Raw genomic sequence first — 230,686 nt, 5'->3', positions numbered from 1 at the left:
GAGTGCAGCAGATCGAACAGCGAACCGTTCTTCAGGAACTTGCTGGAGAAGGTGGCGAATGGCCCGAACAGCAGTACGCGCTTGCCGTCCAGCATGCGGGTATCCAGGTGCGGCACGGACATCGGCGGCGAACCTACGCTGGCCAGGCCATACACTTTGGCCAGGTGCTGGTTGGCGATCGCCGGGTTGGTGGTGACCAGGAACTGGCCGCCGACCGGGAAGCCGCCATAGCCGTCGGCTTCAGGGATGCCGGATTTCTGCAGCAGGGTCAGGGAGGCGCCGCCTGCGCCGATGAACACGAACTTGGCGTTAACGGTGGTTTCTTTACCGTCGCGGTTCAGATCGGCAACGGTCACGCTCCAGGTCTGATCGGCGTTGCGCTTGATGTCGCGCACTTCGTGGCTCAGGTTCAGCTTGAACTTGTCGCTGGTGCTCAGCGCGTCAACCAGCTGATGGGTGATCACGCCGAAGTTGACGTCGGTACCCAGCGGCATGCGGGTCGCGGCGATTTTCTGCGCCGGATCGCGGCCGTTCATCACCAGCGGCGCCCACTGTTTGATTTGCGCAGGATCTTCGGAGTATTCCATGCCGCGGAACAGGGTGCTGTGCTGCAGCGCCGCGTAGCGTTTACGCAGGAAGTTGACGTTGTCGTCACCCCACACGAAGCTCATGTGCGGCACGCTGTTAATGAAGGATTTCGGATCTTTCAGGACATTGTTTTTCACCTGATAAGACCAGAACTGGCGAGAGATTTCGAAAGACTCGTTGACCTTCACCGCCTTGCTGATGTCGATGGTGCCATCGGCTTTTTCCGGCGTGTAGTTCATTTCGCTGAAGGCGGAGTGGCCGGTGCCGGCGTTGTTCCAGCCGTTGGAGCTCTCTTCCGCCACGCCGTTCATGCGCTCGTACATGTCGATGGTCCAGGTCGGCTCCAGCTCATGCAGATAGGTGCCCAAGGTGGCGCTCATGATGCCGCCGCCGATCAACACCACGTCGACGGTTTTATTCTTCTCTTCAGCCGCTGCCTGCTGCGTAACGCTAAACAGGCTGAGACTGAAAATCAGGACGAGTAATTTTCTCATTGAATTAAATCTCTTGTGTGTAAATTCTACTCATTGCAGGTGAAAGAATTTAGCGGGAGTTACCCTGGAAAATAGTGAAGCCGACCGCCCGGCGTGAGCCGATAGGCAGCGATAATGCCTTTTTGTTAATAGGGTTTTTAACGAAAAGTGAACTATTGCAGGCCGTCCGGATGCAAATTGATCGGTTCACGTTACTGGCGGGGTATTATTGTTTGCGAGAATGTTAAAAACTACTTTTGTAACTAAAAAAAATGAATATAAGCAAAAATAGGCCGGTTGTTGTCGCAGGAATAAACAGAGAGGGGAGTAAGGCCATATAACCGCGTTATTTTCAGGGGTTAATTGTCGCGTAATTAAACGTTATTTCGTTATCACACAATAATTGCGGTTAAATTGCAAATACGCATCGGTAACCAATAATAAACGGCCGCCGTTGCGGGCGGCCAGGATTCACAAGGCGGTTACTTGATGCCCATCGCATCGCGCATGGTGAAGAACAGATCGGTCTGATCGGTCAACCCCACCACGTTGGCGGCGTGCGGGCCGTAGGCCGCGACGCGCAGCTGGGTGCCGGTGTGCCCCTGCGATTCCTCTTCCGAGTTGCCGTAGCTGAGGGTCATCGGCGCGCCGTCTTTGGTGGTCAGTGTCTGGGTCAGGCCCGGCGCTTTGGCGTCGGCGGCGACGATCTGGCTGGAGTGCGCGTGGTCGGCGGTGACGATCACCAGCGTGTTGCCGTCGGCGCGGGCGAAGGCCAGCGCTTTTTGCACCGCCTCGTCCAGATCGACGGTCTCACCAATCTGCCCGCACGGGTTGGCGGCGTGATCCTGCTTATCGATCGACGCGCCCTCTACCTGCAGGAAAAAGCCGTTCGGGTTGTCTTTCAGCAGCGCGATCGCTTTTTCGGTCATCGCCGCCAGCGTTGGCGTGGCCGCGGTGCGCGCCGGGTTGTTTTCGCAAGTTACCGCCGGCTTGTCGAGGTTGCCGTGATAGCTGGCTTTCGGCCCCAGCCAGCGCACCGGCATGTTGCCGTCGGCGAACAGGCCCAGCAGCGGTTTTTGCTGATTGGCCAGGGTAACGGCCTGCAGTTCATCCGCGTTGCTCACCCACTGATAACCTTGCGCCGCCGCTTGATCTTTCAGCGATTTTCCTTGCCATTCGCCGCTTTTCGCCAGTTGGTTGAAGGATTTCGCGCCGCCGCCCAGCGTGACGTCGGCACGGGTTTTCAGCAACTGCTCGGTGATGGAACCGCGGCCGCCGTTTTCCAGCGCGTTAGCGGCGCATTTCTCGCTGGTTTCCTCCGGGCCGTAGCATTTGCGCGAGGTAACGTGCGACACCAGCGCCGCCGGCGTGGCGTCCTGCAGTTCGGCGGTGGAGACGTTGCCGGTGGCCTTGCCGGCCGCCTTGGCGATCTCCAGCAGCGTCGGCTGGTCTTTGCCGTTCACGTCCACGCCGAGCGCGCCGTTATAGGTTTTCACCCCGGTGGCCCAGGCGGTGGCGGAAGCGGCGGAGTCGGTCACGTAATCCGGTTTGTGGGTTTTCTTGTCCAGCGAGTAGTGGGTGTATTGCCCGGTCAGCGGCAGGGCGTCGATGCCCTTGAAGTAACCGCCTGCGCCCTCGGCATAGTTACGCGCGGCGGTGATCTCGGAATCCCCCATGCCGTCGCCAATCAGCAGGATCACGTTTTTCACCGTTTTGTCCGACAGCGACGCCTTCAGCGCGGCGGTCTGATCGCCGGCCAGACGACGGGCGCCGCCCGGTTCGGTGAGGGTGCCGCGCGCGGCGCGTTCGGTCAGGCCATCGGCATTGGCCGAGGTTTCCGCCGCGATGGCGGAGGAACAGAGCAGGGCGGACAGCACGGCGCCGGCGATCAGGGATACAGCAGGTTGCATGGGGCAAGCTCCTTGTCGTAATACAACAATGTAAATAACATCAAATTGTTACGTAAGGAGAGTAGAGCAGAGGGATGACAATTTTATGACAGCGGAATGCGGGACGGCCCGGCGGCCATCCCGTTTGACGATCAGGCCGCGCGCGCCGGTATAGTGAGCCCACGCTGCACCGCCGGCCGCGCCAGACCGCGCTCCAGCCACTGCGCGACGCGGGGGAAACTGTCGAACTCTACCAGTTCGCGCGCCTCATAGAAGCCGATCAGGTTGCGCACCCAGCCCAGCAGCGAGATATCGGCGATGGTGTAGTCCGCGCCCATGATCCAGTCGCGGCCTTCCAGGCGCGTTTCCAGCACGCCGAGCAAGCGTTTCGATTCGTTTTTGTAGCGCTCCAGCGGCCGCTTATCTTCATACTCGCGCCCGGCGAATTTGTGGAAGAAACCGAGCTGGCCGAACATCGGGCCGACGGCGGCCATCTGGAAGAACACCCACTGAATGGTTTCGTAACGCTGCGCCGGATCCTGCGGCAGGAAACGGCCGCTCTTTTCCGCCAGGTAGAGCAGAATGGCGCCGGATTCGAACAGCGGCAGCGGCCGGCCGCCGGGGCCGTCGGGATCGATGATCGCCGGGATCTTGCCGTTCGGGTTCAGCGCCAGGAATTCCGGCGTCCAGGTTTCGTTGTTGCCGATGTCGATCAGGTGCGCCTCATAGGGCAGGCCGATCTCTTCCAGCATGATGGACACTTTGACGCCGTTCGGCGTCGGCAGGGAATAGAGCTGCAGCCTTTCAGGATGCTGAGCCGGCCAGCGTTTGACGATCGGGAATTGGGTTGAATCGAGCATGGAAACTCCTCGGGTTGGCGGGGTGGCCTAAGCGTACCCCTTGAGTATTGCAGTAAAACTACCCCGCCGCCGGGTTACACCGTGAGTTCAAAATGTGCTGCCAGCGCTTTTTTACCGGCAGGGGTCAGCTGCAACTCGCGGCTGTCGAGCCGACGGACGATCCAGCCGCGGTGGATAAAGGCGGCCAACAGCGCGGCGCCCAGCGCGCCGCCGAGGTGAGAGCGGCGTTCGCTCCAGTCCAGGCAGCCGCAGGCGAAGCGGCGGCGGGTGGGGGCGGGGGAGCAATCGACGCCCAGCCGCGCCAGCGCGGCCTGACCGGCGTCGCTTAACCGGTAGTCTTCCTCACCGCTCAGCCAGTTCAGCGCATGCAGCCGATCGTGCAGTTTCACCGCCACCTCGCCCGCCATATGGTCGTAGCAGGTGCGGGCATATTGCAGCGTGGTGGGCGTGCTGCTTTTCACCGACGTGCGCGGCACGCCCGCCAGCGCCATCAGGCCTTCCAGCGCTTCGGCCACCGGCTGACCGGCCAGCCGAAAATAGCGGTAGCGCCCCTGTTTGACGCAGGCGATCAGCCGCTGCTCCAGCAGTTTCGCCAGATGTGAGCTGGCGGTGGACGGGGCAACCTCGACCGCCGTGCTGAGCTCGGTGGCGGTGTAGGCGCGCCCATCCATCAACAGGCACAGCATGCGCGCCCGGGTGCGGTCGGCGATGGCGGCGCTCAGCGCCGCCAAACGATCTTCTAGGTCGATGTTATGCATACTTCGAGGTTAGACGAAGTATGACTGCGCGTCCATTGTTAACCTGTGGCTGTCGCATTCTGGTGCTGTGCGTCTGTGTTCGCTGGATATTGATGAGCGGGCGTTGGAATCGGTGCGGTGGCGCCATTCCTACAATGCGCGCGTACCTGAGTTTTACCGTTGAGAGGAGACGATAATGATCGCCGTGATTTTTGAACTGCAGGCCGCCGACGGGCAGCGCGATACCTATCTGGCGTTGGCGGCGGAGCTGAAGCCGCTGCTGGCGCAGATCGACGGATTCATCTCCATCGAGCGCTTTCAAAGCCTGGCCGATCCTGCGCGCCTGCTGTCGCTCTCCTTCTGGCGCGACGAGGCGGCGGTGCAGCAGTGGCGCAATCTCGAGCAGCACCGGGCGGCGCAGGCGCGCGGCCGTGGCGAGGTGCTGGCGCAGTATCGGCTGCGGGTGGCGGAGGTGGTGCGGGACTACGGGTTGGAGAGACGCGAACAGGCGCCGCAAGATAGCCGTTGTTATCACCGCACCTGAAGAAAGCCCGCCGGCGGCGGGCTTTCGTCCGTTATTTCGCTTCGCTGCCCACCTTCATTGCCCCGGCGTAGCTGGCGCCCATCCCCCAGGCGGCGCCGTGGTCGCGGGCGATCTGCAATACGCCTCCCGCCGTGGCTTTGCGGCTCCAGTCCTGCTGCCATTCCAGCATCAACGCCACCCAGTTGATGGGCGTGGCGCCCGCCTGTACCAAACGCTGCATGGCGTTGTTTTGGCTGTCTGGCGTAATGTCGCCGGTGACGTCCGACAGGATATAAACCTCATAACCCTCGCCCAGGGCGGACAGCGCCGGCAGCATCACGCAGCTGGCGGTCCACAGCCCGCCGATGATGATTTTCTTGCGGCCGGATTGTTTGATCAGATCCACCACGCGCCGGTCCTGCCAGACGTTGATGGCGGTGCGATCGTACACCTGCAGGTCCGGGCGTGCCTGCGTCACCGGCTGGAATACCGGCCCGGCGAAGCTTTTGGCGTTGGCCGAGGCCAGAATGGTCGGCACGTTGAACACCTTGGCGGCCTTGGCGATGCCGGTGGCGTTGTTGACCAGGTTGGTTTGATCGATAGAGGAAATGGTCATGCCGAACATGTCCTGCAGATCGACCAACAGCAACAGGCTGTTCTCGGCGGTCAGCGGCTGCACATAACCCGCCTGGCGGCTGTCGGCGGCGGGGGATTGCGCCAGCGCGGCGACGGGGGCGGCGGCGGCGCTCAGGCCGAGCATCAGGGCGAACAGGGTCTTTTTCATTATTAACTCCATGATTATCAGTAGATTAAATTCACCTCTCACTCAGGGAGGCGGTTGAATAAAGTCTACTGAGGTTGTTGAAGTTAATAATCTGTGTTTTATTGAATTTATAATTAACCATCAGGACATAATATGGACGTGCTACTGACGATGCGCGCCTTTCGTCGCGTGGTTGAGCGCAACAGTTTTTATAAGGCGGCGGAGGATCTGGCGATCACGCCGGCGGCGTTGAGCAAGCAGATTAAGCAGTTGGAAAACCGGTTGGGGACGCTGTTGCTGGTGCGCACTACCCGTAGCATGAGCCTGACCGAAGCCGGGCAGCTCTATTACCAGGAAGCCTGTCGGTTGCTCGGCGAGTTCGACGCGCTGGAGCAGACGGTTGCCGCCAGCGCGCAGCAGGTCTCCGGCACGCTGCGGGTCAATGCGCCGCTTTCGTTCGGCCTGACGGTGTTGTCGCCACTGCTGCCGCCGTTTATGCAACGTTACCCGCAGCTGCAGGTGGAGCTGACGTTGGACGACAGGGTATTGGACGTGGTGGCGGCCGGTTTCGATATTTCCTTGCGCATTCGCCGACGGCTGCCGGATTCTTCCCTCAGCGCCCGGGCGCTGGGTGAAGTGCACCAGCGAATTTGCGCCGCGCCCGGCTATTTGGCGCAGCACGGCGTGCCGCAAACGCCGAATGAATTGCAGCGACACAGCTGTCTGGCCTATTCCCTGGCGGAAAGGCCGGGGCAGTGGCAGTTCACCGCCGGCGAGGAGAGCCTGAGCGTGACGTTCACTCCCCGGTTGATCGCCAACAACAGCCTGATGCTGCGGGATATGCTGGTGGCGGGACTGGGCATCGGTTCGCTCCCGTCGTTCGTGGCGGATCCCGAAATCGCCGCCGGCAGGCTGGTGCGGCTGTTCCCTGAACAGATTGCCGACGTGCATCAGGTTTTCGCGGTTTACCCGACGCGCCGGCATGTGCAGCAGAAAGTGAGTTTATTCACCGAATTTGTGCGAGAACAGGGATTGATGACGGCGAATTGACAACGGCGCACGATTGTCATATTCATTAGCTATGAAAAAATCCTACCGCCCATTCGCGCAAATTATTATCACCCTTCTCCAAAGGGTGGGATAGCGCGTGTGTCGCCAATAAAAACCCGCCGGCAGGCGGGTTTTTTATCCCCTTCCGGCAACGACCGGAGAGCGTCATGAAAACCTACCCTGCAGTTTTACACCTGATGTGCGGCAAGGCCGGCGCAGGCAAATCGACGCTGGCGCAGCGTTTGGCGCAGCAACCGCAAACGCTGTTGCTGGTCGAAGATGCGTGGCTGGCGACGCTGTATGAACAGGAGATGACCAGCCTGCAAGACTATGCGCGCTGTTCCGACCGGTTGCGGCGGGCGCTGGGCGGGCACCTCGTTCAGCTGCTGCGCGGCGGCTGGTCCGTGGCGCTCGATTTCCCGATGAATACGCCGGACAGGCGGCGCTGGGCCAAAGCGTTGGCGGAGGAGGCCGGCGTTGCGCACTGTCTGCATTTTCTCGACGCCAGCCATGCGCAGTGCCTGAGCCGGATAACGCTGAGAAACGCGCGCGGCGAGCACCCGTTTACACTGAGCGAAGCGGAGTTTGAGCGCCTGGCACAGTACTTTGTTCCCCCGGCGGAAGAGGAAGGAATGACAGTCTTGCGTTATGGCGAACAGGACTGAAAACCGGCGCCATGACGGCGCCGGCAATAGGGTTAGGCTTCGGCGTTAAACGCGTTGTGGAAGGCGACTTCCGCACACGGCAGCTCGCCCTGGAAGGCGATGGCGCAGAAGTAGATTAGAAAGGCTTGGTCGGCAGGTATTTGCCGTCCAGGGTGATCACCGCGCGTTCGCCGCCTTCCGGATCGGCGACCTTCTTGATATCCAGCTTGAAGTTGATGGCGCTGATGATGCCGTCGCCGAACTGCTCGTGCACCAGCGCTTTCAGCGTGGAGCCGTAAACCTGCAGCATTTCATAGAAGCGATAAATGGTCGGATCGGTCGGCACGCCGCCGGGAATGCTGCCGCGTAGCGGGATGGTTTGCAGCAGCTGTACCGCCTCTTCGTCCAGCCCGAGCTTGGCCGCCACGGTGCGTGCCGCTTGTTCCGGCAGCGCATGCTGCCCCAGCAGCGCGGCGGTGACGAACGCCAGGCTGAGTCCGGTGCCCTCCGCCAGCGCGTCGAAAGTCAGGTTATGGCGGATCTTGGCGGCCATGATGATGTCGGTGAGCGCTGCGCGCGGGGCGGCGTTGTGCAGAGAGTGTGTCATGTTAGCTCCTTTTGTTGGCTTAAAAACGGGCGATCGCCGGAGTGGCGGTCACCTCGGGATGGGTGGCGAGCGGCACGAAGCGGCGGGTTTCGCCGTCCAGCGCGTCGATAGCGCCGCTGGCGATGTCATAGACCCAACCGTGCAGCGTCAGGCGTCCCTGATCCAGCGCCAGGGCGACGGAAGGGTGCGTTTTGATGTTGTTGAGCTGGGCGATGACGTTTTCGCGCACCATCGATGCGACCCGCGCCTCTTTGGAAGCGTGCGGATAAGCCTGATTGACCGCCTTCGCGGAATCGGCGTAACGCAGCCAGCCGGCGACCGTGGGCAGGTGATCCAGACACTGGCAGGTGGCGATGGCGGTCATTGCGCCGCAGTCGGAATGGCCGCAGATCACGATATCTTCCACGCCCAGCGCGGCGACGGCGTACTCGACCGAGGCGGTAACCCCGCCGGGTTCGGGGCCGAAAGAAGGCACGATGTTGCCGGCATTGCGGATCACGAACAGATCGCCCGGCTCGCGCTGGGTGACCAGCTCCGGCACCAGGCGGCTGTCGGAACATGAGATAAACAGGGTGCGCGGGTTTTGGCGGGTCGCCAACTGCTGAAACAGCGCCGTGCGTTCAACAAAGGCTTCGCGCTGGAACTTCAGGAAGCCTTCAATCACCTCTTTCATCCGTTTCTCCATTGGGTGTCGTTATGCGATGGCGGCATGATGAACGCTTCTGGCTATAGGGTCTAAGACCCATTTATAATGCCAGCTATAGGTTTTACTAATAGCTGGGGCGTTATGCTGCTGCGACACATCCGTTATTTTCTGGCCGTTGCCGAACAGGGCAACTTCACCCGCGCCGCCGAAGCGCTGCACGTGTCGCAACCGACGCTGTCGCAACAGATCAAGCAGCTGGAAGACACATTGGGAGCGCCGCTGTTCGATCGCAGCGGCAGAGCCGTGCGCCTGACCGACGCCGGTGAGGCGTGGATGCGCTATGCGCGCTTGGCGCTGCAGGATCTGGATGCCGGCGCGCGGGCGATCCATGACGTGGCGACGCTGGCGCGCGGCCATTTGCGGCTGGCGATGACCCCCACGTTCACCGCCTATCTGGTGGGGCCGGCGGTCGATGCCTTCTACCGCCGCTATCCGGGGATTACGCTGAGCATTGAAGAGATGGCGCAAGAGCGAATGGAGGCGCTGCTGGCGCAGGATAGGCTGGATCTGGGCATTGCCTTCGAGATGGCGCAGTCGGCGGAGGTGGAAGCGGCGCCGTTGTTCAATGAGTCGCTGGAGCTGATGGTCGGCACCGATCATCCCTTGGCATCTCATCGCCGGCCGCTGACGCTGGCGGAGTGGCAACATCTGCCGCTGGCCTTGCTGAGCGGCGACTTTGCCACGCGTCAGTTTATCGATCGCTACTGCACGCAGCTGGGTTTCCGGCCGCAGGTGGCGGTGGAGGCCAATGCGCTAGGCGCCATCGTCGAGATCGTGCGGCGCGGGCAGCTCGCCACGCTGCTGCCGGCCGCCATTGCGCGCGAGAACCGGCAGTTGAAAAAAGTGGCTTTGGCCAACGCCATGCCGGTGCGGCAGGCGGTATGGCTGCAGCGCAAAGGCGCTTACCGCAGCGCCGCCGCGCAGGCGTTTATTGCCCTCTTGCAGGAACAGGGCATTACGCCGGCGCCGGGCAGCCGATAGCCGCACGGCTCGGCAGCAGGCGCTATTCTTTATGACGCTCCCGGAACAGCAGAGTGGCGATCAGGCTGACGGTCAACATGCCGGTGACGTACCACGCCGGCGCCATCGGATTGCCGCTGACGTCCAGCAGCCAGGTGACGACCAACTGCGCCGATCCGCCGAACAGCGTCACGCCAAAGGCGTAGATCATCGAGGTGCCGGTGGCGCGCACGTGGCGCGGCAGCGCCGAGACGATCAGCATAGTGCTGGCCAGCATGTTGATGCCCAGCGCGCCGATCAGCAGGATGCGGAAAACGATCGCCAGCCACAGGGTTTGCGTGGCGCTGAGGAACCAGAAGGTCGGGTAAATCAGGATCAGTGCTGCAAAGATTGAGAACAGCAGCGGCCTTTTGTAGTTCTGCACCCGATCGACGTAACGGCCTGCGCAATAGACGGCGATGATCTGTACCACAGAGGCAATACAGCTGAACAGGTAGGCGGTCGGGCCGGCGATGTGATAGGTCTGCATCATGTAGGTCGGCATATACAGCAGCACCACGTAGACCATCACGGTGCCGGACATGATGATCAATACGCCCAGCAACAGATCTTTGGCATGATTGCTCACCAGATCCCATACCGGATTCAGCGGCGGCCGCGCGTGAGCCGGCGCCTCTCCACTGTAGGTCTCTTCCAGATGTTTGCGAATATAGATGCCGACGGGAATGATCAACAAACCGATGATGAACGGCACGCGCCAGCCCCAGGCATACAGTGCCTGCTCCGGCAGAAAATAGGTGAGCGCCAGGCCTAAAGAGGCGCCAAGCAGGGCGCTGATGCCCTGGCTTATCGCCTGCCAGCTGACGAAGAAGCCGCGTTGGTTGGCCCCTGCCGACTCCAGCAGCAGCGTGGTGGCCGAGCCCACTTCACCGCCGGCGGCAAACCCCTGAATCAGGCGGCCAACCACGATCAGCACCGGCGCCAGAACGCCGATTTGCGCATGGGTGGGCGCGAAGGCGATCAGCGCGGTGCCGACGCCCATCAGCACGATGGTCATCAGCATGGCGGCCTTGCGGCCGACCCGATCGGCATAGGCACCCAGCACCATGCTGCCCAGCGGGCGCATGATAAAGCCGACGCCGAACACCGCCACCGACATCAACAAGGAGCCGTAGGCGCTGTCGCTGGGAAAATAGAGTTTGCCGATAATGGCGGCAAAGAAGCTGTAGACGGTGAAGTCGAAAATCTCCAGGCCGTTGCCCAGGCTGGCGCCGACAATGACTTTGTAATTTACCGCGCCCTTCTGCGCCGTTTGGCTTTTGGGCAATGCGTTTTCAGCAGTGTTCATCGTTGTCTCTCGCGATAGGTGGACGGTGTGTTGTTATTATTTTCTGGCCGGGGTGGCGTTATCCGGGGCGGCGATAACCGAGCCCCGAAACGCCAACAAAACGGCAACGTCACGTTTACATATACTTGTATGTACAATCATATGCAATATGAGAGTAGTTAGCGGGATAACGGTGGTTTGATTTTCACATCTTTCTGTATTTAATTGTTTTTATTTGATTTTTTCTTCAGCTGGAACGAATGTGCCATGTCGATTTAGTGAGCTGTAACGCATTAATCCTCTAAAAAACCTTGGTAATTAAGAAGGCGGTCACAAAATGTCGCGTATAGCAGAATGTGTGGCGATAGTCGGAAAAAACTAGAATTAAATAGAGACGTGTTGGCTGTATTAATGATTTTCATAAGGTGAACAGATACGATTTATTCGTGCCTGGGGCGGTTCTGGGGAGAATAAATGTCATTTTTAAGTTTAATTAATATATTTGGCGAATTGGTTTCAAATATTGTACGGCTTGCTGCGTGAAATCTCGCCGTGAATTTTATCGGTGTTATTCAACCCAACTATGACTCATTCGTCGTCACCGCTCAAAATGTCACCAAAACTTCCCGCGATCTCTTAACCCCGTTGTGGCATAATGCGCGCCAAATCACATTCCCTATGTATAAAGAGCGAGCGCTGTGTTAAGCACCAACAACATCACCATGCAGTTCGGCAGCAAGCCGTTGTTTGAAAACATCTCTGTTAAATTCGGCGGCGGCAACCGTTATGGCCTGATCGGCGCCAACGGCTGCGGCAAGTCCACCTTTATGAAAATCCTCGGCGGCGATTTGGCGCCGACCGGCGGCAACGTGTTCCTCGATCCGAACGAGCGCCTGGGTAAACTGCGTCAGGATCAGTTCGCCTTCGAACAGTACAGCGTGCTGGACACCGTGATCATGGGCCACACCGAGCTGTGGGCGGTGAAGGAAGAGCGCGACCGCATCTACGCCATGGCGGAGATGAGCGAAGAAGACGGCTATAAAGTGGCCGATCTGGAAGTCGCCTACGGCGAGATGGACGGTTACACCGCCGAAGCGCGCGCCGGCGAACTGCTGCTTGGCGTCGGCATTCCGGTGGAACAGCACTATGGCCCGATGAGCGAAATCGCGCCGGGCTGGAAGCTGCGCGTGTTGCTGGCGCAGGCGCTGTTCTCCGATCCGGAAATCCTGCTGCTCGACGAACCGACCAACAACCTGGACATCGATACCATTCGCTGGCTGGAGCAGGTGCTGAACGAACGCAACAGCACCATGATCATCATCTCGCACGACCGTCACTTCCTGAACATGGTCTGCACCCACATGGCGGATCTGGATTACGGCGAACTGCGCGTTTATCCGGGCAACTACGACGAATACATGACCGCCGCCACCCAGGCGCGTGAACGTCTGCTGGCCGACAACGCCAAGAAGAAGGCGCAGATCAACGAGCTGCAATCGTTCGTCAGCCGTTTCAGCGCCAACGCCTCCAAATCCAAGCAGGCCACCTCGCGTGCCCGCCAGATCGACAAGATCCAGCTGGAAGAAGTGAAGGCCTCCAGCCGCCAGAACCCGTTCATCCGTTTCGATCAGGACAAGAAGCTGTTCCGTAACGCGCTGGAAGTGGAAGCGCTCACCAAGGGCTTCGACAACGGCCCGCTGTTCAGCAAGCTGAACCTGATGGTGGAAGTGGGTGAGAAGGTTGCGGTGCTGGGCGCCAACGGCATCGGTAAAACCACCCTGTTGAAAACGCTGGTGGGCGACGCGCAGCCGGACACCGGCACCGTGAAGTGGTCGGAAAACGCCCGTATCGGTTACTACGCGCAGGATCACGAATACGAGTTCGACGATACCCTGACCGTGTTCGACTGGATGAGCCAGTGGAAGCAGGAAAAAGACGACGAGCAGGCGGTGCGCAGCGTGCTGGGCCGTTTACTGTTCAGCCAGGACGACATCAAGAAGAAAGTGAAGGTGCTGTCCGGCGGTGAGAAGGGCCGCATGTTGTTCGGCAAGCTGATGATGCAGCGCCCGAATATTCTGGTGATGGACGAACCGACCAACCACCTGGATATGGAATCCATTGAATCGCTGAACATGGCGCTGGAGATGTACGAAGGCACGCTGATCTTCGTCTCCCACGACCGTGAGTTCGTCAGCTCGCTGGCGACGCGCATTCTGGAAATCACTCCGAACAAGGTGATCGACTTTACCGGCAACTACGAAGACTATCTGCGCAGCCAGGGCATCGTCTAACCCTCGCGGCAACGCATCAGGGCGGGAATTATCCCGCCCTTTTTTATTCGTCATTCCCCGCCGCACACCTCGCAGTGCGGATCCTTCGGCAGTTTCATCTCGCGGAACTGCATGCTCATCGCATCGAACATCAACAGCTTGCCGCGCAGCGGCTGACCATAGTCGGCCAGCAGCTTGATGGCCTCCATCGCCTGCAGGGTGCCGATAGTGCCGACCAGCGGCGCCATCACGCCCGCTTCGACGCAGGTGAGGGCGCTGTCGCCGAACAGCCGGCTCAGGCAGCGGTAGCAGGGCTCGCCCGGCTGATAGGTGAACACGCTGAGCTGGCCTTCCATGCGGATCGCCGCGCCGGAAACCAGCGGCCTCTGCTGCGCGTGGCACAGGCGGTTCAGGGCATCGCGCGCCGCCACGTTGTCGGTGCAGTCCAGCACCAGATCGCAGGCGGCGATCTCTGCCGCGACCGCGTCATCTTCCAAACGGCAGTCGATCGCGTCGATGCGGATATGCGGGTTGATGGCGTTCAGTTCCCGCTTGGCGGAAGCGACCTTGCTCTGGCCGATGCGATCGTCGCGGTGCAGGATCTGGCGCTGCAGGTTGGAGAGCGAGACGGTGTCGAAATCCACCAGCACCAGATGGCCGACGCCGGCCGCTGCCAGATATGGCGCGGCGGCGCAGCCCAGCCCGCCCAGCCCGGCGATCAGCACGCGGGCTGCCTTCAGCTTCTCCTGGCCGTCGAAGTCAAAGCCGCGCAGCACGATCTGGCGGTTGTAGCGCAGCGCTTCGGCGTCGGTCAATTCCGGCAGCATGCTCAGCTCCTCAGCAGGGCGTTGAACGGCTCGATCTCCACCGTTTCGCCTACCGCCACCGAACCGCGTTCGCGCTCCAGCACGATGAAGCAGTTGCCCTGGCTGTAAGAGCTGAAGACGTGCGAGCCCTGGTGGCCGGTGGTGCTGACCTCCAGTTCGCCCGCGGCGTTGCTGCTGAACACGCCGCGCTGGAAATCGAGGCGGCCCGGCGATTTCTTCAACGGGGTCAGCGCCCGTGCGCGCAGGCGCGGCGGCAGGCGCCAGTCGCTGTGGCCGGCCAGCTTCGCCAGCAGCGGTTGCACCAGTTGGTAGAAGGTCAGGGCGGCGGAAACCGGGTTGCCCGGCAGGCCGCAGAACCAGGCGTGGCCCAGTTTGCCGAAGGCGAAGGGTTTGCCGGGTTTGATCGCCAGCTTCCAGAAGCTGACCTGGCCCAGTTCGTCGAGCATTTGTTTGGTGTAGTCGGCCTCGCCGACCGAAACGCCGCCGCTGCTGATGACCACGTCGGCCTGGCTGTCTGCCCGTTCGAAAGCGGCGCGCAGCGCATCGCGATCGTCGCGGATAATGCCGAGATCGAGCACCTCGCAGCCCAGCTGTTCCAGCATCAGGCGCACCGCGAAGCGGTTGGTGTCGTAGATTTGGCCCGCCTGCAGCGGCTGGCCGACCGGCTGCAGTTCGTCGCCGGTGGAGAACACCGCCACCTTCAGCTTACGCATCACCTGCACCTCGGCGACGCCAAGCGAAGCCAGCAGCGGCAGCTGCGCGGCGCCCAGCTTCACGCCGGCCGGCAACACGCTCGCGCCGCGGCGAATGTCTTCACCCGCCAGACGGATATTCTGGCCGGCTTCAACCGGCGCGGAAAAACGCACGCCCTGGTCGCTCACCTCGGCCTGCTCCTGCATCACTACCGCGTCCGCCCCGGCCGGGATCGGCGCGCCGGTCATGATGCGCACGCAGCTGTTGGTCGGCCATTGGCCGTCGAACGGCGCACCGGCGAAGGCCTTACCGGCGACCGGCAGCGGCGCATTGGCCGCCAGATCGGCGAGGCGCAGCGCATAGCCGTCCATCGCCGAGTTGGCGAACGGCGGCACGTCGAGCGGCGAGACCACCGGCGCGGCGGTGATGCGGCCGGCGGCGGCGGTCAGGGCGACGGATTCGGTCTGCTGCAGTGGGGCGATCTGCCCGAGCATTTTTTCCAGCGCTTGCTCCAGGGAAATGAGATCGGAAGTATGGCAATGATCCATAAAGGGAACTCCGTAATCAGGGGGGCGCTAAAATAGCGACAAAGTGCGGGTATTATGGCAGAGAACGCCGGGGGGGAGAACGGGTTATGCCCGCCATCTTTCGCACTGCGGTGCTGGGGCGATCGGGTATAAACTGCGTAAAACAGAGGAGAATCATGATGCATAAACAGGTTATCGACTTCTGGTTCGACGAGATCGAACCGATCATGTGGTTCAAAAAGGACGACGATTTCGATCGTCTGCTGCACAGTCGTTTCGGCGAAATCTGGCGCGCGGCGGCGGCGGGGGAATTGGCGCACTGGCGCGACACCATCGAGGGGCGCCTGGCGGAGGTGATCGTGCTCGATCAGTTCAGCCGCAACCTGTTCCGCGGCACGCCGCAGTCGTTCGCCTGCGACGGCATGGCGCTGATCCTGGCGCAGGAGGCGATCCGCAGCGGCGAGTGCGAACGGCTGAGCCGCGAGCAGCGCGGTTTCCTTTATCTGCCGTTCATGCATTCGGAATCGCCGCTGATCCACCAGCAGGCGCTGGTGCTGTACACCGAGCTCAATAACGGCGACCAGCTGGAGTTCGAGCTTCGGCACAAGGCGATCATCGATCGTTTCGGCCGCTACCCGCATCGCAATGCGATATTGGGGCGCACCAGCACGCCGGAAGAAGAGGCTTTTTTACAGCAGCCCGGATCGGGTTTTTAATCTCGGATCATCTGCGCCCGGCCGGGGAAAAAACAGCAGGCCGGGCGCCGCAATAAGCGTTATTCAGCGCGAACGTTTATTTCCTTACGCCATGCCGCTATTTCCGCACGCGGAATTACCAATAATCTCGGCCGTACGATCGGCGGTTTACGGCTTTTTATAACCTGCTGTTTTTATTCCAATAAGCTATTTCAAGGTGCGAAACGGTCTAAGCGGACTACGCTAAAAGCGGGACGTGGACGTTATGCTGTACTTCCACTGTAGGACTAAATAGAGTCGAAAAAGACTGAATAATAATGATACCGCGCTCAGCTTATTCGCTGCGCAACGGCGGGATTAACACAGGGTGTCAGGCAAATGAGCAAACCAGTGATTGCCATTCATGGCGGCGCGGGCGCAATTACCCGGGCGGCGCTGAGTGCGGAAAAAGAACGGCAGTATATCCAGGCGCTGTCCGAGATCGTGACCGCCGGGCAGGCGATACTGGCGCAGGGCGGCAGCGCGCTGGACGCGGTGACCGAAGCGGTGCGGCTGCTCGAAGAGTGCCCGCTGTTCAACGCCGGCAAAGGCTCGGTGTTTACCCATCAGGGCACTCACGAACTGGACGCCTGCGTGATGGACGGCCGCACCTGCGATGCCGGCGCCGTCGCCGGCGTCAGCCGCATCCGCAACCCGGTGCTGGCGGCGCGCGCGGTGCTGGAAAACAGCGAACACGTGCTGTTTGCCGCCGAAGGCGCCGAGAAGTTTGCCGCCGCCCACGGCCTGGAAATGGTTACCCCTGACTTCTTCTTTACCCAAGAACGTTTCGATCAGCTGCACCGCGCCCAGGCGGAGCAGGGCCGGGTATTGCTCGATCACGACGGCGCGGCGCAGGCCGGCGATCCGCTCGATCCCGATCGCAAATTCGGCACCGTCGGCGCGGTGGCGCTGGATGCGCTGGGCAACCTCGCCGCCGCCACTTCGACCGGCGGCATGACCAACAAGCAGGCCGGGCGGGTAGGCGACACGCCGATTATCGGCGCCGGCTGCTATGCCAACAATGCCACCGTGGCGGTTTCCAGCACCGGCACCGGCGAAATCTTCATGCGCGGCGTGGCGGCCTATGACGTCTCCGCCCTGATCGAATACGGCGATCTGAGCCTGCAGGCGGCCAGCGATCGGGTGGTGATGGAGAAGCTGCCGGCCCTCGGTGGCAGCGGCGGCATGATCGCCGTCGATCGCCACGGCAATATCGCGCTGCCGTTCAACTGCGAGGGGATGTATCGCGGTTTTGGCTATGTCGGCGATGCGCCGTCCGTCGGGATTTACCGCTAAGCGTTCACCGGGAGGGTGCATGACCGACGTTTTACTTCGACCCGCCGCCAGCGGCGGGCCGTCATTGCCGCCGCAGCGGGTGCTGACGGTGCGCGATCTGAGCATCAGCTTTCCTCAACCGGACGGCGCCGTAGAAGCGGTGCGCAACCTGTCGTTCGATCTCGATCGCGGCGAGACGCTGGCGATCGTCGGTGAGTCCGGCTCCGGCAAATCGGTCACTTCGCTGGGGCTAATGCGGTTGGTGGAGCAGGGCGGCGGGCGCATCGTCAGCGGCGCCATGACGCTGCGCCGGCGCGACGGCACGCTGCTCGATCTGGCGCAGGCCTCGCAGAGCACGCTGCGCACGGTGCGCGGCGCCGACATGGCGATGATCTTCCAGGAGCCGATGACTTCGCTCAACCCGGTATTTCCGGTCGGCGAGCAGATCGCCGAATCGCTGCGCCTGCATCAGGGCATGGATCACCGCAGCGCGCGCCAGGAGGCGCTGCGCATGCTCGATCTGGTACGCATTCCGGAGGCCAAAGAGGTGCTGGGGCGTTACCCGCACCAGCTTTCCGGCGGCATGCGCCAGCGGGTGATGATCGCCATGGCGCTCTCCTGCAAGCCGGCGCTGCTGATCGCCGATGAACCCACCACCGCCCTCGACGTCACCATTCAGGCGCAGATCCTGCAGCTGATCCGCGTGCTGCAACGGGAGATGCAGATGGGGGTGATCTTCATCACTCATGACATGGGCGTGGTGGCGGAGATAGCCGACCGGGTGCTGGTGATGCGCCGCGGCGAGCAGGTGGAACAGAATCGGGTGCGCGAGCTGTTTGCCGCGCCGCAGCAGGCCTATACCCGGGCGCTGTTGGCGGCGGTGCCGAAGCTGGGGGCGATGGCCGATCGGCCGCTGCCGGCGAAGTTTCCGTTGCCGGGCGGCGAGGGGGATACGGCGCCGCAGGATACCGTGCCGACAGACGCCGCGCCTATCCTGCAGGTGGAGCATCTGGTCACGCGTTTTGATCTGCGCGGCGGGTTGTTCAATCGGGTCACTCGCCGGGTGCACGCGGTGGAAAACGTCAGTTTCGATCTTTACCCCGGCGAGACGCTGGGGCTGGTGGGCGAGTCCGGCTGCGGCAAGTCCACCACCGGGCGCTCTTTGCTGAAGCTGGTGGACAGCCAGAGCGGCACCATCACCTTCGCCGGGCGGCGGATAGATCAGTTGAAGGGGCCGGCCCTGCAGCACCTGCGGCGCGATATTCAGTTCATCTTTCAGGATCCATACGCTTCGCTTGATCCGCGTCTGACGGTCGGTTTTTCCATCATGGAGCCGCTGCTGGTGCACAATGTGATGCGCGGCCGCGAGGCGGAGCAACGGGTGGCCTGGCTGCTGGAACGCGTCGGCCTGCTGCCGGAGCATGCGCGCCGCTACCCGCACGAATTTTCCGGCGGCCAGCGCCAGCGCATCTGCATCGCGCGCGCGCTGGCGCTGAACCCGAAAGTGGTGATCGCCGACGAGGCGGTGTCGGCGCTGGACGTGTCGATTCAGGCGCAGATCGTCAATCTGCTGCTCGACCTGCAGCGCGAGTTCGGCATCGCTTTTCTGTTCATTTCACACGACATAGCGGTGGTGGAGCGCATCAGCCACCGGGTGGCGGTGATGTACCTCGGGCAGATCGTCGAGATCGGCCCACGGCAGGCGGTGTTCGACAACCCGCAGCACCCCTACACCCGCAAGCTGATGGCGGCGGTGCCGGTGGCCGATCCCGCCCACGCCCACAAACGGCAGCCGCTGCCGGCCGATGAGATCCCCAGCCCGGTGCGCGCGCTGGGCGATGAACCCGTTACCGCACCGCTGGTGCAGGTTGGCACCGGGCACTTTGTCGCCCGCCACCCGATCGCCGGTGCTTTTTAAAGACCTCAGGAGAGACAAGCGACATGAAGCACACATTCAAACGCAATGCGCTGTTGGCCGCCGTACTGCTGGCGGCGGGAACCGGCCCGGTCTGGGCGGCGAAGGACGCGGTGATCGCCGTGGCCTCCAACTTCACCACCCTCGATCCTTACGACGCCAACGATACGCTGTCGCAGGCGGTGGCCAAGTCTTTCTATCAGGGGCTGTTCGGCTTCGACAAGGACATGAAGCTGGTGAACGTGCTGGCGGACAGCTATGAGGTCAGCAAAGACGGCCTGACCTACACCGTCAAACTGCGCCAGGGGATTAAATTCCACGACGGTACCGCGTTCAACGCCGAGGCGGTGAAGGTAAACCTCGATCGCGCCAGCAACCCGGACAGCCACCTCAAGCGCTACAACCTGTTCAAGATGATCGACAAAACCGAAGCGGTGGACGCCAATACGGTGAAGATCGTGCTGAAAGCGCCGTTCTCGGCGTTCGTCAACAACCTGGCGCACCCGGCGGCGGCGATCATCTCGCCGGCGGCGCTGAAGCAATACGGCAAGGAGATCGGTTTCCACCCGGTCGGCACCGGGCCGTATCAATTCGTCACCTGGAACCAGACCGATTTCGTCAAGGTGAAGAAGTTCGACGGCTACTGGCAGACGGGGCTGCCGAAGCTCGACAGCATCACCTGGCGCCCGGTGGTGGATAACAACACCCGCGCGGCGATGCTGCAAACCGGCGAGGCGACCTTCGCCTTCCCGATCCCTTACGAGCAGGCCAAGGTGCTGGAAGGCAACGCCAAGCTGGACGTGGTGGCCGCGCCGTCGATCCTGCAGCGTTACATCAGCATGAACGTCACTCAGAAGCCGTTCGACAACCCGAAGGTGCGCCAGGCGCTGAACTATGCCATCAACAAGGACGCGCTGATCAAAGTGGCGTTCGCCGGGTACGCGGTGCCGGCGGAAGGGCCGGTGCCGCCGGCCATTGACTTCGCTGCCCGCTATAAGCCGTGGCCGTACGATCCGGCCAAGGCGCGCGAGCTGCTGAAAGAGGCCGGCTACCCGAACGGCTTCACCACCACGCTGTGGTCTTCCCACAACCACAGCACCGCGCAGAAGGTGCTGCAGTTCACCCAGCAGCAGCTGGCGCAGGTGGGGGTGAAAGTGACGGTGACGGCGATGGATGCCGGGCAGCGTGCGGCGCAGGTGGAGAGCGTCGGGGTGAAGGACACCGGCGTGCGTCTGTTCTACACCGGCTGGTCGGCCTCGACCGGGGAAGCGGACTGGGCGCTGTCGCCGCTGTTCTCCACCCAGGCGGCGCCGCCGAAGCAGTTCAACACCGCGTTCTACAGCAACCCGCAGGTGGACAAGGATCTGACCGACGCGCTGGCGACCACCGATCGCGCCGAGAAGCAGAAACTGTATCAGGACGCGCAGGATCGCATCTGGGCCGATGCGCCCTGGATCTTCCTGGCGACCGAACGTCTGTTGTCGGCCAACAGCAAACAGCTGAGCGGTTTCTACGTGATGCCGGATACCTCGTTCAACTTTGATAACGCCGATCTGAAATAAGGCGCCCATCCCCGCCTGCGGCCAAGCGGCGGCGGGCGGGGGAAGGAATGAGATGCTCAATTATTTTCTGAAACGACTGCTGGGCCTGATCCCGACGCTGCTGATCGTGGCGGTGCTGGTGTTCCTGTTCGTCCACCTGCTGCCGGGCGATCCGGCGCGGCTGGCGGCGGGGCCGGAGGCCGACGAGGCGGTGGTGCAGCTGGTGCGCAAGGATTTGGGGCTGGATCAGCCGTTGCCGCAGCAGTTCGCACACTTCTTCGTCAACGCGCTGCGGGGCGACTTCGGCATCTCGATGGTGTCCAAGCGCCCGGTGAGCGAAGAGATCGCCTCGCGCTTTATGCCGACCTTTTGGCTGACCGTCACCAGCATGCTGTGGGCGGTGGCGTTCGGCCTGGCGATCGGCGTGGTGTCGGCGGTGTGGCGCAACCGCTGGCCGGATCGCCTCGGCATGACGCTGGCGGTGTCGGGGATCTCGTTCCCGGCCTTTGCGCTCGGTATGCTGCTGATGCAGGTGTTCTCGGTCGAACTGGGGTGGCTGCCGACGGTGGGCGCCGACAGCTGGCGACACTACATTCTGCCTTCGATCACCCTGGGGGCGGCGGTGGCAGCGGTGATGGCGCGTTTCACCCGCGCTTCGTTCGTCGAGGTGCTGCAGGAAGACTACATGCGCACCGCGCGCGCCAAGGGCGTGCGGGAAAGCGTGGTGGTGATGAAACACGGCCTGCGCAACGCGATGATCCCGGTGGTGACCATGATGGGGCTGCAGTTCGGCTTCCTGCTCGGCGGTTCGATCGTGGTGGAGAAGGTGTTCAACTGGCCGGGGTTGGGGCGGTTGCTGGTGGACTCGGTGGAGATGCGCGATTACCCGGTGATCCAGGCCGAGGTGCTTCTGTTCTCGCTGGAATTCATCCTGATCAACCTGCTGGTGGATATGCTGTACGCGGCGATCAACCCGGCGATTCGTTATCAATGAGGACGCGGCATGATTAAGCATTGGCGGCGCAACGCCGCACTGAAGGCGATGCCGCTTATCGATCCCAATGCGGTACGCACGCCGTGGAGCGAGTTTTGGCGGCGTTTTCGCCGCCAGCGGGCGGCGCTGGTCGCCGGTCTGTTGGTGCTGCTGCTGATTGCGGCGGCGCTGCTGGCGCCTTATCTGGCACCGTTCGATGCGGAAAACTATTTCGATTACGATCGGCTGAACGAGGGGCCTTCGCTGATGCACTGGCTGGGCGTGGATTCTCTCGGGCGCGATATCTTCAGCCGCATCCTGATGGGCACGCGCATTTCGCTGGCGGCCGGGGTGTTCTCGGTGCTGGCGGGCGGGGCGATCGGCACCCTGCTGGGGCTGCTGGCCGGCTACTATGAGGGCTGGTGGGATCGCCTCACCATGCGCGTCTGCGATGTGCTGTTCGCGTTTCCCGGTATTCTGCTGGCGATCGGCGTGGTGGCGATCATGGGCAGCGGCATGGCCAACGTGATCGTCGCGGTGGCGATCTTCAGCATTCCGGCCTTCGCCCGCCTGGTGCGCGGCAATACGCTGGTGCTGAAGCACCTGACCTATATCGAATCGGCGCGCAGCATCGGCGCCTCGGACTGGACCATCATCCTGCGGCACATTCTGCCGGGCACCCTGTCTTCGATTGTGGTCTATTTCACCCTGCGCATCGGCACCTCGATCATCACCGCCGCCAGCCTGTCGTTTCTGGGCCTGGGTGCCCAGCCGCCGACGCCGGAGTGGGGGGCGATGCTCAACGAAGCGCGCGCCGATATGGTGATCGCGCCGCACGTGGCGATCTTCCCCAGTCTGGCGATATTCATTACCGTGCTGGCGTTCAACCTGTTGGGCGACGGACTGCGCGACGCGCTCGATCCTAAGCTGAAGGGATGATGCTTTAACGTATGGCGCATATTTGAACGGGCTCAAATGACGTCTCAATGCTACTATCGTTCAATAAACCGTGTTGTTTGCACGAAAATGAGTGAGAGAGGTGCCGATGCCAGTAAAACAACGAACGACGCAAAGTGTGACCATGACGGTGGAACGCAGTTTGTTGAGCCGTGCGCGTGAGGCGGGGATTAATCTCAGCGCGACGCTAACTGCTGCTTTAGATGCTGAGTTACGTCAGCATGAGAGGATAAAATGGCAGGAAGAAAACCGAGAGGCGCTTGAAGCGCTTAACCGATTTAATGATGAGCATGGTTGCTTTAGCGACGAATACAGGACGTTTTAGCGATGCAATTTACGGTGTATGCGAATAGGGGGAACAGCGCGGTTTATCCCCTGCTGCTTGATGTGACGAGCGATATCATTGGGCAATTAAATCGTCGAGTTGTGATCCCTTTGTTGCCCGTTGAAAAATACCCTGGGAGTACGCGACCGGAACGCTTGATCCCGTTGATCAGATTGATTGATGACAACGAGTACGCCGTGATGACATATGAAATGGCCAGCATCCCGGTTCGGGCTTTGGGGGCCGAGTTTTGTGATGTTTCCCAGTATCGGACCAGGATAAAAGCCGCCATCGACTTTCTTCTTGACGGTATTTGAAGAAATCCGGGCGCTTTAATAACCGCCCGGATTTTTTTATCAGCGGAACAGGTGCTCGGCGTGGAAGCGCAGGTGATCTTCCACGAAGGTGGCGATGGTGAAGTAGCTGTGATCGTACCCCGGCTGAATGCGCAGCGTCAGCGGCCAGTCGCGCTGGCGCGCCAGCTCCGCCAACCGCGCCGGCTGCAGCTGGTCGGCCAGGAACTGGTCGTCGTCGCCCTGGTCGATAAGGACCGGCATTTTTTCCGCGCCGCTGGCCAGCAGATGGCAGCTGTCGTACTGCAGCCACTGGCTTTCGTCGCTGCCCAGATAGGCGGTGAACGCCTTGCGGCCCCACGGCACCTGGCACGGGTTAACGATCGGCGCGAACGCCGATACCGAGCGGAAGCGCTGCGGATTGCGAAACGCCATCATCAGCGCGCCGTGGCCGCCCATCGAGTGGCCGAAGATCGACTGACGACCGCTGACGCTGAAGTGCTGTTCGATCAGCGCCGGCAGTTCGGCGCTGATGTAGTCGTACATGCGGAAGTGGCGATCCCACGGCGCCTGGGTGGCGTTCAGGTAGAACCCGGCGCCCTGGCCCAGATCGTAGCCTTCGTCGTTCGGCACTTCGTCGCCACGCGGGCTGGTGTCCGGCATCACCAGCACCAGGCCCAGCTCGGCGGCGATGCGCTGCGCGCCGGCTTTCAACGTGAAGTTCTCGTCGTTGCAGGTCAGCCCCGACAGCCAGTACAGCACCGGCGGCGGGTTGTCATCGCGCGGCGGCGGCAGGTAGATGCTGAATGTCATGTTGCAATTCAGGCTCTGCGCCGCGTGGCGATAGCGCTGCTGCCAGCCGCCGAACATGCGGTGCTCTTCGAGAAGTTCCAATGACAACGTCATCTCTGCCTCCTGGCTTATTGGTCGAAGTGGATGACGGAACGGATCGATTTGCCTTCGTGCATCAAATCGAACGCTTCGTTGATCTGCTCCAGCCCCATGGTATGGGTGATAAAGTCGTTCAGCGCGAATTCACCGTCCAGATAGCGTTCGACGATGCCCGGCAGCTGCGAACGGCCCTTGACGCCGCCGAACGCCGAACCGCGCCAGACGCGACCGGTGACCAGTTGGAACGGACGGGTCGAGATCTCTTCGCCCGCGCCCGCGACGCCGATGATCACCGATTCACCCCAGCCCTTGTGGCAGCACTCCAGCGCGGAACGCATCACGTTGACGTTGCCGATGCACTCGAAGGAGAAATCGACGCCGCCGTCGGTCAGCTCGACGATCACGTCCTGAATCGGCTTGTCATAGTCTTTCGGGTTGATCAGATCGGTAGCGCCCAGCTTGCGTGCCAGATCGAACTTGCTGGTGTTGATGTCGATGCCGATGATGCGGCCCGCGCCGGCCATCTGCGCGCCGATGATCGCCGACAGGCCGATGCCGCCCAGGCCGAAGATTGCCACGGTGTCGCCCGGCTGCACTTTAGCGGTGTTCATCACCGCGCCCATGCCGGTGGTCACGCCGCAGCCCAGCAGGCACACTTCTTCCAGCGGCGCTTCCTTGTTGATTTTCGCCAGTGAGATTTCCGGCACCACGGTGTACTCGGAGAAGGTGGAGGTGCCCATGTAGTGGAAGATCGGCTTGCCATCCTTGAAGAAGCGGGTGGTGCCGTCCGGCATCAGCCCTTTGCCCTGGGTGGAGCGGATCGCCTGGCACAGGTTGGTCTTGCCGGATTTACAGAATTTGCACTCGCCGCACTCCGGGGTGTAGAGCGGGATCACGTGATCGCCGACCGCCACGCTGGTGACGCCTTCACCGACCGCTTCCACCACGCCGCCGCCCTCGTGGCCGAGGATCGCCGGGAACACGCCTTCCGGATCTTTGCCGGACAGGGTGTAGGCGTCAGTGTGACAAACGCCGGTGGCGACGATCCGCACCAGCACTTCGCCTTTTTGCGGTGGCATCAGCTCGACTTCTTCGATCTTCAGCGGCTGGTTCGGGCCCCAGGCAACGGCGGCGCGGGTTTTGATCATCTCCATCATAGTCTCCTCAGTGGTTTTCTTTTTAAATCAGGCGATATCGACAACGTCTGATAAATCGTTGGGGGTGCTTTCATCAACAGCGGCGGTTTCCGTCTGTTCAATAATCAACTCTTTCAGCGCGCGCACGTTCGGCCCGAACGCGTCGCGGCGCCACAGCAGCCAGGTGGCGGTGTCGGCCACGTCCGGCGGCAGGGGGTGAACCCGCACCCGCTCATGGCCCGGCAGCAGGCTCAGCACCGAATGCGGGATCATCGCCAGCCCGGCGCCGCTGGCGACGCAGGCCAGCATGGCGTGATAGGACTGGATCTCCATAATTTGCCCCGGCCGCGCGCCTTCGCGCTTGAACCAGGCCTCCAGCCGCAGGCGGTAGGAGCAGCTGGCGCGAAAGGCGAACAGCGTTTCGCCGTTGGCGTCTTTGGCGCTGTGGATCGGCGCGTGATCGAGACAGGAGATCACCACCATATGTTCAGGATAGGCGATACAGCCGTTCAACTCGTCATAAGGCACCGGACCGTCGACCAGGGCGGCCGCCAGCGTGCCGGCGCGCACCCGATCGGCGATTTCGCCGGAGGTGCCGGTGGTCAGCGACAGCGAAACCTGCGAGAAGCGCTGGTGGTAAGCCGCCAGCAGCGAGGGCAGGCGGGTAGCGGCGGTGCTCTCCATCGAGCCGAGGGCGAAGTTGCCTGCCGGTTCGCCGGCGTGGGTGATGCTCATCGCCTCGTCGCTCAGCGCCAGGATGCGGTTGGCGTAGCACAGAAAGTTATGGCCCATCGGCGACAGGCGCAGGCGCTGTTTTTCGCGGATAAACAGATCGGCGCCCAGCTCCTGCTCGAGCTGTCGCAGTCGGGTGGTCAGATTCGACGGCACGCGGTGCAGCTGCTCGGCGGCGCGGGCGACCGAGCCGGTTTCCGCCACGCAGCAGAACATGCGAAGCTGGGTCAGATCCATAATATTCTCGTTTCGTGATGAACTTGATTAGTATTATTCAGTTTTTGTGAGTTTAATACTGCGGCATGATACTGGCAACTTTCTTTTAACCTTTTGGATGCCGATATGGCTTTACGTATTGCCTTGAGCGGTTTTGCCGCGCTGATCGTCGCGATGGGCATTGGCCGCTTCGCTTTCACCCCCCAGGTGCCGCTGATGATCGCGGAACATCAGTTCACCCTGACCGGTGCCGGGCTGGTGGCGGCGATCAACTATTTGGGCTATCTGTGCGGCGCCTACGACGCGATGCGCGCCACGCGCCACGTCGAGCGGCGCCTGTGGCTTGGCGTGTGGGGCGCGGTGGCGCTGACGCTGCTGTCGGCGCTGGCGCAGGATGAATGGACGCACGGCGCGCTGCGCTTCGTCATCGGCTGGGCCAGCGGCTGGGCGATGGTGCTGGTGGCGGCCTGGACCAATGAGCGGTTGGCGCACTACGGCCGGCCGGCGCTGAGCGCGGCGGTGTTCGCCGGGCCGGGCGCCGGTATCTTCCTCAGCGGCATGCTGGCGGTGGGCATCAACACGCTGGGGCTGACGGCGGCGCAGGCCTGGCTGGTGTATGGCGTGCCGGCGCTGGCGTTGGTGGGGGCGATTAGCGCCTTTCTGCCGCGCAGCGGCGAGCTGCATCGCCCGGACGTGGCCCCGGAACCGCTACTGCTGACGCCGGCGCTCAAACGCCTGGTGTGGAGCTACAGCCTGGCCGGGTTCGGCTACATCCTGCCGGCGACGTTCTTGTCGCAGATGGCGGCGGCGCGTTTTCCCGGCAGCCTGTTCGCGCAGTTCGTCTGGCCGGTGTTCGGCGGCGCGGCGGTGCTGGGGATCGTTATCGGCATTTTGACCCGCCATCGGCTCACTACCCAGACCCGGTTGGCGATCACGCTGTGGATACAGGCGCTGGGCGTGCTGAGCGCCGAAGTGGTGCCGGGCGTGGCCGGCCTGGCGTTGGGGGCGTTGCTGACCGGCGGCGGCTTCCTCTGCGTGGTGCAGCTCGCCCTTCAGCACGGCCGTGAACTGGCGCCGCGCCATGCGCGCTACATGGCCGGGTTGCTGACCACCGGTTATGCGATCGGCCAACTGGTCGGGCCGATGCTGTCGGCGCTGTCGACCGCCTTGACCCATCGACTGGAGCCGGCGCTGTACGTAGCGGTGGCGGCGCTGTTGGTGGCCGGTGCGCTGGTGGTGAATACCCCGGCGCGGCGGTTGGCGCAAAAAACGGCGATGCGGTGATTGAAATCCATACAAAAAGCGTGGAATCCCGCAGCCGGCCTGATTGTGCTAAATGCGAATATTTCACCTGCGGATGAAGCACAATCACTGGATAATCGCCGCGCTCTCATCTACAGTGGGGGCAAAATCTTGACCGGGTTCACGTTATCCACCACGAAAACTCTGCCGTCACGAGAGCAAGCAATTCGCCGGCCGCACGCCCTACCAGGCCGCCGGCGGGTTCCGTCCGCAGGAGAACAAATACATGACATCATTAAGTAAAGAAGCCGCGCTGGTGCATGCGGCGCTGGAAGAGCGTGGTCTGGAAACGCCGCTGCGCGGGGAAGTGCTGGATCGCGAAACGCGCAAGCGCCGCATCAAAGAGCACATGACCGAAATCATGCAGCTGCTGAACCTCGATCTGTCCGATGACAGCCTGGCGGAGACGCCACATCGCATCGCCAAAATGTATGTCGACGAGATCTTCTCCGGGCTGGACTACGCCAACTTCCCGAAAATCACCGTTATCGAGAACAAGATGAAGGTGGATGAGATGGTGACGGTGCGCGATATCACGCTGACCAGCACCTGCGAACACCACTTCGTGACCATCGACGGCAAGGCCACCGTGGCCTATATCCCGAAAGACTCGGTGATCGGCCTGTCGAAGATCAACCGCATCGTGCAGTTCTTCTCCCAGCGTCCGCAGGTGCAAGAGCGCCTGACCCAGCAGATCCTGGTGGCGTTGCAGACCCTGCTCGGCACCAATAACGTGGCGGTATCGATCGATGCGGTCCATTATTGTGTCAAGGCGCGCGGCATCCGCGACGCGACCAGCGCCACCACCACCACTTCGTTGGGGGGGCTGTTCAAGTCCAGCCAGAATACCCGCCAGGAGTTCCTGCGCGCGGTGCGTCATCACCAGGGGTGATGGCGTTGCGGGGCGACCCGCACGACGACAACAGGCGCCTGCGGGCGCCTTTTTCATGAGCGGAAGACAGCGATAAAAAATGAACAGTCATCCTCTGCCGCGCATCGCCACGCTGGACTGCGTGCGCGGCATCGCCATCCTCGGCATTTTATTGCTGAACATCAGCGCCTTCGGCTTGCCGAAGGCCGCCTACCTCAACCCGGCCTATTTGGGCATGCCGTCATCGCGCGACGCCTGGACCTGGGCGCTGCTCGATCTGTTCGCCCAGGCCAAGTTCCTGGCGATGTTCGCGCTGCTGTTCGGCGCCGGGCTGCAAATGCTGCTGCGGCGCGGCAAAAGCTGGATCCGCGCGCGGCTGTCGTGGCTGCTGCTGTTCGGCCTTGCGCACGCCATCTTCCTGTGGGACGGCGACATTCTGCTGGCCTACGGGCTGATCGGCCTGGTGTGCTGGCGCATGATCCGCGAAGCCAAAGAAACCTTCCAGCTGCTGAAAACCGGCGTGGTGCTGTATTTGATCGGCGTGGCGGTGCTGCTTTTGCTCGGCTTCGTCTCGCACGGTGAGCCGGGCAGCTTCTGGCAGCCGGGCGCGGCGGAGCTGCAGTACGAGAAGTTCTGGAAGCTGCAGGGCGGTTTCGAAGCCTGGCGCAGCCGCGCCGATCTGCTCTCGTCCAGCCTGCTGGCCATCGGCGCGCAGTATGGCTGGGAGCTGGCGGGGCTGATGCTGTTCGGCGCCGGACTGATGCGCAGCGGCTGGCTGCGCGGCAGTTATTCCTCCGGTTATTATTTGCGGCAGGCGGCGTGGCTGCTGCCGCTTTCGGTGCTGATCCAGCTGCCGGCGGTGGCGCTGCAATGGCAGGTGCATTGGGACTATCGCTGGAGCGGTTTCCTGCTGCAGGTGCCGCGCGAGCTGGGCGCCCCGCTGCAGGCGATGGGCTATCTGGCGCTGTGTTACGGTTTCTGGCCCGCGTTGTCGCGCATGCGCATCGCCCACTGGCTGACCCTGGTGGGGCGCATGGCGTTGAGCAACTACCTGCTGCAAACGCTGATCTGCACCACGCTGTTTTATCGCTTTGGCCTCTATGAGCAGTTCGACCGGCTGCAGCTGTTGGCGTTCGTGCCGCTGGTCTGGCTGGCCAACCTGGCGTTTTCCGCACTGTGGCTGCGTTACTTCGAACAGGGGCCGATGGAGTGGCTGTGGCGCAGGCTGACGCAGCTGGCCGCCGGCGAAGCGGAACCCAAAACGCTGAAGTGAGCGCCCGCCGGCAGGTTAAAAAAATGTATGTAAACGTTTTCTTTCCTGTGACGTAATTCACGCAGAGCAGCGGGCCAATCGGGGTAGGATAGCGCCACCGGCCACTACCCCGATTTCAGGATCCCGCATGCCTCCAGTTCATCCGATCACCATCCGCGACGTGGCGAAACGCGCCGGGGTCTCCGTGGCGACCGTCTCCCGCGTGCTGAATCACAGCGCGCTGACCAGCAAGGAGACGCGCGAGCAGGTGCTGCAGGCGGTGGCGGAGCTGGGCTATCGCCCCAACGCCAACGCGCAGGCGCTGGCGACCCAAAGCAGCGATACCCTGGGCGTGGTGGTGATGGACGTCTCCGATCCGTTCTTCGGCGCGCTGGTGAAAGCGGTAGACACGGTGGCGCAGAAACACCACAAATACTTGCTGATCGGCAACAGCTATCATCAGGCGGACAAAGAGCGCCACGCGATCGAAGTGCTGATTCGCCAGCGCTGTAACGCCCTGATTGTTCACGCCAAAGCCCTGAGCGATGCCGAACTGATCGGTTTTCTGGAGCAGGTGCCGGGCATGGTGCTGATCAACCGGATTATCCCCGGCTATGAGCCGCGCTGCGTCGGGCTGGATAACGTCTGCGGCGCGGAAATGGCGATGCGTCTTTTGCTGTCGCAGGGCCATCGGCGCATCGGCTATCTGGGCTCCAATCACCCGATCGAAGACGGGCCGCTGCGCCAGCAGGGCTATGCGCAGGCGATGGCCGCCGCCGGGCTGGCCACGCCCGACAACTGGCGCGCCTACGGTTCGCCGGATCTGCAGGGCGGCGAGGCGGCGATGGTGGAGCTGCTGGGGCGCAACTTACAGCTGAGCGCGGTGTTCGCCTACAATGACGCCATGGCCGCCGGCGCCATGGCGGTGCTGAAAGAAAACGGTATCACGGTGCCGCAGCATTTCTCGCTGATCGGCTTCGACGACATCCCCATCGCGCGTTACACCAGCCCCAAGCTTACCACGGTGCGCTACCCGATCGTCTCGATGGCCACGCTGGCCACCGAGCTGGCGTTGCAGGGCGCGGCAGGCCTGACGGAGCCGCAGGCCGCTCATCTGTTCATGCCGACGCTGGTGCGGCGCCATTCTGTCGCCCCCTGGCAAAGTGAGGCGACGGTCACTCTCTGACGATTTAATCTTGTGTAACCGTTTTCAATCTGTGAGAAAATTCACAGAATATTAACATCACGCCGTCTATGCTCTAGGCGTTTTCCGGCGCAAAGGCCCTTGCCGCTGCAACCTTTATCTCGCGCTGACACAGCATTTCTCGGAAATAACAAAATCCACGGACGGCAGGTGTTGAGTGGAAATCGCCTGGCCTGGGGTGTGCGCACTGCCGGTGACCATTGGCTCAAAGACGAGTAATACCCTACACAGAACCGGAGACTGACAATGAATAAGAAGGTTTTCACCCTGGCCGCCATGGCCGCAGCCATGATGTTTGGCGCCGCAGCCCATGCTGACACCCGTATTGGCGTCACGATTTACAAGTACGACGACAACTTCATGTCGGTGGTGCGCAAGGCGATCGAGAAGGACGCCAAGGCTTCACCGGACGTCACCCTGCTGATGAATGACTCGCAGAACGACCAGTCCAAGCAGAACGATCAGATCGACGTGCTGCTGGCCAAGGGCGTGAAAGCGCTGGCGATCAACCTGGTCGACCCGGCCGCGGCGCCGGTGGTTATCGATAAGGCGCGCGCAAACGATATCCCGGTGGTGTTCTACAACAAAGAGCCTTCCCGCAAGGCGTTGGACAGCTATGAGAAGGCATATTACGTCGGCACCGACTCCAAAGAATCCGGCGTGATCCAGGGCGAGCTGATTGCCAAACACTGGCAAGCCAACCCGGCCTGGGATCTGAACAAAGACGGCCAGATCCAGTTCGTGCTGCTGAAAGGCGAGCCGGGCCACCCGGATGCCGAAGCGCGCACCACCTACGTGGTGAAAACGCTGAACGAGAAAGGCATCAAGACCCAGCAGCTACAGATGGATACCGCGATGTGGGATACCGCGCAGGCGAAAGACAAGATGGACGCCTGGCTCTCCGGCCCGAACGCCAACAAGATTGAAGTGGTGATCGCCAACAACGACGCCATGGCGATGGGCGCGGTGGAGGCGCTGAAGGCGCATAACAAGACCACTATCCCGGTGTTTGGCGTCGATGCGTTGCCTGAGGCGCTGGCGCTGGTGAAATCCGGCGCGATGGCGGGCACGGTGCTGAACGACGCCGACAACCAGGCGAAAGCCACCTTCGAGCTGGCGAAGAACCTGGCGGCGGGCAAACCGGCCACCGAAGGCACCCAATATAAAATCGAAAATAAAGTCGTGCGTATTCCTTACGTCGGCGTAGATAAAGACAACCTGTCTCAGTTTGTTAAATAAGAATTGAGATCCCGCTAAGACCCCGCCTGCGGCGCCAACACCAGGAATACCGCCGGCGGGGATGTTTACGACTGCAAGACAGTTAAGCCAGGTGTATTTATGGCCGATAGCTCACGCGAATTTTTGCTGGAAATGACGGATATCTGTAAGTCATTTCCCGGCGTCAAAGCCTTGGACAATGTCAATTTACGCGTCCGCCCGCACTCGATTCACGCCCTGATGGGGGAGAACGGCGCGGGTAAATCGACGTTGCTGAAATGCCTGTTCGGCATTTACAAAAAAGACAGCGGCAGCATTGTGTTTCAGGGCCGGGAGATCGATTTCAAGAGTTCGAAAGAAGCGCTGGAGCACGGCGTTTCCATGGTGCACCAGGAGCTGAACCTGGTGCTGCAGCGCACCGTGATGGACAACATGTGGCTGGGGCGCTACCCGACCAAAGGCCTGTTCGTCGATCAGGAAAAAATGCTCAAAGACACCCAGGCGATCTTCGACGAGCTGGATATCGACATCAACCCGCGCGAAAAGGTGGGCAACCTGTCGGTGTCGCAGATGCAGATGATCGAGATCGCCAAGGCGTTTTCCTACGACGCCAAAATCGTCATCATGGATGAGCCGACCTCCTCGCTGACGGAGAAAGAGGTCAATCACCTGTTCACCATTATCCGCAAGCTGAAAGAGCGCGGCTGCGGCATCGTTTATATCTCGCACAAGATGGAAGAGATCTTCCAGCTGTGCGACGAGATAACGGTGCTGCGCGACGGGCAATGGATCGCCACCCAACCGCTGGAAGGGCTGGATATGGATAAGATCATCGCCATGATGGTCGGCCGCTCGCTCAGCCAGCGCTTCCCCGACAGGCAGAACACGCCGGGTGAGGTGATCCTCGAGGTGAAAAACCTGACGTCGCTGCGCCAGCCCTCGATCCGTGATGTGTCCTTCGATCTGCACCAAGGCGAGATCCTCGGCATCGCCGGGCTGGTGGGCGCCAAGCGCACCGATATCGTCGAGACGCTGTTCGGCATTCGCGAAAAGGTGGCGGGCACCATCAAGCTGCACGGCAAAGCGATCGATAACCACAGCGCCAACGAAGCGATCAACCACGGTTTTGCGCTGGTGACCGAAGAGCGCCGATCCACCGGGATTTACGCTTACCTCGACGTGGGCTTCAACTCGCTGATCTCCAATATCCGCAATTATAAAAACAAGCTCGGCCTGCTGGATAACGCGCGGATGAAGAGCGACACCCAGTGGGTGATCGACGCCATGCGGGTGAAAACGCCGGGGCATCACACCCATATCGGCTCGCTGTCCGGCGGCAATCAGCAGAAGGTGATCATCGGCCGCTGGCTGCTGACGCAGCCGGAGATCCTGATGCTGGATGAACCGACGCGCGGCATCGACGTGGGCGCCAAGTTCGAGATTTATCAGCTGATGACCGAACTGGCGAAGAAGGGCAAGGGGATCATTATCGTCTCGTCCGAAATGCCGGAGCTTTTGGGGATCACCGACCGTATTTTGGTGATGAGCAATGGTCAGGTTGCGGGCATCGTTAACACCAAACAGACCTCGCAAAATGAAATCTTACGTCTCGCCTCCCTGCACCTTTAAGGATCGGAATTATGAACGCGCTAAATAAAAAAACCTTATTTACCTATTTCAAGGAAGGCGGCATTTACGTGGTGTTGCTGGTGCTGTTGGCCATCATCATCATTCAGGATCCTACCTTCCTCAGCCTGATGAACCTGAGCAACATCCTGACGCAGTCTTCGGTGCGCATCATCATCGCGCTGGGCGTGGCGGGGCTGATCGTGACCCAGGGCACCGACCTGTCCGCCGGGCGGCAGGTGGGGCTGGCGGCGGTGGTGGCGGCCACGCTGCTGCAGTCGATGGATAACGTCAACAAGGTGTTCCCGCACATGGAAACCTGGTCGATTCCCCTGGTTATCCTGCTGGTGTGTGCGGTCGGCGCGGTGATCGGCCTGGTTAACGGCCTGATTATCGCCTATCTCAACGTGACGCCGTTCATCACCACCCTGGGCACCATGATCATCGTCTACGGCATCAACTCGCTGTATTACGACTCGGTCGGCGCTTCGCCGGTGGCGGGCTTCGATCCGAAGTTCTCCACCTTTGCCCAGGGCTTCTTGCGCTTCGGCGACTTTAAGCTGTCGTACATTACCTTCTATGCGCTGATCGCCATCATATTCGTCTGGATCCTGTGGACCAAGACCCGCTTCGGCAAGAACATCTTCGCCATCGGCGGCAACCCGGAAGCGGCCAAGGTGTCCGGGGTCAACGTGCCGTTGAACCTGATCATGATCTATGCGCTGTCCGGCGTGTTCTACGCCTTCGGCGGCCTGCTGGAAGCGGGGCGCATCGGCAGCGCCACCAATAACCTCGGCTTTATGTACGAGCTGGACGCCATCGCCGCCTGCGTGGTGGGGGGCGTCTCCTTCGCCGGCGGGGTGGGTACGGTGTGGGGCGTGGTGACCGGGGTGATCATCTTCACCGTCATCAACTACGGCCTGACCTATATCGGCATCAACCCGTACTGGCAGTACATCATCAAGGGCAGCATCATCATCTTCGCCGTGGCGCTGGACTCGTTGAAATACGCCAAGAAGAAGTAGATTTACCGCAGTACAGACGACAAGGCCGGCAAAATATGCCGGCCTTTATTTTGGGCATTGCACGTCAGGGCTGTTTGGCTTTCTGCTTCTCTTCTTTCAGCTTGTGCTCCAGCTCGACCAGCTGTTCCGGCGAAACGGCGGGATAGCCCTGGGCGTCTTCCGGTACGGTGTGCATGGCGGAAATCGGGATCAGCGGGCCGAGGAAGCGCGGTTCGCGCTTGAGGATATAGAGATCGGTCAGTGCGCCCAGGCGGGCGAAGATCTCGCGGGCGCGCACCGTCATCATGTCTTTCGGCGACGGCACCGCGTAGCACTGCGCCTGAATGCCCATGTGCAGGGCGATGAACAGCGCGCGCTCGCAGTGGAAGCGCTGGGTGATGATGATGAAATCGTTGGTGTCGAACACCTTGCGGGTGCGCACGATGGAGTCCAGGGTGCGGAAGCCGGCGTAGTCCAGCACGATATCGCTCGGCGCCACGCCGGCGGCGATCAGATCGCGGCGCATGGTCATCGGCTCATTATAGCTTTGCTGGGCGTTGTCGCCGCTCAGCAGCAGGTATTTCACCTTGCCGCTGTTATAGGCGTTGATCGCTCCCTGAATGCGGTAACGGTAGTACTGGTTGATCACCCCGGTGCGGTAATACTTGGCGGTGCCGAGCACCACGCCGACCTGGCGGTGCGGCAATGCCTGCAGTTCGTCGTAGACGTAAGGCGCGGTTTTCCAGCTGATCCAGCGATCGAGCGCAATAGCCGAACCCATCAACACCGCAATGAAGATGAACAGGCTGATGATCAGGCGTTTCCACATGTTGTTGCCTTACGCGCGCCGGGCTGAAAAAGATGGATCAAGGCTACTTTACCTGACCGACCTACGCAAGACGCGAACCGCCTGAAGCACGCGCGCCGCCGCATTTTTCGGCGTTTTTGTCGCACAAAAAAGCCCGGCGGAGCCGGGCTGGGTCATTTCAGCGCGCCATTCAGAACGAGGTGCGCTTGTAGCTGCGGTATTGCGGCCGCCAGAAGTTGTGTTCGATGGCTTTCGACAGCGCGTCTTCGGAGGTGACGATCGCCACGCCCTGCAGCTGCGCGGCTTTACCCACTTCCATGGCGATGCACTTCGACACGCCCTGAATATCGTCGATATTCGGCAGCAGCGCGCCGTGGCCGTCGGTGGCCAGCGGCGAGCAGTCCGCCAGCGCGCGGCTGGCGGCCATCAGCATGGCGTCGGTGACGCGGGTGGCGCCGGAGGCCAGCACGCCGAGGCCGATCCCGGGGAAGATATAGGAGTTGTTGCACTGGGCGATCGGGTACAGCTGATCTTTATAGCTCACCGGCGCGAACGGGCTGCCGGTCGCCACCAGGGCGGCGCCGTCGGTCCAGTTGATGATGTCTTCCGGACGGGCTTCCACGCGCGAGGTCGGGTTGGACAGCGGCATCACGATAGGGCGTTCACAGTGTTTGTGCATCTCGCGGATCAGCTCTTCGGTAAACAGCCCCGGCTGGCCGGACACGCCGATCAGAATGGTCGGCTTGGCGTTGCGCACCACGTCCAGCAGCGAGATGGCGTCGCTGGCGGTTTCCCAGCCGGCCAGGTTGTCGCTCTTCTGCACCAGCTTGCTCTGGAAGTCGAGCAGGTTCGGCAGTTTGTCGGTCAGCAGGCCGAAGCGGTCGACCATGAACACGCGGGCGCGCGCTTCGTCTTCGCTCAACCCTTCGGACTTCATCTGCGCGATGATCTGCTCGGCGATGCCGCAGCCGGCGGAACCGGCGCCGAGGAAGGTGACGGTCTGATCGCGCAGCTGGCTGCCGGCGGCGCGGCTGGCGGCGATCAGGCTGCCGAGGGTGACCGCGGCGGTGCCCTGGATGTCATCGTTGAAACAGCAGATCTCATCGCGGTAGCGATTCAACAGCGGGGTGGCGTTGTTCTGCGCGAAGTCTTCGAACTGCAGCAGCACGTTCGGCCAGCGGCGTTTGACCGCCTGAATAAACTCTTCGACGAAGGCGTGGTACTCCTCGCCGGAGATGCGCGGATGGCGCCAGCCCATGTACAGCGGATCGTTGAGGCGCTGTGGGTTGTTGGTGCCGACGTCCAACACTACCGGCAGGGTGTAGGCCGGGCTGATGCCGCCGCAGGCGGTGTACAGCGACAGTTTGCCGATCGGAATGCCCATGCCGCCGATGCCCTGGTCGCCCAGGCCGAGAATGCGCTCGCCGTCGGTGACCACGATCACCTTGACGTTCTGCTTGGTGGCGTTTTGCAGCATGTCATCGATGCGATCGCGGTTCGGGTAGGAGATGAACAGCCCGCGCGCGCGGCGATAGATATCGGAGAAGTGCTCGCAGGCCTCGCCGACGGTCGGGGTGTAGATGATCGGCATCATCTCGCTCAGGTGCGAGTCCAGCAGGCGGTAGAACAGGGTTTCGTTGGTGTCCTGGATGTTGCGCAGGTAGATGTGCTTGTCGTTATCGTTCTTGAAATCCTGATACTGACGGTAGGCGCGTTCCACCTGTTCTTCGATGGTTTCCACCGCTTCCGGCAGCAGGCCGTGCAGGTTGAAGTGGCTACGTTCTTCCTCGGTGAAAGCGCTGCCTTTGTTCAGCAGCGGAAATTCCAGCAGAATCGGGCCGGCGTAAGGGATGTAGAGCGGGCGTTTGCTTTCGTATTCTAGTTCCATCAGTTTTACTCTTCACGTATCAGATAACTTTATTGCCGACGATCCTAAGAGATAAAGAGCAGATGTACAGCATTTGTTGCCAGATGATGAACCAGGTTGGCGTAATTATCGACAATCAAATGATTTTTTAACTAAAGAAAGTGTCTCCGGCGGCGTCGGGGCATTGTATTTGGCGGGCGGGGCTGTTAGCGGCGGAACCGGATGGCTCCGCCGTTGAGCGCTTAGAACGCGGCGCGGCTGACGTTTTGGCAGCCCAGCGCCGCCAGGGTGACGCGGGTGGCGTCCCATTGGCTGATGATCGCCTCCTGCGGTTCGGCCAGCACGGCGCGGCGGATGTTCAGGCAGTCACCGCCGGAGAGGTTCAGCAGGATCAGCGCGGCCTGCAGCGGCGGCAGGCTCGGGTTGAAGGCGGCGTTTTCCGCATAGCGGCCGGCGTAGATGGTGCCGTCCGCCGTTTCCAGCGCCACGCCGCTGTGGGCGTTGCTGTACGGCGCGTGGCTTCGGTTGGCCGCCGCCAGCGCCGCTTGTGCCAGCGCATCGTTCAGCGCCAGCTGATGGCCATGATCGACCTCGTCCATCAGCAGCGAGGCGACATCCAGATCTTTCGGGCCGAAGGCGTCCGGCAGATAGTCCGCCAGCGTGGCCGGCGCGCGGCCCGGCAGACGGATCTGCAGCTCGCCGCCGCTGTTCAGTTCATTCATAAACTGGCGGCAATGGCCGCACGGCGTGTAGTTGACGGTGACCGAGGCCAGCGCTTTTTCGCCGCGCAGCCAGGCGTGCGTTACCGCACTCTGTTCCGCATGCACGGATTGCTGCAGCGGCGCGCCGCTGAATTCCATATTGGCGCCGAAATAGAGGTTGCCGCTTTGCCCGCGCGCGATGGCGCCGACGTGGAAGTGCGATATCGGGGTTAACGAGCAGGCCGCCGCCAGCGGCAGCAGCGCGAATGCCAGCGCATCATCGTCCAGCCCGCAGCCTGTGCGGATCGCCTCCGCTTGCTCGGCCGTGAACATCGCCGGAAAGTCAGGCGCGTCCAGATAGGGCTGCAGGGCGGATTGCAGTGTCGCGGGCAGTGCGCTGAACGCGGTGTGAAAACGCGGATGCATAGAAAGTCTCTCTACAGGTTAACGGGATAACATTCTAGGCAGGCCAGAGACATTAAAGTGTGATTAATGTCTCTTAATTGATGAAATTAGTGCAATGAGATACATAAATGCGAGATGTATCGCAAGTTTCACCCTGTTCAACTGAACAGGTGCAGCAGCACCGGGAACAGGAACGGTGCCAGCAGCGAGGTGATGATGCCGCAGATCACCAGCGCCAGCGAGCCGAAAGCGCCTTCCTGGTAGTCCATCTCCGCGCAGCGTGCGGTGCCCAGCGCGTGGGACGCGGTGCCCATCGCCAGGCCGCGCGCCGAGTGGGTGGTGATTTTCAACAGGTTGAACAGCGTATGGCCGAACACGGCGCCGAGGATACCGACGAAAATGACGCAGACCGCGCTGATCGCCGGAATGCCGCCGAGCGAGTCCGCGACGGCCATGGCGATCGGCGTAGTGACCGATTTCGGCAGGATAGAGGCGGCGATTTCCGGCGTGGCACCCAGCCACAGGGCGAAGGCGCCGCCGCTGATCATGGCGGTCAGGCTGCCTATGAAGCACACCGCGATAATCGATTTCCAGCGCGCGCGGATCTGGTGCAACTGCTCATACAGCGGGAAGGCCAGCGCGACGACCGCCGGCTGCAGCAGATCGTTGAGGATTTTGCTGCCCAGGAAGTAACGCTCATAGGGGATGCCGGTGAGCAGCAGCAGCGGGATGATCACCGCCATGGAAACCAGCAGCGGGTTGAGCAGCGGCATATTCAGCTTGCGCGCCAGCCAGCGCGCGGCGAAATAGACCGCCAGCGTCAGCGGCAGCGACCACCAGATTTCATGGATCATGAGTTACCCTCCGTGTCGTCGGGTTTGCCGGCGATGCGGCGCTCGCGATGAAAATAATGTGAGGTATAGCCGACCACCACCAGCACCATCAGCGTACTGATCAGGCAAGAGATAACCAGCGGGCCCAGATGCGCGACGATCTGGTCGTAGTATTTCATCACCCCGACGCCGATCGGCACGAACAGCAGCACCATGTAGCGGATCAGCAGATGGCAGCCGGGTTTAACCCATTTGGCCGGCATAATCTGGGTAGAGAGCAGGGCGAACAGCAGCAGCATGCCGAGAATGCTGCCGGGAATGGCGAACGGCAGCAGCGCCGCCAGCGCGTTGCCGACGAACAGACAAAGGTAGATGAGGAGCAGAGCCCTCAGGTATTTCCAGCATAGTGTGAGCACGTTGGCCATTGTCTTTTCCCGTTTAACCGATGCATTCATCATACAATTAAACTGTGAGCCATGCCACAGATCGCGCCATGAATTCTCGCTATGGGCGCCATGCCCGATCGGCGGGTTGACAGCCCGGAATGGCCGCTACACGCGGATTCAGCGCGCGTCTTCGGCGGTTGCCGCAGCCTGTTCTGCCAGTCGATGGCCAAGGAAGAAAAACAGCAGGCTAAGCAGCGCGCAAACGATCAACATCACGAACATCAACGGCGGCGCGGCATAGCTGAGCAGCATACCGCTCAGAACCGGGTTGATGGCGCCGCCTAGCGCGCTGAGGTTCTGTACCCCATAGTAGCTGCCTTTCAGATGCGGCGGCGCGATAAAGTCGATGAACATGTATTCCACCGGAATGACGATGATTTCGCCGAGGGTAAACACCGCCATCGCCACCATCCACAGCCAGACCGCCTGGCCGGCCATCATGAAACCGAGCAGCCCGACGATGAAAAACAGCGTGCCCAGCACCAGCCAGCGCAGCATGTTTTCCTGGCGCATGCCGCGACTGAGCAAGTATTGCAGGGCGATAACGATGCCGGCGTTGACGATCATCACCAGCCCGATAATTTTGTAGGCGAACTCGGCGCTGGAGACGGTGATCAGGTACTGCGACAGATAGCCGGTGAACTGACCGAACACCACGGCGCCCAGGGTACTGCCGAGAGTGAAGTAGATAAGCCGCCGATCGCTGCGCAGGATAGTCACCGTCTGGCGGAAGTTGGGGAGCGCCGCCGGTGCGGCGGCGGTTGGCGCCGGGCGCTGTTCCCGGCCGCGCAAGCGCAGGCTCAGCGCCGCCACCGTCGCCAGCGCCAACCCGCCCGACAGATAAAACGGCAGCAGCGGGCTAAGCCCGGCTACCAGCACGCCGAGCGCAGAGCCGATCGCCCAGCCGACGTTGACCAACGTATAGTTGATAGAGAAAGCCTTGATGCGCTGCTCGACCGGCAGCCAGTCGGCGAAGCAGGCCTTGATGGTGATACTCAACACCGAATAGCAGGTATGCAGGATCGCCAGCACCACGATGACGCCGCCGGGGCGCGGGATCCAGGGAATGGCGAAGAAGCTCAGCGCAAACAAGACAATCGACAGCAGGATCAGGCGGTTTTTGCTGAATTTGTCCACCAGATAGCCGCCGTACAGGCTGGCAAGGATGCCGAGGGTCAGGCTGACGCCCAGGATCACGCCCACGCTCTTCGGCAGCAGATGGAAATGCTCGGTGAGGTAGATGGTGATGAACGGCAGCGTCACGCCGCGGCCGATGGTCAACACCAGCGAACTGGCCAGCAGTATGTTGATCAGCGAGGGGAATCCCTTCATTCGAAGCCTGTTTATGCATACAGTTATGGGCGATGCAGATAACATAGCGTATTTTGGCGAGGACGGAAGGGGAAAGCCGATAATTAGGTTAAAAACAGAGGCTGCGTCGCCAGCCTCGTCAAAAACAGCACTATTTACCGTGTTCGGCCTGCAGCGTGGCGAACCACGGCTGGACGAAATCGCTGCTGCTGCCCCAGCCGGGGATGATCTTCGCCAGCCCGGCGACGTTGACCGGCCCCGGCTGCGCCAGCAGCAGCGCTTGCGGAATGACCGTCGCTTTGAACTGATAGCTGTCCGGCGTGCTTTCCCCGGCGATCTTGTTGGCCACCAGGCGCAGGTTGACTGCGCCGATAAGCTTCGGATCCACCGCCACGCTGACCTGCCACGGGCTGCCGGCTTCGCGCATCAGCTGCAAGTCCTGGTTGGAGATATCGATGCTGTACAGCTTGATTTCGGTGCGGCCGTTCTCTTTCAGCGCCTTGTAAGCGCCTTGGGTAAAGGCATCCCAGGTGCCCCAGATGGCGTCAATCTTGCCTTTCGGGTATTTCGCCAGCACCGCGCCCACCTTGTTGGCGGTATCGCCCTGCACGTCGGAGGAGACCGCGCCGATCGATTCCAGCTCGTGAATGCCCGGATGCTGTTTCAGCAGCTGCTGATAGGCGGCCTGGCGGCGTTCCATCGGCGGGAAGCCGGCCACCCAGAGTTTGATGATGTTGGCCTGGCCGTTGAAATCCTTCACCAGCTGGCCGAAGGAGGCGTTGGCCAGCGAAGCGTCGTCCTGCTGCGAGACGGTGACGCCGGGAACGCTGCCGCTGACGTCGGTATCGAAAGCCGCGACGGCGATGCCGGCCGCCGCGATGCGTTTGACCAGCTCGGTGGAATAGGGGGCTCGCCCCTGCGAGAGAATGATGCCGTCATATTTCTGGCTGATAGCCTGGTTGACGAAGTCCTGGAAGCGCGCGTCGTCGCCGTTGCTGAGGAAAGTGTCTACCTTGAAGCCCAGCTTGCGCCCTTCCTGAATGGCGCCCGCCAAGAATTGCGTGGTGTTGTCGTCGGAGCCGAGATTGCGGATCACCGCGATGCGCACCGGCCCCTGATGCTGAGCGATGGCGGCCGGCACGGCGGCGGTTTCCGCCGCCTGCAGCGGCAGGGCGGCCAGCAGGCTGAGGGCGAGCAGTGAAGTCTTGAGGTTTTTCATTATTATAGGCTCCAAAAAAGCGGGTAAAGGGTCCCGGTGAAGGTCTGTTATAGCAGTCTTTCTGTCTGGACGTCTATTTGTTGTTGCTGAGCATCATAGCGGGATACGGCGGGCGAGGGAATCAGAGCGGTTATGACGTTTTCTTACTGTTTATAACCTTGGGTTTGAGGCATTAAAAAGGGCCGAGCAAGCTCGACCCTTGATGTAACGCGCCGGCGCGGTTACTTGACCTGCATGCCTGGCTGCGCGCCGCTGTCCGGGCTCAGCAGGAAGATCTCTTTCCCGCCGGGGCCCGCCGCCATCACCATGCCTTCCGAAACGCCGAAGCGCATTTTGCGCGGCGCCAGGTTGGCGACCATGATGGTCAGGCGGCCTTCCAGCGCTTTCGGATCCGGGTACGCGGAGCGAATGCCGGAGAAGATCTGGCGCGATTCGCCACCCAGATCCAACTGCAGCTTCAGCAGTTTGTCGGAGCCTTCGACAAAGTCGGCGCTCTTGATCAGGGCGATGCGCATGTCCACCTTGGCGAAGTCGTCAAAGGTGATGGTTTCCTGAATAGGATCATCGGCCAATGGACCGGTCACCGGCTTGGCGGCGGCCATGTCTTCCTTCGAGGCGTTGACCATCTCGCTGACCTTGTCCAGATCGATGCGGTTGAACAGCGCTTTGAAGGCGTTCACCTGATGGCCCAGCAGCGGTTGCGGGATTGCGTCCCAGCTCAGCTCGGCGTTGAGGAACGCTTCGGCGCGCTCGGTCAGCGAAGGCAGCACCGGCTTCAGGTAAGTCATCAGCACGCGGAACAGGTTGATGCCCATCGAGCAGATGGCCTGCAGATCGGCGTCGCGGCCTTCTTCCTTCGCCACCACCCAAGGTGCCTGCTCATCCACGTAGCGGTTGGCCAGATCGGCCAGCGCCATGATTTCGCGGATCGCGCGGCTGAACTCGCGGCCGGCGTAAGCTTCGGCAATGCTCTGCGCCGCGTCGACGAAGGTCTGGTACAGCGCCGGATCGGCCAGGCTGTCGGCCAGCTTGCCGCCGAAGCGCTTGTTGATAAAGCCGGCGTTGCGCGACGCCAGGTTCACCACCTTGTTGACGATATCGGCGTTTACGCGCTGCACGAAGTCTTCCAGATTGAGATCGATGTCATCAATGCGCGAAGAGAGCTTGGCGGCGTAGTAATAGCGCAGGCAGTCGGCGTCCAGATGCTGCAGGTAGGTGCCGGCCTTGATGAAGGTGCCGCGCGATTTGGACATTTTGGCGCCGTTCACCGTCACGTAGCCGTGCACGAACAGGTTGGTCGGTTTGCGGAAGTTGCTGCCTTCCAGCATCGCCGGCCAGAACAGGCTGTGGAAGTAGACGATGTCCTTGCCGATAAAGTGATACAGCTCGGTGGTGGAGTCTTTGCGCCAGAACTCGTCGAAGTCCAGATCGCCGCGCTTGTCGCACAGGTTCTTGAAGGAGCCCATGTAGCCGATCGGCGCGTCCAGCCAGACGTAGAAGTATTTGCCCGGCGCATCCGGGATCTCGAAGCCGAAGTAAGGCGCATCGCGGGAGATGTCCCACTGCTGCAGGCCGGATTCGAACCACTCCTGCATTTTGTTCGCCACCTGCTCTTGCAGCGCGCCGGAGCGCGTCCACGCCTGCAGCATTTCGCTGAAGGCCGGCAGGTCGAAGAAGAAGTGCTCGGAGTCGCGCATCACCGGCGTCGCGCCGGAAACCACGGACTTCGGATCGATCAGCTCCGTCGGGCTGTAGGTGGCGCCGCACACTTCACAGTTGTCGCCGTACTGATCCGGCGATTTGCATTTCGGGCAGGTGCCTTTCACGAAACGGTCCGGCAGGAACATGCCTTTCTCCGGATCGTACAGCTGAGAAATGGTGCGGTTCTTGATAAAACCGTTTTCTTTCAGGCGGCTGTAAATCAGGGTGGACAGCTCGCGGTTTTCATCGCTATGGGTCGAATGGTAGTTGTCATAGCTGATACCAAAGCCGGCGAAATCCTGTTGGTGCTCCTGGCTCATCTCCGCGATCATTTCTTCCGGTTTCACGCCCAGCTGCTGCGCTTTCAGCATGATCGGCGTGCCGTGCGCGTCGTCCGCGCAGATGAAATGCACTTCGTGGCCGCGCATTCGTTGGTAACGCACCCAGATATCCGCCTGGATGTGCTCGAGCATGTGGCCGAGATGGATGGAACCATTTGCGTACGGTAGCGCGCACGTCACCAATAATTTTTTCGCGACTTGAGCCATAGTGAGAACTTGCTTTCTGTAATGAATAAAAGGGCCTTCGATGTTAACCGATCGCGCCCTTCGCTGCTAGGGCGGTTTCTTGCAGGTTATATGCGTCAGCGGCAGCGCAGTTCTGATATGCTTAGCCGGAAGCTACCCATTCAAAATCAAGGAGCCGGGATGAACGCAAAATCCCCTGAGCAGACCAACCCCGAAGTTCTGCGCGCCCTGGTGACCGGTGTACTGGCCGCCTTTGAACACCCGACGTTGAAAAACAACCTGACCGCATTGAAGGCCATTCATCACTGCGCGTTGCTGGACGATGTGCTGCATATCGAACTGACGATGCCGTTTGCCTGGCAGAGCGGTTTTGAGGCGCTGCAGGCGAGCGTCGGCCCCGAATTGCTGCGCGTGACCGGCGCTTCCGCCATCGACTGGAAGCTGAAACACGACATCACGACGCTGAAACGCGCCAACGGCCAGGCCGGCATCAAAGGCGTGCGCAACATCGTCGCCGTCAGCTCCGGCAAAGGTGGGGTGGGCAAATCCAGCACCGCCGTCAACCTGGCGCTGGCGCTGGCCGCCGAGGGTGCCAAGGTCGGCATTCTGGACGCCGACATTTACGGCCCGTCGATCCCCAACATGCTGGGCACCGAACATGAGCGGCCGACTTCGCCGGACGGTCAGCACATGGCGCCAATCATGGCGCACGGCCTGGCGACCAACTCCATCGGCTATCTGGTGACCGACGACAACGCCATGGTGTGGCGCGGCCCGATGGCCAGCAAGGCGCTGATGCAGCTGCTGCAGGATACGCTGTGGCCGGATCTGGATTATCTGGTGCTGGATATGCCGCCGGGCACCGGCGACATCCAGCTGACGCTGTCGCAGAATATTCCGGTAACCGGCGCGCTGGTGGTCACCACGCCGCAGGATATCGCCTTGCTGGATGCCGCCAAGGGCATCGTGATGTTCGAGAAAGTGCATGTGCCGGTGCTGGGCATCGTGGAAAACATGAGCGTGCATATCTGCAGCAACTGCGGCCACCATGAGCCGATCTTCGGCACCGGCGGCGCCGAGAAGCTGGTGCAGAAATACCACAGCCGCCTGCTGGGGCAGATGCCGCTCCATATCTCGCTGCGCGAAGACCTGGATCGCGGTACGCCGACGGTGATCAGCCGCCCGGACAGCGAATTCGCCGAGAGGTATCGTCAACTGGCCGGCCGCGTGGCCGCGCAGATGTATTGGCAGGGCGAGGCGATCCCGACGGAGATCGCGTTCCGCGCGCTGTAATCTGCCTATCGCACTGCAAGAACCCGGCTTAAACGCCGGGTTTTTTATGGGATGCGGGTGGGGTTGTGCAAATCTGCCCGGGTATAAGGGCGTTCGATCTGCGCCAGCGTTTTGGCGATATGCTCCAGCAATCCCTGGGTGGGGGCCGGCTGCCGCTGCCCCATCAGCGCCAAGGGCAAGGCCAGCGCGATGGCGAAGTGCGGCCAGGAGAGATGCGGGCGCGCTTTGTTCCGCTGCAACCGCAGGAACAGTGCGCTGGCCAGGTAGCCTAAAATCAGCCCGCTGATCACCTCTGATACCGAATGCACGCGAATTTCCAGCCGCGACACGCCGATGGTAAAAGGCAATATCCATCCGGTCAGCAAAGCGATGCTGCGTATCGGGTGGGAAAATCGGCCGGTCAACGTCCAGAGCAGTGGCGGCCAGATGCTGGCCGCGAGAGCTGAATGGCCGCTGAATCCGGTGAAATCATAACGCTCGCTGCCGATGCCCCAGCCCATAAAGGCCAGTTTGGACAGGCAGACCACCCCGCCGGTGAATCCGAAGATCAGCGCCCACTGCCAACCCGCCGCGCGGGTGGCGGGAGATATGAGCAGCAATAAAAACAGAATCAGCGCGCAAGGCAGCAACAACATGCTGTCGCCGAAAAAAGTCAGAAAATACCAATCCAGCACATCAATCTCCGATGAAAGGGGGCGGGGAGCAAAAGTCAGCGCCGGGGAGTGTAACCCGTTACGGCGCGTTGCCCTAGCCGCGAGATTCTTAAAATGCCGCGTGCCCGTGGCGTGGCAGCCCGAATTCGCCCGCCGCCGCGCAATATACAGTGGCGCAATCCCCGGCGACTCCCTATAATTGTCGCGTTTTAGTTCCCCCCCCTTCACAACACGAAATCAGGTCTTTAATTTTATGACTGACAATCCGCATCAGTGCGTCATTATTGGTATAGCTGGCGCATCTGCCTCCGGAAAAAGCCTTATTGCCAGCACGTTGTACCGCGAACTCCGCGAGCAGGTCGGCGATGAGCACATCGGCGTTATTCCAGAAGACAGTTACTATAAAGACCAGACTCACCTGACCATGGAAGAACGGGTCAAAACCAACTATGACCACCCGAGCGCCATGGATCACAACCTGCTGTTCCAGCATCTGCAGATGCTGAAGGCCGGCAAGGCGATTGAACTGCCGCTGTACAGCTACACCGAACACACGCGCAAGAAAGAAACCGTCCATCTCGAACCTAAAAAAGTGATCATTCTGGAAGGCATCTTGCTGCTGACGGATATCCGCCTGCGCCAGGAGATGAACTTCTCGATCTTTGTCGACACGCCGCTCGATATCTGCCTGATGCGCCGCATGAAGCGCGACGTCAATGAGCGCGGCCGCTCGATGGATTCGGTGATGGCGCAATACCAGAAAACCGTGCGCCCGATGTTCCTGCAGTTTATCGAACCTTCCAAACAATACGCCGATATCATCGTCCCGCGCGGCGGCAAAAACCGCATCGCGATCGATATTCTGAAAGCCAAAATCAGCCAATTCTTTGAATAATGCCGCTTACATGGCCGGAAATGCGCATTTCCGGCCGGCGGCCAACTATTTGCACCCCGGCGTAGACCTTTCGCCCGTTGTGTGGCAATTTTTGTTTAGTTACGCGTTTTGATGGAGAAGAAAGACATGAGACTGTGCGACCGCGATATAGAAGCCTGGCTGGATAGCGAGAAACTGGTGATTTCCCCGCGCCCGCCGCTCGAACGCATCAACGGGGCCACAGTAGATGTCCGTTTGGGCAATCAGTTCCGCGTGTTCCGCGGTCATACCGCGCCTTTTATCGATCTTAGCGGGCCGAAAGATGAAGTCAGCGCTGCGCTGGATCGCGTGATGAGCGACGAGATTGTCCTGCCGGAAGGCGAGGCGTTCTTCCTTCATCCCGGCGAACTGGCCCTGGCGGTGACGTTCGAATCCGTGACGCTGCCGAACGATCTCGTGGGCTGGCTCGACGGCCGTTCTTCTCTGGCGCGTCTGGGGCTGATGGTGCACGTGACCGCGCACCGTATCGATCCGGGCTGGCACGGGCGCATCGTGCTGGAGTTTTACAACTCCGGCAAGCTGCCGCTGGCGCTGCGGCCGGGGATGCCGATTGGTGCCTTGAGCTTTGAGCCGTTGTCCGGCCCGGCGGCCCGGCCATACAACAGCCGGCAGGACGCAAAATATCGCGATCAGCAGGGCGCAGTAGCCAGTCGAATCGACAAGGACTAACGGCGCGGGATGCACCGTCGGTGTGGCGCTGACAAGAGGGTGGCATGAGAAGATTACTGACGACATTGGCGATTTTACTGGTGGTCGTGGTAGCGGGGATGTCCGCGCTGGTACTGCTGGTCAATCCGAATGATTTTCGCGGTTACATGGTCAAAAAGGTCGAGCAGAAGAGCGGCTACCAGCTGACGCTCGAAGGCGACCTGCGTTGGCATATCTGGCCGCAGCTCAGCATTTTGGCCGGGCGCATGACGCTGACCGCGCCGGGCGCCAAGGCGCCGGTGGTGAGCGCGGAAAACATGCGCCTTGACGTCAAACTGTTGCCGCTGCTGTCGCATCAGCTGTTTGTGAAACAGGTGATGTTGAAAAACGCCGTCATTCGCCTCACCCCCGACAGTGAAGAGCACTCGCAAGTGGACGCCCCGATTGCGCCGGCCGGCAGCGGAGCTGATGCGGCAGACGCGGCCTGGAAATTCGATATCGATAACCTGCGCGTCGTGGACAGCCTGTTGATTTGGCAGCGCGCCGACAACGAGCAAATCAATGTCCGGGACATCAATCTTACCCTGCAGCAAACGGAGAAACGGCAGGCGCGGCTGGACATCTCCAGCCGGGTCAACCGCGATCAGCGCGACCTGGCCTTCAGCATGGCGGCCGATATCGATCTGCAGCAGTTCCCGCACCAGATCGGTGCCAAGGTGACCCAGTTCAATTACCAATTGGCGGGGGCAGATATTCCGAACGGCGGTATTCAAGGCGAGGGCAATGCTCAGGTGGTCTATCAGCAGACGCCGGCGCAGATTGCCGTCAGCCAGCTGAACGTCAGTGCCAATAACAGCCAGTTGACCGGCGATATCAGCGCCAGCCTGGGGGCGGTGCCCGGCTATGTGGTGAACCTGAATTCGGCTAATCTCGATCTCGACGCGCTTTCCGGTTGGCAATCCAGCACCAATACCGCCGAGCAGCCCGCCGTGACCGCCGCGCCGGTGATCGCCAGCCAGGTTGACGATCGGCAGCAGAACCTGGAAGCGCTGCGCGATTTCAATGCACAGCTGAATCTGCAGGCGGCGCAGTTGACCTACCGCGGTATGAACGTTACCCAGTTAGCCGTCGCGGCGGATAATCAACGCGGCCTGCTGACGCTGCATAAACTTGCCGGGCAATTGGCCGGCGGCGATTTCTCCTTGCCGGGATCGCTCGACGCTCGCGGCAATAAACCGGTGATAAACGTGCAGCCGACCCTGAACCAGGTTGAGCTCGGCACGGTGCTCAAAGCCTTCGACATGCCGCAGATGCTGACCGGCAAATTCAGCATGAAAGGAGATTTGACCGGCGATCGCCTTTCTTCACAGTCATTTGAGCACCGTTGGCGCGGTACGGCGCAGTTGGCAATGCAGGATGCGCAGTTGCACGGCCTGAACATTCAGCAATTGATCCAACAGGCGGTGGCGCGCAACGATAACAGCGTGCGCGGGCAAGACAGCTATCAGCGCTATACCGAAGTCAAAAGCGTCTCGGCGCGGGCCAGCCTGAGCCAGGGCACTGTCAAGCTCAGCAGCCTGACGGCGGATTCGCCTTTGCTGGCGCTGACCGGCGCCGGCAGTATCGATATGCCGGGAAAACAGTGTGATATGGCGCTTAACGTGCGCGTTACAGGCGGCTGGCAAGGGCGCGGCGAACTGATCGAGCAACTGCAAAAAACGCCGATCCCGCTGCGGGTTTACGGGCCGTGGCAACGGCTGAATTACCAACTGCAGGTCGATCAGGTGCTGCGCAAAACGCTGCAGGATCGGGCTAAAGATGCGCTGAACAAATGGGCTGAAAAGAACAAGGATTCGCGTGAAGGCCAGGATCTGAAGAAGCTGCTCGACAAGCTGTAATCCCTCCTGACGCGGGCCGTTTTACGGCTCGCGTCAATATCGGCGTTTCCCGCGATAATTTCCCTCCGTTACCTTGATGAAGGTCATGAAGACTCACGCTCGATTTGTGCAGAGTAAGAGCATATTTTGCTATGACTATGCGCCTGAGCGCGAAAACATAACGAGTTGAGGAAACATGATAGAGCTTCTTATTGGCGCGGCGGTGGCGGCGGGCGTGGGCCGTTACATCATCAAAGGATATTCCGCCACCGGTGTCTTGATGGTGGGCGGGTTACTGCTGCTCGGCATCAGCGCCCTGATGGGGAAAACGCTGTTGCCGTCCGGCGCCGCGTCTACCGGCTGGCGCGCGACCGATATTATCGAATACGTCAAGATCTTGCTGATGAGCCGCGGCGGCGATCTCGGCATGATGATCATGATGCTGTGCGGTTTCGCCGCCTACATGACGCATATCGGCGCCAACGATGTGGTCGTCAAGCTGGCCTCGCGCCCGTTGCAGATGATCAACTCGCCTTATCTGCTGATGGTGGCTGCCTATTTTGTCGCTTGCCTGATGTCATTGGCGGTCTCTTCCGCCACTGGCCTCGGCGTATTGCTGATGGCGACGCTGTTCCCATTGATGGTGAACGTTGGCATCAGCCGCGGGGCGGCGGCGGCCATTTGCGCTTCGCCGGCGGCGATTATCCTGGCGCCGACCTCCGGCGACGTGGTGCTGGCGGCCAAGGCGGCGGAGATGCCGCTGGTGGACTTCGCGTTCAAAACCACGCTGCCTATCTCGATTGCCGCCATCGTCTGCATGGCCGTGGCGCACTTTTTCTGGCAGCGTTATCTCGACAGGAAAAGTGATGAACAGCATCACATCGTGGACGTCAGCGAAATCAAAACGCATGCGCCGGGGTTTTACGCGATACTGCCGTTTACGCCGATCCTCGGCGTGCTGATCTTCGACGGCAAATGGGGGCCGGAGCTGCACATCATCACCGTGCTGGTAGGGTGCATACTGTTGGCGGCCGCGATCGAGTTCGTGCGCAGCTTCAGCGCCAAACAGGTATTCAGCGGCCTGGAAGTGGCGTATCGCGGCATGGCGGACGCATTCGCCAGCGTGGTGATGCTGTTGGTGGCCGCGGGCGTCTTCGCGCAGGGGTTGAGCACCGTCGGCTTTATCAGCGGATTGATCGGGTTGGCGCAGTCGTTCGGCACCGGCGGTTTGATCATGATGCTGGTGTTGGTGGTGATTACCATGCTGGCGGCCATGACCACCGGCTCCGGCAATGCGCCGTTCTATGCGTTTGTCGAACTGATCCCGAAACTGGCGGCGCAGATGGGCGTGAATCCGGCCTACCTGGTGATCCCGATGCTGCAGGCGTCTAATCTCGGCCGCACGCTGTCGCCGGTCTCCGGTGTGGTGGTGGCGGTCTCCGGCATGGCGAAAATCTCGCCGTTCGACGTGGTGAAGCGCACTTCGGTGCCGGTGATTGTCGGGCTGGTGGTGGTGATCGTGGCGACGGAGCTGCTGGTTCCCCAGTAACACAAAGGCCGGGCAATGCCCGGCCTCAATGTTAAACCTCGTAGTCCTCAGCTGGAGGAGGCGGGGTGATCTTCACTTTCAGAATGCGGTGGCTGTTGACCTCCAACGGCTCGAACAGGTAGTCACCGATCCTGATTTGTTCGCCTTCTTGCGGCACGCGCTGGCTGTGTTCCATCAATAGCCCCGCCAGCGTGTGGTATTCGCGCTTTTCTTCCAGCGGCATCGGCAGGTACAACACCAGATCTTCCAGCGGCATATAGCCGTTGGCGATCCAGCTACCGTCCTCGTTTTGCTGAATGTCGTGGCGTGCGTCCACCTCTTCGCCGGCCTCCGGCAGGTTGCCGGCGATGGTTTCCATCACGTCCGTCAGGGTGACGACGCCTTCGACGGAGCCGAACTCATCGACCACAAAGGCAAAGTGCGTCTGCGCCTGGCGGAATTGTTCCAGGGCGCTTAACAGCGTGAGCTGTTCCGGGAAGATCAACGGTTGGCGTATCAGCGCACGCAGATCCAGCGGCGCCTGCGCCAGCTGCTGTTTGAGGACGTCGATGGTGTGGATCACGCCCAACGGCTCATCGCTGGCGCTGCTTTCCACCACCACGATGCGCGTGTGCTGATTACGCTCCAGCAACTGCGTCAGCTTTTCCTGCGGATCGTTCAGCTCAAGGTATTCGACGTCGTGACGCGAGGTCATGATGCTGCTGACGGTGCGCTGCGCCATGCCCAACACGCGTTCGATCATGCGCCGCTCTTGCTGGTTGAAGATCTCGCCGTTTTCGCTGTCGCTGTCCGCCAGCAGGTTGGCGGAATGGCTGTCGACCTCCGCTTCTTCATGTTTGCCGCTCAGCATGCGCAGTACCGCCTCGGCGGTACGTTCGCGCAGTGGCCGCACCTTTGACAGGAAACGCCGGCGGTTGAACTGCGCCAGTTGGTTCAATGCCTCGATCATTACCGAGAAGCCGATCGCCGCGTAGAGATAGCCTTTCGGAATGTGGTAGCCGAAGCCCTCCGCCACCAGGCTGAAACCGATCATCAGCAGGAAGCTCAGGCATAGAATAACGATAGTCGGGTGAGCGTTGACGAAACGCGTCAGCGGTTTGCTGGCCAGCAGCATCAGGCCGATGGCGATACAGACCGCGATCATCATCACCGCCAGGTGATCGACCATCCCAACGGCGGTGATCACCGAGTCGAGCGAGAAAACGGCGTCCAGCACCACGATCTGCGCCACCACCAGCCAGAAACGTGCGCCTTTGCGCGCGCCGTGCTGCTCTTCATCCTTGCCTTCCAGCCGCTCATTAAGCTCCATGGTGGCTTTGAACAGCAGGAATATCCCGCCGACCAGCATGATCAGATCGCGACCGCTGAAGGGGTGCTCCGCGACGATGAACATCGGTTTGGTCAGCGTCGCCAGCCACGAGATGGAGGCGAGCAGCGCCAGACGCATGACCAGCGCCAGCAACAGACCGACGACACGGGCCTTATCTCTTTGTTGTTTTGGTAGTTTGTCCGCCAGAATGGCGATGAAGACAAGGTTGTCTATACCCAGCACGATTTCCAGCACGACCAACGTGGCCAGGCCGGCCCAAATTGTTGGATCAGCGATCCATTCCATACGCCCAATTTCACCTGTAAGTTCTACGGCTTATGCCGCTCGGGAATGATGGGCGTTGAGGCGGCAAAATTCAACTTTAATCGGGAGGACGTGGATCAGAACAGGAGGATTGCCGCAAACATCGATCGGCGCCGAGTGGCCAACGGAGCCAGGGGCCGGAGGGCGCAAATATCTACCGGGATGTATGCGCTCAGAAAAGAAACGCCTTATTAAATTTATTTAAATCAAAACATTAAAACAATTTTCCTTGACTATGATTCTTATCGGTATCAGGCATGAGTAGTCTTATTCTGAAAACGGCTGGCTGGGGGGATCTAAGGCTTGTATCACTTAGACATTAGTATAAGAATCTTAGTCATATAACGGCAGTAACTAGCATTGTTTGGTTATAAAGGCACCGGTTTTTTTACTTTTTTGTGAACGGCATGGCAGTTCAAACGAAGAATGAGAGCCGTTTTGCATAAAAATTGTTTGGCTCATGCAATGACGTGGTGGATACGTCATAACAGTACTTTGGTAGCTGCAAGCCAAGGGCGGTAGCGTGCCCGATTGAATCCCTTTGTTCACGCTGCGCGGGTGAATGCAGCGCTACGATGAATTGGAATGAAAATGCAAACAAGACTCAAGGCAGTGATCCCCGTTGCGGGGTTGGGAACCCGTATGTTGCCGGCGACCAAGGCGATTCCTAAAGAAATGTTGCCCGTGGTCGATAAGCCCTTAATCCAGTACATTGTTGCTGAATGCGTGGCGGCGGGGATTAAAGATATCGTATTGGTTACGCACTCATCGAAAAACGCGATTGAAAACCATTTTGACACTTCTTTTGAGCTGGAGGCCATGCTCGAAGCGCGTGTGAAACGCCAGCTCCTGAGCGAAGTGCAAAGTATTTGCCCGCCGGACGTTACCGTGATGCAGGTGCGTCAAGGACAGGCGAAAGGGTTGGGGCATGCGGTGCTGTGCGCCAAGCCAATGGTGGGTGATTCTCCTTTCGTTGTGCTGTTGCCCGATGTTTTATTGGATGATTCTACGGCGGATTTGCGTAAGGAAAATCTGGCTAAAATGATCCAGCGTTTTGGTGATACGGGTTACAGCCAAATCATGGTTGAACCGGTGCCGGAACAAGATGTGTCCAAATACGGTGTGGTAGATTGCGCTGGCGCGACGATCGCGGCAGGAGAAAGCGCGCCGATGACGGCGGTGGTTGAGAAGCCGGCCCGCGAGGATGCGCCTTCCAATCTGGCCGTCGTCGGCCGATATGTGCTTGCCGCCGATATTTGGCCGTTACTTGAGAAAACCCCTCCCGGCGCGGGCGATGAGATTCAACTGACCGATGCGATTGCGATGTTGATGGATGAGCAAACGGTGGAAGCATTCCACATGAGCGGCAAGTCCCACGATTGCGGCGACAAGTTTGGCTATATGAAGGCGTTTGTGCAGTATGGTCTGCGTCACGGTACGGAAGGTGAGAATTTCAGCCGCTGGTTGAAGCAGACGTTAGGAAAGTAACAGGTTGTCGCCACCGCGGCTGAAAGCGATCACGAGATTGAATGAGGTCTACCATGACGAAGTTGAAAGCGGTTATTCCCGTTGCCGGATTGGGCATGCGTATGCTGCCGGCGACCAAAGCGATTCCGAAAGAGATGTTGCCAATCGTTGATAAGCCGTTGATTCAATACATTGTCAACGAATGCGTCGCGGCGGGGATTAAAGAGATCATCCTGGTGACGCATTCTTCCAAGAACGCCATTGAAAACCATTTCGATACCTCATTCGAGCTGGAGGCGATGTTGGAGGCGCGCGTGAAACGGCAATTGCTGGATGAGGTGCAGTCGATAACGCCAAAAGGCGTGACGCTGATGCACATTCGCCAAGGGCAGCCGAAAGGACTGGGGCATGCCGTTCTCTGCGCTAAGCCGTTGGTCGGTGATTCTCCGTTTGTCGTGCTGTTGCCGGACATCTTGCTGGATGACGCGAAAGCCGATTTGAAGAAAGACAACCTGCCACACATGATTGCGCGCTTTGAGCAGACCGGTCTGAGCCAGGTTTTGGTGCAAAAGGCAGACGAACACGTACTGCACGATTATTCCGTGGTGGAGTGTGAGACCAGCAGCCTGGCTCCTGGCGAAAGTGCTCGTATCACATCAATTATCGAAAAACCGGCGCCGGAAACCAAGTTGGAATCCAACTACTCGGCGGTGGGGCGCTATGTCTTGTCTGCAGATATTTGGCCGCTGCTGGAGACCACGGAACCGGGAGCCTGGGGGCGCATTCAACTGACCGATGCGATAGCAGAATTGTTGAAACGCAAACCGGTAGAGGCGACAGAGCTGGTGGGGGAATCGTTCAACTGCGGCGAAAAACTGGGTTACCTGCGCGCTTTTGTCACTTATGGCTTGCGTCACCCGACCCAAGGCAAAGCGTTCCGCGAGTGGGCTGAACGGCTGTCGCTTTGAGTAAAACTTATCGCTTCTCTCGATGAGGGCCGTTGCCATCATGGCGGGAGAAGCTAGAATAGTTGTTGAATTTTGGGGAATTTCACTGTTCCAATTTTTATTTTAGTATACATTCTACTGCGAGTAGCCAAGTTGCTATGGCGAGAGAATTTTATGCGTATGGCCGTCTGATTCTGACAAGTCGCTGTTATTTTTAAAAAATTAAAGCTTTAAACTTGCCTCCGCACTGATTTTTACCGGTGCCGGGCATTTCAGTTTATTTACCTCGCTCATAATAGCTTTGCTCTTATCAACGGCAGATAAACGTTCTTGATAATTGCAAACAGAGCTTATGTTTTGAGACGGCACAGCAAGCGACAGACAGTTTGATAAGGTTACAGAGACGCTGCCACGGTTGGCGCGCATAGTAGCTTTGCAGATACATTTACCTGAAAGTGATGATAATTTGATGGCAAAACGACAATTGAAAGTGATATCGCTATTGATATCGATCAGCGTAATCAGTGGATGCACCGTGTTTCCTGGAACCCATTTATCGACCAGCGGAAAAGAAGTCGTAAAACAAGAAGATGCTGACTTCGATATCGATAAGATGGTTAACATTTACCCGATGACACCGAAGTTGTTGGACTCGATGCGTCCGACAAAGGTGGTTGCTCAGCCGAATGCGCAGTTGGACGCATCGCTGCGCACGTATGAATACCGGATCGGGGTAGGTGACGTCCTTAATGTCACCGTTTGGGACCATCCAGAATTGACCACGCCTGCGGGCCAATACCGCAGCGCCAGCGACACAGGCAACTGGGTACACTCCGACGGCACAATTTTCTATCCTTATATCGGTAAGGTTAACGTGGTGGGTAAAACCGTTACCCAAATTCGCGATCAGATCGCCTCCCGTTTGGCTCAGTACATCGAAAGCCCGCAGGTTGACGTTAATATCGCCGCTTTCCGCTCGCAAAAAGCTTACGTGACGGGCGAAGTTACCAAATCCGGGCAGCAGCCTATCACCAACGTACCTTTGACGGTGATGGATGCGATCAACGCCGCCGGCGGGCTGACGGAGAATGCCGACTGGCGCAACATCATCCTGACCCACAACGGCAAAGAACAGCGTCTTTCATTGCAGCAATTGATGCAGAATGGGGATTTGACTCAGAACCATCTGCTCTATCCTGGGGATATTCTGTATATTCCGCGCAACGACGATCTTAAAGTGTTCGTCATGGGTGAAGTTAAAACCCCATCGACGCTAAAAATGGATCGCAGCGGCATGACGCTGACGGAAGCGCTGGGCAATTCTCAGGGGATAAGCCAAGCTGCGGCAGATGCGACCGGTGTCTTCGTTATCCGCCCACTGCACGGAACACAGGGCGACAAACTGGCTAATATTTATCAGCTCAACATGTCCGATGCGACAGCATTGGTGATGGGGGCTGAATTCCATCTGCAACCGTATGACATTGTTTACGTGACGGCAGCGCCTATCGCGCGTTGGAACCGCCTGATCGTTCAGCTGGCACCAACCATCGATAGCTTCAACAATCTCACGGAAGGCTCACTGCGTATCCGTAATTGGCCGTAGTAGGGAGGCTAGCCATGTTTGATTCTATCTTGGTTGTCTGCGTAGGTAATATTTGCCGCTCCCCTACGGGGGAGCGTCTCTTGAAGCAGCATCTGCCGGACAAAGAGATCGCTTCCGCAGGCATCGGTGCCTTGGTTGGCAAAACCGCGGATAAGAGCGCTATTTCCATTGCGGAAAAACATCAGCTGTCGTTAGAAGGGCATGAAGCCAGGCAGTTGACGAAAGAAATGTGCCGGGAATATTCATTAATTCTGGTTATGGAGAAAGGGCATATTGATGCTGTTTGCCGCTTGGCGCCGGAGGTCAGAGGCAAAACCATGCTTTTCGCCCATTGGTTGGGGCAGAAAGAAATTCCCGATCCTTACAGAAAGAGCGCCGAAGCGTTTGAGTTTGTTTACCGCCTTCTTGATGATGCAGCCCAAAAATGGGCCCAGGCATTAAATCGTTAACCAGAGATTACAATGACTGATAATACGAAACCAGGCTTATCAACAGCCAATAATCATGATGAGATTGATCTAAGTCGCTTGCTGGGAACTTTAATTGATCACCGCTGGCTCATCATCGGGATTACAGCGTTATTCTCTGTTGCCGGTATCATTTATTCCCTGTTCGCCACGCCTATATATCAAGCTGACGCCATGGTTCAGGTTGAGCAAAACGTCGGGAACTCGTTGGTCAACGACCTATCTCAAATGCTGCCTAACAGTCAGCCGGGTTCTTCCACGGAGATTGAACTGATCAAGTCACGCATGGTGACGGGTAAGACTGTCGATGATCTGAATCTTGAAACGGTGGTGCAGCAGAAGTACTTCCCGATTTTTGGCCGCGGCTGGGCTCGTTTGACGGGTACCGAACCTGCCAAAATTGCGCTGTCCCGTCTCAATGTGCCTGCCAACTCTGACGATGTTGAGCTGGAATTGACCGTGATTGATGCCCAGCAATATGTGCTGAGCAACAACGGCACCGAGATTATCAAGGGGAAAGTTGGCGCGCTGGAGAGTGGCCATGGGATTTCTTTGCTGGTTAGCGAAATTTCGGCGGAGCCAGGCACTGTCTTTGAAATCGCCAAGTTGCCGCGTTTGGTGGCGACCAACAATCTGCTGGATGCTTTGACGGTTGAAGACAAAGGTAAAGACACCGGCGTGCTGGCGTTGAGTCTGGTCGGGGATGATCCTGTCTTGGTGCGAAACATTCTTGACAGCATCAGCAAAAATTACCTGTTGCAGAACGTCGAACGTAAATCGGAAGAGGCGGCTAAAAGTCTGGACTTCCTGAAAGATCAGTTGCCTGAAGTTCGTAGTTCTTTGGATAGTGCCGAAGATAAACTCAACCGTTTCCGTCAGGCGAATGATTCTGTCGATTTGTCCCTTGAAGCGAAGTCTGTTTTGGACACGATTGTGGGCGTTGAGGCTCAACTGAACGAGCTGACGTTCAAAGAGGCGGAAATTTCCAAGCTTTATACCAAAGAGCACCCGGCTTATCGTGCGTTGATGGAAAAACGCGCCACGTTGCAACAAGAAAAAGATAAGCTGAACAAGCGCGTTAGCGTTATGCCGAAGACCCAGCAGGAAATCTTGCGTTTGACCCGTGATGTACAGGCTGGGCAAGAGATCTACATGCAGTTGCTGAATAAACAGCAAGAACTGGGCATCACCAAGGCAAGCACAGTCGGTAACGTACGTATCGTGGATCCTGCCGTTACGCAGCCTCGTCCGGTTAAACCGCAAAAAACCATTATCGTTTTGATAGTCACGTTGCTAGGCGGTCTATTCTCCACCGGTTTCGTTTTGCTTAAAACCATGCTGCATCGCGGCATCGAAAGTCCGGAACAGTTGGAACAGCAGGGGATCAACGTTTACGCGAGTATTCCGCTGTCCGAATGGCAGCAAAAGAGCGACCGCGAGACCATGCTGTCCGGCAAGCGCAGCAGTAACAGGAGTTACACCCTACTTGCCGTGGGCAACCCGGCGGACTTGGCGATTGAAGCCGTCAGAAGCTTGCGTACCAGTCTGCATTTTGCCTCGCTGGAAGCCAAAAATAACGTTCTGATGATTTCCGGTGCCAGCCCAAGCATCGGTAAAACGTTTGTCAGCATTAACCTGGCGGCGGTGATCGCCCAGGCGGGTCAGCGCATTTTGGTCGTTGACGCCGATATGCGCAAAGGTTATGCCCACTCGTTGTTGAACTGTGAATTGGGATTGGGGTTGTCTGACGTGTTGTCCGGCCAGGCGTCGGCGCAGCAAGCGATCAAGCAAACATCGATCGAGAATCTCAGCTTTATCTCGCGCGGCAAGATTCCTCCGAACCCATCGGAGTTGTTGATGCACAACCGCCTGACAGAGTTCCTGGAATGGGCGGGCAAAGAGTATGACATCGTGTTGGTCGATACCCCACCGATCCTGGCGGTAACGGATGCCGCTATTGTGGCGCGCAATGTCGGCACGACGCTGTTGGTTGCACGTTACGGCGTGAACTCGCTGAAAGAGATTGAGGTGAGTATTCGTCGCTTCGAACAAAACGGCATGGAAATTAAAGGTATTATCCTTAACGCCGTTGAAAATAAATCGGGTAGCGCCTACGGCTACTACGCTTACGAATATAAATAAACTCCCTTCTATGTAAAAGCTCCTCATTATGAGGAGCTTTCTGATTCATTCAAAAGTAATGCATAAAATCCAATTTCGGAGAGAATAAATGAGTAATCTTGCAATTATTCCGGCAAGGGGTGGGTCGAAAGGTATTCCCAAAAAAAATATTAAAGAAATTGCAGGTAAGCCATTAATCGCTTGGAGCATAGAGCAGGCATTAAATTCTTCGAGTATTGATCGTGTTATTGTTTCTACAGATTGTGAAGATATCGCTGCCGTAGCCAGAGAATATGGCGCGGAAGTCCCGTTCATGCGTCCGGCCCATCTGGCGAACGATACCGCTGCGACTGAGCCCGCGCTTTTGCATACGCTGGAGTGGTTGGCTGAACATGAGAGTTACCACCCTGAGTATACCGTCCTGTTGCAGGCTACTTCTCCTGTTCGCAAAGATGATGCGATTGATTCTGCAATCAGAAAGATTATTGAAAAGAAAGCCGATTCACTGCTGAGCGTATGTGAGTTTTGGCATTTCTTGTGGGAAAATGAAGATAATCCGAAAGCCTATTACGACTACTTAAACCGTCCGCGTCGGCAAGATATTAAGCCTGAAAATATCAAACTTAAAGAAAATGGTTCAATTTACGTTACGAAAAGCGAAATTCTCCTCAGTACCGGCAATCGTCTTGGTGGCAAAGTTGTAGCGCATAAGATGTCGGAAGAGGAAAGCTTTGAAATTGACACCATGCTGGACTGGGCGGTTGTTGAAGTAATTTTGAAAAATTGGAGTGGGAGATAATTTATGTTAATTCAGAAAAAAATATCTGACTTTTTAGTGTTTGAAACCGAATCAATCATTAAAGCCTTAGAAAAAATCAACTCGAATAAAAAACGCATTATTTTTGTTGTCACCGAAGACGGCAAGCTGTGCGGCTCTTTCTCAGACGGTGATTTCCGTCGTTGGATCACTAACGGCGACTTCGATCTGAGCCGCGAAATGTCGGAAGTGATGAATCAGAACGTCCGCTATAAAAAAGTGGATGCGCCACGCAATGAGATTGAATCGCTGTTTTCGAATGGCGTTGACGTTCTGCCGCTGGTTGATGATTATCGTCGTTTGGTCGCCGTTGCGCTGCAAAGCGAAAAAGGCCTGACGATTGGCAAACACACTATCACGGAAACCTCGCCGACTTACATTATTGCTGAAATTGGCAACAACCATAATGGCGATATTAAGCTGGCTAAGCATCTGGTTGACCTGGCGGTTGACGCGGGCGCCGATTGCGTCAAGTTCCAAATGCGCGATCTGAGCTCTTTGTATAAGGGCGGCAACGATAAAGACAAATCCGCCGATCTTGGCGCACAGTACACGCTGGATCTGCTGAGAAAATTCCAGCTCAGCAATGAAGAACTGATTGAAGTGTTCGATTATTGCAAGGAGAAGGGGCTGACCCCGCTGTGTACTCCTTGGGATCTGAAGAGCCTGGAAGTGTTGGAAAACTACGGCATGGAAGGTTATAAGGTCGCTTCCGCTGACTTCACTAACCACGAAATGTTGGCCGCGTTGGCCGCTACGGGCAAACCGCTGATTTGTTCTACCGGTATGTGCAGCGAAGCAGAAATCAAAAGCTCGGTAGACTTCTTGAAATCGAAAGGTGCCGAGTTTGTGATCCTGCATTGCAACTCTACGTATCCGACGCCGTTCAAAGACGTCAACCTGGCCTATATCAAACGTCTGCAGCAGGTGACGGGCTGCTTGGTCGGCTATTCTGGCCATGAGCGTGGCATTTCAGTGCCGATCGCCGTGACCGCGCTGGGCGCAAGAGTGATCGAAAAACACTTCACCATCGACAAATCCATGGAAGGCAACGACCACAAGGTGTCGTTGTTACCCCCTGAGTTCAAAGAGATGGTCGTACGTATCCGCGAAGTTGAAGAGTCCATGGGCAACGCCGGCGAACGTACTATCACCCAAGGGGAAATGATCAACCGCGAAACTCTGGCAAAAAGTTTGATTATCAATCGCGATCTGAAAAAAGGTGAAATCATCACTCGCGAGATGGTTGAAGTGAAGAGTCCGGGGCAGGGTCTGCAGCCTCTTTATCTGGAGCAATTGGTCGGTAAGAAAGCCAATCGTGACCACGAAAAAGGCGGGTATTTCTATGAGTCGGATCTAAATGATGTGGCGATAGAAGCCAAGGACTATGATTTCAATCGTCCGTTCGGCATTCCAGTGCGCTACCACGATTACGGCAAGTTGAAGAATAAATCCAATCTGGACTTCGTCGAGTTCCATCTGAGCTATCAGGATATGGAACTCGATTTGACAGAATTCTTCTCCGGCGCTGAAAATATCGGTTTTGCGGTACATAGCCCCGAGCTGTTCGCCAACGATCATATTTTGGATCTGGCGACGGATGATCCCGTTTATCTTGCTCATTCGATCAAACAGCTGCAGCGTGTCTGCGATGTGACTCGCGCGTTGAAGCAATATTTCCCGAAAACTGAGCGTCCGGTCATCGTGGTGAATGCAGGCGGTTTCAATACCACCGGTTTCTTGCCAAAAGAATCACGTCAGGCGATGTACGAACGCATTGGCGCCGCTCTGGGTGAAATCAATCAAGAAGGCGTTGAAATCATCATCCAGACGATGCCTCCGTTCCCATGGCACTTTGGTGGTCAAAGCTACCATAACCTGTTTGTCGATCCGGACGAGATTAAAGCGTTCTGTGAGAAATACGGCTACCGCATCTGCTATGACACGTCGCATTCCATGATGGCTTGTAATTACTACCAATGGGATCTTCATGAATTTACCCAGAAGGTCGGCCCTTACACCGCACATATGCATATTGTTGATGCTTTGGGAGTGGATGGTGAAGGGGTACAGATCGGTAAAGGCGATGTGAACTTTGACGAGCTGGCTGATGATCTGCGGCGTCATGCGCCGGGAGCGCAGTTTATTCCTGAAGTGTGGCAGGGGCACAAAAACCAAGGGGAAGGGTTCTGGCATGCGCTTAACTTCCTGGAAAAGTATCTGTAAATGAGTAAAGCCATTATGGGGGCTGCGGCCTTGTCGGTAGGGGACATTCTCGGCAAGGTCATCGGCTTCATCATATTGCCTTATTTGACAGCACACCTAGGCGCGTCGGGGTACGGCGCGCTGACTCTTTATTTGTCCGTTATTCAGATCTTGATCATTTTCATTTCGTTCAGTGGTCAAGGTCTGTTGCCGGTCAAATACATGCAGGAGGGGGAAGGGAGCTCCCTGGTGTTCCGCAGAGATAACATCGCCTTGGCTTTCGCGTCGAGCGCGCTACTGGTGGCTATATTCTACATTGTCACACTGGTCGCCAAGATCTCTGTTTCTTTCAGCGACGGTTTTCTGGTTGTTTTGGCATCTCTGGCGCAGGCGCTGAACTTTATCAATTTATCGCATTTGCGCATTAGTCAGACCTATAAAGTTGCCGCTATCGGCCAATTTTTGCTTTCCGCATTCAACGTTTTATTCACTATCGCTCTTTTTGAAATGATAGCGTCGACGCCAGGACAACGTTTGATAGCGATCGCGGCATCATTTTTCAGCATTCAGCTGGCCTACGAGTTCTTTGTTTACAGAAAAATAGCGGTTGAACGCAGCGTGCTCCAACCGTTGCGTAAGCGTTATAAGGAAATCATTAGCTACGGGGTATCCCTATTGCCACATCATGGCAGTTATTGGATTAAATCCTCGGTGGATAGATTCTTCATAGCGCATTACATGAGTACGGCGGTAGTCGGGGTTTATGGCTTGGCGTTTCAGCTAACCTCTATCGTTATGCTCTTTTTCGGCGTAATCAACCAAGCGTTCCAACCTTTCATTTATCGCAAGCTTAAAGCGAACGATTTTAGAGGGGTCGAGCTCATTCAATATGGTTACACAGCTCTGGTTATCGTTTCGTGCATTATTTACTTCTTTATTTTGCCATTTGCTTTCCCGTATCTGTTTAATGCTGAGTTCAATCGCGCCATTTATTACTTCAACATTCTTTTGCCTGGAACTGCATTTTTATCGATTTATTATATTTTTACGCACTCACTGTTTTACTATCGTAAAAATAAATTAATCTCAATTATTACCATGGGTTCGATGATAACGCATTTGATTGGTATATTTGTCATCACCATGACAGAAATCAAAGTTGAGTATTTCTGCCTGGTTTATGCAATTTCTAGTTTTTATGCGTGTGCAGTGACTTTTTATTGTGGCAAGCGACAGATCAGTATTGAGAGGAAAAGATGATAGCAAGTCTTAAACGATGGTTGCGAAACTTACGTAAGCAGCGTTATCGTTCAAAAGTTATCAGAATGGCTGAAAGATGTGGTCAAGATCCGAAAATTAACTTTTTAACTATCGTTAATAATAAAACCCGACTTGGTGATAACTTTAACTCCAATGGTTTGACGGTGGTTGGAAAGGGCGGTGTTACTATCGGTGATAATTTCCACTGTGGTTTTGGTTGTGTATTGATCACAGAAAATCACAATCATCATGGGAATGCGATTCCCTACGATAACACTTATGTGATTAAGGATACGCATATCGGGGATAATGTTTGGCTTGGGATCAATGTGATTGTTCTGCCCGGGGTTTCCATTGGGGAAGGGGCCATTATCCAAGCCGGCAGCGTGGTGGTTAAAGATATAGAGCCCTACGCTATAGCCGGCGGCCATCCAGCGAAACCCTTTTCGCAACGCGATGTTGCTCACTATCTGCAGCTTAAGGCTGAAGGCAAATTTCATTGAACGGCAGTTATACATTCATGCCCGTAGCTTAATCGGATATTAGAAATATGAGTAAATACATTGCGTATATTGAGTCACCGCTTCAGGCTTTTAATCTCATTGAGTATCTTGATGCGAAGAACATTGTGCTCGATCTGCTGATTGTCAATAAGCGTTCGGCCAATTCTGCGTTGAATCACGGGCAGATTGTTTATCTGTTGAACATGATTAAGCATCGCTCCCTGGAAACCATTGATGTTGAAGGGAAACTGGGTAATGCTTTTGATATTAAACGGCAATTGAAGAGTGTAACATCGGTGGTGAGTGCGAAGGAAACTGTCACTTTGATTGCCGGTGAGTATCGCGCGAGGGTTTTTTGGATTTTAGCGCATAAATATTCGAGAAGAAATGTGGTCCTGCTGGATGATGGTACGGCAACGCTCAGAATTAAACGCTACAATAATCTCACTGCTCGGGGCGTCGTGAAGTCGGTTTTCCTCAAGTCACTTGGTATGACCAATAATGAGAGAGAAAAAATAACCTTTTTCTCTGTTTATGACATCGAAGGTAATGTTTCAAAAAGAGATGTGGTCGTTAAGCACAGTTACCAAAATTTTAAGGCTAAACTGGCCAGTCTTCCTGATGGAAAGAACAGGGTCTTCATTATAGGTACGCCGCTTTATGAGGCAGGGGTAACGTCTGTTGATGATATTGACTTGACGCTAAGAATGATAAATGACTTAAAGTCAAATCAGATGGGTGCCGAGCTTGTTTATATTCCCCACCGCCGCGAGCGTGAAGAGAAAATAGATGAAATCAGAAAGTCTGTAGAGGTCCGTCGGTTGGATTTTCCCTTTGAGGTTTATCCCATTGTGGCTGGTGAGAACGTCAGTTGCATAGCCGGATTTTATTCATCATTGTATGACAATCTCGTAAAAATATATGATGAAAAAATTAAAATAATCGCTTACGTTCTTGATGAGAAAGTTTTATCGCCAGAGTGGAGTGGTTTTGTTAACGCGATTTATAAAAACTATGAGAGTTATGAAAACGCGGATATTACGCTGATTAAAAACAAATTTTAATTTTATAAATTTACCGTGGTGATGGAAAATGAAGATTGCTTTAATTAACACACTTTATGCTCCTTATAAAATCGGTGGTGCTGAAGTATCAGTTCAGTTGTTGGCTGAAAGCCTGCAACGAGCCGGGCATGAAGTTGGTGTGTTTTGTCTTCATGAATTTGATGAGATAAAATATGACACTCTTAATGGCGTTCATATTGCTTATTTACCTCTCAAAAATATGTACTGGCCATTTCAGGCTTCTTCGGCAAGCAAATTAAAGAAAGCGTTGTGGCATCTGCTTGATTCTTATAATCCATTTATGGCTCGTGCCATGCGTAAGGAGCTGCGCAAATTTTCTCCGGATGTGGTGCATACCAACAACCTCAGCGGTTTTTCCGTCGCAGCGTGGCGAGTGGCCAAGAAGCTGGGGGCGCGCGTGGTACACACGACTCGCGATTATTATCTATTCCATCCGAACGGCACGTTGTTTAAACATGGCCAAAATATGGACGTACAGTCGTCTGCAGTGCGCATCGCATCTTTTCTGAAGAAAAAAGCCAGTCAGCGCGTAGACGTTTTTGTTGGCATAAGTAAATATATTTCCGCCTTGCATCGGGAAAATGGATTTGCGCGCAACGCGGTACATACGCATATCTACAACCCTGTCGCCGCGATAGAGTATGTACCGACCGTCAACGAAAAGGTCAGGATCGGTTTTGTCGGTCGCCTCACCGAAGACAAAGGTTTTGATGAGTTTTGTGCTCTGGCAAAACAGGCCAGCGGCGATCCGCAGGTTGCATTCTACGCCGCCGGCAGATTCAATGGTGACGCCGCTGGCGAGAAGTTGAAGGTGTTAGCGTTGGAGGCAGGTATTCATTTGCTTGGCTTTATCAAGATTGAAGAGTTTATGACGCAGATTGACGCCGTTGTTCTACCAACGCGATGGAATGAGCCCTTTGGGCGAACCGTTGCGGAATCGGCCATCTCTGGTAAGGTTGTGTATACGCCTTTCAATGGCGGAGTGGCAGAAATCGCAGCTTTTTATGATAATATTTTCGAGCTAAAAGATTTTTCTGTCGCCAGTGTGGTTAGCGTCGTGAGAGAAAATAACAACAAACCGCGTCGTTCGTTTTTTGAACTAGAAAAAATAACCGATGCTTATGAGAGCGTGTATAGAGGGTCATAATGAGGGTATCGACAAAGTCGTTGGTTGTTTTTCTTTTGCTGATGTACATGACATTGCTCTCATTGAATGGCGTTGTGACCGTCGCTGCGTATATGTCGACCAGGGCACTTTTATTATATAAAGACTTTTTTGCCATGGCAGTGCCGGTTTTCGTCCTAATCTTGCTTTTTGCGCGTAACCCTAACGTGTCAAAACAGTGTAGAAGCGTAATGATCTTTTTCCTGTCGATGGTGATCTTCTCGTTAGTTTATGTACTTTTAAGTATGATCACCGGCAGGTTTGATTTCTTCCGCTCTATCGTTCAGTTTCGCTTAGAGTTACTGACATTCGGTTCTTTTTTCTTTGCCGCCGTTTTACTTCTTTTTGAATATAATGAGCGTGTCGAGATTGTTAATAAAATCATTAAGTACTATATTTTCTTTGCCGTATTGAATGCGCTCTTTGCGGTCGCCGAATCCAGTTTGGCAGGCCTGCTTTATGCGCTAATCGGTTTTGACCCTGGCCCACAGTTGACACAGTTTGGTAAAGAATATGGTCTTCTGTTACGCACTATTCAGGGGCAATTACGTGCTTTTGGTCTGCTCACCGGGCCATTCAGCCTCAGTGAATATCTGTTTTTTGCATTGGTATTATCGCCTTATGTAAGCGAAAAAAACCGCAAGAAATATATTCTTCTCATTATGGTTGGGATCGCATTTTCAACATCGAAAACGGCGATTATCATGGCACTGCTTTATATCATGTTCCTGATGCTGAGACGCTTTTTCTCTCAACGTTTTAGCCTGAATTCAGTCACTATGGTAACGATGGTCTTGTCACTGTTCTTTTATATTACGACGACCAATTACAGTATTTATGAGATGATATTCCCGAAGGAGAATGCTTACGCGGAGAACAGCATTTTACTTCGTACGGTCAATATAGAAGCCGTGCGAGCTGACAGTGAGTATTCGCCATTTATCGGTGCTGGGTACGCTGTGAATGGCAACGCGGTGGTTGGTGATGACAATACGAACTCAATCCCGCTTGATAGTATGTATATCTACATGTTGTCGAATTACGGTAATGTCGGCATTATCCTTCTGGTTATTGTCGCTACGTTAATTCTTGGCATTCTTTATCAGCGTACTCGTCTTGGCCTTAATCCCAGTGTTTACCTATACTGGATGATCTCGCTTTCGATGAATTTCGTTTATAATAACCCGTTGACAAACTATCCAGGCTATATATTCGCAATCATAATATCGATTTTGTTATTATCAATTAGAACGCCGGAGACGGGTTCCGTGAGTCGCTCAAGAAAGAATGTAGGTTATGTGCAATCGCTACATTGACACGGTATTATTTAAAATTGCGAGGTAATTAATGATTTATGTCAATGCGCGATTCTTAACGCAGGATTTGACAGGGGTTCAGCGGTTCGCTCAGGAAGTATGCCTTGCGCTGAGTAAGATTAGGCATGATATCGTTTTTGTCTCGCCACCTAACATTATTCACCACGATATCGCGTCGCAATTGAATGTTCAGGTGGTGGGTAAGAAAAGCGGTCACTTTTGGGAGCAGGTAGAGCTTCCAGCTTTTTTAAAGAAAAATAAAAGCCCGCTTCTAATAAATCTTTGCAATACGGCTCCGATCTTTTATCGTAATAAAATTGTTACTCATCACGATGTTATATATAAACGCTATCCGCAAAGTTACTCTGCAAAGTTTCGTTTCGTTTATAATAACTTTGTTCCCCTGATGTTGCGTCACAGTAAGGCGTTGATTACAGTTAGCGAATTTTCTAAAAAAGAAATTAGCCAGGCATTTGACTACCCATTAAATAATATTTACGTAATCTATAATGCGGTGTCCGAGCAGTTTAAACCCATAGCGTCGGCATCCAATACAGAGCGCCCTTATTTATTGGCCGTTTCGTCTCCAAATTATCATAAGAACTTTCATGGTCTGATTGCCGCTTTCTCTCAAATGGCAAACGGCCAGGAAGTGACGCTGAAAATCATTGGGGCCGCCAACAAGAACTTCGCGGATGTTGGGTTTTCGACGGAAGGAACTGTAACGAACGATAACATACAGTTTTTGGGGCGTGTGAGCGATCAACAGCTTGTAGAACTCTATTCTCATGCTCGCGCCTTTGTGTTCCCCTCTTTATATGAAGGGTTCGGCATTCCTCCGTTAGAAGCGCAGGCTTGTGGTTGTGCGGTAGTAGCGTCCAATCGGGCTTCTATGCCCGAGGTATTGTCGAAGAGTGCATTGTACTTTGATCCGGAAAACATCCTGGAAATGAAACAGGCACTGGAGCGGATTATGCAGGATGAAGCGTTGCGCCAAATTTTAATCGCTGAGGGATTTACGAATGTCAAACGTTTCGATTGGATGCGTTCGGCAACAGCGTTGAGCGAGATAATGACGAGATCTATGCAATGAAAAAAAAAGTGCTGCATGTCGCCGAGACAGTGAAGGGTGGCGTCGCTACGGTAATTAGACAACTTGTACAGCAAAGTGATGAATTTGATTTTTACTGTGTGTTGCCCGATAGTCAATATCGTGAGATTGGCGCTTTTCCCGCAGAAAAAATGAAGGTATTTACGCGGACAGGGAGAAATATTTCTTCGTTTATCTCTTTGGCTATTAACTATATCCAGATGGTACGTAAAGAAAAACCGGATGTCATTCACGTCCACAGTACTTTTGCGGGGGTTGTTTGCCGGCTGTTAACGCCATTGGTAAGAATGACTTGCAGGCCTAAAATTATTTATTGTCCGCATGCTTTTTCTTTCCTGATGGACACATCAGAAAAGAAAAAGAAGGTTTATGCCAAGATAGAGAAAATTCTGCAAAAGAATACCGATGTTATCATCTGTACCAGCGAATATGAGAAACGAACGGCACTGATGGCCGGATTGAGTCCTGATAATTTGACTGTTGTGTATAATGGCGTTGAACCCCCTGTAAAGCTGCCGGATGATACCAATCCTTATCGCCAAGATAAAATAAATATATTGTTTGTCGGCCGTTTTGATTATCAAAAAGGATTTGATTTGGTTCAGCGGATTGCCGACGAATTGGATGACAGATTTTTAATCACGATCGTCGGCGGCAATGTACACGCAAAAGAGCAACCGGCATCACATGCCCGGATGGATTTTAAAGGTTGGTTGACCTCGGCAGAGATGGCGCCTTATTTCACCTACGCCGACGTGTTGTTGATGCCAAGCCGATGGGAGTCGTTCGGTCTGGTCGCCGTTGAAGCTGAAAGCTATGGGTTGCCCGTTGTCGCCAGCCGCTGCAGTTCATTGCCGGAGGTGGTGAGCGAAGGCGTTACGGGGTATCTGTTTACGACCAATCAGGCCGATGAGGCCGTTGAGATATTGAATGCTCGCGACCAACGCGATTGGAGTGCAATGAAAGTTGACTGTGTCGATTTCTACAATGCTAATTTTACTTCAGAAAAAATGATATCCAATACTTATCGTCATTACAGATAATCGATACATCCGTTTTTTGGAATGAAAATAATTTTTTTACTATTTATATTTAATCGGTGAGAGTAAAAATGAGTAACCTTTATCCTGTTATTATGGCTGGGGGAACAGGGAGTCGCCTGTGGCCGCTTTCTCGTGAATTATTCCCCAAACAGTTCTTAGCGCTGTGCAATGAATTTTCCATGTTGCAAACGACAGTCATGCGGCTTAAAGGGTTAGAGATTATTAATCCTCTTGTTATATGTAACGAAGAGCATCGTTTTATCGTGGCCGAACAACTCCGCCAAATCACGCGTTTATCGCATAATATTATTCTGGAGCCGGTAGGGCGTAATACGGCGCCGGCGATTGCGCTTGCCGCTTTGCAGGCGGTTTCCAGCGGTGACGATCCGCTCATGTTGGTATTGGCCGCGGATCACGTCATTCAGGACGAAGCGATTTTCCGCGATGCGGTCAATCAGGCGATTCCTTATGCTGAAGCGGGAAAACTGGCTACTTTCGGCATCGTTCCGACGGGCCCGGAAACGGGCTATGGGTATATTCAAAAAGGTACCAGCGTCGACGGTTCCAGTATCTGCGGCGTTTCGCGCTTTGTCGAAAAGCCTAATCTTGAAACGGCGCAGCAGTATCTGGCCAGCGGCGACTATCTCTGGAATAGCGGTATGTTTTTGTTCAAAGCCAGCCGTTACCTGGAAGAATTAGGCCGTTTCCGCCCAGATATTCTGGACGCGTGCAAGCAGTCGCTTGCGCATTTGACCCCCGATATGGACTTTATCCGCGTTGACCGAGATGCATTCATTGCCTGCCCGGATGAGTCTGTCGATTATGCCGTGATGGAACAGACTGCCGATGCTGTCGTCGTACCCCTGGATGCGGGATGGAATGACGTTGGATCATGGTCTGCGTTGTGGGAAATCAGTGAAAAAGACACAAAAGGGAACTCTACTTTCGGTGATGTTCTTGAGCATAACTGTTCAAATAACTATATTCGCGCGGAGCATAAATTGGTGGCCGCTGTCGGGGTGACCAATTTGGTTGTGGTTGAAACCAAAGATGCCGTGTTGATTGCCGATAAAGATAACGTCCAAGACGTAAAAGAAATCGTCAACCAACTGAAGCGACAAAAGCGTTCCGAAAGCAAACAGCACCGTGAAGTTTATCGTCCGTGGGGCAAACATGATGCGATTGCGCAGGGCGATCGCTTCCAGGTGCGCCGCATTACTGTAAAGCCAGGCGAGAAATTGTCCTTGCAGATGCACCATCATCGTTCGGAACACTGGGTGGTGGTGTCAGGCACTGCCAAAGTGCATACCAATGGTAAAATGCAACTGATCAGTGAAAACGAATCCGTTTATATCCCTCTTGGGGTCGAACATTCTCTCGAAAACCCGGGAAAAATCCCGCTGGATTTGATTGAGATTCAGTCGGGTGCCTATTTGGGAGAAGACGATATCGTGCGAATCGGCGACTCCGCTCAGCATAATTAATCATTTTGGTGCGGTGGATATTTGAGCCGCATCACTGTATTTACGTTTGGTAAGGATCTCAACATGTCTCAATCATTGACTTGTTTCAAAGCATACGACATTCGCGGGCAGCTGGGTGAAGAGCTGAACAACGATATTGCCTATCGTGTCGGCCGTGCATATGGGGAGTTTTTGCAACCTAAAAGCGTTGTCGTCGGGGGAGACATCCGTTTGACCAGCGAGGAACTGAAACTCGCGTTGGCGGAAGGGCTGCGCGATGCCGGGGTTAATGTTCTGGATATTGGCGTCAGTGGGACGGAAGAAATTTATTTTGCCACTTTCCACTTAGGTCTCGATGGCGGCATAGAAGTGACGGCCAGTCATAATCCTATGGATTACAACGGAATGAAGCTGGTGCGTAGCCAGGCTAAACCGATCAGCGGCGATACCGGTTTGCGCGATATTCAGCGTTTGGCAGAAGATAATAACTTCGCTGCGGTGGATCCGACCCGACGCGGCAGCTACGAAACAATATCGATTGAAAAAGAATATGTGGATCATCTGCTGAGCTATGTGAATACGGCTAACTTCAAACCGTTGAAGCTGGTCGTCAACTCCGGCAACGGCGCTGCAGGTCACGTTATCGATGCTGTCGAATCGCGTTTCAAGCAGCTTCAGGTGCCGGTTGAATTTATCAAGGTTCACCACCAGCCTGACGGCAATTTCCCCAACGGTATCCCTAACCCGCTGCTGCCGGAGTGTCGGGAAGATACGGCGCAAGCAGTGCGTGCGCACAAGGCGGATATGGGAATCGCGTTTGACGGTGATTTCGATCGCTGCTTCTTGTTCGATGAACACGGCGGATTCATTGAAGGTTACTATATCGTTGGCTTGTTGGCGGAGGCGTTCCTGGAGAAAGACGCTGGGGCGAAGATCATTCATGACCCGCGCTTGAGCTGGAACACCATCGACGTGGTCAAGCAGGCAGGCGGGGTGCCGGTGATGTCGAAAACGGGCCATGCATTCATTAAAGAGCGTATGCGCCTGGAAGATGCCGTTTACGGTGGTGAGATGAGCGCCCACCATTACTTCCGCGACTTTTCATATTGCGACAGCGGCATGATCCCATGGTTGTTGGTTGCTGAGTTGCTGTGCATTAAAAACAAGACGCTCGGGGAGTTGGTCGGGGATCGGATGATCGCTTATCCAGCATCGGGTGAAATTAACAGCAAACTGCAAGATCCAAAAGCTGCAATTGAAAGAGTACTCAATCGCTATCAGCCTTCGGCACTGGAATTTGACACGACCGATGGCATTAGTCTGGAATTTGCAGACTGGCGATTTAATTTACGTAGCTCAAATACTGAGCCGGTGGTGCGTTTGAATGTCGAATCACGAGCCAATCCTGCACTGATGCAGCAAAAAACAGAGGAAATACTGGCCTTGCTTCGACGCTGATCTCTGGTTTTAAAGCTATATTTTAATGCTGGGCGAGCGGCATATGCCCAGCGTTGTGAAGCGATATAGGTACCAGAGAAAACTAACAAAAGGCATCTATACTATGATAGTTAATAGGCAGTTATCTATGAACGGTTTCCGTCGGGGCGTGTTGCATACTAATGCGTCTCTTACTTCAATGCTTCAGCGCTTCTCTGATATTTTCGTTATCTTTAGCGGGCTGTACTTGTCTTGCCTAATCTCCGGTGCCGCATTTAGCGTGCAACACTGGATTATGGTATTAATATCGATCGTTATCTTCCAAATGATTGGTGGGATTACTGACTTTTATCGTTCGTGGCGTGGTGTGCGTGCGGGGCTGGAGATCCAGCTCATTTTGCAAAACTGGTCGCTGAGCCTGCTGTTGACCTCAGGAACGGTGGCGTTGATAAATGTCTTCAATAACGAGTATTCCGTCTATATCCAATGGTATCTGCTGGTCTGCTGCGGTTTGGTCATTACGCGCAGCGTGATCCGGCTGCTCTTGGGATACATGCGCAATATTGGCTTCAATACCCGTAATGTGGCCATCATGGGCGCGATGCCCGTCGGTATTCGTCTGGCAGAATCTTTACGTGACGCGCACTGGATGGGATTTAAAGTGTTGGGCATTTACGACAACGATAATTCTCCGTTGAACAGCAAAATCGAACGCTGCGGCGACTTGTCTCAGCTCGTGAGCGACGCGAAAAGTGGGCGTATCGATAGGGTCTATATCGCAATGTCGATGGAGCAGGAAAAATTGATCAAAGATACGATCGCGGATCTTTCTGATACGACCTGCTCAGTGATGCTGATCCCGGATATCTTTACGTTCAACATATTACAGTCGCGATCGGAAGAGATTAATGGCGTTCCCGTCGTTTCGTTATTCGATACGCCAATGAGCGGGGTTAATCAGGTAATTAAGCGTATTGAAGACATCATTCTGTCAATATTTATTTTGCTGTTCATTTCTCCGGTTCTGTTGCTGATCGCCTGCATGGTCAAATTTACCTCTTCCGGGCCCATCATTTTCAAACAAAGGCGTTATGGCATGGATGGCAAGGCCATCGAGGTATGGAAATTCCGCTCGATGACCGTGATGGAAGATGGCGATAAAGTCGTTCAAGCGAAAAAAGGGGACGCGCGCCTGACGCCGGTCGGCTCCTTCTTGCGTCGTACCTCTCTGGATGAATTGCCGCAATTTGTCAATGTACTGAAAGGCGACATGTCGATTGTAGGCCCAAGGCCGCATGCCGTGGCACATAATGAACAGTATAGAAAGTTGATCAACGGCTATATGCTGCGCCATAAAATGAAGCCGGGTATCACGGGGTGGGCGCAGATCAACGGTTGGCGTGGCGAGACGGATACGTTGGAAAAAATGCAAAAGCGCGTTGAGTTCGATCTCGACTACATCCGTAACTGGAGCGTTTGGTTGGACATTAAAATCGTCTTCCTGACCATTTTCAAGGGATTCATTAATAAAGCGGCGTATTAGATTTTCTTTAAGGATGTCGCGCCTGGGAAATGTGGATTTCCTGATCTCTGGGGATGTTGAGACAGTTCATTTTTCTTTTAAAACTGGAGGTCGGTCAGATGTTGACTAAAACAAACCGTAAACTGAGGTGCTGGAAGGGGGCGGCTTCATCGCTGGCCTTCGCATTGCCGCTGATGTTTATCAGTGCGAACGCCTTGGCTTTCGAAGTCGGGGTTCATGCGCATTTTCGCTGGTATCCCAACGATCCGGATAAATATTTGGATCTGATTAAGCGTTACGGTTTCACGTCGTATCGAGCGGATTTTCCCTGGAGCGGATTGGAACAGCAAAAAGGGCAGTATGTCATAACCGGCAATATGCAAAAGGCCGACCAAGCGTTTAACGATGCCCAGGCAAAATTTGGTCTGAATGGGTTATTAGTATTGGCGTACGGTAACAAACTCTACGATCCATCGGGTTATCCAACGACGCCTGAAGCCATTCAGGCTTTTGCCAACTACGCGTATTGGACGGCCTCCAAATATAAAGGCAAGATCAAGTATTACGAGATCTGGAACGAATGGACGAATGCCACTGCGATTAAGCCGAAGCCGCGCACGCCACCGCCGCCGGAGATTTTCGTCGCGTTGGTGAAAGCTACGGCTGCTGCGGTTCGAAAGGCCGATCCCAACGCAATTGTCATTACGGGAACGGCCAACCCAACAGGAACCCGCGATCCTTCCTGGGTTGATAACATCGTTAAACTCGGCGTGTTGAATTACGTCGATGGTTTCTCCATCCACCCTTACTCCTATGGCAACGATAATTACGCTATACGGGCCCCTGAGGGGAACCTCGGCGTTGTGGATAAATTCGAGGCCCGGCTTGCAAAGGCAGCAGGTAAGACGGTGCCGATTTATATCACTGAAATCGGCGTGCCAACCTATGACGGTAAAGGCGGGTTATCAAAAGATGTGGCTGCGCAATATGTGGTGAAATATACTTTCCTGGCCAAATCGCGGCCCTTTATCAAAGGGATATGGTGGTACGATTTGCTCGATGATGGAGACAACCCGAAAATCAATGAACATCGATTTGGGCTGCTGACGAGAAACGGTCAACCGAAGCCGTCGATGCTGGCTTTAAGTAAGGTCGCAGATGTTGCGCGATCGTATTCCGTTGAGAAATACCAAGTGCTGCCGGGCGGTAAAATTTCCATCGCATTGAAAGGGAATAATCAACATGCGATGCTATTCTGGCAGGAAAAACCGGTGGCTAAGCCTGCCAGCGGTATTTCTTCAGGCTTGCGCAGTTTTATGGCGAGTGAGGCGCCGCAAAACCAAAGTGCTACGCCGCTCAAAGAGGTTCAGGGGAATACGGCTGCGCCCGATGGCGATGTACCGGTAATGATGCGCTCCAGTGCTCCGATTGCCTCGCCCTGGTAGGCAGGCTGTGAGTAAAAAACCGCAAGCTTATTAAGCTTGCGGTTTTTTTTTGTCCAGCGTCATAAGCGGCTTGCTGCTTCGTCATTCGCCTGCATTTGCCGCCTATAAAAAAGCCAGCCGGCATAGCCGGCTGGCATCAGTATATAACTGCCGTTCTCCATGCGGCCCTGAATAAATAATCAGGGCGCTTGGTGAAGGCGTTACGCTTACGCGTAGTGCAGCGTATCCACCAATTGCTGGTGGTTTTGCCCAGTCAGGTATACCACGGTATCGTTGAGGTCCAGCGAGTGGTTATCGTTGTTGTCGATAATCACGTAAGAGCTGGCAGTGTTACCGCCACCGCTGAATACAACGGATGCCACACCCACTTTCGACGTCAGCGAGTTGCTGCTATCCAGGCCAAGAATACCGCCCAGCAGGCCGATAACGCCATTGGTCAAACCGCCCACCAGTGTCCCCAACAATGCATCCAACGTGTCGGCAGAACGCGTACCGTAGTTCGCTACCGCGGTGCCGCTGGCGTCATCGGAGATAGTCAGGCCGCCATGGTTCACGTCGACAATCGAGTCCTTGAGGCTATTAAAGTCCTTGATGGTCACACCCGCCTGCGTGTTACTGGCCTTGATGTCGTAGGTGTTGGCACCTGCGCCGCCGGTCAGCGTGGTGTTGCCAATCACGCCCAGAGTATCGGCAGCACTGGAACCTTCTACGGTCATTTGGTAACCGTTCAGGCCCAACGCCGTCAACACCGGTGCCAACAGGTTGGTGGTGACAACGCTCAGCGGCAGAATGTTCAGCAACTGAATGATGATACCGTCACCGGTACCGCCATGGCTGGAGTCGAGATTCAGCCCCGCGGTATTGGTGGACGCATTGATATCACGCACGTTGCTGAAACCGCTGCCCACCGTCAGATCCAGCGCGTGATCACCGGTCACGTTGATGGTCTGAACCTGCGCATTGGTGCCGGCCAATGACAGAATATTGTCAAAGCTGCCGGTACCGCCCGAGGCCACGTTAACCGTGGTCAGAGCGGTGCCCAACAAGGCGCTGCTGCTGCTGTTGAGAGTGATGGCGCCGGCATTCACGTTGGCAGAACTCACCGCATCGAAGTTGATATTGAAGTGATCGGTGGCGTTCTGGACAAAGGTGAAGTTCAGCGTACTGGCAGCGGTCGCGTCCCCTTTCACTGCCAACTGCGCGGCGTTGCCGCCGGCGGCGTTGATGACGTTGACGTTAGCCAGACCGGAGACCACAAACCCCTGAGTGCCCAGATTGGTGGCCGCTGCGTTCTGCGTAACCGTGCCGCCGGTGGTGCCTTCGACCGTGGACGTGCCGTTGGTCAGGCCAAAGTCAAAGGTGTTGTTTGGCGTGGTCACGCTGGTGGTAGTCGGTGAACCGATCAGCGGCGTCGTAATCAGCGTACCGACGGACTTGCCGATATAGCCGGTCAGGTCGATCTGCTCGAAGTTCGAGAAGTTGTTGGCGTTGCTGGTCACGGTGCTGGTACGAACGCCCAGGGCGTTTTGGTTGGTCACCACGGTTTTGGTGATGAAGTTGGCGGAGATGGAGTCCGTACCCGCGCCGCCATTAGCGGAGATGCCGGCGCCGACGGTGTTGGCTGCGCCGGTTGCCGCATTCCCCGCCCATTTCAGCGAGTCGTTGCCGTTGCCAAGGTTAAAGTCGCCGGTGCCCGTGGCGATATTGGCCGTCGACGTTACGATGACATCATCATTCCCGGAACTGGCGTTCAGAATCACGTTGCCATTGTTAACGGTAATATCGACACCAGGGTTAACCCCGTTGTCAGACAGGTTGACCGTTGCTGCACTGGTGCCGTTGATGGTCAGATTCGCCAGGTGGTCGGCGAACTTCAGGTTCACGATGCTGGCGGCATTGGCGTTCAGTTGCACATCCGTCAACACTGCCGTTTCGGCATTGCTAATTTGGTGAGATGCGCCTGTGTTGACGGTGCCCGTCGCGTTGCCGCCGGCGGCCGTTGCCGTCAGAGACGCCGCGGTTTTGTACAGCAGGCTAGTACCGATGTCGAACTCGAAACCATGCTGCTGAGTGACGGTGGCACTGTCAGTGGCGACGGAGCTGCGCAGGTCGTTGATAATGGCCTGCGTGATGGCCGTTTTGCTCCCCAGCGCACCATAGCTGGCTAATTGCGCAGCGGTGGCGGCGGTGCCATGCACCAGGGTAAAGATATGCTGAACAAAATCATCGCCAGTCAATTGAGCGCCTTTCTTTTGCGACTCTGCTGAATTGATCAGGGTAGTGATGACCTGTGCATAAGTTTTACCGGCAAACAGTTCTTTGCTCCAGGTGTCCAGCCCGCTGGCATCGACACCACGGCCAGGAATTGCCAGGAAGGCCGCTGCGACTTGTTCTTGATAGTTCAGAGCCGGCAGTTCACCCGGTTGCCACACGTGCGTCGCCGCCTGGAAGTGCTGTTGGGCCGTGGTATCGCCGGCGGCAACGGTGCCCTTCAGTGCTGCGATCACTTGAGCTACGACGTCGCCGCGAGTCGAGCCGCCACTCAGCAAGGCGAGATAGCTGCTGCTTTCGGCCGAAGTTGGTGCGCGTTCATAGCTGTTTTGGAAGATGGCGTTGATGAAATCGCTATCGCTTAACGTTTTCAGCGGGCTATTGTTCACGAAGGTTTGTGCGACCGCCGCCAGCGTTTTGCTGCCCTGCGCCAATACGGTTCCCCAGTAGGTAATGCCGTCCTGAGTTTGCGTTAAGCCTACGACATGGAAAACACCCTGTACGTCAGCTGCGCCGGCCGACGATGCGGCTGTCGCGACAGGGAACAGGGTTTTTTCGACTTGAGCTTCGAAATTGCTCTGTGCTGTCAGCAGCGTTGAATCAAAACCGCTGTAGCTAAGTACGTCGTTAATCACCTTGGCAACAACGGATGCCGTGGTGGGGTTGCCCGCTAAAAGATCGGCAAGCACGCTGCTGCTGGGGGCACTGCCGTTCACTGCGGTGTAGACCTTGGTTACGATTTGAGAAGCCGTCAGACCGTTCAGGCTTGAGGTGCCGGTAATGAATTTTTGCGCAACTTGCTCCAGAGAAAGTGCAGAAGTTTCAATTTTCTGCGAGTAGTAATCTAACGCCGCGGTATCAATATTCTTTCCAGAGATTGCAAGGAAAAAAGCAGCCGCTTTTTGCTGTGCTACTAATGTGGCCATACGTTACCCCTTTGGATGTACCCATTTTCTACGGACATAAGAAAGATGTGACCGGCCCCCCATAGCCGTGCCAGGAAGAGGTTTGGTCAGATTTTTTAGTATTAAAACTTGTGAAAACAACGGCATATAAAAATGACATACTAATGCCAATTGTTGCTTTCACGTTTTAATCAAAGGAGCTGATGAGATTTTTGTCAAGGCTATAGGATTTTTTTTATTTCTATTTTTTTGGTTTTTCTATAACTAATTGTGTTGTCAATTAATCCTGCGTTTTTGTCGCAGTGGATTAATATTTTTTATGAGTGCAATGATTTTGGTTGTTTTTTTAACGGTGGGGATTATTAGATTTCTAATTATTTCCAGTGGTGGCGGTTTGACTTTGCCGGGGCGTGGGAAAGGGGGGCGGTGTCCTGTCATTTGGGTTTGGATAACTTTTTGCTTTATATTGGTTTTTTTTTGAATTTTTGAGGAATGTTTTTTTCGTCTGCCGCCTTGCTGGAATTCCAAATGTGTATCTATAGTTAATGAAAAAGCAGCTGCAGTCTTGAGCATGTTTGGGGGCTTTTTTTGTGAGGTTAATCTCATAAAAATCAATGCGGATTTTGACTGACAGTGCACATGATGTAAGGGCAGAAAGTGAATCAATTTATACCGCGCAATGAAATTGCGGATGTTATACGGACTCGCAGCAAGGTTTTCTGGACCGTTGGCATATTTACCGCATTTATTAATTTATTAATGCTAGTTCCTTCTATCTATATGCTCCAGGTTTATGACCGGGTGCTTCCTTCTCGCAATGAAATCACGCTGTTGATGCTGACGCTGATCATGCTGGGCATGTTCGGCATGATGTCGCTGTTGGAATACGTGCGCAGCATGGTGGTGATCCGCATCGGCAGCCAGCTGGATATGCGGCTCAACACGCGAGTCTATACCGCGGCCTACGAGGCGAATCTGAAAAACGGCTCGTCTGATGCCGGCCAGATGCTGAGCGATTTGACCAATCTGCGCCAATTCCTCACCGGCAGCGCGCTGTTCGCCTTCTTTGATGCGCCGTGGTTTCCAATCTATCTGTTGGTGATATTCCTCTTTAACCCTTGGTTGGGGCTTTTCGCTCTGGTCGGTGCGCTGTTGCTGATCGCATTGGCGGTGATCAACGAAATGGTGTCGAAAAAGCCGCTGGCGGAAGCCAGCAAGCTGTCGATTATGTCCGGGACGCTGGCCAGCACCAATCTGCGCAATGCCGAAGTGATCGAAGCTTTGGGGATGTTGCCCAACCTGAAACGCAGGTGGTTCGGTCTGCACCAGCGGTTCTTGAACAGTCAGCGCATCGCCAGCGAACGCGCATCGCGGGTCACGTCGATCACCAAGTTTGTGCGCATGTCGCTGCAATCATTGGTGCTGGGGCTGGGGGGCTGGCTGGCGATCGATGGGCACATCACGCCCGGTATGATGATCGCCGGTTCCATTCTGATGGGGCGAACCCTGGCGCCGATTGAGCAGGTTATTAACGTCTGGAAGAGCTACAGCGCGGCGAAGCTTTCTTATGGCCGGTTGGTCAAGCTGCTGGAAACGCATCCGCAACGGGGTACCGGCATGTCCTTGCCGCGCCCGGAAGGGGTGCTGGCCGTAGAAGGCGTCACCGCCACGCCGCCGGGATCCCAAGGCGATGCGGTATTGCATAACGTGAGTTTTGCCATCCAGCCCGGTGACGTGCTGGGGATCATTGGCCCGAGCGCGTCGGGGAAATCGACGCTGGCGCGTTTGCTGGTCGGCATTTGGCCGGTCAGCGAAGGGATTGTTCGGTTGGATAATGCCGACATCTATCAGTGGAACAAGGATGAGTTGGGGCCGTATATCGGCTATCTGCCACAGGACATTGAGCTGTTTGCCGGGACTATCGCCGAGAATATCGCCCGCTTTAACGATATCGACTCAGAGAAAGTCATTGAAGCCGCCAAGCTGGCCGGCGTGCACGAACTGATCCTGCGTTTCCCTAACGGCTACGATTCGGTGCTCGGCAACGGTGGCGCTGGGCTGTCCGGTGGACAGAAACAGCGTATCGGCCTGGCGCGCGCATTGTATGGCGACCCTTCGCTGGTGGTATTGGATGAGCCTAACTCCAACCTGGATGATGCGGGCGAGAAAGCGTTGAACCAGGCCATTATGTTCCTCAAGCAACGTAATAAAACGGTGGTTCTGATTACCCATCGCACCAATTTGCTGTCGATGACCAGCAAGCTGTTGCTCCTGGTAAATGGCAACGTCAACGCATTCGGCCCGACTCAACAAGTGCTTCAGGCGTTAGCCAATGCGCAAAAAGCGCAGGCGCAACCGCCTCAGCAAGCGGTGAGGGCGGTAAATTCCGAGCCGGATGAAGGCAATATCCCGAAAACGCAAATTAATTAAGCCGTGAATTGCCTGACGGCTTTATTGCCGTCCGCAGTTTAAAGGAGTTGGTATGTCGACGCACATTGGCGAGCCGCAAGACTCGTATATTGAAGAGATCCCGCAGGATGAACGGCGGTTTACCCGGATGGGCTGGCTGGTGGTGGGAATTGGTCTGTTCGGATTTTTGGCCTGGGCAGCGTTCGCGCCTCTGGATAAAGGGGTGGCATCGCCGGGATCGGTAACCGTTTCCGGCAACCGCAAAACGGTGCAGGCTCCGGCCAGCGGCATCATCAAGAATATCGCGGTGAAAGACGGCGACAAGGTGAAAGCCGGTGAAGTACTGGTGCAGTTGAGCCAGGTGCAGGCACAGGCGCAGGTCGATTCCCTGCGCGACCAGTACTATACCACGCTGGCCACCGAAGGGCGTTTACTCGCCGAGCGCGACGGTCTGAGCAACGTCACTTTTTCCCCTATTTTTGCCCAGATCAAAACTCAGCCGCGCGTGGCTGAAATCATCGCGTTGCAAACGCAGCTGTTCGCCTCCCGCCGCCAGGGGCTGCAAAGTGAAATTGACGGTTATAAGCAGTCGATGGACGGGATTCGTTTCCAATTGAAAGGCCTGCAGGATTCGCGCGCCAACAAGCAGATTCAACTTTCCAGCCTGCGTGAGCAGATGAACAGCATGAAGCAACTGGCGGCGGACGGCTACCTGCCGCGCAACCGCTACCTGGAAGTGCAGCGTCAGTTTGCCGAGGTGAACAGCAGCATCGATGAAACCGTCGGGCGGATTGGCCAGCTGCAAAAGCAACTGCAGGAATCTCAGCAGCGTATCGACCAGCGTTTCGCCGACTATCAGCGCGAGGTCAGAACGCAACTGGCGCAAACCCAAATGGACGCCAGCGAGTTTCGCAATAAGCTGCAAATGGCCGATTTCGATCTGGGCAACACTGCCATCACCTCACCGGTGGACGGCACCGTGGTCGGATTGAATATCTTCACTCAGGGGGGCGTCGTGGGAGCGGGTGACCACCTGATGGACGTTGTACCCAGCCAGGCGACATTGGTGGTGGATTCTCGCCTCAAAGTCGACCTGATCGACAAGGTGTACAACGGGTTGCCGGTGGATCTGATGTTTACCGCCTTCAACCAAAACAAAACCCCGAAAATTCCGGGAACGGTCACGTTGGTTTCCGCCGATCGCCTGGTCGACAAAGCCAACGGTGAGCCTTACTACCAGATGCAGGTCACGGTCTCGCCGGAGGGCATGAAGATGCTCAGTGGCGAGGACATCAAGCCGGGGATGCCGGTGGAGGTGTTCGTGAAAACGGGGTCGCGCTCGCTGCTGAGCTATCTGTTTAAACCTATTTTGGATCGCGCTCATACTTCATTAACCGAGGAATAATTTTGATTCAATCAAAACGACAGGCTGCCGGTCTGGTTATCGGCACCCTTTTGTTTGCGATATCTGCGCCGGTTTATTCGATAGGGATTTTAGACGCATATTCGCTGGCATTAGAAAAGGACCCGACTTTCCGGGCGGCTATAAAAGAGAAAGAAGCGGGAGATGAGAACGAAAACATCGGCAGGGCGGGGCTGCTGCCGAAAGTGTCGCTGAACTATCAGAATTCGCCGCGCAACTGGCAGACGCAAAAATATCCGCAGAGCGACTTTTTCGGCAATGTTTCGGAGGTCACCCGGCGGCAGCAATATCGCAGTTATTCCAGCTCGATCACGCTGACGCAGCCGCTGTTCGATTATGAAGCGTACGCGCGCTACAAAGCCGGCGTCGCGCAGACGATGATGTCGGACGAGCGCTATCGCGGTAAGTTGCTGGATCTTGCGGTTAGGGTGATTAACGCCTATGTCGAAGTGGCCTATTCCAAGGATCAAATCGCGTTGGCCGAAGCGCAAAAGGCGGCTTACAAGGAACAGCTGACCTTGAACGATCGCCTGATGAGCGCCGGTGAAGGCACCATTACCGACGTATCGGAAACCCAGGCGCGCTACAGCCTGGCCGAAGCGCAGGTCATCGAAGCGCGCGATGCGCTGGATGCCGCGCAGCGCGAATTGGAAGTGATTATCGGCATGCCGCTGAACCAGCTGGATGAATTGCAGGTGTTGCGGCCGGGCAAGTTCAAGGTGGCGCCGCTGATCCCGTCCAAGTTTGAAGAGTGGCAAAAGATCGCGCTGGAGAATAACCCGGTGCTGGCCGCCTCGCGTCATGGCGTGGATGCCGCCAAGTATGACGTTGAAAGGAATCGGGCGGGCTTTATGCCGCAGGTTCAGCTGTATGCTTCGCATTCGGAAAACGACTCCAGCAGCGATAACACGGTTAACCAGAAATATCGCACCGACAGCATCGGCGTGCAGGTCAGCATGCCTATTTATTCCGGCGGCGGCGTTTCGGCGTCGACCCGGCAGGCGGCGGCGCGCTATGGCCAGGCGATGTATGAGATGGATGCGCAGACGGGCACCACGCTCAACGATCTGCGCAAGCAGTACAATCTGTGCATCAGCAGCCGCGCCAAGGTGGCGGCCTATGAGCTGGCGGTACAATCGGCCACCACACAGGTGACGGCGACCCGGCAAAGCGTGCTGGCCGGGCAACGTGTCAACGTTGACGTGCTCAACGCCGAACAGCAGCTCTATAGCGCCCAGCGCGATCTGGCCTCCGCCAAGTACGCCTACATCAAGTCGTGGATTACCTTGCTGAGCGACTCCGGTACGTTAGATGAAAAAGATGTTATGCGGGTAGCGCAGTATTTTGCCCGCAGTCGCTAGCAACATATTCACTATGAGCATTAATCTGAAAGAGCAGCGTTGAGCTGCTCTTTTTGTTATCAATCCTAAACCCCCCCCTTATGGAGGTGGTGATCGTTCATGTGGGACTATGCCCGTAGGGGGCACATGCTAAATACTGCCTCGGTTTGTTATCAGCAAATCAAGGGGTAAGTAGCATGAACAGATATGAATCCGCTTCCCATGTATTCTATCGCTGTCAGTATCATCTCGTATGGACACCGAAGTTCGGATACAAAATCCTCAAGGGTAATCTCGGTAAAGAGCATCAGCACATTGTGCACAAAAAAGAATACACTGGTGCTGCCTACGACAACTCTTTTCGTTTGCATACTTGTAAAGCCAATCGAATCAAAGGAACTCTATGAACATAGGGATGGTCAATTATGATAGAAAAGACGTGCGTTAGTGTAAATTTCATTTAAAATCAATTGATTGCTTAAATAAGGCAGTTCATCTTGAGCGCCAGGAGCGCGAGTAAGGAGTTTTTATGGCGGTTTTAATCACCGGAGGAGCCGGTTATATCGGTTCTCACACTGTTCTGGCTTTGTTAGAACATGGCGAAGATGTTGTAGTGTTAGATAATTTATCAAACTCTTCCGATGAGTCTCTGCGTCGCGTTGAGAAACTCGCGGGTAGAAGTGCTCAGTTCTACCAAGGCGATATCTTGGATGCTGAGTGTCTGCATCGCATCTTCGAGGCTCACGACATCTCGGCTGTGATCCATTTTGCTGGGCTAAAGGCTGTCGGAGAGTCGACGCGTAAGCCGCTCGAGTACTATCAGAACAATGTCACCGGCACGTTGGTATTGTTGGAGGAAATGCGTCGTGCGGGTGTGCACAAGTTTATCTTTAGTTCTTCTGCCACGGTGTACGGCACCCCAGAGCAAGTTCCTTTGACCGAGACGTCTCGCGTTGGCGGTACGACGAATCCTTACGGCACGTCGAAGCTGATGGTAGAACAAATTTTGCAAGATTTCGCTAAAGCAGAACCGCAATTCTCCATTACCGCCTTACGTTACTTCAACCCGGTTGGTGCGCACGAATCCGGCATGATTGGTGAAGATCCAAATGGTATTCCCAACAATCTGATGCCTTATATTGCTCAGGTGGCAATCGGAAAACTGGAGAAACTGTCTATTTTCGGTGACGACTATCCGACTAAGGATGGTACGGGGGTCAGAGATTATATTCATGTCATGGATTTGGCTGAAGGGCACCTCAAGGCGATTGAACACATCGATGAGCACAGAGGCTTTACAGTCTATAATCTGGGGACAGGGGTAGGATATTCGGTGTTGGAGATGCTCCATGCTTTTGAAAAGGCTTCAGGTCGCAACGTAGCTTACCAAATTGTACCACGCCGAGACGGCGACATTGCCGAATGCTGGTCCGCTCCAGGGTTGGCGTTCAAAGAATTGGGATGGAAGGCTACCCGTGATTTGGATGCCATGATGCGTGACGCGTGGAATTGGCAGAAGAACAACCCTCAGGGTTATCGCTAAAATAACACTGAATAGGCGTGATTTTTTATTACGCCTGTTTTATTTTCCTTATATGGCAACTTGTTTTTTACATTATATTTCAGTTAGACGTCTGTATTAACAATCTCATTATCACCATCAGAGTTATCCTATGTTAAATATCCCCAAATAAGTGATATCTTTAAAAAAATCATTTTATATCAATGAGATTAATTCTCGATGAGAGTAGCTATGCATGGTTTTTCACGTTGTTAACGCACATGCTTCATCATTAGCCTGCTATCATTGATGTGTCCCAACCAGGCCCTATGACACTTAACGATTTGATATGTTAGAGTAATGTTATGACTAGCACGGCCTCTAGGTAGAGGCTGTGTTCATGCTGGAGGATGCTTTAAAGGAATGAAGAAACTGTGCTATCCTGCAATGTCTTCAGTAGCGAACTATCTTAAGTTGATTTAGAGGGCGTTTAGACCCACTCAAATATAGTTCAATGTGAGGTGTTCTCGGCTTATTCAAAATGGCAGCAGCGCTAGGGAGACACTGGTTGGGTAGGATATTCCGAGTGAGTGAGTAGTCAAATGAAAGTAATTGATACAAAGATTGCCGGCGTCAAAGTGATTGAACCTAAGATTTTCGGTGATCAGCGTGGCTTCTTTTTCGAAACGTTCCAAAAGCAACGTTACCAAGAACTACTTGATATTGAACATGATTTTGTTCAAGACAACTATTCTCGTTCGACACGTGGCGTGCTGCGAGGTTTGCACTTTCAGACCTCTCGTCCCCAGGGGAAGCTGGTCTATACCCTAAGAGGGGAGGTCTATGATGTTGTGGTGGACATCCGTCCAAATTCACCTTCTTTCAAACAATGGTTAGGGATCAATCTATCTGAGGGTAACAAGAAGCAACTGTGGATCCCACCTGGCCTTGCACATGGTTTCTTGGTGTTGAGTGATGAAGTCGACTTTGCTTATAAATGCACCGATTACTATGATCCGAAGAACGAGCACTGCTTGAGTTGGAACGATCCTGAACTGGCGATTGAATGGCCTATAGAGCATCCCCAGCTTTCTGAGAAGGATCTTAAAGGCAAATTATTCAGCGAGCTTTTTTAAATGCGTATACTGGTAACTGGCGGCAATGGTCAACTAGGCCATTGCTTGGCGGATACATTGCCTGGCAATTGGCAGATCGTTAGCCTGGACCGCAGACAACTTGACATTGCTGATTGGCCTGCAGTGCAGCAAACTGTTGCGGAGTTGAATGTAGATTTCATTGTAAATGCAGCAGCTTATACGCTAGTGGATAAAGCTGAAGAAGAAATCATCGTTGCGGAGGCTGCAAATGTTATCGGTCCAGCTAATCTGGCTATGATTGCAGAGAGCCTAAGCATTCCACTGATTCATATTTCGACAGACTATGTTTTTAGCGGTGCAGAAGAGGGCGTTTCTTTGTGTGAAGATTCACCAACGGGGCCGCTAAATGTCTATGGTCAAACCAAACTGCTTGGCGAAAAAGCCGTACTAACCACGTGCTCACGCGCCGTGGTGATCCGCACATCCTGGTTATTCAGTGAGCATGGCACCTCTTTTGTGCATACCATGCTTAAATTAGGAAAGACACGTAAATCGCTTGCTATTATTAACGATCAGTTTGGTCGACCTACCTATGCTGGTGATTTAGCTAAATGTATTCTCACTATTATTAGCCAAGGGGTTAATGAACCCATGCTATATCATTTTTGCGGGGACAAGATTGTCTCGTGGTTTGAGTTTGCTGCGGAGATTTTTTCTTTAGCTAAGGTATTTGACGATAGTTATAGATTTATGGCTTTGTCTTCTATTAACAGTGAACAATATAAATGCGCAGCCAAAAGACCTAAGCATGCGATACTTAACTGCGAAAAAATATATCGTGAACGCGGGATCTGCAATAGCAACTGGCGAGTGAGCCTGGAAAAAGTAGTTCCAAAAATTATTGATCAGATGAATAATTAATATGAAGACATTGTTGAAAAATACAGGTTTGATTTTTAATCTTACCAAGCGGGATGTTGAAAGTCGCTATCGTGGGACTAGTCTTGGTATCGTATGGTCGCTGCTAAACCCTGTGATTATGCTTTCTATCTATAGCTTTATTTTTGGCTTTGTTTTTAAAGCCAAGTGGGGGCTGACAACGACAGAAAATTACACTTTGATTATGTTTACCGGTCTGCTGACACATGGTTTTATTGCCGAATGTCTTGGCAAGGCGACAACAATATATGTATATAATGTCAGCTATGTTAAAAAAGTTTTATTTCCTCTTGAATCCTTGTGCTGGGTGTCTGTTTTTGGCGCATTATTCCAATTCTTTATGGGATGCATTGTTTTTGCCATTTTTTGTATTTTACTAAAGCAACCTGTTAGTCTAATGGCATTATTAGTTCCTATTGTTATTCTTCCATTGATTTTATTATCATATAGCATTTCATTATTTTTGTCATCGCTAGGTGTTTATATTCGTGATATGGGGCAGGTTGTTTCAGTTATCATTGCCTTAATGTTATTTATGTCGCCTATATTTTATCCTGTTACTGCTGTTCCAGAACAATATCGTATGCTGATTTATATTAATCCGTTAACGTTTATTGTCGAAGCTTTACGTGATGTCGTCCTGTACGGAAAATTATTCAGTCTTGAAGGCTATGCACTCTATTGGGGTATCAGTATTGTGCTGTACGTATTAGCTATAACTTGGTTCAAAAAGGTAAAGAGAGGCTTTGCTGATGTCCTCTAATATTGTTATCTCTGCGCAAAATCTGCGTAAAGTTTATCAGATTTATTCCAGCCCGATGCAGCGCCTGGGAGCCTTGCTGGGGTATCGGGGGGCTAAGGGTAGGGAGTTTGTCGCTCTGGATTCCGTTAATTTCGAGATTAGAAAAGGTGAAACAGTCGGTATTATTGGTGTCAATGGTTCCGGTAAATCAACTCTGTTGCAAATGATCTGTGGAACTTTGGCGCCTACAAGCGGCAGCGTATTTACTAAAGGGCGTATTGCACCGTTGTTAGAGCTTGGCGCTGGGTTTAATCCAGAGTTCACAGGGCGTGAAAACGTTTACCTGAATGCATCTCTTCTGGGCTTAACGCGTAAAGAAATTACGGAGCGTTTCGATAAAATAGCTAGCTTTGCCGATATCGGTGAATTTCTCGAGCGGCCGGTTAAGACTTTTTCGAGTGGTATGTTTGCACGTTTAGCCTTTGCCACTGCCATTCATGTCGATCCTGAAATATTAATCGTAGATGAAATTCTTGCTGTTGGAGATTCACGCTTTCAGCGAAAATGTGTAAAGAAGTTTAATGAAATCAGAAATGATGGATGTACAATCCTGTTCGTTTCGCACGATGATTATCAGGTTCGAAATATCTGTAATAGTGCACTATACCTTGAAAAAGGTGTACAGCGTTATTTTGGAAATGCAGATGTTGCTGTTCAGCATTACCTTTCTGATATGCAGAAGAGTGTGATGGAGACTCAAGATGCCGAAAATAAAGCTATTGAAAATGAAATAAGTAGCAGATTGATAAAAATAGCTAATGTATCTCTTCTCGATCGGACTGGGAATTCAGTAACCGAGCTGGCTAGCGGTGACAATGTTAAACTGTCTTTCGATTACAAATATGAAGGAAGTGACGGGGAATTCGATGGGCTGACCTTTGTCTTTAATCTTTACCGTAAAGATGGGGTATATATCTGTGGGACGACTACAGCAATGCGTGGCTTAGAACCATTTTCCCTAAGTCGGGAAGGACGAGTGACTATTGATTTTCCCGCATTGAAGTTGTTGTCAGGTATTTATAACTGGCGAGTCGCTGTCAATGATCAAGATGGTATACAGATAATTAACGAAGCTGTACCGGTCTGTGAGTTTTCTGTAGCCGATAACTTCAGTGCCGTTGGAATTTATGATATTGAACATAGCTGGTCTGTGGTGGCCAAGGGGTAAGTATGGAACGGATTGAGAACGATCTTCTTAAGTTGCAGTTTTTAAGAGAAGAACATCACCAGCGTTATCAGTACGTTGCCAGTTTTGCCAAGGGAGTTGTGGTTGACTGTGCATGCGGTATCGGATATTCGGCACCTATCGTCTTGTCTAACCCTGCTGTAGTCAGTTACACAGGGTTGGATGTTGATCGAGAGGCAATCGCCTATGCACAAGAGCACAATACGACGGATTCTCGTTTTGAGTATGGTTCGATTTTAGCCTTGCCGTTCGATGATTGTAGCGTCGATACATTTATTTCCTTAGAAACGTTGGAGCATCTTGAGCAACCTGAATTAGCGATTGCAGAAGTCAAACGCGTGCTGAAACCAAATGGGATATTTATTTGCTCTGTGCCAACTAAAGATTACGAGAATTTTTGTGTCAGTTTGTATGGGCCCAACCCTTACCATATTCAAGCCTTCTCTTTAGAAGCTTTGAAAACATTGTTGCAAGCCCAATTTTCGCATGTTGATATTGCTGTTATCGCTCAAGAACTCGTCTCTATAGTGCATACATTTCAAGATCAAAAGATGCCGCCTGCGGTATTTAATGCAAAAAACAAGAACGTAATGAACGGTTCTTTCATTGCGATTTCATCTAATGTTGACGCTATTTATAATAAGAATACGCTATTTACAGGTATGAGTCGCATAGAATATGACCAAGAATTGGTCTCTCCATTGCGTCAAAGTTTGGAGTTTGCAGAACGCTTGGCTGAACAACGTTGGCAGTTGTTGCTTGAGGCTGAAAAAAGAATCAATGAAGTAACATATTATAAAGAACAGGCAGAGCGCATCTCTGAAGAAAGAATGCAAGCATTCAGGGACACGGAAGAGATGGTCCGTTCCCGAGATCAAGCTTTGTCTGAGGCAGAGCGGATTATTCAGATGCTTAAGGAACAGCTGGAAAGCGTTTCAAAGCAAAATTCGAACCAATAACTCTGTGAATGGATTATATCTACAATGATTGTCACGATTGCCGATAATATCGAAACCATTCTGGTCGATTTTTTTGATACTGTAGTCGAGCGTAGTTGCCACCCTGAAGTCGTGAAACGTAAATGGGCTGCCGCTCTCGTGGATTCATATCGTATTTGTCTATCCGTAGAGGATCTATATGCTCTACGTTTAAGAATCGAAGCGGGATTGTGCGCCAGTAGTCAAATGCAAGGCGATGACGCTGAATTCCGTTATGATGATATGTCGCTTGCCTTGTATTATGAACTTCAACGTGCGCAGATTGCGGCTCGATTGCCAGAAAGTGACACCTTCCTTGCTTTTTGCCGCGATCTAGAGTTGGCTATTGAGCTATCTGTGCAAAAACCAATAGTAGCAACGTTGGACATGCTGAGAGCTGAAAAAGCGAAAGGTAGACGTATTTATTTGGTTTCTGATTTTTATTTAGATCAACAATCAATTGTTTATTTTGCCAAATGTCATGGGTTTGATGATATTTTTGATGGATTCTTCGTTTCCAGCGAAAATAAGCGAACGAAGAAAGAAGGGCGAGCTTATGATGTGGTTATTGCAAGATTAGGTTTGAATGTTAAAAAGACGATTATGTTGGGCGACAATGCACACAGTGATGTTGCTATGTCGACAGCCAGGGGGCTGTTTGCGCATCATTTGCCTGTGGATCAACACCGATATGATGAGAGCCTACTGGCGGATCGTGAGCGCCTTGCGGTGGAGAACAAAGTTAATCGGGTGATCGCTGAAGATAATTTCAGCTTTAACTGGGTAAGTAGTGCAATTTATTTATTCACGCGTCGGCTCTATTGGTCTTTGGTGATAAACCAAGCTAAAAACGTTTATTTTTTTGCAAGGGAAGGCGAGTTTCTTCAAAAGGCGTTTGACAAATTTCAAGCTAGTTTGCCGAAAAATTTTTCGCGTATTACTAGTCATTATATGTATGTGTCGCGTCGAGCAACCTACTTGCCTTCATTGGGGCCTATGAGTGGCAGCACATTCAACAAGTTATTATATCAGTATGGTTCATGTAGCCTGGCTGCCTTTTTGAAAAGCATTAATCTCGATGATTATGTATCTGAGCTTAAAGTGCGTTTTCCTCAGGTGGATTTTGAAGAGCAGCATTTGAATATTGCTGGATTGCCGGCGTTTTCTGCGTTAATAGATGATGAATTCTTTAAGGCTATCTATGAACGCGAGCGCAAAGAACAGAATATCTATCTCAATGACTACTGTGACTCGTTGATGGCAGAAAAACATGATGAATGGGTTCATGTTGTTGATGTCGGCTGGAAGGGTAGTATTCAAGATAATTTGGTAAAAGCGACCCAGCGCAATATGTCTGGTTACTATTTCGGTATATTGGATGGGGCTGAAACCCATAAGAACAATATTAAAGAGGGGCTGCTGTTTGATCATCAGTGGGGGCAGCGCCTTGGTGATGATATGTTTAACGAGTTCCGTGCAGGTTTTGAAGTTTTTATGGGGGCCTCGCATGGCAGCCTAAAGAGATATGGTGTTGACATCGATAATTTTGTTTTCGACCATAACGACTCAGAGCTCGCTTTCTTCTATGAGCAAATAGCGCCATTCCAAGAGCGTGCATTGCATCAATTCAATGGTTTTTCAAAAATAGAGCGTGTTTATTCGCTATCTGATCATGAGATCAGCAAAGCGGTTAAAAAGTTTTACTTTCGTGGCGTGATGTTGCCGAGTCGGGTTGAACGTGAAAAATTTTCGTTGATCAAACACTATGAGAATTTTGGCGTATTCAACTTTAGCTCCTTTGGGCAGAGTAAACGTTCCCCCCTGTCTTATTTTAAGCGCTTGGTGAGAAATCCTCGACACACCATTGGTTCTGCTTGGTGGAAACCTCTGGATTTCCATGCAAATGGCGTATGGTATTTGAAATATCCTTATTTTTTGGTGAAAAAAATAAAGTTTAAAGGGGCTAAATAATGAGTAAAATTGCTTTTTTACTATGGAGTCCGGATATCAGTGGCGGCACTAATGTCATTTTTGAACATGCTACGCGTATGCGAAAGAATGGTGACGATATCACGATTATCACTGAGGATAAACCAAACAATAAGCGGTTAGAGTGGTTTCCAGGTGCAGAAAAACTGACTTGGATGGATTATGCTGAAGCTGCTGAAAAAAAGTTTGATCTGGTTATTGCGACTTGGTGGCGTACTGTATTTTATCTCAACAAAATCAATGCCAAGAAATATGCATTTTTTGTTCAATCCATCGAGTCGCGTTTCTATCCGGAAGATGAAGTGACTTTACGCACGCTTGTCGATCTGACTTATAGCTTGCATGTTAATTTTATCACTGAAGCGACATGGATTAAAGAATACCTTAAAGAACATTTTGACCAAGATGCGTTATTGGTCAGAAATGGAATTAGCAAGGCTTATTTTAATGATGAGATTAAACCAAAGGTGCCTCGAGCGTCTGAAAAGCTACGTGTATTAGTGGAAGGTCCGTTAAACGTCAGCTTTAAAAATACGGAACTTGCAGTTGAGTTGTGCCGGCAGTCTCGTGCTGATGAAGTCTGGTTTGTCACATCGACTGAAATTGGTGCTTACCCGAACGTTGATCGTCTGTTTAGCCGTGTGCCAATTTCTGAGATCGGTAGTATTTACGCCTCTTGCGATGTTTTGGTTAAACTTTCCACCGTTGAAGGAATGTTTGGCCCCCCGTTGGAGATTTATCATACTGGTGGCACCTCCATCAGTTATGATGTGACTGGTTACGACGAATATATTGAGCATAATGTCAATGGACTGGTGTCTTTCAGCCGCCAAAACCAGGAAATCATCGAGTTTATAAACCGCCTTAAGGATAACCCTGATGAGCTGGCTCAATTGAAAGCAAATGCTTTGGCTACCGCTGAAAAGTGGCCGGATTGGGAAAGCAGTTCCAAAGAGTTTTCAGCAGCGTGCGAGCAGCTTATTGCATCGGGAGTTATTACCTCGGTTACCTTACTTAAGGCGCAGACAGAGCGCTTTTGGCTCTTCTATGAGGAGTCATTGCGCCAGGCGCAGCAGGGGGGACAGGCGGGCATTCCCTCTCTAAATCGGTATGCACATTTTCGTCAGCGTGTTATCAATAAATTGCATCGCGACTACCCTACGATTTTTTCCTTGCTTCGGAAACTCAAATGGACGGTAAAATCTTATCTGCCGGGAGCTCGATGAGTGTTTGATTACGAAGTTGTGGTGTGTACTTACAACGGTGAACGCTACATTGTCGAGCAGCTTGCCTCAATTGTCGGCCAGACAATCTCTCCGCGGAGGATCATTGTCAGTGACGATGGTTCTACGGATAATACGCTGAAATTGATTGCTAATTTCGCTGCAACGACGTCAGTTCCGTTCGATGTGCAGCAGCGTGTTGCGGGCCCAAAAGGGCCCGCGCATAATTTCCTGCATGCGCTTTCTTTGACGACGGCAACGAACGTCTTTTTGAGCGATCAGGATGACGTTTGGGTAACTGATAAAATTGAATATTATCAGCGAGCGGTCAGCCAAATCGGCGATGAGTCCGTGCCGTTATTAATCTTTTCAGATGCTGAATTAGTTGACAGCGAACTTCGCTTCTTGAGCGCTTCTTTTTTACAGAATGAGCGACTTAATCCTGATCACCAGTTGGTGTTTCCTCGCTTGCTTTTCCAAAACTGTATCCAGGGTGCAACTGTGATGGTGAATCGATCACTGCTTAAGCATCTTCGCCCTAGCCAGCATATGTTGATGCATGATTGGTGGCTGGGTTTGCTGGCTACCACTTTTGGAAGGTTGGTGTTCCTTCCTGAACGATTGATAAAGTATCGGCAACATGCGAATAACGTGGTTGGCAGCAGTGGCTATGGATTGAAACGTATTCTGGCAAAATTTATGCGGCTGCCCTCAGTTGCGCATCAGAATCGGTTAGTGATTGAGCAGGCGATAAGTTTCTATGAGATATACGGTGGGGAACTCAAAAAAGAGGATAAGAAATTTTTGGAGAGGATGTTAAGATCCCGACGTTTTGTGCTTTGGCAGCTTTTCTTGCTAAAATGTGGGGTTGCAAGAACAACCATTACGAGAACTATTTCCTTGTATTTCTTATATTAGAGTTTTTATGCCTGAATCTTTAGTTGAGCCATGTCGGTGCTTCATTTCAGTTATATCTCACGGTCATGGCAACATGATCATTGATGAGGGATGTCTAAAACTGCTGGCCTCAAACAACTACATTGTCGTTTTGAAAGATAACAAGCCACAGCGTGAACTTCAGGAATATTGTCAGGAGTCTGGCATTCATTATCTTGTTGATCAGCCTATGGGGTTTGGCGCAAACAATAACTATATTTTCACTTGGTGCCAGCAAGAGTTAGGAATGCGTGATGGGGATCGCTTTTTGGTGCTTAACCCTGATGTTTTTATCGAACCATCTGTGCTGGCAGCACTGCTGTTGCACGCGGAACAAAACACATACTCGCTAGTTGCGATCAATCTCTTCAACGATAAAAATTTTACTATTTATGACAAAGGGATAAGGCATTTCCCAACCATTAGCAGCTTTGCGGTTTCATTCTTGCTGCAGAAAAATAAGTCTATCTACGATAAAGACAAAATTACTCAGGATACGGAAGTTGAATGGGCAGCAGGCTCGTTTTTACTGTTTACTGCCAAATGCTATCGAGAGCTGGGCGGATTTGATACGCGCTACTACATGTACTGTGAAGATCTTGACATTTGCTGGCGAGCGAGGCGGGAGTTAGGGATAAACGTTGTTTATTTGCCTCAATTTAAAGCATTGCATCTTGCTCAAATGCGTAGTCGCTCACTTTTTTCTAAACATTTTATCTGGCACGTTACCAGCGCTTTGCGTTTTTGCTTGAAACAAGCGTTGAATAGATAAAATTGTCTTATCAACCCTCAGAGAGTGTCGACCTATCGCACCAATCACTACCCACCCGGCTCAATCCTGAGTTAACATGTGTGCCACATCACAAAACCTGCTGGCCAACGTTGCCGGCAGGGTCATCCTCAGACAGGAGTTCCTAAATGTCCAAGCAACAAATCGGCGTTGTCGGCATGGCGGTAATGGGCCGCAACCTCGCGCTGAACATCGAGAGCCGTGGTTACACCGTTTCCATTTTCAACCGTTCTGGCGACAAAACTGACGAAGTGATCGCTGAGAACCCGGGCAAGAATCTGGCGCCGTATTATACCGTTGAAGAGTTTGTCGAATCGCTGGAAAAACCGCGCCGCATCCTGCTGATGGTGAAAGCGGGCGAAGCAACGGATAAAACCATTGCCTCGCTGACTCCGCACCTGGACAAGGGCGATATCCTGATCGACGGCGGCAACACCTACTATCAGGACACCATCCGTCGTAACCGCGAACTGTCCGACCAGGGTTTCAACTTCATCGGTACCGGCGTTTCCGGCGGTGAAGAGGGCGCGCTGAAAGGGCCTTCCATCATGCCTGGCGGCCAGAAAGAAGCTTACGAGCTGGTGGCGCCGATCCTGGAGAAAATCGCTGCGGTTGCCGAAGGCGAGCCTTGCGTGACCTACATCGGCGCAGACGGTGCCGGCCACTATGTGAAGATGGTGCACAACGGCATCGAATACGGCGACATGCAGCTGATTGCCGAAGCCTATTCCCTGCTGAAGCAGGCGCTGAACCTGAGCAACGAGCAACTGGCCGAAACCTTCGCCGAGTGGAACAAGGGCGAACTGAACAGCTACCTGATCGACATCACCAAAGACATCTTCACCAAGAAAGACGAAGAGGGCAAATACCTGGTCGATGTGATCCTGGACGAAGCCGCCAACAAAGGCACCGGCAAGTGGACCAGCCAGAGCTCGCTGGATCTGGGCGAACCGCTGTCGCTGATCACCGAGTCGGTGTTTGCGCGCTATCTGTCCTCGCTGAAAGACCAGCGCGTTGCCGCGTCTAAAGTGCTGACCGGCCCGAAAGTGGCGCCGTTCACCGGCGACAAAGCCGAATTCATCGAGAAAGTGCGTCGCGCGCTGTATCTGGGTAAGATCGTGTCCTACGCGCAGGGCTTCTCTCAGCTGAAAGCCGCGTCTAAAGAAAACAACTGGGATCTGCACTACGGCGAAATCGCCAAGATCTTCCGCGCCGGCTGCATCATCCGCGCCCAGTTCCTGCAGAAGATCACCGACGCTTACGCGGCGGATGCCGATATCGCCAACCTGCTGCTGGCGCCATACTTCAAGCAAATCGCCGACGAGTACCAGCAGGCGCTGCGTGACGTGGTGGCCTATGCCGTGCAGAACGGTATTCCTACGCCGACCTTCTCCGCTGCGATCGCCTACTACGACAGCTACCGCTCCGCGGTGCTGCCGGCGAACCTGATCCAGGCGCAGCGCGACTACTTCGGTGCGCACACCTATAAACGCATCGACAAGGAAGGCGTGTTCCATACCGAATGGATGGAATAAGCCCGCCCGTTGAGCGATAAAAAAAGCCGCCGAGGTTAACGCCCGGCGGCTTTTTTATTGGGCGCGAGTTAGCGTCACGCTTTTTTCTGATGCCGTTCGCGCAGCCGGCCGATCACCGCGCTCAGGTCCAGATCCTGGTCCTGCAGCAGCACCAGCAGGTGATAGATCAGATCCGAGGCCTCGTTGGTCAGCTCTTCGCGATCGTTGACCGTGGCGGCCAGCGCGGTTTCCACGCCTTCTTCCCCGACCTTCTGCGCAATGCGCTTGGTGCCGCTGGCATACAGGCTGGCAGTATACGAGCTGTCCGGGCTGGCGTGCTTGCGCTCCGCCAACAGCTGCTCCAGCTGATAGAGGAACGTCCAGTCGCTGGCGGCCGGGTGGAAGCAGCTGCTGTTCCCGAGGTGGCAGGTCGGGCCGATCGGGTTGGCCAATACCAGCAGCGTGTCGTTATCGCAGTCCGGCGTGATGCTGACCACCTTGAGGAAGTGGCCGGAGCTTTCACCCTTGGTCCACAGGCGCTGCTTGGTGCGCGAGAAGAAGGTGACGTTGCCGCTCTGCTCGGTGGCCGTCAGCGCTTCCGGCGTCATGTAACCCAGCATCAGCACTTCGCCGGAAACGGCGTGCTGCACGATGGCCGGCATCAGGCCGTCGGTTTTTTCCCAGTCCAGCTGGTTGTTCTGTTGTTCTGTCAGCACACGCGAATCTCCACGCCTTGTTCAACCAGGAACCTTTTCAGCTCGCCGATATTGATGATTTGTTTGTGGAACACCGACGCCGCCAGCGCGCCGTCGACGTCCGCATCGCGGAACGCTTCCAGGAAGTGCTCCATGGTGCCCGCGCCGCCCGAGGCGATCAGCGGCACCTTGCAGGCCTCGCGCACCCGGCGCAGCTGCTGCAGATCGTAACCGTTGCGCACGCCGTCCTGGTTCATCATGTTCAGCACGATCTCACCGGCGCCGCGGCGCTGCACTTCCTGTACCCAGTCGAGGGTTTCCCACTGGGTGATGCGGGTGCGGCTCTCGTCGCCGGTATATTGGTTGACGTGATACTTGCCGGTTTCACTGTCGAACCAGGTGTCGATGCCCACGACGATGCACTGCACGCCGAAGCGTTCCGCCAGGCGGCTAATCAGCTCGGGATCGGCCAGCGCCGGCGAGTTGATCGAAATCTTGTCGGCGCCGAAAGACAGGATCTGGCTGGCGTCCTCGGCGCTTTTAATGCCGCCGGCGACGCAGAACGGAATATCAATCACCTCCGCCACGCGCGATACCCAGCTTTTGTCCACCACTCGGCCGTCGCTCGAGGCGGTGATATCGTAAAACACCAGCTCGTCCGCACCTTCTTGCGCATAGCGCTGCGCCAGCGGCACGATGTCGCCGATGATTTCGTGGTTGCGGAACTGCACGCCTTTCACCACTTGCCCGTCTTTAACATCCAGGCACGGGATTATCCGTTTTGCCAGCATGCGATCGCCTCCTCAACGCTAAATTTACCTTCCAGCAGGGCGCGCCCCACGATCACGCCGGCAACGCCGCTGCCGCGCAGCTGGGCGATGTCGTCCAGATTGCCGATGCCGCCCGAGGCCTGGAAGGCCACCTGCGGATAACGGCGGCTGATCGCCTGATACAGCGCCACGTTGGAACCGGCCAGCGTGCCGTCGCGCGAAATGTCGGTGCACAGCACGTGCTTCAGCCCGTAGGGCAGGAACTGCTCCACCACCTGTTCCAGCGTGGCGTCGGAATCCTCCTGCCAGCCGCTGATGGCCACGCGTTTCACGCCCTGCGCGTCGATGCGCACGTCCAGCGCCAGCACCAGCGCGTCGGCGCCGTAGCGCTCGAACCAGCTCTGCACCAATTGCGGCTGTTTCACCGCGGTGGAGCCGATCACCACGCGCGTGGCACCGGCCTCCAGCAGGGCGCTGACGTCTCGCTCGTTGCGGATGCCGCCGCCGACCTGCACCGGCACGTTAACCCCCGCCAGCAGTTTGCGCAGCAGCGGGATCTGGCGCGCCGCCGGATCCTTGGCGCCGGTCAGATCGACCAGGTGCAGCACCTGCGCGCCCTGTTGTTGATAGTCCTGCAGGCGTAACAGCGGATCGTTGCCGTAGTCGCGCTGTTGGCCGTAATCGCCCTGATGCAAACGCACCACCTTGCCGTCGATCAAATCCAAAGCCGGAATAATCATGCTGCCTACATCTCCAGAAAGTTTTTCAACAGTTGTGCGCCGGCCGCTCCAGAACGTTCTGGATGAAACTGCACGCCGAAGAAGTTGTCTTTTTGCACGGCGGCGGTGAAGGGCTCGCCGTAGTTCGCCTGGGCGATGGTGCTGGGGCATATCGGCATCGCATAGCTGTGAACGAAATAGAAGTAGGCGCCGTCATCGATGCCGCGGAACAGATGGTGGCCCGCCTGCGCGGACACCTGATTCCAGCCCATGTGCGGCAGCGGCAGGCCAAAGTCGGTCATCTGCTTCACCGGCGTATCGATGAGGCCGAGCGTGGTCACGCCGCCGTTCTCTTCGCTGCTGGCCGCCAGCAGCTGCATGCCGAGGCAGATGCCCAGCACCGGCTGCGTGCAGGCCTTGATCAGCTCGATCAGATCCCGTTCGCGCAGTTGATCCATCGCCGCCTGCGCGGTGCCGACGCCCGGCAGGAACAGCTTGTCGGCGCGCAGCACAATCTCCGGATCGCGGCTCACCTCCGGCTGGTAACCCAGGCGCCGCACCGCGTAGGTGACGGAGGCCAGGTTGGCGCAGCCGGTATCCAAAATCACCACGTTCATCACAGCACTCCTTTCGAACTCGGCAGGGTATTGCCCTCGACGCGGATCGCCTGGCGCAGCGTGCGGCCAAACACTTTGAACAGGCTCTCGACCCGGTGGTGGTCGTTTTTGCCCTTGGTCTTCAGGTGCAGCGTGCAGCCCATGGTGTAAGAGAGCGAACGGAAGAAGTGCTCGACCATTTCGGTGCTGAGATCGCCGACGCGCTGATAGTTGAACTCGGCCTTGTATTCCAGGTGCGGGCGGCCGGAAATATCCAGCGCGCAGCGCGCCAGGCACTCGTCCATCGGCAGCACGAAGCCGAAGCGGGCGATGCCGCGCTTGTCGCCAAGCGCCTTGTTCAGCGCTTCACCCAGCGCCAGACCGGTGTCTTCCACCGTGTGGTGATCGTCGATATACAGATCGCCTTTGACGTCGATCTCCATGCGGAAGCCGCCGTGGGTGGCGATCTGATCCAGCATGTGATCGAAGAAGCCGACGCCGGTTTTGATCTTGCTGCCGCCTTCGCGATCCAGCCAGACGTTGACGTCGATCTGCGTCTCTTTGGTCACGCGGTTAACCCGCGCGTGGCGGTCGCGCAGGGTCAGCTGGCGCACGATCTCTTTCCAGCCCAGCACGCCGCGCTGGTAGCGCAGCCCCTGGATGCCCATGTTTTCCGCCAGCTGCACGTCGGTCGGCCGATCGCCGATCACGTAGCTGTGGGCGGCATTCAGCACGCCGGGTTCGAGGTAGCCCTTCACCAGCGCGGTTTTCGGCTTGCGGCAGTCGCAGTTGTCCGCCGGCAGGTGCGGGCAGATCAGCACATCGGCGAACTGAATGCCCTGCGAGCTGAGGATCTGCATCATCAGGTTGTGCGGCGGATCGAAGGTTTCCTGCGGGAAACTGGCGGTGCCGAGCCCATCCTGATTGGTGATCATCACCAGCTGATACCCCGCCTGTTGCAGCGCCAGCAGGGAAGGGATCACGTCCGGCTCGAGCGCCAGCTTGTCCAGGCGGTCAACCTGGAAATCTTCCGGTGGCTCGGCGATCAGCGTGCCGTCACGATCGATAAAGAGGATTTTTTGGCTCACATTGGCTCCTGGCGAGTCTGGTTGGCGCCGGGCAGGGCGGACAAGGCGTCCACCACGCGTTGACATTCGTCGCGGGTGCCTATGGTGATGCGCAGGCAGCCGGACAACCCGGGCTGTTTGTTTTGGTCTCGTAAGATAATGCCCTGATCCCACAAGCTTTTAAACACATTACTTGAGGCGGTGAAGCGGGCCAGCAGGTAATTGCTGTCGCTGGCGAAAACCTGCTCGACGCAGGCGCATTTTTCCAGCTGTTGCTGCAGCCAGCTGCGGGTGGCGGCGATGTCGGTGACGCGCTGACGCATGGTGCGGATACCTTCTTCGCTCAGCGCCTGCGCGGCGATATCCGCCACCGGCGTCGAGAGCGGGTAAGGCGCGATCACCTTCAGCAGCAGGGCGATCAGATCTTCGTTGGCGAGCGTAAAGCCGCAGCGCAGGCCGGCCAGCGCAAAGGCCTTCGACAGCGTGCGCAGGATAGCCAGGTGCGGATAGTCGCTCAGCCACCCGGCCACCGAGGCCTGCGGGCAAAACTCGATATAGGCTTCGTCCACCGCGACGATCGCCTTGCCTTTGGTCAGCTCCAGCAGGTTGCGCAGAGAGTCCGGATCGATCAGGTTGCCGGTCGGGTTGTTCGGGCTGCAGACGTAGATCAGCTTCACGTTGTCCATGCTGTCTGCGATGGCCGGCAGATCCAGCTGCCAGTCTTCTTTGGCGGCTACGGTGCGGCGCTCCACGCCGAAGGTTTCGGCGCTGACGGCGTACATGCCGTAGGTCGGCGGGCAGAACAAGATGGCGTCTTTACCCGGCTCGCAGAAGGCGCGGATCAGCAGCTCGATGCCTTCATCGGCGCCGCGGCTGACCAGCACCTGCTCTTTCTTCACCCCGGCGTAGGCGGCGTAGCGTTCGATCACCAACGCCGGCTGGCACTCCGGATAGCGGTTGAAGGTTTGCGCGGTCAGCTGGAACTCGGGCGCGATCGGGTATTCGTTGGCGTTGAGCCACACATCGCCCTTACCGCCGAGGCGGCGCGCCGATTGATAAGGGGTCAGCTCGCGAACGTTGGCGCGCGCCAGTTTTTCGATGCTCATGCTTGCTCCTTCAGGGCGGCGACGCGCAGGGTCACGGCGTTCTTGTGGGCGATCAGCTGCTCGGCGGCAGCCAGCGTCTCGATGGTGGCGGCCAGGTTGCTGAAGCCCTGCGGTGTCAGCTCCTGCACCGTCATGCGTTTTTGAAAATCGGCCAGCCCCAGGCTGGAGCAGGTGGCGGTGTAGCCGTAGGTCGGCAGCACGTGGTTGGTGCCGGAGGCGTAATCGCCGGCGGACTCCGGCGACCAGTCGCCGAGGAACACCGAGCCGGCGCTGGTGATGCCGTCTACCAGCTCGCGCGCATTGCGGGTCTGAATGATCAGGTGCTCCGGGCCGTAGCGGTTGCTGATGGCCACGCACTCAGGCAGATCGCGCGCTACGATCAGGCGGCTGCTCGCCAGCGCCTGGCGGGCGGTCTCGGCGCGCGGCAGCTCGGCCAGCTGGCTTTCCACCGCTTCGGCCACTGCCTGCGCCATTGCCGCGTCCGGCGTCAGCAGGATCACCTGCGAATCCGGGCCGTGTTCGGCCTGCGACAGCAGATCGGAAGCGACGAACGCCGGGGTGGCGCCGGCGTCGGCGATCACCAGCACCTCCGAAGGCCCGGCCGGCATGTCGATAGCCGCGCCGTCGAGACGCTGGCTGACCTGTCGCTTGGCTTCGGTCACGAAGGCGTTGCCCGGCCCGAAGATTTTCGCCACGCGCGGCACGCTTTCGGTGCCGAACGCCAGGGCGGCGATCGCCTGCGCGCCCCCGACCTGAAACACTTCCTGCACGCCGCACAGCTGCGCCGCATACAGGATCTCATCGGCGATCGGCGGCGGCGAGCACAGCACCACCCGGCGGCAACCGGCGATGCGCGCCGGCGTCGCCAGCATCAGCACGGTGGAGAACAGCGGCGCCGACCCGCCGGGAATATACAGGCCCACCGAGTCGATTGGGCGGGTCACCTGCTGGCAGCGCACGCCCGGCTGGGTTTCGACGTCCACCGCTGGCAGTCGCTGCGCGTTGTGGAAGGTGTCCACGTTGGCGACGGCCACCGCCATCGCCTGTTTGATGTCATCGCCCAGCCGCGCGCAGGCGGCGGCGATCTGCTCGGCGCTGACGCGCAGCGCGGCGACGTCCGCCTTGTCGAAGCGGGCGCTGTAGTCGCGCAGCGCCCGATCGCCGTTGGCCTTCACGTTGTCGAGGATCTCGCTCACCGTGCGGGTGATGCTGTCGGAAGCGGCGATTGCCGGGCGCATCAGCAGCTCGGCCTGGCGTTCGGCGCTGCACGTTGCCCAATCGATCGGCGTGTTGAAGGTCGACATGGCGTTACTCCATCATCTTTTCAATCGGCAGCACCAGAATCGAGCTGGCGCCGAGCGCTTTCAGTTTTTCCATGGTTTCCCAGAACAGGGTTTCGCTGCTCACCATGTGCATCGCCACGCGGTTCTGCGCGCCGGCCAGCGGCAGAATGGTCGGGCGTTCGGCGCCCGGCAGCAGCGCGACGATCTCGTCCAGCTTTTCGCTCGGCGCGTGCAGCATGATGTATTTGGATTCACGCGCCTGGATCACGCCCTGAATGCGGGTCATCAGGCGGTCGATCAGCTGCTGTTTGGCTTCCGGCATTTCGCCGTCGCGCTGGATCAGGCAGGCCTTGGAGCGGTAGATGACTTCCACTTCGCGCAGGCCGTTGGCCTCCAGCGTGGCGCCGGTAGAGACCAGATCGCAGATGGCATCGGCCAGGCCGGCGCGCGGCGCCACTTCCACCGAGCCGTTCAGCAGGCAAGATTTGAAGCGTACGCCCTGCTTATCGAGGTATTGCTTCAGCAGGTGCGGGTAAGAGGTAGCGATGCGGGCGTCCTGCAGGCTTTGCGGGCCGGCGTATTCGGCGTCGAGCGGGGTGGCCAGCGACAGGCGGCAGCCGCCGAAATCGAGGCGGCGCAGGGTGAAGTAACGCGGGTCTTCGCCCTGAGCGCGGCGGCTGAGCAGCTCTTCTTCCAGCACGTTTTCGCCGATGATGCCCAGATCGACCACGCCGTCCATCACCAGGCCCGGAATGTCGTCGTCGCGCACGCGCAGGATATCGATCGGCATGTTTTCCGCGAAGGCGATCAGACGCTGCTGCTGCAGGTTGATCTTGATGCCGCAGCGCGCCAGCAGTTCCTGGGATTCCTCGCTCAGGCGGCCCGACTTCTGCATTGCGATCCGTAAACGTGTCTTGTCCAGCATGGTAACCTCTATTTTAATCTGTAATTTTATGAATTTGTTGTAAAAACTATTCTTTTTGTCTGTCCGGAGCCAAAAAAAAACCCTCGGAAGAAATCTTCCGAGGGCTCTCTCTTGCGTTCTGCGCGCCACTGGAAGATTAACAAACCGTCTTCCAGCACTCATCGCCTGAAAGACTAGTCAGGGTGATGGTGATGATGGTGGTTGAACTGAACGCGTGTCATGGTGTTTTTCTCTAATCAAAAGCCGGTAAAAACCGTATGCCAATTAAGCTAAACTATCCGCTGTCCACCGCGCAACCCTTTTTTAACGTCATAAATTTAATTTATTGAAACAGGTTAGGTTATTAGCCACACACGGCTTTACCTAACCTTAAGCCGGGCAGATTGTATCGCCGTGCACAGTGGCGTAGCCTTAGGGGCAGGGCGCTGCGATCTTCAGGAGAGGAAGAGGATGAAAAAGGTAGCCATTATTGGTTTGGGTTGGCTGGGCATGCCGTTGGCGCTGTCGCTGATGGGGCGCGGGTATGACGTGGTCGGCAGCAAAACCACGCCGGACGGCGTCGAGGCCGCGCGCATGAGCGGCATCGAATGCTATCAACTGGAGCTGACGCCGGAGCTGGAGTGCGATCCGGACGATCTGGAATCGCTGCTGCGCGTGGATGCGCTGGTGGTGACGCTGCCCGCGCGCCGCACCGTCGAAGGCAGCGAGAACTATTTCAATGCGGTGCGCATGCTGGTGGACAGCGCGATGGCCTTCGGCGTGCCGCGGGTGATCTTTACCAGTTCCACCTCGGTGTACGGCGAAACCGCCGGCACGCTGCGCGAAGAGTCGCCGCTGCGGCCGGTCTCGCCCTCGGGCCGGGTGCTGGCCGAGCTGGAGCGCTGGCTGCATGAATTGCCGAACACCTCGGTGGACATTCTGCGGCTGGCGGGGCTGGTGGGCGCCGACCGCCACCCCGGCCGCTTCCTGGCGGGCAAACTCGACGTGAAGGGCGGTTCGCAGGGGGTGAATCTGGTGCATCAGGACGACGTCATCGCCGCCATCCAACTGCTGCTGAAGCTGCCGAAGGGCGGCCATGTGTACAATCTGTGCGCGCCGCATCATCCGGCCAAACGCGAATTTTATCCGGCGCTGGCCGAGCAGCTGCACCTGGAGCCGCCGCAGTTCGCCGACGAAGCGGAGCAGGATGAGCGACTGGTGGACGGCAACCGCATCTGCAACGAGCTGGGTTTTGAGTACCAGTATCCCGATCCGGCGCGCATGCCGGTCAGCTAACGTCCGTCAGGCCCCGCGCATGCGGGGCTTTTTTTTCGCCGGCGCGCGCCAAATCCTCCAGCAGCGCGTTCAACGCCTCGTCGGGCTGGACGGGGCGGCTGACCAGGCTAAGCGTGGCGCGGTAAGAGAGCGCCGTGCCGCCCAGCTGCCGCAGTAGCCCCTGTTCCACCCAGCGCGCCGCGTAGTGGGTAGGCAGATAGCCGAGACAGGTGCCGCTCAGCACCAGATGGGCGACGCTTTCCATATGGTGGGCCACCGCCGCCAGGTGAGGCGGCGCGATCGGGCACAGCTGCTGCGCCAGCAGGTAGCCGCGCTTGACCCAGCGCGCGTTTTCAATCTGCTCGCGCTCCGGTTCTTCCACCGTGAACAGCGGGTGATCCGCGCTGCAGTAGATCGCCTGCGTCTCCTCCAGCCACGGCTGATAACGCAACGCCTCCAGCTGCTGGCCAAAGTAGCCGATGCCCAGATCGAGCTGCCGGTGCAGCAGCCCTTGCTCAATCTCGTTCGGCGAACAGATGCGGCACTGCAATTGCACGTCCTGGTGGCGGCGCTGGAAATGTTTGATGGCCTGGCTGAACGGATTGCCCGGCAGCGAAACCAGATTATCCACCAGACCGATCTGCAGATCGCCGGTCAGCAGGCCGTTCAGCGACTGGCTGACTCGGGTGAAGTCGCGGGCGGCGTTGAACAGCGAGCGGCAGGCGATCAGCATGCGTTCGCCCTTGGGCGTCAGCCGGAAGCCGGAGCGGCCGCGCTGGCACAGGCGAAAACCCAGCCGGGTTTCCAGCGAGGCCAGGTGAGTGCTGATGGTGGACTGGTTCATCAGCAGCGCTTCCTGCGCGGCGCTGACGCCCTGAGCTTCTGCCACCGCGACGAACACCCGCAGCAGTTTCAGATCGATATCGCTTAGGTTGGTGAGCATCGTCCCCTCCGCAGAACGTCGGCCGGTTAACCCATTTTTAACATCGAGAAAATAGGTGCGGCGCTGAAGATATGGCCTCCCTTATGGCATGAAGTTGAAATAAAAATCAATACTTCAATAGGTTAGTTACATCGCGTTTTTCGATGTTTACATGCAAAAGCGGGAATGGTAGCCGGGGTGGCCAGCGGGGTAGTCTGCGAATGTTGCTCAAATGTTTCAATTCATCGCAGATCAAGACAAGGAAACGCCATGCTGAACCAACCCCAAAGCGGTAACGATATGCCGCGCTTTGCCGGTATCCCCACCATGATGCGCCTGCCCGCCGCCGAACAGGCGTGCGGTCTGGACGCCGCCTTTGTCGGCATTCCGCTGGATATCGGCACCTCCAACCGCAGCGGCACCCGCTATGGCCCGCGCCAGATCCGCCAGGAATCGGTGATGATCCGCCCCTACAACATGGGCACCGGCTCCGCCCCGTTCGAACGGCTGCAGGTGGCCGATCTGGGGGATGTCGCCATCAACCCTTACAGCCTGGCGGACAGCGTGCAGCGCATCGAGGCGGCTTACCACGAGATCCTGGCGCACGGCTGCATGCCGTTGACGCTCGGCGGCGACCACACGCTGACGCTGCCGGTGCTGCGCGCCGTCGCCCGTCGGCATGGCCCGGTCGGGCTGATCCACGTCGATGCGCATTCCGACACCAACGAGGAGATGTTCGGCGAACAGCTGGCGCACGGCACCACCTTCCGCCGCGCGTTCGAGGAGGGGCTGCTGGCGCCGGAAAAGGTGGTGCAGATTGGCCTGCGCGGCAGCGGCTATGCGGCGGACGACTTCGACTGGTCACGGCGCCAGGGCTTTCACGTGGTGCCGGCCGAGGCCTGCTGGCACCGATCGCTGACGCCGCTGATGGCGGAGATCCGCGAACAGATGGGCGATGCGCCGGTTTACCTCAGCTTCGATATCGACGGGCTGGATCCGGCCTTCGCGCCGGGCACCGGCACGCCGGAGGTCGGCGGGCTGTCGGTCTGGCAGGGGCTGGAGATCGTGCGCGGCTGCCACGGGCTGAACCTGGTGGGCGGCGATGTGGTGGAAGTGTCGCCGCCTTACGATCGCTCCGGCAACACGGCGCTGCTGGCTGCCAACCTGCTGTTTGAAATGTTGTGCGTGCTGCCGGCCCGCTGAGGCGGCGCACTGACCCTACCGGCGGAGCGGTTGCGTCGGGGCCCCTGATAACAATAACAACGGAGTGGAGGTACCCATGAATCTCGATCTGCTGGTCGTGGTGTTTTACTTTCTGGTGATAGGCGCGGTGGGGTGGATGGGCATTCGCCGCGCCAATTCCAAAGAGGCGTATCTGGTCGCCGGGCGCAACCTGGGGCCGGGGCTGTATCTGGGCACGCTGTCGGCGGTGGTGCTCGGCGGCGCGTCGACCATCGGCAGCGTCAAGCTCGGCTACACCTACGGCATCTCCGGCGTCTGGCTGTGCGGCGCGCTGGGGCTGGGCATCGTGGTGTTGAGCCTGGTGCTGGCCAAGCCGCTGCTCAAGCTGAAGCTGTATACCGTCAGCCAGGTGTTGTCGCGGCGCTATCATCCGGCGGCGCGGGTTACCAGCGGCGCGATCATGCTGGCGTATGATCTGATGGTGGCGGTGACTTCGATCATCGCCATCGGCAGCGTGATGCAGGTGATGTTCGGCCTGTCGTTCAGCGCGTCTATCCTGCTCGGCGGCGGGCTAGTGGTGCTGTATTCGACGCTGGGGGGCATGTGGTCGCTGACGCTGACCGACATCATTCAGTTCATCATCATGACCGTCGGCATGATGCTGGTGCTGATGCCGATGAGCATCGTCAAGGCCGGCGGCTGGGAGGCGTTCACCAGCCTGCTGCCCGCCGGTTACTACCAGCTGTCGTCGATCGGGCTGGACACCATTCTGGTGTTCTTCCTGATCTACTTCTTCGGCATTCTGATCGGCCAGGACATTTGGCAGCGGGTATTTACCGCCCGCAGCGCCAACGTGGCGCGCTTCGCCGGGCTGGGGGCGGGCGTCTACTGCGTGCTGTACGGCGTGACCGGCGCGCTGATCGGCATGGCCGGCAAGATCGTGCTGCCGTCGCTCAGCAACACCGACGGCTCCTTCGCCGCTATCGCGCAGGCGGTGTTGCCGGTCGGCGTCAGCGGGCTGGTGGCCGCCGCGGCGTTGGCGGCGCTGATGTCCACCGCCAGCGCCTGCCTGCTGGCCTCTTCCACCATCGCGCTGGAGGACGTATTGCCGGCCATCCGGCGCAAACCTTCCGGCGGGTTGGCCGCCGGGCGCTTCACCACGCTCCTCATGGGCGCGGTCATGCTGGGGCTGGCATTCGTGGTGCGCGACGTGCTGGCGGCGCTGACCCTGGCTTACAACCTGTTGGTGGGCGGCATGCTGATCCCGCTGGTGGGGGCGATCTTCTGGCCGCGCGCCACCAGCGCCGGCGCCATCGCCAGCATGCTGACCGGCAGCCTGTGCGTGGTGGGGCTGATGGTCTGGCACGGCATCGACGCCAACAGCCCAATCTACGGCGGCCTGCTGGGCGGCGGCGTCGCCTTCGTGCTGGGCAGCCTGTTGAGCCGCCCGGCAGCGCAGCTGCAGACCCAAACCGAGCGCTGAAACGCACTGAGCTTTTATCGCGGCGCCTTTGCTGCTTTACTGGAGGGCGGGGCGCACGGCTCCCGAATGGGTTTAACGGCGGTCGTAAGGAGATTGGGAGTGAAGGAAAAAATCAGCGTCGCATGCTGCCAGTTAGCGTTGCGGGTCGGGGAAGCGGAACATAATCGGGCGCTGTCCGCCCAGGCTACCCGCCGGGCGGCGCAGCGCGGCGCCAACGTTATCGTGCTGCCGGAGCTGGTGAACAGCGGCTACGTGCTGCGCGATAAGGCGGAGGCGCGGGCGTTGGCCGAGGCTGAAGACGGGCCTAGCCTCAGCCTGTGGGGAGCCCTGGCGCGCGAGTTGGATGTGGCGATCGTCGCCGGTTTCTGCGAGCGCCTGCCCGATGGCGAGGTGGCCAACAGCGCGGCATTGATCGATGCGCAGGGGGTGAGGGCGATTTATCGCAAAGCGCACCTGTGGCATGAAGAGAGCACCATCTTTACCGCCGGCGATCGGCCGCCGCCGGTCGTCGAGACCCGCTTTGGCCGGTTGGCGGTGATGATCTGTTACGATCTCGAATTCCCTGAGTGGGTACGGCTGCCGGCGCTGGCCGGCGCTCAGCTGCTGTGCGCGCCGGTCAACTGGCCGCTGGCACCGCGCCCGCAGGGCGAACGGCCGGCGGAAATGGTGAAGGCGCAGGCCAACGCCGCCGTCAATCGGCTGTTCATCGCGGTGTGCGATCGTTGCGAAACGGAGCGCGGCGTTGCGTGGATCGGCGGCTCGGTGATCGTCGACGCCGACGGCTATCCATTGACGCAGAGCCTGGCAGGCGAAGGCATGGTGCTGGCATCGATGGATATCGGCTCGGCCGATGACAAGCACATCGGCCGCCACAATCACGTGCATCGCGATCGGCGGCCGATGCTGTATTGAAGCGGCGTGGCGGGCCGCTCCGCAGATCGTTTCTCCGGCGGGAAAACCCGCCGTTTTGGCGCTTACAGCCAGCCCGATTTCTTCAGCTTCTGATACAGGAAAATGCAGCCGACGGCGGTCACCCCCAGCGTGGCGTGGTAGGCCCACGGGAACTTCAGTTCCGGCATGTCGGCGAAGTTCATGCCGTACAGGCTGAAGATCACCGTCGGGATGGCCAAAATCGCCCCCCAGCCCGCCAGGCGTTTCACCACTTCGTTCTGTTTGACCGTCACCAACGCCAGGTTGACGTGCATGGCGTTGGTCAGCATTTCGCGCATGTCGTCGATATTGCTGACCACCTGATGCGCGTGATCCTGCACATCACGCACATAGGCGCGCAGCTCTTTCGGGATCACCTCTTCGTGCAGGCGGATCAGCTGGTTGCAGATTTCATCCATCGGCAGCGCGGCGTTGCGCAGCGCCAACAGGTGGCGGCGCAGGGTATAGACGTTCTCGATCGCCGCCTGATCGAACTCCGACTGAAACATGTTGGCTTCGATATTCTCGATGGTGCTCTCGAAGCGCGTCACCACGCTGCGGTAGTTGTCCACCACGAAGTCCAACACTGAATAGAGGGCGAAGCCTGGCCCGCGGCACATCTGCTTGCGGTTCTCCTCCGCCTTGGCGCGGATCGGCGCGTAGCTGGGCGAGGCGCCGTGGCGGACCGTCACCAGAAAGTTTTTGCCGACGAAGAAATGGGTTTCGCCGTATTCGATTTCGTCGTTCTCGCCCCACTGCGCGGTTTTCACCACGATGAACAGCGAGTCGCCGTAGGTTTCCAGCTTCGGCCGCTGGTGCGCGCAAAGCGCGTCTTCGATCGCCAGATCGTGCAGGCCGAACTCTTCCTGCACCTTGCGCATAAACGCCGGCTCCGGCTGCCGCAGCCCCAGCCAGATGAAGGTATCCGGCTGTTTGACCACCTCGCTGATATCGTCGATGGTCACTTCGCCCAGCCGTTGGCCGGCTTTGTACGCCACACAGTTCACCACCATGCTTTTGCTGTCCATCCGTCCATCCATTAATCAGTCAGGGTTTTGGTAAGAAAATAACACTCATGTTCCACCGGATACTCTTTCAGCGTCATTTGCAGCTGATAGCCGAGTTTTTCGTAGAACGGCCGCGCTTGGAAGCTGAAGGTATCCAGGCGAGCGTAGCGGCAGCCGCGCGCCTGCGCCTCGCGTTCGGTGGCGCGCATCAACCGGCCGCCGAGGCCGCTGCCGCGTTGGGAGTCCGCCACCCACAGCCATTCGACGCTCAGCCAGTTGCCCCAGGTTTCTGCGGTCAGCCCGCCGATCACCGTGCCGGCCTCGTCGCGCGCATAGACGTTGAGCGGCTTGCGATGACGGGCGTCGATATGCGGCAGGTTGTAAGCGCGCAGGCCTTGCCTGATCGCATCGAGGGTGTGTTCGTCAATCGCGTCGGTAACGGTAATGTCCATGATTCCTCCTGGGTGATGGGTTAACTTAAGCACACTGCGGCCAAAAGGCAACCTGTTGAAATGTAATGCAAACGACCGCGCCCGCTGAGTGGGCTACACTAAACGGGTCATTTCACCCCCAGGAGGATGCCATGCCCCGATTGACTTTGCTGGCCGGTTTGCTGCTGTGCAGCGGCCTGCTGCAGGCCGCGCCGACGGTCAGCCAACTGCAGGACGGCCTGGAACACCCGTGGTCGCTGGCCTTTTTGCCGGCGGAACAAGGCCTGCTTATCACCGAGCGGCCCGGCCGGCTGCGGCTGTGGCAGCAGGGCAAAGGCCTGTCGCCGCCGATCGCCGGCGTGCCGCAGGTTTACGCCGAGGGGCAGGGCGGCCTGCTGGAGGTGTTGCCGGCCCCCGACTTCGCCGCCAGCCGCCGGGTGTACCTCAGCTTCGCCGAACCGGGCGAGGGCGGCAAAGCCGGCACGGCGGTCGGCTACGGCCGTTTGAGCGAAGACGGCGCGCGGCTGGAAAACTTCAAGGTGATCTTCCGCCAGCTGCCCAAGCTGTCGGTCGGCAATCACTTCGGCGGCAAGCTGGCGTTCGACAGGCAGGGCTACCTGTTTATCGCGCTGGGCGAAAACAACCAGCGGCCGACGGCGCAGGAGACCGACAAGCTGCAGGGCAAGCTGGTGCGGCTGACCGCCGAAGGCGCGGTGCCGCCGGACGACCCCTGGGTCGGCCAGGCCGGCAAACGGCCGGAGGTTTGGTCCTACGGCCACCGCAATCCGCAAGGGCTGGCGCTGAACCCGTGGAGCGGCGCTATCTGGGAACACGAGCACGGCCCGCGCGGCGGCGATGAGCTCAACCTCCCGCTGCCGGGTAAAAACTACGGCTGGCCGCTGGCCACCTACGGCATCAACTATTCCGGCCAGCCGATCCCCGAGGCCAAAGGGGAACGGGTGCCCGGCACCGAACAGCCGCTGCACTATTGGCGGGTATCGCCCGGCCTCAGCGGCATGGCGTTTTATGACGGGCAGCGCTTCCCCGCCTGGCGGCACTCGCTGTTCATCGGCGCGCTGGCGCAAAAGGAGCTGATCCGCCTGACGCTGGAAGGCGACAAGGTGGTGGCGGAAGAGCGGCTGCTGGGCGATCGCGGCGAGCGCATTCGCGAGGTGCGCAGCGGACCGGATGGCTATCTGTATCTGCTGACGGACGAGCGGGACGGCAAGCTGCTGAAGGTCGGGGCGTCGTAACGCCCCGCAGCGATCAGGTGAGTTCGCTCATCACGCCGCGCTGATAGGCCGGGCGGGCGCGCAGCTGCTGATACCAGCGCTCCATGTTCGGCCGCGGGCGGCGGGCGATCGGCATTTCGAACCAGGCGTAGGCGAAGCTGCCGAGCGGGATATCGCCGAAGCCGAACGCGTCGCCGGAGAGGTAAGGCTGGCGCGCCAGCGTCTGTTCGATGACGTCGAAGTGCTTTTCCAGCGTGGCGATCGCCGCTTCGATTTTCGCCATGTCGCGCAATTCCGGCGCGGTGCGGATCAGGCCCCAAAAGACGATGGTGAAGGCCGGGACGATGGTTGAGGTGGTCCAGTCCATCCACTTCTCGGCGGCGGCGCGCGCCTGCAGATCTTGCGGATAGAACGTCGCGTCGCCGAATTTCGCCGCCAGATAGCGCACGATGGTGTTGGATTCCCACAGCACGAAGTCATCGTCCTGCAGCAGCGGCACCAGGCCGTTCGGGTTCAGCGCGCGGTAACTCTCTTCGTTCACCTTGCCGAACGCGCCGCCGGCGTTGATGTGGGTATAGCTCAGCCCCAGTTCGGCGGCGCACCACAGCACTTTCCTGACGTTGTTCGAATTCTCACGGCCCCAAATGGTCAGCATTGCGCAACTCCGTTAGTGGATTAAGGACCCTCTATACCTACGCCACAAAACGCTATTTGTCACACCGCAGGGCACTTTTTGCCTGCCGCTCAGCGTTCCCAGCGGCACACTTCCCAGCCGTGCTCCGCCGCCAGCGCGCTCAGTTCGCTGTCGGGGTTGATCACCGTGGCGCTGTCGACGAATTGCAGCATCGCTTTATCGTTGAGGGAGTCGCTGTAGCCGTGGCTGTGTTCGAATTTCAGGTGCGGATGCTGCGCCAGCCAGCGTTGCAGGCGGATCACCTTGCCCTGTTGATAGGTCATGGTGCCGTAGGTGTTGCCGGTGAAGCGGCCGTCGCTGATTTCCACGCCGATCGCCAGCGCATCATCGGCGCCGAGCTGTTCGGCGATCGGCGCCACCAGATGCTCGCCGGTGGCGGAGATCACCAGAATGCAGTCGCCGCGCTCGCGGTGCCACTGCAGACGTTCACGGGCGGCGGGATAGACGCGCGGCAGGATATCGCGGCGGATGTAACGCTGTACCCAGCCGGCCACGGTTTGCACGCTCAGGCCGGCCAGCGGCGCCAGCGTGGCCTGCATGTAGTCCTCCATCGACAGCTTGCCCTGATAATAAAGCTGCATCAGCTGCTGCTCCTGCAGCTCCAGCTCCGCCGGCGCGAAGCCCTGGCCGACCAGCCAGCGGATCCACAGGCTGGCGCTGTCATCGTCAATCAGGGTTTCATCCAGGTCGAATAAGGCTAAATCCATCAGTATTTCTCCGGCAGGCAGGGTATGAGGTCGTTTACAGGATAGCGGATAGCGCCCGTCGCCAGCCAGCGGCGTCGGCGAAATTGCGCAGAGCATAAGAAACATTGATGACGGTTTTGCGACAGTTTGTTGAACGTTTGCATAACTTAGAACGCAACAATATTGGCCGCCCCGGCGAGCGCGGTGATAACTATGGAACAAATGCAGCTACCCGGTAGGGAGTGACAATGTTGATTATTCGCCTGTATGGCAGCCCGATTGTGATTGGGGAAGAAGAGGAACCGCACGATGACGCATCTGACGACGCTGAAGACGCTGCCGCTGCTGGATCTTTCGCTGCTTGACGGCGATGCGCGCCAGCGGCGCGCCTTTCTCGACGATCTGCGCGCGGCGGCCCGCGACGTCGGCTTTTTCTATCTGCGCGGGCACGGCGTGGACAGTGTGCTGAATGCGCGGCTGCAGCAGGGCGCGCGGCAATTTTTCGCGCTGCCGGAAGCCGACAAGCTGGCGGTGCAGATGGTGCATTCGCCGCACTTTCGCGGTTACAACCGGGCGGCGGCGGAGCTCACGCGCGGCCAGCCGGACTGGCGCGAGCAGTTCGATATCGGCGCCGAACGCCCGGCGCTGACGCTGTCTGACGACACCCCGCGCTGGGCGCGCCTGCAGGGGCCAAACCAGTGGCCGGCGGCGCTGCCGACGCTGAAACCGCTGCTGCTGCAGTGGCAGCAGGCGATGACCGCCATGTCGCTGCGGCTGCTGCGCGCTTTCGCTTTGGCGCTGTCGTTGCCGGAGCAGGCTTTCGATCGCTTGTACGGCGATAAACCCAACGAGCACATCAAACTGATTCGCTATCCGGGGCGGGACGCTACCGCCAGCGCACAGGGCGTCGGCGCGCACAAGGATTCCGGTTTTCTCAGCTTCCTGCTGCAGGACGAGCAAAAAGGGCTGCAGGTAGAGGTGAGCGAAGGGCAGTGGCTCGACGCCCAGCCGCGTGAAGACACCTTCGTGGTGAACATCGGCGAGCTGCTGGAACTGGCGACCAACGGCTATCTGCGCGCCACGGTGCACCGGGTGGAAACGCCGCCGGCGGGGCGCGACAGGCTGTCGATCGCTTTTTTCCTCGGCGCGCGCTTGGACGCGGTGGTGCCGCTGTATCAACTGCCGCCGCCGCTGGCGGCGCAGGCGCGCGGCCCGGCCAGCGATCCGCTCAACCCGCTGCTGCGCGACGTGGGGTATAACTACCTGAAAGGCCGCATCCGTTCCCACCCCGATGTGGCGCAGCGCTTTTATCGGGACGTCATCGGCGTCTGAATAGCAGGCACAAAAAAGCCCGGCGCGCCGGCCGGGCTGATGGCGCTTGATGCAGGCGATTATTCCGCCAGCGCCTGCTGCAGATCGGCGATCAGATCTTCCACATCCTCAATCCCCACCGACAGGCGCACCAGCTGCGGCGTGATGCCGGTTGCCAGGCGCTGTTCCAGCGGAATGGAGGCGTGCGTCATGCTGAACGGCTGGCTGATCAGGCTTTCCACGCCGCCCAGGCTTTCCGCCAGGGTGAACAGGCGCGAGCGCTTGATGACCCGGCGCGCATAGGCGTCGTCGCCTTTCAGCCGCACCGAGATCATGCCGCCGAAGCGCGTCATCTGGCGCGCCGCCAGCGCGTGCTGCGGATGGCTAGGCAGGCCGGGATAGTAGACGTTTTCCACCTGCGGCTGGCTCTCCAGCCACTGGGCGATGCGCAGCGCGCTGTCGCTGTGGCGCTGCATGCGCAGTGCCAGGGTGCGAATGCCGCGCAGCGTCAGGAAGCTGCTGAACGGATCGAGAATGCCGCCGACCGCGTTTTGCAGGAAACCGAGCTGTTCCGCCAGCGCCGGGTTATCCCCCACCGCCGCGACGCCGGCCACCACGTCGGAGTGGCCGTTGAGGTATTTGGTGGCGGAGTGCACCACCACGTCAAAGCCCAGATCCAGCGGGCGCTGCAGATACGGCGAGGCGAAGGTATTGTCCGCCACGCTGATGAGCCCATGCTTTTTGGCGATCGCGGCAATGGCGCTCAGATCCGCCAGCTTCAGCAGCGGGTTGGTCGGGGTCTCTACCCAGATCATTTTGGTGTCCGGCTCGATCGCCTGCTCCAGCCCGGCGAGATCCGCCGGCGACACGTAGGTGACGCGCAGGCCGGCGGTGCGGCTGCGCACTTTTTCCAGCAGGCGATAGGTGCCGCCGTACAGATCGTCTACTGCGATCAGATGGCTGTCCTTATCGAGCAGCTCCAGCACCGTGGAGCAGGCCGCCAGGCCGGAGGCGAAGGCGTAGCCGCGGCTGCCGCCCTCCAGTTCGGCGATGGCGCTTTCCAGCGCGGTGCGCGTCGGGTTGGCGCTGCGGGAGTATTCGTAGCCGGTATGCTCGCCCGGCGCCGGTTGGGCGTAGGTGGAGGTGGCGTAAATTGCCGGCATCACGGCGCCGGTGGCGTCCGGGGTGTAACCGGCGTGAACGGTCAACGTATCAAACTTGGCCATAAAGGGTCCTTATTAACGTAATTTTTGGCGCCAGGCGTTTAGCACGTCTGTGCGGGTAATCAGGCCGAGGAAGCGCTCGCCGTCGAGCACCACCGCGACGTGGCCATGGTTGAAGGTGGCCTGCAATTCGTCGTAGCCGGCTTCCTTTTGCAGCGTCTGGACTTGCTTGGTCATCGCGCTGCTGGCCGGCAGGCTGAAGTGGGCGGCGTCGGCCTGGACGGCGTTCAGCAGATCCCACTCATCGATCAGGCCGACCACCCGATCGCCTTCCAGCACCGGCAGCTGCGAGATGTCGTACAGCCGCATGCGGGCGTGCACGATCGCCAGCGTGTCGTCCGGCGCGGCGGAGACGGCGGCGCCTTCGTCGTGGCGGTAGGCGATCAGATCGCGCAGATCGCCGTGCTGCGGCTTGCTCAGCAGGCCCTGTTCCAGCATCCAGTGGTCGTTATACATTTTAGACAGGTATTTGTTGCCGCTATCGCAGACGAAGGTCACCACCCGCTTGGGTTCGGTCTGTGCGCGGCAGTAACGCAGCGCGGCGGCCAGCAGGGTGCCGGTGGACGATCCCGCCAGCACGCCTTCCTTGCGCAGCAGATCGCGCGCGGTGGCAAAGGCTTCGGCGTCGCCGATGCGATAAGCGTTGCGGACCTGGTCAAAGTCGCTGAGCGGCGGGACGAAGTCTTCGCCGATGCCTTCCACCAGCCAGCTGCCCGCTTCGCCGATGCGGCCGCTGTCGAGGTAGTCCGCCAGGATAGAGCCGGCAGGGTCGGCCAGCACGAATTCCGTCTGCGGCGAAATCTCGGCGAAATAGCGGCTCAACCCGCCCAGCGTGCCGCCGGAGCCGACGCCAACCACGATAGCGTCCACGTCATGCTCCATCTGCCGCCACAATTCGGGCGCGGTGGTGGTGGTATGGGCCGCCGGATTGGCCGGGTTGTTGAACTGATCGATATAAAAGGCGCCGGGGATCTCCCCGGCCAGGCGTTTGGCGTAATCCTGATAGTAAGCCGGATGCCCCTTGCCGACGTCCGAGCGGGTCAGCAGCACTTCCACGCCCAGCGCGCGCAGGTGGAAGATCTTCTCGCGGCTCATCTTGTCCGGCACCACCAGCAGCAGCTTATAGCCTTTCAGCGCCGCCACCAGCGCCAGCCCCAGGCCGGTATTGCCGGCGGTGGCTTCGATGATGGTGCCACCCGGCTGCAGCTTGCCGTCGCGCTCGGCCTGTTCGATCATCGACAGCGCCACGCGGTCTTTGATCGAACCGCCGGGGTTTTGATTCTCCAGCTTGACGAACAGCCGGCACGGGCCGGTATCGAACCGGGTCAGTTCCAGCATCGGGGTATTGCCAATCATCTCGATGACGGAATGGGGGATCGCCATGACTCATCTCCAGGATTATTCGGTATAAAAGTCGTTATGTGGATGATAGCGCTGAGAATAAGCGCTTTAAAAAGAACAAATAACGGTTATATATGCCATTATGGAATATATTAATCTTTTTTAGACGTATGGATGCGCAGATGTTTAGCAGTGCGGATGCTTGGCCGTGTAGCCGTGGGTGGGTGCAAAAATGCGCGTCACGATGCTTTTTTGAACGATAAGCGGGGGGCTGCGTACAGTTATGTAAAAATGCTGAAAATTCACGCTAAACCCTGCAAAAATAAGATAAATCACATAAACTCACAGCAAGGGCATTTTCGGTGCGCTGCGTTACCCGCTACGGGCGCCGCAGGGGGTTGCGGCCGGCACGCGCGCACCGGGCCACTCTCGCTGGTTGGCTTAAAACGTGAACATGTTTGAAAGTTAACGCTATTTCAATGATTTGAATGGACACTCTGGCGACGTCATGATGAAAAAAAACTTATCCACTTCCCTGAAAAAACTGACCTTCAGCGTAGGCATCCTGTTGCTGGCCGCCCCGGCCGTGCATGCGGCCGAGCCGCCGGCGCCGCCGCAGGTAGACGCCAAGGCCTTCATTCTGATGGATTACAACAGCGGCAAGGTGTTGACCGAAGGCAATGCCGACACCCGCCTCGATCCCGCCAGCCTGACCAAGATCATGTCCAGCTACGTGATTGGGCAGGCGATCAAGGCCGGCAAGATCAAGCCGGAAGACATGGTCACCGTCGGCAAAGACGCCTGGGCGCCCGGCAACCCGGCGCTGCGCGGTTCTTCGCTGATGTTCATCAAGCCGGGCGATCAGGTGCCGGTGCTGGAGCTGAATAAAGGCATCGTGATCCAGTCGGGCAACGACGCCAGCATCGCGCTGGCGGACTACGTGGCGGGCAGCCAGGATTCGTTCGTCGGCCTGATGAACAATTACGCCAAATCTCTGGGGCTGCAGAACACCCACTTCCTGACGGTGCACGGCCTGGATGCGGAAGGGCAGTACAGCACCGCGCGCGACATGGCGCTGCTGAGCCAGGCGCTGATCCGCGACGTGCCGGACGAATACGCGCTGCATAAAGAGAAAGAATTCACCTTTAATAAGATCCGCCAGATTAACCGTAACCGCCTGCTGTGGAGCAGTAACCTGAACGTCGACGGTATCAAGACCGGTTACACCAGCGGCGCCGGCCACAACCTGGTGGCGTCCGCCACCGACGGCCCGATGCGCCTGATCTCGGTGGTGCTGGGCGCGCCGAGCGATCGCGTGCGCTTCAGCGAAAGCGAAAAGTTGCTGACCTGGGGCTTCCGCTTTTATGAAACCGCGACGCCGATCAAGGCCGATAAACCGTTCGTCACCCAGAAAGTGTGGTTCGGCGACGTCAGCGAAGTGCCGCTCGGCGTGGCGAAAGACGCCTCGGTCACCATTCCGAAAGGGCAGATGAAAAACCTGAAGGCCAGCTACAAGCTGACCCAACCGACGCTGGAAGCGCCGTTGGCGAAAAACCAGGTGGTCGGCACCATCGATTTCCAGCTGGACGGCAAGACCATCGAGCAACACCCGCTGGTGGTGATGCAAGAGGTGAAAGAGGGCAACTTCTTCAGCCGCATCTGGGATATGGTGATGATGAAGCTGAGCCAGTGGTTCGGCGGGATCTTCGGCTGAATACCCTGATGTGAGGAGCGCGCCCCGGGCGCACGATCCTCGACCAGGCCGCAACTGAGAGGTTGCGGCTTTTTTTTCGCGATTTTTTGGGGCGGTGATTAAAAGTAGTCCACCAGCATGGTGGCGCCGCTGGTGAAATCGCCTTCCGCCAGGGTGACGGCGCTGTTTTTCACCGGCACCGCATCAAGCGTCGGCGGATTGGCGTAGTCGATGTTCAGCGGCGTATTGATGGCGAAGGCCTTACCGTTGGCCAACAGTTTGATGCCCAATCCATTGACGCTGCTGGTTAACACGCTGCCGTCGAAGGCCGCCGCGCTGCCCATGATCTTCATTTTCAACTGGCGGCTGTTATCCAGAAACTCGCATTTGATGCTGTAATCGATGCGTTGCATATAGCGATTGCCGTCGATGCGCTTGATGCCGACCTTGCCGAAGTCGATATCGATGGTGCGCCCGTCGTTGATCACGCAAGGCGGAGGCGCCACCACGGTGGCGGTGATGTTGACTTTGGTACCCTGGTCGGCGGCCTGAGCCGCGGCGCTAATCAGGCTCAGTGCCCACAGCAGAGCGCAGCGCGTTTTACTCGTCATGTTCATTCTGGCTCCCGTCTCAAGGTGCGCTGAAGATCAGCGTGGCCGAACCCGACAGCGGGCCGGTGGCGATGCTGGTGTAAGGGACATTGTTCTTTACCGGTACAAAGGTCACGGTATCGTTGCCTTGGCCGTTGACGATGCGCGTTCTGAAGGCATTGTTCGGCTTCACCACCGCGCCGTTGTACATCATCGCCACGCCGACGTTAGGATTGGTGGTCTTGATAAAATCGCTGGAGAAGCCGCTGGCATCGCTGACCATGCGGATCAGAATATCCTGCGTCGCGCTCTGGTCGTCGCATTGGTAGCTGAGCGCTTTGTCCTGTTTTATCTGGGCATCATTGGCGCTCTGGGTCAGAAAGTCCTGACGGATCTGGCCGAAGTCGACGTTAATCTGCTGGCCGTTGTTGATGGTGCAACTGGTGGTGACGAAGTAAGCGTCGTTGTCGGCGATCAGGCGCCAGCGATAAACGCCGCACTGTGGGCAACCCGGCTGATCGTTGGTCTGAATAAAGTTGATTTGGCCGATGACGTCGCCCTTGTTCACCTTGATGTCCGGCGTTGGGAAACGGTTCAACACGATATAGACCCGGATGGCGACCGACTGGGTTTGCAGGCCGGTAAGGCTGAGTACGCTGATGCCTGATGGCACCGGGGAGTTGTAATCGCTGCCGTTGATGGTGGTGCCGCTGCCGATGGCGCCAAAAATCGCACTGTTCATCGACAGCGCCGGGCTGTCGGTTTTGAGATAGTCATACCAGCTCGCGACGTCGTTTTTACAGGTGACCTGGCTGACGTTGACGATTTCGTTTTTGCCATAAGAAAGCTGTGGCCCGATGCGTACCCGGACGTCAACCGGCGTGGTCGAGCCCCCGGGTGGAATCAGTCCGCCATCGGACGTGCGGCAGGTAAACGCGTTGGCGTTGCCAAACAGCATGAAGAAAGATAATGCCAGGCAGCAACGTAAAAATAGCAGGGCTGTTTTTCTCACGATAATATCCCAATATATATAAATAGTGTGCGGCGTTACTCCGCAATGAAATATTGCCAATCAGGCCGGCTGGCCATATTTATTCCGTTAAAGGGGAGTGAGGGGCATCGCTGTTGGAGATGCCGTCGTTATCACCGTTCAGCAACGCGGTGGGATACCACCTCAATGAGTTGTTGATAGAGCCATCCGTCACAATCACTTTTTTCCGGGAGACAAGATCCAGCAATAGCCGCCGCGCCCGGTAAACACCAACGTTGACGGCATTGGCCAGTTGCCGCGTCGATAGCCATTGCTGCTGTGGCGGCAACCCGCCGATAGGGCACTTACGGGGCGACTGCGCGAATAATGTTTGCAGCAGATCGTGCTGCAATTGCCGTATTTCCTTTTGTTTCGGAGATAACGCTTCCATAGCACTTCCTCTGTATTCCGATTGCCGTATTCCTAAGAAAAAACAAACTTTCGCTGCCTACCAACAACGAGGTAAAACGCGAACAAAGAAAATTCCTATCTATTTATCAGGATTGAAAAAAAAGGCGTTGCCCGCCCCGTTTTTACCTGTGCTTAGGCAGGGGTGGCGTCACGCTGAAACCTAAAATTTTGGTTTATTATATTCACAAAGCGCCACTTTGCGATCTGATTACTTGGGAATCAAAGAAAAACAGGATATTGCTCTATAAAAGTATCTTTTACGATCTATGAGGCTAAAAATAACAGTAAATTAACTTCAATTAGGAAATAAATTGCGAATGTTCGCCTTGATCAAAAAAAGCCTTTTTTTGCTGAGAGGCATTTGCCAGAATATTCATCGCCGGACAAGAAGGACGGATTAGAAAGTATTGGCCTCTGCTTGTTGTGATTTCGTTTATTTTTATATGACGGATTCATTAATGGGTGGGCCGCTGCAGACTTGCCGTTATCGACGTATTTATTGTCGATGCCTTTGGGTTTTGGCAGTTAACCAACCAGCAAGATGCTAAAGAATCAGGGCTGCGCACATATAAGCGCGAGCAGGTTTCCTGTTGCTCTTTTTCTTGATTGGAATATGCATTTTTTCTTATAAGGAATATAGGTTCTATGAAACTTAACAAAATCATGATGGCTGCAGTGATTGCATTTGGCGCAAGTTCTTTTGCACAGGCAGCCGATCAGGGACACGGTAAGGTCACCTTCACGGGCTCTATTATTGATGCGCCATGCTCTATTGCGCCCGAGTCGATCGATCAGACCGTAGATCTGGGCCAGGTTTCCAACGTGGCGTTGAAAAACGGCGGCAAATCCAACCCGCGTCCGTTTGAAATCAAACTGGAGCAGTGCGACATCACCACGCTGAAAACCGTTAAAACCACCTTCAGCGGCGTCGCATCGTCCACCGACAAGGATCTGTTGGGTATCGCGGGCACCGCCAGCGGCGCCGGCGTAGCCATCTCTTACAATGGCCAGCCGATCAAACTGGGTGAAGCGACTACCGCGCAGACCCTGAATACCGGCAACAACACCCTGCATTTCGCCGCCTACCTGCAGGGCGAAGGCGCTTCCGCCGCCATCGTTCCGGGCGATTTCACTGCCGTAGCCGATTTCACCCTGGCTTATCAGTAAGTGAGCCCGAAGGCTTAATCAACCAGGCATGGGGTTCGCCGCATGCCTGGTGAATCTCCCTGTCAAAGGAATGTCGCGATGTTTTTACCAAGGAATCGAGCGGGTGCCGTTCTTTTGGCGTCGTTGGCGTTTGCGCCCGGCCATGCAACTTCCGCCGCGCAGGGGTGGGGCAAAGTCAACATGCACGGCGCCATTATCGACACCGCCTGCGCCATTGCCGCCGGCAGCCGCGATCAGACGATCGATATGGACACTATTCCTCTCGGGCAGATCATTCGTGACGGCCAGGGGATGACCAAACCTTTCAGTATCGAATTGGTCAATTGCATTTTGGAACGGCCGGAAAACAAGCCTGACTGGAAATTCTTTCAGGTCACGTTTGATGGTTATGCGGAAGGCGCTCTGTTTGGCGTACAGGGCGATGCGCGCGGCGTTGCATTGGAGATAAAAGACAGCAGCGGCACGGCGGTTATTCCAGGGAAACCTTTGCCGATGGAGGGAATAATACCGGGGAACCGAGTGCTGAATTATTCCATGACGTTGATGCCGAATCACCAGCCGTTGAAGGTGGGAGCGTATTTTTCCACAGTGCGTTTTAAGCTGGATTATTTTTGATTTTTTCTCGTACTGACGGTTAATTCGTTATTGAAAGGACTTTATTATGCTTTCACCGGCAGGGAAGTTATTTCGTCTTCAGGCCTTGGGGCTTTGCGTTGCCCTTTCTCTGGGAAATCCAATCGCGTTGGTCTATGCCGCCGACGTGATTCAATTCAATACCGACGTATTGGACATCAACGATCGCAAAAATATCGATCTGAGCCAATTCACGCGCAGCGGCTACATCATGCCGGGCGTTTATACCATGGTGGTGCACGTCAATAAGAACGATCTGCCGGAACAGCCGGTGACGTTTATGGCGCCCGAGAACGATCCTAAAGGCAGCGAAGCCTGTCTTTCGCCGGAGTTGGTCAACCAACTGGGGCTGAAAGAAAAACTGTTAAGCACGCTGAACTGGACGCACGGCGGCCGTTGCCTTGACGCCTCCAGCCTGGCGGGGATGGAAGCCCGCGGCGATCTTGCCAGCTCTTCGCTGTATCTCAACATTCCTCAGGCCTATCTGGAATACAGCTCGGAAAACTGGGACCCGCCTTCGCGCTGGGATGATGGTATTCCTGGGCTGCTGTTTGACTATAACGTCAACGCCCAAACGCAAAAACATCAGAAGGGCGGCAGCAGTTACAGCCTGAGCGGCAATGGCACCGGCGGCGCCAACCTGGGCGCCTGGCGTCTGCGCGCCGACTGGCAGGCCAACCTCAACCATCAGACCGGCTCTTCTCAGCCGACCGACAAACAGTTCGACTGGAGCCGCTATTACGCCTACCGGGCGATCCCGGCGCTGCGTTCGCGGCTGACGATGGGTGAGGATTACCTGAACTCCGACATTTTCGACAGCCTGCGCTTTACCGGCGTCAGTCTGCGATCCGACGACAGCATGTTGCCGCCCAACCTGCGCGGCTATGCGCCGGAAGTGACCGGCGTGGCGAAAACCAACGCCAAGGTGGTGGTCAGCCAGCAGGGGCGCGTGCTGTATGAAACGCAGGTGGCGGCGGGGCCGTTCCGCATTCAGGACATCAACGATGCGGTTTCCGGCGAGCTGGACGTGCGCGTCGAAGAGCAGGACGGCAGCGTGCAGGAGTTCAAGATGAACACCGCCAACATCCCTTATCTGACGCGGCCGGGTACGGTGCGTTACAAGCTGGCGACGGGCAAGCCGTCGGAGTGGGGGCACCATCTGCGCGGGCCGATGTTCGGCACCGGCGAGTTCTCCTGGGGGATCAGCAACGGCTGGTCGCTGTACGGCGGGGGCATCGCCGGCGGCGATTACAACGCGCTGTCGCTGGGGATCGGGCGCGATCTGATGGCGCTGGGGGCGTTGTCGTTCGATGCCACGCAGTCGCGTGCGCGTTTGCCGCAGGATGGCACGCTGACCGGCGGTTCGTACCGGCTGAGCTATTCGAAGAACTTCGATGAATACGACAGCCAGGTCACCTTCGCCGGTTACCGCTTCTCTCAGGAAGACTTCATGAGCATGGGGGACTACCTGGATGCGCGTTACGAAGGGGGGCGCAGCGGCAAGAGCAAGGAGATGTACACCATCACCTTCAACAAACAGTTCCGCGATCTGGGGCTGAGCACCTATCTCAACTACAGCCACCAAACCTACTGGGATCGGGCACCGAACGATCGTTACAACCTGATGGTGTCGCGCTACTTCGACATCGGCGATTTCAAGAACGTCAGCGTGTCGCTGTCGGCCTATCGCAACCGTTACAACGAGCGCAACGACGACGGGATGTATCTGTCGCTGTCGCTGCCCTGGGGCAGCGCGGGCACGCTCAGTTACAACATGACGCTCGATCGCGAAGAGAACGCCCACCGGGTCGGGTACTACAACCGGGTCGATGAACACAACAACTATCAGATCAGCGCCGGCGCCGCACGCAGCGGAGCGACGGCCAGCGGTTATTACAGCCATCAGGGCGACATGGCGCAGATCAACGCCAACGCCAGCTACCAGGCCGGCCGCTACAGCGCCGTCGGCATCGGCGCGCAGGGCGGCCTGACAATGGCGGCGGAAGGGGCGGTGCTGCACCGCGTCAATACGCCGGGCGGCACGCGCTTGCTGCTCGATACCGAAGGCGTCGCCGGTGTGCCGGTGCGTGGCTACGGCAGTACGGTGCTGACCAACCGTTACGGCAAGGCGGTGGTGGCGGATGTAAACAGCTACTACCGCAATAAGGCCAGTATCGATCTCAACAGCCTGAGCGACAACGTCGAGGCGACGCGTTCGGTGGTGCAGGCCACGTTGACCGAGGGGGCCATCGGCTACCGCAAGTTTGAGGTGATCGCCGGCGAGAAGGCGATGGCGATCGTCAAGCTGGCGGACGGCAGCGAGCCGCCGTTCGGCGCCACGGTGCTGAATGCCCGCAAACAGGAGACCGGCATCATCAATGACGGCGGCAGCGTTTACCTGTCCGGCCTCAATCCCGGCGAGCGCATGAGCGTGCACTGGAACGGCGCGGCGCAGTGTGAAATCCAGCTGCCGGCGCCGCTGCCGGCCGAAATGTTGATGAACACGTTGCTGCTGCCTTGCCGTCCTCTTGCCGGCGACAAGCCGGCGGCCGACGCCAACTGACATACACCCGGCGGAGTGCGCTCCGCCGCTAAACCGCCGGGGCGGGCTCGTCCGCTTCCGGCCGACTGGAACCGTGAAGACATGATGAATCTGACTATGACCAGAAAGACCGTTTTCCTTGTGGGCCCGCTCGCCGCCGCGTTGACGATCGGCGCGGTCAGCCTGCCCGCTCATGCGGCCATCGCGCTGGATCGCACGCGCGTGATTTTCGACGGCGACCTGAAAACGGTCAGTCTCAACATCAGTAACCAGAACAAACAGTTGCCGTATCTGGCGCAGGGATGGATCGAAGACGATCGCGGCAACAAGATCCAAAGCCCTTTCACCGTGCTGCCGCCGGTGCAGCGGGTGGAACCGGGCAAACCGAGCCAGGTGAAGATCCAGTCGCTGCCGGCGGCGCGTCAGCTGCCGCAGGACAGGGAGACGCTGTATTACTTCAACCTGCGTGAGATCCCGCCGCGCAGCAATAAGCCGAACACGCTGCAGATAGCGCTGCAGACGCGCATCAAAATGTTTTATCGCCCGGCGGCGCTCGCCCCGAAAAAGAACGCGGCGCCGTGGCAGGAGCAGCTGACGCTGACCCGGCAGGGCGACAAGTACGTGGTGAACAACCCGACCCCGTATTACGTGACGATCGTTGAGGCGAGCGCCGGCAAGGGCGGGAAAGGGGCGGCGGGCTTTGAACCGCTGATGGTGGCGCCGAAGGCCAGCGCCCCGCTGAACGTCTCCGCCGCGAGCCTCGGCAACGGGCCGTCGCTGGCGTACATCAACGATTACGGTGGGCGGCCGCAGTTGAACTTCCGCTGCGCCGGCAATGCCTGCCAGGTCGTGCCGGTCGCCAAATGACGAGCCGCGCCAGCAGGGAAGACAGAGTGAACACAGCGGAGTGAACGAATCATGCAACGAAAGATCCCCATGTTGTTGGGAAAAGCCTATGAACGTCATCAGCGACGCACTATCGGCCTGACGGTGTTGGCCGCGCTGATGGTGCCGCTGACGGCGGGCACGATGCTGATGCTGATGCCGCCGGCCCGCGCGGTGGACAACTGGGAGGTGGAGGGCGCGAACGGCACGCTCCACGTCTACGGCGCGTTGACGGAAAGCGCCTGCAGTCTGGAAATGACCACCGCTCGTCAGGAAGTGTGGCTGGGGGAGACGGGAACGGCGCATTTTCAGCGCCCGGGCGATCGCGGCACGCCGGTGGCGTTCGAGCTGACGCTGAAAGACTGCCTGCGGGCGCCGGCGAGCAACCGCGACGCCTGGACCGGGGTGCTGGCCTGGAGCGGCAGCCAGCCTGCGGTGTCCGTGGCGTTTGCCGCGCCGACGGATGACGACGCGCCGAGCCTGGTCAGGGTCGCCGGCGTCACCGGCTTGGGGTTGCAGTTGGCGGATGCCAGCGGCCTGCCGGTGCGCCTCGGCGCGCGTAACAAACCGATCTTGCTGACGCCGGGGCAAAACACCCTGACGTATACGGTGACGCCGGTGCGCACCCCGGCGACGCTGAGCGCCGGCGCCTACCGTGCGGCGATCGATTTCCGCCTTTATTACGACTAATACGCCGCTTGCGCCGAGCCGGCGCAAGCCTAACCAAAGGGAGTGGCGTCATGCGCGCGACAGAGACGAACCGGCGCCGGAGCGCGCTGTTGGGGGCAGGCATGGTCATGGTGGCCGGCATGATGGCGCAGCCGGCGGACGCGGCGGAAAACATGCGCTTTCACGGGACGCTGGTGGCCGAGCCGTGCGTCATTCAGCCGGGAGATGAGGATATCCAACTGGATTTCGGCACCATCGTCGACAAATACCTGTATCTGAACACCCGCACCCATAGCCAAACCTTCGCGTTGCACCTGACCGAGTGCGATCTCAGCCTGGGCAATACGGTGGCCATTACGTTTACCGGCACCGAGAACGCCAAACTGCCCGGCCTGCTGGCGCTGGATGCCGGCAGCATGGCTTCGGGGATCGGCATCGGGTTGGAGGACAGCAGCGGCAAGGCGCTGCCGCTCAATCGCGCCAGCGATAAATTCCGCCTGAATGCCGGCAACACCACGCTCACGCTGCAGGCCTATGTGCAGGGGGAACCGGAGGCTATCCAAACGAAGACCATCGGCCGCGGCACCTTCAGCGCGGTGGCCACTTTTACGCTGGAATACGAATAAGCGTCTACAAGGACAAAAAACGCAATGATGATAAAGCCCCTCAATCGCGCCCTGCGCATGGGCCTGCTGTGCCTGTTGGCGTTGAGCGCCGCCGCCTGTCAAAACCAAAAATCGGGCAAACCCGCCGTGAACACCCAAAATCAGGCTGTGCAAGCGCCGTCAGAAGAGGCTTTGCGCAAGCAGCGTGAGGCCGAGCAGCTGCAGCAGTGCCAGCAGCAACTGGGCGCATTGCGCACCATCAACGAGAAACAATATCAGCGCTATAAACAGGCCTTCGACAGCCTGATGAGCGGCGCTTCGCAGTACGCCAATCTACGCGCCCGGGTAAACGGCGACACGCAGGAGACGGTGGATGCGCTGTATCGCTACAAGGTCAACTATCTGTGCGCCGGGGTGAATCAGGCGGTGTTGACCGGGCTGGCGGATCGCGGAGAGCAGATTAAATGAGGATGCGTCTGCTCGGCTGTGTCGCTCTGCTGTTCACCGGCGTTGCGCAGGCGGACGACGGCGTGCCGGCGCTGCTGCAGTTTGCCGAGCAGTATCAACGGCAGAGCACCGGGCCGAAGAGCGAAAACGCGGCGCCCGCCGACCGCGCGTCGGGGCAAAAAAAGCGTGAGCCGGCGAAGCGCCCGTCGGACACCCAACAGCCGGCTTCACCGGCCAAAGCTTTTACGCTGAGCCAGGCATTATTGGCGCGTGACCAACAGCTGGCGCGCCAGCGAATGGAACTGACGATGTTGCGCCAGGAACTTGCCGCGCTGCGGGCGGAGAAAGCGGCGCCATCCGTCGCGATGTTGCCGGACTCGTCAACGCTGCAGCAGTGGATCGCCGGGCTGGGCGCCGCCTGGCGCGGTTCGCCCGATGCCCAGCGCGCCGAGGCGCTGCTGCGTCAGGCGACGCAGGAAACCGCCAAAACCAAAGCGGCGGCGATGCAGGCCGAACGGCGCGCCAGCGAGCTGGAGTCCGCCGCACAGGCATCGGCACAGACGCTTGCACAACGCCAGCGCGAGCACCAGGAGGCGCTGCACGCTCTGCACGCCGCGTTGGAAGCGAGTGAGCAGAAGCGAGCCGCTGAGCAGAAGGCGACCCAGCAGGCGCGCGAGGCGCTGTTGGCGCTGCATCAGCGGCTGCAATGGGAGATGACGCCGGAGCAGTTGAAGGATGAACGCAAGCGTTTGTCCTACGCGGCGGGCAGTGCGCTGGGGCGCGACATTCAGGGGGTAGTGGCGGAGCGTCAAAGCTGGGGCGTACCGGTGGATCGCGACAGCCTGTTGGCGGGCGTCATCGATAGCGTGTCGGGGCGTTTGCAGCTGCCGCCGGATGAACTGAATGCGCTGACGGCGCAGGCGGATGCCGCCGCCGTGGCCGCGCGTGAGAAACGCGTTAACGAACAGCGGCGGCGTGACGAAGATTACCTGGCGCAGTTCCGTCAACAAAAGGGCGTTAAGCCGTCGGCGATGGGCTTCTGGTATCGGGTGGATTACGCCGGGGAGGGGGCGTTGGCGCCAACGGCGGTGGTCGATGTGGTGGTGAAGGAGAAACTGACCGACGGCACGGTGATCCAGGATATGGAACTGAGCGGCAAGGTGCTGTCGCAACCGCTGTCCGAATATCCGCCGCTGTTTCGGGAGGCGATAAGCCATCTGCATAACCACGGTTCGCTGACGATGGTCGTGCCGCCGGCGCTGGCCTACGGCGAAACCGGCTATCCGCCGAAGGTGCCGCCCAACGCCACCATGGTTTATGAATTACGCATCGACAACAGCCAGGCACCGGCAAAGGGTGCCAAGGCGGTTAAACGGGAAGCCGACACGGCGGGAGGGCAGGGATGAACACCATGATAAAAATCGCGCTATTTGATGAAAACCGTTACTTCAGCGCCGGTTGGCAGGAGGCCCTGGCGCTCCACTTCAGCACTTACGGCAAGCGCACGCTGTTACTGGATGCGCAGCAGGTTCACGAAGCCGATCTGGTGTTCTGCTATTTTCCTCCCGGCGTGCAAAGCTGTTTTTGTCACTTCTTTGAGGCGCAGGCTGCGGGGCGCCAAACGCTGTATTTCTCGTTGCGAACGCCGGAGGGGCGGCATAAACGCACCGCCGGCACCCGCTGCGCGCTGGAGGCCGGCGTCATCTACCACGATACGCCGCTGGTATCGGCTCTGTATCAGGTGAACGCCGAGTTGGAGCGGCGCAGCAAATGGCCGGGCAGGCCGAGTTGTGGCATGAACTGCGTATGCCAGCACCGAGGCCTGACGCTGCGCGAACAGGAGATCATGCGCTGCATGACGCGGGAGATGGGAGTGACGCAAATCGCACGGATGCTGGACATCAGCGTGAAAACCGTCAGCAATCACAAGATGAGCGTTATGCGCAAGATGGGGTTCCGGCGTAATGCCGAACTTTACGGCTGGCTGCGGCACAGCGCCCGTCCCGGCGCCGTGGGGGCGCGAGCCGGCATTCAGCCTGGCATTGCGGCAGGGAAGGCGCAGCACTGAGACGGCGCCGGCCCAATCGGAGCGGCCGGCGCCTTAAGTGCCTCGCCGTGGCGGTCAGTTGCAGGCCACGACCTTGATCGCCAGCCCGCCCTGCGAGGTTTCGCGGTATTTGGCGTTCATGTCTTTGCCGGTTTCGTACATGGTTTCGATCACCTTATCCAGACAAACTCGCGGTTCGCTGGTGCGGCGCATCGCCATGCGTGCGGCGTTGACCGCCTTGACGGCGGAAATGGCGTTACGCTCGATGCAGGGCACCTGAACCTGGCCGGCGAGCGGATCGCAGGTCAGCCCCAAATGGTGCTCCATGGCGATCTCCGCCGCGATGCACACCTGCGCCGGGCTGCCGCCCAGCAGCTCGGTCAACCCGGCCGCCGCCATCGAACAGGCCACGCCCACTTCCCCCTGACAGCCCACTTCGGCGCCGGAGATCGAGGCGTTCATCTTGTACAGCGCGCCAATCACGCCGGATGCCAGGAAGTAACGGGTGTAGGAGTTGGCGTTTACCGGACGGATGAACTTGTCGTAGTAAGCCAGCACCGCAGGAATGATGCCGCAGGCGCCGTTGGTCGGCGCGGTGACCACGCGGCCACCGGCGGCGTTCTCTTCGTTGACCGCCAGCGCGAACATGTTGATCCAATCGACCACGTTCATCGGGTCGATATTGTTCTTGTCTCCGGTCACCAGAATGCGGCGCAGCGCGGCGGCGCGACGCGGCACCTTCATCGGGCCGGGCAGCAAGCCTTCGGTGTTGATGCCGCGTTCGATACCGGCGCTCATCACCCGCCAGACGTCGGCGAAGTGCGCGTCGATATCGGCCTTGCTGCGCAGCGCCAGCTCGTTCTGCATCACCAGGCCGGACAGCGACAGCCCGGTGTCTTTGCAATGCTGCTGCAGATCGTGCGCCGATTTGAACGGGTAGGGCACCGGCGTGGCGCCCTCGGCAGACTGGCCGAAGTGCTCTTCGTCGACGATGAAACCGCCGCCGATCGAGTAATAGGTTTTGCTGTGCAGCAGGCGCTCACCGGCGAAGGCGCGGATGCGCATGCCGTTTTCGTGCAGCGGCAGGTTATCGCTGTGGAAATTCATGCCGCCGTGCTGCGGGAAATCCACCTCGTGATGGCCGTTGGCCAGCGGCAGGCGGCCGCGCTGTTCGACGTCGCGGATAAAGCCGGGAATGCTGTCGATGTCCACGTCGTGCGGCAGGTTGCCGGCCAGGCCCATGATGATGGCGATATCGGTGTGGTGGCCTTTACCGGTCAACGACAGCGAACCGTACACGTCGACCACCACGCGGGTGGTGTCCTGCAACTGCTGGTGGGCGATCAGATCGTCGACGAACTGTTTGCCGGCTTTCATCGGGCCAACGGTGTGGGAACTGGATGGGCCGATGCCAATTTTGAAAATATCGAAAACGCTGACCATGGTCTCGCCTCCTTCTTCAGGTTTCAGGCGGTGAATACGGGAAATGGGGGAGTGCGGGAGGGCCGGCGCGCAGCGGCGCCGGCCGGACGTGATTAGCCGAGCAGGCTGAACACGATAGCAGAGATGGCGATCAGACCCATCACAACCACGAACACGTTGCTGATGTGGCCGCTGTACTTGCGCATGGCAGGCACTTTACGGATGGCATACATCGGCATCAGGAACAGCAGCATGGCGATGATTGGGCCGCCCAGGGTTTCGATCATGCCCAGGATGCTTGGGTTCAGGGTGGCGACGATCCAGGTGGTCACCAGCATGAAGATAGCGGTCATGCGGTTCAGCTTGGCGGTGCTGACGGTTTTGCCGCGGCTCTTCATCGACTTGGCAACCAGGCCGTTGAAGCCTTCACGCGCGCCCAGGTAGTGGCCCAGGAACGATTTGGTGATGGCGACGAAGGCGATAACCGGCGCGATGTACTCGATCATCGGGTTATTAAAGTGGTTAGCCAGGTAAGACAGAATCGAGATGTTCTGCGCCTTGGCTTCCGCCAGGTTTTCCGGCGTCAGGCTCAGCACGCAGCTGAACACGAAGAACATTACGGTCAGCACCATCATGATGTGTGCGTAGGCCAGAATGCGGGAGCATTTCTTCTCGGCGTCTGCGCCGTACTCTTCACGTTTGGCGACGGCGAAGGCGGAGATGATCGGCGAGTGGTTGAAGGAGAACACCATTACCGGGATCGCCAGCCACAGGGTCATGATCAGGCCGTGGCCCATGCCGGTACCGCTGCCGGACAGCGACACGTTTTCGAAGATGGCGCCGGTCCAGTTAGGGATCAGATACACCGCCAGCAGCATCAGCACCGCGACGAACGGGAAGACCAGGATGCTCATGGTTTTCACGATGGCCTGCTCACCGAAGCGCACGATGGTCATCAGGCCGACGATCAGGATCAGCGACAGGATGGCGCGCGGTGGCGACGTCATACCCAACTGGTGGGTGATGAAGCTGTCGACGGTGTTGGTGATCGCCACGCTGTAAACCAGCAGAATCGGGTAGATGGCGAAGAAGTACAGCAGGGTGATCAGTTTACCGGCGGTGATGCCGAAGTGCTCTTCTACCACGGCGGTGATGTCTTCACCGGGATTCTTGCCGGACAGAACGAAACGGCACAGGCCGCGGTGGGCAAAGAAGGTCATCGGAAAAGCGATGATGGCCATGATGATCAGAGGAATCAAACCGCCGATGCCGGCGTTGATTGGCAAGAACAGGACGCCTGCGCCGATGGCGGTGCCATACAGGCCCAACATCCACATGGTATCCGTTTTACGCCAGGTACTGCTGGAGCCCGAGGCCGCAGAGGCAATTGTGCCGGTCTGTGTAGTGTCCATAAATATCTCCGAAGTGAACACGAATTTAAAATTAAAAGGCAAAACTTAAGGTTAAACCGTCAAACGTCCTATTCAGGCAACGCTTGCGGTAAGAATCAGGTGTTGCTTGCGGGGATGTTTTGGCGTCCCCCTGGTTGTTTATTGTGTTCATTACCAAGGCACAGCGCCGGGTAATTCACTAAAGACTTTTCACCGTCACGGGCGATAAAAGTCGTTACCGCTGCCGACAGGTCTTTGCCTGTCGATTTTTGTTGGCGGCAAGATAACGATTTACAGTAGAAACAACCGTGATCCTGCTCTCAAATGCGCAATATGTGCAGTTATCTGCTTTTTTATCGATTTTTCGCGCATTTGTTGCACATTTGTGTGAGATTTTGTGCTGAGAACGCTCTCATAATAATTTCTGCGATTATGCGGTTTGTACAATAATTAGCCGGATAAAGCGCTGTGCTCAGCAGCAAGCCGAGCAATATATTTTATGCGTGGTTTTGGATCTAGCGAAAAACCCGGATTAAGCAGTTTTAGTGATGTGGATCACATTGTATTTTTAAGTAAAATTTCATTCATCGATTTGTTTTTAAATGGTTTTTAATGAAAATCGCCGTTAATAACGAAGGGAAATTACTTACGTGGTTAGCGGATAGAAATGCGTAACCATTCATCATATAAATAACAGATGCCTAACAGGTATTGGCGATATTTGCTGCAACCGCTTAAACCGCCGTTTATTTAAACATCGCGGCCTTTGGCGCGATTTATCATATAAAAGCCATAAATAGTCGTTAATTTACCCAGCCGGCAGCGGGTTTAGCCTGCGAGAAAATAATCACCCGGGTGACCTGTTGCATTTTATTAACCTGATGTTGCGTGCGGATAAGCGAAAAACGCGAATCGATTGCGCATTATTTGTTCATTTTCGGGCGGGGAAAGAAGGGGATTGCAGCGGTGCGCCGTCGGTTTCGACGGCGCAGAAGGCGAATTAATAGCGGGTAGCGATGGCGTTGTCGTTGAAGAACGCCATGAAGTCGGCGTCCGGTTGGCGATCGGTGATCACCCGATCGAACTGCGTCAGCGGGCCGATGCAGGCCGGCTTGGTTTTACCGAACTTGCTGTGATCCGCCACCAGGATCTTTTGCTGCGCCATCGCCATGGCGCGATGCTTCATCTCCAGCTCGTCGAAGTTGAAGCAGGTGGCGCCATGCTGCAGGCTGAGGCCGGCGGCGGAGATAAAGGCGATGTTCGGGCAGATGTGATCGAGCTCGTTGCGGCCGCCGACGCTGGAAAAGATGTAGTTGTTCGGCTTGAACTCACCGCCGCACAGGACCACTTTGCAGTTCGGTTTGTCCTGCAGCGCCAGGAAGGTGTTCAGCGAATGACACACGGCGGTGAAGATCAGCTCGTCGGCGATGGCGTCGATGATCGCCGGGGTGGTGGTGCCGCAGTCGAAAAACACCGTGTCGTTTTCATTGATCAACGGCGCCGCCAGCAGGCCGATGCGCCGTTTCTCCGTCACCTGCTTGGCTTTTTGATCGGAAACGAAGTAGTTGGTGACGCCGTTGCTGCGCGGATCGGTCACCACGTAGCCGCCGAGCAGCACCACCGCCGCCGGTTCGGCGCTCAGATCGCGGCGAATGGTCATCTCCGAGACCCCCAGCAGCACGGCGGCTTCTTTCAGGTGGATCTTGTCAGCGCGTTTTAACGCCTGAACTAACCGGTTGATACGTTCTTCGCGCCGCGTTTCCATAGATCCGTCTTCCCACAGGTAGTAGAGGTAAAGGGCGTGCCGGCGTTTCCGGCGTTAAACACAACGATGCGGGGCAATATCGGGCCGCATTGGCCGCCCGTATTGTCCCGCATCGTTGTGTATTGGCTATGCCCGTCAGGGCATGCCGACGATCAGTAGCTGCCCGCCGCCGGCTGGGCGCCGGATACGATGGCGACGCCGGAGCTGGTGCCGATACGCGTGGCGCCGGCGTTGATCATATTCTCGGCGGTGGCACGATCGCGCACGGCGCCGGAAGCTTTCACGCCCATTTCGCTGCCCACGGTCTCGCGCATCAGTTTGACGTGCTCTTCCCGAGCGCCGCCGGTGCTGAAGCCGGTAGAGGTTTTCACGAAGGCGACATCGAGTTCGCGACACATTTCACAAACCTGGACGATCTGCGCATCGCTGAGCAGGCAGGTTTCCAATATTACCTTCAACGGGATCGCCGCGCAAACCTCGCGCACGGCGGCGATGTCGGCTTTCACTTCGTCCAGCAGGCCGCTTTTCAGCCAGCCGACGTTGATCACCATATCGATCTCTTGCGCGCCGGCGGCGATCGCCGCTTTGGCTTCAAAGGCTTTGGCGACGGTCAGGCCGGCGCCCAGCGGGAAGCCGATCACCGAGCAGACTTTCACGGTGCTTTCCTGCAGCAGCTGGGCCGCCAGCGGCACGTAGCCGGAGTTGACGCATACCGCATAGAAGTTGTGCTGCTGCGCTTCTTCGCACAGTTTGGCGATCTGCAGTTCGGTGGCGTCCATCGCCAGCAGGGTGTGGTCAACGTAGCTGGCGTAATCGATGTTTTCGGTGGTCATCGCGATTCCTTAGTGAAGTTAAGACAGTAAGCCGGATGGATAATGTGAAAATAATAACATTCAGATGCCGATAAACCTAGCGATGTTTAAAAAATGTCGACGAGATCGTCGCGAACAGGCCGTTATACGTATAACTTAAAGGTGGGGTTTTGTTATTTAAATAACATTTAACGGCTCGCGGCCTGCGCGGGCGCAACGTCGAGGGAAAAAAGATGAAGATCAACATCGAACTGGATCCTGAAGCTTTCGGGGCGCATCGGCAGGAACTGTTCCGCAATGCGGATTTCGCGGTGAGCGCGCATCGCTGCGCAGAACGCGGGCCGATGCTGACGCTGGCGAACTGCCGCGGCGCGCTGACGGTCTTGCCGTATGAGGGTCTGGCGATTTGGGACGCCGAGTTTGACGGTTATTCATTGAAATCGGGCCGCCGCAGCGCCCGCGGTCTCGGGAGAAAGCGCGCTGACGACGCGGCGTTCTGCCCCGCCTGGCCGAGCCACGACGGCGCGCCGCTGCAGATGCAGCGCGTGTGGCTGCAGCTGACGGGCGATGAGCTGACGTTGCATGGCGAAGGCGAGCGGTTGGGCGGGCGTTGGCGCATCGGCCCGGCGCTGCGTTTGGCAGCCCAGAGCGCGCAGTTCGCCATAGAGATGAAGGTTACTAACCTGGCCGAGCGGCCGCAGCCGCTGCGCTATGTGTGTCGCCTCAACTATGATTGCATTCCCGACGCGGTATTCCGCCAGAATCTGCCGACGCCGGCTTTGTTAGGGGATGCGATCGGGCAAGAACTGCTGTGCTCCGACGATCTGACGCGCTATGTGGATCAGGCCGAGTTCTTTATGCTGACGCCGCAAGGCCGGCGTTATGTCACGCGTTTCGCCACCGGGCAGTTCAACTATGGCCTGCGGCGCATCGCCGTTCAGGGCAACCGGCGGCTGCTGGCCTTTGTTCAGCCGGCGAACTGCCGCCCGAATGCGTCAGAGGGTGAGGCGGGGGTGATGCTGGGAGCGGGAAAAACGCGGGCGTTCTGCGTGACCACCGGCGTGGTGTGAAATCACGGGGCGGTAATGCCCCGGTCATGTTGTGCGGTTACTCTTTCACCCAGCCGCGGCGAATGGCGAAGGCGAACAGGAAACGATACAGGCGCGACAGCTTGTCGGCGAGGGGATCGCCGAACAGATTCCACACCAGCTGGGCGAACAGGCAGCCGACCAGGCCGAGCAGGAAACCGCCGACCATATCCAGCGGCCAGTGCACGCCGAGGTAAACGCGTGACCAGGCGATGCCGACGGCGACAATCATCAGCAGCGCACCGGACCAGACTCGGTGCCAGAACAGGAACGCCAGCGCAAAGGTAAAGATGGCGGTGCCGTGATCGCTCGGGAACGAGCTGTCCGGCGCGTGTGCCAGGAAGGTATACCCCACGCCGGCGACGAATGGGCGCTCATGCGGCAGCAGCGCGCCGATAGCGGAGGCGGCAAGCATGGCGAACAGCAGCGCGATCGTGGTTTTCGCCACCACTTCGCGCTGTGAAACCAGCTGGCTTTGCGGCCCCCACAGCCACAGGCCGACGATCAGCAGCGGCACGATAATGATCAGATCGCGCGCCAAAAAGGTGGCGAAATCAATCATCCACTCGGGAGACGCCGGGGTCGCATTGATCCAGGCGAAAAGAACATGGTTTAACTGCTCCATAACCGTTACCTCATCTTGCGGCACCAATAGCCGCTAACCATCCAATAAATAACCAACTGGCTTAACCAAACCCACCAACCCGCCCACAGGTTATGGGTAAGAAAATGTGCGCCGCGCATGATCTGACCAAAGCCCATCAGCATGCCGAGCGCAATGCCGCCGCACCAGCACCACCAGGCCAGGCGCGGGCGCTGCGGATAAAACAGGAAAAACAACGCCATGACCGCGAAACCGCTCGAGGCGTGCCCGCCGGGGAAACAGCGGCCGGGGCCCGGCAGCGCCGGCACCGCACCGAACAACGGGAAGGACATCGCCTTGCCGCCGTACTCGATCAGATCCCACGGACAGGAGTGCGCGCTGGTGGCCTTGAGAATGCCCACCACCAGCGGGCCGATGCCGAGAAGCAACATGCTGACGATCAGGCGTGCGCTGCGGCGATAGATGCCCCAAAACAGCGCCAGTACCGCCCCGACGATCACAATTTGCTTCAGCAGGCGGTGGTTGATCAGATCCAGCCAATAATTGTTTTGCCACGGGAAATGCCCGCTGGCGGGATCGTACCAAAAGTTGCCGATCGCCCAGTCCAGCTGTTCGCTGCGGGAAAGCCACAGGAACAGCAGGCCGCTGATCAGCAGGCCAAAAACCTGCCAACGGTAAAAGGATGCCGGCAGGGAGTAAAGGGCGGTTGTCTTAATTTGCGGTGCCGTTGAGGATTGATTTAATGACGATTCTGGATTCACGCGCAGGCTCGGTGGCAGGATTGAATAGCGCCACTGTAATCATTCCGTCTTAAGAAAACCTTAGTCCACCGGTAAGAAACCTCTATCCGAGGCCACCGCCTTCGGCTAAGGTAATCGTTTGCTTTTTTTCGGGATGAGAGTGTGGTGATGCAGAATAACGCGCGTGTCTTACTGTTGGCGGCTGCCGGTGCGGCCTTTTCTCCGCTGAGCTTTGGCCAACCTGCGGCCGCCGGGCCGATCGTGGTGCAGGGCGCCATGCCGGTGGAGGCGGAACGTTTCGCCCAGCGGTTGGAAAACCCGCGCGAGGAGCAGATTGGCGGCTGGCGCTTTTGGCACGGCACAGTAGACGGCTACCCGGTGGTGGTGTCGGAGACGCTGAAGGGCATGTCCAACGCCGCGGCGGCCACGGCGATCGCCGCCACGCAGTTTCACCCGGTGGCGATCATCAACCAGGGCACCGCCGGCGGCCATGATCCGGCACTGAAAGTATATGACATCGTGCTGGGCAAATATTCGGTCAATCTCGGGGCGTTCAAAACGCCGGCCAAGGCGTTGGGGGCAGGCAGCGACTCGCGGCAGTGGCAGCCGATGGATCTGTTGGCTTCCAAAGGCAGCGCCGGCGAGGACAAAAAGGCGCACAGCCTGCGCCAGTTTCCCGCCGACCCCAACCTGCTGGCGATTGCGCAAAGCGTTAAGAGCGATTACCGACAGGGCAAGGTCGTGGAAGGGGTGATCGGCTCGGCCGACGTGTGGAACAGCGAGCTGGACCGCATTCGCTATTTCCACGACCGCTATCAAACTTCGGTCGAAGAGATGGAGACCGCCTCCGCCGCGCAGATCGCCGCCGAATTCAAGGTGCCGTTCGTCGGCATTCGCGTGTTGTCCAACAACATCACCAATCAGGGCAAATACGATCCGCAAACCGGGCTGGCATGCCAGGATTATGTTTATCAGGTGGTGAAGGCCTATATCGCCAACCTGAAGAAACACTGAGCCATTGCTTCGGTTAATCGACGATATCAGGCGATTGTCACTATTTATCGCCTATTGTAAAGAAGATTAAACCTGTGGCGGGCTTGGCGGTAGTGTATTAGTTTATAGGCGGATTATTTGACAAAACGTGTAGGGATAAAACATGAACAAGGCATCCGTTGTATTTTCCGGCCTGCTGATGGCCGTTTCCGCCGGCGCTATGGCGGCTACCTCTGGCGATGACGCGGATATCAGCAAACAGCCGCTGGAAAAGGTCGCGCCTTACCCGAAAGCCGAGAAGGGCATGAACCGCCAGGTGATCTACCTGCCGAAGCAAGAGCACGAAGAGAACTACAAGGTGGAGCTGCTGATCGGCAAGACGCTGGAGGTGGACTGCAACCGCCACATGATCGGCGGCACGCTGGAAACCAAAACCCTGTCCGGCTGGGGCTACGATTATCTGGTGCTGGAGAAGCTCTCTGAACCGGCCTCGACCATGATGGGCTGCCCGGACAACACCAAGACCAAGCAATTCATCGCCGCCAACCTGGGCGACGCCGCGATGCAGCGCTACAACAGCCGCCTGCCGATCGTGGTGTATGCGCCGAAAGACGCGGAAGTGAAATACCGCATCTGGAAAGCCGAAGATACCGTAAGCCAGGCCGAGCAGAAGTAATCGCCGCCTGACGCCGCTCCGCTTGCCCTGCGCGGCAGGCGGAGACTTTTCCCCGTTACGCTTTCTTTCCGCCCGCCAATACCGCCCGTTCGGTTTCTTCCCCCATGGCGATCAGCCAATCCAACACCGTTGAGAATATCGCATCCTCCTGGCCGTCGGCCTGGGTCATCAGCACGTAATCCGTCCCGTCAGGCGCAAAGCCATATGGCGCCACCAGCGCGCCGTTGACGATGTCATCCGCCACCAGCGCCAAAGGGCCGATGCCGATACCGGCGCCGGCGACCGCCGCCTGCAGGCTGAGATAGAAATGTTCGAAACGCAGCTCGTTGCCCGGCTGAATCTCGAAGCCGCTGTGGGCGCACCAGTCGCGCCAGGCGAACGGTCGCGTCTCGGTGTGGAGCAGGGTGCCGCGCAGTTCACGCCCCGCCGCGGCATGCTCCCGGCGGCAAACCGGGCCGACCCGTTCTTTGAGGAACGGGCGGGCGACCACGTCGTCGGCGATCGGGAAATCGTTGCGGCGAATCGCCAGATCGATGCCTTCGCGCGAGAAGGCGACGGCGCCGCCGGCGGAGACCAGCTGCAGATCGCGCTCTTTCCCCACCGCCTGCTGCAAACCGGCCAGGCGCGGGATCAGCCAGCGGATCAGAAAGGTCGGCTCGCAGGAGATCACCAACGGGCGATTCTGATGATGCCGACAGGCGCGGTCGATCGCCGACTGCAGGTTGTCCAGCCCCCGGCCGATCTCGCTCGCCAGCTCTTGCGCCTGCGGCGTCGGGTGCACCATGCGGCTGGTGCGCTGAAACAGCGCGAATCCCAGGGTCTGCTCGAATTCGCGCACCGCACGGCTGACGGCGCCGTCGGTGACGTTGAGTGATTTGGCGGCTTTCGACACGCTGCCGTACCGCACCGTAGCTTCGAAAGCCCGTAATACCGCTAGGTTAGGCAACCTTCGTTGACGCACTGTGCCCCCTTTTGATTGAGTTTTTGTCAATCATCGATACTACGCAAATCGTTTTTTATTGCCAGCCAAATCCGCCAAAGTGTGCATCACTTTCCACTTACGGATAACTGCGATGATTGCCATTCTCGCCGATGATCTTACCAGCGCGCTCGACGGCGCGGCTCCGTTCGCCGCACGCGGACTGAACGCCTGCGTCATGCTGCGCCTGCCCGATGCCGCGTTGCAGGGCGCGGAGATCGTCGCCTTCGATTTAGATTCCCGCTTCGTTTCGCCGGAGCAGGCGGAGCGGCGTTTTCGCCATGCCGCCGCCAGTGTGAAACCGGCGCGCCTCATCTACAAAACGATCGATTCCACGCTGCGCGGCAATCTGGGGCCGGAAACGCGCGGGGCGCTGACGGGCAGCGGGCGCCGTCTCGCCATCGTTGCGCCGGCCTTCCCGGATGCCGGCCGCACCACGGTGGGCGGCCGACAATACGTCGACGGCGTCGCGCTGGAGCAGACCGCCTTTGCATGCGATCCGAAGAACCCGATCGTCACCGGCTACGTCATGGAGCGCATGGCGGGGCTGGAGCCGACGCGTTTTCAGGTATTCGACGCCGCAGACAACGGCGAGTTGGATGAGGTCGTGAGGCGGATCGGCATTGCCGAACCGGTGGTGTGGGTGGGATCGCCGGGCCTGGCGGCGGCGCTGTCGCGTGCGTTGCCCCCTGAGGAGAACGCGCCGCCCGCTCAACCGCCGCTGAGAGCCAGCAAAGTGCTGGTGGCGATTGGCAGCCTGCATCCGGCGAATGACGTCCAGCTGGCAAGCCTGCGGCAGGCGGGCGCGGTGCTGGTCACGGTGCCTGAAGCGGCCGATCCCGAGGCGGTAGCGCAAGAGGTGCGAGCGGCGTTTGCGCGTGCCGATGTGGTTTGCCTGATTTCGCCCCGGGCGCGAGCGGGTGCGGCGGACCATGCCGCTGTGCTGGGCGCGGTCGTCAGCCGTTGCACGCCAGCCTTCGACGGGCTGGTGGCGACCGGCGGCGATACCGCGCGGCGCATCGTCGACGCTATGGCGGCCGGCTCATTGACGCTGTTCGGTGAGGTGGAACCCGGCGTGCCTTTCGGTTTGTTGAATCTGCCGGGCCGCAGGCTGCCGTTCGCCACCAAGGCGGGCGGTTTTGGCCGGGCCGGTACGTTGTTGAACTGCGTAACCCGGTTGCGCGCTGACCGAGAAGGAGAAGAACAATGACCCTTTCCACCTTGCCGCTGGCGATAACGATGGGCGATCCCGCCGGCATCGGGCCGGAGATCATCGCCAAACTGGCGGCCACAGAGCGGTTGAGCATGCCTTATGTGGTGATTGGCGATGCCGGTGCCCTGGCGCGCGCGGCGGCCAGTCTGGGGCTGACGCTGCCTATCCGCGAACTGCCCGCCTCGCTGGCGGGATGGGACGAAGCCTGGCGGCGAGGGGAGACCGCCGTCTATTCCGCCGGCGTTGCGCTGCCGGCGGACTTGCCCCTCGGCAGGCTCGATCAGCGCGCGGGGGCTGCGTCTTATGCCTGGGTGGTTGCCGCCATCGATCTGGCGCTGGCGGGGCGCATCGCCGGCATCGTCACTGCGCCGCTGAACAAGGAAGCGATGCGCCTGGCGGGGATCGATTATCCGGGGCACACCGAGATCCTGGCGGCGCGATCGGGCACCCAGGACTTCGCCATGATGCTGGCCAATGACGAGCTGCGGGTGATCCTGGTTTCCATTCACGTTTCGCTGCGGGACGCCATCGACGCGGCGACCGTGGAAAACGAGCTGCGCGCGTTTCATCTGGCGCAAACGGCCTGCCGGGCGTTGAGCATAGCGAAACCGCGCATTGCGGTGGCCGGCCTGAATCCGCACGCCGGTGAAAACGGCCTGTTCGGCCGCGAAGATCTTGACGTCATCGTGCCCGCCATCGCCCTGGCGCGGGAACAGGGGTTGGACGTCAGCGGCCCCTGGCCCGGCGATACCGTTTTCATGCGCGCCCGGCGCGGGGAGTTCGACATTGTGGTCGCCCAATATCACGACCAGGGCCTGATCCCGGTGAAATATCTCGGGGTGGATCACGGCGTTAACGTCACCGTCGGCCTGCCGTTTATCCGCACCTCGGTCGACCACGGTACGGCGTTCGATATTGCGGGCAGCGGACGGGCGGAACACGCCAGCCTGCTGTACGCCTTCCGGCAGGCGGAAAAAATGCTGCGCGCCCAATAACTCATATCACCTGAAGACAATAAGGAAACACCATGCACACACCCGAGTTTATTTTCATGCTGACGCACAACGACAGCACGGTGCCCGATGCGCAAGCGCGGCTGCCAGAAGTGCTGGCTGCCGGCGTGAAGCATATCGGCTTTAAGGATATCGGCCTGCCGCTGGATCAACTCAAACAGTTGGCGCAGGCGATCCACGCCGGCGGCGCCACCGCGTACCTGGAAGTGGTCAGCCTGGATGAGGAAAGCGAGATGAATTCGGCGCGCGCGGCGCTGGCGTTGGGCGTTGATGTATTGATGGGGGGAACGCGGCCGGAAAGCGTGCTGCCGATCATTCGTCAGTCTGGCCTTCGCTACTATCCGTTCGCCGGCCGCATCAGCGGCCACCCCAGCGTGCTGGAAGGTGACATTGAAGACATTGTCGCCAGCGCCCGCCAGCGCGCCGCTTTACCGGGCGTGACAGGGCTGGATCTGCTGGCCTACCGCTTCGCCGGCGACGTGCCGACGTTGATTCGACGGGTGTGCGATGCGGTCGACAAACCGGTTTATATCGCCGGCTCTATCGACCGCGAAGATCGCATCGCCGCCGTGGTGACGGGCAATGCGGTTGGCTTCACCGTCGGTACCGCGGCGCTGGACGGCGTGTTTCCCGCCGACAAGCCGGGGCTGACGGCGCAAATCAACGCCGTGAAATGCCTGATTGGCAATGTGATCCGCAAACTGTAACGCGTCGCCATCCGGTTCTTTCCACGGCGATGGGATGGTTATCTCATTCGTTGAATCATTAATTTGCATGGCTTCTCTTTTTTAATGCTCTTGCGAGCAGGCACGCCCTTGGGCGCTCGCCGACGTTTACCCGGCAACACAGCGTGATTGCCGCCAGATTCAATATATATAGAGGGAGTGAAAAATGATTAAAGGGTTAGGGAGTGCCGTTGTGGCGGTGAGCCTGTTGTTAACCGGCTGCGATACCTTCAGCCTGCTGCGCGATCAAAAGATCGCCGACGCTTTTCACGTCGGCGCCGACAAGCGCTCGGTCAGCCGGGATTTCGGCGCGCCGATCGCCACCCTGCCGACGCTGAACGGCCAGGGCGTATGCCACGACTACCACCACCGCTTGCCGAACGGCACCGTGACGCCGTTCTACGTTGGCTTCAGAAACAGCGACGGTAAAGTGGTGGCCTTCGGCCCAACCACCTGCGGGGAAGCGCAGGCCAACGGCAATCTGAACAGTGATGAACCTATCAAACAGCGGTTCTAAACGGGCGTTGCTGCGCCGGCCTGGGGTTTAAAGAACGTCACTTTAGGGAAACCGAACGCTTCGTGAGTGTTGTGCAGGCGTTAATCATTAACTGGCTCAAATTCTTTCTTGTGACGTTAATTAAATTTGTCTTGTCGGCCGACAAACGGCCGAGGCGGCTGAGTCAGGCGTGGTGGACCTTTTTTTGCGGCGTTATTCGCCTTTTTGGGGGTGACGAGAGGGAAAATTATTCGCTGTTGCGGCTGCGGCCTCGGTCACCGATTTTCTGGCGAGTTTGGCTATGAACTGGCTTCGCACAAAGCGATAACGGGCAACAGACGGCTTTTTCAAGGCAACAAAAAACCCGATAATCTTGAACCTAAAAGGCGGGATTATCGGGCTCCACAAAATGGGGACATCAAAGAAAAGCAGTGGCACTAATTCAGACTGCGGTCCCCAACGAAAGTTCTGGCCGGCGACAAAAAAATCAAAATATCCTTATCGCCGAACCATCTCTCCCGCTAATCGATCAGCCGAGTATCCCCGGCCATAGCACCACGATGAGTGAACCCGCCAGCGTTAACAGCACGTTAGCGATGGCGTAGGTACCGGCATAGCCCAGCGCCGGGATATTACTGCGTGCGGTGTCGCTGATGATCTCCATCGCCGGTGCGCAGGTGCGGGCGCCCATAATGGCGCCGAACAGCAGGGCGCGGTTCATGCGCAACACGTAGGCGCCGAACAGGAAGCAGATAACCACCGGCACCAGGCTGACGATCAGCCCGGCGATCAGCATCTGGCCGCCGACCGCGCCCAGGCTGTGGCCGATGCCGGCGCCGGCGCTCAGGCCCACGCCCGCCATAAACACCATCAGGCCGAATTCTTTCACCATGTTCAGCGCGCCCTGCGGAATGTAGCCGAAGGTCGGGTGGTTGGCGCGCAGGAAGCCGAGCATGATGCCGGACATCAGCAGGCCGGCGGCGTTGCCGATGCCGAACGAGAAGTTACTGAACTGAATGGTGATCTGGCCGATCAGCAGGCCGATGATGAAGAAGGCGCAGAATGCCAGCAGGTCGGTCACCTGGCTGTGGATCGAGATAAAGCCAATCTTCTCCGCCACGCTCTTCACCCGGCGCGCGTCGCCGCTCACCTGCAGCACGTCGCCCTTGTTAAGCACGATGCTGTCGTCGATCGGCATTTCGATCTGGCTGCGGATCACGCGGTTGAGGAAGCAGCCGTGGTCGGTCAGCTTCAGCTGGCTCAGGCGCTTGTTCACCGCGTTGCTGTTCTTCACCACGATCTCTTCGGTGACGATGCGCATGTCGAGCAGATCGCGATCGAACACTTCCTTGCCGTTGCGGAAGCTCGGATCCAGCCGCGCGTGGGCGTCCGGGTAGCCGACCAGCGAGATCTCGTCGCCCACCTGCAGCACCGCGTCACCGTCCGGGTTGGCCAGAATGCCGTTGCGGCGGATGCGTTCGATGTAACAGCCGGTCTGGCGGTAGATGCCCAGTTCGCGCAGGTTCTTGCCGTCGGCCCAGGCCACCAGTTCGGGGCCGACGCGGTAGGCGCGGATCACCGGCAGGTAGACCTTGCGCTGGCTGTCGGTGTCCAGGCCGCGTTCGCGGGCGATCTGCTGGGCAGAGGTGGACAGGTCCTGGTGCTGCAGCTTCGGCAGGTAGCGCGCGCCGAAGATCAGGCTGACCAGACCGATCAGGTAGGTGAGGGCGTAGCCAAGGCTCAGATGATCCTGCGCCGCCAGCAGCGCCGGGCCGTTGACGATGGTGTTGCGCAGCGTGTCGCCGGCGCCCACCAGCACCGGCGTCGAGGTCATCGAGCCGGCCAGCATGCCGGCGGTCAGGCCGATGTCCCAGTGGAACAGTTTGCCGAGACCGATGGCGAGCACCATCGCCGAGCCGACCATCACCAGCGCCAGCATCAGGTAGTTTTTGCCGTCGCGAAAGAAAATCGAGAAAAAGTTGGGCCCGGCTTCCACGCCGACGCAGAAAATAAACAGCATAAAGCCGAGATTCAGCGCCTCGGTGTTAATGGCGAAGTGTTGCTGGCCGAGCAGCAGCGAAACCACCAAAACGCCAATGGAATTACCGAGTTGGACGGAGCCCAGACGGAGTTTACCGAGGCACAGCCCCAGTGCGAGTACCACGAACAGTAACAGAATGTAGTTACCGTTTAACAAACTAGCGACGTTTATGTTCACGGAGGATAACTTATTGTTTACCAGTAAGTGCTTGATATAGATAACTATAAGAGATAGATTCAGCCTTAAAACGACGTTATAAATCACCACCAGCGGAAGGCAAAGCGAACCATCGTTCGGCGGCGTTCATTCTAGACGCTATGACCGATGACAGCCAGCACAGAAAGCTGATTTCCTGCGCCGCCGTGCGCATTTAACTCTCTTTTGACCAAGGAAAAAATTCGGTTCAGCGTCACCGCGCGGGTGAGCGGGCCGATTTCTATTGATGCGGTAATTGGGCGGGGGAGAATTCGCATGACGAGTTATAGATATTGGCTGGGCATTCTCAGCTGTTTTCTGTTGTTCAGCCTGGTGTTTCTCGGCCAGCAAACCGGCCTGTTCGGCAGCACGGATCATGAGCACCACGGCGAAACCGGCCTGCTGCTGTTTGTGATCCCCGGTGCGATCGCCAGCTATCTGTCGAGCCGCAAGCGGCTGCTTTGCCCGCTGCTCGGCGCGCTGTATGCGCTGCCGCTGTGCCTGTTGATCCGCCATTTCTGGCTGACGCCGTCCTCTTCGTTCTGGCAGGAGCTGGCGTACGCCACCAGCGCGGTGTTCTGGTGCGTGTTCGGCGCGATGCTGATGCTGTTCGCCCTCGGCCTGTTGCAGACGCTGCAGCAGCTGCACCGGCGGCAGCGGCAATAAAAAAAGGCGCGTTAAGCGCCTTTTTTGTCTTTGTCGTTCAAAAACTTACTGGAACAGGTTCAGGTGTTCTTTGGCGTAAGCTTCGAAATCGGTGCAACCGCCGATGTGCTTCTCATCCAGGAAGATCTGCGGCACGGTTTCAACCGGTTTGCCGACGGTTTTTTCCAGATCGGCCTTGGTGATGCCTTCCGCGTGGATGTCAACGTAACGGAAGTTGAAATCGTCGCGTTCTTCAGTCAGTTTTTCCGCCAGTTCTTTAGCGCGGACACAATAAGGACAGCCAGGACGCCCGAAGATTACTGCAAACATGCAACGCTCCTTAATTGGATTTTCAATAAATTGTTCGCTACCGCAACGACATCCCGTCACCGAAAAAGTCATTACCTGCGTCAGATGGCGCCTACTATGCCCGTTGAGACGGCGAAAAAAAAGCAGGAATTACCTGTTAGTTTGATTCATGTAACCAATTAGTCTGCCGGGACTGTCGCCGCCGACGGGAATTCACTACACTGGAGGCAGACCTTCTGGAGAAGAAAAATATGCGTTCATTCGGTGACTTACCGCGTCCGGTGCTGGTGTTGGAAGGGCTGGGCATCGTGATGCTGGTGCTGGCCTACCTCAGCATTCACGGGCACCTGCAGCTGCCGGGCTGGCTGGCTTCGCAGCAGGCGGCGGTCGGCATGATTTTTCTCGGCGTGGCGCTGATGGTGCCGGCGGCGGCGTTTCTGGTGTGGCGCGTGGTGCAGGGCTTTGGGCCGCTGATGCGCGGCGGGTTGCCGCCGGAAAACGATCGCCGCAAACCGCAATCGAAAGATAATCAGGACAGCGATCCGCGCGCCTGAGCGCCGCGGCCGCTAACCCGCCTGCCGGGCAGGCGTTGGCCTTTGGGGTGACGAGTGAAAATTGCCATTCTTTCTCGCGACGGAACGCTCTACTCATGCAAGCGGCTGCGTGAAGCGGCGGAAGATCGCGGGCACAGCATCGATATCATCGATCCGCTCTCCTGCTACATGAACATCAATCCGGCGGCGCCGACCATTCATTATCGCGGCCGCCAACTGGAGCGTTACGATGCGGTGATCCCGCGCATCGGCTCCGCCATCACCTTTTATGGCACGGCGGTGCTGCGCCAGTTCGAGCTGCTCGGCAGCTACCCGTTAAACGAATCCGTGGCCATTACCCGCGCCCGCGACAAGCTGCGTTCGCTGCAGCTGCTGGCGCGGCAGGGCATCGATCTGCCGATTACCGGCTTTGCCCATTCGCCGGACGATACCGGCGATCTGATCGAACTGGTCGGCGGCGCGCCGTTGGTGGTCAAGCTGGTGGAAGGCACGCAGGGCATCGGCGTGGTGCTGGCGGAAACCCGCCAGGCGGCGGAAAGCGTGATCGACGCCTTTCGCGGGCTGAACGCCCATATCCTGGTGCAGGAGTACGTGCGTGAAGCGCAGGGGCGCGACGTGCGCTGTTTGGTGGTCGGCGGCCGGGTGGTGGCCGCCATCGAACGGCAGGCCAAGCCCGGCGAGTTTCGCTCCAACCTGCACCGCGGCGGCACCGCCCGCAAGGTGACCATCACCGCCAGGGAGCGGGCGATCGCGGTGAAAGCGGCCAGTACGCTGGGGTTGGACGTCGCCGGGGTGGATATCCTGCGCGCCGAGCGCGGCCCGCTGGTGATGGAGGTCAACGCGTCGCCGGGGCTGGAAGGGGTGGAAACCACCACCGGGCTGGACATCGCCGGCATGATGATCGAATACATCGAGCAGCGCGGCCGGCCAGGCTTTCGCCTGAAATCCGGCGGTTGACGGGCGGGCGGCGCGCTTTTCCCGCCGTGCAATATCTGAATTAGTGAATTAAGCCGCATTGATCGTGGCGTATCGGGTGAATATTCCGTAAGCTATGCGCCTTTTCGCGTATTGAATATTGTGAGGCTGGTTATTATGGATTCACTCATTGTCCCCGATTTGGCGCTGTTGCGGCGCTGGCTGGATCAGTCGGGCATCTCTTTCTTTGAGTGCGATTCCTGCCAGGCGCTGCACCTGCCGCACATGCAGAACTTCGACGGCGTGTTCGACGCCAAGATAGATCTGGTGGACAACGTCATTCTGTTTTCCGCGTTGGCCGAGGTGAAGCCGACCGCGCTGATCCCGTTGGTGGCGGACCTGAGCCAGATCAACGCCAGTTCGCTGACCATCAAGGCGTTCGTCGACATTCAGGACGACAACCTGCCGAAGCTGATCGTCTGCCAGTCGTTGAGCGTGGCGGTCGGCATCACCTACGAGCAGTTTACCCACTTCATGCAGCAGGGCGAAGAGCAGGTCTCGATGGTGATCCTCGAGGCGCGGGCGAACGATCTGCTGTTTATGGGTGATGAAGAAGAGATCCCCGCTGGCGCCGTGCGTCAGCCGATGCTGCACTGATCCTCGTCGTACCTTAAGCATGCCGTCGCTCCGGCGGCATGCTGCCGTTATTCCCCTCCGCAATAAAATATTCTGCACTTTGGCCTTTGCCGCCCGATCTTTCTCGCCTTTTGTGCCGTTAATGGCGTATCACATAGAGAAAAACTGCATAAAAAATCGATAAAAGGCGTTTTTTACCCTGGGGGCTGGCGGGTTGCGATGGCAGCGGCTATGCTGCTGATTCTGCAAAGGGCTTGCGATTTCCCTTGTGGCCACGCGAGCAGGGCAGTGAAAAAAGGCGCATGCAATCATATGCATAGCCATTCAGTTCGCGGTTGCAACGATTGCGCTCGATCAGGAAAGGTTTTGTATCGCTGCAGATACAAGTTCAATTCTATGATTCACCCTGTTTTGGAGGAAGTTACGGATGGTCACCCAACGTAAAAAGTGGTTATCGGGTGTGGTTGCCGGCCTGTTGATGGCCGCGTCCGTCACGGCGTCAGCCGAAGAGAAAACGCTGCACGTGTATAACTGGTCCGACTATATCGCGCCGGATACCCTGGCCAAATTCCAGAAAGAAACCGGCATCAAGGTGGTGTACGACGTCTTTGACTCCAACGAAGTGTTGGAAGGCAAATTGATGGCGGGCAGCACCGGTTATGATCTGGTGGTTCCTTCATCCAACTTCCTCGAGCGCCAGTCGCAGGCCGGCATCTTCGAGCCGCTCGACAAGAGCAAGATGCCCAACTACAAGAATCTCGATCCCGAGATGCTGAAGCTGGTGGCGCACAATGACAAGGACAACAAATACGGCATCCCTTACCTGATGGTGACCACCGGCATCGGCTACAATGTCGACAAGGTGAAGGCGGCATTGGGTAAAGACGCGCCGGTCGACAGCTGGGATCTGATCCTCAAGCCGGAAAACCTCGAGAAGCTGAAAAGCTGCGGCGTCTCCTTCCTCGATGCGCCGAGCGAGGTCTACGCCACCGTGCTGCACTACCTGGGCAAAGATCCCAACAGCACCAACGCGGCGGACTATACCGGCGCGGCTAACGATCTGCTGCTGAAGCTGCGGCCGAACATCCGTTACTTCCACTCGTCTCAATACATCAACGATCTGGCGAACGGTGATATCTGCGTGGCGATCGGCTGGTCCGGCGACGTGATGCAGGCGGCCAATCGCGCCAAAGAGGCGAAGAACGGCGTGAACGTGGCCTACGCGATCCCGAAAGAAGGGGCGCTGACCTACTTTGACATGTTCGCCATGCCGGCAGACGCCAAGAACAAAGACGCCGCCTACCAGTTCCTGAACTTCCTGATGAAACCTGACGTGATGGCGGGCATCAGCAACTATGTCTATTACGCCAATGCGGTGAAGGACTCCACGCCGCTGGTGAACGCTGAGGTGCGCAATAACCCGAACGTCTATCCGCCGGCCGATCTGCGCGCCAAGCTGTTCACGCTTAACGTACAGTCGCCGAAGCTGGACCGTGTCATTACCCGCGCATGGACTAAAGTTAAAAGCGGGAAGTGATGATGGGGGGATATCCCCCTATCGTCGGTAAACCGGCAGGCGGGCGCTCCCCGCCTGCATTGCCGTTTTGGGCCACGGCGCTCGCCGTGGTTTTGTGCCGCTTTACGCCGGAGAGCACCCCGATTGAACGACGCCATCCCTCGTCCTCAAGCCAAGTCGCAGAAGGTTTTCACCCCTCTGCTGGAAATCCGTAACCTCACCAAAACCTTCGACGGGCAGAACGCGGTCGAAGACGTCAGCCTTACCATCTACAAGGGCGAGATCTTTGCGCTGCTCGGCCCGTCCGGCTGCGGTAAGTCCACCTTGCTGCGCATGCTGGCCGGTTTCGAGCAGCCCTCGGAAGGGCAGATCGTGCTCGATGGGCAGGATATGTCGCACGTGCCGCCGTACCAGCGGCCGATCAACATGATGTTTCAGTCCTACGCGCTGTTCCCGCACATGACGGTGGAGCAGAACATCGCCTTTGGCCTGAAACAGGACAAAATGCCACGGGCGGCGATCGCCGAGCGGGTGGCGGAAATGCTGGCGCTGGTGCACATGCAAGAGTACGCCAAACGCAAGCCGCACCAGCTTTCCGGCGGCCAGCGGCAGCGGGTGGCGCTGGCGCGCAGCCTGGCCAAGCGGCCGAAGCTGCTGCTGCTGGATGAGCCGATGGGCGCGCTGGACAAGAAACTGCGCGATCGCATGCAGTTGGAAGTGACCGACATTCTCGAGCGCGTCGGCGTCACCTGCGTGATGGTGACGCACGATCAGGAGGAGGCGATGACCATGGCGGGGCGCATCGCCATCATGAACCGCGGCAAGTTCGTGCAGATCGGCGAGCCGGAAGAGATCTACGAGCATCCGAACAGCCGCTTCAGCGCCGAATTTATCGGCTCGGTCAACGTCTTCGACTGCGTATTGCAAGAGCGCCACGACGATGCGCTGATCCTGCAAAGCCCCGGGTTGCGCCATGCGATCAAAGTCGATCCGGACGCCTCTGTGGTGGACGGCGTGCCGATCCAGGTGGCGCTGCGGCCGGAAAAGATCCTGCTGTGCGAACAGGTGCCGGAAGACGGCTGCAACTTCGCGGTGGGAGAAGTGGCGCATATTTCCTACCTGGGCGATCTGTCCATTTATCACGTGAAGCTGCACAGCGGGCAGATTATCAGCGCCCAGCTGCAAAACGGCCACCGTTTCCGCAAGGGGATGCCGACCTGGGGCGATGAAGTGCGTCTGTGCTGGGAAACCGACAGCTGCGTAGTGTTGACGGTGTAGTGGAGCCGGTGAGGAGTAACCCGTATGACCCTGCTTTCTGAACGCACGCCGGAACCGCCGGCCAAAACGCCCGGCACCCTCAAGGCGCTGTTCCACCGCCTGCTGATGGCTCACGGCCGCAAGCTGGTGATCGCGCTGCCGTATTTATGGCTGACGCTGCTGTTCATGCTGCCGTTCCTGATCGTGTTCAAGATCAGCCTGGCGGAGCTGGCGCTGGCGGTGCCGCCTTACACCGAGCTGATGAGCTGGGTGGACGGCAAGCTGAACATCGCGCTCAACTTCGCCAACTACCTGCAGCTGACCGACGATCCGCTGTATATCGACGCCTACCTGCAGTCGCTGCGCGTGGCGGCGGTCTCGACGCTGTGCTGCCTGATCATCGGTTATCCGCTGGCCTGGGCGGTGGCTCACAGCAAGGCATCAACCCGCAACATTCTGCTGCTGCTGGTGATCCTGCCTTCCTGGACCTCGTTCCTGATCCGCGTCTATGCCTGGATGGGCATTCTGAAAAACAACGGCATTCTTAATAACTTCCTGATGTGGCTGGGTGTCATCGATCAGCCGCTGGTGATCCTGCACACCAACCTGGCGGTGTATATCGGCATCGTTTATTCCTATCTGCCGTTTATGGTGCTGCCGATCTACACGGCGCTGATCCGGCTGGATTACTCGCTGGTGGAGGCGTCGCTGGATCTGGGCGCCCGGCCGCTGAAAACTTTCTTCAGCGTGATCGTGCCGCTGACGCGCGGCGGTATCATCCTTCAGCGTGATCGTGCCGCTGACGCGCGGCGGTATCATCGCCGGTTCGATGCTGGTGTTCATTCCGGCGGTGGGGGAGTTCGTGATCCCGGAACTGCTCGGTGGACCGGACAGCATCATGATCGGCCGCGTGCTGTGGCAGGAGTTCTTCAATAACCGCGACTGGCCGGTAGCTTCGGCGGTCGCCACCATCATGCTGCTGTTGCTGATCGTGCCAATTTTGTGGTTCCACAAACACCAGAACAAGGAAATGGGGGGGCAGGCATGAACAACTTGCCGGTAGTGCGTTCACCGTGGCGCATCGCCATCCTGACGATCGGCTTTACCTTCCTGTATGCGCCGATGCTGATGCTGGTGATCTACTCCTTCAACAGCTCCAAGCTGGTGACGGTGTGGGCCGGCTGGTCCACGCGCTGGTATACCGAACTGTTCCACGACTCGGCGATGATCAGCGCGGTGGGGCTCAGCCTGACCATCGCCGCCGCTTCCGCCACCGCCGCGGTGGTACTGGGGGCCATCGCCGCCGTGGTGATGGTGCGCTTCGGCCGCTTTCGCGGTTCGACCGGCTTCGCGTTTATGCTGACTGCGCCGCTGGTGATGCCGGACGTGATCACCGGCCTGTCGCTGCTGCTGCTGTTCGTGGCGATGGGGCACGCCTTCGGCTGGCCGTCGGAGCGCGGCATGTTCACCATCTGGCTGGCGCATGTCACCTTCTGTACCGCTTACGTGGCGGTGGTGATCAGCTCGCGCCTGCGCGAGGTGGATCGCTCAATTGAAGAGGCGGCGATGGACTTGGGGGCGCCGCCGCTGAAGGTGTTCTTCGTCATCACCTTGCCGATGATCGCGCCGGCGCTGATCTCCGGCTGGATGCTGGCGTTCACCCTGTCGCTGGACGACCTGGTGATCGCCAGCTTCGTCTCCGGCCCGGGCGCTACCACGCTGCCGATGCTGGTGTTCTCCAGCGTGCGCATGGGGGTGAATCCGGAAATTAACGCGTTGGCCAGCCTGATCCTGCTGGTGGTGGGCATTCTCGGCCTGATCGCCTGGTGGTTTATGGCGCGCTCGGAAAAACAACGATCGCGCGAATTGCAGCGGGCGGCCCGTAGCTGAATCGTAACAAACCTGCTATTTTTGCAATCAATAAGTATTGCAACTAACTACCTGACTTTAAATGCGCCACCTGTATAGGTGGCGCGTCGTAGCGGAATACGGATATGTCAGACATGCTGAAAAGCGGGCAGGGAATGGGATCGACTTCGGATGCGCCGGTGCCGGTGATGGTGGCGGGTACCGCCATGGTCGCGATCAAATGTATCAGCGTGGTGCTGCTGCTGGGCGAGCTGGGCGTCGACGGCGCGCAGGAGTTCGTCAACACCAGCGCGCAGGCGTGGGATTCTACCTTTATCTTTCTGGCCGGCCTGCTGCTGCTGTGTCTGCAAATCAGCTGCGGCTTTGCCGTGATGCGCGGCCGCAACTGGGGGCGCTGGGGGTATGTAGCCTGCCAGTGCATCGTGGTGCTTTACCTGCTGTTGGCCACCATCGGCAGCGTCTTCCCCGAGGTGTTCACCGTGGAAGGCGAAACCAGTGGCCAAATCCTGCACGTTCTGATCCTGCAAAAGATCCCCGACGCGGTGATCCTGGCGTTGCTGTTTGTTCCCACCGCCAGCCGCCGTTTCTTCGCCGCGCGCAAGTGAGATTTTAGGCGCGCGGAGTGGTAAACTCTGCGCCCTTGATTCGTCATCCTGAACTTCACGGTAATCTTCATGCATTGCGCTTTGTATACGGCGGGCACCTGTCGTTCCTGTCAGTGGCTGGAAAAGCCCTATCCGCAGCAACTGGCCGACAAACAGCATCACCTGCACTCGCTGCTGGCCGGTCGCGACGTCGCGCAGTGGCTGCAGCCGGTGGCGGGGGAACTGAGCGCATTTCGCAATAAAGCCAAGATGGTGGTCAGCGGCAGCGTGGAGCGCCCGCTGCTCGGCATGCTGCACCGCGACGGCACGCCGGCCGATCTGAGCGACTGCCCGCTGTACCCTGCCGGTTTTGCGCCGATGTTCGCGGTGCTGAAAAGCTTTATCGCCCGCGCGGGCCTGACGCCGTACAACGTGGCACGCAAACGCGGCGAGCTGAAGTACCTGCTGCTGACCGAAAGCACGCTCGACGGCGGCGTGATGCTGCGCTTCGTGCTGCGCTCGGAAACCAAGCTGGCGCACCTGCGCGCCGCGCTGCCGTGGCTGCAGCAGCAGTTGCCGCAGCTCAAGGTGATCTCCGCCAATATTCAGCCGGTGCACATGGCGATCATGGAAGGGGAGCGCGAGATTGCGCTGACCGAACAGCAGGCGCTGGAGGAACGGTTCAATCAGGTGCCGCTGTTCATCCGCCCGCAAAGCTTCTTCCAGACCAACCCGCAGGTGGCCGCCGATCTGTATGCCACCGCCCGCGACTGGGTGCGCGCGCTGGGTATCGACAGCATGTGGGATCTGTTCTGCGGCGTCGGCGGTTTCGGCCTGCACTGCGCGCAGCCGCAAACGCGGCTGACCGGCATCGAAATCAGCGCAGAAGCGATCGCCTGCGCGCGCCAGTCGGCGCAGCGGTTAGGGTTGTTGCACGTAGATTTTCAGGCGCTCGATTCCACCCGTTTCGCCACCGCCGAAGGCCAGGTGCCGCAGCTGGTGCTGGTCAACCCGCCGCGGCGCGGCATCGGCCAGGCGCTGTGCGACTACCTGAGCCGGATGGCGCCGGGCTATATTCTCTATTCCAGCTGCAACGCCGAGAGCATGGCGAAAGATATCGAAATGTTGTCGGGGTACCGCATCGAACGGGTGCAGCTGTTCGACATGTTCCCGCATACCGCGCACTACGAAGTGCTGACGCTGTTGGTGCGGCGTTAAAGGCGCTTTTTGGCAGCCGTATAAGCCGCTGAATGTTCGCGTTTGCCCACAGACAGGACCAGAACCACGATCTCCGTTTCCATGACGCGATACACCAAACGAAAGCCTGATGCTCTGAGTTTGATTTTGTAGCAATCGGGCAAACCGGCGAGTTTGTTGGCGGGGACGTGGGGATTAACCAATACCGATACCAGCTTTTTTTTGAACTGTTCCCGGATCACCGGGGACAGTTTTTTAAATTCCTTCAGCGCATGTTCTTCGAATTCAAGCTTATAAGTCATCCAAATTGACCTTAATGCGTTTGCCGTTCATCCGTGAACGAACGATTTCAGCGAGTTCGATATCTTCCAGGTACTCCGCGATAGCCTCCCAGGTTTCCGGTGAGACGTAATATCCCGAAATCTTACCGTTGGTCAGGACGGCGACCGGCTGCCCTTGTGCCTCTTTAAGGGCGGCGTTGGGCGATTTCTTAAAATCGCTGATGCTGACTGCGGAATCGGCAAGAATGGGTTGAACCGTCATGATGTTATCCTTGATGCTAAATTCAGTATCAAATTTAGCACTAACCGGATGGGGTGGCAATCGGATGGAGCCGCCAAAGGATGGCGGCTCCACATGCGAACTTACTGCGGGAACCACTTGTCGTTGATGGCCTTGTAGGTGCCGTCGGCCTTGATGGCGTCCAGCGCGGCGTTCAGCTTGGCCAGCAGCGCCTGGTTGTCCGGGCGCACAGCGATGCCGAGACCGGTGCCGAAGTATTGCGCATCGGTGATGTGCTCGCCGACCGGCGCCAGCTGCGGGTTGGTTTTCAGCCACTCGTTCACCACGGCGGTGTCGCCGAACACGCCGTCGATACGGCCGTTTTTCAGCTCCAGAATGGCGTTTTGGTAGCTGTCGTAAGAGACGGTGTTAATCTCCGGGTGCTTGTCCTGCATGTATTTCTGGTGGGTGGTGCCGTTCTCCATGCCGAGTTTTTTGCCTTTCAGATCCGCCAGCGAGCTGAACTTGCCTTTTTGCGCGATCACGATCGCCGAGTTGGCGTAGTAAGGCTGGGTGAAGGCGACCTGTTTGCTGCGCTCCGGCGTGATATCCATACCGGAAATCACCGCATCGTATTTCTTGAATTTCAGCGCGGCGATCAGGCTGTCGAACGCCTGGTTGGTGAAGGTGCACTGCGCCTGCATCTGCTTGCACAGCGCGTTGGCCAGATCGATATCGAAGCCGACGATCTGGTTATTGGCGTCGAGCGATTCGAACGGCGGGTAGGTGGCGGAGGCGGCGAAGCGGATGGTCTCGGCCGCGGTGGCGTTAAAGGTGATTCCGGCCAACATCGTCGCGGCAAGCAGCAGTTTTTTCATGCGTAGAGCTCCTGTCTGGATCCTGAAAGTGATTTTTCGCTATCGTTTGTTTTTACTGGTAATCGCCAGAGGTTTTTGCGAGGACACCTGCTGATAACCCTGCCATCGAGTGAATTAAAATGCAATGAAAATGATTAAATATTGCCTTGGAGATAAAAAAAGCCCCGCACGACGGCGGGGCTCATGAGGGGAGGCGGCCTCAGTTGCGGCGCTCAAACGCCAGCGCGCGGCGCTCCACCAGCCGCATCAGCAGCGTCAGCAGGCCGTTGACGCACAGGTACACCAGGCCTGCGGCGCCAAACACCATGACGTCGTAAGTGCGGCCGTACATCAGCTGGCTGTAGCCCATCACTTCCATCAGCGTAATGGTGTAAGCCAGCGAGGTGCTTTTGAACACCAGCACCACTTCGTTGGAGTAAGACGACAGCGCGCGCTTGAAGGCGAACGGCAGCAGGATGCGCAGCGTCTGCCGGCGCGACATGCCCAGCGCTTCGCACGACTGCCATTGCCCGGCGGGAATGGCGCGCACCGCGCCGTAGAACAGTTGCGTGGTGTAGGCCGCGCTGTTCAGCGCCAGCGCTATCATCGCGCACAGCCAGGGCTGCGACAGCAGATTCCACAGCCACGGGTAGTCGCGGATCGCCGGGAACTGGCCGGGGCCGTAGTAGATCAGGAAGATCTGCACCAGCAACGGCGTGCCGGTGAACAGCGTCACGTAGATCTTGACCAGCGGCGTCAGGATAGGCGTTTTCAGCGTCAGGATCACCGTCAGCAGCAGCGACAGCACCAGCGCGACGATCAGCGCGGCGACGGTCAGCGTCAGGCTGGTGTGCAACCCTTTGAGGATTTCCGGCAAATACTCAATCATCAGACCGGCCCCCGCTCAAAGCGCGTGGCGCGCAGCTCAATGCGTTTGATGACGTATTGGCTGAACAGCGTCACCAGCAGGTAGATGGCCGCCGCGATCACATACCAGGTAAAAGGCTCCTGGGTGCGGGTGGCGATGCTCTTGGTTTGCAGCATCAGATCGTTCACGCTGATCAGCGACACCAGCGCGGTGTCTTTCAGCAGCACCAGCCACTGGTTGCCGAGGCCGGGCAGGGCGTGGCGCCACATCTGCGGCATGATCAGGCGAAAGAAGATCGCCGCCTTGCCGAGCCCCAGCGCCTGGCCGGACTCCCACTGCCCCTGCGGCACCGCTTTCAGCGCGCCGCGCAGCGTCTGCGAGGCGTAGGCGGAATAGAGCAGGGCCAGAGCGATCACCCCGCACAGGAACGGGCTGACTTCGAAATTGTCGATCGCCAGCTGAATCGGCAGCTGGAACAGACCGAGGTTGAGGGTAAAGCCGTCGGAGAGCATCAGCAGCAGCTGCGACGAACCGAAATAGATAAACAGCACCACCAGGATTTCCGGCAGGCCGCGCAGCACGGTCACCCAGGCGGTGCCGAGCCAGCTGACCGCTTTCCAGCGGGACGATTCCCATACGGCGAACAGCATCGCCAGAATCAGCCCGAGGATCAGGGCGCAAACGGCAAGGCCGACGGTCATGCCGGCGGCGCTTGCTAAAGGTTGAAATTCATTCATCGGGGCGTATTACTGCTGGAACCATTTTTTGTAGATGGTTTCATAGGTCCCATCCTGCTTGATCTTGTCCAGAGCGGCGTTGAACTTGCCCTGCAGCTCGGTGTTCTTCTGGCGTACCGCGATGCCGAGGCCGGTGCCGAAGTAGTCTTTATCCGTGACTTTGGCGCCCACTGCCGCCAGCGCGTCATTCTGCTTCAGCCACTCGTTAACCACCGCGGTATCGCCGAACACCGCATCAACGCGGCCGTTCTTCAGATCCAAAATGGCGTTCTGGTAGCTGTCGTAAGGCACGGTGGTGATTTCCGGGTGCTTGTCGGTCAGGTATTTCTGGTGAGTGGTGCCGTTTTGCACACCCACTTTCTTGCCTTTCAGCGCCGCCACGTCGGCGATTTTGCCTTTCTGCGCGATGAACAGCGCCGAATTATCGTAGTACGGCTTGGTGAACAGCACCTGCTTTTCACGTTCCGGCGTAATGTCCATGCCGGCCATCACCGCATCGAAACGCTTGAATTTAAGGCTTGGGATCAGGCTGTCGAACGCCTGGTTGGTGAAGGTGCACTCGGCCTGCATCTCTTTGCACAGCGCGTTGGCCAGATCGACATCAAAACCCTGAATCTTGTTGCCGGCGTCAATAAATTCAAATGGAGGATAGGAGGCTTCGGTAGCGAAACGGATGGTTTCGGCTGCGGAGGCGGAAACGCTGATGCCGGCCAGAACGGCGGCGATTATTAGTTTTTTCATCGCAAACTCCCCAAATTACAGCAAGTTAATTGTTAGTGTGATAAGTAGTTGGCAAACTCGGTGGTCCGCGGCTGCGTGAAGTGGCTGCTGTCGCCTTGCTCCACCACGTGGCCGTTTTCCATGTACACCACGCGGCTGGCGGTCTTGCGCGCCACTTCCACTTCGTGGGTGACGATCACCTGCGTGATGCCGGTGCCGGCCAGTTCGCGAATGATGCTGACGATCTGAGCGGTGATTTCCGGATCCAGCGCCGCGGTCGGTTCATCGAACAGCAGCACCTGCGGTTCCATCATCAGGGCGCGGGCGATTGCCACGCGCTGCTGCTGGCCGCCGGAAAGGTGCAGCGGGAAGCGATCGGCGAAGTCGGTCAGGCGCAGGCGCTTGAGCAGCTTGTCGGCGCGCTCCATCGCCTGAGCCTTGGTCAGACCCAGCACGCGGCAAGGCGCTTCGATCAGGTTCTGAACCACGGTGAGGTGAGGCCACAGGTTGTATTGCTGGAACACCATGCCGACATTTTGACGCAGTTCGCGAATGGCTTTCTCGCCAGGCGCCTGCTTGAAGTCGAATTGGTTGCCGGCGATCTGCAGTTGGCCCGAACGCGGCATTTCCAGCAGGTTCAGCACCCGCAGCAATGAACTTTTCCCGGCGCCGCTTGGGCCAAGCAGCACCAGGGTTTCCCCGGCTGGACAATCCAGCGTGATGTCAAACAGCGCCTGGTGAGCGCCGTAATAGCAATTGATACCGTTAAGTTGAATACTCATGCGCCAGAATTGAATAGACATTGATGCCGCAAATGTTAACTTCCACAGAATACTTATGCAATATTTGTGCGTTAAAATTTATGAGTGTGCGGCGGGACAGTAAAAGATTAGCACAAGATACCGCGACTCAAGCCGAGGGAGGGGATTTGTGGTGCAGGCTGTGAGATCGGTAGCGAAATTTTTTCTATTGGACGAAATCTGAGCGGCAGGCGGGGGGCGGGGATGGCCGACGCGGCAAACCCGCGTCGGCCTGGGGATCGCGGGTTACTGGTTTTCCAACACCTGGCGCACGCTGCCGTTGGTGGCATGCGCTGGAACATTCAGGTAGCGAATATCATCAACCACCCAGCAGGTGCCTTCGCGCACCATCAGCACTTCGTCCTGCCAGTTCACGGTGCTGTTGGCGTCTTTTTGGTAGCTCAAGTCGACGCGCAGCGGGATGTTTTTCGCATCGGTGTTAGGAATGGTCGAGGCGCTGGCGACGGACGCGCTGCTTGGCCCCTGCGCATTGCCGGAGAACAAGTCGCCGGTGATCCGATGCTTGCCTAGGTTCTGGGCGGCGCTGACCAGATCCTGATACAGCACTTTGCTCAGGTAAGGCTGCAGCTGCGCCAGGCGGTTACTGTCCGGCAGGCCGGCGCCCTGCTGGATGCGCAGGTCATAGAACTTTTGCGCGACCGTATCCGGGCCGCCTTCCACACAGCTGCCGCTGCGGGTGCCGATATCCTTGTATGCCGGTTCCACCGTGGTACAGGCACTCAGCAACAGCGCTAAGGGTAAAACAGCCGCAATCGTTTTTGTTTTCATCTTATTACCTTATGTGAAAGTCTCTACCATGAAGACCGATAGCTTACAGTATAAATGCGTTTTTTGGCCTTGCATTCGTACTGCGTGCCATTGATTAAGCGAACATAACGCTAATCTTCTGGTCATAGATACGTTGAATTAATCAAACAAGGAATTCTGATGCAGCTTTCAACTACCCCGACCCTGGAAGGGTTCACCATCACCGAATACTGCGGCGTGGTCACCGGCGAAGCGATCCTCGGCGCCAACATCTTTCGTGATTTCTTCGCCGGCGTGCGCGATATCGTCGGCGGCCGCTCGGGCGCTTATGAGAAAGAGCTGCGCAAGGCGCGCTTGATCGCGTTCGAAGAGCTGGAAGATCAGGCGAAAGAGCTGGGCGCCAACGCGGTGGTCGGCATCGATATCGATTATGAAACCGTTGGCAAAGACGGCAGCATGCTGATGGTGACCGTCAGCGGCACCGCGGTGAAAGCCAGCCGCTAATCCCACTCCCCAACGCCCTGGCGCGTCCGGGGCGTTTTACTTTGTCCGACGGTGGCTTCCGTGGCGATTATTGATTAACGTTAACGCTATATCAGGTCATCACATCACAGGGAGGATAAGTGAAAATTTGGCCAGGGATCATCGCCGCCGCGCTGCTGGCGGGATGCCAAAATCCGCAGCAGGACACGCTCGTCGATCGCGGCGCTTACCAGCTCGAAACCCTGCATCAGGCGCAGGGCGCGGATCAACGCATCCGCTTTCTGGTGATGCACTACACGGCGGAAGACTTCCACTCATCGCTGAAAACGCTGACCGACGAACACGTCAGCGCGCATTATCTGCTGCCGGCGCATCCGCAGCGCGAACACGGTAAACCGACGGTGTTCCGCCTGGTGCCGGAAGCGATGCGCGCCTGGCATGCCGGCGCCAGCGCCTGGCGCGGCCGCAGCAACCTCAATGACACCTCGATCGGCATCGAAATCGTCAACAAGGGCTTCACCCGCAGCATGCTGTTCACCCACTGGCAGCCCTATACGGCGGAGCAGATCGCCGTGCTGATCCCGCTGAGCCGCGACATCATCCAACGCTATGGCATCCAGCCGCAGGACGTGGTGGGGCACAGCGACATCGCGCCGCAGCGCAAACAGGATCCCGGCCCGCTGTTCCCCTGGCGGCAGCTGGCCCAGGCCGGCATCGGCGCCTGGCCGGACGAACGCGACGTGCAGCGTTTGCTGGCGGGGCGCGATCGCCATGCGCCGGTACCGATGGCGCCGCTGCTCGAAAAGCTGGCGCGTTACGGCTACGCGATCGACCCGTCGTGGAATGCGCGGCAGCAGCGCAATGTGCTGGCGGCGTTTCAGATGCACTTCCGGCCCGACGATGTGCGCGGCGAACCGGATGCGGAGAGTGAAGCGATTGTCGATGCGCTGCTGGTGAAGTACGGCGCGGCGCGTTGATTACAGGCCGTGCAGCTTGCCGTGATCTTTCAGCCAGCGGGCGGTGCGCGCGATGCCTTCTTCCAGCGAGACGATCGGCTGATAGCCCAGCTCTTGCTGTGCGCGGGTGGTATCGAGCGTGAGGTCGAAATTGAGTTTGGCGACGCCGTAGTGGGTCAGCACCGGCTCCTTTTCGCTTTTGCTGCCGAGGCGCTCCATGCCGCGGGCCATCATGTCGAGCATCGGATAGGGGACGGAGCGGATATGGCACTTCATGCCCAAATCGTCGATCAGCTGCTGCACCACGGTGCGAAGCGGGCGCGGCTGCTGGTTGGTGATGTTGTAGGCGCGGCCGGACGGCGTATCTTCTTTTAGCGTCGCCAGCCACATGGCGTGCACCGCATTCTCCAGGTACGTCATGTCCACCATCGCCGCGCCGCCGCGCGGCAGCAGCAGGTTGCCGTAGCGTTTGATCATCTGCAGCAGCCGCGGCAGCATCACCTTGTCGTGCGGCCCGAACAATCCCTGCGGGCGCAGAATGGTGAAATGGGTCTGCGGATTGGACAGCGCCAGCTGCTGGATCACCTGCTCGCCGGCGGCCTTGCTGCGCGCGAACTCGTTGGCGTAGCGCTGCGGGCGAAAGTCTTCGGTCACGTTGCGGTGATGGTGGTAATCGAAATAGATCGCCGGGGAAGAGATGTGAATGAACTGCGCCACGCCGTAGGCCGCCGCCCATTCGCCGAGGCGGCGGGTGGCGCGGACGTTGGCCAGTTCGAAGGCCTCTTCGGTGCCCCAGGGCGAGGTGAAGCTGGAGCAGTGCCACAGCACGTCGACGTCCGTCAGCATCGCCTTGGCCTGCGAAGAGATCAGATTGGTGAGATCGGCATGAATGAACTCCGCGCCCATTTTTTCCAGCAGGCCGCCCATCGCCTGGTTGCGGCCGGTGGCGCGCACTTTGATGCCCTGACGGCGCAGATATTCGACGGCGTTACGGCCTAACCCACTGGTGGCACCGGTGACCAATACCTTCATAACGGACTCTATTCTCACCCAAAATCGGAATACCGGCGGGCGCTTGCGGCGCTCCCAGCAAATAAGATGCCATTCTTCCGTGATTTCGTGCGCTATGCAATCGGAAAGCCCCGAAGCACAGCGGCAAACTGTGCGGTTGATCGACAAATGAACGGCGTTCAGCGCCGTTGGCGGTCCAGGCCCTCGGCAAGTTCGGCGATGCGCTTCGCCATGCCGCGGAAAATGAACAGATGCGCGGGCATCATGGCGAACCAATACAGCAGCCCGCTAAAGCCGGCCGGATGCCACCAGGCGCGCACGTCCAGCGTGCGGCGATCGCCGTGATCGGTAATGGTGAAGCTCAGCCGCCCCAGCCCTGGCGCCTTCATGCCGAACAGCAGCGCCAGTTGCCGCAGCGGTTTCAGCGTGATGACTTTCCAGCCGTCGATCTTGTCGCCCAGCGCCAGGCTCGCGCGCGCCGGGCGGCCATAGGCCACGCCGTTGCCGATCATGTCGTCCATGCGGGCGCGGATCCGCCACAGAATATTGGCGTAGAAATAGCCTTCTTCGCCCCCCAACTGCTGCACCGTTTGCCATAGGGCCTCGCGGGTGGCGGTGGTGTCCAGCGAACAACCGGCCTGTTTCGGATAGTAACCGTAGCCGGGGCGCCAGCGGGCCCGCGCCGCCGGATCGTAGCCCCAGTCGGCGGAATCGACCACCTCCTGTTCGCGCTGCAGCGTGGTGGCGACCGCCTGATCGAAGGTGTGCAGCCGCTGCGGGATCAGCGCCTGCAGCGGCCGGCCGTCGGCGGGCAGATCGTGCTTTAGCCCCTGGATCAGCGCGCGGGCGATCGGCGTCGGCACCGAGGTGATCAGGCTGATGAACCACACCGAAATCAGCCGCGTCGGCAAGGGGATCGGGATCAGCCAGCGCCGCTTGCCGCTGAGGGCGATAAAGCGTTTGAACATATCCTGATAGCTGAGGTACTCCGGCCCGGCAATGTCGAAGATGCGGTGTTCCTGCGCCGGGTGCGCCAGCAGATCGGCCAGATAAACCAGCAGGTTCTCCAGCGCCACCGGCGACGACTTGGAGCGCACCCAGCGCGGCGGCGTCAGCACCGGCAGGTTATAGACCATGTCGCGCATCACTTCGAACGCCGCCGAGCCGGGGCCGACGATGATGCCGGCGCGCAGTTCGGTCACCGGCACGCCGCTCTGGCGCAAAATTTCGCCGGTCAGGCGGCGGGCCGCCAGGTGGGGCGAACTGTCGTCGTTCGGCTGCAGCGCGCCGAGAAAGATCACCTGTTTGACGCCGGCATTGCGCAGCGCGTCGCGCAGGTTTTCCGCTGCCTGGCGCTCCTTCTCGATAAAATCGTCGCCGTCGCCCATTGCGTGCACCAGATAGTAAAGCGTATCTGTCTCCCACAGCGCCGCGCTCAGGGTCTCCGGGCGGTACAGATCGGCATACAGGCAGTTGACCTGCGGCCAGTTCCGCTCCTGCAGCCACTCGATGCGCCGCGCGGCGGCGGTAATCTGATGCCCCTGTTCGATCAGGTGCGGGATCAGGTTCTGACCTATATAGCCGCTGGCTCCAAGAACCAGTACGCGTTGGGGTGTCATCGGGCCGCCTTGTGCGGTAGAGGATTGGCAGAACGACAGGATGCCAAATTCGGGGTTTAAATGCACTTTTTGTATGGGTATAAGCCGGTTGCATCCATCGTGGCGCAGGTTCACACTACGCGCCCTTTATCGAACGAAAAACCGGATGCCATGAAGCTCAATGTGATTTGTTACGCCCTGCTGGGCCTGGCGCTGGTCGCCAGCCTGTTCTCGCTGCATCCGGTGTGGATGTGGTTGCTGCTGGCCAACCTGCTGACGTTTCTGATCTACGGCGGCGATAAGCTGGCGGCGCGCAAGGGGTGGCGGCGGGTGCCGGAGGCGACGCTGTTGCTGTTCGGCGCGCTGGGCGGGTGGTTGGGCGCACTGGCGGCACAGCAGCTGTTTCGCCACAAAACCCAGAAGCAGCCGTTTAAAACCTGGTTCATCCTCAGCGTGGCGCTCAACCTGGTGGCGGTGCTGGGGCTGTGGTACTGGGTTTATGGCCGCTGGATCTTCTGATTACAGCAGCAGCGGCAGGGTGGCGCTGGCGGTGGCCTGCATCGCCTGAGCGTAGGCGGGATCGCGCCGAGCCAGTTCGGCGATCATCAACTCCACCAGCAGCATGGCGCCGACTTTGGCCGGCAGGGCGCCGGCGGTCAGCGGCCCTTCCGGTTTGGCCGCCACCAGCAGCGTATCCGCCAGCTTGGCCAGCGGGCTGCGTTGGGTGTTGCTGACGGCGATCACGCGTGCGCCGCGCCCTTTGGCCAATGCCACCGCATGCAGCACGTCCTTGGTGGAGCCGGAGCTGGAGATGACGATCAGCAGATCCCGCTCACTCAGCGAGGCGGCGTTCATCGCCGCCCGGTGCATGTCGCTGAACAGCTGCGCCGGTTTGCCGAGGCGCAGCAGCTTGTAGTGCAGGAAATCGCCGATGATGGCGCTGGCGGCGACGCCGTAAATCTGCACCGAAGCGCAACGCTGCAGGCTGTCCGCCGCCTGTTGCAGCGCCTGCGGATCCAACAGCGCGCCGGTATCCCGCAGCGCCTGAACGCTCTCTTCCACCAAATTTTCCGTCGCGCTTTGCCGCGTCGTCGCCTCCGGCTGGCTTTGTTGCAGGCTGAGGGCCAGCGCCATTTTAAATTCGGTATAGCCTTTGCAGCCCAGATGGCGGCACAGCCGCGTGACGCTGGCTTCGCTGGTGGCGCTTTCACGCGCCAGTTCGGTGATGGTCAGGTAAACGGCGCGGGAGGGCTGCGCAAGAAGATAGTTGCCGAGCTTTTGCAGCGTGGGGCTGTACCCCGCCAAATCCTGCCGCAGCCGCAATAACAAGTTGCCTGTATTCATCACGTTACCTTTCTGAGTATTCCCGTTTCTATTGTGGCGGAAAGACGCCGCCGCTCGCCAGCGAAATCGACGGATTGTGAAGCCGATCATCGTTATGAATAAAATTTTCATAAAATTAATTTTAATGTGGTAAAAATTTTCATCATAAAATGATAGCGGGGAAAAATTTATGTCAACACCAGAATTGTCGCGCTCCGGCGGCTGGTTCGAAAAAGCCCAGCTGTTCGGCAAATCGTTCATGCTGCCGATCGCCGTGCTGCCGGCGGCCGGCCTGCTGTTGGGGATCGGCGGTGCGCTGTCCAATCCCAATACCGTCGAGGCTTATCCCTTCCTCGACGTCGGCTGGCTGCAAAGCGTATTTACCATGATGGCCAGCGCCGGCGCCATCGTGTTCGCCAACCTGGCGATCCTGTTCGCGGTCGGCGTGGCGGTGGGGTTGGCCAAAAGCGACAAGGGCACGGCGGGGCTGGCCTCGCTGATCGCCTACCTGGTGATGAACGCCACCATCAATGCGCTGTTGAAAATCAACGGCACGCTGGCCGCGCAGAACGCCGGCGCGGTGGGGCAGGGAACGATTCTCGGGATCCAGACGCTGGAGACCGGGGTGTTCGGCGGGGTGGTCATCGGTCTGGTGACCTGGTATCTGCACGGCCGCTACAACAAGATATCGCTGCCGCCGTTCCTGGGTTTTTTCGGCGGCTCGCGCTTTGTGCCGATCGTCAGCTCGCTGGCGGCGATGGCGGTCGGCGCCCTGATGACCGTGGTGTGGCCGCCTTTCCAACGGCTGATCTTCGGCATGGGCGGCCTGGTGGACGCCAGCGGCTATCTCGGCACCTTTATCTACGGCTTCGTATTGCGCATGCTCGGGCCGTTCGGCCTGCATCACATCTTCTACCTGCCGTTTTGGACCACCGCGCTCGGCGGCAGCGAAGTGATCAACGGACAGCTGGTGGAAGGCACGCAGCGCATTTTCTTCGCCCAGTTGGCCGACCCGAATACGCAGCAGTTCTACATCGGCACGGCGCGCTTCATGTCCGGCCGCTTTATCACCATGATGTTCGGCCTGGTCGGCGCCTGCCTGGCGATGTACCAAAGCGCGCGCCCAGAGAACCGCAAACGCGTCGGCGGGCTGCTGCTGTCGGCGGCGCTGACCTCTTTCCTGACCGGCATCACCGAACCTATCGAATTCTCGTTCCTGTTCATCGCGCCGGCGCTGTACGTGGTGCACGCGCTGTTCGACGGCCTGGCGTTCGCGATCGCGCACATTCTGCATATCACCATCGGCCAGACGTTCTCCGGCGGTTTTATCGATTTCATGCTGTTCGGCGTGCTGCAGGGCGAAGCGAAAACCCACTGGATGTATGTGCCGCTGGTCGGGGTGCCCTGGTTCTTCCTGTACTACTTCACGTTCCGTTTCCTGATCCTGCGCTTCAATTTCAAAACGCCGGGGCGCGAGGTGGAAACCGTACCGGAAGCGGTGATGACCGGCACCGAACGCTCGCAGCAGGTGCTGGCGGCGCTGGGCGGCAAAGAGAATATCGTCGAACTGGATTGTTGCGCCACGCGGCTGCGCGTGACGGTAAAACAGAGCCGGTTGCTGGACGAAAGCGGGCTGAAGGCCAGCGGCGCGCGGGCGGTGATCGTTCGCGGCAACGGCGTTCAGGTGATCTATGGCCCGCACGTGACCATTATTAAAAACGAAGTCGAGGAGTTGTTGGATTTATGACGCTTTCCATTTTGCAGCAGATTAAGGGCCGGCTGGTGGTGTCTTGCCAGGCGCTGGACGACGAGCCGCTGCACAGCGATTTTATCATGGCGCGCATGGCGCTGGCGGCCGAGCAAGGCGGTGCGGCGGCGATCCGCGCCAACGGCGTCGAAGACGTTAAAGCCATCCTGCGCACGGTGGCGCTGCCGGTGATCGGCATTATCAAGCGCGATTATGCCGGTAGCGATGTCTATATCACGCCGACCCTGCGTGAAATCGATGAGCTGATGACCGCGGCGCCGCAGATGATTGCATTGGACGCTACCGGCCACCGGCGGCCAGGGGAGCTGCAGCTGGCGGCGCTGGTTGCCGCGATCCGCGCCAGGTATCCCCGGCTGCTGCTGATGGCGGACATCGCCACCGTGGAAGAAGCGCAAGAGGCTGCCAGGTTGGGGTTCGACTGCGTGGGCACCACGCTGCACGGCTATACCGCCGAAAGCCGGGGCGCCCGACTGGCGGAGGACGATTTCGGCTTTCTGCGTGCGGTGCTGGCGGCGGTGCCGGTGCCGGTCATCGCCGAGGGCAATGTCGAAACGCCGGCGATGGCCGCGCGCTGCCTGGCGCTGGGGGCGCATGCGGTGGTGGTGGGCGGCGCCATTACGCGCCCGCAGCAGATCACCCGCCGCTTTGTCGAGGCCATCGGCGGGCGGTGAAGGGCTCCCCGGCGCGCCGGGGAGGGGAAATCAGGCGTGCTGCTGGAGGAACTCCCGCCACAGCTCGACCACCCGCTGCAGATCCTGACGGCTGACGTCGAGGTGGGTCAGAATGCGCGTCAGCGGGCCGCTGCTGATCAGCACGTCGCGTTCGCGCATCCACGGGCCGAATTTGGCCGCCAGCGCCGGCGGTTGGCGCAGGTACAGCACGTTGGTCTGTGCGCCGGGTTCGACGACCTCCACGCCGATCTGCCGCAGCTGTTGCTCCAGCCAGACCGCGTTGTCATGGTCTTCGCGCAGCCGCGCGACGTTATGCTCCAGCGCGTAGAGGCCGGCCGCCGCCAGGATGCCGGCCTGACGCAACCCGCCGCCGGTCATCTTGCGCCAGCGCAGCGCGCGCTGAATGAAGGCCTCGCTGCCGCACAGCAGCGATCCGACCGGCGCGCCCAGCCCTTTCGACAGGCAAATGGTGAAGGTGTCGCAGTATTGCACGATCTCTTTCAGCGGCAGGTTCAGCGCCACGGCGGCGTTGAAGATGCGCGCGCCGTCGATATGCAGCGCCAGCTGCCGCTCGCGGGTAAACCGCCACGCCTGCTGCAGGTAGGCCTGCGGCAGGACTCGGCCGCCGATGGTGTTTTCCAGGCTCAGCAGCCGGGTGCGGGCGAAGTGGATATCGTCGGGTTTGATGGCGGCGGCGAGCTTGTCCAGCGGCAGCGTGCCGTCCGCGTCGGCCTCGATCGGCTGCGGCTGGATGCTGCCCAGCACCGCTGCGCCGCCGGCCTCGTATTTATAGTTGTGCGCCTGTTGGCCGACCAGATACTCGTCGCCGCGCTGGCAATGGCTCAGCAGCGCCACCAGGTTGGCCTGGGTGCCGCTGGGCAAAAACAGCGCCGCCTCTTTGCCCGACAGGCGCACCGCCTCGGCCTCCAGTGCGTTGACCGTCGGGTCATCGCCGTAGACGTCGTCGCCGACCTCTGCCTGAGCCATCGCCTGGCGCATGGCGGCGCTGGGGCGGGTGACGGTGTCGCTGCGTAGATCGATAAGCATAGGGTTCCTGGAATGTAAGGGAGAGGAAAAGGGTACATGGCATCATATACCCTTATTTCACCGGGGGGCAGCTTGCTTAGCGCAGCCAGTTGGTTTTCGCCAGCTCGACCACTTCGTCGCCGCGGCCGTTGATGATGGCGCGCAGCATGTACAGGCTGAAACCTTTCGCCTGTTCGAACTTGATCTGCGGCGGCATCGCCAGCTCTTGCTTGGCGGTGACCACGTCCAGCAGCGCCGGGCCGGGGTGCGCCAACATCTCCTGCAGCGCGCCGTCCAGATCCGAGGCTTTTTCCACGCGGATGCCCTTGATGCCGGCGGCGTTGGCGATCGCCGCGAAGTCCGGGTTATGCAGGTCGGTGCCGTCGGTCAGATAGCCGCCTGCCTTCATCTCCATCGCCACGAACCCCAACACGCTGTTGTTGAACACCACGATTTTCACCGGCAGCTTGAGCTGCGCCAGCGACAGGAAATCCCCCATCAGCATGGTGAAGCCGCCGTCGCCGCACATGGCGATCACCTGTTTATCCGGCGCGGTGGCCTGGGCGCCGATCGCCTGCGGCATGGCGTTGGCCATCGAACCGTGGTTGAACGAACCGAGCAGGCGGCGCTTGCCGTTCATTTTCACGTAGCGGGCGGCCCACACCGTCGGCGTGCCGACGTCGCAGGTGAAGATGGCGTCGTCGCTGGCGTACCGGCTGAGCTGCTGCGCCAGATACTGCGGGTGGATCGGCTGGTCGTCGTTGGCGGTCGCCAGCCCGTCGAGATCCTTGCGCGCGTTGCGGTAATGCTCCAGCGCCTTGTCGAGGAACGCCCGGTCGCGCTTGGGCTCCAGCTGCGGCAGCAGAGCGGTGAGGGTGGTGTGGATATCGCCCACCAGCGCCATATTGACCGGGCAGTGCGCGCCGATGCTGCCGGGGTTGATGTCGATCTGAATGATGTTGGCGTTGGTGGGGTAGAACGCGCGGTAGGGGAACTGGGTGCCGAGCAGCACCAGCGTGTCGGCGTTCATCATCGCGTGGTAGCCGGAGGAGAAGCCGATCAGCCCGGTCATGCCGACGCTATAAGGGTTATCCCATTCGATATGCTCTTTGCCGCGCAGCGCGTGCACCACCGGCGCCTGCAGCAGCTCGGCCAGCTTGACCACCTCATCGTGCGCGCCGGCGCAGCCGCTGCCGCACATCAGGGTGATGTTCTTCGCCTTGTTCAGCGTCTCCGCCAGCTTGTTCAGCTCGCTCATCGGCGGCTGCACCAGCGGCAGCGCCGGGGTATGCCAGGTCAGGGTCGCGTCTTCCGGTGCCATGCGCAGCGCCACATCGCCCGGCAAGACCACCACCGAGACGCCGCGGTTGAGGATCGCCTTGCGCATGGCGATCTCCAGCACGCGCGGCAGCTGTTCCGGGTTGGAAACCAGCTCGCAATAGTGGCTGCATTCGCGGAACAGCTCCTGCGGATGCGTTTCCTGGAAGTAGCCGCTGCCGATTTCGCTGGAAGGAATGTGTGCGGCGATCGCCAGCACCGGCACATGGTTGCGGTGGCAGTCGAACAGACCGTTGATCAGGTGCAGGTTGCCGGGGCCGCAGGAACCGGCGCACACCGCCAGCTGGCCGGTGAGCTGGGCTTCGGCGCCGGCGGCGAAGGCGGCCACCTCTTCATGGCGGGTGCCCAGCCATTCGATGGTGCCCATGCGGTGCAGGCTGTCGCTCAGGCCGTTGAGCGAATCGCCGGTCACGCCCCAAATGCGTTTTACGCCGGCTTGATCCAGCGTTTTGGCGATCAGTGTGGCTACGGTTTGCTTCATGGTTCCCCCAAACATGGTTTGAAAAACGATGTGTACTCGATCCGGTGAGCGGCAGCAGAACAACTGCAAGCATAGCTTACCGGCGGTGGACGAGATGCGGTCAGGAAGGGTAAAGAGCGTAGGACGGGGGAAAGTGTAACCGGGCGGGGAGGGGGGAACTTGCCGATAAATGCCCCATCGCGGCGATGGGGCCAAGGGATCACGCCAGCGTGACGTCGCCCCGCAGCTGGCAACTGCAGGCCAGCACGTAGCCCTGAGCTACCTCTTCTGCGCTCAGCGTCATGGTGCTGGTGGTGGTGTAGTCGCCCTCGAGGATGCGGGTTTTGCACGAGCCGCACACCCCGGCGCGGCAGGCGGCGTTGACCGGCAGGGCATTGGCCTCCATCGCCGCCAGCAGCGTGCTGCCGACCGGCACGCGGAATTCGCGCAGCGGGCGGGCGGCGCGCAGCGTCAGCCCTTCGGTGGCATCGGCCTGCGCCGCCGGCGTGTGGAACTGCTCTTTATGGAAACGCTCGGCCGGCACGCCGAGCCGGCGGCACAGCTGCTCCACGTGGTCCATGTAGGGCGCAGGGCCGCAGGTCATCACCGTGCGTTCGGCGATATCCGGCGCCGCCTGCCGCAGCGTCTGTTCATCGATGCGGCCGCTGAGGTAACCGGGTTGCAGATCCCGCTCGGCCATCAGCGTCAGGCGCAACTGCGGATGGGCGGCGCACAGCGCGCGCCATTGATCGGCGAAAATCGTGTCGGCGGGGGTGCGCACGTTAAAGATCACGGCGATATCGCAGGCCGGACGGTTGGCGGTCAGCCAGCGGCACATCGAGACGATCGGCGTCACGCCGCAGCCGGCGGCCAGCATCAGATAGCGATCGGCCGGGTGGCGCTCGCAGCTGAACTCGCCCTGCGCGTCGGACAGCCACAGCGTGTTGCCGGGCTTGACCTCTTGCGTCAGCCAGCGCGATCCGACGCCGTCCGGCAGGCAGCGCACGCTGATGCTGAGAAAGCGGCTCTGGCCGGGCGAGGAGGAGAGCGTATAGGCGCGCAGCGTCTCCTCGCTGTTGCGGATGCTGACCAGCGCAAACTGGCCCGCCTGATAAGGGTAGAAAACGTCGCATATCAGGTTCAGCGTCCAGACGTCGGCGGTTTCGCGCCGGATGGAATGTACCTGCATGCGGTTCGGGCAAAGCGGAGTGGGTTGAGTCATCGGGGCACCTCAAAAAGCAAAGGGGCCGGCGCAGGCGGCCCCATAACGTAATGGCATCAGGCGAGCAGCGCGTTGATATCCTGCTCGACGGTGGTGATCGGACGCAGGCCGAATTTCTCGTTGAGGATCGCCATCAGGTTGTCGGTCAGGAAGCCCGGCGCGGTCGGGCCGGTGACGATGTTTTTCACCCCCAGCGACAGCAGCGTCAACAAAATGACGATCGCCTTCTGTTCAAACCACGACAGCACCAGGCTGAGCGGCAGTTCGTTGACGCTGCAGCCGAGCGTGTCCGCCAGCTTGACCGCCAGCATAATGGCGGAATAGGCGTCGTTGCACTGGCCGACGTCCAGCAGGCGCGGCAGCCCTTCCAGCGTGCCGAAGTCCAGCTTGTTGAAACGGTACTTGCCGCAGGCCAGCGTCATGATCAGGCAGTCTTGCGGCACGCTGCGGGCGAAGTCGGTGAAGTAGCTGCGCTCGTCGCGGCTGCCGTCGCAGCCGCCGACCAGGAAGACGTGGCGCAGTTTTTTCTGCGACACCAGATCGATCACCGTGTCGGCGGCGTTCAGCAGCGTCTGGCGGCCGAAGCCGACGGTGATCAGGTGCTCGATCTCGGTGTAAGGGAAGCCGTTCATGCCCTGCGCCTGGCGGATCACGGCGCCGAAGTCGTCGCCCTCCAGATGGTTGACGCCCGGCCAGCCGACGATGCTGCGGGTCCAGATGCGATCGCCGTAGTTGCCGACGTTCGGATCGATGATGCAGTTGGAGGTCATCACGATCGGGCCAGGGAATTTGGCGAACTCCGTCTGCTGGTTCTGCCAGCCGCTGCCGTAGTTGCCCACCAGATGCTTGAATTTTTTCAGTTCCGGATAGCCGTGCGCCGGCAGCATTTCACCGTGGGTGTAGACGTTGACGTTTTGCCCTTCGGTTTGTTCGAGCAGCATGCGCAGATCTTTCAGATCGTGGCCGGAGATCAGAATGGCTTTCCCGGCCACCGGGCGCACGTTGACCGCGCTGGGCTGTGGATCGCCGTAGGCCTGGGTTTCGCCGCGATCGAGGATCGCCATCACGTTGAAGTTCATCTTGCCGATGCCCATGGCGTTGTTCAGCAGGGTGTCGACGTCGCGCGGTCGGGTGCCGAGCCAGGCCATAAAGGCGTGGTAGTCGGCATAGAGCTGCTCGTCGAACTGGCCGAGCACGTGCGCGTGTTCCATATAGGCCGCGGCGCCTTTCAGGCCGTACAGGCACAGCATGCGCAAACCGTGGACGTCGTCGCCGACCTCGGCCTTGTCGCCGTTGAGGGCAAACTGCGCCGCCTGTTGCAGCAGCGCAGGCATATCGTCACCGGCCAGCTGCAGCGCCGCCATCGGGTGATCGACGCGCACGCCGGCATCCAGCAGCCGGCAACGGGCGGCCAGCGAATCGCGCAGCAGCAGGGTTTCGCGCGCGTAGCCGATGATGCGCTGGGAGTCGAAGTTGACGTTGGTCAGGGTGGAGAAGAAGGCGCGCGGGGCGAAGCTGTCGATCTCGTGATCGACGATGCCCAGCGAACGCGCCTGCAGCGCCCAGGCGGAGAGGCCCTGTAGCGCCGCCACCAGCAGATCCTGCAGATCGGAGGTTTCCGCCGTCTTGCCGCACATGCCCTGAGCATACGCGCAGCCGTTGCCTGCCGGGGTACGGATGGTTTGTTCACATTGCACACAGAACATAGTCGCTTCCTTTTATTTTTAAAGTTGCATTTGTAATGCTTGTTTAAAAGCATAGATCGGCGATCGGGGTTGCAAAAGGCTTTTGTGCGACTACTGCGGGCAAGTTTGATTTAGCGCAATTTTGCCGTGCGGATGGGAATTATTACGCTTTGGGGGCCGGGCGGCCCCCAGGGGAGAGGATCAGGAGAACAGGGCGATCAGCACCGGCGCCAGCAGGCTCAGCAGGAAGCCGTGCACGATGGCGGGGGGCACCATGTCCAGCCCGCCGCTGCGCTGCAGCACCGGCAGGGTGAAGTCCATCGAGGTGGCGCCGCACAGGCCGAGGGCGGTGGAGCGGCTGCGGCGCACCAGCGTCGGGATCAGCATGATCGCCACCAGCTCGCGCGCCAGATCGTTGAAGAACGCGGCGCTGCCCATCACCGGGCCGTAGGCGTCGGTGATCAGAATGCCCGACAGCGAGTACCAGCCGAAGCCGGAGGCCATCGCCAGCCCGGCCTTGACCGGCAGCCCCAGCAGCTGCGCCGCCAGCGCGCCGCCGGCCAGCGACGCGACGGTCACCACCAGCGCCACCAGCGTGCCGCGGCGGTTGAGCACGATCTGGCGCAGCGTCATGCCGCTGTTGCGCAGCTGAATGCCGACCAACAGCAGCAGGAAGATCAGCGCATATTCGCTGCCTTTATGGGCGAACTGCAGCCATTGCCACTGCGTCAGGCCGAGCAGGAAGCCGCCGAGCACCACGCCGCACAGCTTGAGCGACTCCAGCGCCATGTGCACGCGCGAAGGCAGCTTTTCCTGTTTATGGCTGCTGCGCCACGGCATGCGCCGCTCCAGCAGTGCCAGCAACAGCAGATTGGCGCAGAGAATGCAGAAGAAGAACACCGCGCTGTATTGGAAGATCAGCACCAGGTTGCTGCTGAGATCTTCCATGAACGCCAGGCTGATACCCATGAAAAACAGGATCACGTACACCATCCAGCTCAGCAGCCGGTTGATCAGCACCAGCAGCGGGCGATGGCGTAAGGGAATGAGGTAACCGACAATCAGCGGTAACAGAATAATCAACAGTCCTGAGTACATGGTGCAGCTTGTGTCCTTGAGTTTTGGCGCGCGCCGAACGGCGGCGAGGAGCACACGCTAACCAAAAGCCCGGCCGGAGTAAAGCGGCAGATTTGACGTTGGCCGCTTGACCTGCAAGGGGTTTTTTGACCATGCTCTGTGAAGGTTGCCTCATTGACGAGGCGACGGCGCGCACGGGAGGCGGCGGATGTTCTTGGAGCGTATCGAAATTGTAGGTTTTCGCGGCATTAACCGGCTGTCCCTGATGCTGGACGACAACACGCTGTTGCTCGGCGAAAACGCCTGGGGTAAATCCAGCCTGCTGGATGCGCTGACGCTGCTGCTGGCGCCGGAGCAGAAGCTGTATCGGTTTGAGGCGCACGACTTCCATTTCCCGCCCGGAGAAGAGGCGGCCAAAGAGCGCCACCTGCAGGTGGTGTTCACCTTCTGCGAAAAAGACATCGGCCATGCGCACCTGCCGCGCTATCGCCACCTGACGCCACTGTGGGTCAAGGGCGAAGATGGTCTGAGCCGCATTCATTACCGCTGCGAAGGCGAGCTGGCCGACGACGGCACGGTGTGCACCTGGCGCGGTTTTCTCGACGCCGACGGCAACGCCTTTCAACTGCACCATATCGAACAGCTGGCCCACGCCATCATCCGCATTCATCCGGTATTGCGCCTGCGCGACGCGCGCTTTATTCGTCGCCTGCGCCCCAGCAGCCTCGGCGATGAACGCAAACCCGATACCCAGGCGCTGGCGCAGCAGTTGGATCAGCTGACGCGCGAGCTGGTGCGCAATCCGCAGAAGCTGACCAACGGCGAACTGCGTCAGGGGCTGGCGGCCATGCAGCAACTGCTGGAGCACTACTTCGCCGAGCAAAGTTCGCAGGTGACGCGGCCGCGCCGCCGCGGCGGCGAACCGGAGCAGGATGCCTGGCGTGCGCTGGACGGCATCAACCGCATGGTGGCCGAGCCGAACAGCCGCAGCATGCGCCTGATCCTGCTGGGGATGTTTTCCACCCTGCTGCAGGCCAAGGGCGACGTTAAGCTGGATGCGCATGCACGGCCGCTGCTGCTGGTGGAAGACCCGGAAACTCGTCTGCACCCGATTATGCTGTCGGTGGCCTGGGGGCTGCTCAATCAGCTGCCGCTGCAGCGCATCACCACCACCAACTCCAGCGAACTGGTGTCGCTGGTGCCGGTGGAGCACGTCTGCCGGCTGGTGCGCGAGTCGGGGCGGGTCGCGACCTACCGTCTCGGGCCGCGCGGGCTGAGCGCCGAAGACGGGCGGCGCATCGCGTTTCACATCCGTTTCAACCGGCCGTCGTCGCTGTTCGCCCGCTGCTGGCTGCTGGTGGAGGGCGAGACCGAAGTGTGGCTGCTGAACGAGCTGGCGCGGCAGTGCGGCTACCATTTCGAGGCGGAAGGGGTGCGGGTCATCGAGTTCGCCCAGTGCGGCCTGAAGCCGCTGCTGCGCTTCGCCCGCCGCATGGGCATCGAGTGGCATGCGCTGGTGGACGGCGACGAGGCGGGCAAAAAGTACGCCAATACCGTGCGCAGCCTGCTGGACAATCATGAAGACAACGAACGCGATCGGCTGACCGCGCTGCCGGCGCCGGACATGGAACACTTCATGTTCCGCGAAGGGTTCGGCCCGGTCTATCACCGGATGGCGTCGGTGCCGATCAACGCGCAAATGCCGGTGCGCAAGGTGATCCTAAAAGCGGTCCACCACTCGTCGAAGCCGGATCTGGCGATCGAGGTCGCGATGCAGGCCGGCGAATGGGGCACGGACTCGGTGCCGCCGCTGCTGAAGAAAATGTTCTCACGGGTGATCTGGCTGGCGCGCGGCCGGGCGGACTGACGACGGCCCACCGGGCGTTATCGGGCGCAGAAATGCGCCGCCAATCCCTGTTCCAGCTCGTCCAGCAGCTGATAGCGGCGGCGATACTCGGCGCGCTTCTTGCTGGCAACCTCTTCGAGAGGTTTGCGGGCGATGCGCGCGGGCAGCAGGAAATAGCCGCTGTCGAGCGGTTTGGCGCCCATCGACAGCCAGAACTGATCGTAATCGGCGTGCAGTTGGTCCTTCTTCTTACTCTGGTAACGCCAGTTTTGATAAATATGGGTGGCGTTGCCGACCGCCACGATCTGGCGGATGCCGAGGTGCCGCGCCAGCGTGCAGATGCCTTCCAGCACCAGCCGTTTGGGGAACAGGCCGTGGCACTCTTTGGTGGTGTGCTGGATCTCGGCGTGAGGCACCTCATGGTTTGCGCCCTGCAGGCCGCCGATGAACAGCGTCGGCTGCTGCTGATAATGCATCAGCGCAAAGGTGATCTCCGCCAGCATCACGCCGTTGGCGTTGCGCAGCAGCAGCGTGGCTTCCCCTTCCTTATTCAGCTTGTCGATCGCCGCCAGTTCCAGCGCGATCGGCGCTTCGTTTTTGCCCATCGCGCGGGCCAGCACGAAAGGCTGCGGGCCGAGGTGGCCGAGGCGCATCTTCAGCGGCATGCGCTGCGCGATGAGATCGTAATGATCGCGCAGGGCGAACAGGCATTCTATCTTGCTCATGTTGGCCGCCAGGTACGGGCGATGCAGTTTGCACGGCAGGTTCGGCTGCGCGCTCAGGATCTCCTCCAGCAGCGGGTTGCTGGCCAGGGTGCTGAGCAGGCCGCTGGTGGTGCGCCAGTTGAGCAGCGAACGGCCGAGAAACTTCAGGCGAAACGCGGGCTTTTTCCAGGCGTTGCTTGGCGCCTTTTCGCCATTGATCAGCGCCGTCATCAGTTGCCAGCCGTTAAGCGGCCGGGCGGAGGCGAGTGGGTAGCTGAGCTGTGACATGATGAAATCCTTGGCTGTATTGAATGGCGCTATTTCATCAAGGCTTCACTAAACGGGAGTTCAATGCTGAACTGTAACCAGGCGTGTCTCCACATTGTGTTGAGCTAAGGTTTAGTTATTCCCTACGGTGCGTGCTAATTTAGCTCCGCCGCCGCAATGGGCGGTTGATATTCACAAGCACAGGCAGGTCAATTTTGACAGGGTTTACAGGACATAAACGCCGCTGGATACTCGTTCTGGCGGTCATTGCGGCGCTTGCCGCGGCGGCCGTTTGGCACTTTCGCCATCCGGCGCCAACCGATTTCAAAACGGTGAAAGCCAGCAAACGCGATCTGCAGCAGAACGTGTTGGCGACCGGCCAGCTGGACGCGGTGCGCAAGGTTGACGTCGGCGCGCAGGTCAGCGGGCAGTTGGAAAAGCTGTATGTCGAGATCGGCGACAAGGTGAAGAAAGGCCAGTTGCTGGGCGTTATCGATCCGCAACAGGCGCAGAACAGCATCCGCGAAGGCGAGGCGACGCTGCGTGAACTGCATGCGCAACTGCTGCAGGCGCAGGCCGAACAGCAGCTGGCGGCGGTCACGCTGCAGCGCAACCAGGCGTTGGCCAAGCTGCAGGCGGTGTCGCGCCAGGATCTGGATCAGGCGGCGACGCAGCTGGCGGTGAAGAAAGCGCAGGTGGGCACCATCAATGCGCAGATCGCGCGGAACCAGGCCAGCCTGGATACCGCCAAGATCAACCTGGCCTATACCCGCATCGAGGCGCCGATGGATGGCGACGTGGTGCAGATCACCACGCTGCAGGGCCAGACGGTGATCGCGGCGCAGCAGGCGCCGAACATTCTGACGCTGGCGGATCTCGGCACCATGCTGGTGAAGGCGCAGGTGTCGGAGGCCGACGTCATCAACCTCAAGCCGGGTCAGAAGGCCTGGTTCACGGTGCTGGGCGATCCGACCCGGCGCTTCGACGGCGTGCTGAAAGACATTCAGCCGACGCCGGAAAAGGTCAACAACGCCATCTTCTATTATGCGCGTTTCGAAGTGCCCAACCCGGAAAGGCTGCTGCGCTTGCAAATGACGGCGCAGGTGCATATTCAGTTGGCTGGCGTCGAGCAGGCGCTGGTGATCCCGCTGGCGGCGCTGGGCGATCAGATCGCCGACAATCGCTACCACGTCTCGGTGCTGAAGCAGGGCAAGGAAGAGAAGCGCGAGGTGGCCATCGGCCTGCGCAACAATATCGACGTGCAGATCCTCAGCGGCCTCGAGGCGGGCGATGAGGTGATCGTCAGCCGCGGCGGCGTGGAGGCCGGCTGATGGCGGCGCTGTTGCAGCTGAGCGGCATCCGCCGCAGCTACCGTTCCGGCGAGCAGACGGTGGAGGTGCTGAAGGGGATCAGCCTGAGCATCGATGCCGGTGAAATGGTGGCGATCATGGGGGCCTCCGGCTCCGGCAAATCGACGCTGATGAACATTCTCGGCTGTCTGGACAAGCCGAGCGCCGGCGTGTATCGGGTGGCCGGGCAGGATGTGGCGACGCTGAGCGACGATGCGCTGGCGCAGCTGCGGCGCGAGCATTTCGGCTTTATCTTTCAGCGCTATCATCTGCTGCCGCACCTGAGCGCGGCGCACAACGTCGAAGTGCCGGCGGTGTACGCGGGGCTGGGCAAAGCGGCGCGGCGCGAGCGGGCGGAGGCGCTGTTGCGGCGTCTGGGGCTGGGGGAGCGCGTCAACTACCGGCCGAGCCAGCTTTCCGGCGGCCAGCAGCAGCGCGTCAGTATCGCCCGCGCGCTGATGAACGGCGGGCAGGTGATCCTGGCGGATGAACCGACCGGCGCGCTCGACAGCCACTCCGGCGAAGAGGTGATGGCGATCCTCAAACAGCTGTGCGCCCAGGGCCACACGGTGATCCTGGTGACCCACGATCCGGCGGTAGCGCGCCAGGCGGAGCGGATCATCGAGATCCGCGACGGCGAGATCATCGCCGATTCGCGCCCGGCACCGCGGGAGAATGCGCAGGCCAAGCCGCTGGCGCTGGCCGCGGCACCTTCCTGGCGGCAGATGGGCGGCCGTTTCCGCGAGGCGCTGGTGATGGCCTGGCGCGCGATGGCGGCCAACAAGATGCGCACCGCGCTGACCATGCTCGGCATCATTATCGGCATCGCCTCGGTGGTGTCGATCCTGGTGATCGGCGACGCCGCCAAGCAGATGGTGCTGGCGGACATTAAATCTATCGGCACCAACACCGTCGACATCTACCCCGGCAAGGACTTCGGCGATGACGATCCGACCTACCGGCAATCGTTGAAATACGGCGATCTCGATGCGCTGCGCGAACAGCCGTACATCAGCGCGCTGTCGCCGAGCATCAGCAGCAGCATGCGGCTGCGCTTGGGCAACGTCGACGCGGCGGCCAACGTCAACGGCGTCAGCGAGCAGTTCTTCCGCGTGTACGGCATGAGCTTTACCCAGGGCGTCGGCATCGACTCGATGCAGGTGCAGTCGCAGGCGCAGACGGTGGTGATCGACGCCAATACCCAGCGGCGGCTGTTCCCGCACCAAAAGAACGTGGTGGGCGAGGTGATCCTGGTAGGCAACATGCCGGCGACGGTGGTCGGCGTGGCCAAGGAGAAGCAGTCGATGTTCGGCAGCAGCAAGACGCTGAACGTGTGGGTGCCTTACAGCACCATGGCCAACCGATTGATGGGCAACAATTATTTTGACTCGATCACCGTGCGCATCCGCGACGGCTACGACAGCAAGGAAGCGGAACAGCAGCTGTCGCGCCTGTTGACGCTGCGCCACGGCAAGAAGGACTTCTTCACCTATAACATGGACAGCCTGGTGCAAACCGCCGAGAAAACCACCCGCACGCTGCAGCTGTTCCTGACGCTGGTGGCGGTGATTTCGCTGGTGGTCGGCGGCATCGGCGTGATGAATATCATGCTGGTGTCGGTGACCGAACGCACGCGCGAGATCGGCATTCGCATGGCGGTGGGTGCCCGTTCCGGCGACGTGTTGCAGCAGTTCCTGATCGAGGCGGTTCTGGTCTGCCTGGTGGGGGGCGCGCTGGGGATTACGCTGTCGTTCGCCATCGGCCTGGCGGTGCAGCTGGTATTGCCGGGCTGGCAGATCAGCTTCCCGCCGGCGGCGTTGCTGAGCGCGTTCCTCTGTTCCACCGGCATCGGCGTGGTGTTCGGCTATCTGCCGGCGCGCAATGCCGCGCGGCTGAATCCGATCGATGCGCTGGCGCGCGAGTAGGTAACAGGCATAAAAAATGCCAGTCACACGGCGGCTGGCATTTTTATCGCAGTCACGCTCAGTGCAGCGCGACTTTGCCGGAAGCGTTTAGGACAGCGCCTCGCTTTCCACCGGCACAATAAGACTGGCATGGTTCCCTTTCGGCCCTTGATGCACGTCGAAGCTCACCTGCTGGCCCGCCTTCAACGTTCTGTAACCATCCATCTTGATGGTGGAATAATGCGCGAAAATATCTTCGCCGCCGCCGGCTGGGCAGATGAAGCCAAAACCTTTGGCGTTGTTAAACCATTTAACAGTACCCGTCTCCATGCTTTTACATCCCTCGCAACGCTATTTTAAGTGAGATGAATAACTGATTTCGCACCCGCCGTGGGCGGGTAGCAGGGTGGACAAGGGGTGGTTAAAAGACCACCAGCCACGAATTTACACTCTAGAGCAAATGATCGGGGCGTCAAGGGATCGGCTTTTGTCGGCGGGGAGCAGTTCACCAAAGTTTGAAGCAGGTAACGCTATTGCCACGATTCAGTCACAATTGGCCCGTTTTTTTGCGCACGTTACAGTGCGGCGGGACGAAGCCGAAGGTGATAAAATAGTAACTATCCCCACTTTGAATAACCGAAACCTGCCCCCATATCTGAGGGCAGAGCAGAGAAGATGAGCAGCGATGGGCAATAACAACGACTGGCTAAACTTTGAACACTTGGCCGAAGAAAAACAAATCGATGCGGTAAAACCGCCGTCTATGTATAAAGTTATACTTAACAACGACGATTACACACCGATGGAATTTGTGATTGACGTTCTGCAAAAGTTCTTTTCTTATGATATTGAACGCGCAACGCAACTGATGCTCACGGTCCACTATCAAGGCAAGGCGATCTGTGGTGTTTTTACCGCCGAGGTGGCGGAAACCAAAGTCGTCCATGTGAACCGGTACGCAAGGGAGAACGAGCATCCGTTGCTTTGTACGCTGGAAAAAGCCTGAATAAGGCAATCTATTGGGGAGGTGCTTATGCTCAATCAAGAACTGGAACTCAGTCTCAACATGGCTTTCGCCAGGGCGCGTGAGCACAGACACGAGTTTATGACCGTGGAGCACCTGTTGCTGGCGTTGCTGAGCAACCCTGCCGCGCGAGAAGCGCTTGAGGCATGTACGGTGGATCTGGCCGCGTTGCGCCAGGAGCTGGAAGCCTTCATCGAACAAACCACACCGACGCTGCCCGCCGGCGAAGAAGAGCGCGACACTCAGCCGACGCTCAGCTTCCAGCGCGTGCTGCAGCGCGCGGTCTTCCATGTGCAATCTTCCGGCCGCAGCGAAGTGTCCGGCGCCAACGTGTTGGTGGCCATCTTCAGCGAGCAGGAGTCGCAGGCGGCCTATCTGCTGCGCAAACACGACGTCAGCCGTCTCGACGTGGTGAACTTCATTTCACATGGCACGCGTAAAGACGAGCCGGGCCAAGCGCCGAATGCGGAAAACCCGGTGAACGAAGAGCAGTCCGGAGGGGAAGACCGTATGGAAAACTTCACCACCAACCTCAATCAGTTGGCCCGTGTGGGCGGCATCGATCCGTTGATCGGCCGCGATCGTGAGCTGGAGCGCGCGATTCAGGTGCTGTGCCGCCGTCGTAAAAACAACCCGCTGCTGGTCGGCGAATCCGGCGTCGGCAAGACCGCCATCGCCGAGGGCCTGGCCTGGCGTATCGTGCAGGGCGACGTGCCGGAAGTGATGGCGGACTGCACGCTGTATTCGCTGGACATCGGTTCACTGCTGGCCGGCACCAAATACCGCGGCGACTTCGAGAAGCGCTTCAAGGCGCTGCTCAAGCAGCTGGAGCAGGATCAGAACAGCATTCTGTTCATCGATGAAATTCACACCATCATCGGCGCCGGCGCGGCTTCCGGTGGGCAGGTGGATGCCGCCAACCTGATCAAACCGCTGCTGTCGAGCGGCAAGATCCGGGTGATCGGCTCGACCACCTACCAGGAGTTCAGCAACATCTTCGAAAAGGATCGTGCCCTGGCGCGCCGTTTCCAGAAGATTGACATCACCGAACCGACGGCGGAAGAGACCGTTCAGATCATCAACGGCCTGAAGACCAAGTATGAAGCGCACCACGACGTGCGTTATACCGCCAAGGCGATCCGCGCCGCGGTGGAGCTGTCGGTGAAATACATCAACGATCGTCATCTGCCGGACAAGGCGATCGACGTGATCGACGAGGCGGGCGCCCGCAGCCGGTTGATGCCGGCCAGCAAGCGCAAGAAAACCGTCAACGTGGCCGATATCGAATCCGTGGTGGCGCGCATCGCTCGTATCCCGGAGAAAACCGTGTCGGCCAGCGATCGCGACGTGCTGAGAAACCTGGGCGATCGCCTGAAGATGCTGGTGTTCGGCCAGGATCAGGCGATCGAAGCGCTGACCGAAGCGATCAAGATGAGCCGCGCCGGCCTGGGCCACGAGCGCAAGCCGGTCGGTTCCTTCCTGTTCGCCGGGCCGACCGGGGTCGGGAAAACCGAGGTGACCGTACAGTTGGCCAAGGCGATGGATATCGAGCTGCTGCGTTTCGACATGTCCGAGTACATGGAGCGGCATACCGTCAGCCGTCTGATCGGCGCGCCTCCGGGCTATGTCGGTTACGATCAGGGCGGGCTGCTGACCGATGCGGTGATCAAGCATCCGCATGCGGTGGTGCTGCTCGATGAGATCGAGAAGGCGCACCCGGACGTGTTCAACCTGCTGCTGCAGGTGATGGACAACGGCACGCTGACCGACAACAACGGCCGCAAGGCGGACTTCCGCAACGTGATCCTGGTGATGACCACCAACGCCGGGGTGCGGGAAACCGAACGCAAATCGATCGGCCTGGTGCAGCAGGACAACAGCACCGACGCGATGGAAGAGATCAAGAAGGTGTTTACGCCGGAGTTCCGCAACCGTCTGGACAACATCATCTGGTTCAACCATCTGTCTACCGAGGTGATCCAGCAGGTGGTCGACAAGTTTATCGTCGAACTGCAGGCGCAGCTGGATGCGAAGGGCGTCTCGCTGGAAGTGAGCGACGAAGCGCGCGACTGGCTGTCGGTGAAGGGCTACGACCGCGCGATGGGCGCTCGTCCGATGGCGCGCGTCATGCAGGAAAATCTGAAGAAACCGTTGGCCAACGAACTGCTGTTCGGGTCGCTGGTGGACGGCGGCTCCGTGAAGGTCGAGCTGGACAAGGACAAGAAACAGCTGACCTACCACTTCCTCAGCGCCGCCAAGCGCAAGGCGGACGAGGGCGCGGTGCACTAAGGCCGCCTTCAGGCAAAGAAAAAGCGATGCTTCGGCATCGCTTTTTTTATGGGTGAGATTCACCGTACAACAGAAACGAGTGAGCCCTCTCAGTTTACCTGCGCACCTGCAACCCGTTGTGTAACGTCGCTGCGGGGGTAAACGGAAAGGGCTCCCGAGGGATTACATCCTCGATGCCGCCAACGTGTGGCGCGCGGTGAGCCGATTAACGGCTACGGAAGACAATGCGGCCTTTGCTCAGGTCGTACGGGGTCAGCTCTACAGTGACTTTGTCGCCCGTCAGGATGCGGATATAGTTTTTACGCATTTTACCGGAGATGTGTGCGGTTACCACGTGCCCGTTTTCCAATTCAACGCGGAACATGGTGTTCGGCAGCGTATCAAGAACGGTGCCCTGCATTTCAATATTGTCTTCTTTGGCCATCGAATCCTCTAGGTCTAACTACCTTAGTTTTTAACCGGCAAGATAATGCCGAAAAACCCCCATTATGTAAAGATGTGTCGGTGAACATTGCACCGTTTCCACCAATTAGTTTACTGGAGAGGGCGGTTCAGCCGGCTGTGGGGATATGACTTGCGGCTCCCAGCACGCCGGCGCCAAAGGCCGCCGTTGAAGGGTGCTGAGCTGCTGCAAAAATTGACGGCGCGGAATTTCACGCGCGCCAAGGCGGGCAGTGTGAGCGTTCAGCACCTGGCAGTCAATCAATTCCCCGCCATAAGCGGCAAAATGGCGGCAAAAGGCCATCAATGCGCATTTTGAGGCGTTGGTGACGCGGCTGAACATCGATTCGCCGCAGAACAACGCGCCCTGCGCCACGCCATACATGCCGCCGACCAGTTGATTATCCTGCCATACCTCCATCGAGTGCGCGTAGCCGAGGCGGTGCAGATGCTGATAGGCGCGCTGCACCTCCGGGCCGATCCAGGTGCCTTCATCCGGCCGGTGGGCGCAGGCGGCGATCACCGCGGCGAAGTCGTGATTGAGCGTGATGCGAAACGGATCGTGGCGCAAAAAGCGTTTCAGGCTGCGGTTGAGATGAAACTCTGTCGGGAACAGCACCGCACGCGGATCGGGCGACCACCACAGGATGGCTTCCCCCGGCGAATACCAGGGGAAGATGCCGCGCTCGTAGGCCGCCAGCAGCCGCGGCGCCGTCAGGTCGCCGCCGATAGCCAGCAGGCCGTTAGGGTCGCGCAGGGCGCTTTCAGGCGAGGGGAACGCCAGCGACTGTGGGGAAAGCTTCACGATGCGCATACGGGGTCTCTGCGTCCTCTACGGGCCGATTACGGCGCCAGGTTGCTGATACGGTTGCGAAAGCGGGCATAGCGGCCCTGCCGGCGCATCAGGGTGGCGTGATCGCCCTGTTCGACAATCCGGCCGTCGTCCATTACGCAAATGCGGTCGAGATGCTCCAGGCCGTACAGACGGTGCGTCACCAGGATCAGCGTCTTACCCTGACAGTGCCGGCGCAGCAGCGCCAGGATCTGCTGCTCGGTTTCGGCGTCCAACCCTTCGGTCGGTTCGTCGAGCAGCAGCAGCGGGGCCGGGTGCAGCAGCGCGCGGGCGATGCCCAGGCGGCGCTGTTCGCCGCCGGACAGCTGCCGGCCGCCTTCGCCCAGCCAGGCGTTCAGCCCGCCGTCGCTGTCCAGCAATTTATCCAGCCCCACCTGCCGCAGCACCTCGCTCAGGCGAGCGTCGTCGGCATCCGGCGCGGCCAGCCGCAGGTTTTCCCGCAGCGTATCGCTGAAGATATGCACCCGCTGGCTGACGACCGTGGTCATCCGACGCAGCGTGGCTTCATCATAATCCTCCAGCGGTTCGCCGTTGAGCAGAATTTTTCCGCCGTCGGTGCGCCAGGCGCGGGTCAGCAACTGCAGCAGGGTGGACTTGCCGCAGCCGGTGCGGCCGAGCAAAGCGATGTGTTCGCCGGCCGCGACCTCGAGCGTGACGTCGCGCAGCACCGGCTGCGGTTGGTCGGGGTAGGTGAAGCTCAGCTGTTGCAGGCTAAGCTGAGCCCGATCGGCGGCGGCCGGGCCGGCGGCCGGGAAGGTGACCTCCGGCTGACGATCGATGATCTGCTTGACCCGCGTGGCGGAGGCAATGACCTGGCCGAGGTGCTGGAAGGCGCCGGCGACCGGCATCAGCGCTTCGAACGACGCCAGCGCGGCGAAGACAAACAGCGCGATCAGCGCGCCGGGCTGGGTATCGCCGCCGATGCCGGCGGCGGTTAGCCACAGCAGCAGCGTTACCGTCAGCCCGCTGGCGAGGATCATCAGCGCCTGCGCCATGCCGCTCAGCGAGGCCTGCTGCCACTGGCGGCGTTGCCACCGCTGTTCGGTGGCGTTCAGCGTCTGGCGGAAGTCGTTGACGGCGCCGAACACCACCAGCTCCGCCTGCCCCTGCAGCCAGGCGGTCAGGTCGGTGCGGTATTGGCCGCGCAGCGCGGTAAGCTGGCCGCCGATCGGCTTGCCGGCGCGATAAAACACCGGCGGCACCAGCAGCAACAACAGCAACAGGATGCCGCCCAGCGTCAGGGCGAGTGCAGGATCCAGCCAGCTCAGGCCGTAGGTGACCACCAGGATCACCACCGCTACGCTGATCAGCGGCGAGATCACCCGCAGATAAAGGTGATCCAGCGTGTCCACGTCCGCCACCAGGCGGTTGAGCAGCTCGGCCTGGCGGAAACGGGCGATGCCGCCCGGCGTCAGCGGCAGGATCTTGCTGAAGGTGAACACCCGCAGATGCGACAGCACGCGGAAGGTGGCGTCGTGGCTGACGACTCGCTCAGCGTAGCGCCCGGCGGTGCGGAAGATCGCCGCGCCGCGCACGCCGGCGGCCGGCAACATGTAGTTAAAGGTCAGCAGGCCCGCCAATCCGGCCAGCGACGAGGCGGCCAGGAACCAGCCGGAGAGCGCCAGCAGGCCGATGCTGGCCAGCAGAGTGACGATCGCCAAGAGGATGCCGAGGCTAATCAGCAGGCTATGGCGGCGGTACAACGCCAAAAACGGCAGCAAAACGCGCATGATTAAAGCTCCCCGCGGCGATGGGCGATCAGAGTGGCGAACAGGCCCGGCTGGGCGCTGAGGGTGGCGTAATCGCCCTGTTGCACGATGCGCCCGTTATCCATCACCCAAATCTGATCGTAGTCTTCGGTGTCTTCCAACTGGTGCGTCACCAGCAGGGTGGTTTGCTGATGCGAAGCGGCGTTCAACGCCTGCATCACCCGTTGTTCGCTGTGGGCATCGAGGCTGGCGGCCGGTTCATCCAGCAGCAGCAGGCGGCGCGGGCCGATCAGCGCCCGGGCTACCGCCACGCGCTGCGCCTGGCCGACCGACAGGCGGGCGGCGTTGTCGCCCACTTCGGTGTCGAGCCCCTGCGGCAGATAAGGGAGCAGTTCGCTGACGTAGGCGTGTTCCAACGCCTGCTGCAGCTGCGCTTCGTCGGCCTGCGGGCAGCCCAGCAGGATATTGGCGCGCAGGGTTTGCGCCGGCAGGTGCGGGTTCTGACCGACCCAGCTCAGCTGTTGGCGCCAGGTTTCGGCGGACAGTTCACGCAGCTCGACGCCGTTGACGGTCAGCGATCCGCGATAGGGCAGGAAGCCGAGCAACAGATTGAGCAGTGAACTTTTGCCGGCGCCGCTCAGCCCGACCAGCGCCACGCGCTGCTGCGGTTGCAGGGTGAAGCTCAGCGGCCCGGCCAGCAGCACGCCGTTCGGCGACAGGATTTCCAACGCGTTCGCCTGCAGCGTCAGCGGTTGATCGGCGGGCAGTTGCCGCGTGCCGTTGCCCATCTGCTCGCCTTCGGCGCTGAGGAAGGTTTCCAGCGCTTCCGCCGCGCCGACCGCCTGCGCCTTGGCGTGGTAGAAGGTGCCGAGATCGCGCAGCGGTTGGAAAAACTCCGGCGCCAGAATCAACACCAGAAAACCGGAAAACAGCGTTACCCCGAGGCCGTAGCTGCCGAAGTTGAGTTCGCCGAGGTAAGAAAAGCCGAAGTACACCGCCACCACGGCGATGGAGATCGAAGCGAAAAACTCAAGCACGCCGGAAGAGAGGAAGGCCATGCGCAGCACTTCCATGGTGCGGCTGCGGAAATCTTCGGAAGATTTGGCGATTTGCGCGGTTTCGGCCTGCGCGCGGTCGAACAGCCGCAGGGTGTCCAGGCCGCGCAGGCGGTCGAGGAAGTTGCCGCTCAATCGCGCCAGCGCCACGAAGTTGCGGCGGTTGGCGTCGGCGGCCCCCATGCCGACCAGCGCCATGAACAGCGGGATCAGCGGCGCGGTCGCCAGCAGAATGATGCCTGCGGCCCAATTGATCGGGAAGACGGCGATCAGGATCAGCAGCGGGATGAAGACCGCCAGATACATCTGCGGCAGATAGCGCGAGTAATAGTCCTGCATATCCTCGATCTGCTCGACGATGATGCTGGCCCAACTGCCCGCCGGTTTGCCCTGGATCCAGGCCGGCCCGAGCTGCTGCAGCTTATCCAGCACCTGTTGGCGCATGCGCTGGCGGATCACCTGGCCACACCGGAAACCGACCCGTTCCCGCAGCCAGCTCAACAGCGCCCGCAGCGCGAACGCGGCGGCCAGCCAGATAAACGAAGGGATCAGCTGTTCGCGCGGGGTATGCTCGATGATCAGGGCGTGCAGCAGGCTGGCCAACAGCCACGCTTGCGCCACGATCAGCAGGCCGCTGAACAGCCCCAACAGCATGGAAAGGCGCAGCCAACGCTGCGCTAACGAACTCTGGGTTTTAAGCCAACGGGTTAACTGTTGCTGTCTGGTTTTTTTCATCAGATATGCGTCTGCGTCGCCGGCGCCCGTTTGTTACGGGCTGGGTTAACGTACTGTTAAATAATAGTGTTTGGCGCAATCGGCGACAAACAAGCGAGGCCCCATGTTACCTCGTCACCCGGCAGACTGAAAATAATAAAGCGGCCAAATGTGGCTATAACAGACGCGAGAAGGGGAGTGCGGAGGGGGGAAACAAAAAAAGCGGCTCGAGAGCCGCTTTTTGCTGATGAAGAGAACGTTTTAGCAGACTTCTGCGCCGGCGATGCCGTCCAGGTAACGCTCCGCGTCCAGCGCCGCCATACAGCCGGTGCCGGCGGAGGTGATCGCCTGGCGATAGATGTGATCCATCACGTCGCCCGCGGCGAACACGCCGGGGATGGTGGTTTGGGTCGCATTGCCGTGAATGCCGGACTGCACCTTGATGTAGCCGTTTTCCAGCTCCAGCTGGCCGCCGAAGATGCCGGTGTTCGGGCTGTGGCCGATGGCGATGAACACGCCGGCCAGTTCCAGTTCACGGGTTTCGTTTTCCGCTTTGGTGCTGCGGATACGCACGCCGGTCACGCCCATTTCATCTCCCAGCACTTCGTCCAGCGTATGGTCGGTGTGCAGCACGATGTTGCCGCTTTTCACTTTTTCCATCAGCCGGTCGATCAGGATCTTCTCCGAGCGGAAGCTGTCGCGGCGGTGGATCAGGTGAACCTCGGCGGCGATGTTGGACAGGTACAGCGCTTCTTCAACGGCGGTGTTGCCGCCGCCGACCACCGCGACTTTCTGGTTGCGGTAGAAGAAGCCGTCGCAGGTCGCACAGGCGGAAACGCCTTTGCCCTTGAAGGCCTCTTCGGAAGGCAGGCCAAGATAGCGGGCGGAGGCGCCGGTCGCGATGATCAGCGCGTCGCAGCTGTATTCGCCGCTGTCGCCGAACAGGCGGAACGGACGCTGCTGCAGATCGACGCTGTTGATGTGATCGAAGACGATTTCGGTCTGGAACTTCTCCGCATGCTCGCGCATGCGCTCCATCAGCGCCGGACCGGTCAGGCCTTCGGCGTCGCCCGGCCAGTTTTCCACTTCAGTGGTGGTGGTCAGCTGGCCGCCTTGTTCCATACCGGTGATCAGCACCGGGCTCAGGTTGGCGCGCGCCGCGTAAACGGCGGCGGTGTAACCGGCCGGGCCGGAGCCCAGAATCAGTAATTTGCTATGTTTAGCCGTGCCCATGAATAACCTCTTTATTCCACAATGGCGGACAATGAAGCCGATTGTAGGGAAAATGACGCAGTAAAAAAAGCGCCGGGCGACGTTGTTAACGATTTGTATGATAGTTGTCGCCTATTAATGCACCCGCTGTCGGCAAATCGTACGCCGAACGCAGAAATTTACCTTATCAAAGTCGCATTAGGCCGCTGAATCGCCAAGCGCGCAAAAACGGCGCATTCTGCGACTTAGGCCGCTCCCTGCCGGGGTTTATCTGCCAGCGATTCATAACCAAAAATGGGATGCAGACTTTTCGTGACGGTACGTTGTTCTGATTTTGCTTCTTTTACTTTGACAATCCGCTGCGCATTTGCGAAAACATCATAGGAAGAAGAAATTATCCCCGTAACACCAGCAAATCGTACGTATTTGCGCCGCGAGGCGGCAATGCGCGGTGGATGTGCGGAGCAGGGCGCGCAAGCGTTTGCTGATTTTTTCTCGACCTTAACGTCGTTACCGGCGCCGCGCGGGGTTGGACAGACAGGCTGCGCGGCGTGGAATGATGGTAGTGAAGAAGCATATGACAGGCATCGGGTCTTCGCTTGGAACGAACCCTTACACATTGACGTTGGCTAGGGTGTGGCAAGTGCACGGAAGAAAATAAGAGAGACAATAATAATGGCAGACAACAAGAAACGCCCGGGTAAAGATCTTGACCGTATCGACCGCAACATCCTGAATGAGCTGCAGAAGGATGGGCGTATTTCGAACGTCGAGCTTTCGAAGCGCGTGGGGTTATCCCCGACACCATGTCTGGAACGCGTGCGCCGTCTCGAGCGCCAGGGTTTCATTCATGGCTATACCGCATTGCTTAACCCGCATTATCTGGATGCGTCCCTGCTGGTTTTCGTGGAGATCACGCTGAACCGCGGCGCGCCGGATGTGTTTGAGCAATTCAACTCGGCAGTGCAGAAGCTTGAAGAGATTCAGGAGTGTCATCTGGTTTCCGGTGATTTCGACTACCTGTTGAAAACCCGCGTACCGGACATGTCGGCTTACCGTAAACTGCTGGGCGAAACCTTGCTGCGTTTGCCGGGGGTCAACGACACCCGTACCTACGTAGTGATGGAAGAAGTGAAACAGAGTAACCGTCTGGTTATCAAAACACGGTAAGGTGCAGGTGCAAAACCTGATTAAATTGGTTACACTCCTGTTTATTCATACAGTTTCGGCGCCGGGGAAGCTTCTCGGCGCTGTTGCTATGTCAGCTAACAGGAACCTGGAGAGCCTTTCTTGAGCCAGGAATATACAGAAGATAAAGAAGTTACCCTGAAAAGACTCAGCAGTGGCCGGCGTTTGCTGGAGGCTGTGCTTATCGTGGTAGCGATTTTTGCCGTTTACCTCATGGCTGCGCTGGTCAGTTTCAACCCGTCTGACCCAAGCTGGTCGCAGACCGCGTGGCATGAGCCGATTCACAACTTGGGCGGCGGTGTTGGGGCCTGGTTGGCCGACACGCTGTTCTTCACCTTCGGGGTGCTCGCCTACGCGATACCGCCGATCATGCTGGTTCTGTGCTGGGCGGCCTATCGCCAACGGGCCAACAGAGACTACGTCGACTATTTCGCGCTCTCCCTGCGCCTGATCGGCACCCTGGCGTTAGTGCTCACCTCCTGTGGGCTGGCGGCGCTGAACGTTGACGATCTCTATTACTTCGCTTCCGGCGGCGTGATCGGCAGCCTGCTGAGCAACGCCATGTTGCCATGGTTCAACGGCATCGGCGCCACGCTGGCGCTGCTGTGCGTGTGGGCGGCGGGGCTGACGCTGTTTACCGGCTGGTCCTGGCTGGTGATCGCCGAGAAGATCGGCGGGGCGGTGCTGGGCGTCGCGACCTTCATGACCAACCGTTCGCGTCGCGAAGCGCGTTATTTCGAGGATGACGAGCGTTACGTTGACGACGAGCCTGAGCAGGCAGGGAAGGGCGCCGCCGCAGCGGTTGCCGCGACCGCCGCCGGAGCCGCGGCCGCCGATGACGACGTGTTGTTCTCTGCGCCTTCGGTCACTGAAAGCGCCAAAGAGGCGGCGGAAGACGCCGCCGATCCGTTGCTCAGCGGCCTGCGAGCCGATGATGGTGAGATTGAAGCCGACGCCGCGCCAATCGCGCCGGTGGTTTCGCCTGCACCGGCGGTGAAGGCAGCGATCCACGAGCCCGTTGCAGCGCCGATCGCCGCTCAGGCGCCGTCGGTAACGGTGGCGCCGGCCGCGCCGGCCTCGGTCAATCAGCACCCGGTGAGCGCCCCGGCGCAAGATGCCACGCCGCCGCTGTACTCCTTCGAAATTCCGGAAGAAACGCCTGCACCGAAGGCGACGCGTCCTGTCGATCCTTATCAGGATGACGATGAGCCGCGTCTCGGCAATTGGCAAGAGCCGGCTGCGCCGCAGCCGCCGGCGCGTTCTCCCTTTGATTTTACCGCCGCGCAGCGCGACAGCGCCGACGTCAGCGGAGCGGGTGGTTTCAGCGCTACCGGTGCCAAGCCACAGCTGGATACGGCAGCCGCTGCCGCTGCGGGCGCCGCAGCGGCGACCTTTATGCCGGCCTTCACGGCCACCAGCGACGGCAATCCGCAGGTTAAGCAGGGCATCGGCCCTGAGCTGCCGCGGCCGAACCCGGTGCGCATCCCGACCCGTCGCGAGCTGGCTTCTTACGGCATCAAGCTGCCTTCGCAGCGTGCGGCCGAGCAGGAACAGCGCCAGGCGGATCCTCAGCAGCCGACGGCGGTGAGCCCGCAGGAAGAAGAGGCGCTGCAGGAAGCCGCGCTGCGTCAGGCGTTTGCCGAGCAGCAAAGCCAACGCTACGGCGAAAGCTACGCGCCGGAGCAACAAGATGACGAGAGCGCCCTGCAGGAAGCCGAGCTGAGCAAGGCGTTTGCCGAGCAGCAGAACCAACGCTACGGCGAAGGCTATCAACAGGACGACGAAGAGGCGCTGCAAGAGGCCGCGCTGCGACAGGCGTTCGCCGAGCAGCAGCAGGCGCGCTACGGCCAGCAAGCGGCTGCTCCGCAACCGCCGGCTGCCAGCCCGGTCGATACCCGCAATGCTTTCAGCTTCTCGCCGATGGCGGATCTGGTGGATGATGGCCCGAGCGAGCCGATGTTCACGCTGTCTCCGCAGCTTGAAGAGCGCATTGAACAGCAAAGCGAGCAACAGGACGACGTGCCGTTCGGCCAGTTTGAGCCTGCGGCGCCGGTTGCCCAACCTCAGCAACCGCACTCGCAGCCTCAGCAATACCAGCAGCCGCAGCAACAGCAGTATCAACAGCCGTCGCAGCCATATCAGCAGCCACAGCAACCGGTGCAGCAGCAGCCTCAGCAAACTCAGGCCGAGCAGCATCCGGCGATGGACAGCTTGATTCACCCGTTCCTGATGCGCAACGATCAGCCGCTGCAGAAGCCGACCACGCCGCTGCCGACGCTGGATCTGCTGACCGAGGCTCCGAAAGAGGTAGAACCGGTCGACTCCTTCGCGCTGGAACAGAAGGCGCGTCTGGTGGAGGCCAGCCTGGCCGATTACCGCGTGAAAGCCGACGTGGTAGACATCCTGCCGGGGCCGGTCATCACCCGCTTCGAGCTGGATCTGGCGCCGGGCGTTAAAGCGGCGCGCATTTCCAACCTGTCGCGCGATCTGGCGCGCTCGCTGTCGACGTCGGCGGTGCGCGTGGTAGAAGTGATCCCCGGCAAGCCTTACGTCGGTCTGGAGCTGCCGAACGCCAAGCGGCAAACGGTGTATCTGCGCGAAGTGCTGGATTGCCCGGCCTTCCGTGACAACCCGTCGCCGCTGTCCATCGTATTGGGTAAGGACATCTCCGGCGAACCGGTGGTGGCCGATCTGGGCAAAATGCCGCACTTGCTGGTCGCCGGTACCACCGGTTCCGGTAAGTCGGTCGGGGTCAACGCCATGATCCTGAGCATCCTGTATAAAGCCACGCCGAAAGAAGTGCGCTTTATCATGATCGACCCGAAAATGCTGGAGCTGTCGGTTTACGAAGGCATTCCTCACCTGTTGACCGATGTGGTCACCGACATGAAAGATGCCGCCAACGCGCTGCGCTGGTGCGTGGGGGAAATGGAACGCCGCTACAAGCTGATGTCTGCCCTGGGCGTGCGTAACCTGGCCGGCTACAACGAGCGCGTCGATCAGGCCGAAGCGATGGGGCGTCCGATCCCGGATCCGTTCTGGAAGCCGACCGACAGCATGGACATCACGCCGCCGGTGTTGGAGAAAGAGCCGTACATCGTGGTGATGGTCGACGAATTCGCCGATCTGATCATGACGGTCGGCAAGAAGGTCGAAGAGTTGATCGCTCGCCTGGCGCAGAAAGCGCGTGCGGCGGGTATCCATCTGGTGCTGGCGACCCAGCGTCCGTCGGTGGATGTGATCACGGGTCTTATCAAGGCCAACATCCCGACGCGTATCGCCTTTACCGTGTCGAGCAAGATCGACTCCCGCACCATCCTCGATCAGGGGGGCGCCGAGTCCTTGCTGGGTATGGGCGACATGCTCTATCTGGCGCCGAACTCCTCGATTCCGGTGCGCGTGCATGGCGCATTCGTGCGCGATCAGGAAGTGCACGCGGTGGTCAAGGATTGGAAAGCGCGCGAGCGGCCCCAATATAAAGAGGGCATTCTCAGCGGCGGCGAAGACGGCGAGGGCGGTGCCGGCGGTGGTATGGACGGCGACGAAGAGCTGGATCCGCTGTTTGACCAGGCGGTGGATTTCGTGGTGGATAAACGCCGCGCCTCCATCTCCGGCGTACAGCGCCAGTTCCGTATCGGCTATAACCGCGCGGCGCGCATCATCGAACAGATGGAAGCGCAGGGCATCGTCAGCGAGCAGGGGCACAACGGCAACCGCGAGGTGCTGGCGCCGCCGCGGCACGATTGATGGTCGTTTAGCCATTGCAATTCAATAAGAAAGGGCCGCTTAAGCGGCCCTTGTGCAAAGAAGCGTAAACCCGTTTCTTCTCGGAACATTGGCCTACCGGCCGATCGCCGGCTTCGGGTAAAGTAACGGGGTAAAGGGTTGATTTGACCCGCACGGCGTCGCCCTGCGGTTAACGCATTTCATAAGGTATCTGGAATAATGAAAAAACTGTTAGTTGCCTGCTGTCTGCTTTCGGGATTCGCTTCTACTTCCGTGCTGGCCGATGCCGCACAGGATCTGCAAAGTCGCCTGGCGAAGGTGAACAGTTTCCACGCCAGCTTCTCACAAACCGTGACCAGCGCCGACGGCGCCGCGGTGCAACAGGGGGAAGGCGAGCTGTGGGTGAAGCGGCCAAACCTGTTCAACTGGCATATGACCTCGCCCGATGAGAGCGTGCTGGTCTCCGATGGCCAGACCCTGTGGTTCTATAACCCATTCGTCGAGCAGGTGACGGCAACCTGGCTGAAGAACGCCACCGGCAATACGCCGTTTATGCTGATCACCCGCAATAATGCCAGCGACTGGAAACAGTACAACGTGAAGCAAAAGGGCGATGATTTCGAGCTGACGCCGAAGTCCGCCAGCGGCAACCTGAAGCAGTTCGCCATCAGCGTGACCAACAGCGGCACCATCCGCAGCTTCGCCGCGGTGGAGCAGGACGGCCAGCGCAGTTCCTACACGCTGAAAAGCCAGCAGAACGTCGCCGCCGATCCGGCCAAATTCAAATTTACCCCGCCGAAGGGGGTGACGCTGGACGACCAGCGCCAGTGAGGTGCAAGTGAGTAATAATCTGTCGCTCGATTTTTCCCAGAACGAGTTCCAGCCGTTGGCCGCGCGTATGCGGCCGACCACGCTGGCGCAGTATATCGGCCAGCAGCACCTGCTGGCCGCCGGCAAGCCGCTGCCGCGCGCCATTGAGGCCGGGCAGCTGCACTCGATGATTTTATGGGGGCCGCCGGGCACCGGGAAGACGACGCTGGCAGAACTGATTGGCCGTTACGGCCAGGCGGATGTCGAACGGATCTCAGCCGTGACCTCCGGTATCAAGGAGATCCGCGAGGCGATCGAGCGGGCGCGGCAAAATCGCGATGCCGGCCGCCGCACCATCCTGTTCGTCGACGAAGTGCACCGCTTCAATAAGAGCCAGCAGGACGCTTTCCTGCCGCACATCGAAGACGGCACCATCACCTTTATCGGCGCCACCACCGAAAATCCGTCGTTCGAGCTGAACTCGGCGCTGTTGTCCCGCGCCCGCGTTTACCTGCTGAAGGCGCTGACCGCCGAAGATATCGGCCAGGTGCTGGATCAGGCGATGGGCGACAAGGCGCGCGGCTTTGGCGGCCAGAATATCGAGCTGCCGGCGGAAACGCGCCGCCTGCTGTCGGAGCTGGTGGGCGGCGACGCGCGCCGGGCGCTGAACAGCCTGGAAATGATGGCCGACATGGCGGAGTTGGACGCCAAAGGAGTGCGGGTGCTGACGCCGGAGCTGCTGAAAGAGGTGTCGGGCGAGCGCAGCGCGCGCTTCGACAATAAGGGCGACCGTTATTACGATCTGATTTCCGCGCTGCATAAATCGGTGCGCGGCTCGGCGCCGGACGCCGCGCTGTATTGGTATGCGCGCATCATTACCGCCGGCGGCGATCCGCTTTACGTGGCGCGCCGTCTGTTGGCGATTGCCTCTGAAGACGTGGGCAACGCCGATCCGCGCGGCATGCAGGTGGCGATCGCCGCCTGGGATTGCTTCACCCGCGTGGGGCCAGCGGAGGGCGAACGCGCCATCGCGCAGGCGATCGTCTACCTGGCCTGCGCGCCGAAGAGCAATGCGGTCTACACCGCGTTCAAGGCTGCCATGCGCGACGCCAAAGAGCAGGCCGATTATGACGTGCCGGAGCACCTGCGCAACGCGCCGACCAAGCTGATGAAGGAAATGGGGCTGGGGGCGGAGTACCGCTACGCCCACGACGAGCCCAACGCCTACGCCGCCGGTGAGAACTATTTCCCGCCCGAAATGGCCCATACGCGCTACTATCAACCGACCTCTCGCGGGCTGGAAGGGAAAATCGGCGAAAAGTTGGCATGGCTGGCTGAGCAGGATCAAAATAGCCCGACAAAACGCTACCGCTAGCGAGGCCGTTGCGGTAAGGTTAGCGGGTATCACTCTTCTTTATGCGGCTATAAATCAGCCGCATAGAACAACAACACTTCTTTCAATAACAACAAGCACAGGATTAGCATGCTCGATCCCAATCTGCTGCGTAATGAGCTAGACGCAGTCGCCGTCAAACTGGCTCGCCGAGGCTTTAAACTCGATCTGGATCTGCTGCGTTCGCAGGAAGAACGTCGCAAAGTTCTGCAGGTAGAAACTGAAACGCTGCAAGCGGAACGCAACTCCCGATCGAAATCCATCGGCGCGGCCAAAGCGCGTGGGGAAGACATCGAGCCGCTGCGTCGCGAAGTGAACGAGCTGGGTGACAAGCTGGATGCTGCCAAGGCGGCGCTGGATGCGTTGCAGAGCGAGATCCGCGATTACGCCCTGACGCTGCCTAACCTGCCGGACGACGCCGTGCCGGATGGTAAAGACGACAGCGAAAACCTGGAAGTTGCCCGCTGGGGCGAACCGCGCCAGTACGACTTCGCGGTGCGCGATCACGTCGATCTGGGCGAAATGGCCGGCGGGCTGGATTTTGCCGCCGCGGTTAAGCTGACCGGTTCGCGCTTCGTGGTGATGAAAGGGCAAATCGCCCGCATGCACCGCGCGCTGTCCCAGTTCATGCTGGATCTGCACACCGAGCAGCACGGCTACCTGGAGGCCTACGTGCCTTACCTGGTTAACCACGCCACGCTGTACGGTACCGGCCAGCTGCCGAAGTTCGGCGAAGACCTGTTCCATACCCGTCCGCTGGAAGAAGAAGCCGACAGCAGCAACTACGCGCTGATCCCAACGGCGGAAGTGCCGCTGACCAACTTGGTGCGCGACGAGATCGTGGAAGAGGAAACTCTGCCGCTGAAGATGACCGCACACACGCCATGCTTCCGCGCGGAAGCCGGTTCTTACGGCCGCGACACCCGCGGTTTGATCCGCATGCACCAGTTCGACAAGGTCGAGATGGTGCAGATCGTTCGTCCGGAAGATTCGATGGATGCCCTGGAAGAGCTGACCGGCCACGCGGAAAAAGTGCTGCAGCTGCTGAACCTGCCTTACCGCAAGGTGCTGTTGTGCACCGGCGACATGGGCTTCGGCGCGTGCAAAACCTACGATCTGGAAGTGTGGCTGCCGGCGCAGGATACCTATCGCGAGATCTCGTCCTGCTCCAACATGTGGGACTTCCAGGCGCGTCGCATGCAGGCGCGCTGCCGCAGCAAAGCCGACAAGAAACCGCGTCTGGTTCACACGCTGAACGGCTCCGGCCTGGCGGTTGGCCGTACGTTGGTGGCGGTGCTGGAAAACTACCAGCAGGCCGACGGCCGCATTCAGGTGCCTGAAGTGCTGCGTCCTTATATGGGCGGCCTGGAATATATCGGCTAAACGGCAAACCACGAAAAAAGCGCCTGCGGGCGCTTTTTTTATGTCGAGAATTCAGTCTGGCGCCAGCGTATAAGCCTGTTGAAGGTAGTCCGCCAGATGTTTGCTTTTCACCTCGGCGGGCGAGTGGAGTTTGATGTGTCGCCGATACTGGCCGCTGCCTTCGAGCTGGTTATGGCTGTCTGCCAGCCGGTAGCCGTGGCCGAATTCCACCGTGACGTGGTGGCGGTAGGCGAAAACGCCGCAGAAAAATTGGCTATGCGAGAACATGATGCCGCCGTATTTGACCGATTCAGTGACGCCGTTGCCGCTCGCCGCAGCGATTCGCCGCACCTGCTGCACAATGGCCAGCAGGTCACCTTGCGTGCTGCCGATGTCCGCCAGCAGGGCCTCTACCGCCGCATCATTTGCCTGACTCATTTTGCCTCTTTGTCGTTAAATTCGCTCTGCGCTGAGCATAGCGCTTTTTCAGCCGGTTAGCCGGAAACAAATCGTGCGGTGGAACGATAAGAGGCGATTGACTTTTTTATCGCCAGTGGCATGATGCGCGCACTCTCATTGCGCGTTCGGTCACAATTTCACTATGTCCGCATACTCCCGCCCAGTGCTCTTATTGCTCTGCGGCCTCTTGCTGCTCACGGTATCCATTGCCGTTTTGAATACGTTAGTGCCTCTTTGGTTAACCCATGCTCAGCTGTCGACTTGGCAGGTGGGAATGGTCAGCTCCTCTTATTTCAGCGGCAACCTATTGGGCACGCTGGTGGCGGGCAAACTGATCCAGCGCGTCGGCTTTACCCGCAGCTATCATCTTTCTTGTCTGGTGTTCGCCGCCGCGACCGCCGGCATGGTGCTGTCGATCGATTTTTGGAGCTGGCTGGGCTGGCGCTTCTTCGCCGGCGTCGGTTGCGCTTGGATCTGGGTGATCGTGGAGAGCGCGCTGTTGCGCAGCGGCAACCTGAGCAACCGCGGCCAGCTGCTGGCGGCCTATATGATCGTTTATTACCTCGGTACGGTGACCGGCCAATTGCTGTTGAGCATGACCTCGACCGAATTGTTGCACGTGGTGCCGTGGGTGACCGCCATTGTGATCAGCGCCATGCTGCCGATGCTGTTCGCGCGGGTCAACCGCCATGAAGACGAGCCGCAGCAGGCGGCGGTGTGGACCATGCTGAGACGCCGCAGCGCGCGCCTCGGCATCAACGGTTGCATCATTTCCGGCATCGTGCTCGGTTCGCTGTACGGCCTGATGCCGCTGTACCTCTCCCATCAGGGCATGAGCGACGCCAACGTCGGTTACTGGATGGCGCTGCTGGTCAGCTCCGGCATCGTCGGCCAATGGCCGGTCGGGCGCTTGGCCGATCGTTACGGGCGCCTGCTGGTGCTGCGCATTCAGGTGTTCGTGGTGATCCTCGCCAGCGTGGCGATGCTCGGCAACTACGCCATGGCGCCTTCGCTGTTCATCCTCGGCTGCGCCGGCTTTACCCTGTATCCGGTGGCGATGTCCTGGGCCTGCGAGAAGGCGCTGCCGCACGAGTTGGTGGCGATGAACCAGGCGCTGTTGATGAGTTACACCATTGGCAGCCTGCTGGGGCCGTCGATGACGGCGTTGCTGATGCAAAACTATTCCGACCGCGTGCTGTTCGTGATGATCGCCGCCGTGGCGCTGGTTTACCTGCTGATGCTGCTGAAGAAACAGAAGCCGGATCACCATCACACGCCGTTCGCCGCCGCCTGAGCATGAAAAAACCGGCCATGAGCCGGTTTTTCTTTGGCGCCGCGCCAATCAGTAAATCACTTTGTGGCCGTAGCTTTCCAGGATGCCTTTGACGCGATCCATGGTCTCGGCTTTCGGCGGGTGCACGCCGTCCAGCTTGTACTCTTCCCCCATCGCTATCCATTTGTGCTTGCCCAGTTCGTGGTAGGGCAGCAGCTCGATTTTCTCGATGTTGGTCATGTCTTTGGTGAACTCGCCCAGCAGGTGCGCCGACTTATCGTCGTCTGACCAGCCCGGCACCACCACGTAGCGGATCCAGGTGCGCTGGTTGCGTTTCGCCAGGTAGCGGGCGAATTCCAGCGTGCGGTGATTGGAGACGCCGACCAGGTTCTGGTGGATCTCGTCGTTCATCTGTTTCAGATCCAGCATCACCAGATCGGTGGTGTCCAGCAGCTCGTCGATCACCGGATCGTAGCGGCGCACAAAACCATTGGTGTCCAGGCAGGTATTGATGCCTTCGGCGTGGCAGGCGCGGAACCAGTCGCGGACGAATTCAGCCTGCAGGATCGCCTCGCCGCCGGACGCGGTCACGCCGCCGCCGGAGGCGTTCATGAAGTGGCGGTAGGCCACCGCGTCTTTCATCAGCTCTTCGACGGTCACTTCCTTGCCGCCGTGGGTGTCCCAGGTGTCGCGGTTATGGCAATAGAGGCAGCGCATCAGGCAGCCCTGGAAGAAGACGATAAAGCGGATCCCGGGCCCATCGACGGTGCCGCAGGATTCGAAGGAGTGGATGCGACCAATTGCTGACATTGCGGGGTTTTCTCCAATATTGACTGTCAAACGCAGTCTAAAAATAGGCGCGTGGCCGCCGGCCAGGTATCTGCGATGCAGCAGCGGGTGGAACCGCCACCGGGGTAATGATGCCTGTCGGCCGGTCAGTTGCCGGATAACTGTTTTGCCGGCTATCCATTCAGTATAGATGTCCGGCAAAACAGACTCGTACAGAGTCAGGGGAGAGCGGTGGGAGAAAAGGGCCGGCAAAACCGGCCCCTGCGTTGGTGCCGGGCGGTTTCCCGCCCGGCCGGCGTATTACATCGTTTGAGTGAAGGTACGAGTAATCACGTCCTGCTGTTGCTCTTTGGTCAGCGAGTTGAAGCGCACGGCGTAACCGGAAACGCGGATGGTCAGCTGAGGGTATTTCTCAGGGTTTTCCATCGCGTCCAGCAGCATTTCGCGGTTCATCACGTTGACGTTCAGGTGCTGGCCGCCTTCGATGGAGGCTTCATGGTGGAAGTAACCATCCATCAGGCCCGCCAGGTTGGCTTTACGCACGTCGTCGTCTTTACCCAGCGCGTTAGGCACGATGGAGAAGGTGTAGGAGATCCCGTCTTTCGCGTAGGCAAACGGCAGTTTGGCTACCGAGGTCAGGGAGGCGACTGCACCTTTCTGGTCGCGGCCGTGCATCGGGTTGGCACCAGGGCCGAACGGTGCGCCTGCGCGGCGGCCATCCGGGGTGTTACCGGTTTTCTTACCGTACACCACGTTGGAGGTGATGGTCAGTACGGACTGGGTCGGTACCGCATTGCGGTAGGTGCGCAGTTTCTGAATTTTCTTCATGAAACGTTCCACCAGGTCGCAGGCGATGTCATCGACGCGGGCGTCGTTGTTACCGAACTGCGGGTACTCGCCTTCCACTTTGAAGTCGATGGCCAGGCCGTCTTCGTCGCGAATGGTGGTGACTTTCGCGTACTTGATGGCAGACAGGGAGTCGGCTGCAACGGACAGGCCGGCGATGCCGCAAGCCATGGTGCGATAAACGTCACGGTCATGCAGCGCCATCAGCGCAGCTTCGTAGCTGTACTTGTCGTGCATGTAGTGAATGATGTTCAGCGCGGTCACGTACTGCTTGGCCAGCCAATCCATAAAGTGGTCCATGCGCGCCATGACTTTGTCATAGTCCAGCACTTCGTCCATCATCGGCGCTTCTTTAGGGCCGACCTGCATTTTCAGTTTTTCGTCAACGCCGCCGTTGATGGCGTACAGCATGGTTTTCGCCAGGTTGGCGCGGGCGCCGAAGAACTGCATTTGTTTGCCGACGATCATCGGGCTGACGCAGCAAGCGATGGCGTAGTCATCGTTGTTGAAGTCAGGGCGCATCAGGTCGTCGTTTTCGTACTGAACGGAAGAGGTGTCGATGGACACTTTCGCCGCGAATTTTTTGAAGTTCAGCGGCAGCTTCTCAGACCACAGGATGGTCATGTTCGGCTCCGGAGACGGCCCCATGGTGTACAGGGTGTTCAGGAAGCGGAAGCTGTTTTTGGTGACCAGAGTACGGCCGTCGACGCCCATACCGGCCAGGGATTCCGTTGCCCAGATTGGGTCGCCGGAGAACAGCTCATCGTACTCAGGGGTACGCAGGAAGCGCACCATACGCAGTTTCATCACCAGGTGGTCGATCAGTTCCTGCGCTTGTTCTTCGGTCAGTTTGCCCGCCTTGATGTCGCGCTCGATGAACACGTCGAGGAAGGTGGACACGCGGCCGAAGGACATGGCGGCGCCGTTCTGGGATTTCACCGCGGCCAGGTAGCCGAAGTAGGTCCACTGCACCGCTTCTTGGGCGCTGGTGGCCGGGCCGGAGATGTCGTAACCGTATTTGGCGGCCATCTCTTTGATCTGAGCCAGAGCGCGATGCTGTTCAGCGATCTCTTCGCGCAGCTGGATGGTCATTTCCAGGTCTTCGCCGTTTTCCAGTTTTTCCTGCAGCGATTTGAACTGGTTCAGCTTGTCGGCCATCAGGAAGTCGATGCCGTACAGCGCCACGCGGCGGTAGTCGCCGATGATGCGGCCACGGCCGTAAGCGTCTGGCAGACCGGTCAGCACGCCGGATTTACGGCAGTTCAGGATGTCTTTGGTGTAAACGTCGAATACGCCCTGGTTGTGGGTTTTACGGTATTCGGTGAACACTTTTTTCAGCTGCGGATCCAGTTCGCGGCCGTACACTTTGCACGAACCTTCGACCATTTTGATGCCGCCGAACGGGATCAGCGCGCGTTTCAGAGGGGCGTCGGTCTGCAGACCCACGATGGTTTCCAGCTCTTTGGCGATGTAACCCGCGTCGTGAGAAACGATGGTTGAAGCAACGTTGGTGTCGAAATCAACCGGCGCATGAGTGCGGTTTTCCAGTTTGATCCCTTCCATAACCTTGTCCCACAAGGTGGTGGTGGCTTGAGTTGCGCCAGCCAGGAAGGATTCGTCACCTTCATAAGGCGTGTAGTTTTTCTGGATGAAGTCACGAACGTTGACTTCATTCTGCCAGTCACCCTTGCTGAAACCTTCCCAAGCGTTGGCTAATTTCTCGTTAAGTTCGGTCATTGTACACCTACCTTTGATTGTGGATTTCTAACTCTGCGCGCGGTAACTCACAGCTTAGTGCTGTTCGCGGCCCCCGCGCAGATAAATTACCCAGTAAGTCAACCCAACCAGCAGACCGCCGCCGATGATGTTGCCGATGGTGACCGGAATCAGGTTGTCGATGATGAAGTTGCTTACTGTCAGATGAGCGAATTGCTCAGGTACCGCCCCTACGGCTTGCCAGAATTCCGGCGTGGCGAAGTGTTTGACCACGATGCCCATAGGGATCATAAACATGTTGGCGATGCTGTGTTCGAAGCCGCTGGCGACAAACATACCGACCGGCAGCACCATGGCGAGCATCTTGTCGGTCAGGGTACGGCCGGAGTAGCTCATCCAGACCGCCAGGCAGACCATCAGGTTAGCCAGAATGCCGAGGCAGACGGCTTCGATAAAGGTGTGATGCAGCTTGTGGTCCGCGGTTTGCAGAACATTCAGGCCCCACTGGCCGTTGGCGACCATATACTCGCCGGAGAACCAGATCAGCGCCACGAAGAACAGCGCGCCGACCAGGTTGCCGAGATAAACGTTCAGCCAGTTGGCGCCCAGTTGGCCCCAGCTGATGCGGCCGCTGGCCTTGGCGATGACGATAAGCACGGTAGAGGTGAACAGGTCGGCGCCCGACACCACCACCAGCATTAACCCGAGAGAGAAACAGATGCCGCCGACCAGTTTCGCCAGACCGAAAGGCACGCCGGCGGTGCCGGTGGTCGCCGTGATGTAGAAGACGAAGGCGATGGAAATGAAGACACCGGCGGTGATCGCCAAATAAAACGTTTTCAGCGGATGTTTGGTGGCTTTATACACGCCGGCATCTTCAGCGATTTTCGCCGTGGCCGCAGGTAAAATCAGATCGAAGGGGCTGTCAGTTTTCAAACTAACTCTCGCTCTTAAGGGTTAAAACAACGCAATGAGATACTAGCAAAGCAGTATAGGGGAAAATTTGATTTGGATCATAAGGCGGGGAAGTAGAGCGGCGAAATGACGTGTTTTTTGTGTGGTTTTTATGGTTAATTTATTGATTTTTAATGAAAAACAATTTTTTAATGTTTGCAAAATTTTTTGAATTCACCAGGTGGACGGCGTAGGGTAAAGTTAAATTTTTAGGCGTTTTGTCGCCGCGAGGCGCTGAAAGTTTAATTATCGGTTAATTATTATTTCACCGTCCGGCAACAATCGCCGGTTTATTTATTCTTATGCTCGTTTAACCGCCTATTTTCCTGCGGGAAAATAAAACAGAATGCGTTGAAATAAACCGCAAAATGAAAACGCCGCAGCGGAGTGCGGCGTTTGACCGGGGAGGGTACCCCAAAAGTGGCTGTACCCCCAATGGCGATTAGGCCTTGGCCCAGTGACGGCGCTTGGCCGCCTGCAGCTTCTCGTAGGCCGCCAGCAGTGCCTGATGGGCCGGCAACGCCTTCAGATCGGCATCGACGGCGAACAGCCCGTTGAAGCGCTCTTCACCGCTGATGGCGGCGGAGGCGGCGTTGACCGCTTCCTGGCCGTACATTTTCACGAACGCGGTATAGTATTGCGCCGCTTCGCGCTCAGGCTCCTGCGCCAGCAGCAACAGCGTTTGCAGGCAACGGTAGTAGTTGCTGCGCGCCGGGCTCAGCACCGAGGCGTTGAAGTCCTGCGTCCACTCGGTCCAAATCAGCGCCTGATCCAGATCGCCGCCCGCCAGCGCCAGCATCGACTTCAGCTCGCCCACGCGCAGGGTATACCAGGCGTTGTCCTTGCCGCTGGCAATGCCCAGCAGTTCGCGTACGCGGGTGAAATCGTCCAGCCCTTCGTCGTCCAACTGCTCGATCAGCGCCAGGTATTCTTCCGGCTCCCACTCGCTGCCCGGCAACGCCAGCAGCGTATCGCGCAGGTGCGCGCCCATGCTGTTGTTGGCCAGCAGCAGGTCTTCCGCCGGGTAGATATCGGACATGCCCGGCACGATGATGCGGCAAGCGTAGACGCCCAGGTGCTCGTAGTCGGCGATGTACACTTCCGCGTCTTCTTTGTCGAAGATGCTCATCAGGGTGGCGAACTCTTCCTGCGTGCTGCCGCTGAAGTTCCAGTCAACGAACGGGTAATCGGCGTCCTGTTTGAACAGATCCCAGGAGATCAGGCCGCTGGAGTCGATGAAGTGCGTTTCCAGGTTGGTGTGTTCCGCCACTTCTTCGTCATCGAAGGTCGGTGCGGTGAACACGTCGAGATCTTTCAGGCTGCGGCCCTGCAGCAGTTCGGTTACCGTGCGCTCCAGTGCCACGCCGAAGTCCGGGTGCGCGCCGAACGAAGCGAAGCAGGTGCCGTTGGTCGGGTTGAACAGCACCACGCAAATGACCGGGTAGTTGCCGCCCAGCGAGGCGTCATAGGAGAGGATCGGGAAACCTTCCTCTTCCAGCTTGGCGATGGCTTCCACCACGCCCGGGTAACGGTTCAGCACGTCGTCCGGGATCGCCGGCAGGCTGATGGATTCGGCGATGATGCGGTTTTTCACATAGCGCTCGAACACTTCCGACAGGCCCTGCACGCGCGCTTCGTTGGCGGTGTTGCCGGCAGACATGCCGTTGGAAACATACAGGTTGCCGATGATGTTCATCGGGATGTACACGGTTTGCTGATCGGACTGACGGGTAAACGGCAGCGCACACACGCCGCGATCGGAGTTGCCGGATTGCAGATCGACAAGATCGCTGGCGCTCAGCTCTTGCTGCGGATCGTAGAAGGCGTGCAGGCGTTCGTCGAGGATGCCGGCCGGCAGCGCGTCGTCTTCAGGGATCGGGAACCATTTCTCATTCGGGTAGTGCACGAAATCGCCTTCGGCAATCTGCTTGCCCAGATAGAAATCGGCGAAGAAGTAGTTGGTGGACAGGCGCTCGAAATATTCACCCAGCGCGGAGGCCAGCGCGGCTTTTTTGCTGGCGCCTTTGCCGTTGGTGAAGCACAGCGGGCAATCGCGATCGCGAATGTGCACTGACCACACGTGCGGCACCGGGTTCAGCCAGGAGGCTTCTTCGATGTTGAAACCGAGATCGCTCAGTTTCTGCTGGAAACGGGCGATGGAGTCTTCCAGGGCGGCGTCTTTACCGGGGATAAAAGTTTGCGTCATTGTCTTCACTTTTTGCGCGTACTAAAAACGCGCAATGATACGGGGTTTTACGCTGGAGCTCCACGTATTCCTAAAGCGGCGGCAAAGTCACAGTTTTTTTAAGGATAAAGGCCATAATTCAGCGAGTTATCTGTCACGGAGAAATCTAATGAAATCAGTGAAACTCAGCGCGTTAACCCTCCTGTTGACCGGCTTCAGCGCCTCGGCGCTGGCGCTGCCCAACATCACTCTGCTGGCGACCGGCGGCACCATCGCCGGCGGCGGCGATTCGGCGACGAAATCCAACTATACGGCGGGCAAGCTGGGCGTCGAGGCGTTGGTCGATGCGGTGCCGGCGCTGAAAAACATCGCCAACGTGCAGGGGGAGCAGGTGGTGAACATCGGTTCGCAGGACATGAACGATCGGGTCTGGCTGACGTTGGCGAAGAAAATTGACGCCGACTGCGGCAAGACCGACGGCTTCGTCATCACCCACGGCACCGATACGCTGGAAGAGACGGCCTACTTCCTCGATCTGACGGTGAAGTGCGACAAGCCGGTGGTGCTGGTGGGGGCGATGCGACCGGCGACGGCGATGAGCGCCGATGGTCCGTTCAACCTGTATAATGCGGTGGTGACGGCGGCGGATCGGCAATCGGCCAACCGCGGGGTGCTGGTGGCGATGAACGACACCGTGCTGGATGCGCGCGACGTCACCAAGACCAACACCACCGCCGTGCAGACCTTCCAGTCGCCAAACTACGGCCCGCTGGGATATATCCACAACGGCAAGATCGATTACCAGCGCTCGCCGCAGCGTAAGCATACCCGGGATACGCCGTTCGACGTCAGCAAGCTGAACGAACTGCCGAAGGTCGGCATCGTCTACAACTATGCCAACGCCTCCGATGCGCCGGCCAAGGCGCTGATCGCCGAAGGCTATCAGGGCATCGTCAGCGCCGGGGTCGGCAACGGCAATCTGTATAAAACCGTGTTCGACACCCTGGCGACGGCGGCGCAGCACGGTGTGGCGGTGGTGCGTTCATCCCGCGTGCCGACCGGCGCCACCACCGAAGATGCGGAAGTGGACGACGCCAAGTACGGCTTTGTGGCCGCCGGCACGCTGAATCCGCAAAAAGCGCGCATACTGCTGCAGCTGGCGCTGACGAAAACCAAAGACGCGAAGCAGATCCAGCAGATGTTCAATCAGTACTGATCGTTTTCTTCCCTGCGGGGGCCGACCGGGCTCCCGTAGCCATCTTGGCTGAATACAGCATAAAACACCGCGTTAACCCGCTGAATTTCCCCATGTCGCAGGGTTTTATCGTCCAAACAATCGCGACGGCCGCAGAGCCTGTCATCACCCGGCGCGGCCGTTTGCCGCCGACGGGTGAATAAGCGTTGCAGCCATGGGGCGTGAGTGATAAAACCGATGGGTTGGTTAACGCGAGCGTTAACTTCGGGCGTCTTTTCGACAGGTCGCTTTTCTGCGGCGAACAGTGAATGTGGTGAGGGGAAATGACTCAGGTTTATAATTTTAGCTCTGGCCCGGCGATGCTGCCGGTGGAAGTGTTGCGTCGTGCGGAACAGGAACTGTGCAACTGGCACGGGCTGGGCACGTCAGTGATGGAGATCAGTCACCGCAGCAAAGAATTCATCGCCGTTGCCGAGCAGGCGGAACAGGATCTGCGCGATCTGCTGAAAGTCCCCTCCAACTATAAAGTGCTGTTTTGCCACGGTGGCGCCCGCGCGCAGTTCGCCGCGCTGCCGCTAAACCTGCTGGGCGACAAGGCCACTGCCGACTATATCGACGGCGGCTATTGGGCGCACAGCGCCATCAAGGAAGCGGAAAAGTATTGCGCCCCGAACGTCATCGACGTGAAAACCCGTATCGACGGCCTGAGCGGCATCAAGCCGATGAAAGCGTGGCAGCTCAGCGACGACGCGGCTTATGTCCACTATTGCCCGAATGAGACCATCGACGGCGTGGCCATCGATGAAACGCCGGACTTCGGCGACAAAGTGGTGATCGGCGATTACTCCTCGACCATTCTGTCCCGCCCGCTCGATGTCAGCCGTTTCGGCGTGATTTACGCCGGCGCGCAGAAAAATATCGGCCCGGCTGGCCTGACGCTCGTGATCGTACGTGACGATCTGCTGGGTAAGGCGCGCAAAGAAGTGCCGTCGATCCTCGACTACACCGTGCTGGCCGAGAACGACTCGATGTTCAACACCCCGCCGACCTTCGCCTGGTACTTGTCCGGGCTGGTGTTCAAATGGCTGAAAGAGCAGGGCGGCCTGGTGGAAATGCAGAAACGCAATCAGGCCAAGGCCGAGTTGTTGTATGAGACTATCGATAAATCCGACTTCTACCGCAGCCAGGTGGCGATCGCCAACCGTTCCTGGATGAACGTGCCGTTCCAGCTGGCCGATGCGGCGCTGGACAAGGTGTTCCTCAGTGAAGCCGAAGCCATCGGCCTGCAGGCGCTGAAAGGCCACCGGGTAGTTGGCGGCATGCGCGCTTCTATTTACAATGCCATGCCGCTGGCCGGCGTGCAGGCGCTGACCGACTTCATGGCAGACTTCGAACGTCGTCACGGTTGATTCCGTCAGCCCGCCAGGCGCGGGCTGCTCAGGCTGTTGTCCTTTTGCATTAAAGCGGCTCCGGCATTATCCCGGAGCCGTTTCGTTTATCAGAATTGGAGAGTTTTGTTCACATGGTGGATTCCCTGACGTTACATCCGGTCGCCCTGGTCAATGGCACCGTCAACTTACCCGGCTCCAAGAGCGTTTCTAACCGCGCTCTGCTGCTGGCGGCGCTGGCGAAAGGCACGACCCGGCTGACCAACCTGCTGGACAGCGACGACGTGCGTCATATGCTGAACGCGCTGCAGGCGTTGGGCGTGAACTATCAGCTTTCCGCCGATCGCACCGTATGCGAGGTGACCGGCGTGGCCGGGCCGCTGGTGGCCGATCGGCCGCTGGAACTGTTCCTCGGCAACGCCGGTACGGCGATGCGCCCATTGGCGGCGGCGCTGTGCCTCGGCGAAGGCGACGTGGTGTTGACCGGCGAACCGCGCATGAAAGAGCGCCCGATCGGCCATCTGGTGGACGCGTTGCGCCAGGGCGGGGCGCAGATTGATTACCTCGAGCAGACCGATTACCCGCCGATTCGCCTGCGCGGCGGCTTCCAGGGCGGCGACGTCACCGTTGACGGCAGCGTCTCCAGCCAATTCCTGACCGCGTTGCTGATGACCGCGCCGCTGGCGCCGCAGGATACGCAGATCCACATCAAGGGCGAGCTGGTTTCCAAGCCGTACATCGACATCACGCTGCATCTGATGCGCACCTTCGGCGTATCGGTGAGCCACGACAACTACCGGGTGTTCCATATCCAGGGGCGCCAGACGTATATCGCGCCGGGCGATTACCTGGTTGAGGGTGACGCCTCTTCCGCCTCCTACTTCCTGGCGGCGGCGGCGATCAAAGGCGGCACCGTGCGCGTGACCGGTATCGGCCGCAAAAGCGTGCAGGGCGACACCAAGTTTGCCGACGTGCTGGAGAAAATGGGCGCGCGCATTACCTGGGGCGATGATTTCATCGAGTGCAGCCGCGGTGAACTGCGCGGCATCGACATGGACATGAACCACATTCCGGACGCTGCGATGACCATCGCCACTGCGGCGCTGTTCGCCGAGGGGCCGACCACCATTCGCAATATCTACAACTGGCGGGTGAAGGAGACCGACCGTCTGACGGCGATGGCGACTGAGCTGCGTAAAGTGGGGGCTGAAGTGGACGAAGGCGAAGACTATATTCACGTTGTGCCGCCGGCCAAACTGCAGTTTGCCGAGATCGGCACCTACAACGATCACCGCATGGCGATGTGTTTCTCGCTGGTGGCGCTGTCGGATACTCCGGTCACCATTCTCGATCCGAAATGCACCGCGAAAACCTTCCCGGACTATTTCGAACAGCTGGCGCGCATCAGCCAGCCGGCGTAACCCGTCAAATCGTTTATTTTAAGGCCCCTTTGTGGGCCTTTATCGTTTTTAACCTTTGGCGACCGGTGTTTCTTCTATACTTTTTCTCGGTTGTGCGCTTATTTTCAACAACCGGACAGTTCCAGGGTAACAGATCGCCGTAGGGCAGCGTATAATACGCCACCGTATTTGCCCCTGATTGGGCAGGTGACAGGGCGCACGGGCTTCGAGTCGAAGCTCGCCGTGCCTCTGTGAGGTTTTCTACCTGAAGGAGAGAGAGAAATGACGGCTACAGCCCCGGTGATAACCGTTGATGGACCAAGTGGCGCAGGCAAAGGCACGCTGTGTAAAGCGTTGGCCGAGTCCCTTGGTTGGCGTTTGCTGGACTCCGGCGCGATCTATCGCGTGCTGGCGCTGGCGGCGTTGCATCATCAGGTGGATATCACTTCTGAGGAAGCGCTGGTTCCGCTGGCCGCACATCTCGATGTTCGCTTCGTTGCCCTGGACGGCAAGCTGCAGGTGATTTTGGAAGGTGAGGACGTCAGCAATGAGATCCGCACCGAAACCGTCGGCAACACCGCGTCGCAAGCGGCGGCGTTTCCGCGCGTGCGCGAGGCGCTGCTGCGCCGCCAGCGCGCATTCCGCGAGGCGCCCGGCCTGATTGCCGATGGCCGCGACATGGGCACGGTGGTGTTCCCGGACGCGCCGGTCAAGATTTTCCTCGACGCCAGCTCGGAGGAGCGCGCGCACCGCCGCATGCTGCAGTTGCAGGAGAAGGGCTTTAATGTTAACTTTGAACGTCTTTTAGCCGAGATAAAGGAACGGGACGACCGTGACCGTAATCGGCCTATCGCGCCTCTGGTGCCCGCTTCTGACGCCCTCGTGCTGGATTCTACCAGCATGTCGATCGAAGAAGTGATCCGGCAGGCGTTGACGTATGCACAGAAAGTGTTGGCGTTGCCGCAGCAATAAGCGCGGCGGCGCTATTGGCTTTTTGTCATATTTGTCATAGCGGTATCGCAATATATCGGGTAAAATTTTACCCCTGTAACCTTAAACCCTGTCGGCATGGAGCCAATGGCGGGGTATGTGAAACAACCCCATTCGGCGGGACGCTAAATGGACGTTAAACTAAAGAACCCTGAAGATTAACAACATGACTGAATCTTTCGCTCAACTCTTTGAAGAATCCTTAAAAGAAATCGAAACCCGCCCGGGTTCCATCGTTCGTGGCGTCGTTGTTGCTATCGACAAAGATATCGTACTGGTTGACGCCGGTCTGAAATCTGAGTCTGCCATCCCGGCTGAGCAATTCAAAAACGCCCAGGGCGAGCTGGAAATCCAGGTTGGTGACGAAGTTGACGTTGCTCTGGATGCTGTTGAAGACGGCTTCGGTGAAACCCTGCTGTCCCGTGAGAAAGCTAAGCGTCACGAAGCTTGGATCACGCTGGAAAAAGCCTACGAAGAAGCTGAGACTGTAACCGGTGTTATCAACGGCAAAGTGAAGGGTGGCTTCACCGTCGAGCTGAACGGCATCCGCGCGTTCCTGCCAGGTTCCCTGGTTGACGTGCGTCCGGTACGTGACACTCTGCACCTGGAAGGCAAAGAGCTTGAGTTCAAAGTCATCAAGCTGGATCAGAAGCGCAACAACGTTGTCGTTTCTCGCCGTGCGGTTATCGAATCCGAGAACAGCGCTGAGCGCGATCAACTGCTGGAAAACCTGCAGGAAGGCATGGAAGTTAAAGGTATCGTTAAGAACCTCACTGACTACGGTGCATTCGTTGATCTGGGCGGCGTAGACGGCCTGCTGCACATCACTGACATGGCTTGGAAACGCGTTAAGCACCCAAGCGAAATCGTCAATGTTGGCGATGAAATCACTGTTAAAGTGCTGAAGTTCGACCGCGAGCGTACTCGTGTATCCCTGGGCCTGAAACAGCTGGGCGAAGATCCATGGGTTGCTATCGCGAAACGTTACCCAGAAGGCACCAAGCTGACTGGTCGTGTAACCAACCTGACTGATTACGGCTGCTTCGTAGAAATCGAAGAAGGCGTTGAAGGTCTGGTACACGTTTCTGAAATGGATTGGACCAACAAAAACATCCATCCGTCCAAAGTTGTTAACGTGGGCGACGTAGTGGAAGTGATGGTTCTGGACATCGATGAAGAACGTCGTCGTATCTCCCTGGGCCTGAAGCAGTGCAAATCCAACCCATGGCAGCAGTTCGCAGAAACCCACAACAAGGGCGACCGCGTTGAAGGTAAAATCAAGTCTATCACTGACTTCGGTATCTTCATCGGCCTGGACGGCGGCATCGACGGCCTGGTTCACCTGTCTGACATCTCCTGGAACGTTGCAGGCGAAGAAGCAGTACGTGAATACAAGAAAGGCGACGAAATCGCTGCGGTTGTTCTGCAAGTTGACGCAGAGCGCGAGCGTATCTCCCTGGGCGTGAAGCAGCTGGCTGAAGACCCGTTCAATAACTACCTGTCTATGAACAAGAAAGGTGCTATTGTTACTGGTAAAGTCACTGCAGTTGACGCCAAAGGTGCTACAGTTGAATTGGCAGGCGGCGTAGAAGGTTACCTGCGTGCATCTGAAGCCTCTCGCGACCGCATTGAAGATGCAACTCTGGTTCTGAACGTAGGTGACGAAGTTGAAGCCAAATTCACCGGCGTTGACCGTAAGAACCGCGTTGTAAGCCTGTCCGTACGTGCTAAGGACGAAGCTGACGAGAAAGACGCCATCGCAACTGTTAACAACAAACAGGAAGAAGGCAACTTCTCTAACGCAATGGCTGAAGCTTTCAAAGCGGCTAAAGGCGAGTAATGACGGGGGGCGGTCTCTGACCGCCCCGATACGGTAGTTTAGCTGCAAAGCTTGGAGGTACTATGACCAAGTCTGAACTTATTGAAAGACTTGCTGGCCAGCAATCTCATATTCCGGCGAAGGCCGTTGAGGATGCAGTGAAAGAGATGCTTGAGCACATGGCCGCAACGCTGGCCGAGGGCGAACGCATTGAGATCCGCGGATTCGGCAGTTTTTCTCTTCACTACCGTGCCCCGCGTGTAGGCCGCAACCCGAAAACCGGCGACAAAGTCGAGCTGGACGGCAAGTACGTTCCTCACTTCAAACCAGGCAAAGAGTTGCGTGACCGCGCCAATATCTATGGCTAGTCGCTGACTGCCCATAGCGTTGTTGCTTGTAAAGAATATAAAACGGTGCCTTTAAGGCGCCGTTTTTTTTCGCCTGCAATTCCCCTAGCTCTGCTTGTGAATTGCGTACCGCGCCGCATTTGCGGTGTGGCTGCTGCATATGCCTCTCTTATCCTGCCGTGCTCGCCGCATCCTCACTAAAGCCCGCTGGCGGCGACATGTCGCTTGAATAATTCTGCTTGCTCTTCGTGACGCGTTTTTGCTCATGGTGAAGCCGATGGGAGAAGAGCGATCAAAATTTCGCTGGATCTGGCGATATTCGCCGTTATCTGCGGCATCCTGCCGCTGCTGCTTTTACCGCAGTTGCCAGAGCAATGGTTGCTGTGGCCGATGCTGCTGGTCGCCGGTTTACTGCTGCGCACCCGTTGGCCGTTCTGCCGTTATTTGGCCTGCCTGGGATTGGGATTCATATGGGCAGTTTTCAACGCCGGAAGCCTGCTCGGGCAAATGGATCGCTTAAGCCGCGTGCCGGAAGTGACGGCGGTGGTGCAGATAAGCAGCGTCGCACTGCAGCCTGCCGTCAGTAAGCAGACCCTGATGCGCATCGAGCGGGTCGACGGCCATTGGCTGGCGCCTGCGCTGGCGTTTACCACGACATGGGCTCCGAAAGAGCAACGGCTGTGTGCCGGGCAGCGTTGGCAATTGAAACTGCGCATGCGGCCGGTGCATGGCAAGCTCAATGAAGGAGGCTTCGACAGCCAACGTTGGGCGATCGCACAGCGCCAGCCGTTGACCGCTCAGGTCAGGCAGGCGCGCTTGCTGGAGGGGAATTGCGGCCTGCGCCAGCGCATTATCAGCCATGCTGAAGCCAACATTGGTGAATTGCGTTACAAGGCGGTGTTGCTGGCGTTGGCGTTTGGGGAAAGAACCGCGCTCGAACAGGCTTTGCGCACGCTGATGTTGAAAACCGGTATCGCTCATCTGATGGCCATATCGGGGTTACATGTTGCGATGGTCGCCATTTTGTTCTGGGCAGTGCTGCGCGCTCTGCAGTTTTTCCTCCCCGCCCATCTGATTGGTTATCGTTTTCCGTTGATCGCGGGCTGGGGGGCGACGCTGATCTATGTTTGGTTGGTGGGCGCCCAGCCGCCGGCGGTGCGTACCGCGTTGGCGATGACGCTGTGGATGCTGCTGCGTTTGCGCGGCGTGCATTGTTCTTCATGGCAAGTGTGGCTGTGGTGCATCGGGCTTATTTTGCTGTGCGATCCGTTGGCGGTCTTGTCAGACAGTTTCTGGTTGTCGGTACTGGCGGTGGGGTGCCTGATTTTTTGGTTCGAGTGGGCACCGCTCGGCGAGCGATTTCGTTCGGCGTGGTATTGGGCTCCGGTGCGCTGGCTGCATATTCAGCTAGGCATGACGTTGCTGCTGGTGCCGATGCAGGCCGCGCTGTTTCTGGGCCTGACGTTGACCTCGCTGCCGGCCAATCTCTGGGCGGTGCCCATCGTCTCATTGGTGACGGTGCCGTTGATTTTGCTGGCGTTGATTTGCGGCATCTTCCCCTCGCTAAGTTACGGGCTTTGGTGGTTGGCGGATTTCACGTTGGGATGGGTGTTTGTGCCGTTAAATTATCTGCAGCGCGGTTGGGTGGATTTGGGGGCCGCCTCGTTGCTTGCCAGCGCGTCGGGATGGCTTCTCGTTATCTGTTGGCGCTTTCATTGGTGGTGGCGCTATGCGCCTGGACTGGCAGCGATAGCCATATGCTGCGTGTTATGGCGAGGTAAAGCACCGGATTACCATTGGCGCGTCGACATGCTCGATGTCGGGCACGGCCTGGCGGTGGTGATCGAGCAAAACGGCAAGGGGATACTGTACGACACCGGCGATCGTTGGGCGACAGGCAGTGCCGCAGAACGGCATATATTGCCGATGCTGAACTGGCGGGGCATCGAGCTGGAGCAGATCATTATCAGCCATATTCATCTCGATCATATCGGTGGGCTCCCGACGATGCGGCGAGCGTTCCCGCAAGCTACCGTGCGCAGCCCGATACGCGGGGAAGGGCATTTACCCTGCATCGCCGGCGAGCGTTGGCGCTGGCAGTCGTTGCAATTCGAGGTGCTGTGGCCGCCGAAAATGCTCAAAAGGCCGGTTAATGACGACTCTTGCGTGATCCGTATCGACGACGGGAAATACAGTCTGCTGCTCACCGGCGATGCGGAAAAGAGGGCGGAGGCGCAGCTGCTCCGATTGCGGCGCGACCGCTTAACGGCCACGGTATTGCAGGTGGGGCACCATGGCAGCAAAACTTCCTCAACACCGCCTTTTTTGCGCGCGGTTAATCCCGAAGCTGCGCTGGCGTCCGCATCTCGTTACGGTAAATGGCGTTTGCCGGCGCGTAAAGTGGTCGCCCGATATCGGGCAAATGGCATTACATGGCACGATACGACGCGCTCCGGCCAGTTGTCGGTGCTTTTTTTCGACAACGATTGGCAAATTAAAGGCTTTCGCGAACAATTAATGCCCCGTTGGTACCATCAGCGGTTTGGCGTAGAGGGCGATAATGAGTAAAATAGGCCGCTATTTCTTCCGATGCTGGTATTTGCATGATGAATGATAAAGATCTCTCGACCTGGCAGACGTTCCGTCGACTCTGGCCGATGATCACTCCTTTTAAGACCGGGCTGATTGTGGCCGCCATTGCGTTGATTATGAACGCAGCGGGGGACACGCTGATGCTGTCTCTGCTTAAACCGTTATTGGACGATGGGTTTGGAAAAACCGACAGCAGCGTGCTGGTGTGGATGCCGCTGGCGGTGATTGCGCTGATGCTGATGCGCGGCGTGACCAGCTTTGTTTCAAGCTACTGCATTTCCTGGGTTTCCGGCATGGTGGTGATGCAGATGCGCCGCCGCCTGTTTGGCCACATGATGAGAATGCCGGTGGCCTTCTTCGATCAGCAATCCACCGGGACGTTGCTGTCGCGCATTACCTATGATTCCGAGCAGGTGGCGTCTTCTTCTTCCAGCGCGCTGGTGACCGTGGTGCGCGAAGGGGCCTCGATCATTGGCCTGTTCATCATGATGTTCTACTACAGCTGGCAGCTGTCGGTGATCCTGATCGTGCTGGCGCCGATCGTTTCCATCGCCATTCGCCTGGTGTCCAAGCGTTTTCGCAACATCAGCAAGAACATGCAGAACACCATGGGGCAGGTGACCACCAGCGCCGAACAGATGCTGAAAGGCCATAAAGAAGTGCTGATCTTCGGTGGCCAGCAGGTGGAAACCGAGCGCTTTAACTCGGTGAGCAACCGCATGCGTCAACAGGGCATGAAACTGGTCTCCGCGTCTTCCATTTCCGATCCGATCATTCAGCTGATCGCTTCGCTGGCCCTGGCGTTCGTGCTGTTTGCCGCCAGCTTCCCAAGCGTGATGGAAACCCTGACCGCCGGCACCATTACCGTGGTGTTCTCGTCAATGATCGCGCTGATGCGCCCGCTGAAATCGCTGACCAACGTCAATGCCCAGTTCCAGCGTGGGATGGCGGCCTGCCAGACGCTGTTCTCCATCTTGGATATGGAACAGGAAAAAGACACCGGCACCCGCGAAGTGAAGCGCGCGAAAGGCGACATCGAATTCCGCAACGTCACCTTCTACTATCCGGCTAAAGAAACGCCGGCGCTGCGTGATATCAACCTGAAAATCGCCGAAGGCAAGACTGTGGCGTTGGTGGGCCGCTCGGGTTCGGGTAAATCCACCATCGCCAACCTGCTGACGCGCTTCTACGATATTCAGGAAGGCGAAATCCTGATGGATGGCCACGATCTGCGTGAATATACCCTGGCCTCACTGCGTAATCAGGTGGCGCTGGTCTCGCAAAACGTGCATCTGTTCAACGACACCATCGCCAACAACATCGCCTATGCGCGCGAGAGCGAATACAGCCGCGAGCAGATTGAGAAAGCGGCCGAAATGGCGTACGCGATGGACTTCATCAACAAGATGGAAAACGGCCTGGATACGGTGATCGGTGAAAACGGCGTGATGCTGTCCGGCGGCCAACGTCAGCGCATCGCCATCGCGCGTGCTTTGCTGCGCGATTGCCCGATCCTGATCCTGGATGAGGCGACTTCTGCGCTGGATACCGAATCCGAGCGTGCCATTCAGGCCGCACTGGACGAGCTGCAGAAAGACCGTACTTCGCTGGTGATCGCACACCGTCTGTCGACGATTGAGAAGGCGGACGAGATCCTGGTGGTGGAGGACGGTCGCATCGTCGAACGCGGCGAACACGCCGAGTTGCTTGAACGGCAGGGTGCCTATGCGCAACTGCACCGCATGCAGTTTGGTCAATAATGATTGAGCGCATTTGGTCCGGCGGTTCGCTGCTTTATCTGGCGCTGTTGCCGCTCTCCTGGCTGTATGGCCTGTTCAGCTGGCTGATCCGCCTCAGCTACCGCTGTGGCCTGCGCAAAAGCTGGCGTTCGCCGGTGCCGGTGGTGGTGGTGGGTAACCTCACCGCCGGTGGCAACGGCAAAACGCCGATGGTGATCTGGCTGGTGGAACACCTGCAGCAGCGGGGCTATCGCGTTGGTGTGGTGTCACGCGGTTACGGCGGTAAGTCGGCGGTCTATCCCCTGGTGCTCAATCAGAATACCTCGACCCGCGAGGCGGGCGATGAGCCGGTGCTGATTTATCAGCGGACCGGTGCGCCCGTGGCGATCGCGCCCAAGCGAGCAGAGGCGGTGCAGGCCTTGCTGCAACAACAGCCGCTGGATGCGATCGTCACCGACGATGGCTTGCAGCACTATGCTTTACAGCGTGACTTCGAGCTGGTGGTCATCGACGGCGTGCGTCGCTTCGGCAACGGCTGGTGGTTGCCGGCCGGGCCGATGCGCGAGCGTGCTGCGCGGCTTGGCAGTGTCAATGCGCGCGTCGCCAATGGCGGTGTGGCGCAGGCCGGGGAAATTGCCATGCGTCTGCAGGCGCGTGATGCGGTGAACCTGCTGAGCGGTGAACGTCGCCCGGCGGCCGAGCTGCCGCGCGTGGTAGCGATGGCGGGCATCGGCCATCCGCCGCGTTTCTTCGCGACGTTGGAAAAACTGAACGTCGAGGTGGTGCAGGAAGTGGCGTTTGCCGATCATCAGGAATATCAGCAGGCGCAGCTGGCGGCGCTGGTTGCTGCCGATCAAACGCTGTTGATGACGGAGAAGGACGCGGTGAAATGTCGCGCCTTTGCCCAGCCCAATTGGTGGTATTTGCCGGTTGATGCGGTGCTACCGTCCGCTCAGGCTGAGCAACTGCTGCAGGATATCGAATCTCTGCTGACCAAGTAACCTCAGGATGTCAGCGTGGCAAGCCCCAGGGCTTGCGCGCAGGCTTCCAGCGAACGCTGCTGGGTTTGCTGATACAGCGCCAGCTCGTCGATCACCTCACTGCCCAACGCTTGTTCAAACGCTGCCCGGCTGGAAGCGGCGTTGTACTGCGCGTGGCGGCTGTCCCCCAGATTCGACTGGAAAATCCCCGCGGCGCTGACCGGCAGAAAATCTTCATACACCAGCGGCTGGAAGCGAACGTGTTCTTTCTCGATCAGTTGCTCCAGAGTGCTGTGCTTATCCAGCGACTCTTTGGCCGCCAGGCCGCATTCGGTCGGGAAATAGCGGAACCAGGCCAGCTGTTGCTCGCGCAGCGTGGCGTAATCATCCGGAAACGCCCGGAAGTTTTCCTCCAGCAGTTGATAGTAGCGCTCGGCATTCTTCTCGCTCGGCGGCCCCTGCAGCGCATCGTTGGTGGCCTGCAGCAGACGGTCGTAGAGTTCTCGTCCTTTCGTCGTCAGCGCCACACCGCGCTGTTCGATCTCGCCGAAGCGCGCGGTATGGTGGCCGGCGACGGCACGGCCGTCATGCTCAACGAAATCGACGCGTTCTTCCAACGCCTTGAAGCTGGTTTGGCGCAGCAGGATCGCGCGACGGCGGCGCGGTGGGCCCTCGATGACCGCCTTGGGCGTAATGCCGCGGCCGGGCATCGCCTGCTGAACGCGATCGATATCCAGCGTGCGCGGTGTCAGATGGTTGATATGCGGTCCTTTAAACGCCACCACGTCGGCGATCAGGCGATGCTGATCGTGCAGCTGCCGGTATTCTTCGGCGCTGACCGTCGCCTGGTTGTGCCAGCGGAAGGTTTCCAGCGCTTGTTCGACAAATTCTTGCGCCTGCACTTCATTCAGCCCGCCTTGCGCTTCCTGCAGCGCGATCAGCTCCAGCGCGCGATCGGTAAAGATGCGGCGGCGCGCCAGCAAGCGCTCGGCCAGTGCACGCAGCGCGGGATCTTCTATCAGTTCCAGGCGCAGCAGGGAGGTGAACACGCGGAAAGGGCTGATCTGCAGCGCGTCTTCGTGTACGGCGCGAAAAGCGGTGGAGTGCACCGGAACGCCCGCCACCGACAGGTCATAGTAACCGACCGGTGCCATGCCCATCACCCGGAACAGGCGGCGCAGGGTGGCCAGCTCGTCCGCGGTGCCGACCCGGATGGCGCCGTGGCGCTCCATCGCCAGGCGTTCTATCTCGCCGGTAATTTGCAGTTGATGAGCCAGTGCGGCATCTTCGCGCAGAACCTGTCGGTTGGTTTCCGCCACCAGCTCCAGCAGATCGCCGTACAGCGGCACCTCCTTTTGATACATGTCCGACATCGCGTGAGAGAATCTGGCGCGGATTTCATTAGGTGAAACGAACTGCTGGGCGGTCATGCGCATAGCTCCTTGATTCAGCATAATCTGAAAAATCGTGTTTTTAGCGGCAAAAGTGCTGGCGAAAAAGCCGTCTGCCTTGTTTTCCCCTCAAGTTTAGCTATCTGGTTTGGGATTTGTTATAGACGTGGCAAGCATATTAGAGTTTTATGCGTCAGCTCTCATTTGCAGCGCACAGACGGGCAAAAGATGCCCTGGCGAGCGGAGAGACGCGGTGGTTCGGCCGCGGCGACCATTAAATTAAGTCATGCATATTCAGGGAGATAAAAATAAATTCGGCTTATTTATGAATTTAAGACAATAAACCTCTTGTGCATTCACCAGTTTTATGAGTAAATGCAAGTCGGCCTGTAATCCAGACCTATTTATGTTCGAGTTTAGAGTTAAGCAGTTCCTCCAAAAACGTTATCATCCGATTCCGCTTCAAAGACGAACCTTCTAAGTACCTCCCATAAGTAATGTTTCTGAAACGGCCCCAATTGCCTCTTATGGCAGGTTTTGTAAATATATTTAAAGGTAAATGTAATGTCTAAGAAGACTGGTCAGGTTAAGTGGTTCAACGAAAGCAAAGGTTTTGGTTTCATTGAGCAGAACGACGGCGGCAAAGATGTATTCGTACACTTCTCCGCAATCATGACCGACGGTTTCAAGACCCTGGCTGAAGGCCAGCGCGTCGAGTACACCATCCAGGACAGCCCGCGCGGGCCGGCTGCCGCCAACGTAGTTGCTCTGTAAGAATACAGGGAACGCGTATAAGAGATCTTAATACAACCATGGTGATGCGTCAGCGCTGAGTCATGCGGAAGATATTAAGTTCAACAAGCCCGCCTTAGTGCGGGTTTTTTATTTTTTGCTCACGAGAGGTTTGTTACGAAAAACTTTAGGATGGGCTGGTAGCGTCCAGACAATATAAAAAATGACGTTGTCAAGGATGCTCAAGTAAAAGGATATAAGTTATGTTTAAAAATACTGTGTTAAAAATGGGCCGCGTGAAATGGTTTAATCAGGCCGAAGGCTATGGTTTTATTTCACCGGTAGATGGCAGCGACGAAATCTATGTCAATCGCAACGCTATCGCCAACACCAAAAATAAGTCGTTGAACGAAGGTCAGAACGTCGAGTTCTCGATCTATCGCAGCTCACATGGGCTGTCCGCGGCAGACGTTATCGCGTTCTGATCGCATCCACCTTCCTCGCCAGTGCCGGTGTCGCCACCCGCATGCACTGGCGAAGATAAATCCCTCGATATCCACTATTATCAGGCCATTGCCTACTTGCCACGGATATCAGGATGACCACCCCGATAATTTCCCTTACCGCCGCTCGCGCGCTGCACCTTGCCGCCCAGGGGCTGCTTTCTCCGCTTAAACGCCAGGCTCGGCCCGACGACGTCGTGAACGCGATCCAGCGCATGGGGCTGTTACAAATCGATACCATTAGCGTCGTCGCCCGCAGCCCGTATCTGGTGCTGTTCAGCCGTTTGGGGGCCTATCAACCGGAATGGCTGGAGCAGGCGCTCGCCGGCCGCAAGCTGTTCGAGTATTGGGCGCACGAAGCCTGTTTCCTGCCGATCGAGGATTTTGGTCTGCTGCGGCATCGCATGCTGGCGCCGCATGATATGGGCTGGAAATATTCCGCCGACTGGGTGCAGCAGCACCAGGCGGCGATGGACAACCTGCTGCGGCACATCGAACAACAGGGGCCGGTGCGCTCCGCCGATTTCAGCGCCGAGAAGAAAGGCAACAGCGGATGGTGGGACTGGAAACCGGAGAAACGGCATCTGGAGATCCTGTTTACCGCCGGCAAGCTGATGGTGGCCGAGCGTCGCAACTTCCACCGGGTTTACGATCTGACCGAAAGGCTGCTGCCGGCCTGGGACGATGCGCGTCATGCGCTGCCTGCGGAGCGGGCGCGCCGGCAAATGTTGCATCGCACCTGCCGCTATCTGGGCATTTTCCGCGCCGAATGGTTGGCGGATTACTATCGGCTGAAACGCGTGGCGCCAAAAACTTTGCTGGCAGAGCTGCAGGATCAGGGGGAGATTTCGCCGGTGCGGGTAGAGGGGCTGGAAGGGCAGTTCTATGTGCATGGCTCACTGACGGAACTGCTGCCGCTGGCGGAACAGGGCAAGCTGAAATCGACGGTCACCAGCCTGCTGTCGCCGTTTGATCCGGTGGTTTGGGATCGTCGCCGGGCGCTCGAGCTGTTCAACTTTGACTATCGGCTGGAGTGCTATACGCCGAAAGAAAAACGCCGCTATGGCTACTTCACCTTGCCGGTGCTGCATCGGGGTGAACTGGTGGGGCGCATTGACGCCAAGGCGCACCGCCGCCAGGGGGTGTTCGAGATCATCAGCTTTCATGCGGAGCCGCGGGTGCGCTTCGGCAAACGGCGGGCTCAGGATATTCGGCAGGCCATCGCGCGTATGGCCAAATGGCACGGCGCGCAACGCGTCGCGCTGGGCGACATTCCGGCGGCGTTGGCCGCTGAATGGGGTGCCGGCTGGGAAGTGGGATAACGAGCGACGCCGTCGGTGGGGTAAAACGAAGTTCAGCGCCGCTCGTTACAAAGGGGCTCAGTGGCTGAAGTTAGCGAACAGAGCGATGATTTTATGCAGACGTTTGATCACGTATCACGGCCTTTTTGTGATTTGTATCACAAAATTCTACGCCGGGATGCGCCGCAGTTCAAGCTGTTGCGCCGGCGCGCTGAGGAAATATCGGTGGGTTGGCGCCGCCGGTGATTAACCTGAGGCCGGGCGTTATGCTATCCTCACTGCCTTTCCCAGATGACCAATCCCCTAGCGGAGGATGCATGGACCACCGTTTACTCGAAATCGTTGCCTGCCCGGTATGCAACGGCAAACTCTATTTCAATAAAGAAAACCAGGAACTGGTGTGCAAAGCGGACGGGTTGGCTTACCCGCTGCGCGACGGCATTCCGGTGCTGTTGGAAAATGAAGCGCGTGCGCTGCCGCTGGATGAGAAGCACGCATGAGTTTTATCGCTATTATTCCCGCCCGCTACGCCTCAACCCGTTTGCCGGGCAAACCGCTGGCCGATATTCACGGCAAGCCGATGGTGGTGCACGTGATGGAGCGCGCCCGCGAGTCCGGCGCCAGCCGCGTCATCGTGGCGACCGATCACCCTGAAGTTGCCAAAGCGGTGGAAGCCGCCGGCGGCGAAGTGTGCATGACCAGCCCGGATCACCATTCCGGCACCGAGCGTCTGGCGGAAGTGATCGCGCACTACGGCTTTGCCGACGATCAGATCATCGTTAACGTGCAGGGCGACGAACCGCTGATCCCGCCGGTGATCGTGCGTCAGGTGGCTGAGAATCTGGCGGGCAGCCAGGCCGGCATGGCGACGCTGGCGGTGCCGATCGAGAGCGCCGAAGAGGCTTTCAACCCCAACGCGGTGAAGGTCGTGATGGATGCGCAGGGCTACGCGCTCTATTTTTCACGCGCCACCATTCCGTGGGATCGCGAGCGTTTCGCCGCGTCGAAAGAGAGCATCGGCGACAGCCTGCTGCGTCATATCGGCATCTACGCCTATCGCGCCGGCTTCGTGCGCCGCTACGTCAGCTGGGCGCCGAGCCAACTGGAGCAGATCGAGCTGTTGGAACAGCTGCGGGTGCTGTGGTACGGTGAAAAAATCCACGTGGCGGTCGCGAAAGCGATCCCGAGCGTGGGAGTCGATACGCCGGAAGATCTCCAGCGCGTGCGCGACAGCATTCAACCTTGAGCCTGAGTTCGTCGGCGCGGCGCGCAACGCGCCGACGATGTAATACCCTCCATTATTGATCCCCGTTTTGTTGATCTGCGTTGAAGAATTTTTCCGCTCACCGTTCGATGATGTTACGCATCCCCCCTATTGGCCTGAGGTGAATGCCTTATGGAGCAGTTACGCGCCGAACTGAGCATTGTGCTGGGTGAGTCCATCAGCCGGCTGGAGCGGGTGAGCGAGCAGCCTTATGCGCATATGTATTCGCTGTACGATCGGCAGGGCAACGCGATTCCGCTGATGGCGAAAAGCTTTATCTGTCAGGGTATCGCCCAGCAGGAGGCGTACAAGCTGTCAATGCTGGCGCGCGACGGGGATATTCGCCTGCCTACGGTGTACGGCGTGGTGTGTACCCACCAGGCGCCGTACAAGGAAATCCTGCTGATCGAGCGCCTGCGCGGCGTGTCGGCTGAAGCGCCGACGCGTTCGCCGGATCGCTGGAATATGCTGATGGAGCAGATCGTTGACGGGATATTGGCCTGGCACCGCATCGACAGCCACGGCAGCGTCGGCAGCGTTGACAGCACGCAGGAGAACGACTGGTTTTGCTGGTATCAACAGCGGGTCGAAGTGCTGTGGGCGACGGTGGTCAATCTCACCACCCCGCAGCTGACCATGGCGGATCGCCGTTTGCTGTACCGCACGCGCGAAGCGCTGACCCATTTTTTCGTCGGCTTCGACGATCCTTGCGTTCTGGTGCACGGCAACCTGTCGCTGCGCAGCATGCTGAAAGATCCCAAAAGCGATCAACTGCTGGCGATGCTCAATCCCGGCGTGGTGCTGTGGGCGCCACGCGAATACGATCTTTTCCGCCTGTGCGAGGCGGGTATGCCCAGCCAACTGCTGTTCAGCTATCTGCGGCGCGCGCCGGTCGCCGACGCTTTTCTGGCGCGGCGCTGGCTGTACGTGGTGTGGGAAGCGGTGGGGCGTTTGATCCATACCGGCAAGCTGGAGCGGCGGCCGTTCGACTATGCGTCGCAACAGCTGCTGCCCTGGCTGGCCGGTTGAACGGGCCTTACTCGGCGCCGGCGCGGTCCGCGCCTTTCAGCCATTGCCACAGGCTGCCCAGCGTTTCATACCAGGCGCGCTCGGTATGGCCGAGGAACATTGACGACGGCGTGGCGCGATCCCAGATATTCAGCGGCGAGTCGATCGCCAACTGGTTGGCCGGCGCCGGGATCGGGTGCAGGCCCTTGGCCTTGAAGAAACGCATGGCGCGCGGCAGATGGTTGGCGGAGGTGACCAGAATGAAGGGTTGCTCGCCGACCAACTTGGCGACCTGAGCGGCCTCTTGCTCGGTATCGCGCGGTTCCCCCAGGATCACCATATCACTGCGCGGCACGCCCAGGCTTTCGGCCACCAGCGCCGCAGTGGCGGCGTTGCTTTGCATGCGTCCGGCGGACGCGCCGGTAAACACCATCCTGGCACCGGGATGCGCAAGATAAAGCCGCACGCCTTCCGTCACGCGCGGCAGACTGTTGCCGAGCAGGTTCGAGCTGGGCGCCCAATCGGGATTGTAGGTATAGCCCCCGCCCAATACCACGATGTAGCTGACCGGATCGTTGCCGCGATAAGTCTGGTATTCGGCTTCGATCGGCCGCAGCAGCCGGTCGGCCACCGGTTGCAGGCTGAAAAGCAGTAAAAACAGCCAGCTCAGCGTGAAAATCGTCTTACCGCTTTTTTGCCAGCGGGTGAACCACAGCAGCAGCAGCGCCAGCCCCATCAGCAGCATCAACAGCGGCAGCGGCATCAGCATGGCGCCAAAGAACTTTTTCAGGTTGAACAGCATCGAAAATCAGATCCTTTTGGGTGAAAAAGCGGCATCCAGGCATAAACGGGCCGCAAGAAGATACATTCTAAGCCAGTCTGTGCCAAAATAGCAGGTTTGAATGGGCGTGCGCTTTGCCGCCGACAAGAATGAGATCAGCGGAGCCGTTGTCCATGCAGGATCGCAATTTTGACGATATTGCTGAAAAATTTGCGCGTAATATTTACGGCACCACGAAAGGAAAAATCCGCCAGGCGGTGGTTTGGCAGGATCTGACCGGGCTGCTGGCGCAGTTGCCGCAGCGGCCGCTGCGCATCCTCGACGCCGGGGGCGGTGAAGGCCATATGGCCTGCCAGTTGGCAGAATTAGGACATCAGGTGTTGTTGTGCGATCTTTCTGGTGAGATGATCCAGCGCGCCGCGCAGCTGGCGGAGCAGAAAGGTGTGAGCCAGAACATGCAATTCGTACAAAGTTCTGCGCAGGATATCGCTCAACATTTGGAACAGCCGGTTGATCTGATATTGTTTCATGCAGTGCTTGAATGGATCGCCGAGCCCGAAGCGGCGCTGCGGGCGTTGTATGACTGCCTGACGCCGGGCGGCGCGCTGTCGCTGATGTTTTTCAACGCCAACGGCCTCTTGATGCGCAACGTGGTGTTGGGTAATTTCCAACTGGTGGATCCCGAGGTCAGGCGGCGCCGCAAGCGTTCGCTGTCGCCGCAATATCCGCACGATCCGCTATTGGTCTACGGTTGGCTGGAACAGCTGGGCATGCGCATCAGCGGCAAAACCGGGGTGCGGGTGTTCCACGACTATCTGCAGAGCAGACAGCTGCAAACACAAAAATTTGAAGAGTTACTGGCGCTTGAACAGCACTATTGCCGGCAGGAGCCGTACGTGAGTTTGGGGCGCTATATTCACGTCATGGCGCATAAACCAAACCTGAAGGACGAACTATGAGTGAATTTTCCCAGACAGTACCCGAACTGGTCGCCTGGGCACGGAAAAATGATTTCTCTATTTCGCTCCCTACTGAGCGTCTCGCATTTTTGCTCGCCATCGCCACCCTGAACGGCGAACGGCTGGACGGCGAGATGAGCGAAGGTGAGCTGGTTGATGCATTTCGCCATGTCAGCAAGGGTTTTGAACAGACGCATGAAACGGTGGCGATGCGCGCCAACAATGCGATCAACGACATGGTGCGCCAGCGCCTGTTGAACCGCTTTACCAGCGAACTGGCGGACGGTAACGCGATTTACCGCCTCACGCCGCTGGGCATCGGCATTACCGATTACTATATTCGCCAACGCGAATTCTCCACGCTGCGTCTGTCGATGCAGCTGTCGATCGTGGCGCAGGAGCTCAAGCGCGCCGCCGACGCCGCCGACGAGGGCGGCGACGATTTCCATTGGCACCGCAACGTGTTCGCGCCGTTGAAATATTCGGTGGCGGAAATCTTCGACAGCATCGACATGACCCAACGCGTGATGGACGAGCAGCAGCAGAGCGTGAAAAACGACATCGCGGCGCTGCTGAGCAAAGACTGGCGGGCGGCGATCTCCAGCTGCGAGATGCTGCTGTCGGAAACCTCGGGCACCCTGCGCGAGCTGCAGGATACGCTGGATGCGGCGGGCGACAAGCTGCAGGCCAACCTGCTGCGTATCCAGGACGCCACCCTCGGCAACGTGGAGCTGGGCTTCGTCGACAAGCTGGTGTTCGATCTGCAAAGCAAGCTGGATCGCATCATCAGCTGGGGCCAGCAGGCGATTGACCTGTGGATCGGCTACGATCGCCACGTGCATAAATTTATCCGTACCGCTATCGATATGGATAAAAACCGCGTGTTCGCCCAACGCCTGCGCCAGTCGGTGCAAACCTATTTCGACCACCCGTGGGCGCTGACCCATGCCAATGCCGATCGTCTGCTGGACATGCGCGACGAAGAACTGGCGCTGCGCAGCGAGGAAGTGACGGGGGAACTGCCGCCGGATCTGGAGTTCGAAGAGTTTAGCGAAATTCGCGAACAGCTGGCGGCAATGATCGAAGAGGCGCTGAAGGTGTATCAGGAACAGCAGATGCCGCTCAACCTTGCAGCGGTGATGCGCGATTATCTGGCGCAATATCCGCGTGCGCGTCATTTCGACGTGGCACGTTTAGTGGTCGACCAGGCAGTGCGCCTCGGTGTGGCTGAAGCAGATTTCTCAGGGTTGCCGGCGGAATGGCAGGCAATCAATGATTACGGAGCCAAGGTCCAGGCCCATGTCATCGACAAATATTGAACAAGTAATGCCAGTCAAGCTGGCCAAGGCACTGTCCAACTCGCTGTTCCCGGCGCTGGACAGCCAACTGCGCGCGGGTCGTCACATCGGTATCGATGAGCTGGACAACCATGCCTTTTTAATGGATTTCCAGGATGAGCTGGAAGAATTTTACACCCGTTACAGCGTCGAGCTGATTCGGGCGCCGGAAGGTTTCTTCTATTTGCGCCCGCGCTCCACCACGCTGATCCCGCG

Annotated in this window: 207 protein-coding genes, 2 pseudogenes and 1 other annotated feature (2 of these 210 only partly in view); of the genes and pseudogenes, 125 read left to right on the top strand and 84 right to left on the bottom strand. The window is 58.5% G+C overall.

The features are described 5' to 3' along the window. From ACF8MC_RS17780 to ACF8MC_RS17765, 4 genes are all read right to left on the bottom strand, one after another. On the bottom strand, positions 1-1,082 hold the 5' portion of the coding sequence (locus tag ACF8MC_RS17780; protein WP_033637693.1) for a malate:quinone oxidoreductase. The gene continues 499 nt to the left of window position 1, outside the view; 1,082 of the gene's 1,581 nt are visible here — the first part of the coding sequence; it begins with the start codon at positions 1,080-1,082; the stop codon falls past the left edge of the window. A 461-nt stretch (positions 1,083-1,543) separates the two neighbouring features. Next, complete coding sequence (phoA, locus tag ACF8MC_RS17775; RefSeq protein WP_033646822.1) at positions 1,544-2,971, bottom strand: alkaline phosphatase; 1,428 nt, start codon at positions 2,969-2,971, stop codon at positions 1,544-1,546. 131 nt (positions 2,972-3,102) lie between these two features. Next, entirely contained in the window at positions 3,103-3,810 is a 708-nt protein-coding gene (locus ACF8MC_RS17770; protein WP_039566863.1) for a glutathione S-transferase N-terminal domain-containing protein, read from the bottom strand. Positions 3,811-3,884: 74 nt separating this feature from the next. Next, positions 3,885-4,568: a helix-turn-helix transcriptional regulator gene (locus tag ACF8MC_RS17765; protein WP_041034160.1), complete on the bottom strand. Its 684-nt coding sequence runs from the start codon at positions 4,566-4,568 to the stop codon at positions 3,885-3,887. Positions 4,569-4,743: 175 nt separating this feature from the next. On the opposite strand from ACF8MC_RS17765, the gene ACF8MC_RS17760 reads away from it, so the two are divergent. Then, positions 4,744-5,091 (top strand): antibiotic biosynthesis monooxygenase, encoded by a 348-nt coding sequence (locus ACF8MC_RS17760; RefSeq protein WP_033646818.1) that lies wholly within the window; start codon positions 4,744-4,746, stop codon positions 5,089-5,091. A 31-nt stretch (positions 5,092-5,122) separates the two neighbouring features. Here ACF8MC_RS17760 and ACF8MC_RS17755 read toward each other — a convergent pair whose 3' ends face one another. Then, on the bottom strand, positions 5,123-5,854 hold the full coding sequence (locus ACF8MC_RS17755) for an isochorismatase family protein (RefSeq protein ID WP_060429777.1): 732 nt from the start codon (positions 5,852-5,854) through the stop codon (positions 5,123-5,125). A 132-nt stretch (positions 5,855-5,986) separates the two neighbouring features. Between ACF8MC_RS17755 and ACF8MC_RS17750 the strand changes: the two genes are divergently transcribed. Continuing rightward, a complete protein-coding gene (locus tag ACF8MC_RS17750) occupies positions 5,987-6,883 on the top strand; it encodes a LysR family transcriptional regulator (protein WP_033637701.1) in 897 nt (298 codons plus the stop codon). A 167-nt stretch (positions 6,884-7,050) separates the two neighbouring features. After that, on the top strand, positions 7,051-7,548 hold the full coding sequence (locus ACF8MC_RS17745) for an ATP-binding protein (RefSeq protein ID WP_049196257.1): 498 nt from the start codon (positions 7,051-7,053) through the stop codon (positions 7,546-7,548). A 115-nt stretch (positions 7,549-7,663) separates the two neighbouring features. On the opposite strand, the gene cynS is transcribed toward ACF8MC_RS17745, so the two are convergent. Next, positions 7,664-8,134, bottom strand: coding sequence for a cyanase (cynS, locus tag ACF8MC_RS17740; protein ID WP_049196256.1), 471 nt, complete (start codon positions 8,132-8,134; stop codon positions 7,664-7,666). Positions 8,135-8,153: 19 nt separating this feature from the next. After that, positions 8,154-8,807 carry a carbonic anhydrase gene (locus ACF8MC_RS17735; RefSeq protein ID WP_043147014.1) on the bottom strand — a complete coding sequence of 218 codons (654 nt, stop codon included), beginning with the start codon at positions 8,805-8,807 and terminating at the stop codon, positions 8,154-8,156. Between the two features lie 114 nt (positions 8,808-8,921). Between ACF8MC_RS17735 and cynR the strand changes: the two genes are divergently transcribed. Then, positions 8,922-9,821, top strand: a complete 900-nt coding sequence (gene cynR / locus ACF8MC_RS17730) for a transcriptional regulator CynR (RefSeq protein WP_039566852.1) — start codon at positions 8,922-8,924, stop codon at positions 9,819-9,821. Between the two features lie 22 nt (positions 9,822-9,843). Here the strand turns inward: cynR and ACF8MC_RS17725 are convergent, their stop codons facing one another. Further along, on the bottom strand, positions 9,844-11,148 hold the full coding sequence (locus tag ACF8MC_RS17725; RefSeq protein ID WP_047568534.1) for an MFS transporter: 1,305 nt from the start codon (positions 11,146-11,148) through the stop codon (positions 9,844-9,846). Positions 11,149-11,825: 677 nt separating this feature from the next. On the opposite strand from ACF8MC_RS17725, the gene ACF8MC_RS17720 reads away from it, so the two are divergent. After that, positions 11,826-13,418: an ABC-F family ATPase gene (locus ACF8MC_RS17720; RefSeq protein ID WP_049233478.1), complete on the top strand. Its 1,593-nt coding sequence runs from the start codon at positions 11,826-11,828 to the stop codon at positions 13,416-13,418. A gap of 50 nt (positions 13,419-13,468) precedes the next feature. Here ACF8MC_RS17720 and moeB read toward each other — a convergent pair whose 3' ends face one another. Continuing rightward, positions 13,469-14,224, bottom strand: a complete 756-nt coding sequence (gene moeB / locus ACF8MC_RS17715) for a molybdopterin-synthase adenylyltransferase MoeB (protein WP_039566848.1) — start codon at positions 14,222-14,224, stop codon at positions 13,469-13,471. Positions 14,225-14,226: 2 nt separating this feature from the next. Beyond that, positions 14,227-15,465 (bottom strand): molybdopterin molybdotransferase MoeA, encoded by a 1,239-nt coding sequence (gene moeA / locus ACF8MC_RS17710; RefSeq protein ID WP_164104730.1) that lies wholly within the window; start codon positions 15,463-15,465, stop codon positions 14,227-14,229. Positions 15,466-15,623: 158 nt separating this feature from the next. On the opposite strand from moeA, the gene ACF8MC_RS17705 reads away from it, so the two are divergent. From ACF8MC_RS17705 to ACF8MC_RS17670, 8 genes are all read left to right on the top strand, one after another. After that, a complete protein-coding gene (locus ACF8MC_RS17705) occupies positions 15,624-16,160 on the top strand; it encodes a DUF924 family protein (RefSeq protein ID WP_033646798.1) in 537 nt (178 codons plus the stop codon). Positions 16,161-16,517: 357 nt separating this feature from the next. Further along, positions 16,518-17,474: an isoaspartyl peptidase/L-asparaginase family protein gene (locus ACF8MC_RS17700; protein WP_033654974.1), complete on the top strand. Its 957-nt coding sequence runs from the start codon at positions 16,518-16,520 to the stop codon at positions 17,472-17,474. 19 nt (positions 17,475-17,493) lie between these two features. After that, on the top strand, positions 17,494-19,371 hold the full coding sequence (locus tag ACF8MC_RS17695) for a dipeptide ABC transporter ATP-binding protein (protein ID WP_164104731.1): 1,878 nt from the start codon (positions 17,494-17,496) through the stop codon (positions 19,369-19,371). Positions 19,372-19,394: 23 nt separating this feature from the next. Then, entirely contained in the window at positions 19,395-20,930 is a 1,536-nt protein-coding gene (gene gsiB, locus ACF8MC_RS17690; protein WP_041034181.1) for a glutathione ABC transporter substrate-binding protein GsiB, read from the top strand. A gap of 52 nt (positions 20,931-20,982) precedes the next feature. Continuing rightward, positions 20,983-21,903 (top strand): glutathione ABC transporter permease GsiC, encoded by a 921-nt coding sequence (gsiC, locus tag ACF8MC_RS17685; RefSeq protein ID WP_033637716.1) that lies wholly within the window; start codon positions 20,983-20,985, stop codon positions 21,901-21,903. Between the two features lie 9 nt (positions 21,904-21,912). Continuing rightward, positions 21,913-22,821 carry a glutathione ABC transporter permease GsiD gene (gene gsiD, locus ACF8MC_RS17680; protein WP_049233469.1) on the top strand — a complete coding sequence of 303 codons (909 nt, stop codon included), beginning with the start codon at positions 21,913-21,915 and terminating at the stop codon, positions 22,819-22,821. Positions 22,822-22,927: 106 nt separating this feature from the next. Continuing rightward, entirely contained in the window at positions 22,928-23,164 is a 237-nt protein-coding gene (locus tag ACF8MC_RS17675) for a type II toxin-antitoxin system CcdA family antitoxin (protein WP_039566839.1), read from the top strand. Positions 23,165-23,166: 2 nt separating this feature from the next. Then, positions 23,167-23,481: a CcdB family protein gene (locus ACF8MC_RS17670; RefSeq protein ID WP_019454426.1), complete on the top strand. Its 315-nt coding sequence runs from the start codon at positions 23,167-23,169 to the stop codon at positions 23,479-23,481. Between the two features lie 39 nt (positions 23,482-23,520). Here the strand turns inward: ACF8MC_RS17670 and fghA are convergent, their stop codons facing one another. From fghA to ACF8MC_RS17655, 3 genes are read right to left on the bottom strand one after another with little or no spacing between them, the layout of a single operon-like run. Next, positions 23,521-24,363: an S-formylglutathione hydrolase gene (gene fghA / locus ACF8MC_RS17665; RefSeq protein ID WP_041034184.1), complete on the bottom strand. Its 843-nt coding sequence runs from the start codon at positions 24,361-24,363 to the stop codon at positions 23,521-23,523. Positions 24,364-24,377: 14 nt separating this feature from the next. Beyond that, entirely contained in the window at positions 24,378-25,502 is a 1,125-nt protein-coding gene (locus ACF8MC_RS17660) for an S-(hydroxymethyl)glutathione dehydrogenase/class III alcohol dehydrogenase (RefSeq protein ID WP_060436884.1), read from the bottom strand. Between the two features lie 30 nt (positions 25,503-25,532). Next, a complete protein-coding gene (locus ACF8MC_RS17655; RefSeq protein WP_033654969.1) occupies positions 25,533-26,453 on the bottom strand; it encodes a LysR family transcriptional regulator in 921 nt (306 codons plus the stop codon). Positions 26,454-26,558: 105 nt separating this feature from the next. Between ACF8MC_RS17655 and ACF8MC_RS17650 the strand changes: the two genes are divergently transcribed. From ACF8MC_RS17650 to mglC, 7 genes are all read left to right on the top strand, one after another. Then, a complete protein-coding gene (locus tag ACF8MC_RS17650) occupies positions 26,559-27,716 on the top strand; it encodes a YbfB/YjiJ family MFS transporter (protein ID WP_033654978.1) in 1,158 nt (385 codons plus the stop codon). 244 nt (positions 27,717-27,960) lie between these two features. Next, entirely contained in the window at positions 27,961-28,626 is a 666-nt protein-coding gene (gene folE, locus ACF8MC_RS17645; protein ID WP_004938969.1) for a GTP cyclohydrolase I FolE, read from the top strand. A 79-nt stretch (positions 28,627-28,705) separates the two neighbouring features. Beyond that, positions 28,706-29,878: a DUF418 domain-containing protein YeiB gene (yeiB, locus tag ACF8MC_RS17640; protein ID WP_047568515.1), complete on the top strand. Its 1,173-nt coding sequence runs from the start codon at positions 28,706-28,708 to the stop codon at positions 29,876-29,878. 127 nt (positions 29,879-30,005) lie between these two features. Then, complete coding sequence (galS, locus tag ACF8MC_RS17635) at positions 30,006-31,043, top strand: HTH-type transcriptional regulator GalS (protein WP_033646782.1); 1,038 nt, start codon at positions 30,006-30,008, stop codon at positions 31,041-31,043. Positions 31,044-31,307: 264 nt separating this feature from the next. Further along, positions 31,308-32,300: a galactose/glucose ABC transporter substrate-binding protein MglB gene (mglB, locus tag ACF8MC_RS17630; protein WP_033637723.1), complete on the top strand. Its 993-nt coding sequence runs from the start codon at positions 31,308-31,310 to the stop codon at positions 32,298-32,300. Positions 32,301-32,399: 99 nt separating this feature from the next. Continuing rightward, the gene (gene mglA, locus ACF8MC_RS17625) at positions 32,400-33,908 is read left to right on the top strand and encodes a galactose/methyl galactoside ABC transporter ATP-binding protein MglA (RefSeq protein ID WP_033637724.1); all 1,509 of its coding nucleotides are present in this window, start codon (positions 32,400-32,402) and stop codon (positions 33,906-33,908) included. A gap of 11 nt (positions 33,909-33,919) precedes the next feature. Beyond that, positions 33,920-34,930, top strand: a complete 1,011-nt coding sequence (gene mglC, locus ACF8MC_RS17620) for a galactose/methyl galactoside ABC transporter permease MglC (RefSeq protein WP_004938953.1) — start codon at positions 33,920-33,922, stop codon at positions 34,928-34,930. Positions 34,931-34,994: 64 nt separating this feature from the next. On the opposite strand, the gene sanA is transcribed toward mglC, so the two are convergent. From sanA to metG, 8 genes are all read right to left on the bottom strand, one after another. Then, complete coding sequence (gene sanA, locus ACF8MC_RS17615) at positions 34,995-35,738, bottom strand: outer membrane permeability protein SanA (protein WP_033637725.1); 744 nt, start codon at positions 35,736-35,738, stop codon at positions 34,995-34,997. Positions 35,739-35,907: 169 nt separating this feature from the next. Beyond that, the gene (locus ACF8MC_RS17610) at positions 35,908-37,605 is read right to left on the bottom strand and encodes an NAD-dependent malic enzyme (RefSeq protein WP_033637726.1); all 1,698 of its coding nucleotides are present in this window, start codon (positions 37,603-37,605) and stop codon (positions 35,908-35,910) included. Positions 37,606-37,826: 221 nt separating this feature from the next. Then, positions 37,827-38,711: a cytidine deaminase gene (cdd, locus tag ACF8MC_RS17605; protein ID WP_060438923.1), complete on the bottom strand. Its 885-nt coding sequence runs from the start codon at positions 38,709-38,711 to the stop codon at positions 37,827-37,829. A gap of 137 nt (positions 38,712-38,848) precedes the next feature. After that, positions 38,849-39,544 carry a CidB/LrgB family autolysis modulator gene (locus ACF8MC_RS17600; protein ID WP_164104732.1) on the bottom strand — a complete coding sequence of 232 codons (696 nt, stop codon included), beginning with the start codon at positions 39,542-39,544 and terminating at the stop codon, positions 38,849-38,851. Beyond that, positions 39,541-39,948, bottom strand: a complete 408-nt coding sequence (locus ACF8MC_RS17595) for a CidA/LrgA family protein (RefSeq protein ID WP_033654965.1) — start codon at positions 39,946-39,948, stop codon at positions 39,541-39,543. Before ACF8MC_RS17595 ends, ACF8MC_RS17600 begins: the two co-directional genes overlap by 4 nt. A gap of 138 nt (positions 39,949-40,086) precedes the next feature. Beyond that, a complete protein-coding gene (locus ACF8MC_RS17590) occupies positions 40,087-41,301 on the bottom strand; it encodes an MFS transporter (protein WP_033654964.1) in 1,215 nt (404 codons plus the stop codon). 130 nt (positions 41,302-41,431) lie between these two features. Next, positions 41,432-42,499, bottom strand: coding sequence for a sugar ABC transporter substrate-binding protein (locus ACF8MC_RS17585; protein ID WP_033637731.1), 1,068 nt, complete (start codon positions 42,497-42,499; stop codon positions 41,432-41,434). A 221-nt stretch (positions 42,500-42,720) separates the two neighbouring features. Further along, on the bottom strand, positions 42,721-44,748 hold the full coding sequence (gene metG, locus ACF8MC_RS17580; RefSeq protein WP_033637732.1) for a methionine--tRNA ligase: 2,028 nt from the start codon (positions 44,746-44,748) through the stop codon (positions 42,721-42,723). Between the two features lie 159 nt (positions 44,749-44,907). Here metG and apbC point away from each other — a divergent pair, with 159 nt between their 5' ends. Next, on the top strand, positions 44,908-46,020 hold the full coding sequence (gene apbC, locus ACF8MC_RS17575; protein ID WP_033637733.1) for an iron-sulfur cluster carrier protein ApbC: 1,113 nt from the start codon (positions 44,908-44,910) through the stop codon (positions 46,018-46,020). Positions 46,021-46,064: 44 nt separating this feature from the next. Here apbC and ACF8MC_RS17570 read toward each other — a convergent pair whose 3' ends face one another. Then, positions 46,065-46,694: a phosphatase PAP2 family protein gene (locus ACF8MC_RS17570; protein ID WP_164097615.1), complete on the bottom strand. Its 630-nt coding sequence runs from the start codon at positions 46,692-46,694 to the stop codon at positions 46,065-46,067. A 232-nt stretch (positions 46,695-46,926) separates the two neighbouring features. Between ACF8MC_RS17570 and udk the strand changes: the two genes are divergently transcribed. The 4 genes from udk to dcuC all read left to right on the top strand — a co-directional run bounded on the left by udk (position 46,927) and on the right by dcuC (position 51,681). After that, positions 46,927-47,568, top strand: a complete 642-nt coding sequence (gene udk / locus ACF8MC_RS17565) for a uridine kinase (RefSeq protein ID WP_004938922.1) — start codon at positions 46,927-46,929, stop codon at positions 47,566-47,568. Between the two features lie 126 nt (positions 47,569-47,694). Further along, the gene (dcd, locus tag ACF8MC_RS17560) at positions 47,695-48,276 is read left to right on the top strand and encodes a dCTP deaminase (protein ID WP_164097614.1); all 582 of its coding nucleotides are present in this window, start codon (positions 47,695-47,697) and stop codon (positions 48,274-48,276) included. 44 nt (positions 48,277-48,320) lie between these two features. After that, positions 48,321-50,153: an outer membrane assembly protein AsmA gene (gene asmA, locus ACF8MC_RS17555; protein ID WP_041034199.1), complete on the top strand. Its 1,833-nt coding sequence runs from the start codon at positions 48,321-48,323 to the stop codon at positions 50,151-50,153. Positions 50,154-50,328: 175 nt separating this feature from the next. Continuing rightward, complete coding sequence (dcuC, locus tag ACF8MC_RS17550; RefSeq protein WP_033637736.1) at positions 50,329-51,681, top strand: anaerobic C4-dicarboxylate transporter DcuC; 1,353 nt, start codon at positions 50,329-50,331, stop codon at positions 51,679-51,681. Positions 51,682-51,712: 31 nt separating this feature from the next. Here the strand turns inward: dcuC and ACF8MC_RS17545 are convergent, their stop codons facing one another. Then, positions 51,713-53,296, bottom strand: a complete 1,584-nt coding sequence (locus ACF8MC_RS17545) for a TerC family protein (protein ID WP_033637737.1) — start codon at positions 53,294-53,296, stop codon at positions 51,713-51,715. Between the two features lie 609 nt (positions 53,297-53,905). Between ACF8MC_RS17545 and galU (ACF8MC_RS17540) the strand changes: the two genes are divergently transcribed. Continuing rightward, positions 53,906-54,802, top strand: coding sequence for a UTP--glucose-1-phosphate uridylyltransferase GalU (galU, locus tag ACF8MC_RS17540; RefSeq protein ID WP_033638708.1), 897 nt, complete (start codon positions 53,906-53,908; stop codon positions 54,800-54,802). A gap of 53 nt (positions 54,803-54,855) precedes the next feature. Beyond that, the gene (gene galU / locus ACF8MC_RS17535; protein WP_128884662.1) at positions 54,856-55,749 is read left to right on the top strand and encodes a UTP--glucose-1-phosphate uridylyltransferase GalU; all 894 of its coding nucleotides are present in this window, start codon (positions 54,856-54,858) and stop codon (positions 55,747-55,749) included. A gap of 201 nt (positions 55,750-55,950) precedes the next feature. Here the strand turns inward: galU (ACF8MC_RS17535) and ACF8MC_RS17530 are convergent, their stop codons facing one another. Next, positions 55,951-56,262 carry a hypothetical protein gene (locus ACF8MC_RS17530; protein ID WP_162091248.1) on the bottom strand — a complete coding sequence of 104 codons (312 nt, stop codon included), beginning with the start codon at positions 56,260-56,262 and terminating at the stop codon, positions 55,951-55,953. Between ACF8MC_RS17530 and ACF8MC_RS17525 the strand changes: the two genes are divergently transcribed. The 16 genes from ACF8MC_RS17525 to ACF8MC_RS17450 all read left to right on the top strand — a co-directional run bounded on the left by ACF8MC_RS17525 (position 56,198) and on the right by ACF8MC_RS17450 (position 76,294). Then, positions 56,198-57,334 carry a polysaccharide export protein gene (locus ACF8MC_RS17525; protein WP_033637739.1) on the top strand — a complete coding sequence of 379 codons (1,137 nt, stop codon included), beginning with the start codon at positions 56,198-56,200 and terminating at the stop codon, positions 57,332-57,334. The genes ACF8MC_RS17530 and ACF8MC_RS17525 overlap by 65 nt on opposite strands. Positions 57,335-57,348: 14 nt before the next feature. Further along, positions 57,349-57,783 carry a protein-tyrosine-phosphatase gene (locus tag ACF8MC_RS17520; protein ID WP_033637740.1) on the top strand — a complete coding sequence of 145 codons (435 nt, stop codon included), beginning with the start codon at positions 57,349-57,351 and terminating at the stop codon, positions 57,781-57,783. A gap of 12 nt (positions 57,784-57,795) precedes the next feature. Then, complete coding sequence (gene wzc / locus ACF8MC_RS17515; protein WP_033637741.1) at positions 57,796-59,943, top strand: tyrosine-protein kinase Wzc; 2,148 nt, start codon at positions 57,796-57,798, stop codon at positions 59,941-59,943. 88 nt (positions 59,944-60,031) lie between these two features. Continuing rightward, entirely contained in the window at positions 60,032-60,721 is a 690-nt protein-coding gene (locus tag ACF8MC_RS17510; RefSeq protein ID WP_033637742.1) for a cytidylyltransferase domain-containing protein, read from the top strand. A 3-nt stretch (positions 60,722-60,724) separates the two neighbouring features. Beyond that, positions 60,725-62,965, top strand: a complete 2,241-nt coding sequence (locus ACF8MC_RS17505; RefSeq protein ID WP_033637743.1) for an N-acetylneuraminate synthase family protein — start codon at positions 60,725-60,727, stop codon at positions 62,963-62,965. Further along, positions 62,966-64,204 carry an oligosaccharide flippase family protein gene (locus ACF8MC_RS17500; RefSeq protein ID WP_039566814.1) on the top strand — a complete coding sequence of 413 codons (1,239 nt, stop codon included), beginning with the start codon at positions 62,966-62,968 and terminating at the stop codon, positions 64,202-64,204. Next, positions 64,201-64,707 carry a DapH/DapD/GlmU-related protein gene (locus ACF8MC_RS17495; protein ID WP_071998120.1) on the top strand — a complete coding sequence of 169 codons (507 nt, stop codon included), beginning with the start codon at positions 64,201-64,203 and terminating at the stop codon, positions 64,705-64,707. Before ACF8MC_RS17500 ends, ACF8MC_RS17495 begins: the two co-directional genes overlap by 4 nt. A gap of 47 nt (positions 64,708-64,754) precedes the next feature. After that, complete coding sequence (locus tag ACF8MC_RS17490; RefSeq protein ID WP_033646768.1) at positions 64,755-65,771, top strand: hypothetical protein; 1,017 nt, start codon at positions 64,755-64,757, stop codon at positions 65,769-65,771. 28 nt (positions 65,772-65,799) lie between these two features. Continuing rightward, on the top strand, positions 65,800-66,939 hold the full coding sequence (locus ACF8MC_RS17485) for a glycosyltransferase family 4 protein (protein ID WP_164104733.1): 1,140 nt from the start codon (positions 65,800-65,802) through the stop codon (positions 66,937-66,939). A 47-nt stretch (positions 66,940-66,986) separates the two neighbouring features. Then, positions 66,987-68,273, top strand: coding sequence for an O-antigen ligase family protein (locus ACF8MC_RS17480; protein WP_230202210.1), 1,287 nt, complete (start codon positions 66,987-66,989; stop codon positions 68,271-68,273). Positions 68,274-68,304: 31 nt separating this feature from the next. After that, positions 68,305-69,366 carry a glycosyltransferase family 1 protein gene (locus tag ACF8MC_RS17475; RefSeq protein WP_033646765.1) on the top strand — a complete coding sequence of 354 codons (1,062 nt, stop codon included), beginning with the start codon at positions 68,305-68,307 and terminating at the stop codon, positions 69,364-69,366. Further along, positions 69,363-70,427 carry a glycosyltransferase family 4 protein gene (locus tag ACF8MC_RS17470; protein WP_164104734.1) on the top strand — a complete coding sequence of 355 codons (1,065 nt, stop codon included), beginning with the start codon at positions 69,363-69,365 and terminating at the stop codon, positions 70,425-70,427. The genes ACF8MC_RS17475 and ACF8MC_RS17470 overlap by 4 nt, the downstream gene beginning before the upstream one ends. A 68-nt stretch (positions 70,428-70,495) precedes the next feature. Beyond that, positions 70,496-71,911, top strand: a complete 1,416-nt coding sequence (locus tag ACF8MC_RS17465) for a mannose-1-phosphate guanylyltransferase/mannose-6-phosphate isomerase (RefSeq protein WP_033637751.1) — start codon at positions 70,496-70,498, stop codon at positions 71,909-71,911. 63 nt (positions 71,912-71,974) lie between these two features. Then, positions 71,975-73,348 (top strand): phosphomannomutase CpsG, encoded by a 1,374-nt coding sequence (gene cpsG, locus ACF8MC_RS17460; protein ID WP_033637752.1) that lies wholly within the window; start codon positions 71,975-71,977, stop codon positions 73,346-73,348. Positions 73,349-73,475: 127 nt separating this feature from the next. Next, positions 73,476-74,870 (top strand): undecaprenyl-phosphate glucose phosphotransferase, encoded by a 1,395-nt coding sequence (wcaJ, locus tag ACF8MC_RS17455; RefSeq protein ID WP_049213009.1) that lies wholly within the window; start codon positions 73,476-73,478, stop codon positions 74,868-74,870. Between the two features lie 98 nt (positions 74,871-74,968). Further along, entirely contained in the window at positions 74,969-76,294 is a 1,326-nt protein-coding gene (locus ACF8MC_RS17450) for a cellulase family glycosylhydrolase (RefSeq protein ID WP_049213008.1), read from the top strand. Positions 76,295-76,500: 206 nt separating this feature from the next. On the opposite strand, the gene ACF8MC_RS17445 is transcribed toward ACF8MC_RS17450, so the two are convergent. Together ACF8MC_RS17445 and ACF8MC_RS17440 are read right to left on the bottom strand one after the other, a co-directional pair. Further along, positions 76,501-79,491 (bottom strand): DUF4214 domain-containing protein, encoded by a 2,991-nt coding sequence (locus ACF8MC_RS17445; RefSeq protein ID WP_164098128.1) that lies wholly within the window; start codon positions 79,489-79,491, stop codon positions 76,501-76,503. A gap of 255 nt (positions 79,492-79,746) precedes the next feature. Next, positions 79,747-80,043 carry a hypothetical protein gene (locus tag ACF8MC_RS17440; protein ID WP_164104735.1) on the bottom strand — a complete coding sequence of 99 codons (297 nt, stop codon included), beginning with the start codon at positions 80,041-80,043 and terminating at the stop codon, positions 79,747-79,749. Between the two features lie 84 nt (positions 80,044-80,127). Here ACF8MC_RS17440 and ACF8MC_RS17435 point away from each other — a divergent pair, with 84 nt between their 5' ends. The 15 genes and pseudogenes from ACF8MC_RS17435 (at position 80,128) to gndA (ending at position 97,617) form a co-directional block, all read left to right on the top strand. Next, entirely contained in the window at positions 80,128-81,900 is a 1,773-nt protein-coding gene (locus ACF8MC_RS17435; protein ID WP_033637754.1) for a type I secretion system permease/ATPase, read from the top strand. A 52-nt stretch (positions 81,901-81,952) separates the two neighbouring features. Beyond that, positions 81,953-83,284 carry an HlyD family type I secretion periplasmic adaptor subunit gene (locus ACF8MC_RS17430; RefSeq protein WP_033637755.1) on the top strand — a complete coding sequence of 444 codons (1,332 nt, stop codon included), beginning with the start codon at positions 81,953-81,955 and terminating at the stop codon, positions 83,282-83,284. 2 nt (positions 83,285-83,286) lie between these two features. Then, positions 83,287-84,663 (top strand): TolC family outer membrane protein, encoded by a 1,377-nt coding sequence (locus ACF8MC_RS17425; protein WP_016928415.1) that lies wholly within the window; start codon positions 83,287-83,289, stop codon positions 84,661-84,663. A 176-nt stretch (positions 84,664-84,839) separates the two neighbouring features. Then, positions 84,840-84,947, top strand: a pseudogene (locus tag ACF8MC_RS17420) (IS200/IS605 family transposase); the annotation flags it as partial. A gap of 224 nt (positions 84,948-85,171) precedes the next feature. After that, complete coding sequence (gene galE / locus ACF8MC_RS17415) at positions 85,172-86,185, top strand: UDP-glucose 4-epimerase GalE (protein ID WP_033646759.1); 1,014 nt, start codon at positions 85,172-85,174, stop codon at positions 86,183-86,185. A 560-nt stretch (positions 86,186-86,745) separates the two neighbouring features. Beyond that, the gene (gene rfbC / locus ACF8MC_RS17410) at positions 86,746-87,279 is read left to right on the top strand and encodes a dTDP-4-dehydrorhamnose 3,5-epimerase (RefSeq protein ID WP_033646757.1); all 534 of its coding nucleotides are present in this window, start codon (positions 86,746-86,748) and stop codon (positions 87,277-87,279) included. After that, complete coding sequence (gene rfbD / locus ACF8MC_RS17405; protein ID WP_033646754.1) at positions 87,280-88,161, top strand: dTDP-4-dehydrorhamnose reductase; 882 nt, start codon at positions 87,280-87,282, stop codon at positions 88,159-88,161. Position 88,162: 1 nt separating this feature from the next. Beyond that, on the top strand, positions 88,163-88,942 hold the full coding sequence (locus ACF8MC_RS17400) for an ABC transporter permease (RefSeq protein ID WP_164104737.1): 780 nt from the start codon (positions 88,163-88,165) through the stop codon (positions 88,940-88,942). Then, positions 88,932-90,149, top strand: a complete 1,218-nt coding sequence (locus ACF8MC_RS17395; protein WP_033646749.1) for an ABC transporter ATP-binding protein — start codon at positions 88,932-88,934, stop codon at positions 90,147-90,149. The genes ACF8MC_RS17400 and ACF8MC_RS17395 overlap by 11 nt, the downstream gene beginning before the upstream one ends. A gap of 2 nt (positions 90,150-90,151) precedes the next feature. Beyond that, positions 90,152-91,126 carry a methyltransferase domain-containing protein gene (locus ACF8MC_RS17390; RefSeq protein ID WP_052210560.1) on the top strand — a complete coding sequence of 325 codons (975 nt, stop codon included), beginning with the start codon at positions 90,152-90,154 and terminating at the stop codon, positions 91,124-91,126. Positions 91,127-91,150: 24 nt separating this feature from the next. Further along, the gene (locus ACF8MC_RS17385; RefSeq protein ID WP_164104738.1) at positions 91,151-93,115 is read left to right on the top strand and encodes an HAD family hydrolase; all 1,965 of its coding nucleotides are present in this window, start codon (positions 91,151-91,153) and stop codon (positions 93,113-93,115) included. Continuing rightward, on the top strand, positions 93,115-94,359 hold the full coding sequence (locus ACF8MC_RS17380) for a glycosyltransferase family 4 protein (protein ID WP_033646744.1): 1,245 nt from the start codon (positions 93,115-93,117) through the stop codon (positions 94,357-94,359). Before ACF8MC_RS17385 ends, ACF8MC_RS17380 begins: the two co-directional genes overlap by 1 nt. Further along, complete coding sequence (locus ACF8MC_RS17375) at positions 94,360-95,274, top strand: glycosyltransferase family 2 protein (RefSeq protein WP_050438915.1); 915 nt, start codon at positions 94,360-94,362, stop codon at positions 95,272-95,274. Positions 95,275-95,347: 73 nt separating this feature from the next. Beyond that, the gene (locus ACF8MC_RS17370; RefSeq protein WP_080281272.1) at positions 95,348-96,064 is read left to right on the top strand and encodes a glycosyltransferase family 2 protein; all 717 of its coding nucleotides are present in this window, start codon (positions 95,348-95,350) and stop codon (positions 96,062-96,064) included. Between the two features lie 146 nt (positions 96,065-96,210). Continuing rightward, complete coding sequence (gene gndA / locus ACF8MC_RS17365; RefSeq protein WP_004938815.1) at positions 96,211-97,617, top strand: NADP-dependent phosphogluconate dehydrogenase; 1,407 nt, start codon at positions 96,211-96,213, stop codon at positions 97,615-97,617. 74 nt (positions 97,618-97,691) lie between these two features. On the opposite strand, the gene hisIE is transcribed toward gndA, so the two are convergent. The 9 genes from hisIE to hisL all read right to left on the bottom strand — a co-directional run bounded on the left by hisIE (position 97,692) and on the right by hisL (position 104,978). Then, positions 97,692-98,312, bottom strand: a complete 621-nt coding sequence (gene hisIE, locus ACF8MC_RS17360) for a bifunctional phosphoribosyl-AMP cyclohydrolase/phosphoribosyl-ATP diphosphatase HisIE (protein WP_060418367.1) — start codon at positions 98,310-98,312, stop codon at positions 97,692-97,694. Continuing rightward, complete coding sequence (gene hisF, locus ACF8MC_RS17355; RefSeq protein ID WP_033637764.1) at positions 98,306-99,082, bottom strand: imidazole glycerol phosphate synthase subunit HisF; 777 nt, start codon at positions 99,080-99,082, stop codon at positions 98,306-98,308. Before hisF ends, hisIE begins: the two co-directional genes overlap by 7 nt. Then, the gene (gene hisA, locus ACF8MC_RS17350) at positions 99,064-99,801 is read right to left on the bottom strand and encodes a 1-(5-phosphoribosyl)-5-[(5-phosphoribosylamino)methylideneamino]imidazole-4-carboxamide isomerase (RefSeq protein ID WP_041034250.1); all 738 of its coding nucleotides are present in this window, start codon (positions 99,799-99,801) and stop codon (positions 99,064-99,066) included. Before hisA ends, hisF begins: the two co-directional genes overlap by 19 nt. A 5-nt stretch (positions 99,802-99,806) precedes the next feature. Beyond that, a complete protein-coding gene (gene hisH, locus ACF8MC_RS17345; RefSeq protein ID WP_033637766.1) occupies positions 99,807-100,397 on the bottom strand; it encodes an imidazole glycerol phosphate synthase subunit HisH in 591 nt (196 codons plus the stop codon). Then, positions 100,397-101,464: a bifunctional histidinol-phosphatase/imidazoleglycerol-phosphate dehydratase HisB gene (hisB, locus tag ACF8MC_RS17340; RefSeq protein WP_033637767.1), complete on the bottom strand. Its 1,068-nt coding sequence runs from the start codon at positions 101,462-101,464 to the stop codon at positions 100,397-100,399. The genes hisH and hisB overlap by 1 nt, the downstream gene beginning before the upstream one ends. Next, positions 101,461-102,549 (bottom strand): histidinol-phosphate transaminase, encoded by a 1,089-nt coding sequence (gene hisC / locus ACF8MC_RS17335; protein ID WP_164104739.1) that lies wholly within the window; start codon positions 102,547-102,549, stop codon positions 101,461-101,463. Before hisC ends, hisB begins: the two co-directional genes overlap by 4 nt. Beyond that, positions 102,546-103,853, bottom strand: a complete 1,308-nt coding sequence (gene hisD, locus ACF8MC_RS17330) for a histidinol dehydrogenase (protein ID WP_060419856.1) — start codon at positions 103,851-103,853, stop codon at positions 102,546-102,548. The genes hisC and hisD overlap by 4 nt, the downstream gene beginning before the upstream one ends. 4 nt (positions 103,854-103,857) lie before the next feature. Beyond that, on the bottom strand, positions 103,858-104,757 hold the full coding sequence (gene hisG / locus ACF8MC_RS17325) for an ATP phosphoribosyltransferase (protein WP_033637770.1): 900 nt from the start codon (positions 104,755-104,757) through the stop codon (positions 103,858-103,860). Between the two features lie 71 nt (positions 104,758-104,828). After that, positions 104,829-104,955, bottom strand: a sequence feature (His leader region). Continuing rightward, positions 104,931-104,978: a his operon leader peptide gene (hisL, locus tag ACF8MC_RS17320; RefSeq protein WP_100396937.1), complete on the bottom strand. Its 48-nt coding sequence runs from the start codon at positions 104,976-104,978 to the stop codon at positions 104,931-104,933. (Overlaps the previous feature by 25 nt.) Before the next feature lie 229 nt (positions 104,979-105,207). Between hisL and ACF8MC_RS17315 the strand changes: the two genes are divergently transcribed. Continuing rightward, complete coding sequence (locus ACF8MC_RS17315) at positions 105,208-106,032, top strand: SDR family oxidoreductase (protein WP_033654614.1); 825 nt, start codon at positions 105,208-105,210, stop codon at positions 106,030-106,032. Here ACF8MC_RS17315 and ACF8MC_RS17310 read toward each other — a convergent pair. Continuing rightward, a complete protein-coding gene (locus ACF8MC_RS17310; RefSeq protein WP_048321390.1) occupies positions 106,025-106,954 on the bottom strand; it encodes a LysR family transcriptional regulator in 930 nt (309 codons plus the stop codon). The two genes, ACF8MC_RS17315 and ACF8MC_RS17310, sit on opposite strands and share 8 nt — an antisense overlap. A 249-nt stretch (positions 106,955-107,203) precedes the next feature. Here ACF8MC_RS17310 and speB point away from each other — a divergent pair, with 249 nt between their 5' ends. The 3 genes from speB (at position 107,204) to ACF8MC_RS17295 (ending at position 110,510) form a co-directional block, all read left to right on the top strand. Beyond that, on the top strand, positions 107,204-108,136 hold the full coding sequence (gene speB / locus ACF8MC_RS17305) for an agmatinase (protein ID WP_164104740.1): 933 nt from the start codon (positions 107,204-107,206) through the stop codon (positions 108,134-108,136). A 76-nt stretch (positions 108,137-108,212) separates the two neighbouring features. After that, positions 108,213-109,598: a sodium:solute symporter gene (locus ACF8MC_RS17300; RefSeq protein ID WP_164104741.1), complete on the top strand. Its 1,386-nt coding sequence runs from the start codon at positions 108,213-108,215 to the stop codon at positions 109,596-109,598. A gap of 99 nt (positions 109,599-109,697) precedes the next feature. Continuing rightward, positions 109,698-110,510 carry a nitrilase-related carbon-nitrogen hydrolase gene (locus ACF8MC_RS17295; protein WP_225845457.1) on the top strand — a complete coding sequence of 271 codons (813 nt, stop codon included), beginning with the start codon at positions 109,698-109,700 and terminating at the stop codon, positions 110,508-110,510. Between the two features lie 62 nt (positions 110,511-110,572). Here ACF8MC_RS17295 and corA read toward each other — a convergent pair whose 3' ends face one another. Next, positions 110,573-111,556: a magnesium/cobalt transporter CorA gene (corA, locus tag ACF8MC_RS17290; RefSeq protein ID WP_033637778.1), complete on the bottom strand. Its 984-nt coding sequence runs from the start codon at positions 111,554-111,556 to the stop codon at positions 110,573-110,575. Between the two features lie 11 nt (positions 111,557-111,567). Beyond that, a complete protein-coding gene (locus tag ACF8MC_RS17285; RefSeq protein WP_164104742.1) occupies positions 111,568-111,987 on the bottom strand; it encodes a GNAT family N-acetyltransferase in 420 nt (139 codons plus the stop codon). Positions 111,988-112,118: 131 nt separating this feature from the next. Between ACF8MC_RS17285 and ACF8MC_RS17280 the strand changes: the two genes are divergently transcribed. After that, the gene (locus ACF8MC_RS17280; protein ID WP_164104743.1) at positions 112,119-113,219 is read left to right on the top strand and encodes a PQQ-dependent sugar dehydrogenase; all 1,101 of its coding nucleotides are present in this window, start codon (positions 112,119-112,121) and stop codon (positions 113,217-113,219) included. A 13-nt stretch (positions 113,220-113,232) separates the two neighbouring features. Here ACF8MC_RS17280 and ACF8MC_RS17275 read toward each other — a convergent pair whose 3' ends face one another. Continuing rightward, complete coding sequence (locus ACF8MC_RS17275; RefSeq protein WP_033637781.1) at positions 113,233-113,853, bottom strand: glutathione S-transferase family protein; 621 nt, start codon at positions 113,851-113,853, stop codon at positions 113,233-113,235. Between the two features lie 89 nt (positions 113,854-113,942). Further along, entirely contained in the window at positions 113,943-114,599 is a 657-nt protein-coding gene (locus ACF8MC_RS17270) for an HAD family phosphatase (protein WP_033646717.1), read from the bottom strand. 288 nt (positions 114,600-114,887) lie between these two features. Between ACF8MC_RS17270 and ACF8MC_RS17265 the strand changes: the two genes are divergently transcribed. Beyond that, entirely contained in the window at positions 114,888-115,910 is a 1,023-nt protein-coding gene (locus tag ACF8MC_RS17265) for an isopenicillin N synthase family oxygenase (protein WP_049212986.1), read from the top strand. Positions 115,911-115,969: 59 nt separating this feature from the next. Here the strand turns inward: ACF8MC_RS17265 and ACF8MC_RS17260 are convergent, their stop codons facing one another. Both ACF8MC_RS17260 and ACF8MC_RS17255 read right to left on the bottom strand, forming a co-directional pair. After that, positions 115,970-117,115, bottom strand: coding sequence for a PLP-dependent aspartate aminotransferase family protein (locus ACF8MC_RS17260; RefSeq protein WP_033637784.1), 1,146 nt, complete (start codon positions 117,113-117,115; stop codon positions 115,970-115,972). Positions 117,116-117,127: 12 nt separating this feature from the next. Next, positions 117,128-118,495 (bottom strand): cystathionine beta-synthase, encoded by a 1,368-nt coding sequence (locus tag ACF8MC_RS17255; RefSeq protein ID WP_041034267.1) that lies wholly within the window; start codon positions 118,493-118,495, stop codon positions 117,128-117,130. 466 nt (positions 118,496-118,961) lie between these two features. On the opposite strand from ACF8MC_RS17255, the gene ACF8MC_RS17250 reads away from it, so the two are divergent. Then, entirely contained in the window at positions 118,962-120,167 is a 1,206-nt protein-coding gene (locus ACF8MC_RS17250) for a serine hydrolase (protein WP_033633487.1), read from the top strand. A 98-nt stretch (positions 120,168-120,265) separates the two neighbouring features. Here ACF8MC_RS17250 and ACF8MC_RS17245 read toward each other — a convergent pair whose 3' ends face one another. The 3 genes from ACF8MC_RS17245 to ACF8MC_RS17235 form a co-directional block, all read right to left on the bottom strand. Continuing rightward, positions 120,266-120,757, bottom strand: coding sequence for a fimbrial protein (locus ACF8MC_RS17245; protein ID WP_223181936.1), 492 nt, complete (start codon positions 120,755-120,757; stop codon positions 120,266-120,268). 19 nt (positions 120,758-120,776) lie between these two features. Continuing rightward, a complete protein-coding gene (locus ACF8MC_RS17240) occupies positions 120,777-121,694 on the bottom strand; it encodes a fimbrial protein (RefSeq protein ID WP_072022384.1) in 918 nt (305 codons plus the stop codon). Between the two features lie 133 nt (positions 121,695-121,827). Next, a complete protein-coding gene (locus ACF8MC_RS17235; protein WP_033646709.1) occupies positions 121,828-122,157 on the bottom strand; it encodes a hypothetical protein in 330 nt (109 codons plus the stop codon). A 665-nt stretch (positions 122,158-122,822) separates the two neighbouring features. On the opposite strand from ACF8MC_RS17235, the gene ACF8MC_RS17230 reads away from it, so the two are divergent. The 9 genes from ACF8MC_RS17230 (at position 122,823) to ACF8MC_RS17190 (ending at position 131,193) form a co-directional block, all read left to right on the top strand. Then, on the top strand, positions 122,823-123,344 hold the full coding sequence (locus tag ACF8MC_RS17230) for a fimbrial protein (RefSeq protein ID WP_025302212.1): 522 nt from the start codon (positions 122,823-122,825) through the stop codon (positions 123,342-123,344). A gap of 78 nt (positions 123,345-123,422) precedes the next feature. Continuing rightward, a complete protein-coding gene (locus tag ACF8MC_RS17225; protein ID WP_033654626.1) occupies positions 123,423-123,959 on the top strand; it encodes a fimbrial protein in 537 nt (178 codons plus the stop codon). A 46-nt stretch (positions 123,960-124,005) separates the two neighbouring features. Further along, positions 124,006-126,540: an outer membrane usher protein gene (locus tag ACF8MC_RS17220; RefSeq protein ID WP_049234301.1), complete on the top strand. Its 2,535-nt coding sequence runs from the start codon at positions 124,006-124,008 to the stop codon at positions 126,538-126,540. 81 nt (positions 126,541-126,621) lie between these two features. Beyond that, a complete protein-coding gene (locus ACF8MC_RS17215) occupies positions 126,622-127,386 on the top strand; it encodes a fimbria/pilus periplasmic chaperone (protein WP_048321394.1) in 765 nt (254 codons plus the stop codon). Positions 127,387-127,455: 69 nt separating this feature from the next. After that, the gene (locus ACF8MC_RS17210) at positions 127,456-128,094 is read left to right on the top strand and encodes a fimbrial protein (RefSeq protein ID WP_053063689.1); all 639 of its coding nucleotides are present in this window, start codon (positions 127,456-127,458) and stop codon (positions 128,092-128,094) included. A 50-nt stretch (positions 128,095-128,144) separates the two neighbouring features. Then, the gene (locus tag ACF8MC_RS17205) at positions 128,145-128,699 is read left to right on the top strand and encodes a fimbrial protein (protein WP_048321395.1); all 555 of its coding nucleotides are present in this window, start codon (positions 128,145-128,147) and stop codon (positions 128,697-128,699) included. Positions 128,700-128,723: 24 nt separating this feature from the next. Beyond that, positions 128,724-129,146: a hypothetical protein gene (locus ACF8MC_RS17200; protein ID WP_048321396.1), complete on the top strand. Its 423-nt coding sequence runs from the start codon at positions 128,724-128,726 to the stop codon at positions 129,144-129,146. After that, the gene (locus ACF8MC_RS17195) at positions 129,143-130,531 is read left to right on the top strand and encodes an FKBP-type peptidyl-prolyl cis-trans isomerase N-terminal domain-containing protein (protein WP_048321397.1); all 1,389 of its coding nucleotides are present in this window, start codon (positions 129,143-129,145) and stop codon (positions 130,529-130,531) included. The genes ACF8MC_RS17200 and ACF8MC_RS17195 overlap by 4 nt, the downstream gene beginning before the upstream one ends. Next, the gene (locus tag ACF8MC_RS17190) at positions 130,528-131,193 is read left to right on the top strand and encodes a helix-turn-helix transcriptional regulator (RefSeq protein ID WP_041034282.1); all 666 of its coding nucleotides are present in this window, start codon (positions 130,528-130,530) and stop codon (positions 131,191-131,193) included. The genes ACF8MC_RS17195 and ACF8MC_RS17190 overlap by 4 nt, the downstream gene beginning before the upstream one ends. Before the next feature lie 54 nt (positions 131,194-131,247). Here ACF8MC_RS17190 and ACF8MC_RS17185 read toward each other — a convergent pair whose 3' ends face one another. From ACF8MC_RS17185 to deoC, 4 genes are all read right to left on the bottom strand, one after another. Beyond that, the gene (locus tag ACF8MC_RS17185; RefSeq protein WP_049214125.1) at positions 131,248-132,615 is read right to left on the bottom strand and encodes an L-serine ammonia-lyase; all 1,368 of its coding nucleotides are present in this window, start codon (positions 132,613-132,615) and stop codon (positions 131,248-131,250) included. 92 nt (positions 132,616-132,707) lie between these two features. Further along, complete coding sequence (locus ACF8MC_RS17180; protein ID WP_004938697.1) at positions 132,708-134,006, bottom strand: HAAAP family serine/threonine permease; 1,299 nt, start codon at positions 134,004-134,006, stop codon at positions 132,708-132,710. Positions 134,007-134,985: 979 nt separating this feature from the next. Next, positions 134,986-135,750, bottom strand: a complete 765-nt coding sequence (gene deoR, locus ACF8MC_RS17175) for a DNA-binding transcriptional repressor DeoR (protein ID WP_033654633.1) — start codon at positions 135,748-135,750, stop codon at positions 134,986-134,988. Between the two features lie 152 nt (positions 135,751-135,902). Further along, positions 135,903-136,583 (bottom strand): deoxyribose-phosphate aldolase, encoded by a 681-nt coding sequence (gene deoC, locus ACF8MC_RS17170; RefSeq protein WP_164104744.1) that lies wholly within the window; start codon positions 136,581-136,583, stop codon positions 135,903-135,905. Positions 136,584-136,795: 212 nt separating this feature from the next. Between deoC and ACF8MC_RS17165 the strand changes: the two genes are divergently transcribed. Beyond that, entirely contained in the window at positions 136,796-137,632 is an 837-nt protein-coding gene (locus ACF8MC_RS17165; protein ID WP_033654635.1) for a hypothetical protein, read from the top strand. 37 nt (positions 137,633-137,669) lie between these two features. Here ACF8MC_RS17165 and ybjG read toward each other — a convergent pair whose 3' ends face one another. Both ybjG and ACF8MC_RS17155 read right to left on the bottom strand, forming a co-directional pair. Then, positions 137,670-138,275: an undecaprenyl-diphosphate phosphatase gene (ybjG, locus tag ACF8MC_RS17160; RefSeq protein ID WP_049197148.1), complete on the bottom strand. Its 606-nt coding sequence runs from the start codon at positions 138,273-138,275 to the stop codon at positions 137,670-137,672. Positions 138,276-138,280: 5 nt separating this feature from the next. Further along, complete coding sequence (locus ACF8MC_RS17155) at positions 138,281-139,015, bottom strand: phosphatase PAP2 family protein (protein ID WP_126192901.1); 735 nt, start codon at positions 139,013-139,015, stop codon at positions 138,281-138,283. 147 nt (positions 139,016-139,162) lie between these two features. Here ACF8MC_RS17155 and ACF8MC_RS17150 point away from each other — a divergent pair, with 147 nt between their 5' ends. After that, complete coding sequence (locus tag ACF8MC_RS17150) at positions 139,163-140,008, top strand: 5'-methylthioadenosine/S-adenosylhomocysteine nucleosidase (protein WP_103830104.1); 846 nt, start codon at positions 139,163-139,165, stop codon at positions 140,006-140,008. A gap of 142 nt (positions 140,009-140,150) precedes the next feature. Further along, positions 140,151-140,663, top strand: a complete 513-nt coding sequence (gene eco / locus ACF8MC_RS17145; protein ID WP_033637803.1) for a serine protease inhibitor ecotin — start codon at positions 140,151-140,153, stop codon at positions 140,661-140,663. Between the two features lie 55 nt (positions 140,664-140,718). Here the strand turns inward: eco and ACF8MC_RS17140 are convergent, their stop codons facing one another. After that, positions 140,719-141,624 carry a LysR family transcriptional regulator gene (locus ACF8MC_RS17140; protein WP_053091702.1) on the bottom strand — a complete coding sequence of 302 codons (906 nt, stop codon included), beginning with the start codon at positions 141,622-141,624 and terminating at the stop codon, positions 140,719-140,721. A gap of 58 nt (positions 141,625-141,682) precedes the next feature. On the opposite strand from ACF8MC_RS17140, the gene ACF8MC_RS17135 reads away from it, so the two are divergent. The 4 genes from ACF8MC_RS17135 (at position 141,683) to ACF8MC_RS17120 (ending at position 145,110) form a co-directional block, all read left to right on the top strand. Then, positions 141,683-142,852: a four-carbon acid sugar kinase family protein gene (locus ACF8MC_RS17135; protein ID WP_164104745.1), complete on the top strand. Its 1,170-nt coding sequence runs from the start codon at positions 141,683-141,685 to the stop codon at positions 142,850-142,852. Continuing rightward, positions 142,849-143,850 (top strand): 4-hydroxythreonine-4-phosphate dehydrogenase PdxA, encoded by a 1,002-nt coding sequence (gene pdxA, locus ACF8MC_RS17130; RefSeq protein ID WP_164104746.1) that lies wholly within the window; start codon positions 142,849-142,851, stop codon positions 143,848-143,850. Before ACF8MC_RS17135 ends, pdxA begins: the two co-directional genes overlap by 4 nt. A 32-nt stretch (positions 143,851-143,882) precedes the next feature. Further along, positions 143,883-144,575 carry a 4-hydroxythreonine-4-phosphate dehydrogenase gene (locus ACF8MC_RS17125; RefSeq protein WP_164097789.1) on the top strand — a complete coding sequence of 231 codons (693 nt, stop codon included), beginning with the start codon at positions 143,883-143,885 and terminating at the stop codon, positions 144,573-144,575. Between the two features lie 184 nt (positions 144,576-144,759). Further along, on the top strand, positions 144,760-145,110 hold the full coding sequence (locus tag ACF8MC_RS17120) for a hypothetical protein (protein ID WP_144335939.1): 351 nt from the start codon (positions 144,760-144,762) through the stop codon (positions 145,108-145,110). 508 nt (positions 145,111-145,618) lie between these two features. On the opposite strand, the gene ACF8MC_RS17115 is transcribed toward ACF8MC_RS17120, so the two are convergent. Continuing rightward, positions 145,619-147,307, bottom strand: coding sequence for an aspartate:alanine antiporter (locus ACF8MC_RS17115; protein ID WP_047728000.1), 1,689 nt, complete (start codon positions 147,305-147,307; stop codon positions 145,619-145,621). A 294-nt stretch (positions 147,308-147,601) separates the two neighbouring features. On the opposite strand from ACF8MC_RS17115, the gene ACF8MC_RS17110 reads away from it, so the two are divergent. Beyond that, positions 147,602-147,991, top strand: coding sequence for an inner membrane protein YbjM (locus tag ACF8MC_RS17110; protein WP_033637808.1), 390 nt, complete (start codon positions 147,602-147,604; stop codon positions 147,989-147,991). 45 nt (positions 147,992-148,036) lie between these two features. On the opposite strand, the gene ACF8MC_RS17105 is transcribed toward ACF8MC_RS17110, so the two are convergent. After that, entirely contained in the window at positions 148,037-148,300 is a 264-nt protein-coding gene (locus tag ACF8MC_RS17105; protein ID WP_004938676.1) for a GrxA family glutaredoxin, read from the bottom strand. Positions 148,301-148,530: 230 nt separating this feature from the next. On the opposite strand from ACF8MC_RS17105, the gene ACF8MC_RS17100 reads away from it, so the two are divergent. The 9 genes and pseudogenes from ACF8MC_RS17100 (at position 148,531) to rlmC (ending at position 156,828) form a co-directional block, all read left to right on the top strand. Beyond that, a complete protein-coding gene (locus tag ACF8MC_RS17100; RefSeq protein WP_033646672.1) occupies positions 148,531-148,833 on the top strand; it encodes a YbjC family protein in 303 nt (100 codons plus the stop codon). Between the two features lie 54 nt (positions 148,834-148,887). After that, complete coding sequence (gene rimK, locus ACF8MC_RS17095) at positions 148,888-149,790, top strand: 30S ribosomal protein S6--L-glutamate ligase (protein WP_033637810.1); 903 nt, start codon at positions 148,888-148,890, stop codon at positions 149,788-149,790. Between the two features lie 135 nt (positions 149,791-149,925). Beyond that, on the top strand, positions 149,926-150,405 hold the full coding sequence (locus tag ACF8MC_RS17090) for a YbjN domain-containing protein (protein WP_004938666.1): 480 nt from the start codon (positions 149,926-149,928) through the stop codon (positions 150,403-150,405). 406 nt (positions 150,406-150,811) lie between these two features. Beyond that, the gene (gene potF, locus ACF8MC_RS17085; RefSeq protein WP_033637811.1) at positions 150,812-151,921 is read left to right on the top strand and encodes a spermidine/putrescine ABC transporter substrate-binding protein PotF; all 1,110 of its coding nucleotides are present in this window, start codon (positions 150,812-150,814) and stop codon (positions 151,919-151,921) included. Between the two features lie 123 nt (positions 151,922-152,044). After that, positions 152,045-153,178, top strand: coding sequence for a putrescine ABC transporter ATP-binding subunit PotG (gene potG, locus ACF8MC_RS17080; RefSeq protein WP_033637812.1), 1,134 nt, complete (start codon positions 152,045-152,047; stop codon positions 153,176-153,178). 24 nt (positions 153,179-153,202) lie between these two features. Then, positions 153,203-154,205: pseudogene (locus tag ACF8MC_RS17075) on the top strand (putrescine ABC transporter permease PotH). Further along, positions 154,202-155,047, top strand: coding sequence for a putrescine ABC transporter permease PotI (potI, locus tag ACF8MC_RS17070; RefSeq protein WP_016928360.1), 846 nt, complete (start codon positions 154,202-154,204; stop codon positions 155,045-155,047). Before ACF8MC_RS17075 ends, potI begins: the two are co-directional and overlap by 4 nt. Positions 155,048-155,151: 104 nt before the next feature. Continuing rightward, the gene (locus tag ACF8MC_RS17065) at positions 155,152-155,631 is read left to right on the top strand and encodes a YbjO family protein (RefSeq protein WP_048321404.1); all 480 of its coding nucleotides are present in this window, start codon (positions 155,152-155,154) and stop codon (positions 155,629-155,631) included. A gap of 69 nt (positions 155,632-155,700) precedes the next feature. After that, positions 155,701-156,828 carry a 23S rRNA (uracil(747)-C(5))-methyltransferase RlmC gene (gene rlmC / locus ACF8MC_RS17060; protein WP_049213122.1) on the top strand — a complete coding sequence of 376 codons (1,128 nt, stop codon included), beginning with the start codon at positions 155,701-155,703 and terminating at the stop codon, positions 156,826-156,828. On the opposite strand, the gene ACF8MC_RS17055 is transcribed toward rlmC, so the two are convergent. From ACF8MC_RS17055 to ACF8MC_RS17020, 8 genes are all read right to left on the bottom strand, one after another. After that, complete coding sequence (locus tag ACF8MC_RS17055) at positions 156,825-157,109, bottom strand: type II toxin-antitoxin system RelE/ParE family toxin (protein ID WP_041034302.1); 285 nt, start codon at positions 157,107-157,109, stop codon at positions 156,825-156,827. The genes rlmC and ACF8MC_RS17055 overlap by 4 nt on opposite strands. Further along, complete coding sequence (locus tag ACF8MC_RS17050; RefSeq protein WP_004928423.1) at positions 157,099-157,350, bottom strand: type II toxin-antitoxin system Phd/YefM family antitoxin; 252 nt, start codon at positions 157,348-157,350, stop codon at positions 157,099-157,101. The genes ACF8MC_RS17055 and ACF8MC_RS17050 overlap by 11 nt, the downstream gene beginning before the upstream one ends. Before the next feature lie 101 nt (positions 157,351-157,451). Continuing rightward, positions 157,452-158,186 (bottom strand): arginine ABC transporter substrate-binding protein, encoded by a 735-nt coding sequence (artJ, locus tag ACF8MC_RS17045; protein ID WP_033637816.1) that lies wholly within the window; start codon positions 158,184-158,186, stop codon positions 157,452-157,454. A gap of 199 nt (positions 158,187-158,385) precedes the next feature. Next, a complete protein-coding gene (gene artM, locus ACF8MC_RS17040) occupies positions 158,386-159,054 on the bottom strand; it encodes an arginine ABC transporter permease ArtM (protein WP_033637817.1) in 669 nt (222 codons plus the stop codon). Next, a complete protein-coding gene (gene artQ / locus ACF8MC_RS17035; protein ID WP_033637818.1) occupies positions 159,054-159,770 on the bottom strand; it encodes an arginine ABC transporter permease ArtQ in 717 nt (238 codons plus the stop codon). The genes artM and artQ overlap by 1 nt, the downstream gene beginning before the upstream one ends. Before the next feature lie 9 nt (positions 159,771-159,779). After that, complete coding sequence (gene artJ / locus ACF8MC_RS17030) at positions 159,780-160,511, bottom strand: arginine ABC transporter substrate-binding protein (protein ID WP_033637819.1); 732 nt, start codon at positions 160,509-160,511, stop codon at positions 159,780-159,782. Between the two features lie 32 nt (positions 160,512-160,543). Continuing rightward, positions 160,544-161,272, bottom strand: coding sequence for an arginine ABC transporter ATP-binding protein ArtP (gene artP, locus ACF8MC_RS17025; protein ID WP_038884338.1), 729 nt, complete (start codon positions 161,270-161,272; stop codon positions 160,544-160,546). A gap of 264 nt (positions 161,273-161,536) precedes the next feature. After that, positions 161,537-162,079 carry a lipoprotein gene (locus ACF8MC_RS17020; RefSeq protein WP_049197171.1) on the bottom strand — a complete coding sequence of 181 codons (543 nt, stop codon included), beginning with the start codon at positions 162,077-162,079 and terminating at the stop codon, positions 161,537-161,539. Between the two features lie 159 nt (positions 162,080-162,238). Between ACF8MC_RS17020 and ACF8MC_RS17015 the strand changes: the two genes are divergently transcribed. Both ACF8MC_RS17015 and ACF8MC_RS17010 read left to right on the top strand, forming a co-directional pair. Further along, complete coding sequence (locus ACF8MC_RS17015) at positions 162,239-162,562, top strand: heavy metal-binding domain-containing protein (protein WP_033637822.1); 324 nt, start codon at positions 162,239-162,241, stop codon at positions 162,560-162,562. Positions 162,563-162,681: 119 nt separating this feature from the next. Next, positions 162,682-163,518 (top strand): N-acetylmuramoyl-L-alanine amidase, encoded by an 837-nt coding sequence (locus tag ACF8MC_RS17010; RefSeq protein WP_049197174.1) that lies wholly within the window; start codon positions 162,682-162,684, stop codon positions 163,516-163,518. Here ACF8MC_RS17010 and ACF8MC_RS17005 read toward each other — a convergent pair whose 3' ends face one another. Both ACF8MC_RS17005 and ACF8MC_RS17000 read right to left on the bottom strand, forming a co-directional pair. Then, positions 163,519-164,529: an NAD(P)-dependent oxidoreductase gene (locus ACF8MC_RS17005; RefSeq protein WP_033646660.1), complete on the bottom strand. Its 1,011-nt coding sequence runs from the start codon at positions 164,527-164,529 to the stop codon at positions 163,519-163,521. 158 nt (positions 164,530-164,687) lie between these two features. Then, complete coding sequence (locus ACF8MC_RS17000; protein ID WP_164104748.1) at positions 164,688-166,127, bottom strand: DUF2867 domain-containing protein; 1,440 nt, start codon at positions 166,125-166,127, stop codon at positions 164,688-164,690. A gap of 150 nt (positions 166,128-166,277) precedes the next feature. On the opposite strand from ACF8MC_RS17000, the gene ACF8MC_RS16995 reads away from it, so the two are divergent. After that, a complete protein-coding gene (locus ACF8MC_RS16995) occupies positions 166,278-166,625 on the top strand; it encodes a DUF1294 domain-containing protein (protein WP_033654657.1) in 348 nt (115 codons plus the stop codon). On the opposite strand, the gene ACF8MC_RS16990 is transcribed toward ACF8MC_RS16995, so the two are convergent. Beyond that, the gene (locus ACF8MC_RS16990; protein ID WP_043147107.1) at positions 166,626-167,453 is read right to left on the bottom strand and encodes a MurR/RpiR family transcriptional regulator; all 828 of its coding nucleotides are present in this window, start codon (positions 167,451-167,453) and stop codon (positions 166,626-166,628) included. 166 nt (positions 167,454-167,619) lie between these two features. Between ACF8MC_RS16990 and ACF8MC_RS16985 the strand changes: the two genes are divergently transcribed. Both ACF8MC_RS16985 and ACF8MC_RS16980 read left to right on the top strand, forming a co-directional pair. Next, a complete protein-coding gene (locus ACF8MC_RS16985) occupies positions 167,620-169,176 on the top strand; it encodes a PTS transporter subunit EIIC (RefSeq protein ID WP_164104749.1) in 1,557 nt (518 codons plus the stop codon). Then, on the top strand, positions 169,173-169,868 hold the full coding sequence (locus tag ACF8MC_RS16980; protein ID WP_033646654.1) for an N-acetylmannosamine-6-phosphate 2-epimerase: 696 nt from the start codon (positions 169,173-169,175) through the stop codon (positions 169,866-169,868). The genes ACF8MC_RS16985 and ACF8MC_RS16980 overlap by 4 nt, the downstream gene beginning before the upstream one ends. A gap of 30 nt (positions 169,869-169,898) precedes the next feature. Here ACF8MC_RS16980 and ltaE read toward each other — a convergent pair whose 3' ends face one another. From ltaE to ACF8MC_RS16955, 5 genes are all read right to left on the bottom strand, one after another. Continuing rightward, the gene (gene ltaE, locus ACF8MC_RS16975) at positions 169,899-170,915 is read right to left on the bottom strand and encodes a low-specificity L-threonine aldolase (protein WP_060418404.1); all 1,017 of its coding nucleotides are present in this window, start codon (positions 170,913-170,915) and stop codon (positions 169,899-169,901) included. A 76-nt stretch (positions 170,916-170,991) separates the two neighbouring features. Continuing rightward, positions 170,992-172,713, bottom strand: a complete 1,722-nt coding sequence (poxB, locus tag ACF8MC_RS16970; RefSeq protein ID WP_033646648.1) for a ubiquinone-dependent pyruvate dehydrogenase — start codon at positions 172,711-172,713, stop codon at positions 170,992-170,994. 199 nt (positions 172,714-172,912) lie between these two features. Next, the gene (gene hcr / locus ACF8MC_RS16965; protein ID WP_164104750.1) at positions 172,913-173,914 is read right to left on the bottom strand and encodes an NADH oxidoreductase; all 1,002 of its coding nucleotides are present in this window, start codon (positions 173,912-173,914) and stop codon (positions 172,913-172,915) included. 56 nt (positions 173,915-173,970) lie between these two features. After that, positions 173,971-175,620, bottom strand: coding sequence for a hydroxylamine reductase (hcp, locus tag ACF8MC_RS16960; RefSeq protein WP_033646641.1), 1,650 nt, complete (start codon positions 175,618-175,620; stop codon positions 173,971-173,973). A gap of 180 nt (positions 175,621-175,800) precedes the next feature. Continuing rightward, entirely contained in the window at positions 175,801-176,697 is an 897-nt protein-coding gene (locus ACF8MC_RS16955) for a lysine exporter LysO family protein (protein WP_004928363.1), read from the bottom strand. A 187-nt stretch (positions 176,698-176,884) separates the two neighbouring features. Between ACF8MC_RS16955 and ACF8MC_RS16950 the strand changes: the two genes are divergently transcribed. Next, positions 176,885-178,543 (top strand): ATP-dependent endonuclease, encoded by a 1,659-nt coding sequence (locus ACF8MC_RS16950; RefSeq protein WP_033637834.1) that lies wholly within the window; start codon positions 176,885-176,887, stop codon positions 178,541-178,543. A 17-nt stretch (positions 178,544-178,560) separates the two neighbouring features. Here the strand turns inward: ACF8MC_RS16950 and ACF8MC_RS16945 are convergent, their stop codons facing one another. Further along, entirely contained in the window at positions 178,561-179,514 is a 954-nt protein-coding gene (locus tag ACF8MC_RS16945) for a VirK/YbjX family protein (RefSeq protein ID WP_043147130.1), read from the bottom strand. Between the two features lie 194 nt (positions 179,515-179,708). Between ACF8MC_RS16945 and macA the strand changes: the two genes are divergently transcribed. Both macA and macB read left to right on the top strand, forming a co-directional pair. After that, the gene (gene macA, locus ACF8MC_RS16940; protein ID WP_033637836.1) at positions 179,709-180,824 is read left to right on the top strand and encodes a macrolide transporter subunit MacA; all 1,116 of its coding nucleotides are present in this window, start codon (positions 179,709-179,711) and stop codon (positions 180,822-180,824) included. Beyond that, a complete protein-coding gene (gene macB, locus ACF8MC_RS16935) occupies positions 180,824-182,767 on the top strand; it encodes a macrolide ABC transporter ATP-binding protein/permease MacB (protein ID WP_043147132.1) in 1,944 nt (647 codons plus the stop codon). Before macA ends, macB begins: the two co-directional genes overlap by 1 nt. A gap of 87 nt (positions 182,768-182,854) precedes the next feature. Here macB and cspD read toward each other — a convergent pair whose 3' ends face one another. After that, complete coding sequence (gene cspD / locus ACF8MC_RS16930; protein WP_004928349.1) at positions 182,855-183,076, bottom strand: cold shock-like protein CspD; 222 nt, start codon at positions 183,074-183,076, stop codon at positions 182,855-182,857. 355 nt (positions 183,077-183,431) lie between these two features. Here cspD and clpS point away from each other — a divergent pair, with 355 nt between their 5' ends. Both clpS and clpA read left to right on the top strand, forming a co-directional pair. After that, positions 183,432-183,752, top strand: a complete 321-nt coding sequence (clpS, locus tag ACF8MC_RS16925) for an ATP-dependent Clp protease adapter ClpS (protein ID WP_004928347.1) — start codon at positions 183,432-183,434, stop codon at positions 183,750-183,752. A 27-nt stretch (positions 183,753-183,779) separates the two neighbouring features. After that, positions 183,780-186,059, top strand: a complete 2,280-nt coding sequence (gene clpA / locus ACF8MC_RS16920; protein ID WP_025302261.1) for an ATP-dependent Clp protease ATP-binding subunit ClpA — start codon at positions 183,780-183,782, stop codon at positions 186,057-186,059. A gap of 205 nt (positions 186,060-186,264) precedes the next feature. Here the strand turns inward: clpA and infA are convergent, their stop codons facing one another. The 5 genes from infA to trxB all read right to left on the bottom strand — a co-directional run bounded on the left by infA (position 186,265) and on the right by trxB (position 192,064). After that, positions 186,265-186,483, bottom strand: a complete 219-nt coding sequence (infA, locus tag ACF8MC_RS16915) for a translation initiation factor IF-1 (RefSeq protein WP_002211347.1) — start codon at positions 186,481-186,483, stop codon at positions 186,265-186,267. Positions 186,484-186,588: 105 nt separating this feature from the next. Further along, positions 186,589-187,314, bottom strand: a complete 726-nt coding sequence (gene aat / locus ACF8MC_RS16910; protein WP_164104751.1) for a leucyl/phenylalanyl-tRNA--protein transferase — start codon at positions 187,312-187,314, stop codon at positions 186,589-186,591. Between the two features lie 29 nt (positions 187,315-187,343). Beyond that, the gene (gene cydC / locus ACF8MC_RS16905; RefSeq protein ID WP_353038708.1) at positions 187,344-189,083 is read right to left on the bottom strand and encodes a cysteine/glutathione ABC transporter ATP-binding protein/permease CydC; all 1,740 of its coding nucleotides are present in this window, start codon (positions 189,081-189,083) and stop codon (positions 187,344-187,346) included. Positions 189,084-189,085: 2 nt separating this feature from the next. Beyond that, positions 189,086-190,852 (bottom strand): cysteine/glutathione ABC transporter permease/ATP-binding protein CydD, encoded by a 1,767-nt coding sequence (gene cydD / locus ACF8MC_RS16900; protein WP_043147135.1) that lies wholly within the window; start codon positions 190,850-190,852, stop codon positions 189,086-189,088. A gap of 240 nt (positions 190,853-191,092) precedes the next feature. Next, complete coding sequence (gene trxB, locus ACF8MC_RS16895; RefSeq protein ID WP_033637844.1) at positions 191,093-192,064, bottom strand: thioredoxin-disulfide reductase; 972 nt, start codon at positions 192,062-192,064, stop codon at positions 191,093-191,095. A gap of 654 nt (positions 192,065-192,718) precedes the next feature. Between trxB and lrp the strand changes: the two genes are divergently transcribed. The 5 genes from lrp to serS all read left to right on the top strand — a co-directional run bounded on the left by lrp (position 192,719) and on the right by serS (position 200,543). After that, positions 192,719-193,213 carry a leucine-responsive transcriptional regulator Lrp gene (gene lrp, locus ACF8MC_RS16890; protein ID WP_004928318.1) on the top strand — a complete coding sequence of 165 codons (495 nt, stop codon included), beginning with the start codon at positions 192,719-192,721 and terminating at the stop codon, positions 193,211-193,213. 120 nt (positions 193,214-193,333) lie between these two features. Beyond that, entirely contained in the window at positions 193,334-196,978 is a 3,645-nt protein-coding gene (locus ACF8MC_RS16885; protein ID WP_164104752.1) for a DNA translocase FtsK 4TM domain-containing protein, read from the top strand. Between the two features lie 198 nt (positions 196,979-197,176). Beyond that, complete coding sequence (gene lolA, locus ACF8MC_RS16880; RefSeq protein ID WP_019454555.1) at positions 197,177-197,788, top strand: outer membrane lipoprotein chaperone LolA; 612 nt, start codon at positions 197,177-197,179, stop codon at positions 197,786-197,788. A 67-nt stretch (positions 197,789-197,855) separates the two neighbouring features. After that, on the top strand, positions 197,856-199,142 hold the full coding sequence (locus tag ACF8MC_RS16875) for a replication-associated recombination protein A (protein ID WP_048322053.1): 1,287 nt from the start codon (positions 197,856-197,858) through the stop codon (positions 199,140-199,142). A gap of 108 nt (positions 199,143-199,250) precedes the next feature. Beyond that, positions 199,251-200,543, top strand: a complete 1,293-nt coding sequence (gene serS, locus ACF8MC_RS16870) for a serine--tRNA ligase (protein WP_033637847.1) — start codon at positions 199,251-199,253, stop codon at positions 200,541-200,543. Between the two features lie 51 nt (positions 200,544-200,594). Here serS and ACF8MC_RS16865 read toward each other — a convergent pair whose 3' ends face one another. Then, the gene (locus ACF8MC_RS16865; RefSeq protein WP_060427873.1) at positions 200,595-200,960 is read right to left on the bottom strand and encodes a DUF1801 domain-containing protein; all 366 of its coding nucleotides are present in this window, start codon (positions 200,958-200,960) and stop codon (positions 200,595-200,597) included. Positions 200,961-201,123: 163 nt separating this feature from the next. Between ACF8MC_RS16865 and ACF8MC_RS16860 the strand changes: the two genes are divergently transcribed. Next, on the top strand, positions 201,124-202,275 hold the full coding sequence (locus ACF8MC_RS16860) for an MFS transporter (protein WP_033637849.1): 1,152 nt from the start codon (positions 201,124-201,126) through the stop codon (positions 202,273-202,275). A gap of 48 nt (positions 202,276-202,323) precedes the next feature. On the opposite strand, the gene pflA is transcribed toward ACF8MC_RS16860, so the two are convergent. The 4 genes from pflA to ycaO form a co-directional block, all read right to left on the bottom strand. Beyond that, positions 202,324-203,064 (bottom strand): pyruvate formate lyase 1-activating protein, encoded by a 741-nt coding sequence (pflA, locus tag ACF8MC_RS16855; protein ID WP_033637850.1) that lies wholly within the window; start codon positions 203,062-203,064, stop codon positions 202,324-202,326. A gap of 279 nt (positions 203,065-203,343) precedes the next feature. After that, positions 203,344-205,626, bottom strand: coding sequence for a formate C-acetyltransferase (gene pflB, locus ACF8MC_RS16850; protein WP_004928286.1), 2,283 nt, complete (start codon positions 205,624-205,626; stop codon positions 203,344-203,346). A 54-nt stretch (positions 205,627-205,680) separates the two neighbouring features. Then, positions 205,681-206,541 carry a formate transporter FocA gene (gene focA / locus ACF8MC_RS16845; RefSeq protein ID WP_019454548.1) on the bottom strand — a complete coding sequence of 287 codons (861 nt, stop codon included), beginning with the start codon at positions 206,539-206,541 and terminating at the stop codon, positions 205,681-205,683. A gap of 460 nt (positions 206,542-207,001) precedes the next feature. Then, a complete protein-coding gene (ycaO, locus tag ACF8MC_RS16840) occupies positions 207,002-208,765 on the bottom strand; it encodes a 30S ribosomal protein S12 methylthiotransferase accessory factor YcaO (RefSeq protein ID WP_164104753.1) in 1,764 nt (587 codons plus the stop codon). Between the two features lie 148 nt (positions 208,766-208,913). Here ycaO and ansB point away from each other — a divergent pair, with 148 nt between their 5' ends. The 9 genes from ansB to lpxK all read left to right on the top strand — a co-directional run bounded on the left by ansB (position 208,914) and on the right by lpxK (position 221,215). Beyond that, complete coding sequence (gene ansB, locus ACF8MC_RS16835) at positions 208,914-209,960, top strand: L-asparaginase 2 (protein ID WP_164104754.1); 1,047 nt, start codon at positions 208,914-208,916, stop codon at positions 209,958-209,960. Between the two features lie 302 nt (positions 209,961-210,262). After that, complete coding sequence (gene serC, locus ACF8MC_RS16830; protein WP_164104755.1) at positions 210,263-211,348, top strand: 3-phosphoserine/phosphohydroxythreonine transaminase; 1,086 nt, start codon at positions 210,263-210,265, stop codon at positions 211,346-211,348. A 113-nt stretch (positions 211,349-211,461) separates the two neighbouring features. Next, positions 211,462-212,748, top strand: a complete 1,287-nt coding sequence (gene aroA / locus ACF8MC_RS16825) for a 3-phosphoshikimate 1-carboxyvinyltransferase (protein WP_164104756.1) — start codon at positions 211,462-211,464, stop codon at positions 212,746-212,748. A 261-nt stretch (positions 212,749-213,009) separates the two neighbouring features. Next, positions 213,010-213,699: a (d)CMP kinase gene (cmk, locus tag ACF8MC_RS16820; protein WP_164104757.1), complete on the top strand. Its 690-nt coding sequence runs from the start codon at positions 213,010-213,012 to the stop codon at positions 213,697-213,699. A gap of 184 nt (positions 213,700-213,883) precedes the next feature. Further along, positions 213,884-215,557: a 30S ribosomal protein S1 gene (gene rpsA, locus ACF8MC_RS16815; protein WP_004928267.1), complete on the top strand. Its 1,674-nt coding sequence runs from the start codon at positions 213,884-213,886 to the stop codon at positions 215,555-215,557. Positions 215,558-215,619: 62 nt separating this feature from the next. Continuing rightward, a complete protein-coding gene (gene ihfB, locus ACF8MC_RS16810) occupies positions 215,620-215,904 on the top strand; it encodes an integration host factor subunit beta (RefSeq protein ID WP_004928264.1) in 285 nt (94 codons plus the stop codon). A gap of 276 nt (positions 215,905-216,180) precedes the next feature. Then, on the top strand, positions 216,181-218,451 hold the full coding sequence (locus ACF8MC_RS16805) for a ComEC family protein (protein ID WP_080434103.1): 2,271 nt from the start codon (positions 216,181-216,183) through the stop codon (positions 218,449-218,451). A gap of 35 nt (positions 218,452-218,486) precedes the next feature. Next, positions 218,487-220,235, top strand: a complete 1,749-nt coding sequence (gene msbA, locus ACF8MC_RS16800; protein ID WP_021504329.1) for a lipid A ABC transporter ATP-binding protein/permease MsbA — start codon at positions 218,487-218,489, stop codon at positions 220,233-220,235. Then, positions 220,235-221,215 carry a tetraacyldisaccharide 4'-kinase gene (gene lpxK / locus ACF8MC_RS16795; protein WP_033637855.1) on the top strand — a complete coding sequence of 327 codons (981 nt, stop codon included), beginning with the start codon at positions 220,235-220,237 and terminating at the stop codon, positions 221,213-221,215. Before msbA ends, lpxK begins: the two co-directional genes overlap by 1 nt. A gap of 2 nt (positions 221,216-221,217) precedes the next feature. On the opposite strand, the gene ACF8MC_RS16790 is transcribed toward lpxK, so the two are convergent. Further along, the gene (locus tag ACF8MC_RS16790) at positions 221,218-222,624 is read right to left on the bottom strand and encodes a VOC family protein (protein ID WP_033637856.1); all 1,407 of its coding nucleotides are present in this window, start codon (positions 222,622-222,624) and stop codon (positions 221,218-221,220) included. 525 nt (positions 222,625-223,149) lie between these two features. On the opposite strand from ACF8MC_RS16790, the gene ACF8MC_RS16785 reads away from it, so the two are divergent. The 6 genes from ACF8MC_RS16785 to ACF8MC_RS16760 all read left to right on the top strand — a co-directional run bounded on the left by ACF8MC_RS16785 (position 223,150) and on the right by ACF8MC_RS16760 (position 227,414). Further along, positions 223,150-223,359, top strand: coding sequence for a cold shock domain-containing protein (locus ACF8MC_RS16785; RefSeq protein ID WP_019454537.1), 210 nt, complete (start codon positions 223,150-223,152; stop codon positions 223,357-223,359). Positions 223,360-223,580: 221 nt separating this feature from the next. Further along, positions 223,581-223,802, top strand: a complete 222-nt coding sequence (locus ACF8MC_RS16780; RefSeq protein WP_004928241.1) for a cold-shock protein — start codon at positions 223,581-223,583, stop codon at positions 223,800-223,802. Between the two features lie 113 nt (positions 223,803-223,915). Beyond that, on the top strand, positions 223,916-225,142 hold the full coding sequence (locus tag ACF8MC_RS16775; protein WP_033646612.1) for a winged helix-turn-helix domain-containing protein: 1,227 nt from the start codon (positions 223,916-223,918) through the stop codon (positions 225,140-225,142). Between the two features lie 296 nt (positions 225,143-225,438). Beyond that, positions 225,439-225,621, top strand: coding sequence for a Trm112 family protein (locus tag ACF8MC_RS16770; RefSeq protein WP_164104758.1), 183 nt, complete (start codon positions 225,439-225,441; stop codon positions 225,619-225,621). Next, complete coding sequence (kdsB, locus tag ACF8MC_RS16765) at positions 225,618-226,367, top strand: 3-deoxy-manno-octulosonate cytidylyltransferase (protein ID WP_004928235.1); 750 nt, start codon at positions 225,618-225,620, stop codon at positions 226,365-226,367. Before ACF8MC_RS16770 ends, kdsB begins: the two co-directional genes overlap by 4 nt. Positions 226,368-226,517: 150 nt before the next feature. Further along, positions 226,518-227,414 (top strand): YcbJ family phosphotransferase, encoded by an 897-nt coding sequence (locus tag ACF8MC_RS16760; protein WP_033654240.1) that lies wholly within the window; start codon positions 226,518-226,520, stop codon positions 227,412-227,414. Between the two features lie 7 nt (positions 227,415-227,421). On the opposite strand, the gene elyC is transcribed toward ACF8MC_RS16760, so the two are convergent. Then, entirely contained in the window at positions 227,422-228,195 is a 774-nt protein-coding gene (gene elyC / locus ACF8MC_RS16755; protein ID WP_033646606.1) for an envelope biogenesis factor ElyC, read from the bottom strand. A 152-nt stretch (positions 228,196-228,347) separates the two neighbouring features. Between elyC and cmoM the strand changes: the two genes are divergently transcribed. The 3 genes in view from cmoM to mukE are tightly spaced (each overlapping or abutting the next) and all read left to right on the top strand, a layout consistent with a single transcriptional unit that may run on beyond the window. Then, positions 228,348-229,133 carry a tRNA uridine 5-oxyacetic acid(34) methyltransferase CmoM gene (cmoM, locus tag ACF8MC_RS16750; RefSeq protein WP_033646604.1) on the top strand — a complete coding sequence of 262 codons (786 nt, stop codon included), beginning with the start codon at positions 228,348-228,350 and terminating at the stop codon, positions 229,131-229,133. After that, positions 229,130-230,452 (top strand): chromosome partition protein MukF, encoded by a 1,323-nt coding sequence (gene mukF / locus ACF8MC_RS16745; protein WP_004928228.1) that lies wholly within the window; start codon positions 229,130-229,132, stop codon positions 230,450-230,452. The genes cmoM and mukF overlap by 4 nt, the downstream gene beginning before the upstream one ends. Then, positions 230,433-230,686: the 5' portion of a chromosome partition protein MukE gene (mukE, locus tag ACF8MC_RS16740; protein WP_033637863.1), read on the top strand. The gene runs 475 nt beyond the window's last position; the window shows 254 of its 729 coding nt (coding positions 1-254); the start codon lies at positions 230,433-230,435; the stop codon falls past the right edge of the window. The genes mukF and mukE overlap by 20 nt, the downstream gene beginning before the upstream one ends.

The sequence above is a fragment of the Serratia sp. LACPHL-BACT-2024-00286 genome, from assembly GCF_043109535.1.
Lineage (GTDB): Bacteria > Pseudomonadota > Gammaproteobacteria > Enterobacterales > Enterobacteriaceae > Serratia > Serratia sarumanii.
Note: the sequence above shows the minus strand (reverse complement) of the source record. Positions and strands in the feature narration are given on the sequence as shown.

Coding starts and splice junctions, on each gene's coding strand:
- phoA (WP_033646822.1), bottom strand. CDS start 2,971: ATGCAACCTGCTGTATCCCTGATCGCCGGCGCCGTGCTGTCCGCCCTG.
- ACF8MC_RS17770 (WP_039566863.1), bottom strand. CDS start 3,810: ATGCTCGATTCAACCCAATTCCCGATCGTCAAACGCTGGCCGGCTCAG.
- ACF8MC_RS17765 (WP_041034160.1), bottom strand. CDS start 4,568: ATGCATAACATCGACCTAGAAGATCGTTTGGCGGCGCTGAGCGCCGCC.
- ACF8MC_RS17760 (WP_033646818.1), top strand. CDS start 4,744: ATGATCGCCGTGATTTTTGAACTGCAGGCCGCCGACGGGCAGCGCGAT.
- ACF8MC_RS17755 (WP_060429777.1), bottom strand. CDS start 5,854: ATGAAAAAGACCCTGTTCGCCCTGATGCTCGGCCTGAGCGCCGCCGCC.
- ACF8MC_RS17750 (WP_033637701.1), top strand. CDS start 5,987: ATGGACGTGCTACTGACGATGCGCGCCTTTCGTCGCGTGGTTGAGCGC.
- ACF8MC_RS17745 (WP_049196257.1), top strand. CDS start 7,051: ATGAAAACCTACCCTGCAGTTTTACACCTGATGTGCGGCAAGGCCGGC.
- cynS (WP_049196256.1), bottom strand. CDS start 8,134: ATGACACACTCTCTGCACAACGCCGCCCCGCGCGCAGCGCTCACCGAC.
- ACF8MC_RS17735 (WP_043147014.1), bottom strand. CDS start 8,807: ATGAAAGAGGTGATTGAAGGCTTCCTGAAGTTCCAGCGCGAAGCCTTT.
- cynR (WP_039566852.1), top strand. CDS start 8,922: ATGCTGCTGCGACACATCCGTTATTTTCTGGCCGTTGCCGAACAGGGC.
- ACF8MC_RS17725 (WP_047568534.1), bottom strand. CDS start 11,148: ATGAACACTGCTGAAAACGCATTGCCCAAAAGCCAAACGGCGCAGAAG.
- moeB (WP_039566848.1), bottom strand. CDS start 14,224: ATGCTGCCGGAATTGACCGACGCCGAAGCGCTGCGCTACAACCGCCAG.
- moeA (WP_164104730.1), bottom strand. CDS start 15,465: ATGGATCATTGCCATACTTCCGATCTCATTTCCCTGGAGCAAGCGCTG.
- ACF8MC_RS17705 (WP_033646798.1), top strand. CDS start 15,624: ATGCATAAACAGGTTATCGACTTCTGGTTCGACGAGATCGAACCGATC.
- ACF8MC_RS17700 (WP_033654974.1), top strand. CDS start 16,518: ATGAGCAAACCAGTGATTGCCATTCATGGCGGCGCGGGCGCAATTACC.
- ACF8MC_RS17695 (WP_164104731.1), top strand. CDS start 17,494: ATGACCGACGTTTTACTTCGACCCGCCGCCAGCGGCGGGCCGTCATTG.
- gsiB (WP_041034181.1), top strand. CDS start 19,395: ATGAAGCACACATTCAAACGCAATGCGCTGTTGGCCGCCGTACTGCTG.
- gsiC (WP_033637716.1), top strand. CDS start 20,983: ATGCTCAATTATTTTCTGAAACGACTGCTGGGCCTGATCCCGACGCTG.
- gsiD (WP_049233469.1), top strand. CDS start 21,913: ATGATTAAGCATTGGCGGCGCAACGCCGCACTGAAGGCGATGCCGCTT.
- ACF8MC_RS17675 (WP_039566839.1), top strand. CDS start 22,928: ATGCCAGTAAAACAACGAACGACGCAAAGTGTGACCATGACGGTGGAA.
- ACF8MC_RS17670 (WP_019454426.1), top strand. CDS start 23,167: ATGCAATTTACGGTGTATGCGAATAGGGGGAACAGCGCGGTTTATCCC.
- fghA (WP_041034184.1), bottom strand. CDS start 24,363: ATGACGTTGTCATTGGAACTTCTCGAAGAGCACCGCATGTTCGGCGGC.
- ACF8MC_RS17660 (WP_060436884.1), bottom strand. CDS start 25,502: ATGGAGATGATCAAAACCCGCGCCGCCGTTGCCTGGGGCCCGAACCAG.
- ACF8MC_RS17655 (WP_033654969.1), bottom strand. CDS start 26,453: ATGGATCTGACCCAGCTTCGCATGTTCTGCTGCGTGGCGGAAACCGGC.
- ACF8MC_RS17650 (WP_033654978.1), top strand. CDS start 26,559: ATGGCTTTACGTATTGCCTTGAGCGGTTTTGCCGCGCTGATCGTCGCG.
- folE (WP_004938969.1), top strand. CDS start 27,961: ATGACATCATTAAGTAAAGAAGCCGCGCTGGTGCATGCGGCGCTGGAA.
- yeiB (WP_047568515.1), top strand. CDS start 28,706: ATGAACAGTCATCCTCTGCCGCGCATCGCCACGCTGGACTGCGTGCGC.
- galS (WP_033646782.1), top strand. CDS start 30,006: ATGCCTCCAGTTCATCCGATCACCATCCGCGACGTGGCGAAACGCGCC.
- mglB (WP_033637723.1), top strand. CDS start 31,308: ATGAATAAGAAGGTTTTCACCCTGGCCGCCATGGCCGCAGCCATGATG.
- mglA (WP_033637724.1), top strand. CDS start 32,400: ATGGCCGATAGCTCACGCGAATTTTTGCTGGAAATGACGGATATCTGT.
- mglC (WP_004938953.1), top strand. CDS start 33,920: ATGAACGCGCTAAATAAAAAAACCTTATTTACCTATTTCAAGGAAGGC.
- sanA (WP_033637725.1), bottom strand. CDS start 35,738: ATGTGGAAACGCCTGATCATCAGCCTGTTCATCTTCATTGCGGTGTTG.
- ACF8MC_RS17610 (WP_033637726.1), bottom strand. CDS start 37,605: ATGGAACTAGAATACGAAAGCAAACGCCCGCTCTACATCCCTTACGCC.
- cdd (WP_060438923.1), bottom strand. CDS start 38,711: ATGCATCCGCGTTTTCACACCGCGTTCAGCGCACTGCCCGCGACACTG.
- ACF8MC_RS17600 (WP_164104732.1), bottom strand. CDS start 39,544: ATGATCCATGAAATCTGGTGGTCGCTGCCGCTGACGCTGGCGGTCTAT.
- ACF8MC_RS17595 (WP_033654965.1), bottom strand. CDS start 39,948: ATGGCCAACGTGCTCACACTATGCTGGAAATACCTGAGGGCTCTGCTC.
- ACF8MC_RS17590 (WP_033654964.1), bottom strand. CDS start 41,301: ATGAAGGGATTCCCCTCGCTGATCAACATACTGCTGGCCAGTTCGCTG.
- ACF8MC_RS17585 (WP_033637731.1), bottom strand. CDS start 42,499: ATGAAAAACCTCAAGACTTCACTGCTCGCCCTCAGCCTGCTGGCCGCC.
- metG (WP_033637732.1), bottom strand. CDS start 44,748: ATGGCTCAAGTCGCGAAAAAATTATTGGTGACGTGCGCGCTACCGTAC.
- apbC (WP_033637733.1), top strand. CDS start 44,908: ATGAACGCAAAATCCCCTGAGCAGACCAACCCCGAAGTTCTGCGCGCC.
- udk (WP_004938922.1), top strand. CDS start 46,927: ATGACTGACAATCCGCATCAGTGCGTCATTATTGGTATAGCTGGCGCA.
- dcd (WP_164097614.1), top strand. CDS start 47,695: ATGAGACTGTGCGACCGCGATATAGAAGCCTGGCTGGATAGCGAGAAA.
- asmA (WP_041034199.1), top strand. CDS start 48,321: ATGAGAAGATTACTGACGACATTGGCGATTTTACTGGTGGTCGTGGTA.
- dcuC (WP_033637736.1), top strand. CDS start 50,329: ATGATAGAGCTTCTTATTGGCGCGGCGGTGGCGGCGGGCGTGGGCCGT.
- ACF8MC_RS17545 (WP_033637737.1), bottom strand. CDS start 53,296: ATGGAATGGATCGCTGATCCAACAATTTGGGCCGGCCTGGCCACGTTG.
- galU (WP_033638708.1), top strand. CDS start 53,906: ATGCAAACAAGACTCAAGGCAGTGATCCCCGTTGCGGGGTTGGGAACC.
- galU (WP_128884662.1), top strand. CDS start 54,856: ATGACGAAGTTGAAAGCGGTTATTCCCGTTGCCGGATTGGGCATGCGT.
- ACF8MC_RS17525 (WP_033637739.1), top strand. CDS start 56,198: ATGGCAAAACGACAATTGAAAGTGATATCGCTATTGATATCGATCAGC.
- ACF8MC_RS17520 (WP_033637740.1), top strand. CDS start 57,349: ATGTTTGATTCTATCTTGGTTGTCTGCGTAGGTAATATTTGCCGCTCC.
- wzc (WP_033637741.1), top strand. CDS start 57,796: ATGACTGATAATACGAAACCAGGCTTATCAACAGCCAATAATCATGAT.
- ACF8MC_RS17510 (WP_033637742.1), top strand. CDS start 60,032: ATGAGTAATCTTGCAATTATTCCGGCAAGGGGTGGGTCGAAAGGTATT.
- ACF8MC_RS17505 (WP_033637743.1), top strand. CDS start 60,725: ATGTTAATTCAGAAAAAAATATCTGACTTTTTAGTGTTTGAAACCGAA.
- ACF8MC_RS17500 (WP_039566814.1), top strand. CDS start 62,966: ATGAGTAAAGCCATTATGGGGGCTGCGGCCTTGTCGGTAGGGGACATT.
- ACF8MC_RS17495 (WP_071998120.1), top strand. CDS start 64,201: ATGATAGCAAGTCTTAAACGATGGTTGCGAAACTTACGTAAGCAGCGT.
- ACF8MC_RS17490 (WP_033646768.1), top strand. CDS start 64,755: ATGAGTAAATACATTGCGTATATTGAGTCACCGCTTCAGGCTTTTAAT.
- ACF8MC_RS17485 (WP_164104733.1), top strand. CDS start 65,800: ATGAAGATTGCTTTAATTAACACACTTTATGCTCCTTATAAAATCGGT.
- ACF8MC_RS17480 (WP_230202210.1), top strand. CDS start 66,987: ATGACATTGCTCTCATTGAATGGCGTTGTGACCGTCGCTGCGTATATG.
- ACF8MC_RS17475 (WP_033646765.1), top strand. CDS start 68,305: ATGATTTATGTCAATGCGCGATTCTTAACGCAGGATTTGACAGGGGTT.
- ACF8MC_RS17470 (WP_164104734.1), top strand. CDS start 69,363: ATGAAAAAAAAAGTGCTGCATGTCGCCGAGACAGTGAAGGGTGGCGTC.
- ACF8MC_RS17465 (WP_033637751.1), top strand. CDS start 70,496: ATGAGTAACCTTTATCCTGTTATTATGGCTGGGGGAACAGGGAGTCGC.
- cpsG (WP_033637752.1), top strand. CDS start 71,975: ATGTCTCAATCATTGACTTGTTTCAAAGCATACGACATTCGCGGGCAG.
- wcaJ (WP_049213009.1), top strand. CDS start 73,476: ATGAACGGTTTCCGTCGGGGCGTGTTGCATACTAATGCGTCTCTTACT.
- ACF8MC_RS17450 (WP_049213008.1), top strand. CDS start 74,969: ATGTTGACTAAAACAAACCGTAAACTGAGGTGCTGGAAGGGGGCGGCT.
- ACF8MC_RS17445 (WP_164098128.1), bottom strand. CDS start 79,491: ATGGCCACATTAGTAGCACAGCAAAAAGCGGCTGCTTTTTTCCTTGCA.
- ACF8MC_RS17440 (WP_164104735.1), bottom strand. CDS start 80,043: ATGCTCAAGACTGCAGCTGCTTTTTCATTAACTATAGATACACATTTG.
- ACF8MC_RS17430 (WP_033637755.1), top strand. CDS start 81,953: ATGTCGACGCACATTGGCGAGCCGCAAGACTCGTATATTGAAGAGATC.
- galE (WP_033646759.1), top strand. CDS start 85,172: ATGGCGGTTTTAATCACCGGAGGAGCCGGTTATATCGGTTCTCACACT.
- rfbC (WP_033646757.1), top strand. CDS start 86,746: ATGAAAGTAATTGATACAAAGATTGCCGGCGTCAAAGTGATTGAACCT.
- rfbD (WP_033646754.1), top strand. CDS start 87,280: ATGCGTATACTGGTAACTGGCGGCAATGGTCAACTAGGCCATTGCTTG.
- ACF8MC_RS17400 (WP_164104737.1), top strand. CDS start 88,163: ATGAAGACATTGTTGAAAAATACAGGTTTGATTTTTAATCTTACCAAG.
- ACF8MC_RS17395 (WP_033646749.1), top strand. CDS start 88,932: ATGTCCTCTAATATTGTTATCTCTGCGCAAAATCTGCGTAAAGTTTAT.
- ACF8MC_RS17390 (WP_052210560.1), top strand. CDS start 90,152: ATGGAACGGATTGAGAACGATCTTCTTAAGTTGCAGTTTTTAAGAGAA.
- ACF8MC_RS17385 (WP_164104738.1), top strand. CDS start 91,151: ATGATTGTCACGATTGCCGATAATATCGAAACCATTCTGGTCGATTTT.
- ACF8MC_RS17380 (WP_033646744.1), top strand. CDS start 93,115: ATGAGTAAAATTGCTTTTTTACTATGGAGTCCGGATATCAGTGGCGGC.
- ACF8MC_RS17370 (WP_080281272.1), top strand. CDS start 95,348: ATGATCATTGATGAGGGATGTCTAAAACTGCTGGCCTCAAACAACTAC.
- gndA (WP_004938815.1), top strand. CDS start 96,211: ATGTCCAAGCAACAAATCGGCGTTGTCGGCATGGCGGTAATGGGCCGC.
- hisF (WP_033637764.1), bottom strand. CDS start 99,082: ATGCTGGCAAAACGGATAATCCCGTGCCTGGATGTTAAAGACGGGCAA.
- hisA (WP_041034250.1), bottom strand. CDS start 99,801: ATGATTATTCCGGCTTTGGATTTGATCGACGGCAAGGTGGTGCGTTTG.
- hisH (WP_033637766.1), bottom strand. CDS start 100,397: ATGAACGTGGTGATTTTGGATACCGGCTGCGCCAACCTGGCCTCCGTC.
- hisC (WP_164104739.1), bottom strand. CDS start 102,549: ATGAGCATCGAAAAACTGGCGCGCGCCAACGTTCGCGAGCTGACCCCT.
- hisD (WP_060419856.1), bottom strand. CDS start 103,853: ATGTCGACCTTCAACACGCCGATCGATTGGGCAACGTGCAGCGCCGAA.
- hisG (WP_033637770.1), bottom strand. CDS start 104,757: ATGCTGGACAAGACACGTTTACGGATCGCAATGCAGAAGTCGGGCCGC.
- ACF8MC_RS17315 (WP_033654614.1), top strand. CDS start 105,208: ATGAAAAAGGTAGCCATTATTGGTTTGGGTTGGCTGGGCATGCCGTTG.
- ACF8MC_RS17310 (WP_048321390.1), bottom strand. CDS start 106,954: ATGCTCACCAACCTAAGCGATATCGATCTGAAACTGCTGCGGGTGTTC.
- speB (WP_164104740.1), top strand. CDS start 107,204: ATGCTGAACCAACCCCAAAGCGGTAACGATATGCCGCGCTTTGCCGGT.
- ACF8MC_RS17300 (WP_164104741.1), top strand. CDS start 108,213: ATGAATCTCGATCTGCTGGTCGTGGTGTTTTACTTTCTGGTGATAGGC.
- corA (WP_033637778.1), bottom strand. CDS start 111,556: ATGGACAGCAAAAGCATGGTGGTGAACTGTGTGGCGTACAAAGCCGGC.
- ACF8MC_RS17285 (WP_164104742.1), bottom strand. CDS start 111,987: ATGGACATTACCGTTACCGACGCGATTGACGAACACACCCTCGATGCG.
- ACF8MC_RS17280 (WP_164104743.1), top strand. CDS start 112,119: ATGCCCCGATTGACTTTGCTGGCCGGTTTGCTGCTGTGCAGCGGCCTG.
- ACF8MC_RS17275 (WP_033637781.1), bottom strand. CDS start 113,853: ATGCTGACCATTTGGGGCCGTGAGAATTCGAACAACGTCAGGAAAGTG.
- ACF8MC_RS17270 (WP_033646717.1), bottom strand. CDS start 114,599: ATGGATTTAGCCTTATTCGACCTGGATGAAACCCTGATTGACGATGAC.
- ACF8MC_RS17265 (WP_049212986.1), top strand. CDS start 114,888: ATGACGCATCTGACGACGCTGAAGACGCTGCCGCTGCTGGATCTTTCG.
- ACF8MC_RS17260 (WP_033637784.1), bottom strand. CDS start 117,115: ATGGCCAAGTTTGATACGTTGACCGTTCACGCCGGTTACACCCCGGAC.
- ACF8MC_RS17255 (WP_041034267.1), bottom strand. CDS start 118,495: ATGGCGATCCCCCATTCCGTCATCGAGATGATTGGCAATACCCCGATG.
- ACF8MC_RS17250 (WP_033633487.1), top strand. CDS start 118,962: ATGATGAAAAAAAACTTATCCACTTCCCTGAAAAAACTGACCTTCAGC.
- ACF8MC_RS17245 (WP_223181936.1), bottom strand. CDS start 120,757: ATGACGAGTAAAACGCGCTGCGCTCTGCTGTGGGCACTGAGCCTGATT.
- ACF8MC_RS17240 (WP_072022384.1), bottom strand. CDS start 121,694: ATGCTGTTTGGCAACGCCAACGCGTTTACCTGCCGCACGTCCGATGGC.
- ACF8MC_RS17235 (WP_033646709.1), bottom strand. CDS start 122,157: ATGGAAGCGTTATCTCCGAAACAAAAGGAAATACGGCAATTGCAGCAC.
- ACF8MC_RS17230 (WP_025302212.1), top strand. CDS start 122,823: ATGAAACTTAACAAAATCATGATGGCTGCAGTGATTGCATTTGGCGCA.
- ACF8MC_RS17225 (WP_033654626.1), top strand. CDS start 123,423: ATGTTTTTACCAAGGAATCGAGCGGGTGCCGTTCTTTTGGCGTCGTTG.
- ACF8MC_RS17220 (WP_049234301.1), top strand. CDS start 124,006: ATGCTTTCACCGGCAGGGAAGTTATTTCGTCTTCAGGCCTTGGGGCTT.
- ACF8MC_RS17215 (WP_048321394.1), top strand. CDS start 126,622: ATGATGAATCTGACTATGACCAGAAAGACCGTTTTCCTTGTGGGCCCG.
- ACF8MC_RS17210 (WP_053063689.1), top strand. CDS start 127,456: ATGTTGTTGGGAAAAGCCTATGAACGTCATCAGCGACGCACTATCGGC.
- ACF8MC_RS17205 (WP_048321395.1), top strand. CDS start 128,145: ATGCGCGCGACAGAGACGAACCGGCGCCGGAGCGCGCTGTTGGGGGCA.
- ACF8MC_RS17200 (WP_048321396.1), top strand. CDS start 128,724: ATGATGATAAAGCCCCTCAATCGCGCCCTGCGCATGGGCCTGCTGTGC.
- ACF8MC_RS17195 (WP_048321397.1), top strand. CDS start 129,143: ATGAGGATGCGTCTGCTCGGCTGTGTCGCTCTGCTGTTCACCGGCGTT.
- ACF8MC_RS17190 (WP_041034282.1), top strand. CDS start 130,528: ATGAACACCATGATAAAAATCGCGCTATTTGATGAAAACCGTTACTTC.
- ACF8MC_RS17185 (WP_049214125.1), bottom strand. CDS start 132,615: ATGGTCAGCGTTTTCGATATTTTCAAAATTGGCATCGGCCCATCCAGT.
- ACF8MC_RS17180 (WP_004938697.1), bottom strand. CDS start 134,006: ATGGACACTACACAGACCGGCACAATTGCCTCTGCGGCCTCGGGCTCC.
- deoR (WP_033654633.1), bottom strand. CDS start 135,750: ATGGAAACGCGGCGCGAAGAACGTATCAACCGGTTAGTTCAGGCGTTA.
- deoC (WP_164104744.1), bottom strand. CDS start 136,583: ATGACCACCGAAAACATCGATTACGCCAGCTACGTTGACCACACCCTG.
- ACF8MC_RS17165 (WP_033654635.1), top strand. CDS start 136,796: ATGAAGATCAACATCGAACTGGATCCTGAAGCTTTCGGGGCGCATCGG.
- ybjG (WP_049197148.1), bottom strand. CDS start 138,275: ATGGAGCAGTTAAACCATGTTCTTTTCGCCTGGATCAATGCGACCCCG.
- ACF8MC_RS17150 (WP_103830104.1), top strand. CDS start 139,163: ATGCAGAATAACGCGCGTGTCTTACTGTTGGCGGCTGCCGGTGCGGCC.
- eco (WP_033637803.1), top strand. CDS start 140,151: ATGAACAAGGCATCCGTTGTATTTTCCGGCCTGCTGATGGCCGTTTCC.
- pdxA (WP_164104746.1), top strand. CDS start 142,849: ATGACCCTTTCCACCTTGCCGCTGGCGATAACGATGGGCGATCCCGCC.
- ACF8MC_RS17125 (WP_164097789.1), top strand. CDS start 143,883: ATGCACACACCCGAGTTTATTTTCATGCTGACGCACAACGACAGCACG.
- ACF8MC_RS17120 (WP_144335939.1), top strand. CDS start 144,760: ATGATTAAAGGGTTAGGGAGTGCCGTTGTGGCGGTGAGCCTGTTGTTA.
- ACF8MC_RS17110 (WP_033637808.1), top strand. CDS start 147,602: ATGACGAGTTATAGATATTGGCTGGGCATTCTCAGCTGTTTTCTGTTG.
- ACF8MC_RS17105 (WP_004938676.1), bottom strand. CDS start 148,300: ATGTTTGCAGTAATCTTCGGGCGTCCTGGCTGTCCTTATTGTGTCCGC.
- ACF8MC_RS17100 (WP_033646672.1), top strand. CDS start 148,531: ATGCGTTCATTCGGTGACTTACCGCGTCCGGTGCTGGTGTTGGAAGGG.
- ACF8MC_RS17090 (WP_004938666.1), top strand. CDS start 149,926: ATGGATTCACTCATTGTCCCCGATTTGGCGCTGTTGCGGCGCTGGCTG.
- potF (WP_033637811.1), top strand. CDS start 150,812: ATGGTCACCCAACGTAAAAAGTGGTTATCGGGTGTGGTTGCCGGCCTG.
- potI (WP_016928360.1), top strand. CDS start 154,202: ATGAACAACTTGCCGGTAGTGCGTTCACCGTGGCGCATCGCCATCCTG.
- ACF8MC_RS17065 (WP_048321404.1), top strand. CDS start 155,152: ATGTCAGACATGCTGAAAAGCGGGCAGGGAATGGGATCGACTTCGGAT.
- rlmC (WP_049213122.1), top strand. CDS start 155,701: ATGCATTGCGCTTTGTATACGGCGGGCACCTGTCGTTCCTGTCAGTGG.
- ACF8MC_RS17055 (WP_041034302.1), bottom strand. CDS start 157,109: ATGACTTATAAGCTTGAATTCGAAGAACATGCGCTGAAGGAATTTAAA.
- ACF8MC_RS17050 (WP_004928423.1), bottom strand. CDS start 157,350: ATGACGGTTCAACCCATTCTTGCCGATTCCGCAGTCAGCATCAGCGAT.
- artJ (WP_033637816.1), bottom strand. CDS start 158,186: ATGAAAAAACTGCTGCTTGCCGCGACGATGTTGGCCGGAATCACCTTT.
- artM (WP_033637817.1), bottom strand. CDS start 159,054: ATGATTGAGTATTTGCCGGAAATCCTCAAAGGGTTGCACACCAGCCTG.
- artQ (WP_033637818.1), bottom strand. CDS start 159,770: ATGAATGAATTTCAACCTTTAGCAAGCGCCGCCGGCATGACCGTCGGC.
- artJ (WP_033637819.1), bottom strand. CDS start 160,511: ATGAAAAAACTAATAATCGCCGCCGTTCTGGCCGGCATCAGCGTTTCC.
- artP (WP_038884338.1), bottom strand. CDS start 161,272: ATGAGTATTCAACTTAACGGTATCAATTGCTATTACGGCGCTCACCAG.
- ACF8MC_RS17020 (WP_049197171.1), bottom strand. CDS start 162,079: ATGAAAACAAAAACGATTGCGGCTGTTTTACCCTTAGCGCTGTTGCTG.
- ACF8MC_RS17015 (WP_033637822.1), top strand. CDS start 162,239: ATGCAGCTTTCAACTACCCCGACCCTGGAAGGGTTCACCATCACCGAA.
- ACF8MC_RS17005 (WP_033646660.1), bottom strand. CDS start 164,529: ATGAAGGTATTGGTCACCGGTGCCACCAGTGGGTTAGGCCGTAACGCC.
- ACF8MC_RS17000 (WP_164104748.1), bottom strand. CDS start 166,127: ATGACACCCCAACGCGTACTGGTTCTTGGAGCCAGCGGCTATATAGGT.
- ACF8MC_RS16995 (WP_033654657.1), top strand. CDS start 166,278: ATGAAGCTCAATGTGATTTGTTACGCCCTGCTGGGCCTGGCGCTGGTC.
- ACF8MC_RS16985 (WP_164104749.1), top strand. CDS start 167,620: ATGTCAACACCAGAATTGTCGCGCTCCGGCGGCTGGTTCGAAAAAGCC.
- ACF8MC_RS16980 (WP_033646654.1), top strand. CDS start 169,173: ATGACGCTTTCCATTTTGCAGCAGATTAAGGGCCGGCTGGTGGTGTCT.
- ltaE (WP_060418404.1), bottom strand. CDS start 170,915: ATGCTTATCGATCTACGCAGCGACACCGTCACCCGCCCCAGCGCCGCC.
- poxB (WP_033646648.1), bottom strand. CDS start 172,713: ATGAAGCAAACCGTAGCCACACTGATCGCCAAAACGCTGGATCAAGCC.
- hcr (WP_164104750.1), bottom strand. CDS start 173,914: ATGACTCAACCCACTCCGCTTTGCCCGAACCGCATGCAGGTACATTCC.
- hcp (WP_033646641.1), bottom strand. CDS start 175,620: ATGTTCTGTGTGCAATGTGAACAAACCATCCGTACCCCGGCAGGCAAC.
- ACF8MC_RS16955 (WP_004928363.1), bottom strand. CDS start 176,697: ATGTACTCAGGACTGTTGATTATTCTGTTACCGCTGATTGTCGGTTAC.
- ACF8MC_RS16950 (WP_033637834.1), top strand. CDS start 176,885: ATGTTCTTGGAGCGTATCGAAATTGTAGGTTTTCGCGGCATTAACCGG.
- ACF8MC_RS16945 (WP_043147130.1), bottom strand. CDS start 179,514: ATGTCACAGCTCAGCTACCCACTCGCCTCCGCCCGGCCGCTTAACGGC.
- macB (WP_043147132.1), top strand. CDS start 180,824: ATGGCGGCGCTGTTGCAGCTGAGCGGCATCCGCCGCAGCTACCGTTCC.
- cspD (WP_004928349.1), bottom strand. CDS start 183,076: ATGGAGACGGGTACTGTTAAATGGTTTAACAACGCCAAAGGTTTTGGC.
- clpS (WP_004928347.1), top strand. CDS start 183,432: ATGGGCAATAACAACGACTGGCTAAACTTTGAACACTTGGCCGAAGAA.
- clpA (WP_025302261.1), top strand. CDS start 183,780: ATGCTCAATCAAGAACTGGAACTCAGTCTCAACATGGCTTTCGCCAGG.
- infA (WP_002211347.1), bottom strand. CDS start 186,483: ATGGCCAAAGAAGACAATATTGAAATGCAGGGCACCGTTCTTGATACG.
- aat (WP_164104751.1), bottom strand. CDS start 187,314: ATGCGCATCGTGAAGCTTTCCCCACAGTCGCTGGCGTTCCCCTCGCCT.
- cydC (WP_353038708.1), bottom strand. CDS start 189,083: ATGCGCGTTTTGCTGCCGTTTTTGGCGTTGTACCGCCGCCATAGCCTG.
- cydD (WP_043147135.1), bottom strand. CDS start 190,852: ATGAAAAAAACCAGACAGCAACAGTTAACCCGTTGGCTTAAAACCCAG.
- trxB (WP_033637844.1), bottom strand. CDS start 192,064: ATGGGCACGGCTAAACATAGCAAATTACTGATTCTGGGCTCCGGCCCG.
- lrp (WP_004928318.1), top strand. CDS start 192,719: ATGGCAGACAACAAGAAACGCCCGGGTAAAGATCTTGACCGTATCGAC.
- lolA (WP_019454555.1), top strand. CDS start 197,177: ATGAAAAAACTGTTAGTTGCCTGCTGTCTGCTTTCGGGATTCGCTTCT.
- ACF8MC_RS16875 (WP_048322053.1), top strand. CDS start 197,856: ATGCGGCCGACCACGCTGGCGCAGTATATCGGCCAGCAGCACCTGCTG.
- serS (WP_033637847.1), top strand. CDS start 199,251: ATGCTCGATCCCAATCTGCTGCGTAATGAGCTAGACGCAGTCGCCGTC.
- ACF8MC_RS16865 (WP_060427873.1), bottom strand. CDS start 200,960: ATGAGTCAGGCAAATGATGCGGCGGTAGAGGCCCTGCTGGCGGACATC.
- ACF8MC_RS16860 (WP_033637849.1), top strand. CDS start 201,124: ATGTCCGCATACTCCCGCCCAGTGCTCTTATTGCTCTGCGGCCTCTTG.
- pflA (WP_033637850.1), bottom strand. CDS start 203,064: ATGTCAGCAATTGGTCGCATCCACTCCTTCGAATCCTGCGGCACCGTC.
- pflB (WP_004928286.1), bottom strand. CDS start 205,626: ATGACCGAACTTAACGAGAAATTAGCCAACGCTTGGGAAGGTTTCAGC.
- ycaO (WP_164104753.1), bottom strand. CDS start 208,765: ATGACGCAAACTTTTATCCCCGGTAAAGACGCCGCCCTGGAAGACTCC.
- ansB (WP_164104754.1), top strand. CDS start 208,914: ATGAAATCAGTGAAACTCAGCGCGTTAACCCTCCTGTTGACCGGCTTC.
- serC (WP_164104755.1), top strand. CDS start 210,263: ATGACTCAGGTTTATAATTTTAGCTCTGGCCCGGCGATGCTGCCGGTG.
- aroA (WP_164104756.1), top strand. CDS start 211,462: ATGGTGGATTCCCTGACGTTACATCCGGTCGCCCTGGTCAATGGCACC.
- cmk (WP_164104757.1), top strand. CDS start 213,010: ATGACGGCTACAGCCCCGGTGATAACCGTTGATGGACCAAGTGGCGCA.
- rpsA (WP_004928267.1), top strand. CDS start 213,884: ATGACTGAATCTTTCGCTCAACTCTTTGAAGAATCCTTAAAAGAAATC.
- ihfB (WP_004928264.1), top strand. CDS start 215,620: ATGACCAAGTCTGAACTTATTGAAAGACTTGCTGGCCAGCAATCTCAT.
- msbA (WP_021504329.1), top strand. CDS start 218,487: ATGATGAATGATAAAGATCTCTCGACCTGGCAGACGTTCCGTCGACTC.
- lpxK (WP_033637855.1), top strand. CDS start 220,235: ATGATTGAGCGCATTTGGTCCGGCGGTTCGCTGCTTTATCTGGCGCTG.
- ACF8MC_RS16790 (WP_033637856.1), bottom strand. CDS start 222,624: ATGACCGCCCAGCAGTTCGTTTCACCTAATGAAATCCGCGCCAGATTC.
- ACF8MC_RS16785 (WP_019454537.1), top strand. CDS start 223,150: ATGTCTAAGAAGACTGGTCAGGTTAAGTGGTTCAACGAAAGCAAAGGT.
- ACF8MC_RS16780 (WP_004928241.1), top strand. CDS start 223,581: ATGTTTAAAAATACTGTGTTAAAAATGGGCCGCGTGAAATGGTTTAAT.
- ACF8MC_RS16775 (WP_033646612.1), top strand. CDS start 223,916: ATGACCACCCCGATAATTTCCCTTACCGCCGCTCGCGCGCTGCACCTT.
- ACF8MC_RS16770 (WP_164104758.1), top strand. CDS start 225,439: ATGGACCACCGTTTACTCGAAATCGTTGCCTGCCCGGTATGCAACGGC.
- kdsB (WP_004928235.1), top strand. CDS start 225,618: ATGAGTTTTATCGCTATTATTCCCGCCCGCTACGCCTCAACCCGTTTG.
- ACF8MC_RS16760 (WP_033654240.1), top strand. CDS start 226,518: ATGGAGCAGTTACGCGCCGAACTGAGCATTGTGCTGGGTGAGTCCATC.
- elyC (WP_033646606.1), bottom strand. CDS start 228,195: ATGCTGTTCAACCTGAAAAAGTTCTTTGGCGCCATGCTGATGCCGCTG.
- cmoM (WP_033646604.1), top strand. CDS start 228,348: ATGCAGGATCGCAATTTTGACGATATTGCTGAAAAATTTGCGCGTAAT.
- mukF (WP_004928228.1), top strand. CDS start 229,130: ATGAGTGAATTTTCCCAGACAGTACCCGAACTGGTCGCCTGGGCACGG.